Source organism: Microcoleus sp. S36a_B3 (genome assembly GCF_036700745.1).
In the GTDB taxonomy this organism is placed as follows: Bacteria; Cyanobacteriota; Cyanobacteriia; order Cyanobacteriales; family Microcoleaceae; genus Microcoleus.
This window is the reverse complement of sequence record NZ_JAUBPN010000004.1, coordinates 189695-357637: the sequence shown is the minus strand read 5'-3', so window position 1 is coordinate 357637 and position 167943 is coordinate 189695. Positions and strand designations below refer to the sequence as shown.

The 167943-nt window shown below is 45.0% G+C and carries 163 protein-coding genes, 1 tRNA gene and 2 pseudogenes (1 of these 166 running past the window's edge); 86 read left to right on the top strand and 80 right to left on the bottom strand.

Features of this window, described 5'->3' with window-relative positions:
- Positions 1 to 645 precede the first annotated feature (645 nt).
- From QUA01_RS27340 to QUA01_RS07435, 7 genes are all read left to right on the top strand, one after another.
- Complete coding sequence (locus tag QUA01_RS27340) at positions 646 to 867, top strand: allophanate hydrolase-related protein (protein ID WP_442921534.1); 222 nt, start codon at positions 646 to 648, stop codon at positions 865 to 867.
- A 64-nt stretch (positions 868 to 931) separates the two neighbouring features.
- A complete protein-coding gene (locus tag QUA01_RS07460) occupies positions 932 to 1669 on the top strand; it encodes a calcium-binding protein (protein ID WP_333088392.1) in 738 nt (245 codons plus the stop codon).
- 579 nt (positions 1670 to 2248) lie between these two features.
- Positions 2249 to 3190 (top strand): tRNA pseudouridine(55) synthase TruB, encoded by a 942-nt coding sequence (truB, locus tag QUA01_RS07455; RefSeq protein WP_333088389.1) that lies wholly within the window; start codon positions 2249 to 2251, stop codon positions 3188 to 3190.
- Positions 3121 to 3849: an NADPH-dependent F420 reductase gene (locus QUA01_RS07450; RefSeq protein WP_442921533.1), complete on the top strand. Its 729-nt coding sequence runs from the start codon at positions 3121 to 3123 to the stop codon at positions 3847 to 3849. Before truB ends, QUA01_RS07450 begins: the two co-directional genes overlap by 70 nt.
- Positions 3850 to 3859: 10 nt before the next feature.
- Positions 3860 to 4090, top strand: a complete 231-nt coding sequence (gene yidD / locus QUA01_RS07445; RefSeq protein ID WP_194012858.1) for a membrane protein insertion efficiency factor YidD — start codon at positions 3860 to 3862, stop codon at positions 4088 to 4090.
- A gap of 491 nt (positions 4091 to 4581) precedes the next feature.
- Positions 4582 to 5796, top strand: coding sequence for a response regulator (locus tag QUA01_RS07440; RefSeq protein WP_333088383.1), 1215 nt, complete (start codon positions 4582 to 4584; stop codon positions 5794 to 5796).
- 288 nt (positions 5797 to 6084) lie between these two features.
- Complete coding sequence (locus QUA01_RS07435; protein WP_333088381.1) at positions 6085 to 7065, top strand: glycosyltransferase family 2 protein; 981 nt, start codon at positions 6085 to 6087, stop codon at positions 7063 to 7065.
- A gap of 165 nt (positions 7066 to 7230) precedes the next feature.
- On the opposite strand, the gene QUA01_RS07430 is transcribed toward QUA01_RS07435, so the two are convergent.
- The 4 genes from QUA01_RS07430 to QUA01_RS07415 all read right to left on the bottom strand — a co-directional run bounded on the left by QUA01_RS07430 (position 7231) and on the right by QUA01_RS07415 (position 11153).
- The gene (locus QUA01_RS07430) at positions 7231 to 7899 is read right to left on the bottom strand and encodes a hypothetical protein (protein WP_333088379.1); all 669 of its coding nucleotides are present in this window, start codon (positions 7897 to 7899) and stop codon (positions 7231 to 7233) included.
- Between the two features lie 23 nt (positions 7900 to 7922).
- On the bottom strand, positions 7923 to 8873 hold the full coding sequence (locus QUA01_RS07425) for a PIN domain-containing protein (RefSeq protein ID WP_194068072.1): 951 nt from the start codon (positions 8871 to 8873) through the stop codon (positions 7923 to 7925).
- 236 nt (positions 8874 to 9109) lie between these two features.
- The gene (locus tag QUA01_RS07420) at positions 9110 to 10636 is read right to left on the bottom strand and encodes a site-2 protease family protein (protein ID WP_333088423.1); all 1527 of its coding nucleotides are present in this window, start codon (positions 10634 to 10636) and stop codon (positions 9110 to 9112) included.
- A gap of 443 nt (positions 10637 to 11079) precedes the next feature.
- Positions 11080 to 11153, bottom strand: a tRNA-Arg gene (locus QUA01_RS07415).
- A gap of 659 nt (positions 11154 to 11812) precedes the next feature.
- On the opposite strand from QUA01_RS07415, the gene QUA01_RS07410 reads away from it, so the two are divergent.
- The 3 genes from QUA01_RS07410 to QUA01_RS07400 all read left to right on the top strand — a co-directional run bounded on the left by QUA01_RS07410 (position 11813) and on the right by QUA01_RS07400 (position 15203).
- Entirely contained in the window at positions 11813 to 12487 is a 675-nt protein-coding gene (locus tag QUA01_RS07410) for an Npun_F0813 family protein (protein ID WP_333088376.1), read from the top strand.
- Positions 12488 to 13041: 554 nt separating this feature from the next.
- Positions 13042 to 14097: a hypothetical protein gene (locus QUA01_RS07405; RefSeq protein ID WP_333088375.1), complete on the top strand. Its 1056-nt coding sequence runs from the start codon at positions 13042 to 13044 to the stop codon at positions 14095 to 14097.
- A gap of 155 nt (positions 14098 to 14252) precedes the next feature.
- Positions 14253 to 15203, top strand: a complete 951-nt coding sequence (locus QUA01_RS07400; RefSeq protein WP_333088374.1) for a hypothetical protein — start codon at positions 14253 to 14255, stop codon at positions 15201 to 15203.
- Between the two features lie 17 nt (positions 15204 to 15220).
- Here the strand turns inward: QUA01_RS07400 and QUA01_RS07395 are convergent, their stop codons facing one another.
- Together QUA01_RS07395 and QUA01_RS07390 are read right to left on the bottom strand one after the other, a co-directional pair.
- Complete coding sequence (locus tag QUA01_RS07395) at positions 15221 to 15496, bottom strand: LapA family protein (protein WP_333088372.1); 276 nt, start codon at positions 15494 to 15496, stop codon at positions 15221 to 15223.
- 506 nt (positions 15497 to 16002) lie between these two features.
- Positions 16003 to 17433 carry a phosphoglucomutase/phosphomannomutase family protein gene (locus QUA01_RS07390; RefSeq protein WP_333088371.1) on the bottom strand — a complete coding sequence of 477 codons (1431 nt, stop codon included), beginning with the start codon at positions 17431 to 17433 and terminating at the stop codon, positions 16003 to 16005.
- 204 nt (positions 17434 to 17637) lie between these two features.
- Between QUA01_RS07390 and QUA01_RS07385 the strand changes: the two genes are divergently transcribed.
- A complete protein-coding gene (locus QUA01_RS07385) occupies positions 17638 to 17772 on the top strand; it encodes a hypothetical protein (RefSeq protein WP_333088369.1) in 135 nt (44 codons plus the stop codon).
- An 854-nt stretch (positions 17773 to 18626) separates the two neighbouring features.
- Positions 18627 to 19817 (top strand): hypothetical protein, encoded by a 1191-nt coding sequence (locus tag QUA01_RS07380; RefSeq protein ID WP_333088367.1) that lies wholly within the window; start codon positions 18627 to 18629, stop codon positions 19815 to 19817.
- 78 nt (positions 19818 to 19895) lie between these two features.
- On the opposite strand, the gene QUA01_RS07375 is transcribed toward QUA01_RS07380, so the two are convergent.
- The 3 genes from QUA01_RS07375 to QUA01_RS07365 form a co-directional block, all read right to left on the bottom strand.
- Positions 19896 to 20288 carry a DUF423 domain-containing protein gene (locus QUA01_RS07375; RefSeq protein ID WP_333088364.1) on the bottom strand — a complete coding sequence of 131 codons (393 nt, stop codon included), beginning with the start codon at positions 20286 to 20288 and terminating at the stop codon, positions 19896 to 19898.
- Between the two features lie 369 nt (positions 20289 to 20657).
- Positions 20658 to 20900: a DUF4926 domain-containing protein gene (locus QUA01_RS07370; RefSeq protein ID WP_194068057.1), complete on the bottom strand. Its 243-nt coding sequence runs from the start codon at positions 20898 to 20900 to the stop codon at positions 20658 to 20660.
- A gap of 2 nt (positions 20901 to 20902) precedes the next feature.
- A complete protein-coding gene (locus QUA01_RS07365; RefSeq protein ID WP_333088361.1) occupies positions 20903 to 21232 on the bottom strand; it encodes a DUF6883 domain-containing protein in 330 nt (109 codons plus the stop codon).
- Positions 21233 to 21298: 66 nt separating this feature from the next.
- Between QUA01_RS07365 and QUA01_RS07360 the strand changes: the two genes are divergently transcribed.
- Positions 21299 to 21442, top strand: coding sequence for a hypothetical protein (locus QUA01_RS07360; RefSeq protein ID WP_333088359.1), 144 nt, complete (start codon positions 21299 to 21301; stop codon positions 21440 to 21442).
- Between the two features lie 128 nt (positions 21443 to 21570).
- On the opposite strand, the gene QUA01_RS07355 is transcribed toward QUA01_RS07360, so the two are convergent.
- From QUA01_RS07355 to QUA01_RS07325, 8 genes are all read right to left on the bottom strand, one after another.
- Positions 21571 to 21819 (bottom strand): DUF4926 domain-containing protein, encoded by a 249-nt coding sequence (locus QUA01_RS07355; RefSeq protein ID WP_333088357.1) that lies wholly within the window; start codon positions 21817 to 21819, stop codon positions 21571 to 21573.
- On the bottom strand, positions 21806 to 21997 hold the full coding sequence (locus QUA01_RS27335) for a DUF6883 domain-containing protein (protein ID WP_442921532.1): 192 nt from the start codon (positions 21995 to 21997) through the stop codon (positions 21806 to 21808). The genes QUA01_RS07355 and QUA01_RS27335 overlap by 14 nt, the downstream gene beginning before the upstream one ends.
- A 5-nt stretch (positions 21998 to 22002) precedes the next feature.
- Positions 22003 to 23853, bottom strand: a complete 1851-nt coding sequence (locus tag QUA01_RS07350; RefSeq protein ID WP_333088354.1) for a hypothetical protein — start codon at positions 23851 to 23853, stop codon at positions 22003 to 22005.
- A gap of 28 nt (positions 23854 to 23881) precedes the next feature.
- Entirely contained in the window at positions 23882 to 24421 is a 540-nt protein-coding gene (locus QUA01_RS07345) for a L,D-transpeptidase (protein ID WP_333088352.1), read from the bottom strand.
- Positions 24422 to 24426: 5 nt separating this feature from the next.
- Entirely contained in the window at positions 24427 to 25017 is a 591-nt protein-coding gene (locus QUA01_RS07340; RefSeq protein ID WP_333088349.1) for a hypothetical protein, read from the bottom strand.
- An 81-nt stretch (positions 25018 to 25098) separates the two neighbouring features.
- Positions 25099 to 25998 carry a S1 family peptidase gene (locus tag QUA01_RS07335; RefSeq protein ID WP_333088346.1) on the bottom strand — a complete coding sequence of 300 codons (900 nt, stop codon included), beginning with the start codon at positions 25996 to 25998 and terminating at the stop codon, positions 25099 to 25101.
- A gap of 227 nt (positions 25999 to 26225) precedes the next feature.
- Complete coding sequence (locus QUA01_RS07330) at positions 26226 to 27032, bottom strand: S1 family peptidase (protein ID WP_333088344.1); 807 nt, start codon at positions 27030 to 27032, stop codon at positions 26226 to 26228.
- 1 nt (position 27033) lies between these two features.
- Positions 27034 to 27768, bottom strand: a complete 735-nt coding sequence (locus QUA01_RS07325; RefSeq protein ID WP_333088343.1) for a COP23 domain-containing protein — start codon at positions 27766 to 27768, stop codon at positions 27034 to 27036.
- Positions 27769 to 27820: 52 nt separating this feature from the next.
- Between QUA01_RS07325 and QUA01_RS07320 the strand changes: the two genes are divergently transcribed.
- From QUA01_RS07320 to QUA01_RS07305, 4 genes are all read left to right on the top strand, one after another.
- A complete protein-coding gene (locus QUA01_RS07320) occupies positions 27821 to 27994 on the top strand; it encodes a hypothetical protein (RefSeq protein ID WP_333088341.1) in 174 nt (57 codons plus the stop codon).
- Between the two features lie 315 nt (positions 27995 to 28309).
- Positions 28310 to 30619: a tetratricopeptide repeat protein gene (locus QUA01_RS07315; RefSeq protein ID WP_333088340.1), complete on the top strand. Its 2310-nt coding sequence runs from the start codon at positions 28310 to 28312 to the stop codon at positions 30617 to 30619.
- A 19-nt stretch (positions 30620 to 30638) separates the two neighbouring features.
- The gene (locus tag QUA01_RS07310; protein ID WP_333088339.1) at positions 30639 to 30821 is read left to right on the top strand and encodes a DUF6888 family protein; all 183 of its coding nucleotides are present in this window, start codon (positions 30639 to 30641) and stop codon (positions 30819 to 30821) included.
- Positions 30822 to 30833: 12 nt separating this feature from the next.
- On the top strand, positions 30834 to 31043 hold the full coding sequence (locus QUA01_RS07305; protein WP_333088337.1) for a DUF6887 family protein: 210 nt from the start codon (positions 30834 to 30836) through the stop codon (positions 31041 to 31043).
- A gap of 116 nt (positions 31044 to 31159) precedes the next feature.
- Here the strand turns inward: QUA01_RS07305 and bchM are convergent, their stop codons facing one another.
- The 3 genes from bchM to QUA01_RS07290 form a co-directional block, all read right to left on the bottom strand.
- A complete protein-coding gene (gene bchM / locus QUA01_RS07300) occupies positions 31160 to 31846 on the bottom strand; it encodes a magnesium protoporphyrin IX methyltransferase (protein ID WP_333088336.1) in 687 nt (228 codons plus the stop codon).
- 336 nt (positions 31847 to 32182) lie between these two features.
- On the bottom strand, positions 32183 to 33412 hold the full coding sequence (gene nagA, locus QUA01_RS07295) for an N-acetylglucosamine-6-phosphate deacetylase (RefSeq protein WP_333088334.1): 1230 nt from the start codon (positions 33410 to 33412) through the stop codon (positions 32183 to 32185).
- Between the two features lie 44 nt (positions 33413 to 33456).
- On the bottom strand, positions 33457 to 33672 hold the full coding sequence (locus tag QUA01_RS07290) for a hypothetical protein (protein WP_333088333.1): 216 nt from the start codon (positions 33670 to 33672) through the stop codon (positions 33457 to 33459).
- Between the two features lie 85 nt (positions 33673 to 33757).
- On the opposite strand from QUA01_RS07290, the gene purE reads away from it, so the two are divergent.
- From purE to QUA01_RS07275, 3 genes are all read left to right on the top strand, one after another.
- Positions 33758 to 34285, top strand: a complete 528-nt coding sequence (gene purE, locus QUA01_RS07285) for a 5-(carboxyamino)imidazole ribonucleotide mutase (protein ID WP_333088332.1) — start codon at positions 33758 to 33760, stop codon at positions 34283 to 34285.
- A 76-nt stretch (positions 34286 to 34361) separates the two neighbouring features.
- The gene (locus QUA01_RS07280) at positions 34362 to 35960 is read left to right on the top strand and encodes an ammonium transporter (protein ID WP_442921527.1); all 1599 of its coding nucleotides are present in this window, start codon (positions 34362 to 34364) and stop codon (positions 35958 to 35960) included.
- A gap of 1020 nt (positions 35961 to 36980) precedes the next feature.
- On the top strand, positions 36981 to 37895 hold the full coding sequence (locus QUA01_RS07275) for an SGNH/GDSL hydrolase family protein (RefSeq protein WP_333088329.1): 915 nt from the start codon (positions 36981 to 36983) through the stop codon (positions 37893 to 37895).
- Between the two features lie 339 nt (positions 37896 to 38234).
- Here QUA01_RS07275 and QUA01_RS07270 read toward each other — a convergent pair whose 3' ends face one another.
- Positions 38235 to 38378 (bottom strand): hypothetical protein, encoded by a 144-nt coding sequence (locus QUA01_RS07270; RefSeq protein WP_333088326.1) that lies wholly within the window; start codon positions 38376 to 38378, stop codon positions 38235 to 38237.
- 314 nt (positions 38379 to 38692) lie between these two features.
- Between QUA01_RS07270 and QUA01_RS07265 the strand changes: the two genes are divergently transcribed.
- Complete coding sequence (locus QUA01_RS07265; protein WP_333088323.1) at positions 38693 to 40141, top strand: ammonium transporter; 1449 nt, start codon at positions 38693 to 38695, stop codon at positions 40139 to 40141.
- 110 nt (positions 40142 to 40251) lie between these two features.
- Here QUA01_RS07265 and QUA01_RS07260 read toward each other — a convergent pair whose 3' ends face one another.
- Positions 40252 to 40719: a GxxExxY protein gene (locus QUA01_RS07260; protein ID WP_333088321.1), complete on the bottom strand. Its 468-nt coding sequence runs from the start codon at positions 40717 to 40719 to the stop codon at positions 40252 to 40254.
- A gap of 100 nt (positions 40720 to 40819) precedes the next feature.
- Here QUA01_RS07260 and QUA01_RS07255 point away from each other — a divergent pair, with 100 nt between their 5' ends.
- The 4 genes from QUA01_RS07255 to QUA01_RS07240 all read left to right on the top strand — a co-directional run bounded on the left by QUA01_RS07255 (position 40820) and on the right by QUA01_RS07240 (position 44010).
- On the top strand, positions 40820 to 42025 hold the full coding sequence (locus QUA01_RS07255; RefSeq protein ID WP_333088318.1) for a 4-hydroxy-3-methylbut-2-enyl diphosphate reductase: 1206 nt from the start codon (positions 40820 to 40822) through the stop codon (positions 42023 to 42025).
- Between the two features lie 575 nt (positions 42026 to 42600).
- Positions 42601 to 42957: an ATP-binding protein gene (locus QUA01_RS07250; RefSeq protein WP_333088315.1), complete on the top strand. Its 357-nt coding sequence runs from the start codon at positions 42601 to 42603 to the stop codon at positions 42955 to 42957.
- Positions 42941 to 43213, top strand: a complete 273-nt coding sequence (locus QUA01_RS07245; RefSeq protein ID WP_333088312.1) for a response regulator — start codon at positions 42941 to 42943, stop codon at positions 43211 to 43213. Before QUA01_RS07250 ends, QUA01_RS07245 begins: the two co-directional genes overlap by 17 nt.
- 299 nt (positions 43214 to 43512) lie before the next feature.
- Positions 43513 to 44010, top strand: a complete 498-nt coding sequence (locus QUA01_RS07240; protein ID WP_194009488.1) for a hypothetical protein — start codon at positions 43513 to 43515, stop codon at positions 44008 to 44010.
- A gap of 64 nt (positions 44011 to 44074) precedes the next feature.
- Here QUA01_RS07240 and QUA01_RS07235 read toward each other — a convergent pair whose 3' ends face one another.
- From QUA01_RS07235 to QUA01_RS07225, 3 genes are all read right to left on the bottom strand, one after another.
- The gene (locus QUA01_RS07235; RefSeq protein WP_039886668.1) at positions 44075 to 44440 is read right to left on the bottom strand and encodes a response regulator transcription factor; all 366 of its coding nucleotides are present in this window, start codon (positions 44438 to 44440) and stop codon (positions 44075 to 44077) included.
- 327 nt (positions 44441 to 44767) lie between these two features.
- The gene (locus QUA01_RS07230) at positions 44768 to 47110 is read right to left on the bottom strand and encodes a GumC family protein (RefSeq protein WP_333088310.1); all 2343 of its coding nucleotides are present in this window, start codon (positions 47108 to 47110) and stop codon (positions 44768 to 44770) included.
- Between the two features lie 139 nt (positions 47111 to 47249).
- Entirely contained in the window at positions 47250 to 48722 is a 1473-nt protein-coding gene (locus QUA01_RS07225) for a polysaccharide biosynthesis/export family protein (RefSeq protein ID WP_333088308.1), read from the bottom strand.
- Positions 48723 to 48928: 206 nt separating this feature from the next.
- Between QUA01_RS07225 and QUA01_RS07220 the strand changes: the two genes are divergently transcribed.
- The 6 genes from QUA01_RS07220 (at position 48929) to QUA01_RS07200 (ending at position 55403) form a co-directional block, all read left to right on the top strand.
- The gene (locus QUA01_RS07220; RefSeq protein WP_333088306.1) at positions 48929 to 50347 is read left to right on the top strand and encodes an O-antigen ligase family protein; all 1419 of its coding nucleotides are present in this window, start codon (positions 48929 to 48931) and stop codon (positions 50345 to 50347) included.
- Between the two features lie 130 nt (positions 50348 to 50477).
- Positions 50478 to 51815, top strand: a complete 1338-nt coding sequence (locus tag QUA01_RS07215) for a flippase (protein ID WP_333088303.1) — start codon at positions 50478 to 50480, stop codon at positions 51813 to 51815.
- The gene (locus QUA01_RS07210; RefSeq protein ID WP_333088300.1) at positions 51812 to 53026 is read left to right on the top strand and encodes a hypothetical protein; all 1215 of its coding nucleotides are present in this window, start codon (positions 51812 to 51814) and stop codon (positions 53024 to 53026) included. Before QUA01_RS07215 ends, QUA01_RS07210 begins: the two co-directional genes overlap by 4 nt.
- A 121-nt stretch (positions 53027 to 53147) precedes the next feature.
- The gene (locus tag QUA01_RS27330) at positions 53148 to 53444 is read left to right on the top strand and encodes a transposase (RefSeq protein WP_442921526.1); all 297 of its coding nucleotides are present in this window, start codon (positions 53148 to 53150) and stop codon (positions 53442 to 53444) included.
- Positions 53445 to 53446: 2 nt separating this feature from the next.
- The gene (locus QUA01_RS07205) at positions 53447 to 53908 is read left to right on the top strand and encodes a transposase (RefSeq protein ID WP_333088298.1); all 462 of its coding nucleotides are present in this window, start codon (positions 53447 to 53449) and stop codon (positions 53906 to 53908) included.
- 685 nt (positions 53909 to 54593) lie between these two features.
- The gene (locus tag QUA01_RS07200; RefSeq protein ID WP_333088296.1) at positions 54594 to 55403 is read left to right on the top strand and encodes a class I SAM-dependent methyltransferase; all 810 of its coding nucleotides are present in this window, start codon (positions 54594 to 54596) and stop codon (positions 55401 to 55403) included.
- A gap of 272 nt (positions 55404 to 55675) precedes the next feature.
- Here QUA01_RS07200 and QUA01_RS07195 read toward each other — a convergent pair whose 3' ends face one another.
- Entirely contained in the window at positions 55676 to 56875 is a 1200-nt protein-coding gene (locus QUA01_RS07195) for an ISAzo13 family transposase (protein WP_333088294.1), read from the bottom strand.
- Between the two features lie 343 nt (positions 56876 to 57218).
- Here QUA01_RS07195 and QUA01_RS07190 point away from each other — a divergent pair, with 343 nt between their 5' ends.
- The 10 genes from QUA01_RS07190 to QUA01_RS07145 all read left to right on the top strand — a co-directional run bounded on the left by QUA01_RS07190 (position 57219) and on the right by QUA01_RS07145 (position 66161).
- A complete protein-coding gene (locus tag QUA01_RS07190) occupies positions 57219 to 58151 on the top strand; it encodes a glycosyltransferase family 2 protein (protein ID WP_333088292.1) in 933 nt (310 codons plus the stop codon).
- A 33-nt stretch (positions 58152 to 58184) separates the two neighbouring features.
- Entirely contained in the window at positions 58185 to 59438 is a 1254-nt protein-coding gene (locus QUA01_RS07185) for a glycosyltransferase family 4 protein (RefSeq protein WP_333088290.1), read from the top strand.
- Positions 59439 to 59727: 289 nt separating this feature from the next.
- Positions 59728 to 60636 (top strand): glycosyltransferase family 2 protein, encoded by a 909-nt coding sequence (locus QUA01_RS07180; protein WP_333088288.1) that lies wholly within the window; start codon positions 59728 to 59730, stop codon positions 60634 to 60636.
- A gap of 1 nt (position 60637) precedes the next feature.
- Positions 60638 to 61798 (top strand): glycosyltransferase family 4 protein, encoded by a 1161-nt coding sequence (locus tag QUA01_RS07175; RefSeq protein ID WP_333088286.1) that lies wholly within the window; start codon positions 60638 to 60640, stop codon positions 61796 to 61798.
- A complete protein-coding gene (locus QUA01_RS07170; RefSeq protein ID WP_333088285.1) occupies positions 61798 to 63027 on the top strand; it encodes a glycosyltransferase family 4 protein in 1230 nt (409 codons plus the stop codon). Before QUA01_RS07175 ends, QUA01_RS07170 begins: the two co-directional genes overlap by 1 nt.
- A 66-nt stretch (positions 63028 to 63093) precedes the next feature.
- A complete protein-coding gene (locus QUA01_RS07165) occupies positions 63094 to 64164 on the top strand; it encodes an NAD-dependent epimerase/dehydratase family protein (protein WP_333088282.1) in 1071 nt (356 codons plus the stop codon).
- 197 nt (positions 64165 to 64361) lie between these two features.
- On the top strand, positions 64362 to 65204 hold the full coding sequence (locus QUA01_RS07160; protein ID WP_333088281.1) for a WecB/TagA/CpsF family glycosyltransferase: 843 nt from the start codon (positions 64362 to 64364) through the stop codon (positions 65202 to 65204).
- 316 nt (positions 65205 to 65520) lie between these two features.
- Entirely contained in the window at positions 65521 to 65682 is a 162-nt protein-coding gene (locus tag QUA01_RS07155) for a hypothetical protein (protein WP_333088279.1), read from the top strand.
- Positions 65683 to 65691: 9 nt separating this feature from the next.
- A complete protein-coding gene (locus QUA01_RS07150) occupies positions 65692 to 65919 on the top strand; it encodes a hypothetical protein (RefSeq protein WP_333088277.1) in 228 nt (75 codons plus the stop codon).
- Positions 65889 to 66161, top strand: coding sequence for a hypothetical protein (locus tag QUA01_RS07145; RefSeq protein WP_333088275.1), 273 nt, complete (start codon positions 65889 to 65891; stop codon positions 66159 to 66161). The genes QUA01_RS07150 and QUA01_RS07145 overlap by 31 nt, the downstream gene beginning before the upstream one ends.
- A gap of 270 nt (positions 66162 to 66431) precedes the next feature.
- Here QUA01_RS07145 and QUA01_RS07140 read toward each other — a convergent pair whose 3' ends face one another.
- Both QUA01_RS07140 and QUA01_RS07135 read right to left on the bottom strand, forming a co-directional pair.
- Positions 66432 to 67640: a glycosyltransferase family 4 protein gene (locus QUA01_RS07140; RefSeq protein WP_333088273.1), complete on the bottom strand. Its 1209-nt coding sequence runs from the start codon at positions 67638 to 67640 to the stop codon at positions 66432 to 66434.
- Positions 67641 to 69076: 1436 nt separating this feature from the next.
- Positions 69077 to 70036 (bottom strand): DUF362 domain-containing protein, encoded by a 960-nt coding sequence (locus tag QUA01_RS07135; RefSeq protein ID WP_333088270.1) that lies wholly within the window; start codon positions 70034 to 70036, stop codon positions 69077 to 69079.
- On the opposite strand from QUA01_RS07135, the gene QUA01_RS07130 reads away from it, so the two are divergent.
- Positions 70035 to 70211 (top strand): hypothetical protein, encoded by a 177-nt coding sequence (locus QUA01_RS07130; RefSeq protein ID WP_333088268.1) that lies wholly within the window; start codon positions 70035 to 70037, stop codon positions 70209 to 70211. The genes QUA01_RS07135 and QUA01_RS07130 overlap by 2 nt on opposite strands.
- A gap of 115 nt (positions 70212 to 70326) precedes the next feature.
- Here QUA01_RS07130 and QUA01_RS07125 read toward each other — a convergent pair whose 3' ends face one another.
- Together QUA01_RS07125 and QUA01_RS07120 are read right to left on the bottom strand one after the other, a co-directional pair.
- Positions 70327 to 70653 (bottom strand): hypothetical protein, encoded by a 327-nt coding sequence (locus QUA01_RS07125; protein ID WP_333088266.1) that lies wholly within the window; start codon positions 70651 to 70653, stop codon positions 70327 to 70329.
- Positions 70654 to 70703: 50 nt separating this feature from the next.
- Positions 70704 to 72128, bottom strand: coding sequence for an aspartate ammonia-lyase (locus QUA01_RS07120; protein ID WP_194067426.1), 1425 nt, complete (start codon positions 72126 to 72128; stop codon positions 70704 to 70706).
- Between the two features lie 386 nt (positions 72129 to 72514).
- Between QUA01_RS07120 and QUA01_RS07115 the strand changes: the two genes are divergently transcribed.
- The 7 genes from QUA01_RS07115 (at position 72515) to QUA01_RS07085 (ending at position 79348) form a co-directional block, all read left to right on the top strand.
- Positions 72515 to 72961, top strand: coding sequence for a hypothetical protein (locus QUA01_RS07115; protein ID WP_333088265.1), 447 nt, complete (start codon positions 72515 to 72517; stop codon positions 72959 to 72961).
- A gap of 234 nt (positions 72962 to 73195) precedes the next feature.
- Positions 73196 to 73633, top strand: a complete 438-nt coding sequence (locus tag QUA01_RS07110) for a hypothetical protein (RefSeq protein ID WP_333088263.1) — start codon at positions 73196 to 73198, stop codon at positions 73631 to 73633.
- A 270-nt stretch (positions 73634 to 73903) separates the two neighbouring features.
- Entirely contained in the window at positions 73904 to 74188 is a 285-nt protein-coding gene (locus QUA01_RS07105) for a peptidase (RefSeq protein WP_333088262.1), read from the top strand.
- A 242-nt stretch (positions 74189 to 74430) separates the two neighbouring features.
- Positions 74431 to 76311: a hypothetical protein gene (locus QUA01_RS07100; RefSeq protein ID WP_333088261.1), complete on the top strand. Its 1881-nt coding sequence runs from the start codon at positions 74431 to 74433 to the stop codon at positions 76309 to 76311.
- A 274-nt stretch (positions 76312 to 76585) separates the two neighbouring features.
- Positions 76586 to 78274: a DNA repair helicase XPB gene (locus tag QUA01_RS07095; RefSeq protein WP_333088260.1), complete on the top strand. Its 1689-nt coding sequence runs from the start codon at positions 76586 to 76588 to the stop codon at positions 78272 to 78274.
- A gap of 317 nt (positions 78275 to 78591) precedes the next feature.
- On the top strand, positions 78592 to 79032 hold the full coding sequence (locus QUA01_RS07090) for a DUF2281 domain-containing protein (protein WP_015175959.1): 441 nt from the start codon (positions 78592 to 78594) through the stop codon (positions 79030 to 79032).
- Positions 79019 to 79348: a type II toxin-antitoxin system PemK/MazF family toxin gene (locus tag QUA01_RS07085; RefSeq protein WP_333088259.1), complete on the top strand. Its 330-nt coding sequence runs from the start codon at positions 79019 to 79021 to the stop codon at positions 79346 to 79348. The genes QUA01_RS07090 and QUA01_RS07085 overlap by 14 nt, the downstream gene beginning before the upstream one ends.
- A 92-nt stretch (positions 79349 to 79440) precedes the next feature.
- On the opposite strand, the gene QUA01_RS07080 is transcribed toward QUA01_RS07085, so the two are convergent.
- A complete protein-coding gene (locus QUA01_RS07080) occupies positions 79441 to 79911 on the bottom strand; it encodes a DUF29 domain-containing protein (RefSeq protein ID WP_333088258.1) in 471 nt (156 codons plus the stop codon).
- A gap of 198 nt (positions 79912 to 80109) precedes the next feature.
- On the opposite strand from QUA01_RS07080, the gene QUA01_RS07075 reads away from it, so the two are divergent.
- Both QUA01_RS07075 and QUA01_RS07070 read left to right on the top strand, forming a co-directional pair.
- Complete coding sequence (locus QUA01_RS07075) at positions 80110 to 81255, top strand: iron-containing alcohol dehydrogenase family protein (protein WP_333088255.1); 1146 nt, start codon at positions 80110 to 80112, stop codon at positions 81253 to 81255.
- 252 nt (positions 81256 to 81507) lie between these two features.
- The gene (locus QUA01_RS07070) at positions 81508 to 82689 is read left to right on the top strand and encodes an aspartate aminotransferase (protein ID WP_333088254.1); all 1182 of its coding nucleotides are present in this window, start codon (positions 81508 to 81510) and stop codon (positions 82687 to 82689) included.
- A gap of 70 nt (positions 82690 to 82759) precedes the next feature.
- Here QUA01_RS07070 and QUA01_RS07065 read toward each other — a convergent pair whose 3' ends face one another.
- The 3 genes from QUA01_RS07065 to dapF all read right to left on the bottom strand — a co-directional run bounded on the left by QUA01_RS07065 (position 82760) and on the right by dapF (position 85949).
- The gene (locus tag QUA01_RS07065) at positions 82760 to 83143 is read right to left on the bottom strand and encodes an Imm10 family immunity protein (RefSeq protein ID WP_333088252.1); all 384 of its coding nucleotides are present in this window, start codon (positions 83141 to 83143) and stop codon (positions 82760 to 82762) included.
- Positions 83144 to 83607: 464 nt separating this feature from the next.
- A complete protein-coding gene (locus QUA01_RS07060; protein WP_333088250.1) occupies positions 83608 to 84750 on the bottom strand; it encodes a hypothetical protein in 1143 nt (380 codons plus the stop codon).
- A 272-nt stretch (positions 84751 to 85022) separates the two neighbouring features.
- Positions 85023 to 85949 (bottom strand): diaminopimelate epimerase, encoded by a 927-nt coding sequence (gene dapF / locus QUA01_RS07055; RefSeq protein ID WP_333088249.1) that lies wholly within the window; start codon positions 85947 to 85949, stop codon positions 85023 to 85025.
- Positions 85950 to 86209: 260 nt separating this feature from the next.
- Between dapF and QUA01_RS07050 the strand changes: the two genes are divergently transcribed.
- Positions 86210 to 86422 carry an Hfq-related RNA-binding protein gene (locus tag QUA01_RS07050; RefSeq protein WP_333088247.1) on the top strand — a complete coding sequence of 71 codons (213 nt, stop codon included), beginning with the start codon at positions 86210 to 86212 and terminating at the stop codon, positions 86420 to 86422.
- Positions 86423 to 86679: 257 nt separating this feature from the next.
- Here the strand turns inward: QUA01_RS07050 and QUA01_RS07045 are convergent, their stop codons facing one another.
- A complete protein-coding gene (locus QUA01_RS07045; protein WP_333088246.1) occupies positions 86680 to 86826 on the bottom strand; it encodes a hypothetical protein in 147 nt (48 codons plus the stop codon).
- Between the two features lie 4 nt (positions 86827 to 86830).
- Positions 86831 to 89146: a cation:proton antiporter gene (locus QUA01_RS07040; RefSeq protein WP_333088244.1), complete on the bottom strand. Its 2316-nt coding sequence runs from the start codon at positions 89144 to 89146 to the stop codon at positions 86831 to 86833.
- A gap of 782 nt (positions 89147 to 89928) precedes the next feature.
- Here QUA01_RS07040 and QUA01_RS07035 point away from each other — a divergent pair.
- Positions 89929 to 90978: a M23 family metallopeptidase gene (locus QUA01_RS07035; RefSeq protein WP_333088242.1), complete on the top strand. Its 1050-nt coding sequence runs from the start codon at positions 89929 to 89931 to the stop codon at positions 90976 to 90978.
- A gap of 212 nt (positions 90979 to 91190) precedes the next feature.
- Positions 91191 to 91727, top strand: a complete 537-nt coding sequence (locus tag QUA01_RS07030) for a late competence development ComFB family protein (RefSeq protein WP_194010712.1) — start codon at positions 91191 to 91193, stop codon at positions 91725 to 91727.
- Between the two features lie 226 nt (positions 91728 to 91953).
- Here QUA01_RS07030 and psb29 read toward each other — a convergent pair whose 3' ends face one another.
- Positions 91954 to 92667 carry a photosystem II biogenesis protein Psp29 gene (psb29, locus tag QUA01_RS07025; RefSeq protein WP_194010691.1) on the bottom strand — a complete coding sequence of 238 codons (714 nt, stop codon included), beginning with the start codon at positions 92665 to 92667 and terminating at the stop codon, positions 91954 to 91956.
- Positions 92668 to 93000: 333 nt separating this feature from the next.
- Here psb29 and QUA01_RS07020 point away from each other — a divergent pair, with 333 nt between their 5' ends.
- The gene (locus QUA01_RS07020) at positions 93001 to 93651 is read left to right on the top strand and encodes a chromophore lyase CpcT/CpeT (protein ID WP_333088240.1); all 651 of its coding nucleotides are present in this window, start codon (positions 93001 to 93003) and stop codon (positions 93649 to 93651) included.
- Between the two features lie 246 nt (positions 93652 to 93897).
- On the opposite strand, the gene QUA01_RS07015 is transcribed toward QUA01_RS07020, so the two are convergent.
- Together QUA01_RS07015 and hemF are read right to left on the bottom strand one after the other, a co-directional pair.
- Positions 93898 to 94260 (bottom strand): STAS domain-containing protein, encoded by a 363-nt coding sequence (locus tag QUA01_RS07015; protein WP_106149243.1) that lies wholly within the window; start codon positions 94258 to 94260, stop codon positions 93898 to 93900.
- Positions 94261 to 94320: 60 nt separating this feature from the next.
- On the bottom strand, positions 94321 to 95364 hold the full coding sequence (gene hemF, locus QUA01_RS07010; protein ID WP_333088239.1) for an oxygen-dependent coproporphyrinogen oxidase: 1044 nt from the start codon (positions 95362 to 95364) through the stop codon (positions 94321 to 94323).
- Between the two features lie 191 nt (positions 95365 to 95555).
- Between hemF and QUA01_RS07005 the strand changes: the two genes are divergently transcribed.
- The 4 genes from QUA01_RS07005 to QUA01_RS06990 all read left to right on the top strand — a co-directional run bounded on the left by QUA01_RS07005 (position 95556) and on the right by QUA01_RS06990 (position 98454).
- Entirely contained in the window at positions 95556 to 96626 is a 1071-nt protein-coding gene (locus QUA01_RS07005) for an Mrp/NBP35 family ATP-binding protein (protein ID WP_194066065.1), read from the top strand.
- Positions 96627 to 96875: 249 nt separating this feature from the next.
- A complete protein-coding gene (locus QUA01_RS07000) occupies positions 96876 to 97067 on the top strand; it encodes an NAD(P)H dehydrogenase subunit NdhS (protein ID WP_333088234.1) in 192 nt (63 codons plus the stop codon).
- A gap of 382 nt (positions 97068 to 97449) precedes the next feature.
- On the top strand, positions 97450 to 98118 hold the full coding sequence (locus QUA01_RS06995; protein ID WP_194066067.1) for an HAS-barrel domain-containing protein: 669 nt from the start codon (positions 97450 to 97452) through the stop codon (positions 98116 to 98118).
- 36 nt (positions 98119 to 98154) lie between these two features.
- Positions 98155 to 98454, top strand: coding sequence for a Rieske (2Fe-2S) protein (locus QUA01_RS06990; RefSeq protein ID WP_194066068.1), 300 nt, complete (start codon positions 98155 to 98157; stop codon positions 98452 to 98454).
- Positions 98455 to 98577: 123 nt separating this feature from the next.
- Here QUA01_RS06990 and QUA01_RS06985 read toward each other — a convergent pair whose 3' ends face one another.
- The gene (locus tag QUA01_RS06985; RefSeq protein WP_333088232.1) at positions 98578 to 101445 is read right to left on the bottom strand and encodes a TIGR02921 family PEP-CTERM protein; all 2868 of its coding nucleotides are present in this window, start codon (positions 101443 to 101445) and stop codon (positions 98578 to 98580) included.
- Positions 101432 to 102973, bottom strand: a complete 1542-nt coding sequence (xrtO, locus tag QUA01_RS06980; RefSeq protein ID WP_333088231.1) for an exosortase O — start codon at positions 102971 to 102973, stop codon at positions 101432 to 101434. The genes QUA01_RS06985 and xrtO overlap by 14 nt, the downstream gene beginning before the upstream one ends.
- 138 nt (positions 102974 to 103111) lie before the next feature.
- Here xrtO and smpB point away from each other — a divergent pair, with 138 nt between their 5' ends.
- The 3 genes from smpB (at position 103112) to QUA01_RS06965 (ending at position 105294) form a co-directional block, all read left to right on the top strand.
- Positions 103112 to 103579: an SsrA-binding protein SmpB gene (gene smpB, locus QUA01_RS06975; RefSeq protein ID WP_193971280.1), complete on the top strand. Its 468-nt coding sequence runs from the start codon at positions 103112 to 103114 to the stop codon at positions 103577 to 103579.
- Between the two features lie 762 nt (positions 103580 to 104341).
- Positions 104342 to 105067: a tetratricopeptide repeat protein gene (locus tag QUA01_RS06970; protein ID WP_333115085.1), complete on the top strand. Its 726-nt coding sequence runs from the start codon at positions 104342 to 104344 to the stop codon at positions 105065 to 105067.
- Positions 105064 to 105294, top strand: coding sequence for an Osc7112_2153 family protein (locus QUA01_RS06965; RefSeq protein ID WP_333088228.1), 231 nt, complete (start codon positions 105064 to 105066; stop codon positions 105292 to 105294). The genes QUA01_RS06970 and QUA01_RS06965 overlap by 4 nt, the downstream gene beginning before the upstream one ends.
- 485 nt (positions 105295 to 105779) lie before the next feature.
- Here the strand turns inward: QUA01_RS06965 and QUA01_RS06960 are convergent, their stop codons facing one another.
- The 10 genes from QUA01_RS06960 to QUA01_RS06910 form a co-directional block, all read right to left on the bottom strand.
- Positions 105780 to 107216 (bottom strand): IctB family putative bicarbonate transporter, encoded by a 1437-nt coding sequence (locus QUA01_RS06960; RefSeq protein ID WP_333088418.1) that lies wholly within the window; start codon positions 107214 to 107216, stop codon positions 105780 to 105782.
- Positions 107217 to 107428: 212 nt separating this feature from the next.
- Positions 107429 to 108322, bottom strand: a complete 894-nt coding sequence (locus tag QUA01_RS06955) for a sensor histidine kinase (protein ID WP_333088226.1) — start codon at positions 108320 to 108322, stop codon at positions 107429 to 107431.
- Between the two features lie 330 nt (positions 108323 to 108652).
- Positions 108653 to 110095 carry a 1-acyl-sn-glycerol-3-phosphate acyltransferase gene (locus tag QUA01_RS06945; RefSeq protein ID WP_333088225.1) on the bottom strand — a complete coding sequence of 481 codons (1443 nt, stop codon included), beginning with the start codon at positions 110093 to 110095 and terminating at the stop codon, positions 108653 to 108655.
- 304 nt (positions 110096 to 110399) lie between these two features.
- Positions 110400 to 112406: a ribonuclease catalytic domain-containing protein gene (locus tag QUA01_RS06940; RefSeq protein ID WP_333088222.1), complete on the bottom strand. Its 2007-nt coding sequence runs from the start codon at positions 112404 to 112406 to the stop codon at positions 110400 to 110402.
- A 300-nt stretch (positions 112407 to 112706) separates the two neighbouring features.
- The gene (rpsR, locus tag QUA01_RS06935) at positions 112707 to 112922 is read right to left on the bottom strand and encodes a 30S ribosomal protein S18 (RefSeq protein WP_194010705.1); all 216 of its coding nucleotides are present in this window, start codon (positions 112920 to 112922) and stop codon (positions 112707 to 112709) included.
- A gap of 102 nt (positions 112923 to 113024) precedes the next feature.
- Positions 113025 to 113213, bottom strand: a complete 189-nt coding sequence (gene rpmG, locus QUA01_RS06930) for a 50S ribosomal protein L33 (RefSeq protein ID WP_333088218.1) — start codon at positions 113211 to 113213, stop codon at positions 113025 to 113027.
- Between the two features lie 38 nt (positions 113214 to 113251).
- Positions 113252 to 113785 (bottom strand): RDD family protein, encoded by a 534-nt coding sequence (locus QUA01_RS06925; RefSeq protein WP_333088216.1) that lies wholly within the window; start codon positions 113783 to 113785, stop codon positions 113252 to 113254.
- A gap of 101 nt (positions 113786 to 113886) precedes the next feature.
- Positions 113887 to 114174, bottom strand: coding sequence for a type II toxin-antitoxin system RelE/ParE family toxin (locus QUA01_RS06920; RefSeq protein ID WP_333088214.1), 288 nt, complete (start codon positions 114172 to 114174; stop codon positions 113887 to 113889).
- Positions 114149 to 114379, bottom strand: a complete 231-nt coding sequence (locus tag QUA01_RS06915) for a hypothetical protein (protein WP_194066079.1) — start codon at positions 114377 to 114379, stop codon at positions 114149 to 114151. The genes QUA01_RS06920 and QUA01_RS06915 overlap by 26 nt, the downstream gene beginning before the upstream one ends.
- 9 nt (positions 114380 to 114388) lie before the next feature.
- Complete coding sequence (locus QUA01_RS06910; protein ID WP_333088213.1) at positions 114389 to 114580, bottom strand: hypothetical protein; 192 nt, start codon at positions 114578 to 114580, stop codon at positions 114389 to 114391.
- A 165-nt stretch (positions 114581 to 114745) separates the two neighbouring features.
- On the opposite strand from QUA01_RS06910, the gene QUA01_RS06905 reads away from it, so the two are divergent.
- Positions 114746 to 115600 (top strand): SGNH/GDSL hydrolase family protein, encoded by an 855-nt coding sequence (locus QUA01_RS06905; RefSeq protein WP_333088212.1) that lies wholly within the window; start codon positions 114746 to 114748, stop codon positions 115598 to 115600.
- Positions 115601 to 115796: 196 nt separating this feature from the next.
- Here QUA01_RS06905 and QUA01_RS06900 read toward each other — a convergent pair whose 3' ends face one another.
- The 3 genes from QUA01_RS06900 to QUA01_RS06890 all read right to left on the bottom strand — a co-directional run bounded on the left by QUA01_RS06900 (position 115797) and on the right by QUA01_RS06890 (position 120012).
- Positions 115797 to 116696 (bottom strand): DUF4436 family protein, encoded by a 900-nt coding sequence (locus QUA01_RS06900; RefSeq protein WP_333088210.1) that lies wholly within the window; start codon positions 116694 to 116696, stop codon positions 115797 to 115799.
- Positions 116697 to 116869: 173 nt separating this feature from the next.
- Positions 116870 to 118366 carry a carotenoid oxygenase family protein gene (locus QUA01_RS06895; RefSeq protein ID WP_333088209.1) on the bottom strand — a complete coding sequence of 499 codons (1497 nt, stop codon included), beginning with the start codon at positions 118364 to 118366 and terminating at the stop codon, positions 116870 to 116872.
- A gap of 194 nt (positions 118367 to 118560) precedes the next feature.
- On the bottom strand, positions 118561 to 120012 hold the full coding sequence (locus QUA01_RS06890) for a folate/biopterin family MFS transporter (protein WP_333088207.1): 1452 nt from the start codon (positions 120010 to 120012) through the stop codon (positions 118561 to 118563).
- A gap of 221 nt (positions 120013 to 120233) precedes the next feature.
- On the opposite strand from QUA01_RS06890, the gene QUA01_RS06885 reads away from it, so the two are divergent.
- From QUA01_RS06885 to QUA01_RS06875, 3 genes are read left to right on the top strand one after another with little or no spacing between them, the layout of a single operon-like run.
- Entirely contained in the window at positions 120234 to 120584 is a 351-nt protein-coding gene (locus QUA01_RS06885) for a hypothetical protein (RefSeq protein WP_333088204.1), read from the top strand.
- A complete protein-coding gene (locus QUA01_RS06880; RefSeq protein ID WP_333088203.1) occupies positions 120581 to 121042 on the top strand; it encodes a cupin domain-containing protein in 462 nt (153 codons plus the stop codon). The genes QUA01_RS06885 and QUA01_RS06880 overlap by 4 nt, the downstream gene beginning before the upstream one ends.
- A 6-nt stretch (positions 121043 to 121048) precedes the next feature.
- Positions 121049 to 121684, top strand: a complete 636-nt coding sequence (locus QUA01_RS06875; RefSeq protein WP_333088202.1) for a class I SAM-dependent methyltransferase — start codon at positions 121049 to 121051, stop codon at positions 121682 to 121684.
- Positions 121685 to 122072: 388 nt separating this feature from the next.
- Here QUA01_RS06875 and QUA01_RS06870 read toward each other — a convergent pair whose 3' ends face one another.
- The 4 genes from QUA01_RS06870 to kdpC all read right to left on the bottom strand — a co-directional run bounded on the left by QUA01_RS06870 (position 122073) and on the right by kdpC (position 126256).
- Entirely contained in the window at positions 122073 to 122546 is a 474-nt protein-coding gene (locus tag QUA01_RS06870) for a hypothetical protein (protein ID WP_333088200.1), read from the bottom strand.
- A gap of 366 nt (positions 122547 to 122912) precedes the next feature.
- On the bottom strand, positions 122913 to 124196 hold the full coding sequence (locus QUA01_RS06865; RefSeq protein ID WP_333088198.1) for a cation:proton antiporter: 1284 nt from the start codon (positions 124194 to 124196) through the stop codon (positions 122913 to 122915).
- A gap of 148 nt (positions 124197 to 124344) precedes the next feature.
- The gene (locus QUA01_RS06860) at positions 124345 to 125484 is read right to left on the bottom strand and encodes a universal stress protein (RefSeq protein ID WP_333088197.1); all 1140 of its coding nucleotides are present in this window, start codon (positions 125482 to 125484) and stop codon (positions 124345 to 124347) included.
- A gap of 172 nt (positions 125485 to 125656) precedes the next feature.
- Positions 125657 to 126256, bottom strand: a complete 600-nt coding sequence (gene kdpC, locus QUA01_RS06855) for a K(+)-transporting ATPase subunit C (protein ID WP_442921525.1) — start codon at positions 126254 to 126256, stop codon at positions 125657 to 125659.
- Between kdpC and QUA01_RS06850 the strand changes: the two genes are divergently transcribed.
- On the top strand, positions 126231 to 126410 hold the full coding sequence (locus QUA01_RS06850) for a hypothetical protein (RefSeq protein ID WP_333088425.1): 180 nt from the start codon (positions 126231 to 126233) through the stop codon (positions 126408 to 126410). The two genes, kdpC and QUA01_RS06850, sit on opposite strands and share 26 nt — an antisense overlap.
- A 216-nt stretch (positions 126411 to 126626) precedes the next feature.
- Here the strand turns inward: QUA01_RS06850 and kdpF are convergent, their stop codons facing one another.
- The 3 genes from kdpF to kdpA form a co-directional block, all read right to left on the bottom strand.
- Positions 126627 to 126896 (bottom strand): K(+)-transporting ATPase subunit F, encoded by a 270-nt coding sequence (gene kdpF / locus QUA01_RS06845; RefSeq protein WP_333088195.1) that lies wholly within the window; start codon positions 126894 to 126896, stop codon positions 126627 to 126629.
- A 171-nt stretch (positions 126897 to 127067) separates the two neighbouring features.
- Complete coding sequence (gene kdpB, locus QUA01_RS06840) at positions 127068 to 129164, bottom strand: potassium-transporting ATPase subunit KdpB (RefSeq protein WP_333088194.1); 2097 nt, start codon at positions 129162 to 129164, stop codon at positions 127068 to 127070.
- Positions 129165 to 129238: 74 nt separating this feature from the next.
- Positions 129239 to 130999: a potassium-transporting ATPase subunit KdpA gene (gene kdpA, locus QUA01_RS06835; protein WP_333088193.1), complete on the bottom strand. Its 1761-nt coding sequence runs from the start codon at positions 130997 to 130999 to the stop codon at positions 129239 to 129241.
- Between the two features lie 690 nt (positions 131000 to 131689).
- On the opposite strand from kdpA, the gene QUA01_RS06830 reads away from it, so the two are divergent.
- Both QUA01_RS06830 and QUA01_RS06825 read left to right on the top strand, forming a co-directional pair.
- Positions 131690 to 132796 (top strand): sensor histidine kinase, encoded by a 1107-nt coding sequence (locus QUA01_RS06830; protein WP_333088192.1) that lies wholly within the window; start codon positions 131690 to 131692, stop codon positions 132794 to 132796.
- A complete protein-coding gene (locus tag QUA01_RS06825; protein WP_333088190.1) occupies positions 132786 to 133478 on the top strand; it encodes a response regulator transcription factor in 693 nt (230 codons plus the stop codon). The genes QUA01_RS06830 and QUA01_RS06825 overlap by 11 nt, the downstream gene beginning before the upstream one ends.
- A gap of 361 nt (positions 133479 to 133839) precedes the next feature.
- On the opposite strand, the gene QUA01_RS06820 is transcribed toward QUA01_RS06825, so the two are convergent.
- The 3 genes from QUA01_RS06820 to QUA01_RS06810 all read right to left on the bottom strand — a co-directional run bounded on the left by QUA01_RS06820 (position 133840) and on the right by QUA01_RS06810 (position 137714).
- Positions 133840 to 136311 (bottom strand): GH116 family glycosyl hydrolase, encoded by a 2472-nt coding sequence (locus tag QUA01_RS06820; RefSeq protein ID WP_333088188.1) that lies wholly within the window; start codon positions 136309 to 136311, stop codon positions 133840 to 133842.
- A 210-nt stretch (positions 136312 to 136521) separates the two neighbouring features.
- Positions 136522 to 137127 (bottom strand): Uma2 family endonuclease, encoded by a 606-nt coding sequence (locus QUA01_RS06815; protein ID WP_194066096.1) that lies wholly within the window; start codon positions 137125 to 137127, stop codon positions 136522 to 136524.
- Positions 137128 to 137168: 41 nt separating this feature from the next.
- Positions 137169 to 137714, bottom strand: coding sequence for a gamma carbonic anhydrase family protein (locus QUA01_RS06810; RefSeq protein WP_333088186.1), 546 nt, complete (start codon positions 137712 to 137714; stop codon positions 137169 to 137171).
- Positions 137715 to 137820: 106 nt separating this feature from the next.
- On the opposite strand from QUA01_RS06810, the gene QUA01_RS06805 reads away from it, so the two are divergent.
- Together QUA01_RS06805 and QUA01_RS06800 are read left to right on the top strand one after the other, a co-directional pair.
- Positions 137821 to 138330, top strand: a complete 510-nt coding sequence (locus QUA01_RS06805) for a TIGR02652 family protein (RefSeq protein WP_006631343.1) — start codon at positions 137821 to 137823, stop codon at positions 138328 to 138330.
- Between the two features lie 194 nt (positions 138331 to 138524).
- Positions 138525 to 138962, top strand: coding sequence for a VOC family protein (locus QUA01_RS06800; protein ID WP_333088185.1), 438 nt, complete (start codon positions 138525 to 138527; stop codon positions 138960 to 138962).
- 246 nt (positions 138963 to 139208) lie between these two features.
- On the opposite strand, the gene QUA01_RS06795 is transcribed toward QUA01_RS06800, so the two are convergent.
- Positions 139209 to 139349, bottom strand: a complete 141-nt coding sequence (locus tag QUA01_RS06795) for a hypothetical protein (protein WP_333088184.1) — start codon at positions 139347 to 139349, stop codon at positions 139209 to 139211.
- A gap of 158 nt (positions 139350 to 139507) precedes the next feature.
- Here QUA01_RS06795 and QUA01_RS06790 point away from each other — a divergent pair, with 158 nt between their 5' ends.
- The gene (locus QUA01_RS06790; RefSeq protein ID WP_333088183.1) at positions 139508 to 139825 is read left to right on the top strand and encodes a helix-turn-helix domain-containing protein; all 318 of its coding nucleotides are present in this window, start codon (positions 139508 to 139510) and stop codon (positions 139823 to 139825) included.
- A 387-nt stretch (positions 139826 to 140212) separates the two neighbouring features.
- The gene (locus QUA01_RS06785; RefSeq protein ID WP_333088181.1) at positions 140213 to 141064 is read left to right on the top strand and encodes a sulfotransferase; all 852 of its coding nucleotides are present in this window, start codon (positions 140213 to 140215) and stop codon (positions 141062 to 141064) included.
- Positions 141065 to 141249: 185 nt separating this feature from the next.
- On the opposite strand, the gene QUA01_RS06780 is transcribed toward QUA01_RS06785, so the two are convergent.
- The 3 genes from QUA01_RS06780 to QUA01_RS06775 form a co-directional block, all read right to left on the bottom strand.
- Positions 141250 to 141612 carry a hypothetical protein gene (locus QUA01_RS06780; RefSeq protein WP_333088180.1) on the bottom strand — a complete coding sequence of 121 codons (363 nt, stop codon included), beginning with the start codon at positions 141610 to 141612 and terminating at the stop codon, positions 141250 to 141252.
- A 180-nt stretch (positions 141613 to 141792) separates the two neighbouring features.
- Positions 141793 to 141975 carry a transposase gene (locus QUA01_RS27325; RefSeq protein ID WP_442921531.1) on the bottom strand — a complete coding sequence of 61 codons (183 nt, stop codon included), beginning with the start codon at positions 141973 to 141975 and terminating at the stop codon, positions 141793 to 141795.
- Entirely contained in the window at positions 141947 to 142090 is a 144-nt protein-coding gene (locus QUA01_RS06775; protein ID WP_333088179.1) for a hypothetical protein, read from the bottom strand. Before QUA01_RS06775 ends, QUA01_RS27325 begins: the two co-directional genes overlap by 29 nt.
- Positions 142091 to 142332: 242 nt before the next feature.
- Here QUA01_RS06775 and QUA01_RS06770 point away from each other — a divergent pair, with 242 nt between their 5' ends.
- Positions 142333 to 142695 carry a DUF4189 domain-containing protein gene (locus QUA01_RS06770; protein WP_333088177.1) on the top strand — a complete coding sequence of 121 codons (363 nt, stop codon included), beginning with the start codon at positions 142333 to 142335 and terminating at the stop codon, positions 142693 to 142695.
- A 159-nt stretch (positions 142696 to 142854) separates the two neighbouring features.
- Here QUA01_RS06770 and QUA01_RS06765 read toward each other — a convergent pair.
- Positions 142855 to 143046 (bottom strand): annotated as a pseudogene (locus tag QUA01_RS06765) (hypothetical protein); the annotation flags it as partial.
- An 84-nt stretch (positions 143047 to 143130) separates the two neighbouring features.
- Here QUA01_RS06765 and QUA01_RS06760 point away from each other — a divergent pair.
- The 4 genes and pseudogenes from QUA01_RS06760 to QUA01_RS06745 all read left to right on the top strand — a co-directional run bounded on the left by QUA01_RS06760 (position 143131) and on the right by QUA01_RS06745 (position 148196).
- Positions 143131 to 144528 (top strand): sulfotransferase family protein, encoded by a 1398-nt coding sequence (locus QUA01_RS06760; RefSeq protein ID WP_333088175.1) that lies wholly within the window; start codon positions 143131 to 143133, stop codon positions 144526 to 144528.
- A 5-nt stretch (positions 144529 to 144533) separates the two neighbouring features.
- A pseudogene (locus QUA01_RS06755) lies at positions 144534 to 144972 on the top strand (transposase); the annotation flags it as partial.
- Positions 144973 to 145195: 223 nt separating this feature from the next.
- On the top strand, positions 145196 to 147214 hold the full coding sequence (locus tag QUA01_RS06750) for a heavy metal translocating P-type ATPase (protein WP_333088173.1): 2019 nt from the start codon (positions 145196 to 145198) through the stop codon (positions 147212 to 147214).
- Between the two features lie 70 nt (positions 147215 to 147284).
- Positions 147285 to 148196 (top strand): vitamin K epoxide reductase family protein, encoded by a 912-nt coding sequence (locus QUA01_RS06745; protein ID WP_333088171.1) that lies wholly within the window; start codon positions 147285 to 147287, stop codon positions 148194 to 148196.
- A gap of 269 nt (positions 148197 to 148465) precedes the next feature.
- Here the strand turns inward: QUA01_RS06745 and ctpB are convergent, their stop codons facing one another.
- Complete coding sequence (gene ctpB, locus QUA01_RS06740; RefSeq protein WP_333088170.1) at positions 148466 to 149785, bottom strand: carboxyl-terminal processing protease CtpB; 1320 nt, start codon at positions 149783 to 149785, stop codon at positions 148466 to 148468.
- 196 nt (positions 149786 to 149981) lie between these two features.
- Between ctpB and QUA01_RS06735 the strand changes: the two genes are divergently transcribed.
- Positions 149982 to 150809 (top strand): hypothetical protein, encoded by an 828-nt coding sequence (locus QUA01_RS06735; RefSeq protein ID WP_333088168.1) that lies wholly within the window; start codon positions 149982 to 149984, stop codon positions 150807 to 150809.
- Positions 150810 to 150911: 102 nt separating this feature from the next.
- Here QUA01_RS06735 and QUA01_RS06730 read toward each other — a convergent pair whose 3' ends face one another.
- Positions 150912 to 151487, bottom strand: coding sequence for a pseudouridine synthase (locus tag QUA01_RS06730; RefSeq protein ID WP_333088165.1), 576 nt, complete (start codon positions 151485 to 151487; stop codon positions 150912 to 150914).
- A gap of 209 nt (positions 151488 to 151696) precedes the next feature.
- Between QUA01_RS06730 and wecB the strand changes: the two genes are divergently transcribed.
- Positions 151697 to 152827 carry a non-hydrolyzing UDP-N-acetylglucosamine 2-epimerase gene (wecB, locus tag QUA01_RS06725; RefSeq protein WP_333088163.1) on the top strand — a complete coding sequence of 377 codons (1131 nt, stop codon included), beginning with the start codon at positions 151697 to 151699 and terminating at the stop codon, positions 152825 to 152827.
- Between the two features lie 51 nt (positions 152828 to 152878).
- On the opposite strand, the gene QUA01_RS06720 is transcribed toward wecB, so the two are convergent.
- Together QUA01_RS06720 and QUA01_RS06715 are read right to left on the bottom strand one after the other, a co-directional pair.
- Positions 152879 to 154702: a sensor histidine kinase gene (locus QUA01_RS06720; protein WP_333088162.1), complete on the bottom strand. Its 1824-nt coding sequence runs from the start codon at positions 154700 to 154702 to the stop codon at positions 152879 to 152881.
- A 140-nt stretch (positions 154703 to 154842) separates the two neighbouring features.
- Positions 154843 to 155727 carry a substrate-binding domain-containing protein gene (locus QUA01_RS06715; protein WP_333088160.1) on the bottom strand — a complete coding sequence of 295 codons (885 nt, stop codon included), beginning with the start codon at positions 155725 to 155727 and terminating at the stop codon, positions 154843 to 154845.
- A 245-nt stretch (positions 155728 to 155972) separates the two neighbouring features.
- Between QUA01_RS06715 and QUA01_RS06710 the strand changes: the two genes are divergently transcribed.
- Positions 155973 to 156113 carry a hypothetical protein gene (locus QUA01_RS06710; protein ID WP_333088159.1) on the top strand — a complete coding sequence of 47 codons (141 nt, stop codon included), beginning with the start codon at positions 155973 to 155975 and terminating at the stop codon, positions 156111 to 156113.
- A gap of 154 nt (positions 156114 to 156267) precedes the next feature.
- Here QUA01_RS06710 and QUA01_RS06705 read toward each other — a convergent pair whose 3' ends face one another.
- Positions 156268 to 156786: a hypothetical protein gene (locus tag QUA01_RS06705; protein WP_333088158.1), complete on the bottom strand. Its 519-nt coding sequence runs from the start codon at positions 156784 to 156786 to the stop codon at positions 156268 to 156270.
- Between the two features lie 8 nt (positions 156787 to 156794).
- Complete coding sequence (locus QUA01_RS06700; protein ID WP_333088156.1) at positions 156795 to 157292, bottom strand: TIGR00725 family protein; 498 nt, start codon at positions 157290 to 157292, stop codon at positions 156795 to 156797.
- Positions 157293 to 157481: 189 nt separating this feature from the next.
- Here QUA01_RS06700 and QUA01_RS06695 point away from each other — a divergent pair, with 189 nt between their 5' ends.
- A complete protein-coding gene (locus tag QUA01_RS06695) occupies positions 157482 to 157745 on the top strand; it encodes a type II toxin-antitoxin system ParD family antitoxin (RefSeq protein ID WP_333088155.1) in 264 nt (87 codons plus the stop codon).
- Positions 157742 to 158068, top strand: coding sequence for a type II toxin-antitoxin system RelE/ParE family toxin (locus QUA01_RS06690; RefSeq protein WP_333088153.1), 327 nt, complete (start codon positions 157742 to 157744; stop codon positions 158066 to 158068). Before QUA01_RS06695 ends, QUA01_RS06690 begins: the two co-directional genes overlap by 4 nt.
- 303 nt (positions 158069 to 158371) lie before the next feature.
- Here QUA01_RS06690 and QUA01_RS06685 read toward each other — a convergent pair whose 3' ends face one another.
- Complete coding sequence (locus QUA01_RS06685; RefSeq protein WP_333088151.1) at positions 158372 to 158593, bottom strand: hypothetical protein; 222 nt, start codon at positions 158591 to 158593, stop codon at positions 158372 to 158374.
- A gap of 76 nt (positions 158594 to 158669) precedes the next feature.
- Here QUA01_RS06685 and QUA01_RS06680 point away from each other — a divergent pair, with 76 nt between their 5' ends.
- A complete protein-coding gene (locus QUA01_RS06680) occupies positions 158670 to 158891 on the top strand; it encodes a tetratricopeptide repeat protein (RefSeq protein ID WP_333088149.1) in 222 nt (73 codons plus the stop codon).
- Between the two features lie 17 nt (positions 158892 to 158908).
- Here QUA01_RS06680 and QUA01_RS06675 read toward each other — a convergent pair whose 3' ends face one another.
- Together QUA01_RS06675 and QUA01_RS06670 are read right to left on the bottom strand one after the other, a co-directional pair.
- A complete protein-coding gene (locus tag QUA01_RS06675; protein ID WP_333088148.1) occupies positions 158909 to 159187 on the bottom strand; it encodes a hypothetical protein in 279 nt (92 codons plus the stop codon).
- Positions 159188 to 159358: 171 nt separating this feature from the next.
- Positions 159359 to 160243 (bottom strand): 4-hydroxybenzoate solanesyltransferase, encoded by an 885-nt coding sequence (locus tag QUA01_RS06670; protein WP_333088146.1) that lies wholly within the window; start codon positions 160241 to 160243, stop codon positions 159359 to 159361.
- A 224-nt stretch (positions 160244 to 160467) separates the two neighbouring features.
- Here QUA01_RS06670 and QUA01_RS06665 point away from each other — a divergent pair, with 224 nt between their 5' ends.
- A complete protein-coding gene (locus QUA01_RS06665; RefSeq protein ID WP_333088143.1) occupies positions 160468 to 162078 on the top strand; it encodes a Ppx/GppA phosphatase family protein in 1611 nt (536 codons plus the stop codon).
- A gap of 175 nt (positions 162079 to 162253) precedes the next feature.
- Entirely contained in the window at positions 162254 to 163681 is a 1428-nt protein-coding gene (locus QUA01_RS06660; protein ID WP_333088141.1) for a protein adenylyltransferase SelO, read from the top strand.
- Positions 163682 to 163961: 280 nt separating this feature from the next.
- On the opposite strand, the gene QUA01_RS06655 is transcribed toward QUA01_RS06660, so the two are convergent.
- Both QUA01_RS06655 and QUA01_RS06650 read right to left on the bottom strand, forming a co-directional pair.
- Entirely contained in the window at positions 163962 to 166148 is a 2187-nt protein-coding gene (locus tag QUA01_RS06655) for a tetratricopeptide repeat protein (protein ID WP_333088415.1), read from the bottom strand.
- 335 nt (positions 166149 to 166483) lie between these two features.
- A protein-coding gene (locus QUA01_RS06650) for a tetratricopeptide repeat protein (RefSeq protein WP_194066113.1) crosses the window boundary here: on the bottom strand, positions 166484 to 167943 show its 3' portion. It continues 742 nt past the right edge of the window; 1460 of the gene's 2202 nt are visible here — the last part of the coding sequence; its start codon lies beyond the right edge, outside the window; the stop codon is at positions 166484 to 166486.

The following is a 167943-nucleotide window of genomic DNA, read 5'->3' as shown; positions in this document are numbered from 1 at the left end:
TCTATCAACGGCTAAGTTTTAGTCTGAGATTACAAAAAGCGCTCCTAGAAATAGGGGCGCTTTTTGTTTGGGGAAAATTCTGTATTTGTATTAGCACTTACGCACGGGTGGTCAAAAACCGGGTTTTACGAAAATTTTTCGTTATAGTCCACAGATTAGCTAAAAAACCCGGTTTCTTTGGTCTAATGGGTAAGTTCTTGCGATCGAGTTTTATTCGCGGATGGCAGATCAATATGATGCGCTGAATGCTTTTATGCGATCGTTGAGATAGAAGTTCAGAAGTGCGATTAAAAAAAAATTATGAAACCTCTTGCACTCATGCACTCTCCTCTCTTGAAGTTATCTGCGTTTATCTGTCTGTTATCTGCGGTCACTCTATTTATTAATTAAATATTTTGCATGGTGCGTCACTTTGGCATTTTTTGCCCAAACTATCTGTCATATCAAATCCGGTAGCATCGGAATGATTCAGATATATATTCTCGGACTCTGTGTACTCTGCGTACTAATAAGGTTAAATCATTCCGATACAAGCGGAAACGATATCACAGGTGATGCACCCTACATCTATCTGTTAATAATCAAATAGCGATCGCCCCATCCCCTCTCCAATAACAAAAGAAGACCGATCGCACCCAAAATACTCTGGATACCGATACCGCAGGATCGCGGGGGGTTCCCGCTGCTTTTACCAACGTCGAAGTTTGGGAGTGGTCGATCGCAACTTTGGGCCGATTTGTCGCTCAAATTAAGTGGCCGCTGGGAATCGGTACGCTAATGTTGGAGGACGGCTCCATGGTGCAGGGCTTTTTGTGCGAATCTTATGCTGTCGCAGGTGCGATGGATATTTCTAATTTCGGCGGTTGACGAGCTGATAACTCCGGCTTTTAAGCTAAGTTAGAATGGCAAATTTCTACCACTGTGCCAAATCATGCCATCAGCAGTACCTAACATTATCATCATCACAACTCCAACCCCCTCCAGCGGTGGTACCAGCCCCGGAGGGTCAGTGAAGGCCAAGAATGGCACCAGCGGCCCCGACTCCCTCAGCGGTACTGGGGGCGCAGACTTGATATTCGGTTTGGGCGGGGCTGACAGCATTTTCGGCTTGGGGGGAAACGATTCCCTCTACGGCGGCGACGGCGACGACTCAATTACAGGCGACGCGGGCAATGATTTGCTGTTTGGCGGTTCAGCCCGCGACAGCGTTTTCGGCAACGCGGGCGACGATACTGTCTACGGCGGCAAAGGTGCTGACTCGGCAAGCGGCGACGAGGGCAATGATTTGCTATTTGGCAACCAAGATAGCGATACTTTGTTGGGCGGCGCGGGCGATGATACCCTGTTTGGGGGTACTGGTGACGACTCGCTGTTTGGCGGTATTGGCGATGATTGTTTGTCGGGCGATCGCGGCAGAGATACTTTAACTGGCGGCGCTGGAAATGATACTTTTGCGATCGGGCGTTTTGCAGATGGCGATGTGATTACCGATTTTACTGTTGGTACTGATAAAATTCGCTTGAGTGCCGGCCTCACCTTTGGCGAACTCAATATTTTCGCTGGATCTGGAACTTCGACGAGTACAATTATTCAAATTACAAGCAGCAAGGAAATTCTGGCTACTGTATTGGGAGTTACTTCTATCCCTAGGGCGGACTTTATTTTTTAATTGGGAATCGATAATCGGGAATTGGTAATTGGGAATTAAGCTTGCGGGTACTTTTGAATCTGAAGTTTTTAATGTTGAAGTTTTCAACTCAGGTAAGGCTTGGGCGTTGTCAGTAACCAAGATATCTCAAAACTTTTCAACTTCCTTCTACCTTCTTCCATCTATTCCTGAAACTTGTCAAAAAATCCGTTGCCGAACTTCCTTCTGACCAATGACCAGTGACGGATGAATGGTGAATAATGAATGATGAATTAGAGGGCAGATTTTGCCTTTTTTCTAGTTACTTGTATCATATGTTATTAGCTAATATTACCCTAAACAATGCTAATATCTATTGATTTATGACTAATAGATAAGGGTAATTCTTGCTTTTTTTGTTCATTTTTATCATGTATTATTAGCTAAAACTGACCCATAAAATGCTAATAATTGATAACGATTATTCGACTTCGCTCAGGCTAAAATAACTAACAACTAACAACTGCCAACTAACCACTGACAACTACCAACTAACAACTAACAACTAACAACTGCCAACTGCCAACTAACAACTGCCAACTAACAACTGCCAACTGACAAATGACTATAGACGGTTTTCTCAATCTTAACAAACCTGCGGGCATGACATCTCACGACTGCGTGGGGCGAGTGCGCCGAATATTGCAACTCAAGCGAGTCGGACACGGAGGAACCCTCGATCCTGCGGTGACTGGCGTTTTGCCGATCGCCCTGGGTAAAGCAACCAGACTGCTGCAATTTCTCCAACACCATAAAGCTTACCGAGGTACGATTCGGTTTGGTTTAAGTACCGCTACCGACGATTTAGAAGGAGAAATCATCCATTCTCAACCTGTGCCGGATTTGAGTTTAGAAAAAGTCCAAGCTGCACTGCCGAATTTTCTGGGAAAAATTGAGCAGTTTCCGCCGAGTTTTAGTGCGGTTCAGGTGGGAGGAAAACGTCTTTATGAGTTAGCTAGAAAAGGCGAAACTCTGGAAGTGGCTGCTAGAAATGTTGAGGTTTTTCGGCTGGAAATCTTGGATTGGCGGCCGGGGGATTTTCCTGAGTTGGATTTGTCGATCGCCTGCGGGCCAGGTACTTACATTCGGGCGATCGCGCGGGACTTGGGTGCACTGTTGAATGCAGGCGGTACTTTGGCTAGTTTGACTCGTACCGAAAGCAGCGGTTTCTCGATCGACCAAAGTCTCACTTTTGCAGAATTGGAACAGCAAATACAGGAGAATACATTCAGCCCGATTTTGCCCTCGGTGGTTTTGGGACACCTAGGCGCGATCGTCCTTTCTCCTGAATATACCAAACGCTGGTTTCAAGGACAGCGCCTCCCCATTCCCGAAACAATAACACCGCAGGAAACACAGAACAATTCCCCCGCAAACTTAAACTTAATACCCCAACCTCCCTATCCCTTGCAAGTTTACGATACAAATGGTAAATTCTTAGGTATCGGTCAAGTAGCTTCCTCAGAAACAAGTACCATATTGTCTCCTCAAATTGTGCTTTAGTTATCCAAGAGGTAAAAATGAAAATAGGTATAATTGGCGCGGGAAATGTTGGCGGAACTCTGGGACGAATTTTAAGTCAAAAAGGTCACTCGGTTGTATTTGGTGTCAGAGATCCGCAGAGCGCAAAAGTACAGTCTGCTGTAGCTTCTACAATAGGAAATGCACGAGCCACTAGCCTTGTAGAATCTGCCAGTAACGGTCAATTTTTTATCTTAGCAACGCCTTGGAATGGCACGCAAGAGGCGATCGCCGCTGCGGGAGATGTGACTGGAAAAATTATTATTAACGCTACAAATCCGATCGAGCTGACACCCGCTGGACTTGCTGCAGGACTGACAATCGGACACACAACTTCGGCGGCAGAAGAAATTGCAAAATGGGCGATCGGATCGCAAGTTGTGAAAGCTTTTAACAACATCAGCGCAAGCTGTTTAAAAAATTTGCACTTCTGTTCGCAAACAGCAACCGCTTTTATTTGCGGAGACAATATAGATGCCAAGAAAATTGTCACTAATCTCGCGCAAAACATCGGATTTGAAGTTGTAGATGTCGGGGAACTCAAGCAAGATCGATTGCGGAAACCGCTGGGGATGTTGTGGATTAACCTAGCTTTCAGCGGTATGGGACAAGATTTTGCGATTAACTTAATCCAGCGCTGAGGTGAAAATTGTGAAAGCATTGCCGATCGGATTAATTCGATGCTACAAAATGGTGATTTCTCCTTACTTACCTAACGCCTGTAGGTTTCAGCCCACTTGTTCGCAATACGCGATCGAAGCCATAGAAAAATTTGGGACACTCCGCGGCAGTTCAATGGCCGTTAAGCGGATTTTGCGCTGTCATCCTTTTCATCCTGGGGGTTACGATCCAGTACCTCCCAAGGATAACGAGGAAAATTAATTTTTAGTTGTCAGCATAATTTTAGCTATTAATTAGTGCGATCGAGAGGCTTTGCACCCTCATGGCTAACACTCCCGAGGGGAATTATACCATTTGAAATACTTCGACTTCCTTCGGCTACGCTCCTCGGACAAGTCGCCCTCCAAGTTTGAAATTGAACAATTGAAAATGGCTGATGAATTAAGGGTTTCCAACCAGGGCAAAGGAGTTGCATTATTCTAGGGGATTGATACCCCGACCCGATCCTGGGTATGGTGTATTGATAACAACAAAATTGGATCGGTGCCGACAAGAGTACGCTCGATCGATTGGGTACTCTTGTCGGCACATATTCGTTTTGGTTATGGTCATCGATCTGACATGATATGATGCGGTTAAATTCGCAGCACAAAGTTTTTTTTAATGAATAAAATTCAGTAATATTACTGTTATTGTTCACAACTCAGCAGCTATATAATGGTACAAACAGAGTACAGGGGATGCGAGTTGATATGTCTGCTACCGCAATCGGATACAAAATGTTGTCCCATACTATGGCCGTGCTCGGCCAAAAACAAGCAACTGGAAAACTCCTGTTAGAACAAGGGGAACAACAGTGGCAACTTTACTTTTTTCAGGGTTGTTTGGTTTATGCTACAGGAGGATCGCACAGGGCGAGGCGCTGGTACAGGGCGATCGGGCAACACTGTCGCAACTTTCAAGTCGATCTTAGAGACCTTGATGCTGGGGAACTTTGGGAATATCAACTGCTTCAACGAGGGATAGCAGACAGCGAAATGAGCCTGGAACAAGCTAAGGCGATCGTCCGCAGCAGCATTTCCGAAGTGTTCTTTGCTCTGATCGGTCAATCGGGTTTGCGCCGGGAGTGGCGTCCCTCTTCAAAATATTTTTCTAAAGTTATCTCTACTTTGATGCTGTCCGTAACGGAAGTAGAGCAAATTTTGTGTTCTACAGAACAAATTTGGCAGCAGTGGAAAGCAATGGGTCTGTGGCTGGTAGATCCAGAACAAGCACCGCTTTTAAAAGCGTCCGCCGAATTGCAGAAAAATCGATTTAGTTCTAATTCTTTGATGGCTTTGGCTAACGTCTTTAACGGCGAAAATACTCTTTGGGATATTGCATTTAAGAAAAAACAGTGCGTCACAGTGGCAACTCGCGCTTTAGTTAATTACATCAAGCAAGGTTTAGTAAATTTCCGCACAGTACCAGATTTACCATCGCCGATCGAACAGTGGCGCCTTGCCGCTGCGATCGCCCGCCCCGGTCGCCCTTTGATTGCTTGTATCGATGACAGTCCCACAGTCTGCGAATTTTTAGAGCAAATTTTATTGCCGGCAGGGTATCGAGTCCTAAAAATTCAAGACCCGATGCAGGGAGTGGGCATTATTGCCAAACACAAGCCTGATTTAATTTTTATGGACTTAGTGATGCCGAATACAAGCGGCTTTGCTTTGTGCAATTTTTTGCGAAAAACACCGGCTTTTCGCGAAACTCCGATCGTGTTTTTGACAGGTCAAGCCAGTATAATTGACCGCACGCGAGCAAAATTAACAGGTGCTTCCGATTTTTTGAGCAAGCCTGCGAGTCCAGAACAGGTTGTGCAAATAGCTGATAAGTATTTGAAGGCAAAAGGCGATCGCAGCCCTTTAGCCACGCGCCACCACGATTTACTCAATTCGCACCAACTTACCTTAGTAAATTCTTGAACCAAAATTCTGCTTAAAAAGTATCGCTGCCGATCGCGCGGATCAGCCTCAGGCGCACTCTACAATCATTTAGGCCGCAAGCAAGCTCTCAACCGTGACAGTCATCAGTCATGAGACTTGAGTTGCACTCAATCGCAAACAAAATTGAATGTATCTGCGTCCATCAGTGTTTGTAACCTTGAAATCTGCGGTTAACATCATCAGAGATTGACGGATTGAGGGATTGAGGAATCAATACCTTATTTTTCGCTGGAATTGCTATAATCCATCAAACTTAATATTTTAACTATGAGCGATCGAACCCCGCAGGTAAGCGTGGTAATTCCGGCTTACAACTGTGCAGCTTACATCTGCCAAGCCGTAGATAGCGTGCTGCACCAAACCTATACAGACTGGGAAATTATTGTAGTAGACGACGGTTCCCGAGACGACACCAGATTAATTTTGGAGCAATATGGCGATCGAATTCGTTACATTCACCAACAAAATCAAGGAGTTTCCATCGCCCGAAATCGCGGTATTGAGCTAGCCCGAGGAGAATTCATCGCCTTTCTCGATGCAGATGACTACTTTTTACCCCACAAATTAGCAGCACAAATCGCTATATTTGCAGCGCAACCAAATCTAGGAATAGTCCACAGTGGCTGGCGTCAAGTCAACAGTACAGGCGAACCCATAAAAGATGTAAAACCCTGGCAAAACGTCCCTAAATTAGACTTAGAAATGTGGCTGCGGTGGAAACCAGTATTACCTAGCGCGATGGTATTTCGCCGCCATTGGTTAGAGCGCGCCGGCGGATTTGACCCTCGATTTCCCCCAGCAGAAGATACAGATTTAGTGCTGCGTTTAGCCTTAATGGGATGCGAAGCAGATTGGCTGCAGCAAATAACTGTTTGCTACCGCCAGCACGAACAAAGCGCCATGTACAAAGGTTTACCGCAGGCTAAATCCCTCGCAGCCGTCACGGACAATTTTTTTGCCCGCCCCGAATTGCCCGATAAAATACGTTTGTTGGAAAAGCAAATCAAGTACAGTACCTTAGTTTGGATTGCTTGGTATTTGTACCGTACCGGGCATTCTGTTGAAATGGTAGAGTTTTTGCAGCGTTCTTGGAATTATACGCCTTATTTGCCTGTGGAAACAGTAATTAATTGGGCGGACTGTTTTGCAGAATTTTCGCGGGATGCGGGGAATGAATTCGATGCAGATTTATTAGCTCAATCTGCTGAGTGGCAGCAGTTAATGCAGTGGACAATGCTGGCGATCTAATTTGGCTTTAAATTGTCTGTCAACAATCGGAATAGTCAATTCACTGTTAACAGTTAACAGTTAACAGTTAAAATCATTCCGGTGTTACCGGAATTGATATGACACACTAGGGCGGGTGAAACCAAGTTTTTCAGCGTTGTTAAAGACTAAGAACCCATATTTGCTTCAACTCTCAACTGTTGAAGGTTTCTGTTCGTTAGCCGCCTGGATATCCTGCCACCAAACATAGACATAAGGCCAGATCAATGTCTCATCATCTAGCTTCACTGTCACCTCATAACGGTTAATATGCGTGAGTTCCCCAGTTCTGCCATTCAAATACAATTGTTTGGGATTGTCGGTGATAATTTCTACTTTTTGATTCAACAGCGGCTGCATCTGGGTAGAAGAACCATGAAACGGATTTTTGCCTTTGAGCACATAGCCACCAATCACAGATAAGTACATTGAAGCCATAAAAAATACCGTCAACAAACCCACCATTAGCAGAGTTTTTTGTGGCAAGAAATTGGTATAAACGCTCGCAACTCCTAGTACCATAGTTCCGAAAAACAAACAACTTGGCAGTACCAGCCCATCTCCCAGAAACACGATACCAAAAAATATCAGTACGAGCTGACAAGCAAATAATGCAGCCACCCAACTCCACCCAGCTAGCAACGATGAAGACAGCAGCCAATTCATTGCTACAATCAGGACGATCGCCATTGCCACAATCCAAACCGGTGGCGTATCATACTGTGTGAAGGGAAGAAGCACAAAAAACACTAAAGCATAGGCACAACTCGCAATAATATAGGCAAATTGACCAATTATTTCGTTCCTGTTCAACATTGTTAAAAGAGTGACACTGTCGATTACTTGGGGTCGATAGACTTAACAAATTGTTGCACGGGCTGCGGTAGAGCGGGCACAAAAGTTTTTCTAAAACCCTTAACATCAAATACTCGCCACAAAATACCCACCGCCACCGTCAAGAAAAATAACGCTCCCAAAAAATTGAACGCACCAGACAAAAAACTGCTATTTCTTTTTTTAGGTGGCGTAATATTTTTCATCCGATATACAGCCGGCTCGTAATCTCTCGACTCCTCGCGAATGCGGGGCGGCTTTTTGGCGCGCGGAGTCGCACTGCGGTTCCCAGTGAAACCCGTGTGATTAGTTTTAGTAGAAGCGATCGGCGAATTCAACTCAGAAGTGCCGCGCATCCCCGTGAACTTGCTAGCAGAAGTCCCGGTTTTACCGACAGCAACATCCTGAATTCTGCTGTTAGAGCGCTGAGTCGATTGGCGATCGGCGAGGGTACGCATCAAGCTTTGCAATTGCTGAGTCACCGCCGGCGGGCGTTCCCCTTTCCTCGCCCAATTTAACAGCATCGCCCCGGTAATCCCGCAGAGATTCGCAGCCCCGACAGAAGCCAGCCGCTTCAGTAGAGGCTGGCTGTTTGACACAAAAATCAACAAAGCCTCCGGGTGTTCCTGAGCCAAACCGTAAACGCACTGAGCCGTCGCCACCACGAGCATTGCTTGCTTGCTTTGATTTTTGATCGAAGGTTCAAGACCTCGGTGCGTCTCTTGAGCGTCAGTTGCAATCCAGCCGCTTTCGGCAAAAAAGCGCATAAATTCCTTAGCGATTTGTTCGATAGCCGGTTCCACCGCTTCGCCGGTAAGACGATCTATTTCGTCGTACACTACTTCCGGGATATAGCAAGTTCCCACCTTGGCATATTCTTGCCAAACTTGGGTTCTGCCAGCCATCAAAACATCTGCATCAAAAGTTACCAATATAGGAGGAAGTTGATTAGCCATGACTTTATCCTAGATGTTCAGATAAGTTATTTAAACTCGATCGAGTTTAAACAAATTTTGGGTTGTTCAAAAATCTACTTTCGGTAAAAGATAAATTGCTAGGGGCCGCGCCCTTAATTGGAAATTAGTAGTTAGGAATACCGTCGCCTTCAGTTCCCCAGTTCGATCGCCCAATTCCTAGATTTGACTAATTTACTGCAACGCCAGAGTCTGTTACCAAAGACCGGCGGCTGCTGTTAGTTCCCGATTCCCAAACGGCCGGCCAAAGCCGGAGTCAAGGGTAAAAGCGCAGCAATCATCAAAAACAAAGCTAGCAAACCCAAAGCCGCACGAGCGTCATCAGGCTCAGTCAGTTCGTTGAGGCTCGGCCGCTCCAGATTCCGCTGTAAAATCAGAATCACGATCGCCCAATATAGAGCCAAGGGATTAACTAAAGAAGCGATCGCCAGCACTACAAACGTCGCCAAAGTCGCGCGACTGGCAATTTTGCGGCCGTAGATTGCTTGTATAATTCTACCCCCATCCAACTGTCCTGCAGGCATCAAATTAAGCGCCACGATTACCAAGCCCAACCAACCGATAACTACCAGTGGGTGAACGTCAACAATCGGCTGCAGCAAAGCCGAACCCAACACCACTTTTGCCAAAGCCCCCACCAAAACCGAGCCCTTGAAATATTCTGCAGGAATTTGAAACAAACTGCCGGGGTGAGAAAGCAGCAAACCTGTAATCAGCATTAGGAGAGAAACTATTCCGCCAGCCGCCGATCCGGCAAAAGCGATATCAAACAAAACTTTACGGTTGGGAAGCAGCGACTCAAAACGTTCGATCGCCCCAAAAGAACCTATTTGCAAAGTTGGTATAAAAAACGGCCAACTCAAACCAACATTGTATTTATTTGCTACCACTCGGCGAGCAATTTCTCCCGATCCTAAAACCGCCCAAATTCCCGCCGCCACTGGCAGAACTTCTAGATATCGATGCGGCGAACCAAAGAAATCGAAACCTAGCAGCAAACCGCCAGTTTCCAAGCTAGTAGCAATTGTTGCCAGCAGCAGCACGACTGCTAGGATTTTTTGAGATACGGTAGTTGGCTGCGGGTCATTTGTGCTTGGCAAGATAATAACTACCGGCTTTTCGTCCTGATTGTCTACTAAAAATAGGCGGTAGCGATCGTTTAATCTTGCTTGCAAACTTGCGGTCAAACGCGAGTGTACTTGTTCGGGGTCTCCCCGGAGATTGCCTTTCAAGATTACCCCATCTTGATAGGGAATTGTTTCTGTGGCAAAGAAAGTATCAATGCCAAAAATGCCTTGAATTGCCTTGAGGTCTTCAACAGGAACAGGAATTATTTCTACTTCATTGGTTCCTGGTGGCGAGGTGACGGTTTTAATCGTTTCTTTGGCTGATGTCGGCTGCGAGTCGGGGGGCGAGAAACCATCGGTTTGGGGCTTTTCTTGGGCAGTATCGCGCGACTTTAGCACTGCATCCAAGGCAGCCTGACGCAATTGCCGGCCCAGATAAATGTATAATCCTGTGGATGCCACCAGCAGCAACAATACTGCCACTAGATTGAGGTAAATCCCGGCGGCGAACAAACCAAAGAACAGCAGCCAAGGAGTCATCAGCGCCACTGACTGCAACCAAGCCAAAATTCCTAGTTTGCCTTGATCTCTGGCGCGATAAAATCCCCAACCCAGAATTCCCACAGAAAGCAATAAGAGTGCAATTGTTGCCGTATTGTCCGATGCAATTAGTGGCATTCCGGTTGCTTGGGCTAATAGGGGCTTTAATCGATCGATCGCGGTGTCGTAGGGCAATAGCATTAAATCTTGGGGAATATACAATATATTTGCTGGGATCATTATCCAAACCTGTCGGAAACTAGCCTGAACTAAGGATAACTCTTGAGGGCTACTCGGCCCACAACAGCGGTCGCTGTTTTAACTTTGCCAGCGACAGGCTATTGACACGATGGTTTTTTTATGATAATACACCGACGGCGACCAACAGATGCGGAGATGAGTAGTGTCGATCGGGAAGCGGGAAAATGGGTAGCAGTTGGGCCGGCGGGACTTTTTTACAGATTTGACTTAGTGCGGGATGACCGAATTCGGAACAAATGCAGGACAAACAAGGTTTGAACCAGTCTCGCCATTCAAATCGAAAACGTCTGAAAGCATTGCTGTGTATAGTGTTGTTTTAACGGGTACGGCAGGACTTGAACCTGCGGCTCGCTGCTTAGAAGGCAGCTACTCTATCCAACTGAGTTACGCACCCAACTCAAAAATCGCTAACAACATTATTGTATCGGTGCAGTGTGCGATCGAGCAAGTAAATATCTGATAATTTATCCAGAAATCGGTTTGATCTACAAAAATAGGGCATCAAGGGCGATCGCCCTCAATGTCAAAAACCGAGACGATAGGAGCGATCGTATTACCAAAAAACCAGATCTAGTCTCTGGATTTGAGTCACAAGTCGATCCTCGGTGACTAACTTATCGCTCATGAGCGATGTTTGGTAACATTCGGCTCAACTTGATATTTGATCAAAATGTGGTAGAACTAGGAGTGAAAGACTCAGGTGCAAATCCCTGATGGTACGGAGCCAATATATAAGGTTCCTCTACGACATCAAAGCAAAATAGTCGATCGCCCGATCGGTACGATCGCGAAAATCAAGCGTTGCCAGTACAGCATTCCCTGGTGCGCGGGGAATTTTTTCCTTAGTGCATTAGTTGAAACGCCATGGTTGAGAAACAATCTCAACTGAGAAATTTGTTAGCATTAGTTAGCAAAAAAAGGATCGCAACGCTTGAGGAGGGCAATCCTGCTAATGTAAGTGGACTCATTAAATCAAGAATCCCCAAACCTAAAGGCTAGGGGAACCTCACAAGCACAGCACCTCGGCCATGACAGGAGTCAAATCGCAGTGTCATGTTTATTCTGAAACGGCAGGACGTTGAAATAACCAATTATCAACATCCAAAACGGGATCAACAAATTCCCATTCTCAATTATCAGGGGCAGACTTTTCGCCTGATCAGCGCCTTCAACGGCAAACAAGCAGAAGACGCCAGAGCCTTGTGGCGGGACTTAACCGACAATCGAGGCAAAGCCTGCGTTCTGCTAGAAGAGCCGGATAGGTATAGCGTCTGGGGAAAAGTCCGTTTAGATCAGCTTGCGGGTGAAGAACAAGCAGGTACAGAATCTGCATCATCACCGCTGTTCGCGCAGGGTTGCCTGCTGCTGCTCCAAGCTGTTTACTTCGATGTAGAAGACCTCTTAGGCGCAAGGCAAGCCGCATCGTTTCAGAAAGATATCGCCAAGATATTTCAGCAGGGCAACTTCCCCCAGGCAGACTCGGCTGATGCGATCAAAAATTGGCTGACCGTTAGTCCCTTGCAAAATCATAAGGTGCCCCCTTGGCAAGAGCAACATCTCAAAACCTTATTGCAAGAACTCCACCGTTTGGGCAAATCATATTTTGGCGATACGGGCTTCGCTGAGGGAGTGAGCGATGTACTGCAAGATATGCCAGCACCGGAGCGCACTCAATTTTTAGATTGGCTGAAACAATCAGCCCTCAACAAGTTATGGATTGCAGCATAAACAATCTTTGACAATTGCTCAGACAATTGGCAGCAGATAATTAAGCTGAGATAATTGCACTGTAGGGGGTACGGGATATACACGTGGGAATGCCAACTTGTACGAACAACCAAATTGTTGAGTCGGTTTTGGTGCCACCTACAGTCTAGCAATTTAACTAAATTTCGATCGCAGTCCCCACTCACAATCATCGATCTGATTGGGGTAGTGCGAAACAAAAAAAACAGAGACAGCAACATTTGAGGGTATGATTTCAGAGATGGATTTGGTACTGTAAAAGCCTTAATGGTGAAGACACAGACCTTACTTCTATCATTTATTATTATTTCCGGACAAAAGATCGACTAACAACTAATTCCTCGAATTAGTAAATAGATATTATTCTTGCTTAGTCTTTCTCTTAGTGTACGAGGGCAAAAGTCCCGACGGCACGCTGAGGACGCCAGTTTTTCCGGGAGCGTCAGACAAAGGTTATTTGGCGAAAGAATCCTCATCTACAATCACAAATTGAGATGGGGTGGGTTCAACCGCTAGTTAGGTTTCGTGAAATCCCTATGAGTAGCACTTCAGAAAAGTCATCTACATCTGCATCTTTACTGTCAGCTCAGACCCTAGTAATTGTGGGCATTGTCTGGGCTGTAATGGCACTGCTGTTCTTTTTGCTGTTCAGCGTTCCCCTCTCACCAGAAGAGGGCTTACCTCTTTGGTACTCGATCGGCACCTATGTTTTTGAATGCGGAGCATACCTAGGAGCAGCTTTAGTTTGTTTTAGAAACTGGCAAAGCCCGCACATGGTCAGCGGGCGCAACGTTTGGCTGGGCATTGGTCTAGGGATGCTCTTCTATTTTATAGGCGGAGTGCTGTTCGGGATTTGGGAACTCTATTTCGAGTTAAACCCGGATGTTTCCCCAGCCGATGCCTTTTATTTGGGCAGTTACGTGCTACTGATTGGGGGCATGGTTGCCGCCGTGACTTCAAAGCGGCTGAATTTAGAAATTTGGCAGTGGGGTTTGTTAGCAGGAATTGCAGCCTTCGGAATTGCCGTAGCTATCTGGGTTGCGGCACCAAACTCTTGGAGAGCGCAGCTAGGAATGGCTCCGCCACCGAGTCTAGAAATATTAACAGAAACCGATCCAGCAACCCAACCAACAGCCTCCGCCCCTGCTTTGGATTCGTCCAAGTCAAAGACAAAAGGAGCGGCTGCGGCCGCTGCTGTAGAGGCACCTGAAGAAGCAGTAGAACCAACTAAAGCTCCAGGATGGATTGTAGCACTTGACAAAATACTGTCGCCTTACGCCTATGCAATCAATTTGTTTTACATCGTCGGGGACGTTTTCCTGCTGATTATCGCTACTGCACTGCTGCTGGCGTTTTGGGGAGGACGTTTTTCGCAATCTTGGCGAATGATTGCGGCTGCAACTTTTTCGCTTTACGTCGCAGATATGTACTTTAAATGGCGCGATACTCAGGCTGAGGGTAGTTATCAAAGCGGTAGTTTGCTGGAAGTCTTTTTTGTTTTCAGCGCCATCCTGTTCGGAATAGGAGCTATCTTGGAACATGACATCTCAACCCGTTCTCGCCAGAGCAGGCGGAGTCGCCGCGCTGCGTAGCGATTGGAGACTGGGATGTCCGAAACAAGAGATGGGGAGGCGAAAGCTTTTTTACGCTCGCCTGCCTCTCTCAACTTGAAATCACAAATGAAAAATCACAGTTCGCCGATCGCACTTCCTGCGTTTTTTCACATTTTTTTGCTGGAAAACTTGGCATGACGCCTACAAAACTCTCCGATTCAGACAAACGGGAACTCCTGCGGCTGTACCGACAGTCGGACGAGAATACTATCACTCTAGCAAAGCGCTACGGAGTAAGTAGTTCGACAGTCAGGCGCATCATTCAGGGCGCTTTGTCGGAGTCGGAATACGAATTTCTAGTCCAGCAAAAACAAAAGCGTTCCTCCACCAGCAGCACAGTTTCTGAACCGAAAGATGAGACTGCATCCGCGGCTGCTGAGGGCGAAACCGATCCTGCAGGTGTCCCCCTGTCGGAGTCAGTCCCGGTCCCGAAATCAGCCTCAAATTCGAGGCCGACTCCGACAAAGCGTTCTTTATCCAATGCCCAGTCGGATTTGGTTTCGGCTTTGCCAGATACTACTTTATCAACCGATGTCGATCGCAGCGACAGCGCTGCTGTGAATGGGGAACAGCAACCTGTGCTTTTAGAAGCAGAAAAGGTGGCGGGTGAAGATTTTAGCGATTTCGAGGAAGATGAGGACGATTTAGATGAGGACGGTTTAGATGATGACGACGCGGACGATTTCGACGAAGATTTAGAGGATGAAGATTCTCTGTTTGAAGCCAGCCTGCTGGGTTCGATGTCGGGGGATTCGGGCGAGTTTCGGGCTACTGGGGTGATTCAAGTTTTGCCTTTAAGCGAAGCATTCGTGCCCCAAATTTGCTATTTAGTAGTCGATCGGGCGTCGGAGTTAATCACTAGACCTTTGAAAGCTTTTGGCGAACTCGGTCAAATTCCGGCGATCGAAATTCGCGAAAAAACCCTGCCAGTATTTGACAATCACCGAGTAGCGCGCCGATTTGCCACTCGCAATCAAAGAGTTTTCAAGATTCCTGACGGCCGGATGCTGCAAAAAGCTGCGCCTTACCTGCTAGCTAAGGGAATTACTCGGCTGTTGATTGACGGTCAGGTGTATTCAATCTAAGCATTCAACAAATTAACTTAATATTCTGCCGTGTCGGAGTCCTGTGAATTTGCCTGAAAGTTGGAACGCGAACCTTGGGGTTCAGAAAGGTTCCACAGCGGTTGCAGCAGCGCACCGCCGATCAGTCCTGCACTAATACTCGTCGCCAATACTAATCCTACGGGCATTTGTATGGATTTAAAAAAGATAAAGTTTAAGGATACTGGGGCGGCGTTCTGTACTGAGATTATGCCGATCGCGCTGGCCAAAATTGCTACTACAAAACTAATGGCGAGCTGAGGAATTGTTTTCATAAAAGGCTTGACAAGCTAACAATTTAGCTGATATACTTTTTGTATGATAGAAATCTGGGTCAAAATATTATTTTTGCAACCATCCCATTATTATATAATATACAATAAAATATCAGGAAAAGTCAAGTAGATACTAAAAAAAATGAGGTTTTTTTTTAAAATTTAAACAAATAAAAATAAATTTTAACGAGTCGGACTGTATTGCAAGTATGGCCTTTCAAGCTCTCATATGAGGTACTATGCGGCATTGGGCATTGGGCATTGGGCATAAGGCATACGTCACGACGCTTGAGAAAGGCTATATATGACTGGCCGAGCAGTATCGATGATTAATTTTAGTTGTTTTAATAGGGTGCGTCAGTTGTAAAATCTTGGCTAAACACAGATCGGATGATTGCTGACGCACCCTACGGACTCAAGCCCTAGATAAGGTTAAGGTGCGCGCAGCGCGCACCATACAATCTCAAGGCCTAGGGAAAAAACCCCGCATTGGAATAGGTGGAAAATTAAGCAGGTTCTAAATGGGAAATGACCTTTTCCATGTATTCAGCAACTTTGGTTTCTTTTTCCACAGAATTGGTTTCCATGTAAACGCGCATCAAAGGTTCGGTTCCCGAAGGCCGCAGCAGTACCCAACCGCCGTCTTCTAGATAAAGTTTAATGCCGTCTTTGCGGCCGATTTCCTTAACGCCAATACCCGCTATTTCCGTGGGGGGATTCTTGGTAAAAGAATCCAAAACGGCTGCTTTGTGAGCTTCCTCTAGGTGCAAGTCCAAGCGTTTGTTGTACAGGGGGCCGTCGGCTTCCTTGATGGCTTCTTCGACTAGCTGAGAAAGCGGTTTGCCTTCGTAGGCGATCGCCTCAGCAACTAGCATATCAGCCAAAATCCCGTCTTTTTCGGGGATGTGACCCAAAACGCTCAAACCGCCAGACTCTTCGCCACCGATGAGCACCGCAGTTTCCCGCATTTTTTCGCCGATGTATTTAAAACCGACTGCGGTTTCGTAGATTGTTAAACCGTATTTGGCGGCCATATTGTCGAGCAAGTGGGTAGTTGCGACGGTACGGACGATCGCCCCAGTCAAGCCTTTATTCTTAACCAAGTGGCGGCCCAAGAGCAACAGCACAGTGTTTGGAGTCAAGACATTTCCCAACTCATCAACAATACCAAAGCGATCGGCATCGCCATCGGTGGCCAAACCTAAATCAGCCGAATCTTTTTTAACAGATTCCACCAACTCGACTAACTGTTCGCCCTTGGGTTCGGGCATTCCGCCACCAAACAGCACGTCGCGGTAGGTGTGAAAACTTTCGACATCACAGCCGCAGTGTTCCAAAACTTCGTCAAGATAACCGCGAGAAGTCGAATAGAGAGCGTCGTACTTGACCTTTAACTTAGCAGAGCGAATCCGCTCCACATCGATCGAGGCATAAAGAAACTTCAGATATTCGGGTTTCGGATCGAAAGTGGAGATTTTATCGTTGTGGCTACCGATTGCTGGCGCATCAGAAGCACCAGCAATATTTGCCACAATTGTATCGGTAATTTCTGGGGTAGCCGGGCCGGCGTAGTCGGGGATGTATTTGATGCCGCAGTAAGGTGCGGGATTGTGCGATGCGGTGAACATCAAAGCGCCTGCGGAGTTTAGATGCTTGGCGCTGTAGGCGATGACTGGTGTCGGACAATCTCGATCGACCACAAGCACAGTCCATCCCAAATCTGCCAATATTTCCGCCGACGTGCGGGCGAACTCGTCTGCCAAAAAGCGGGTATCGTAGGAGACTAGAACTGGGCGGTCTTTGGTGTAAGCGGTTTCGAGGTAACTGGCGATCGCCCTAGTGACTTTTCGCACGTTGGCAAAAGTAAAGTCATGGGCAATCAATCCTCGCCACCCATCGGTTCCGAACTTAATTTCTGTTGAATTGCTGGCGCTCATTTTATCACTTCCTCTCGTCCTACTAATCCTACCCGAAGGCATAGCTTTAAAGACGTAGTGGCCGCGGTCTTTTTGAGGTGCGCCGAAGCGATCGCCAGCAAGAATACCCGCGCCAAGCCCAATCAACCCGATCCTATCCTTGTGTGGGCCCGATCCGACTTTTGGCAGAGGGCTCGAAGCAGCTAGAGTTGGTAAAATCTGATATTGGGCGCGCCAGTTTATCTAAATTCGGGTTTTGAAAGCTGGTTGGGCGATCGAATAGAGGGGGAAAAGTTGCGGGCGATTCATCAAAAAACCCAGAATCAATTAGTCCGAGGGCGATCGCGAACTGTCACATAAATTTTACTAAAATCATAAATTTAATTATTTATTTATAAAAGCCTCTCCTAGAATGTGTTACTGTTTTCTAACAATCGCAAGGCTAAAAATAAAGTTCTTGCTTCACCGAAGGAAATAAATTAATCAAAGTTATCGTTATAGCGTGATGTAGAGTAGATTCTTTGAGAAGGCAGGAATTTACAAAAACGAACCATAACAAAAATTAAAATTTTCAAGCAACAGTTTTTTTTAAGGTCAACGAAACTTTAGTTCTCAGCTTTTAAGACAAGTTGAAATTATTTTAAGCTTTTTTTACCACAAAAAATCGGTTGACAGACTCCCCTTTTTCAGGTGACAGCAAACAGTTGACAGTTAGAGAAAAAAATTAAGGTATATAGCGGTTATCAAGCATTATGAGGTATGCCCGATGCCCGATGCCCGATGCCCGATGCCGCATAGTACCTCATATGAGAGCTTCAAAGGCTATAGCAGTTCTATCTCTCATAGGAGGTATCCCTCAGTTGAACAATTTCTCAATCCCCAAATCCCCTAATCTAAAATCTAAAATAGACTGATGAGGTATCCCTCAATTGATTAATTTCTCAATCCCCAAATCCCCCAATTCTAAAACCTAAAATCTAAAATTATTACTGAGCGACTTGCACACTCGCGTCTTGGGAACCCGCGAAGTCGAAGCAAGTCTAAGTAAGCTGAAGTATCTAAAATAGATTGACTCCTCACCACGCTTGAAAAAGGCTATGAAGATCGCCATCTACCTGTGATCCAGCGCACAATCAATAGCGCTATTAACGTGCAATCTATAAAAGATGCAGACAGTCAAGCTAAATAGCTTACTGTTTTAAGCACAATGGCGGATGACTTTTAGCCTCAAAATGGAGAAAATTGTAGTTAACAACTGTAAAAATCAGGAAATCGATCGGGTGCGAATTTATCAAAAAACGAGGTTTATCATGACAAGTATTTCACAAGTATATTTGAAGTCTTTATCAGCAACCAACGAGATTCAACAGGACGACAGTTTTGTAACACGGGGGATGAATGAATCTGACATTCAAAAAAATCCCGAGGCGGGGGGTGTTAACGTTTCTTCCTTAGCAGTTAGCTGGGCAAAAAAATATTACAATACAGTCGAAGCACGAGAAAACCAAGCATCGCGGCAAATTCCCCACAGCCCGCAGTCAAATAATTTTGATGAAAATCGAGTCCAAATTGTTGACAAATTGATAGATACCCTAAAAGTAGGTAGCGAGATAGCTTGGAATAAAGTAGAAGCTGTTTTAGGGGGACAAATAGAGCAGCAGGCGATCGATGCGAGCTTAATTGATCGTGAAGAAATTTTGGCCGACACTCGCGCTTTATATCGCAAAGCAATAGAGGCTTACGGCGATAGAGAACCAGCTTCTCGTTTGTCAGTGCTGGTGGGAAAAGATATTGTCAAAGTGAGGCGGAAATACTCACAGAGAGATTCCTTAGTGCTAGGATTTGTGACGTTGGAGTTTCAATATACTAGCAAAATCTTGTTAGGATGTCTTTCGGAGTCAGAGCGATCGGAATTTACACCCTACTTAAAAGTTGTAGATGACTACCTGCACAGTCCCTACGGAGAGATTAACGAGGCTGCAGCGAATCAGCCACCGAATTCAAAAGCTATCTTAGCGGTTCAGCATTTGTTGCAGCACGCGACTCAGATTGCTAGTGCAGTGTACGATCGAGCTAGTTCCCAGCATCCAGGATACCGCAGCAGCAGCGGTTATTTGAGCGATCGCGATGTAAAAATTTCTAGTATGCGGGATGTCGAGATTTTTCAAAGCTATTTGTGTTGGTGCGTTTTGGAAGAAAGCATTGGCCCGGTACAGCAAGAATTGTTTCCAATGTGCGTGATGCTTTACCCAAAACTTCATGTAAGTTGGGAGTTAGTGCAGGATATGCTGCTGATTTTGTTTTGGGAAATATCCGATCGGCTTCCTGCTGAAGATTTAATCGTATTTTTACCTTATTTGCGGACTGTGACAGAGATGTTTTCCAGCGATGTCTTTGATAATTAGTCAGTTGTTAGTTGGCAGTTGTTAGGAAAGCAGTTGGTTGTTGGTTGTTGGCAGTTATTGTCAAAATTTAGCAACAGGTTATTTGAAAGAGAAAGCTGCGACGGCCAAACATCCCCAACCGACAATAAAAGCAACTCCGCCCAGCGGGGTAATGGCACCCAGCCATTTGATGTCAGTCAAACTCAGGGCGTACAAACTTCCTGAAAAAACGATCGTGCCGGCAATAAAAGCCCATCCAGCCACTGCAAAAAAGGTTTGAGACTCTTGGGCGCGGCTTAATAGTAAAGCTACGAGCAATAGAGCTAGGGCGTGGTACATTTGATATCGGGCTGCAGTTTCAAAAATTGCTAAAGCTCGATCGCTCAATTGACTTTTCAAAGCGTGGGAGGCAAAAGCACCGCCTGCAACGGATAAACATCCAAAGACGGCTGCGGTTGCGAGGAAAATGCGCGTTAAGATTAGTGATGACATATTTTAACCATCGTTGAATTTTATTTAGGGCTTGCTGAATAGAACTAGAAGTTATGAATGCCAAGGGTTTCAAGATTTTTAAACACAAAAAAGTGCTCTCGTTATGACCTTTGTTGGCTCAAAATCCTTGCATTTCGGTGGACAATTGTGGAGTAAATTTGGGAACCCATCTCCGAATCTCCCATTTTTCAAGCTGTTTGGCGCCTCGATTCGATTTGTGGACTTTTTCAGCAAGCCCTATTTAAGTTTACGTTTAGTCCTAGACGCATTGGGGCCAAAAAACCGGGTTTTTTTAGGAAAATACTTCGTTGGAACATCGCAGATTTGGTAACAAACCCGGTTTCTGACCGCCCGTGCGTCCACGACTGTTCATGCAGCCTCGGTCAAAGTCCTGACACGCAAAACTTCATTAGACATCAACGGTTCAATTTGCGACTCAGCTAAGGTAATTACAGCTATAGTTTCACCTAAAGCATTAAAAACTTCGAGACTGTAGCCATCCTCATCGGGGTGGGGATGATGCTCAACAATAGTGGCAATATCTCCTCGACAGAGTTTGTACTTGGGTACATCTGTTCGTAATGCTACTCTTTTAAACAAGGGAAATTTCATTTTCATACCTCCTTATTGGGATATAGGGTAATAAACTTGGTTTTTTGTGAGGGAAACTCAGTCATCCAAACAGTCACTACTGGCAGACCTCTTCCGTTAGGGCCAGTTAACGTGCCGCGAATTTCATACTTATTACCATAGCGCGTTTGTTCGGTTGGTGTTGCATCCAGAGGCAAAATTTGTTCTCTTAAGTCTTTTTCTAGTTGTTGCCAGTTGTCTTGGGTATAGTTGGCTTGTGCAAGAAACAAAGATTTATCATCTTCTGCTAAGAACTTGAGCAAATACTGAGTTATTTTGGTCTCAGCAATAATGGTATCATTAGGTAGTTTCATTTACTGGATTTTGTAATATTAGTACGAGCGACTAAAAATTATATATTATTTTTAGCAAGACCTGAATTGGTAATTACAAAGATTATTTTTAGATTAGAGCACGAGCGATCGAGCCAAGTAAATTTTACTATTGACACAGCGATCGCCTGTTTTTTGGAAAAGCCTTTAGGGGCGGGCGATGCCCTGAGCGTAGCCGAAGGGTTCGCCTAGATATTTGACACCATCGACAAATGATAAAAACCCGCCCCCACCCCACCCAGAAATTAAGAATCAATTGAGTTTAACGGTGAGGTGGGGATTGTCGATCGAGATTATTGATGGGTGGCAAAATTAGTTGGCTAACCCGCTTTTATAGATTCTACTAATTCATAATGTAAAAGCATTAACATTGTGGCGGGAATCGTCTCCATTGCATAAGTTGTGCCATCTGGATGAGAAAATTCTACTTCAAAGGCACTGCCATCAAATTCCATTACAACTGTTCCTACTTGTCCTTTAGATAATTTAATGATTTCTTGTGTTTCAAAATGGGTTGCTTCTATGTCTTCTGTTAAAGCAACAATATCTAGGTCTTTAATTATTTTCATTGTTTTTGCCTCGCTTTTTGACGGGATAACAATTTGTTAATCTGGGGAAAGTTTCACCTGAACGGACGATCCAAGCTGCTAGAATCAGAGACTCACCTATTTCGGTTTTCAGCCAGAATTTCATATTGTAATGTGTGCCGTATTCATTGGTTTTATGAATAACAACATCTTCATTGATAGCAGTTAAGGACCAATGATCATTGGTATGCCATCTTCTTGACTAGGTTGAGAAATAGGAGGTTCCGGAGTACACGATTGTTTAGATCGAGCATCATCAGGATTGAGATTTCGCATATGAAAAGAACCTGACACACCACAAGTTTTCGCCGTTCCATTAATTGCAACTAATTTATTTCCATTCGTGACACGGCTGATATTTTCAAAAGTAATCGCACATTCATTCCCCGTTGGACTAGCTACCATTCTACTTAAGCTTCCACTCAAAGACCATTGCATTCTTGCCCCATTAACTGTTAAAGGAATTTGTCCACTGATTGAATTTCCTTGCTCTGTTACATTAGTACGTTCTCGACAGTAGCCATTGCTCTGAGCCTGTCCATTTTTCATCATAAAGCAAGGTAAGTCGAGTGACCAATTTTTAGGTTTATCACCTTGATTAGAGTTGGCATTACAATCATCTTGAGGTTGCTGTGAATTTTGTGTTTCTGGTTTTTGTGCAGTTTGTTGAGGTGACGGTGTTTGTGTATTTTCTGCTGCATCAGCTTTGGAATTTGAAATAGTACCAAAAAGAGAACCTAAGATAGGCGCAAAGAACGCAGCGAACCACTTAGGACCGTTTTTGTTAATATCTTTAATCCAACCACTACCTTGTTCTAATGTATTTTCAGAATTTCCTACATCATTCAGCAATCTATTATTTGATTGAGAAGTTTGCTCTTGTGTTTGTTGATTTGTGTTGTGCCCTTGCGAATTTTTTCCCCCTTGATTATTACCATTAGAAGGTGTATTTCCTCCTGATGGTCTAGTTTTTTGATTTGAAGGTCCTTGATTTTCTTGTCTTTGTTCAGCAGGGGTCTGATCGTAAATATCATTGAGTAGAATATTAGCGCTTTCTCCTGGCTTCGGATTACCCTCTACAAGAATTTTCATATCTTTAGTTTTTAGATTTGAAAAAAACTTAGTAATAGTTTGATATATCCTATTAATTGAAACTAATAAATTAGACACTGTTTTGGATGATAAGCTATATATTTTTATTGGTTTTCTGCCTATAGATGTTTGGTTCTTCCTATTACTTGCATTTACTAATTGTAGCCTGGATTCATTAATTCCTTGCATAAATTGTTGTTTTTCATTGCTTTTGGCAGCTATTTTTATAAGTTTAACCATCGTGAAATAAATCGACTCTCCAGTTGTCTTATTTAAAATTTTGCCCCACATTGCTTGATTATCTGTACTTGGCAATATTTCAAAATTAAGATTTTCATAATCTGTTGTTAGTGATTTTTCTTGGGGTACATGAGTAGCTGAACTAGCTCGAAATTGATTGCTATTACAATCTTTCTGACAGAGAGAAGAAACATATTCATTCCCGTTGTCATTAACCTGTATAAAATTTAAAGAAAACGGCTTACTGTTAGAGGGAGAGGCGTAGATTATAAATGCCCAGAGTCCAGTAAAATCATAATTTCTCGATTGTGCTTGATTGGGCTGGGGAATACTGGGATTATCAAAATCAGGACGCAATGGCTGATTCGGCCCCGGATCTTGAGGAAACGGCGGCACCTGCGGATTACTCCCAGATGGCACACTCGGTGCATCATCAAACTCACCCGGAGCTCGCTGCACCAACCAATTCGCAATATTCCTTTCCACAGCAGGGGGAGTCGCCGCCACCACGCGATCGGACGAATTAACTAAATTCACCGTGCAAATAGTAGAATTAAAACTGAAAACCGTACAAAGTGCAGCCGATAAAGCCCGATTAACAAACGTACCAGGAGCCAGCAAAGCACCCATTAAAACCGCAATAAAACTGACAATACCAAGAGCAAAAAGACGAATATGACGCATAATTCACCTCAATTCAATGATTAAATGACTACTGAACAATAGTGACAAGAGTGCCTACCCTCACCTGAGAAAATAATTCCTCTGCATCCTGGCTATACATCCGCAAACAGCCGTGAGAAATAGCCTGTCCCACTGTTTGTGGCTGGTTGGTGCTGTGAAAGCCATACCAAATTCGACCTTCAGTAGAAAACCCAATCCAGTAAGTACCTAGCGGATTTGCCGGATCGCCGGCTGGGACAATTTGACCCGTCAATGGGTTCATCCAAATTGGATCGCGCACCATCTGAACAACCTTAAAACTGCCAGTAGGTGTTTCCCATCCAGCTTTGCCAATACCTAGCGGGTATTTTTTAACCTCAACTTCACCCCGGTAAACTGTCACTTGGCGACGACTAAGACTGACTTCTAGGCGAGTTTCCTGATTAACTGGCGGTTGCAATTCAAGAGATAGCCGATCGCTTACTTGAGCCAACACAATAGGTTGGTGGCTAACAATTAAACCTGTGGCTGCTGTCCACAAAACTACCCAACTTGAGAGTGACGTGAAAATCTTAAACATCTTGTACATAAGGACTACCAACCACCACAAACCAGTTGAGAATTAGGAGGAAGGCGAGGGTAAGGCGATTGTCGCTCCATTGTGAACGGAATTGTCACTTTACTGCGATCCGGATTGCCATCCGAAAAGGCAATCTGACCGTTGATTTTGAAACCGCGATCGCTAATATCACCTGTTAATTGTCCGTTGCCAAATCGCAAAGGGATGCTGCTAGTAATCTGCTCTCCCAAACGCTGTCCTTTACCTAAACCGCTGCTATTTTGATAAAAACTAGAAATTGAGAGGTTATCTCCATCCTCAGTAATTTCTACCATCGCAGTATAAGGTTGTCCTCCACCAACAAATCCCGATTCAGGGTTGTATCCAAAATCTGTAGGTGAACTAAATTTCCACTTGCCAGTAACAGGACAAGTAACCCTTGCGTTAGATATCGAGGGCGATGGAACGTTTGAATTTCGATCGGGATTATCAAATTCAGGGCGGATAATATTAGGCCCTGGATCTTCAGGATACGGCGGTGCTTGTCCATTGCTAGCAACAGACAGCGTACTTGTGACTGCGGCAAAACTAGCTATTCCTAAAATAACAAGACGAATTCTACGCATAATTCACCTCACAAAATTAATCGTATTTTACAAACCATAAAAACGATCGCACTTCTCCAAAAATGCGATCGCCCTCAAGCCCTAAAACGGCAAAATCCTCCGAATTCCCCTCTGAATCACATCCTTAACTATCTCTTTACCAAAATCTCCAAACCAACCCTGCGCCTCCCCAGGTTTTACCTCTTCCGCATCCGCATTTTCCGCAGGTTTCTCATCCACCTTCAAAGCAGATTTCTCCATCCCCACCTGCGACATCATCCCCACAAAAGTATTAATCGGAATCGCTGAATTAAACCCCGTTTTTACTTCTTCTTGCCTTCCCCCAGCCTCATTTTGCACTCGACCAACTGTATCTCCCTGTCCGTGAATGCCAATCACTCGGCCGCTAACATCAAAAACAGGCCCGCCGCTCATTCCCCGCCGCGTCACTGCGTCGTAACGCATCGTATATCCTTGATCGTTACTCGATCGCACATTAGTAACTTGCCCATTCGTAAACTGATATTCCCGTTCTTGACTACCCACACCCGCAGGCAAAGGATACCCCGAAATATAAACCCCTGAACCGATGTCCGCTTCATCGGAATTACTAATCGGTGCAACTGAATATTCCTCGTCACTCTCGAACATCACAACTGCTAAATCCGGCCCGCTGTCATTATTCTGAAAACCCTTAACTTCCGTCACTTTATGCTCTTTCTTCTTAGAAGTAACAATCACGTACTCGGAATTAGGATTTATCACCACATGATTCGCCGTCAACACCGTGTAAATCTTGCCTTTTTTAGCAATGATTACCCCTGAACCGCCTTTATCGCTAGCTAGAGTATTATTAATTTGTACTGTAGTAGGAACGGCAATTCGAGCTACTTCTCTAGCCGTTTTTGCCATTGCGGGCTGACTGATTAAAACTGTTGCTACCGCTGCCGTTCCGGCTAGAATTCCCGGAAGGTAATTAGACCGATTAAAACCTAAATTCATAAACCTACTCCGTTGATAAGGTGAAACTAAATATCTTGCACTTTCTCACCGATCCGACAGGGATTAAAATCCCTGTCTCAAAGCATAAGTCCACTTAAGTGGACTAAATATCCCATTTATTTCTTAGTCCGCGTAGGCGGAATTCGTTTTTGTAGAAGCGATTTCAATCGCCGAGTGACTGAAAAATTCAGTCCTCTTTAGAGGACTTTAGCTATTAGCCAGGGAGTTTAATCCCTGGCGGATAGTGGGTAATTCGAGGATGAACTGTAAGGCGAAATAAACCGCAAATAGGTACTAATCGGAATTCCCCAACTAGAATTAACCATTTGCTCTAACATTCTCCCTGACGGTTCTGTTCCATCTTCAAACGCATACACTCCAAAATCTGGGTCGCGATTTTTTACCCGCCCATTAATGCCAATTAATAACCCCTGACTGTTAAAAATTGGCCCGCCGCTCATCCCGACAGCAATATCGTTCGTGTAACCCAAACGATAGCCTTGAGCGAGTGATTTTGGCGGCAGCACTGATACAACGCCTTGAGTAAACCGAAATGCCCGAATTCCTTGGTCGAATGTAGTTGTTGAACTACCTCCCCGATACATCGGAAATCCGGCGGCAAATACAGGTTCTCCTACTGTTAATAAATCAGTGCTAATTCGGGTTACTTGATACTGAATGGAACTGCGAAATTGGACGATCGCCAGATCCGCATTTCCCAACTGCAACGGTGCTCCCAAAAGCCGATACTTCTGGCCATCCGGCGCAATAATGGTATGCTGCGCGCTGAACGCCACAACGTGCCAACTTGTCAGCACCGTATAAACTTGCCCCTGTCGCCGGACGATCGCCCCGGAACCAGAAGCAGTCGGTGTTAAAATTCGCACCGTCATCAACCTCGCCAACCGCTCAATATTGGCACTTTGACTGTCAGCAACCCCATAATTAGCCATCAGCGGTTGAGCGGCGATTCTTATTGGAAAAAGACTCGCCGCGATCGCACAAATTGCCACCATGCGTAGCAAATCAATCACCTTAAAGCTCCCGCATTCCACCACCAGTGGGCTGTTGAGGTGCAGGCTGATTGTTAGCCGGTGCCGACTGATTGTTACCAGGCGCAGGAGGCGCTACAGAGTTGCCTCCTTCCTCCCCTAACCGTGGGCGCGCGTCAATGTAAGGCATCGCATCGCTTTCAGACAGCGCAGGCGCACCCGCTTGCCCCTCGCGCAACCCCATGAATTGATACAATGTACGAACTGCGTCTTGACCTGGTTTGAGTGTATAAATCAAGCCGTCGCAGCGTGAGTTGACTTGACTAGCGGTGCAAATCACTCGCTGTCCGTTCATGTAGCCAACTGTCACAAACTTTAGCTGTTTGTTCTGGCGGAAAGTTTCCAAGCGCCCGCTAACTTCGCGACAGCGCGTCATGGGATCGTAGCCAGAGTCGCGGAAGTAGTCGGAAACCCAGTTAATCCAAACCTCCCGTACCCCTTGGCGGTTTTGGTACACCGTGGCGGGCGAACCGGAGGAGGCATCGCACATAAACCCTGACGTTGATTGGCTTTGGCTGGGTTTAGGGCTCACAGCTAAGCTGCCGATCGCGATCGCCCCCGCTAAGACAATCAGAAATTGCCGTTTAATCGAACTCACCATCAAATTTACCGCTGAAGACATATCTGTTTCCACCTTCTGATTTAACTTAACTTTACTGTTGAACCCACCTGCTCGATCGATCCGATCGCCTGCTGCATCCTCTGATACAAACCTCATAGCTTTTTACCCCCTAAATTTCAGCATCTATATAGATTTCGGAAATAGCCCTATGTTTTTACGCATAGTCCCAGCTTTTGTAACAATCATTTACACGATCGCTCCCAGTGTCGCCGACGATGACGCACAGCATCGCACAACAATTAGCAGCGTTGCATCCGCACAATCTCCATCCGTCAGAAACTCCATACTTCTTACCCCCAAAATGGTGTTTGCAAAGATTTAATTATTGAATAACTTTTTAACCCGTAACTCAGTGTAAAATCAATAAACATTCAAAACTCACAATTGTGCAGTCACAGGCCGCAGTCATTCGATTTTAGATTTTAGATTTTAGATTTTAGATTTTAGATTGGATGATTGGATGATTGAAGAATTGACCCCACGGATCGAGACGGGGGCTTAAGGATTTGAGATTTGGGATGCTTTCGATTGATTGCACGGATCGAGACGGGGGCTTGTACCACCTTTGAAATTCTCGGTCGCCAACTTCTGACATGGCGCTGCCACGCGCGCTCGCACTTCCACAGGCAAACTACCCATGAATCAAGCAGAATTTATCACCATTTACAACAATTTAGGCAACAAATGCAAGCAAGTTTTGCAGCAAAAACTAGCTGGAAAACCCAACAAACAAATCGCCAAAATTCTCGCAATTAAATCAGAAGCAACTGTACGCCAACACTTGACTGCAGCATATCAAGCCTTTGGTTTGGGAGACGACAAGCGCTCAAGCTGGTCAGATTTGCAGTCATTGTTTTTTCAAATTATGCCAGAATTAATCCCGGCGCAACCTGTAGAAACACAACCATTAAATTCTCGCTGGGTTGAGAGAACTTCAGATATTACTAAACTCCAAAAATGGACATCAGAAAATTTCAAAATCTTGATAATAGTAGGAGAAGGCGGCATCGGAAAAACCACCTTAGCACAGCAATACTTAGCAAGTTGCCAATTTGAAAAAATCTTAGATATGAAAATTGCCCTAACTCCCGAAAACTTGCGGAGTGCCGATTCATTTGTACAAACTTGGCTGCAACAAGATTTTCAAGAAGATGCACCCAGAGATTTTAGCCTCAGTTTAAACTTGCTAGAAAAAAAACTGCGTCAAATCAAAGTCGCAATTTTCATAGACAACTTAGAACCTGCCTTACGCAACGGTATGTTTTTACCTGAATACCGCAATTATGTAGAATTGCTGCGGGTCCTGTGCGATCCGAGAATCAAAGGAGTCACCCTAATTACCAGTAGAGAAAAATTAAAAGAACCAGATATTAGAGGCGTTCAAACTCACAGTTTAACAGGCTTGAGTCCAGAAGCATGGCAACAATATTTTGAATATCCCAAAACTTCGGAAGATTTACAAGCTCTGCAAGAAATGCACGCAGTTTACAAAGGCAATGCTCTGGCAATGGAGGTGCTGTACAATGATATTCACAATAATTATGACGGAGATATTGCCGAAGCTTGGCAACAAAACCGCCAGGAATTACAGCAGCTAGATCCATTTTCGTTTCTTATCAACAATCAGCTAAATCGCCTCAACGATCACTCTCAGCAAGCTTACCGCTTGCTATGCCGTTTGGGAGCTTGTCGGTATCAAGAAATTGAATGGTTGCCAGATAGTTGTATCAAGGCTTTGCTGTGGGATGTAACGCCAGCAGAACAATTGAAAGTAACGCGGCGGTTGTGTGACTGTTCTTTGCTACAATTGCATCGGGGCAAATACCGAATGCACCCAGCAATTCGGGCGCAGGGTTTGAATCAGTTACAGAATAGCAGCGAATGGGAACAAACTCAAAGGGCGATCGCTCAACATTGGTTTTCTAGTGTAGAACACATTCAATCCCCTCAGTTAGGTTTGCAAGTTTTAGAAGCTTATTATCATTTCCGAGAAATTGAAGATTATGATTCAGCGTGGGATGTATTGTGCCGCCCTGCCATACCTATTTTACCAGAAGAATTATTTCTATATTTTTTATCCTGGGGATACATTAACCAAACTTTAGAATTAGCAGACAAATTGGTAAATCGAGTTTCACCTAACCGGGAAGCAAGTCTGTATCGCTGCATCGGCGACTGTCACGCCTATCTGCTAGCAGATGGTTTTGAAGTAGCTCTAGAATATCACCGCCAAGCTCAATTTGCCGCTAAGCGTGAAGGCGATCAATGGACAGAATTTAACTCATACAGTGATATGGGTTTGTGCTATATTGCTGCTGGTGAATACGATTTAGGATTAGCTATTTATCAGGCAAAACTTAATCTAGCTTTATCTCCAGTATCTCCTGCCATTCAATCTCGGCTAAATAGTTGTTACTGCGAAGTTGCTCTTTTGCATTCATATTTAGGACAAGCGAGTGAGGCGAAGGCAGCATTGAAAGAAGCTACAAGACACTTGCAACAACCTTTAGAAAGCGTTCCGCCTTGGCAAGCTTGTTGGGATTTGAATATGGCTGGTTTGGCTCAAAAACATATTGGCGAGTACGAACAAGCTAAGCAAACTTTAGAACAAGTTGTGGCGATCGCACAAAATTGTAACTTTACATCAGACATCGCCCGTGCCTGGTACATTTTAGGTGATGTTTTTCGGGAAAGTAATGATTTTTCAGCTTCTTTAAAATATCAAAACCAAGCTATTGAATTTTATACTAAAATTGGTGCTAAGTATGAATTGGGCATTAGCAATTATTACATCGGGCTGACTTACCGGGATTTGGGAGAATTAGAAATAGCTCAGAATCACTGGCAGCAAGCTATTAAAATATTTAATCAAATGAAAACGCCTAAACTGGTGACAAAAGTTGAAGCTTGTCTCAATGGCAATTTGAGCCAAGAAAGTGTAAAATGAAAAGTTGTGAGTTTCAGAAGTGCAAGCTATTCCTACAACAGCGCAAGTATGGCAAACCTTCGTTCTTTGTTGTTCGGCGACAACAATGTATCGGAGTGTTAACTTAGTCCGCTTAGATGAACGCACGGGCAACGTTTACTTCTTAGCGGGAGAAGAAATCGAAATTGAAATTAAACCCAACGGAGAAGCAATATTTGTATGAAACCTAACTTCAATGAAAGAAATGAGCCGAAAAGAGTTACGCGCTTATGTACTCGCTCATCGAGATGATGATGAGGCATTCTATGCCTTAGCTGACAAAATTTCTGCTGACACAGCGAATAAAGTGCCACTTTCACTCCTGAAATCTTTAGAAGATATGGAAAATTATCCAGAGTTTCTGGAAAAACTCCGCCGCGATACGGGTCACCAAGAATCAGCTTAGATGTAGTTGGGGCGGGTTCACCTAAATCTTTGACACGGATCAAAAAATTGTATAAACCCGCCCCAACAGCCAACAAACGATCTAAATTGACCTCGGAATTTGCTGATATTTTTAACCTATTTGCGCACGGCTTCTAGCAAGCGAGAATAGTAAAAGCTAGTGCTGTTCATGGCTGTTCTGTTAATAACAAAACCGTTGCTTTCTAGGATTTTGATAATATCTGCTTCGCGGTGCTGGTAAGCTCGGGTAGTTTTGCTTGGCCCTGGGAAAAGTTCGCCAAATTTTTTGAGGGCGGTAAGTGCTAAGGTTTTGGGAGCAAAACTGAGAATAAGTCGCGATTGGGCGATCGAGCTTAGGTGAGCGATCATTTCCGCGGCTTTATTTTGAGGATAGTGGATCAGCACGTCCAGACAAATAACCGTGTGAAATTGGCCGGTTAAGGCTTCTAAATCTTGGGTTGCAAAGGATATGTTGTAGAGCTTGCCGGGAACTGCTGTCGATCGATCGTAGGCTTCTGCTACCATCTTTTCAGAGAGATCGCTAGCGCAAACAATTGCACCAGCCTCAGCTAGGGGAATGCTCAGAGAGCCCACACCGCAGCCGGCATCGCAGACAGCCAGCCCCCGCAAATTGCCGTCAGCTTGCAGCCATTCGATGACTGTATCTACGGTTTTTTGGTGCCCGGTGCGGATGTCTAGCTGCACTTTGTTGACTTTGCCGTCGCCGTAAATTCGCTGCCAGCGATCGAATCCCGTCGAGTTAAAATACTGTCTAACTATAGTCTTGTCGTCTACCAAATTCATCGATCTGCCTGCTGCTGAGTTATTGCCAACGGTTTGATATTATAGCAGAAGTCATTAGTAATTAGTCATCAGTCATCAGTCATTAGTCCTTAGTCCTTAGTCCTTAGTAATTAGTCATCAGTCATTAGCCATCAGGAAGAAGAAAGAGGTTCGAGGCAAGAGGTTCGAGGCAATAAGCAATCAAACGCAAGCATTTCAGCTATTTAGAACCTCCTAATTGTCTGGCGCGATTGGTATTGTATAGCACTCAGGCTCGGACAACGCGCCAGCAAGTTAGAGCAATTAACTTTGAGATGGGATACTTTCAATTGTGGATAAAAATCTAAAATCTAAAATCTAAAATAGTCTGTGCCAAGTTAATTCTTTTGTCGCTGCATTCAAATTCCAGCGCAAAAGTTGAGCAGCAGGTTGGCCGATAATTCCCGAAAGTCCGATCGCCTTTCTGGGAGATTCAGTTGCTAGGGCGATCGCACTTTCGGGTTCGCAAATCCCCCACTTCACCAAATTCTGCACTCCCGCCAACAGTGGCAGAGTTGTACCTGCCAAAGTAGCAGATTCCAGGGGCGTGTGGTAATCCAATCTTACCCAAGCCGTACCTTTTCTCACTTCAATTTGTCGGGAATCCCAAGGATAAACACCTTCAGGCAAACCCAAAGGAGCTAAAGCATCGCTGACCAAAAAAATGCCTTTTTCGTACCCGCCTGCGCGAAGCAAAAAATCGATCATTGTGGGAGAAACGTGCTTTCCGTCAGCAATTAAACCGCATTTTGCGCCCGGATAAACGATCGCAGCGCCCAACAAACCCGGTTCTCGGTGGTGCAAACTCGGCATCGCATTAAAAGCGTGAGTTACCATTGAAGCACCGCTGGCAAATGCTTGCTGCGCTTGCTCTGCCGTTGCTTGGGAGTGTCCGAGACTGACGGTAATTCCCAAACTTTGCAAGTAGGGAATGACTTCGCCCGTGCTGTCTAATTCAGGTGCTAAAGTAATTATTTTGACAACTTCGGCACAATCTCCTAAAACTTGTTTGACATTTTCTATAGTTAGCGGTAGTAAAAACTCAACTGGGTGAGCTCCTCGCTTCTGCGGGTTGAGAAAAGGGCCTTCGAGGTGAACCCCGATAATTTCCGCTGTTTTTGTATTATTTGTTGCTGGAGCAGAGTTTTTTGCACTGCGGATATAATCAGCTACCGTCGAGAGCGATCGCCTAAACTTTTTCAGCGAAGTTGTTACCAAAGTTGGCAAAAAAGCATCTATTCCCTGATTCCATAAAAATTGAGAAATTTTAGGTAAAATTTCAATATCTTTGCTTTCTAAATCGGGAAAAGCAAAACCGAGAGCTCCGTTAATTTGCAAGTCAACACCGCCCAAGGAAATCCAATCGCCTGCTGCATCAACCACTTGCAAATCTGGAGGACAAATCCGTTTAAATACTGCATCCATCGGGCAAACTTCTTGAATGATGCCCCCTTCGTCAACAGCAAGCATTTGCAACTCCTTGTTACCGGGGATGCGAGCATTCAGAATATTGATGGGGGAGGCAGTTGGGGTTGTGACTTCAGTCATCCGATTTTAGATTTTAGATTGTATATTTTAGATTTTAGTAGATTTTAGATTTTAGATATTTCGGCTTCGTACTGCAAGTGTGAGTTTTCAAATTTTAGATGCTTGCATTCGATTTGAGATTTTAGATTGCATATTTTAGATCCTTCGGCTTCGTTGTACAAGTTTGAGATTTGTTCGCCTCGTTCTGGGGGCAGGTGATGAGGATGCGAAGCTTTTTGCTTGCTGCATTCTTGGCTTGTGACTAAATTACTCTCCTGCATCAGTTTGGCTACAAAATATCTAAATTTTAGTTAACGCCATAATTTTAAATTACCATTAATCTGAAATCTCATATCTGAAAATTGCATGAATGAACCGATAGTTGGAATTATTATGGGCAGCGATTCGGATTTGCCTACCATGTCTGATGCGATCGCCATTTGCGAAGAATTCAACATACCTTGCTCTGTGGCGATCGTCTCGGCCCACCGCACTCCCCTACGCATGGTAGAATACGCCCAAACCGCTCACCAACGGGGCTTGAAAGTCATTATCGCAGGTGCTGGGGGAGCGGCACATCTGCCGGGAATGGTAGCATCTTTAACTCCTTTGCCAGTGATTGGCGTGCCGGTACCGAGCCGCCACCTGCAAGGGGTAGATTCGCTGTACTCGATCGTGCAAATGCCAGCCGGGATACCGGTGGCAACAGTAGCGATCGGCAATGCTAAAAATGCCGGCTTGCTGGCAGTTCAAATATTAGCAGTTTCTCAGCCAGAATTGCTAGATCGAGTCCTCGCATACCGCAAAAATTTGTCCGAATCTGTAATGAATAAACAAAATCAGCTAGAAAATGTAGGTTATCAGAACTATCTCAATCTGAACAATAATCTATAAACTTCTGTAGTAGAATTGGAAAGTTTTCGGGTTCTTACCGATCGGAACAGTTATAAAAAGGGCGAAAATGATCAAAATGACTGTCGGGAAAAAAAAATCGAAACAATTCAGGCGGGAGTCTTTAGATTTACCAGCGAAATCTTTTACAAAAGTTAACAGGTTCCAGAAATTACAAAGGGCGATCGCCCGCCTGAGCCCGAGTTGGCAAGCCTGCATACCCTTAGCTGCGATCGTATTCTCGCTTTGGGGATATGCCGCAGTAGCCCAAACGCCTGCCGCCCCAACCACCGAGGCACAATTGGCCAGCCTCAAAGTGGGCATGGATACCATGTGGGTGATGGTGACTGGAATGCTAGTGTTCTTTATGAACGCGGGTTTCGGTATGTTGGAAACCGGTTTTTGCCGTCAAAAAAATGCGGTTAACGTGCTGTCCAAAAACTTGATTGTTTTTGCACTGTCAACGATCGCGTTTTGGGCGATCGGCTTTGCGTTAATGTTCAGCAACGGCAACGGTTTTATCGGCAGCAGCGGCGGATTTTTCCTGTGGAATGTAGCTGACAACAGCCCCGCCACAGGAGATGCTTATCAAGGCATCTTCACCGCATTAAACTGGACGGGAGTACCCCTCAACGCTAAATTCTTTTTCCAATTAGTTTTTGCCGGAACTGCTGCCACGATCGTTTCTGGGGCCGTTGCAGAGCGCATTAAATTCCTGGAATTCTTAATTTTCTGCTTGCTGTTAGTAGGCATTGCTTACCCGATTACCGGACACTGGATTTGGGGTGGCGGCTGGCTGGCAACAGCAGGATTTTGGGATTTTGCCGGTTCGACGGTGGTTCACTCGGTAGGCGGTTGGGCTGCTTTGATGGGAGCGGCATTTCTCGGGCCGCGGATGGGCAGGTATCGCGAGGGCGATACTGTAGCAATGCCGGGACACAACATGAGTATAGCGACTCTAGGCTGTTTGATTCTGTGGTTGGGTTGGTTCGGGTTCAATCCCGGTTCGACAATGGCACTCGATCCAAACGCGATCGCCCACATTGCCATCACCACCAACACCGCCGGTGCCTTCGGGGGAGTTGCTGCAACGATTACAGCTTGGCTCTACCTTGGCAAACCCGACCTTTCGATGATTATCAACGGCATCCTCGCCGGCTTAGTAGGAGTAACAGCCAGTTGCGCTTGGGTCAACGTCCCAAACTCTGCCATTATTGGCACGATCGCCGGCATCCTGGTAGTTTTCGCAGTAACTTTCTTCGACAACTTGAAAGTAGACGATCCTGTAGGGGCAACTTCAGTTCACTTAGTCTGCGGCATCTGGGGGACTCTGGCAGTGGGCTTGTTTGCTGACGGACCGACAACAGGTCTTTATACCGCAGGCCCGGCAGCCGGATTGCTCGTGGGCGGAGGTTTCGGTCAACTCTGGGCGCAGTTGGTGGGCGTTATCTCTGTAGGCGGGATGACCGTGTTGCTGAGCACGATTTTTTGGGTGGCATTAAAAGCTTTGCTGGGTATCCGCGTTTCTCCTGCTGAGGAGGCTGAAGGTTTGGATATCGGCGAACACGGGATGGAAGCTTACAGCGGTTTTGTGAAGGAAACTAGCTTGGAAAACAGAAGTGAGACCAGCTACGGCGGTTATGCTGGAGGCTCCGGCGGGAGGACTACTAAACTTTAGAGCACCCCTTGAGAGGGTGCGATCGATCGACTTTCTTCAGCTTTCTGGCCCTAGATTGGCAATTTTTAAGTTAATCTAGGGCTTGATTCACCGAAAAACCCTAATCTGAAATAGCCACCGCCTGCGGATGCAAGCCCGGATTCCTCTAGATCCTTTTAATCCGAGTCGATCGTTCTGGCGTTGCTTGGCCAACCCTTGCAATTACGTTTACAAACCAAGTTGGTGCTTAAGAGCCCGTTTAACAAAAAATGCTACGGTATAACAGCTCTCAACCCTTATGGAGTAAATTATATGGAGTAAATTATTCTACAATCTAAAATCTAAAATCTAAAATTGTCGAATTTGTGTGCCAGAAAGTTGGGCAGCCAGATTTTTCATCAGAAAACTGGGTTTAAAACCCCGTCCCTTCAGCAAGCTCATGGCAAGCCTTTGAGGACGGCTTTTAATACTGGAAAACTTTTTCAGGCTTGACAGTATTTTCCCTAAGTCTAGTAAACTAGAGTTTAGATACAGGTAGAATAACCGCTAGCACCAATGGGCGAGAATCCAAAACGACTGGCTAGAAAACAATAATATCTCGTGGGTAGCGAACACCACAAAAACATAGCTAGGGTAGCCACCGCGCACCCATATAAGAAAAGTCAAAAACTTAGTAGTTAGATGTACAAGGGCATACGGAAACTTGGGAAGTGATTCCTTAACGCTTGGGGAGACAAGCCCTCTGGGGCTATTCAAATTAGACTCACAACTTCGTTCAATCGGACAGGTTTTTGGTTGAAATATTGCCGAAAGGATGGATAGTTTAAAGGTGTGTCAGTGAACCAAGAATCCCCGCGCGTTCACGCGCCCGGAGTGTCAAGATAAAGTAGTATGAAAAAGCAAAGTTCTGCATCGCCCTCGCCCCCTCCCACATTACAGTGCTTGATTCTTACCAGAACTGAGGCGAAAATCGAGCGGTAAAATTTGATGCAGCAATTAGTGCTAATGATTCAGTGTGGTGTCTGCAAATAGCTTGAGTTTATGGAGAAGTTTGGAGGAGTTAGCAAAAGTAGAACTCATAAATCCCTCTTAGGGATGGAGGTTAGGCGATCGAAAAAAATGCCGGTTTGGGCTTTCTTATCTCTGGTGACAAACGCGCTACTAATAGCCGCGATCGCTCAAATGCTCGCCAGGGGACACAACATTACAGAAAGCTCTACGGAGAGTGCTGCAGTTGCAGGAGGCACTGAGGAACTAATTAGCTCTGTGACGGCGACAAACTCTGCAAAGACATTGCTAGACGTACCCGTTCCCGGACAGCGACACAAATGGACTTACCAGGAGTGGGTGATGCAGTTGGGCCGGGAAGCTGAGGCGGTGGCGGCGAATCGACCCCCAAAACTCAGTGTTTTGGCTGGGGATTCTTTGAGTATGTGGTTTCCAGCAAAGATGTTGCCGCCCGATCGCATTTGGCTCAATCAAGGGATTTCGGGGGAGACTTCCGTGGGTTTGCTCAAGCGCTTGCAGTTGTTAGATCGCACGGCACCCGATACGGTGTTTGTCATGATCGGGATTAACGATTTGCTGCGGGGCGCCACCGACGAAGGGATTTTGGACAATCAGCGGCAGATTATTCGCGATTTGCGGTGGGCTCACCCGAAAGCACAAGTGGTGGTGCAGTCGATTTTGCCGCACAGCGGGGAACAAGCAACTTGGGAAAATCGCGATCGGCTGCTGGCGATTCCTAACAGTCGGATTCGCTCCATCAATCGGCGGCTCAAAGAAATTGCTAGTTCTGAAAATGTTTTGTATCTCGATTTGCAGCCACTGTTTGCGGATGCTGACGGCAATTTACCAATCGAACTAAGTACAGACGGCTTGCACCTTAACGATCGGGGTTATCTGGTTTGGCGATCGGGCCTGCAAATGTTTGCTCAGATGCAGTTAAAAAATTAGTCAATAGTCAATAGTCAGTAGTCAATAGTCATTTTAGCCTGAGCGAAGCCGAAGGCTAGTCATTAGTGCTGCCCCTCCGAGCTAACGTTATTAGTTAGGGCTTGCTGAAAAAGTCCACAAATCGAATCTAGGTGCCAAACAGCTTGAAAAATGGGAGATTCGGAGATGGGTTCCCAAATTTACTCCACAATTTTCCACCGAAATCCAAGGATTTTGAGCCGACAAACGTCATAACGAGAGCACTTTTTTGTGTTTAAAATCTTGCAACCATTGGTAGTCATAACTTCTAGTTCTATTCAGCAAGCCCTAGTCATCACTCGTAGTCGTCACTCGTAGTCGTCACTCGTAGTCAGCAGTGAGAAAGATGAGGATCAATTCATATTCTCCCGAAGTCTTCCCCTCTTTACCCGATCGCGATTTGTTCTGAGCTTCGCCGAAGGAAGGCTTTATAGCTTTCTTCCCCTGTCGCGTTTTCGCTTCCACGGGTTATGTCAAATACCGGGAAATATATTTAAGAAATCCAATTTTTGAAATATCTAGTATACCTTGATACAGAATAATAGTTTCTACAAATGGTGCAATCCAAAAGGCATAGGCTATTAGATTGATAGTTGACCAATTTAGATCGATCCAGTTGTGTGAAGTCGGGCGGTTGAGGACTAGGGAATTATCTATTGAAGATTGGTTCCGCTCAAACAGGGACTTAAAACCAAATAACTATTGCATCTAAAATCCTCGCATCTAAAATCGGCTCCGTCTTCCCTAAAAAATGCTGAGTATTAGAAGGTAAAAATAACGTGTTCAAAAGAAGTTTCACGATCGGCATCCTCGCACTGTGGCTGTTAAGCGGGCCGCTGATGGACAATGCCTTAGCTCAAGATGCTCCTGCTGCGGTTCCTGCGGCGGCTGCGGTGGTGGCGAATCCGATCGACACCGGCGATACGGCATGGATGTTAGTGTCATCAGCACTGGTGTTGTTAATGACACCAGGACTAGCATTTTTCTACGGAGGACTGGTGCGATCGCGCAACGTCCTCAATACCATGATGATGAGCTTAGTCATGATGGGACTGATCGGAGTCACATGGACGCTGTGGGGCTACAGTTTGGCCTTTGACGTTTCCACTCCAGCCTCCCAAGGCTTTGCTAAAGGGATCGAAAGCTTCATTGGCGGCCTGGACTGGATGTTCTTAAACAACGTCGTCGCAGACAAACCAGATCCGATCGGCTACGCACCTACAATACCCCACCAAGTATTCATGGTTTACCAGATGATGTTCGCCATCATCACTCCCGCCTTGATTTCCGGGGCGATCGTCGAACGGGTAACATTCAAAACCTACTTCTGGTTCGTGCTGCTGTGGTCAACCTTCATCTACTCACCTTTAGCCCACTGGGTTTGGGGTAGAGGGTGGCTGGGAGCGATCGGAGCTCTAGACTTTGCCGGCGGTACAGTCGTCCACATCAGTTCCGGCGTATCAGCCGTAGTCGCAGCTTGGGTAATCGGGCCCCGCAAAGACCACTTGAACAAGCCCCACACCCCCCACAACGTACCCTACGTCTTGCTAGGAATTGGACTGCTGTGGTTCGGCTGGTTTGGCTTCAACGGCGGTAGCGCTTTGGCATCCGGTTCCTTAGCCACAGTAGCTTTTGTCACCACAATGATTGCTACCGCAGGCGGCGGCTTAACTTGGACAATCATCGAATGGGTGTTCAGAGGCAAACCTACAGCAGTCGGAATTGCTAGCGGTTTCCTAGCGGGATTGGTAGGAATCACACCCGCGGCTGGATTCGTGCTGCCAGTGGGGGCGCTTTTGATCGGATCGATCACTTCGGTTTGTTGCTTCTTTGCCGTTAGCTGGCGAGCTAAGCTGGGATTTGACGACACTTTAGATACCTACCCGATTCACGGCCTCGGCGGGACTGTAGGAGCGTTGCTGACTGGCGTATTTGCGACTAAAGCGGTTAACGCTGCCGGAAATGACGGGCTGTTTGCTGGAAATCCGGGGCAAGTCGTGACCCAGTTTATAGGTGTTCTCGCTACTTACGTGTTTGCGGCTGTCGGCACTTTTGTGATTTTGAAAATTTTGGGGCAGTTTATGGAACTGCGAGTATCCTCATCTGCTGAAGACAAGGGTTTGGATATTGACCTGCACGGTGAAGAAGCTTACGGTGAGGATTTTGCCGGCGGTTTCAGTTCCTTTGAATCTGGTTCTCCTTTTGCGCCGAAGAAGGTGGGAGGCTGATTTTTTAGGGTAAGTGCGATCGTGTAGAGATGCAGTTATCTGCGTTTCTACGCTTTTTTTTTACGAACCGCGAAGGCGCAAAGAGCGCGAAGGAAGAGGAGGAAGAAGGGTTAAGATGAGAGAATTATTCGTTTGATGCCTTCTTTGAGGATGGGAACGTTGAAGTTGATGAGAAGACCTAGGGTTTTTTTTGTCATTTTGAGATAGGAGATAACTTGGGCGTCGTTGATGGGGGCTAGCTTTTCGACAGCTTTTAGTTCGACAATTAGGATGTCGCCAACCAGAAAGTCTAGTTGACCTTCCCCGACTCGATGACCTTTGTAGTTGATTGCTACTGGCTTTTTAGGCTCACAAGGTATCCCCCGTATCCCAAATTCAACTTCTAAGGATTCCTGATACACTGATTCTAAAAATCCTGGGCCCAACAGCCGATGCACTTCAATGGCGGCCCCAATCGCTCTATAAGCCAATTGTTCCACCTGTTCGCCCAATTCTCTCATTCTTCTTTCTTCTTCCTTCGTGTCCTTCGCGTCTTCGCGGTTCCTTCCCTCTTCCCTCTCACTCTGTCGATCGCACAAATAGCATATCTCATCCCTCCCTACTGAAGCAAATAATCCCGATCGCGCCCAGGCCTTCTAAAATCAAAGGTAATTCACCTAGATTTGAACTCAATACCGCATGGATACTAAAGCTTTTAAACGATCGCTCCAACAGTCTGAAAACTACCACCGCAAGGGTTTCGGACACGAAGCTGAGGTAGCTGACGTGATGCAGACTGCTTATCAAAGCAGTCTGATCCAGCAAATTCGCGACAACAATTACAGGCTTGAGCGCGGTCGCGTCACCATCCGGCTGGCTGAGGCTTTTGGCTTTTGCTGGGGCGTGGAACGCGCTGTGGCTATTGCTTATGAGGCTCGCCAGCATTTCCCCACCCAACGGATTTGGATTACTAATGAGATTATTCACAATCCTTCTGTCAATCAGCATTTGCGCGATATGGAGGTTGGTTTTATTGCTGTTGAAAAGGGACAGAAAGATTTTTCGGTTGTCAGTAGCGGCGATGTGGTAATTTTACCGGCTTTTGGGGCTAGTGTTCAAGAAATGCAGTTGCTTAATGATAAAGGCTGCAAGATTGTTGATACTACTTGTCCTTGGGTTTCTAAGGTTTGGAATACTGTTGAGAAGCACAAGAAGAAAGATTATACTTCGATTATTCACGGTCAGTACAAGCACGAAGAAACTGTTGCTACCAGTTCTTTTGCTAATAAGTATTTGATTGTTTTGAACTGGGCAGAAGCTGAATATGTCAGCAATTATATCTTGCACGGGGGCGATCGTGCTGAGTTTTTGGCTAAGTTTAGCAAGGCTTATTCTGCTGGTTTTGACCCGGATTTAGATTTGGAGAGGGTAGGGGTTGCCAATCAAACTACTATGCTCAAAACTGAAACTGAGAATATTGGTAAGTTGTTTGAAAAGACGATGCTGCGAAAGTTTGGGCCGTCTAATCTTAATGAACATTTTCTGAGTTTTAATACTATCTGCGATGCAACTCAGGAACGGCAGGATGCTATGTTGAGTTTGGTCGAGGAAAAGTTGGATTTGATGCTGGTGATTGGCGGTTTTAATTCTTCTAATACTACTCACTTGCAGGAAATTGCGATCGACAAAACTCTTCCTTCTTATCACATTGATTCTGCCGAGCGCATTTTACCTGGAAATCGCATCGAACACAAGCCTTTAGGGGGAGATTTGATTGTCACCCAAAATTGGCTGCCTGATGGTAATATTGTGGTGGGCGTTACTTCTGGCGCTTCGACTCCAGATAAAGTAGTTGAGGATGCGATCGATCGCATTTTGACAATGAAAGCCGCTGTTATTGCCTAATTATCTGGTTCGGACACTGCACTCAAAATCATCATTTTCTCCGTGCAGTGCGATCGTCTACTTCCCAGACTATAATTTCGATACCAGCGGATTTGATGCCATACCATTTATCAAAAGTCGTGCAGCAGTAATCCTAGGGTGCGCCGTCATTAAAAATCCTTAAAAAAATCGACTTTTAGGGTAGCGACGCACCCTAGGATTACCCCTAAAAATTATCCGCGTAAATCTCCGTTTATTTGCGGTTCGCTTCCTACCAATTTCTTCCCTTTTAAACAATATTTTTTGAATAAAAGATTTAAAAATAGCCTTTTTTTTGAGTAAAAAGCTTGACAGACTTGAATTTATAAAGTATATTTTAAATAATGGAAGTGGTGGCAATTTTAAAATTAGACTTTCCACTTCTATTATTTAAAATATACCACAAAATTTAACTTAAATCAATAGATAAAAACTCCTTTTTTTGCGCGACGATTTTAGATTTACTTGCAGCGCCGTGAATCAAGCGAGTTGATTCGGAAGTTGAGCTGGCTGTTACCGATAGGGGAATTGGGATTGCTGCGAATTTTATGCCCTAGGTGTTTGAGTGTTTCCGGCAAGCCGATGCTACGATTACTCCCAATTATAGTGGTTTGGGGCTGGGGATATCAATTGTGCGACAGTTGGTGGAACTGCACGGCGATAGGGTTTGGGCCCAGAGTCCGGGACTGGATATCGGCTCGACTTTTGCTTTCCGCCTTCCTTGGATTCAGATAAATTCGATCGCCTGTGAGGAAGCACAGGTGTTTGCGGGCGCTGGTAATTTACGGGGAGTTAAGGTTTTGGTGGTTGATGACGAGGTTGATTCGCGGGAATTTATGAGGTTTGTCTTGGCAGATTCCGGGGGCTGTCAGGGCTGCATCCTCAGCAGCAGAGGCGTTGGAGACTGCTGCTGAGTTTGTGCCGGATGTTGTGGTGAGCGATATTGGAATGTCGGAGGAAGACGGCTATTGGCTGCTGAAAAAGCTGCGCTGTTTGGCTGGGGGAAAAGGAGGGAAATTACGGGCGATCGCCCTGACGGCTTATGCTAGGGAGGAAGACCGCGCGATGGCTTTGAAAGCTGGTTTCGATCGGCATCTGGCTAAACCGGTGCAACTCGATGTCTTGGTGGAGACGATTGTCAGTTTGAAGCTGCAAGCGATCGCCAATTAAAACAACCCAATTAATTATTAGTAATTATGTTGGTAGTGAGATGACCGTCCGCATTCGGAAGGACTAAAGTTCTCACTACGAACCTGTCATAAAGTTGGTTTGTAGTGAGGACGACCGTCCGCATTTGGAAAAAACTAAAGTCCTCACTACGAACCTGTCATAAAGTTGGTTTGTAGTGAGGATGACCGTCCGCATTTGGAAAGGACTAAAGCCCTCACTACGAACCTGTCATAAAATGGCGATCGACTGATTAATTTGTGTTAATATTCTAAAATATCCAAAAACCACGCGGTAATTAAGTGGACAAACTTCAGACAGACATAGAGGCAATTTGCTCTCAAATCGAAGCTTTGCGCCGGGAACGCCAGCAGCTCAGCATTGGCGCTGCTGTCCCCGCAGGTGATTCGCCTCAAGCCATCGCCGATGCTTACCGCCGTCACGCGAGGGAAACAGCAGAAGTCTCGGCAGAAGTCAAAGGGATAGATGACGCGATCGCAGCTTTGTCTGCTCAACTGAATCAAAAACAGCAGCAGTCCGTAAATTTGCAAAGAATCAGTCCGATGGAGCAGCAAGTTGAAGAGGGAAGAGAACTCGCTCGCGGACACGCAGAACGGATTAACCAACTGGCGGGGGAACTGGCTGCTGAAGTGAAAGAACTTAAAGCCATCGCCGACCAAATTAGTCCCAGTTACTGGCAGGTTTATTACAAACCTTTTATTACGGGTTTTAAAAGTATTTCTGTTCCCTACGTGCGATCGGACGGGGATGTTTGGACTATTGTCAATCGAGTAGTTTAGAGAGGCTGCGGGATCAGAAATCGGCAGCACTCAAAACATTTTTTTCTGTCCCTATTCCTCAATTTCAACCACGCAGCAGTTGCTTGATAGTTCCCACCAATTCTTGAGGGTGAAATGGTTTGGCAATGTAAGCGTCTGCTCCTTGTTTCATTCCCCAGTAGCGATCGAACTCTTCGCTTTTGCTCGAACACATTACCACAGGCAAATTCTGAGTTTTGGGGTCGCTTTTGAGCCGGCGACAGACTTCGTAGCCGTTCATCCGGGGCATCACGATATCCAGAACAACTAAATCCGGGCGGTTGGCTTTGATTTGCTCTAGAGCTTCTACGCCATCACTAGCTACTGTGACGTTGAGTCCCCTACCTTTGAGCAAGTCGGCGATCATCTCCCGCAGAGTGACGCTATCATCAACAACCATAACTGTACTCATAGAAAAATCCCTACCAAGTTTCTGGGTTGAAACGTTCACATTAACGTTTGCATTAACGTTCGCCTTCAAAGGTGTCTGTTGCCGATCGAGATTGCGCTCTGCTAGATGTAGTTTACCCACGTTTGCTGATTTCCCAATCATTTTCTCAAGAATCATCGCGAAATCTCAAATATCCGCGCAATCTCGGTTGACACGCGAGGCTATGTCCGTTAGTCTATCATTTTCTTTCTCAAATAGTACCTTTGTGAAAAAATCAAGGTGCTGCTTGGTTGTGCGTTTCCCACCGAGGGACGGCGGCGCGCCGCCGCCACCAGGATCAAAATTTGTCTAATTTTGATTTTGTGTACCTAAAGTCGAGAGCTTTTGATCGTAGAGCGTCTCTATACCCACCGGGCGTTGTCGGTTGCTGTGATTTGAGTCTTTGCAGCCGTTAGCCACCACTCCCAAGACAGAAGCTCCAGAAAATTTTAATTCTTCTAAAACTTTGCTAACTTGCGATCGGTCTGTTTTGGCCATTTGCACGACCATAATCGTAGCGTCGGTGTGAGCCGCGATCAAGTGGGCGTCTGCTAAGCCTGATAGTGGCGGGCTGTCATAAATCACTAAGTCAAAAAATGCTTGAAATTGCTCCATCAGATACTGCATTTTTTTGGAAGAAAGCAGCTTGATCGGATCGGAGGGAATTTGACCTGCTGTGAGGACGAACAAATTTTCTTGGTTGGGCGCTCGCACAATCGCGTCGTTGAGGCTGATATCTGTGGAGATGGCATCGCCGAGGCCGCGCAGGTTGGGCAGTCCTAGCCTAGCGTGCATTTGCGGGCAGCGCAAATCTGCATCTACTAACAATACTCGCTGTCCGACGGCTGCTGCTATAGCGGCTAGGTGCAAAGCTACTGTAGATTTGCCGTCTCCGGCTGCTGCTGAGGCGACTAAGAGCGATCGAAATGTCCTACCTGCACTGAGCAAGTGAATGTTCGTGTAGAGCGATCGAAATGCTTCTAAAAATTGATAGTCGAATTCGCTAAAAATGCTTTTGGCTCCCAGCATCGCAGCAGTCGGTGTGACTTCGACAGGTTGAACAACTTCGACTTTTGACTTCGAGTGCGATCGAGCCGATGTGAGTTTCCTAGGTCTGGCAGTTTGTCGCCGCTTAACTTTTTTGGTAAACGGAATCACCCCTAGCACTGGCAATCTTGTGGCTGTTCTCAGCGATTCTGGAGTGTGGAAAACATTATTTAGCACCTCTACTAGCAACCCTACTGCTATGCCCAGCAGACTGCTTAAAATTACCGCCAGCGCTAACTGTTTTTTGGTTTGTTTGACGGTAGCCGTGACAAACTTGCCAAATTTGTCTAGCGGAATTTCTGGAGGATTGATCAGTACCCAAGGTATTTGCTGCTGAGCTGCATCAATCCGCAAAGCTTCTCGTTTTGCCAAAAAGTCTGAAAAACTCTTAGTAACTACTTGCAGTTCCTGCTGTAAATTGTCGTATTGCCGCGTTGTCACTGAAAAATTTCTAATTTTTTGGTTAAGAGCATTTTGCAAAGCAGTCATTTCGCGATCGCGCGCTTCAAATGCTTTGATTTGGGTCTCTAAATTTCCCATCACCACTTGTCTTGCTTGTTGATTCGCGGTTAAAATCAGTTGTTCCCGACTTTTGCGTAGTGCTAAAACTGGCAAACTGTCTTCTCTGTACTGAGCTAATTTGTATGACAAATCTGAGTCAACCTTCTGAATTTGACCTAACAGTCCAGCGTAAGCTTGTCCTTGGGTCACCAGCAACCCCTGGGGATTATTTTCTTTAAGTAATTGTTCGTAGCTTTGGTAAAGGTTACGCAGCCCTTTTAGTTCTACTCGGAGTCCTACTTGTTGGCCCCTAATGCTTTGAACTTGTTCTGACAGAGATCTTCCCTCTAGTTGGGGGTCAAACAAGTTACTTTGCTGCCTCAGTCTTTGGACTTGCAGTTGCAGAACTTCCACTCTTTCTCGGAGCTTTGGCATCTCCATATCTATAAATTTAATGCCTTGATTGATACCCGTCAGACGCTGCTGCAAGCTATATTCTAGATAAGCTTTAGAAATTTTATCCAAGACGGCATAAATTTTCTTTGGCTCTGAATCTTTATAGCGAATTCTTAAAATCTTTGTACCTTGCTGTTTGCCATCTTTCGTGTAGCTTACACGGTCTATCGACATTTTTAATGTCAATTCGGTGTAGGTCATTTTGGGATACCAAGTTCGCAACTCCTTCACCACTGGCTCCATCATTTTGGGACTGCGTAAAATCCTAATTTGGGTTTCGTAGTCTAATAAGCTAATTCCTTCTATATTAATTCTTGCTAAGTCTGCACCGAGAGTATTGTTTAATTGTTTGGATTGTAAACCTTCAACTGTGGCTGGTTCTACTAAGAGGGAAAAAGAACCTTCATAGTCTATCTTTGTGATTTTAGAAGTGACAACGATTGCTATTCCTGCGATGGTACTCAAAGCAATGGTGGCTGCCGCCATCACCAGGAAGCGGCGGCGCAGGACTCCTCCAAGCCAGGACAAGTCTAGCTTTTCTTCCTCTGTTTCCTGAACGAAGGTATCTCTGTAGTTTTGATCCGAAAAGTCAGGCAGTTTGCCATTAGATTTGGGCGTGAAGGGTTGATAATCTTGTCTGTTATCCATATTCAGCCTGGGTATTTTTGAGGTTGATATTTTTGAGGTTGATATTTTTGAAGCTGCCAGGTCGCGGCTGGGTAATCTTATTGTTTAGTTTATTCTAGCCTTTGCCAGGAATTATCCCCCTCACCCGCCGGCCGCATTCTTACCTGAATAAAAATCGGAGAACGTTTATAAAATTTAACACCCCCGTAGCTGGCCCGACAGGCCCGATTACAGCGTTCATGCGATCGACAAAATTGACGAGACCCTTGCGAGATACGATAATCATGTCGTTGTTACGAAGTTGAGGATTGGTTTCTTCGTTAATTCCTTGAGTTAAATTGACTTCGATCGTCCGTTTAGTAGCTGTACCGTCCTGATTGAGGCGGACTAGCTCAACTTTATCCCTTCTAGCTCTGGTATTCTCGTAGCCAAAAAATCCTCTGGAAACTAAAGCTTGATTCAGTGTGGCATTAGCTGGGAGCCTCAAGGGATCGAGGGATGTTCTGAGTTCTCCTACTACAAAAACGTTAATGCCGGTGGGAGCAAAGTTAGTGCTCGCGAGTACGCCAGCTTCTGCAGGGTTGACGATCGTAGCTTTGGGCACGATGATCGTGTCTCCCTCCTGGAGGATTGTATCTTGGGTGCCGTCGCCGGACTCTAGGAACTGCCACAGGTTGACTGGGATAATTTGTTCGCCTCTTCTGGTGACGCGCCGCACTTGGATTTGTCGGATGTCGGCATCGGAGGTGATGCCCCCAGCTAGCTGAATCGCCCGGATGACGGTGGGAAAACCTTCGCGGCTGAGGTCGTTTGTGGTGTTGCCACCGATGACGACGTAAGCCCCCGGCCTGGTGACTTGACCAACGATGGAGATCGATCGAGGTTTTTCTGGGGGTGGCGAAAAGTTGGCCGTCGCAAATTGACGAGCTTCTGCTTGGTTGAAGTTGGCGACTGTGGGAACCACGATTGTGTCTCTGTCTTGCAAAATGATGTCTTGAGAGATGTCTCCTTCTTGCAAGAATTTCCACAGGTTGACGTTGAGCACTTGATCGGGGCCGTCTCGTTGGGGACGGCGGACGCGGATGTTGCGGATGTCGGCGACACCCGTGACGCCTTCTGCGAGTCTGATCGCTTGGGTGACGGTGGGGTACTGGACACTCGGCGTGGCTCCCGGCCCGGGAGTTAGGGTAATGGTGAAGTTCCCGGGCCGGGTGACTTCTCCGATGACGCCGACGTTGAGGGGGCGGGCGGCGACGAGGCTGACTGTGACAATGGGGTCTTTGAGGACGCGGCGGTAGGCGTTGCGGATGATGTTGGTGGCTTCTACTAAGGTGCGGCCACGGACGGAGACCAAGCCGATCAGGGGCAGGTTGACTGAACCGTCGGAAAGGACTTCGTAGCCGCGGCTAAGTTCGGGTACTTCGAGTATTTCTACTTGGATGCGATCGCCACCCCCGAGTTTATAGCTTTCGGGGTTTCTCCTGATGGGCGCAACGGTCGGGGCTTGGTCAGCGCCTAGCGGGATGGGCACTTGTGCCGGGGTGCTTCTGGGGTCAGCGATGACTGTGGAAGCAAACAAGACCAAACCCACAACCGACGGGGCGATCTGTCTTGGAAAATGGGTGTTAACCATAGGGCACCTAATTTTATTCACTATGATTTATATAAGTTTAGCCTTTTTAGTGCTGGGCCAAAAGCTGATTATTTTAAGCGATCGCCCAAAAATCGGATGCTGTATTTTTGCTTGATGACTAATTTTTTTGTTAGCGTGGTTTCGGGTTGAGCGCTATATTTTAGATATAGATAACTTGACCTATTTTTTGATAAAGGAAAGCAATTATGACTGAACCCGTGTCTAAAGCGAATATGCTGAAAGGGCTGATCTTAGGAAGTTCTTCATTGACATTAATTTTGATTGCTATATTCGCGATCGTGACTTTGTTATTGTTTCAATTGGCCAGCCGTAAAAAAATAGGTTTAGTTTGGGAAAAAGCCTTTGCTGTTTTTTATATTTTCATCTCTCCTTTTTTGACACAAGTTCCTTTTAATTATTTTCATTTTATTAATTTGCAAGACACAAAAGGCGGTTTTTTAAAAATGATACCTTATTTTTTTTACCCGTGGGTAGTATTTATTTTATTATCTAGAATCAAATTATTTGGTAGCAATTTTATTGATTATTTTTCCAAAATATTGATTATGAATCCTTTTTTTCTACTTTATATGTTAATGCCATCACTGTCTACATTGTGGTCTATATTTCCTGAACAAACACTAAGATCTGGTCTAGCTTTTTCAGCATTTACGGCTTTCGGATTTTACTTAGCAGCCCAATATAAATGGGAGGATCTATCTCATTTTTGGCGGTGGGGATACACGGCACTGGGTTTGGGAAGTTTTATAATTAAACCACCGGGAGCAGGCGACTTTGTAGGTCTGACGCAATCTAAAAATTCCCTCGGTGGAGTCCTAGCTTTATCTACGGCATTTTGGTATTTGCATTATTCTCAAGGAGCTAAAACTCGGAAAGAACGCTGGATTTCTTTGGCAATGATATTCTTTTCTTTTTACCTGGTGAGAGCTAATAAGTCGGGAGCTGCTCTAGTTATTACTATCATATTAATCATTGCTGTTTCCTCGCTAAGTTTTCTAAAAAAATTAAGTTTTCAGTGGGCATTTACTGCGATTATATGTTTCCTGGTGGTCAGCATAATTATGACGGTTTTTGTACTAGACAACCTAGAGGATATTGTGGTAGGTGGGTTAGGCAAGGACTTGACTCTAACTGGGCGAACCGAATTCTGGCCGCAGTTAATTGATGCGGCCAACCAGCGCCCCTGGTTTGGCTACGGATACGATGGCTTTTTTCAACAAGATAAGTTAGGCCCCGCTACTCCTGCTTATTTTATTTATACTACTAATGGATTTCAACCAAAAAATCCTCACAATGGTCCGATCGGGATATTGTTAGCCTTTGGTTGGCCTGGATTAATCTTAATGATGATTTCCCTGCTGCTAAATTTGGTTTATGCCATCCGGTATTTGAGTCGTAGCACGCTGGAAGAAGCGGGAATGCCTATTTGTTTTCTGGTTTATCTTATTATGAGCAACATCACAGAAAGTTATATTTTGGGAACCGGAAATCCTTGGCTGAGTTATGTAATGTTGACAGTTCGACTTGCCCTAGATAATGCTAGTAACACTTCCAACAGTAGCAGCAACCCTCCAAGGCGTTCTGTAGCTCGCACTGTCGAATGAAATAAAGTTCCTTGCGCGTATCGCAGATGTGCCAAGCTGTGCGATAATATCATCTTACGAGTCTGATTTTGCTTGATAGCCAAGTGTTCCACAACCGCCTTTATCTTTTTTAAACACTTAAAATCTTCTGATGTTAGACAAATTAGCTGGGTTAAGTCAAAAGCTTGGGCCTGGTCTGCGCCAGGTACTAAGCAACATAGCTTGGCTGTTCACAGACCAAATCTTGCAGATGGGTCTGGGTATGGTGGTTGGTATTTGGGTGGCTCGGTATCTTGGTCCCGCTCAATTTGGCTTGTTGAGCTACGCCCTTGCCTTTGTGTCTATCTTTAGTGCAGTAGCCTCAATGGGATTGGGCAGAATCGTCATCCGCGATATCGCTAGCAACCCTGAATGCAAAAATGAGACCCTAGGAACTTCCTTCGGACTGCAATTTATTGGTGGTCTGATTACTCTGGTGTTAACTGTCACCGTGATTTGCCTACTTAAGCCCAATGACAGCCTGACTCGCTGGCTAGTGGGAATCATCGCCGCCGGAACTATTTTTAATTCTTTTGAAGCCATAAATTTTTGGTTTCAGTCCCAAGTCCAGTCAAAATATACAGTATTGGCGAAGAATTCGGTATCTTTTTTAGTCGCCGCTGTCAGAATTGGGTTGGTAACATTTAAGGCTCCGCTACTTGCCTTCGCCTGCATTAGATTGATAGAGGTGGCAATGGTAGGAATGGCTTATGTATATTTTTATCAGCTTACTGGCAATAAAATTAAGGATTGGCAATTCAGTTGGGAGCGGAGCCAGGAATTGCTCTGGGAGAGTTGGCCTATAATTTTGTCAGGATTGGCAGTTTACGTGTACTCGAAAACCGATCAGATAATGCTCGGTTCTATGAATAAGAATGCCGAACTGGGGTATTATGCTGCGGCTGTTAAAATTTCAGAAATCTGCGATTTCTTGCCAATGATACTATCTAGCTCTATTTTTCCCAAATTAGCGAATTTGAGACATAATAATTATCAAGAATATCTAAATAAATTTCAAATTTACTCGGATATCATGATGTTTTTTTGGTTAGGAGTGGCAATCCCGATTTCATTGCTTTCTCCGTTAATAGTGCATTTGCTTTACGGTGATAACTATGCGAAGTCAGCAGCAGTTTTGACACTCTATGTTTGGGGGCAATTTGGTACTAACTTTGGGGTAGCGCGGAGCACATATTTTACTATAGAAGGTCAGTTGCGCTACGGTTTTTACTTGACTGTGGTTGGATCTATTTTAAATGTGGGGTTAAATTTGCTACTGATTCCTAAGTATGGAGCTCTTGGCGCAACTGCAGCTACTCTGATAACTTATTTTTACATGATCATATTAGTCAATTTCATGATTAAGGAATTGCGGCCTTTTGGAAGATTTATCTGGCGCTCTCTCAACTTATACGAGGCAGCTCGTAGAATCAAAGGATTAATACAGTGATTGAAATTAAACCCAACATCCAACAGCGATCGAATTGCCCCTATTGCGGAACAGAACTTAATCCCAAAACTCTTTTGTGGCAGGGAATTCATATTGTTATAGATTCTAAGTGTGGCGGATGTGGCAGCGAAATCATCGACGAGCTCAAAGTAGGTCATGGAGTCATAAACTCCCTGCAAGTCGATTTAAGGAAAGCAGCAGTTTTTGCGGAGAATGCTTTCGCAAAGGATTGGTTGGGGAAAGCGTTACTCAACTCACTCCAAAATCCTCGATCCGAAAAACTTGAGATTGCAAAAGAAATTTTTAAGCCCTGCAAGCGAGTAATCATTTTAAACTGTATCGATCATCTTTATGGTCACTCCCTGTTAAAGTTGCTAAATGCACAAAGGCACTTAGACGACAATCCTGAGTGTGGATTAGTGGTGATAGTTCCTAAGTTTTTAAGGTGGATGGTTCCGGATGGAGTTGCTGAAGTCTGGACAGTGCCTATTTCTTTACAAAATGGTCAAAATTACTATCCCAGCTTCGCTGAGTTTGTTGAGAAAGAAACTAAACGTTTTGAAGAAATTTACGTCAGTGAAGGTTATTCTCATCCAAGTCGGTTTGACATCACGCGGTTTAGTGGAGTACCCAAACATAACTTTGAGGAGAAAGAAATAAAGATTACTTTTATTTGGCGGGAGGATCGTCTGTTAGTTAACCCTTTGCTCTTGCGAGGTCTTAGAAAGCTGAATCAAGGAGAAATGGCACTGCCATTGCAAAATTTGAAAATTCAGCAGTTATTTGAGAAAATTAGGTTGCAAGTACCTGAAGCAAAATTTGCAGTGGCTGGTCTGGGGACAAAAACTAAGTTTCCAGAATGGATTGAAGATTACAGAGTGGAGACTTTTAATGAAAAAATTGAAAAGGAAATATGCCGTGTTTATTCAGAAAGCCGCTTAGTAATTGGTCTTCATGGCTCTAATATGCTGCTGCCTTCTAGCCATGCTGGCATGACAATTGATTTGATAGATGGGCGGTGGCCGAACTTTGCCCAAGATATTTTATACCAAGAAAGCGACCCTAGAATGGCTAGTTTTCGCTATAGATTTTTGCCGTATCAGACTAAAAATGATACACTGGCATTCATAGCGGCTGTTATGCTTCTAAGTTGGTCTAAGTTTAAATCCCGGATGACTGCCGATGTTGTTAATTCAGATGTTGAAGAGTAGTAGAAAAGAGAAAGAAGTAAAATGTTAAGTGGCGATCGGGAACTTAGAACCCATTTGAGATATTTAGGGCGATAGAGTATGATAGCCAGAAGTAATGGAATGAAACTAAGTCAGGGCTAAAATGGGGTATTCAACCGATGTGACAGATCGAGAGTGGGAAATTATCGAGCCGTTGTTACCACAAAAAAAGAAAACCCGACCACCAGTGTGGACAAAGCGGCAAATCCTGAACGGGATATTTTATCAACTCAAAAATGGTTGCAATTGGGGGGACTTACCTAGAGACCTGCCACCCTATTCTACTGTATTCTGGCATTATAAGCAGTGGTGTGAAGATGGCATTTGGAAAAATATCATGACGGAGTTACACGGAAGAATGCGCGAACAAGTAAAAAAAAACCACAGTGGACGACCTTGATCATGATCGATTCGCAAGCAGTGAAGAACACTTGTAATGCTAGTGTTGAATCTAAAGGTTTTTGTTTTTACAAAGCGACAAATGGGATTAAAAGACATCTAGCGGTAGATATATTAGGCTTTCCTTTCTTCACTCACCGCACTCCTGCCAATGTATCTGATGACCAGGGATTGATTGAGATGCTCTCCCACAATATTGATTACTTCAAATCTCAACCGCTGGAACTTCCAAAAATTACCATCTTGCTAGATAATGGTTATCATCCTGACAAGCTGACCCAAGCATTGGAACTGATTTACCCGGAAATCATGACCAAGATCCAATTGCAACTCTCACCTAAACCGTCGAAAGCAGAAAAGGAAGCCAAAGGCAAATCAGGATTTGTGCCAGTTAAGGCTAGGTGGGTGATTGAGAGATCTAATGCTTGGGTAGAGCGATGCAAAAGCAAGCGTCAAAAACTTTGACCGGACACTTGAACGGGCAAATGCCAAGCTCCAGCTTTGTTTTGTCCGCTTGATGCTCCTACGATTAGCTGTAAGTTAGAAAGATCTCAAATGGGTTCTATAAACCTGTACCAATTGATCTATCTGAAATTTAAAAGCCTCAAATCCTCACTGTGCCGTACAAACAAGCTGTACCAAATAATCCATGCTATAATTGGTACAGTTTAATTTTCACTTCTTTAAGTTTTTGAGTAAGGATTCAGGTCACTGAACTCCTTGCTGGGCAAAGACTTTAGATATGGAGCTTGATGCTAAATAAATCTCTATTCTCAATAAAGGACAAAAAATGACAGTTTTTCGTCCTTTATTGACAATCAACCACGAAAGACAAAAACCCTTATTTTGCCCTAAAACCCTTGCCAGACAAGCGTTGGAGCCCCAAGTTTTTAGACCTGAATCCTTACGTTTTTGAGATACAAAAAAAGTAGTTCCCACAATCCTTATAATCCATGCTATAAGTGGTACAGTTTAATTTTCACTTCTTTAAGTTTTTGAGATACAAAAAAAGTAGTTCCCCGAATCCTTATCCAGTAAAAGTTTCAGCCTTAGCGTAAGTTTCTGTACGACTGCTCATTTACCACCTTAATACGAGCAAGTGCTATTATACTCTCACATCAATTTTTTATACTTGAGGAGAATTGAATATATGTTATGTCCTATTTGTGGAAATCCATCATCTAAAGATTTTGTGTCCATACATAATCATGATATTTTTAAGTGTCATTTTAAAGATTGCGGTCATTTATTTATTGGGGATAAAATTGAGGGCCAAGGTGTAATGGAACAACCGGATGCTGACGAGCTTTATGAAACATATAAAGATAGAAACTACCAATTGATAAGATTTTGGGAAAAAAGAGATTTTATATCTGGAAACAAAAGCGTATTAGATGTCGGGGCTGGAACTGGACATATTTTAAGAAGTTTGAAAGATGTATTTCCTAATATTTCAATAACTTGCATAGAACCAAGTAAAAAAAACCAACCAAATTTAATAAATTTTGGTTTTAAAGTGGTTGATAGTTTTGGAGATTTAACCGAAAAATTTGATGCCATTCTGTTGATGGAAGTTGTTGAACATGTAAACAATCCGGTAAACTTTTTGTCGCTATGTAAAGCAAATTTAAAAAATAGTGGCAAGATTTTTTTGACTACTCCTTGTGGTGAACTTAGAAATGGAAGTCGGGATACAAATGCATATGACACAAAAGAACACGTACATTTTTTTACTGAAAAGTCGTTAGAGTTAACATGTAAAAAAGCTGGTTTGCCCGTAATTAAATTAGAAAAAATTCCTGAGCTATATCCAAAGGAAAAAAGTGAAAGTAAATTGAAAGACTATATCAAAAACTACAAAAGCAGAACAAAAAATTACATCAACACTTTACGTTTTCAAGAAAGTATAAATCCGAAAGTTGGATTCTATCATCTTGTAGGATTTATAAAACCCATTTGAGATCTCTGTCTGTAGCTGCAAGCCTTATGCCCTTATAGGTTTCATCTCTTTTGCTATCATGGCTCCCTAGTTTTGCGCCCTGTGTCCACTGGGTTCCTGAAAACAGCTTTACTGTCCGCCTTGTATTCCAAGAAAAGATCCCAAATGGGTTCTATATTTATGTTAACATCTCTATTCCTAACCCGAGCTAACTCTTGCAATTATGCCTCCTGGGCTGATTGTATCATAACCAGTAGTAATTAGAGACCTCCACAAAAAGAATGATCCAATAGCTATGTGGGTTTAGCGAAAATTTCTACAAACCATTTGTGAAGATTGGGGAGACGATGAATCTGGGTTTCAATTTCTGCCATAGCTAACTCCGAAAGTTTAACTCCTGTGGAGTAAATTGTTTCTACCAATGTCACCACTGGATTTTTATCCTTAAATGTGAGAGTTTTGGCGAAATTTACAACAGTCTCAACAGTGTCAAGTAAACTACCATTCCAATGCTTTTCTAACCAACCAAAACAACGTTCTATTGGGTTATATTTACTATGATAGGGCGGATCATAAGCTAATTGTAACGTCAGTTGAGATTGTTGGGAAAAATCTAAAATTCGTTTCATAAACTGAGTACGACGAGAATGATTTTCCGGTCCATTATCCTGATTGATGACCAATTTTTGAATGTGACTAAAACGGTGTTTAACAGTTTGCCACCAACTTTCAAGTAAGTCAACTATACAATCAGCCGTCAACTTAGAAGTAACGAAGAATAAAAATAGCTCATTGTACTCAGGCAGAAAAATACCATAGGGAATCACACTTGATTGAGTCGAAAAATCGTGGTCAACTGCAATAGTTGGCGTCCGATTTTTACCACCTCTATCAAATTCTCCAATCTTGACGGAAGCTTTGGCATCAATGGAAATTCGGAGAGTATTTGGGTTATTATCGGCTGCTGTATTGACTTGTTCAAGTTGTTCAAAAATGGCTGAGGTCTCGGGGATTTTTTTGACTGGTTTAGTTTTCAAAACTCGTTTTAAGGTATAACCCAAATCATTCAATCTTCTTCTAATTGTTTCGGCGCTCGGTAGTTCTTCATCACTATAACCAAATTGTTTAATTAATTGACGACGGACTTCATTGGCAGTCATGCGCGTATATAATCGTGTACTCTTAAAGCTAGGATCAGTTTGACTGTGTGGGTCTACTAACGATGTAATATCTTTCAATAAGTTGGGTAATTTTGTTTCAACCCGCTTTCGTCCACTGCGCTTGAAACCATCGACAATTGGCTCACCACTTTTCAATTCTTTCATCCCTTTACGGATGGTCCGTCTATTCCATCCTAACTCCCGTTCTACTAACGTTTGTCCACCTATTCCTAAATCTTTGACTACCGATGCCATGAATTGTCGTCTGTCTGTCCCCTTGAGTTTTTTAGCTGTTTCGATGTAAAGAGATTTGGCGTGTTCGGTCAGTTTCATGATAGATTTTAGAGACATAAGATAGGCTGCACACTGAAATTATATTTTGACTATTATAGGATCAATCATTCTGTGGCGTTCTCTTACTGTGGATGAAGGGCAAGCAATTCTAAATTTAAGATTAGACAACCGTAAGGCAGCCGGAGATCAGGACTAGGATAGAAGTTGGACGCTCACAGAAGAGACGATTTAGGCACTGAGACGGCTAAGTTTTTTGGCTTTGATGGGCTACTGGTAGGCAACCATAGCCCCAGTCAAAGATCGCCGGAAGCCAAATCACAATACCCTCGAGACGATTGTGGAAAGCGTAGTATAATTAAAACCATTAAATAGAGTCCAAGAAATGTCCAATTACAAAATCCAAACACCTGTCGCTTTTATCATTTTCAAACGTCCAGATACAACGGCTAGAGTATTTGAGGCAATTCGTCAGGCAAAACCCCCCAAATTGCTAGTAATTGCTGACGGCCCGCGTCCAGATAGGCCGGGGGAAAATCAAGAATGTGCTGCGGCTAGAGCTATTATTGACCAAGTAGATTGGGACTGCGAAGTTTTGACAAATTATGCTGATGTAAATCTAGGTTGTCGGCTGCGGGTTTCTAGCGGTCTAGATTGGGTTTTTGATACGGTTGAAGAGGCAATTATTCTTGAGGATGACTGTCTCCCTCATCCTACATTTTTCCGTTTCGCTGAGGAATTGCTCGATCGCTACCGAGACGACCAGCGAATTCTGTCAATCTCCGGTCAAAATGTTCAGTTTGGGCGGAGAAGAACTGATTATAGTTACTACTTTTCTCGCTACAATCACTGCTGGACCTGGGCGAGTTGGAGGCGAGCTTGGCAGCATTATGATTTAGATATGAAGCTGTGGCCAGAAATTCGTGATGGGAATTTTTTGATGGATGTACTGGGAAATACTAATTCTGTCAAAGTCTGGACAAATATTTTTCAGCTTTGTTATGAAGGGAAATTACAGAGTTGGGCTTATCAGTGGACATTTGCTAGCTTTATTCAAAATGGTACGAATATTCTTGCCAATGTCAATTTAGTTTCTAATATCGGACATGGTGTAGAGGGAACTAATACGGAGGATGTGAACAGTCCTTACAGTAATATGCCTGTAGAAGCTATAACATTTCCAATGAAACACCCGCCCTTTGCAATTCGGGATAGACAAGCAGATAATTTTACTGAAAATACTTTATATGATTACGATCCGCCGTTGTTAAGGAAGGTACACAAAAAAGTCAATAAACTTTTGAAACAAATCAGGTAAAATTAGCTATAAATCTATAGGATAGGTGGGGAGATGAAGGTTTTACTTCTCAATACTTCTGATACTGAAGGCGGTGCAGCCCGCGCGGCTTATAGACTGCACCAAGGTTTGCAGGGGATTGGGGTGTCTTCGCAAATGCTGGTGAAAAATAACAATAGTGGCGATCTAAGTGTAATCTCGGCAGGGCAAGCGTTGGCTAAGAGTTTTGATAAGATTATTTCAGTTTTATCAAATTCGCCATTGCGGCTTTATCCTGAGAGAAATTCTGCGATTTTTTCTCCCCAATGGCTGCCGGACTCTCTGGCTGCGAAAGTTGCTAACATCCAACCAGATATTATTAACCTGCACTGGGTTTGCGGGGGTTATATGCAGGTAGAAAGTGTTCCAAAGTTTGATAAACCTCTAGTTTGGACGCTGCACGATATGTGGCCTTTTACGGGTGGATGTCACTATAGCGAAGAGTGCGATCGGTATACTGAATCTTGCGGTAGCTGTCCGCAACTGCACAGCAGCAAAGATTGGGATATGTCGCGGTGGGTGTGGCGGCGAAAAGCAAAATCTTGGAAAAATCTTAACTTAACTTTAGTTAGCCCTAGTGCTTGGTTGGCTAAATGTGCTAGTTCTAGTTCTTTGTTGAAGGATTATCGAGTTGAGGTGATTCCTAACGGTATCAATACTCAAAAGTACAAGCCGATAAACCGCGAGTGGGTGCGAGAAATTCTGAATTTACCTCAAGATAAACAAATTGTACTTTTTGGCTGTGCGAGCGGAACGGGCGATCGCTGGAAAGGATTTAATCTGCTAGTATCGGCTTTGCAAAGCCTCAGTAAATCGGGCTGGAGCGATCGTATAGAGTTGCTAGTTTTTGGCTCTTCAGAGCCGTCCAACCCGATTGAACTAGGTTTTAAGGCACATTACTTAGGTAAATTTGCTGATGATATTTCCTTAGCAATAGTTTATGCAGCAGCAGATGTCTTCGTCGCCCCTTCTATTTATGATAATTTGCCGAACACGGTGATGGAAGCCTCAGCCTGCGGTATCCCCAGCGTCGGATTCAAGATCGGGGGAATGCCAGATCTGATAGATCACTGCTCCAATGGATATTTAGCTAAACCTTATGAAACAGAGGATTTAGCGCGAGGGATTGCTTGGGTGCTAGAAGATTCAGAGCGACACCAAAAGCTTTGTCGCAATGCACGAGAGAAAGTTGAAGCAAAGTTTACCTTAGAAGTGCAAGCTCGCGAGTACCAAAAACTGTATGAAGAAGTTTTATATACTGCTAAGTAAGTGAAACTAATTAAACGCAGAACTTCTCTGGTATTGATTATGCCATTTTTGAGGTGTTTATTAGTATATTTTCGGAGAGGCGACGTGTTGATTTATACAATAATTTATTAGTAAATTATTGTCTGGGGAAATCTGGAAAAATCAAAAAATCAGCGATCGAGTAAATATCTTGATAGTTGCGACAGATTAAGTTAATAATTGGATAGCACTCGAAGTCGATCGGCATTGTCGATGGTCAGAGAGCAGTTTTCTACTAATTTTTCACCAATAGCAAAATCTTCAAATATAGATGGAGCAGATGAGTATAGCAGTCCTGATGACTTGCCATAACCGCAAGTTAAAGACTTTGGCCACTCTAGAGTCGCTCTTTAAGCAAATATTAACAAGTGAAGTTGCACTCAATACTTATCTGGTAGATGACGGCAGCACTGATGGCACAGCCGAAGCAGTACAGCAAACTTATCCTCAAGTCAAGATTTTTTCTGGAGATGGGAACCTATTTTGGAATGGGGGAATGCGCGGGGCTTTCAGCGAAGCAATGAAACACGATCCCGACTACTACCTGTGGTTAAATGATGACACTATTATTTATTCAAAAACAATAAGTGTTTTGCTAGAAACCGCTCAAAAATTATCAGAAAAAGGAGAAACCAAAGCAATCATTGGCGGTTCAACCTGCGATCCAGAAACTGGTCAAACAACATACGGCGGTGTGGTGCGAAATAACCCTTTGCACCCATTTCGATATGGGATCCTAGAACCAACAGAAGATCCTCAAATGTGCGATACTATGCACGGAAACTGCGTATTAATTCCCCGCAGTGTTGTGCAAATAGTCGGCAACCTCGATCCGGCTTTTGTCCATTATATTGGTGATTGGGATTATGGTTTACGAGCCAGACAGAAAGGATGTACAGTTTGGATTGCTCCGGGCTATTTAGGTACTTGTTCCCTCAACCCCCAAGTTACCAAAATGGCTGCTGAGAATTTAAGCGAAGGATTAGATAAAATGAGTAAACCGAAAGGTTTATCATTCAAAGATGCTACCCTGCAACCAGCTCAAGAGTGGAAAGTATTTGCTCAACGGCATGGTGGGTTGTTGTGGCAAATTTATTGGCTGCTACCTTATCGCAGGTTAGTTTTGCTCTCAGTGTTGAGTAAACTGGGATTGACTAAAAACAAAACTCAAGGTGAATAGGATGGTTGACAAAAATGAAGTTCGCATCGCTTGGCTCGTTCCTTCTGCAGAGTTTGGGGCCTATTGGCCACCGGTTTTACATGAGCTCAAAAAACTAATTCCGAACACGATTTTTTATACAGGTCGCCTTTGGCCTCGCTACGATCCGGAAGCTGCTGGTACAGAAGTAGTCGAAGTTGTGGGAGATACACAATTCATCGCCACCCAAAAGATAGAAATGGGGTACAGTCGTGGTTATATTAAAGCTACTCCTGCGATTATTTTTCCTCTTTTAAAATTCAAGCCCCAGGTCATTTTTGCTAGTGGATTTTCGATCTGGACATTGGTAGCTATAATTTTTAAGCCTATAGGGAAATGGCGACTGGTTTTAGTTTATGAAAGTAGTTCCCCGAATGTAGACTTTCGAGATTCTAAGGTGCGATCGACGATTCGACGATGGATGGGTAAATTTGCGGATACCTTTGTTTCTAATAGTCGCCGAGGTAAAGAATATTTGGTTGAAGTGATTGGGGCAGCCGAAAGTAAGATATTTGCTCAACCTTACATGGTTCCTGATGCTAAAGCTTTGGTAGAAAAAATAGACAATAATAATTCTATCTCTTTGTCATTCCCCCACCCAATTTTTCTGTGCGTGGGTCAAGTAATTTCTCGCAAAGGGATTAAGAATCTGTTAGAAGCTTGCACAATTTTGCAAAGCCAGGGATACTCGAATTACACAGTCATTATCGTTGGAGATGGGGAACAGCGATCGGAACTAGAAGCACTTACAAAAGAATGGGATTTAGAAAAACAAATTGTTTGGACAGGGTGGATAGAATACGGATACTTGGGATCTTATTTTCTAGAAGCTGATGCGTTTGTTTTTCCTACGTTAGAAGATACTTGGGGAATGGTGGTGCTAGAAGCGATGGCATTTGGTAAGCCGGTTTTGTGTTCAAAATGGGCTGGGGCTTGCGAAATGATCGTTGAAGGTGAAAATGGTTATATTTTTGATCCCTATGATTCGGAAGGTATGGCAAATGCGATGCGGAACTTGATTGATTGCCCCCAAAAGTTAGTAATTATGGGCCAAAAATCTCAGCAATTGATCGCTGAACATACACCAGAAAATGCTGCGAAATTAATAGCCGATGTGACTTCGCTAGTATTGGGGAAAAGTTGATGAAAATTTTATTATCTGCCTTTGCTTGCGAACCCAATCTGGGTTCCGAAGAGGGAGTGGGATGGAATACAGTTATCCAATCTGCTAAGTATCACGAAACTTGGGTATTCACTCGGACATTTTGTCGATCGTACATCGAAGCAGAACTAGAAAAAAATCCTGTACCCAACCTGCACTTTGTTTATTTCGATCCGTTTGGGTGGAGTGAAGATTGGAAGGGAAAACAAGGATTGCTGCAACTTCACTATTATTTGTGGCAAATCTGGGCTTATTTTATAGGTCGAAAGCTCGATCGCGAAATTGGTTTTGACATAGTACAGCACGTAACTTATGTCAAACATTGGTCTCCAAGTTTCCTAGCACTGTTGCCGCATCCTTTTATTTGGGGGCCTGTGGGGGGTGCAGAAGCAGCACCAAAGCCTTTTTGGGAAGATTTTAGCCGCCGGGGCAAAATTTACGAAACCCTGCGAGCATTGGCTCAAAGTGTAGGAGAACGCGATCCGTTTGTGGGGCTGACGGCGCGCCGCAGTGCGGTGGCGCTGGCAACTACAGAAGAAACAGCGGCAAGACTGCGATTTCTCCAAGCAAAAAACGTGAGAATTTTCTCGCAAGTCGGTTTATCGCAGCAGGAAATTCAACAACTAGAAAAATCTCCACCCCCCCCGGAGCTACCAATTAGATTCATCAGTGTCGGCCGTCTATTACACTGGAAAGGAGTGCACTTGGGACTCCGTGCATTTGCAGAGGCGAAGCTGGAAAACTCGGAATATTGGATTGTCGGAGACGGCCCGGAAAAAGAGCGTTTAGAAGCTTTGGCAACAGAATTGGGACTGGGAAATAAAGTACATTTTTGGGGTGCTCTATCTCGAAGTGAAACCCTTTTAAAAATGGGTGAGTCTCACGTTCTCCTCCATCCGAGTTTGCATGACTCTGGCGGTTTTGTATGCACTGAAATGATGGGGGTTGGCCGTCCGACAATTTGTTTGGATTTGGGTGGCCCGGCTACTCAAGTGACTGCCCAAACAGGCATTAAAGTCGCTGCTACCGATCCCGATCGCGCTGTGAAAAGTCTAGCAGAAGCTATAGTGTGTTTGGCGAGCGATCCCAACTTGCGATCGCGCTTGGGTCTAGCTGGTCAAAAGCGCGTCAGGGAAATTTATGATTGGGATGTCAAAGGTAAATTCTTTGCCGAATTGTGCGAAGATCTAATCAAAGAAAAAATTGGATAACTTCTGATATATTCGGATGTATTCTAGCGCCAAAAAATTAAACAAGATTTGTGAGGAGAGTGAAACGTGAGCGTTGCAATCATTACTGGCTCGGCGGGATTAATTGGCTCGGAGGCTTGTAAGTTCTTTGCCAAACAAGGCTTAGACATAGTTGGCATCGACAATAATATGCGCCAGTTCTTTTTTGGTGCCGATGGTTCTACCAACTGGAACCGCCAACAGCTAGAAAAATCTTTGGGAACCAAGTATTATCACTTAGATGTTGACATTCGCGACTACGAAGCTATTACCAATATTTTTCAGCGGTACGGAGATTCGATCGAATTAGTAATTCACACAGCAGCCCAACCCAGCCATGATTGGGCTTCCCGTGCTCCGAAAATAGATTTTACCGTCAATGCCAACGGCACTCTCAATCTTCTAGAAGTAACTCGCTTGTACTGTCCTAAAGCTGTTTTCATTTTTACATCTACTAATAAAGTATACGGCGATACCCCCAACAAATTGCCTTTAGTTGAATTAGATCATCGATGGGAAATAGAAGCAGGTCACACTTACGAAAACGGCATTCGGGAGGATATGTCTATCGACCAATGCCTGCACAGTTTGTTTGGTGCTTCTAAGGTAGCCGCTGATATTTTAGTGCAAGAATACGGTCGATATTTTCAGATGAACACCGCTTGTTTTCGCGGCGGCTGCCTGACGGGACCAAATCACTCTGGAGCTCAACTGCACGGCTTCCTCGCCTACTTGATGAAGTGCGCCGTGACGGGAACTCCCTACACAGTGTTTGGCTACAAAGGCAAACAAGTCCGCGATAACATTCACAGCGCAGATTTAATTTCGGCATTTTATGAATTTTATAAAGCTCCCAGAAGCGCCCAAGTTTATAATACAGGAGGAGGCAGATACAGCAATTGTTCGATGTTAGAAGCCATCCAGATGTGCGAGGAAATTGCGGAACGTACATTTAATTGGACTTATGCTGAAGGAAATCGCATTGGCGATCACATTTGGTGGATTAGCGATAATTCAAAATTTTCCAGTCACTATCCTGACTGGCAAATGAAATATAACGTTAAACAAATCCTACAGGAGATTTATGAATGTAACCGCGAACGCTGGCTGAAAGAGTGATCGCAGGATTGAACGGGTACAAAAAGGATGTGCTGGCAATTTTTGTAAAAGACCTCTTGCACTCAATCGCAGATAAGATCAAATTATCTGCGTCGATTAGTGTTTATCCACTTAAAATCTGCGGTTAACAGATCGAATATTTGTGCAAGAGGTATAAAGAATTGAAAACAAAGTTAAACAAATTTTAGAGGATATTTATGAATGTAAGTGTCGTTGGCTTAGAGAGGTCTTCCAATATCGATTTAGGAAAAAAAAATGTACTCGGCATATTAGTAAATGCCGTTAATTATGAAGCGGCTGTCAGCACAATTATTGCGGCAGCCAACGCCGGAAAACCACTGTCAGTTTCGGCTCTAGCGGTTCACGGGGTAATGACTGGGGTGCTTGACAGCACTCACCGCTATCGGATCAATCACATTGATTTAGTATTGCCAGACGGACAGCCGGTCAGATGGGCGTTAAATTTGCTCTACAATACGGAATTGCCCGATCGAGTTTGTGGGCCAAATGCAATGTTGAAAATCTGCGAGCGCGCCGCCGAAGAAGGATTATCTATCTATTTGTACGGCTCTCAAGCTTCTGTACTGGAAGCTTTATCTCGCAATCTCTGCCAGCGTTATCCCAAGTTAATTATTGCTGGAACTCAGCCTTCTAAATTTAAGCAGGTTTCGCCGCAAGAAAAACAGGAAATTGCCCAGAAAATTCGCAACAGCGGTGCAGCAATTACTTTTGTCGGTTTGGGGTGTCCGCGACAAGAAGTCTGGGCTTACGAATACCGTGATGACTTATCAATGCCGCTGATTGCTGTAGGTGCAGCTTACGATTTTCACGCGGGTAATTTGGCTAAAGCTCCTGAGTTTTTATCTAAGATAGGTTTGGAATGGCTGTTTCGGATGATTAAGGAGCCCAGGCGTCTCTGGAAGCGGTATGTATTGTTGAATCCGCTTTATATTTCGCTGTTTTTACTGCAAGCTTTGAAAATCAAAAAATTCGACCCCAAAGATGCCACGCCGCCTGTGGAAGAAGTTTTGTATGGTTGAATTTCTTCTGTTGTAAATTGTTGATTTTCACAAATAAAAAGCCAAAAGCCAAACCTAGAAATAATAATTAATTATTTTGACTTTCGACTTAAAAATTGTGACGATTTAAATCTAGAATTAATGGGTTGTTTTCTATAAATTTTGTTGGGCTTGCTTTGTAATGTTGTTTCCGATGGCATCGGCATTATATATTTGAATTGTCTATAGTGCCAGCACCTCAAGAACGATCGCGATTTAGCGCGCCAAGAGGGGCAATGCAGAAGACATTGGTTTGTCGTTGTTGGGGCTGGAAACTTCCCGGATTCCGCAGCTACTTTTGAGTCGTGCGACCGGAGAATTTGCGATCGCCCCAGACAGCGCAACTTTAGCCAATCCCCAAGCAGACAGCATCGCCATTTTATCCTTGACACCAAACGTAAAACCTTTAGACTTCATGCCATCATTTCGGAGAGTATTCAGCTTCACACCCGACGGCTGAGAATCGGCAATGCTGAAGTACAACAGCGATTTTACACAGTCAATTTTTTTAGTAACAAATCAGGAATTGCAAAAAGAACTAATCCGCACCGCCGGAGAATTGATCGACTGTCAGTTTGACCCCAGAACTCCTCAGCTTTACTACTTTTTAACCAGACGGAAGCCTGGGAAAGATTTTTCCGAACAATTCACCTTGAAGCAATTGATTTGCAGACATTTGCAGTACAACCGCTGTTAGTTTTGCCCGACCAAGTGGAGACAAAAATGAGCCTGTCGCCCGACGGGATAGAATTGCTGTTAGACCGCGTAGTGGCCCAGAAATCGGAACCTGTCGCAGGAGATTTGAGAACTGATTGCCCAAGTGCGATCGCCCTTTCAACTCTAATACTTTTAAAATTCAAAAATGTACCGGCCTCTAATAATTATCCCTCACCTCAAGAACTGCGTCTAAAAGGATGCCTCCCCCGCTGGCTGCCCTAAAAAATAAAAAATTAGATAGGTTTGTAGTGAGGAAGACTGTCCTATTTTTGATGAATAAATCAGAACTATTTCTTCTGAATGTAGGCTTAATTCCAATCAAATCGCCAGACACAACATCAAATCATGTCCGGTCGATTAGCATAACAAAAACAGTTCGTAGTGCAGACTTGACTCCAGGGCCTAGGAGTGGAGTTAAGTCCGCACTACGAGCCCTACTCATTGCGGTCAATAGATCAGACACGACATCAAATCTCGAACCCACAGTTTTCTTCAGGCAGCTTTTCTCATCGACATTGACTTATCAGCAACCCGCTGCATATGTTCTGCACGAGCTTTAAAAGTTTTCTCAAATGTGTGCTTTTCAGCAAACCTCAGCGACTTAAAAGACATAGCTTTGATGACTTCTCGGTTGTAGCTGAGTTGAATAATTTTCTGCGCCATCAGTTTAGGTTTATCCATCGGTACCATCCATCCCGTTTCAGACATTTCTGAAATTCCCTCGAATGCTTCATTCGAGTAGCCCACAATCGGCACTCCGCAAGACATTGTTTCTAAATAAGTACACGAGGGGTCGCCCTGCCGGTGACAGCACACAAACAAATCGATATTGTCCTTAACAAAGGGGAAAAACTCGGTCTTAAAGTCCGGGACACCAAGCATTTTCACGCAATTCTGAAGTTGATGGGCTGCTATGGTGTCGTGCATCATCTTTTCTAAGTCGCCAGCACCGCTAATGAACATTTCAAAATTTGCTCCCCGTTTCTTAAGTTCTAGAGCAACATTCAGTAAATGATCGGCTCCCTTCATTTTAATCAGGCGGCCAGAGAAAAGCAGCCGCAGAGGCATATCTTCAGAGCGGTTGTGAGTCCGCATTTCAATATCCCTGTCAGTTGCTAGCATATCCTCGCTAATCCGCGTGTCAAAGAAAAGCATCGAATTGCGATTGAGGTTCAAGTAGTCTTTATAGGTAGGAGTACCGTTGCACTGCAAACCATCCGCAGTTGCGATCGCCGCCCGCTGCTGAATTTCTTGATTTTTTTCCCAAGCCATTCTCCGCAAGCGTACAATCGGGTTTTTGGTATTCACGCTCGCAATTTGTTTGCGAGTTTTCAGAGTATATTCAGAAACGTAAATACATGGCACTCCAGCTAAGTTGCAAATATTGCTGATATGGTTTTGTCGGTATCCCGGCACTGCCAATACCAGAGAAGTATTGTGTTTGTGCAACAAAGCAGGCGTGATTAGATCGAAGGAAATCACTTCTAATTTGAATGGTAGTTTATCGATATCGAAAACTTTGCAATCGAGATTATTGTTACCTGTTTGGGTCTCTTCCATCATCACTGTAATCGAACCATCCCAATACTTGGTTAATTCGACAACGGCTTCGTCCAGCTTGCGGGTGAGTAAAACTTTGCCATCTGGCAAGAGTTTCGCTGATAGGGGTTGTAAAATAGTCAAATTGTTGTTTGAAAACATGGATGTACCTTCTTTTGTATGGAGTTTTATTTTGATCGTTTGTCTGCATTAATGCTTGTAATTGCTCGGATAGCGCTAGATAAAAGCTATGTAAAACTGTAAGATTGCTTCCTTGCACCGAGATTTTAGCAATGACATATCGCAGGTAGTTTTCCACCTCGACATGAAGCTAGACAATTAAAAAATGAAAGTGAGAAAATTAGAGTTTCTACTCGTTGATCCGGTTGCGAAACTCAAAGCTTGCCTTGCTGTTATTGAAGTTGAAAGTTCTTAAGATAGCGGATTGATATCTCTCAGCTTTAGGAGCCTCAACTTAATTCCTAAAAAAGCTAATTCTACGTACTGATAAATTCACTAAAGACTCGATGGGCTGTTGCCTCGAAATATAACACACAGTCAGAACAGCGCATGGGAAAGTAACGTAAAGAAGCAATAGGATACTTCTTATCACTTTGGATTGCTGGGGTGACTGATTTCAAATCTAGTTCGATCGATCTATTGCGTTCTGGCCTTCCGTTGTCTGTGTCATTAACAATAGGCGCATCCTAAAAAAACTGTAAACAGCAGGCCGGATACCAGGTCTACAAGAATTATTGGATATGTTTAATGTTTCTGGAACGTCACACCAGTCAAAAGGTTTATCAGAACCGAATTTGATATTTAAACTTCAAACCGAGCCCGTCTTTATGTGAATTTATTATCCGAGAAATTACTTATAACTGTCAAGAGGTTTTTGCTAACTTTATCGAATTTTTACAATTAACCACTTAAGTAACAAGTTATTGCTGTTTTAGGCTTGATTTTTGTCAAACTAACTGCGACATTAGATATTTATACTTCTGTCGTAGATTTATCAGATCCTTCAACTTATAGTCCAAAAGGCAAAAAATGATGGTTTTACACGTTATTCTAACACCGTGAGGTGCTTCAGCCGGAGGCTACATAATTAGGTTGAAGTTAGCTCTGACTTAGCAATAATACAGGACAGATGCCATAAATTCTGGTCAGCCCTATATATATAGTGCGTAATTTCCGTCTTACCGATAGAATTTGACACAAGTGTTGAACGCTAGAAGTGCGTGATAGGGGTTCGGTGAAGGGTAGGGAATCGCCATTCTAGAAGGCAACGAGACCAATCATTTAAAAAATCAAGATTTATTCCAAAACTTTATGAAAGATTTATATAAATTTGTGTAACACCAATAGCATTCACATTATTTATAATAATGTTGCATTTGTTCACAATTAAACAAACAATAAAAAGGTAGGACTGACTTATAGTCTGTCTCAAAAAGGTGAGGAGTCAGTCGATTTTAGATTGGGGGATTGGGGGATTGATACCTGATCTGGCGATCACACTGCGATATGTAGAGTGGACGGCACCAGACTTTCTGTGGGTGCGCCCCCAGCGCACCTTACCGCGCTTTCTCTGTTTGCTAGTGCGAAGTGTTGGGGCTGAACTGTTCTTTAATGAAGCGGATATAGAGGTGTTTGAACGCTGACTTAATCACCCGAGGCATACCAAAGTCGATCGGGATCATGCTTTCTGGCAATTTCCAATCCAAAACCTTGAGAGTTTCCGGGTGCGACAGCGGAAAATCGAGATCTTCTAAATTCGAGCAAAGTCCCAATCTCATCGCCGCAGCTACAGTCGGAACCAGCGCCGGATCGACATTAATGATTTCCACTAAAGTTCTGTCCAGCGCAAACACATCACTCGACGCGCCCAAAATCCCCAAAAACTTAGGTTCGCCACCGCTTGGCCCGTTACCTTCGTGACCGATAATTCCATCCAAAATTGTCAAATTTGGGTTAATTGCCCTGGCTGTTTCTACCAGCATTTGACCGAATCTGGCGCTATCTTTGCCAGCTTCCATGTGCCACCAAGCCTTCATTTTGCCGGGGACGCAGCCGAACAAATTTTTCACGCCCATTGTCACGGTTAATTGTACGTGAGATTTGAGTTTGGGCAAATTAATCACTACATCCGCTTCCATTGCTTCTTTGCAGATTCGCAGATGATTGAAATCTTCGCTGACAGTTTCGTAGCGTTTTCCTTGAAACTCAACTACTGGCACATTCAGTTCTTCTAACAGCGGCAAATAACCGTTGGCTTTGGCTACGCCCATCGCGCTGCCAAAAGCCGGACTGTCACCTAAAAACGGTTTTCCGCCAGCTTCTATGACCATTTTCGCCACGCAGTAAACCAATTCCGGCCGGGTGACGCATTCTTTGGTGGGGCGAGAACCGGTGAGGAGATTGGGTTTGAGTAAAACCCGATCGCCCGATTTGACAAAAGCCGACATTCCGCCCAGGGGTGCGAGCAAATTTTCTACAGATGTTTGCAGGATTTGGCGATCGTATGAATTGGCCTTAATTAAACTAACAGAAGACATGATGGGTAATGGGGGAATTGGGAATTGGGAATTGGCCCGCGCAGGGAATTGGGAATTGGGCAAACAGGGCATTGGGCATTGGGAGGAGGAATGGATTATTGATATGTTTTCGCTTCGTGATTACCAATTACCAATTACCAATTACCAATTACCCATTAAGCTGTTCTACGTTTAAATTGTGCATCAAAAATCAATAAAAATATTGTGGAGTCGGCACTTTTGGAGGCCGTTCCCAACATCCAACTTAAATGCAAAACAACTTACCAATTACCCATTACCGCCAACCAAGTTTAAGTATTCATCGGCAATCTGCCAGAAGCAGCCCGCTGCATCGTACTAACTCGCATAGAATTAGAGAAAATTCCTTGGCCCTTAAGTTCCGGGATAGCAGGTTTAATTTCCACTTTTATCAACCGGGCAGTGCAGATAAAAACCGTTTGATCGACTAAATGAAAAGTCAACCAAGGTTGATTTAACAACTGCAGCACTTCCTCTTGAAATTCTGATGCCGGGATAGGAATTGTAAAGGTTTCCGTGTGACCTTCCACATAATGAAATGTCACTTGAGTTGTGTTCTCTTTATCTTGAGTTAATTGGCCAAAGGAACCTGCGCGCATAAATTTTGCTCCTAAACTTGAGACTCTGAAAGAATACTGCCATCTTGTGGCTAAGCATTAGCAGATGATGTTGGCATCGCACTCATTTTCTCTAAATCTAGAACTTTTGCCAAGTCTTCTTCACTCATTAAACCGCGTTCTAGGACAATTTGCCGCAAAGATTTGCCGGTTTCGAGAGATTCTTTGGCGACGGCGGCGGCATTGAGATAGCCGATATGAGTGTTGAGGGCGGTAACGAGAGCGAGACTGCCTTCTGCGTAAGCGAGACACCGATCGCCCTTTGCTTCAATTTTTTCGAGGCATTTTGTGCTCAGCGCGCTGATGGTATTGCCCAAAATTTCGATGCTGTGAATCAAATTGTAGGCGATTAAGGGCATCATCACGTTCAATTCTAATTGTCCCGCTTGGGCTGCAAGGGCGATCGCGCTATCGTAACCCATAACTTGAAAACACACCATCGAAGTCATTTCTGCCATCACAGGATTGTATTTTCCCGGCATAATTGACGAACCAGGTTGCACCGGAGGCAGTTGAATTTCCTTGAAACCCGTTTTCGGCCCAGAGTCCATCAAACGCAAGTCGTGGGACATTTTAACACAATCCTGAGCCAGATTTCGCAGCGCGCCAGACACATTTACAAACGGTGCCATGCTCTGCATAGCTGCCATTAAATGTCTTGCTGGTTTCAGGGGGCGATCGATTAATTCTGAGAGAATTTCAGCAACTTTTTGACAGTATTCAGGGTGAGTATTTAAGCCTGTTCCAGCGGCGCTTCCCCCCAATCCCAAGGAAGTTAAATCATCGGATGCCCTGTCAATTCTCAAAGTATGTTCCCTGAGAATTTGCGCCCAAGCGCCGAAGGTGTCGCCGAGTCGAACCGGCACAGCATCTTGCATATGAGTGCGGCCCGATTTAACAATATTTTTGAATTCTTCTGCTTTATTTTCTAGGGCGACTATGGCCTCAGACAAAGCCGGAAATAGAGTTTTTTCTAAGGCCAACAATCCGCCGATCCGAATCGCCGTAGGAATCACATCATTGGTTGATTGACCGTAGTTTACATGATCGTTGGGACTGACGCGCTTGTAGTTGCCTTTTTCATCGCCCATAATTTCCAAAGCGCGATTGGAAAGAACTTCATTAACGTTCATGTGGTGAGAAGTTCCCGCGCCTGCTTGGTAGACATCAACTACAAATTGATCGCGCAAATTTCCGGCTAAAACTTCATCAGCAGCTTGGATCAGTGCTTGGCTGATATCTTCAGGAATGCAGCCGAGTTTACCGTTGGCGATCGCCGCAGCTTTTTTAATTAAAACGCAAGCATCTACATAAGTTGATAAAGGTTTGATACCGCTAATTGGAAAATTTTCAACGGCGCGCAGAGTTTGAATGCCGTAGTAAACGGTAGATGGGATTTGTTTGTCTCCCATTGAGTCGCTTTCGGTGCGGTAGGTAATGGCTGGCTGTTGCGTCATATCGTTTGGTTTGTGATAATTAGGAAGTATACAATTTTTTTGTAACTGCGTGTTCTGGGTGTTTTTACTTTACCGCACCCGCTGGCGACTGTACAGTAGCATAAATTGCGATCGCCCAAAATTATCCCACATCCTAGGGTTTAATCTCAAATCTCGAAACTCAAATCAAGTCTGGGGCGAGGGCGAGGGTGAAAGGGCAGTTTACAAAAAGCTAAAATTGTTCTGCAAGGGCGATCGCACGCCGACAAAAATGTTTATCTATAATTGTACAAATGAATCATTTCATATCAAATCCTCTCTTCATCAGAATAGTACATTCACTGTTGACTGTTAACATCATGTATGAGTGCAACCGGAATTGATATCACGCTAAGAGTGAAACTCCCATGAACAAACCAGCAAAAACTTTCAAACAGCTAAATGTTTTAATGATCGGCTTAAGTGCCTCTGCAATTTTTCCGGCTTCAGTAAACGCTATCTCCAGCATTGTCCCCTCCACAGCAATCCCGGAACAATCGACGATTTTAATGGCTCAGCGACAGCAGCAAATTAAGTTTAAAAGAGGTGCTAGTTCAGGCGAAGTAAAAGGAGGAGTAGCCCGGGGCGAAGTCATGATTTATTTGATCAGGGCCAAACAAGGTCAAAGAATGAATCTAGAGATCCAATCAGTAGAAGGAAATGCTGTTTTTAAGGTGATCGATCCAAATACAAACCCCTTAGCTGAAGAAAAAAGAAGCTGGTCGGGAGAATTGCCCCAGACGGGAAAATATCAGATAGTCGTCGGTACAGAACGAGGGGGTGCAAGTTACACTTTATCAGTTTCGATACACTAATATTTCGATGTTTCCTTAAGGTTGTTAAATCCTGTCAGGTATCGCATTACCTAAATTCCCGAAACTCGGTTTCTGTAACCCCCGCCCCGTCTCGAAGATGACAGCGCTAGGAGCACGATCCTCTTGGGCTGGCTGCTAACTGCGGTTAATTGCAGGAATTGCAGATGGTTTTAGCGATCGATCTGCGGGTTTTGTGACAAAATAGATTGTAGTATTAATTTTTTAGGAGTTTTCATGGCTCGTTTCAATCAAATCCTTGTCCTCAGTGCCGTCACCCTTGTAGCTTTAGCTGGTTGCGGCGAGAAGCAAGAAGCATCCACTCCGCCAACCTCACCTCCACCGGTTACTTCTACGACTACCACTGTCACCACATCTGAGAAACCAGCATCTACTGCTAACTATCCAGAGTTAATGAGTGTAGTTACTAATACCAAAGCAGCAGTTGACACTGGTGATTTCGTTAAAGCTAAAACCGAATTTGACAAGTTTGAAACTTCCTGGAAGAAAGTCGAAGATGGCATCAAAGCTAAGGAACCTAAAAGCTACGATACCGTTGAAAAAACTACAGAAGAAGTAACAGATGAACTCAAAAAAGGTAAGCCCAGCAAAGACCTAGTGCTAGCTCAATTGCAGTCGCTAGAAAAGACCATCGCTAGCATTCCTAAGTCCTAGATTTAAGTCAATACGGTTCACTTAAGAGATCCCCCTAACCCCCTTTTTAAGGGGAGTAGGGGGTGGGACAAGAAAGCTCTCAAAGTCCCCCTTCTTAAGGGGGATTTAGGGGGATCTCCGGGGCATAAATAGTGTTAAGTAAACTTTATTGAGATTTAAGTGCTAATTTGAGGGTTTGTTTCTAGTGCGAGGTTCGCCGTAATTGCTCAGAAACAAACACTCAATTCTCCCTTATTATATAAGTTGAGTATTTCTAAATTTTCAACCGTTATGAAAAAAGCATTTCGCAAGTACCACCGCATTCTAGCCACAATCGTTTTTTTACCAATTACCCTCACGGTATTGACTGGAATGGCAGCAACGATGGGCAGGGAGTGGCCGATTAGCACAGGAATTTCATCAAGATTATTGTTGAAAATTCATACAGGTGAAATTTTTAACCTGCAAGCAATTTACCCGATTTTAAATGGATTGGGAATGCTTGGCTTGCTGGTGACAGGTTTAAGTATGTCGGGTTTGTTTGGCAGAAGAAAGCAGCCAAATTCCAACGATTAAAAGCAAAGATGTGAGAAACTCAAGAAGGACTTGATGACGACTATTGAACCCGGTAATTTTAGGGTAGCAAATATGAGCTTAAAAATCAAAACAAATAACCTATGTACGGTTCCGGTTCATCGTACCGTAACTGTTGAACCAAATTTCTTGATTGTGTAACAAAAGTTTAAGTTCCTCATCCTGTAAAGTTGTTATATTTGCGTTGCCAAAACAATTTTGAAGCGGGCGCACTATCAAACATTATGTCGCGTTACCCAAGCATAGATAACGTTATCAGCCTCCAACAGGCACTAGAAGGAATAATTGTTGAAGATTTAAAAAAGCTCAAAGCATTATTACCCGATCTTCGTAAATTAACCCGTAAAGCGGATCTTGTTGATGGAATTAGATCGCAATTGCTGGGAGATCACCTTCGGATAGTGTGGGCGAAATTAGACGACCTCCAAAAAGCGGCTGTAGCTGAAGTTATACATGGGGAGGATGGTTATTATTTTCCTGAGATATTTAGGGCAAAATACGGAGAATCAGCAAATTTGGGAACAATCGATCGCTATGGAACTAACAGAGAACCATCACTGTTATGCTTGTTTATTTATGGCAACCAGATTCCTTACGATCTACAAGAAATATTGCTGAAATTCGTGCCAAAGCCCAAAAAAGCGACCTTGGATCATAGTGGTGAAACAGTAAAAAATCATGTTAAACTCAGCGTCCAAAGATATAACTACAGTACAAGGGAAAAAGATATAGAAGAATACGATATTCCCTTGACTTCTTGTGAAACACAGTTGACAGCTACCAAGGATTTAGCGGCTGTTTTGCGTTTGATTCAGTCGGGAAAAGTTACTGTTAGTGAGAAAACTGCTTTACCTAGTGCTGGAAGTGTAAAAGCGATCGCCTCTATATTGCAAGGCGGTGATTTTTATAATGAGGAACAGCGTCAAATTACCCTAGCCAAGGATAGCGACTATGATGATGAAGTATTCGCTGAACTCGGTAGCATCAAGCCCTTTGCTTGGATAATGATAGCGCAAGGGAGCAAGTTCGCGGAACGATCGGGCAAAAAGCTAGTTTTGACGAAAGCGGGACAGAAAGCTTTACAAGAATCACCCGCCAAAGGTTTACAGACAGCATGGAAGCGCTGGTTAAAGACAAAAATCTTTGATGAATTTCGCCGCATTGATGCGATCAAAGGACAAACTGGGAGGGGTGCAAATGGCATGACAGATGTGGCGTGGCGCAGAGATGCGATCGCCTCTGTGCTCGCAGAATGTCCTGTGGGTAAGTGGATTTTATTTCATGACTTTAGTAAATATCTAGTCGCAACGGGCCATAGCTTTGATGTTACTGAGGAACCCTACTGTTTATATATTGGTGAAGCTGGGTATGGAAGCTTATCAGAATTGGATGGCCATAGTTGGCCGATTCTGGAAGAACGATATATGCGCTGTTTTTTGTTTGAGTATGCTGCTACTTTGGGCATAATTGATGTTGCATATGTCGATCCGTTGCTCATACCAAGTGATTATGACTATCTTTGGGGAACGGACAATCTGGAATTCCTGAGTCGTTATGATGGCTTAGTATATTTTCGCTTGACGAGTTTGGGGGCTTATTGTTTGGGCTTGACGGATCAGTATACTCCGCCAGTAATTGAGGTTCGTCAAACGCTCAGGGTATTGCCGAATCTAGAAATTATTGCGGCGGGAGATGGTGTCGAGACATCTGATGCGATCGTCCTGGATATCTATACTAAAAAGGTGTCGGATGTTGTGTGGCGACTCGATCGCCCAAAAATCTTCGCAGCTATTGAAAATGGATATCCATTAGCAGAGTTTACAGAGTTTTTGAACGCCAGAAGTATTGAACCGCTACCGCAAACTGTGCAGCAATTTCTAACGGATGTTACAGAGCGATCGAATAGCGTGCAAGATATAGGTAGTGTCAGGTTGATCGAATGTACTACCGCCCATTTAGCATTGCTGATTGCGAATGATTCACGTACTAAAAAGTTCTGTCAGTTGGCGGGCGATCGCACTTTGGCGGTTCCATTATCCCAGGAAACTAAATTTCGCAACGCCCTGCGGCAAGTCGGCTACGTCTTACCCCAGCGGGATAAATAGTACACCTGATACTATTAGTGTCAAAAATCACCCAAAAACCTTTTTATTGTTCGTTTATAGCTGAGTCCATATCCCCCTAAATCCCCCTTAAAAATGGGGACTTTGAGTATTTGTAGGGTGCATCGCTGGCGATAAATCCTAAAAAAAGATCGACAATCTCAATCGCGACGCACCTTATAACATGGACTGGAGCAAATCAACCAAACTTTTCTGTTCTAACAAACTTATTCCCTCTTCCGTCTTCCTTCTTCCGTCTTCCGTCTTCCTTCTTCCTATGACTTACGTTCCCGAAAATGCTTTAATCGTACAAAGCGATCGCTCAATTTTACTAGAAGTTCACGCCCCAACAGCACAAAAGGCACGAGAAGCGATCGCACCCTTTGCCGAATTAATCAAAAGTCCCGAACACATCCACACCTATCGCATCACGCCCCTCAGCGTGTGGAATGCGCGGGCGGCGGGAATGTTAGTTGAAGAGGCGATCGCAGCTTTGCGAAAGTATGCTAAATATGACATTCCTGAGTCGGTAGCGCAGGAAATCGAACTGCTTGGTACGCGCTACGGATTGACGGTAATTGAAAGGATTGATGCGGAAAATTCCGATTTACAACTGCGGATTGCCGATCGCCCGCTGACAGAGTTGCTAGTGCGGGATGAGCGCGTAAAACCGCTGTTAGGTAAGCGGATTTCGGATCTTTGCTTTCAAGTCGATGCGGGGAATCGCGGTGTACTCAAACAAGCTTTGCTAGCAGTGGGTTATCCGGCGGAAGATTTAGCTGGATATGTCGAAGGTGCCGAGTTAGCAATTGCATTGCGCGATCGCACTTTAGGAAGCGATTTACCCTTTAATTTACGTGCCTATCAAAAGGAAGCAGTAGAAGCATTCTATCAGAGCGGAGAGGTTAGAGGTGGCAGCGGTACGATCGTTCTACCCTGCGGCGCTGGTAAGACGATTGTGGGGATGATTACGATGAGTTTGGTGCAGCAAAAAACATTGATTCTCACCAGCAGTTTGACTTCGGTGCACCAGTGGCGCAGGGAAATATTAGACAAGACGAGTTTAACTGAAGATGCGATCGCCGAGTACAGCAGCAACAGCAAAAAAACGGCTTCTGTAACTCTCTCGACTTACCAAATGCTCAGTTATCGATCGAATAAAGATGATGAATTCCCGCATTTCGAGTTGTTTAACGCCCAATCGTGGGGACTGATTATTTATGATGAAGTTCATCTATTACCCGCACCGATATTTCGGATCACTGCTGAATTACAAGCACGACGCAGGTTAGGTTTGACGGCGACATTGATTCGCGAAGACGGGAAGGAAGGCGATGTTTTTACGCTAATTGGCCCCAAGCGCTATGACGTACCTTGGCGGGAATTGGAAGGACAGGGATTTATTGCTACAGCCAATTGTACCGAAATCCGCGTCGCTCAAAATGAGGCGGAGAAAATGGAATATGCCCTAGCGCCCCGCCGCAGTCAGTTTCGGATTGCTGCGGAAAATCCGGGTAAGTTGGATGTGGTGCAAAGTTTGTTGCAAAAGGAGGCGGGGCATCGTATTTTAATTATTGGTGAGTTTCTGGAACAGTTGGATGCGATCGCCCGAGTTACCGATTTACCGCTGATTACGGGGAAGACAAAACAGGCTGAGCGCGATCGGTTATACGAAGCATTCCGTCACAAAGAAATTCCCGGATTAATTCTATCTCGCGTGGGCAATTTTGCCGTCGATTTACCCGATGCCGATGTGTTGATTCAAGTATCAGGAAAGTATGGTTCTCGCCAAGAAGAAGCGCAGCGCCTCGGACGAATTCTCCGCCCAAAATCCGATGGACATACTGCAAGTTTTTATACATTAGTATCGCTACAAACTTGCGAGGAGGATTTTGCGCGACACCGCCAACTATTCCTCACCGAACAGGGCTACAACTATCGCATAGAAGTTCAAAAAGATGTTTAGTCAGCATTGCATAATAGACTTCTGACAAATCAACAGTCGGCGCGCATTAGAAGTGAAACTGGCAGTTTGCAAAAAGCTAAAATTGATGAGCAAGGGCGATCGCCCGCAGAGGGATAAAGTCCAATACGGTTCAGTTAAGCCCGATCCCCCCTAGCCCCCCTTAAGAAGGGGGGGACAAGAACTTACTCAAAGTCCCCCTTCTTAAGGGGGATGCGAGGGGGATCTCCGAGGAATAAACAGTTTAACTGAACCGTATTGGGATAAAGTCAGCTATACTTTTATAAGTAAATTAATTTTACTGTTAGTGTAAAACTCCCATGAACCAACCAGCACAAACTTTTACATACCCAGTGAATTTTTTGAGACTCGGAAATCTCGAAAAAACTTTATTAGAAAATCTGCAACTGCTTCCAACAGAAAAGCGACAGGAAGTTCTGGATTTTGTGCAATTTCTTGTACATCAAGCACAAGTAAAACAGTCACCAAATGAAAGTTCTGAGTCCAATATTTTGCAAACAGAGCCATCGCATCCCAAGCGCTCGTTTATTGAGTTTTTGAGTTGCGTATTAGAATCCCCTCAAATACTAAAACCGTTTGTAGAGATAACAACCCAAGAAGATTTAACCGCTGCCCAATTAAGAGAGTTTTTTGTAGTCAACAGCGAAGACTTTTTAATTGATTCAACCATTACTCGCAGTCACGAAGCTTTTTTGAACAGCTACGCACCCGAAGACGAAGGACTTTATGACGACTATTGAACCTGGTGATTTTTGGGTGGCAAAGATTCCTTTTACAAACGGCGCAGACTCTAAACCACGCCCCATACTTTTGCTATGGTTGGATGGCGAGGATGTGGTAGCAGCCGCCGTCACCTCTGCCAAACCCCGTAGCCAAACTGATGTATTTCTTAATGATTGGTCTGTCAGCGGTTTGCGCGTTGCTTCAACAGTGCGTTTGTCTAGATTAGATTGTTTGGAAAAGTCTTTGTTGCTAGCGAAAATCGGGCAAATTTCTCAAGCAGATGCAGCAGCAGTGAAACAAGTCTGGGAGTTGTACGTTAAGCCTCAATTTTAACATATAAAGGTTTTGCGTAAGTTCCGATCAGTAAACAGGTTGGGTTGAGAAACCAGGTGGCTGCGTCTGTCCCAAAAATGCGATCGCGCACCTTACTCAAAATTTCCATCTTCTAAAGCGCCATCCGACAAATTATATTCATCCTCAAAAACTTCTGACCAAGAAAGGGAAGTCAATTGACATTCAACTTTCCTCATTTCGGTGTTAGCCTCTTTCACTGCTGCTTGAAAAGATTTATCCCAAATAGATGCAATAAATTCCCGATTTAAACTAGGAACTTCTTCCTGAATATCTTCTATTTCTCGGCGTGCGGATAGAATGCTAATAGCCCAGCTAGTAGTTTGTTTTTGAGGTTGAGATTTCCATTTAATAATATGAAGCATTAAACGAATTAACTGGCTTTTTAATGCTCGTTTTTCGGTTCTTCCCATTGCTTCAATTAAAGATTCTAAACCTGCCGTTGCTTCCATAGATTTTCCTTCTTTGAGAAGTGTCTGGACTGTGACAGCCGTTTGATAATGAGAACACACTGCTAACCAGTCCCAATCTTGTTTAGTCAGCATTGCCCTATCCTTGAAATTGCTTATATTCCTAAATTTATCATACCGATCGCCCTCCAACTCCCCCAGCCCACCCCAACCACAATAGTTAATAAAAACTTTACAAAACTTACCATGTCGCCGAACACGGGTTAGAGTTATTCTAGATAGTCCAGCAATCCTGCAAAGCGTCAACCTTCTCGTCACTTATCCAGTGGTTCGATGACTCAAACCCAAAGCACCAAAACCGCCACCGCACCAGCAATTTATTGCTTGACAATTGCTCCCGCCTGTGTATTGCGGGGTCGATCTGCCCTAGCACAAGCCGGAGATGCGATCGCCCGTTTCGGAAAGCGGCCGCTAATCGTCGGCGGCAGCAACTCCCTCGCCGCCGCCAAACCCTACCTGCAATCAATCCTCGAACAGCAGCAGTTACAATCCGCCGAAACACAATACGGCAACGATTGCAGCGAAACCAGTCTCGAACACCTGCGGGAAGAAGCCGCCAGCCATGAAGCCGATTTCATCATCGGAGTTGGCGGCGGCAAAGCCTTAGACGCAGCCAAACTCGTCGCCTATCAATGCAAAATCCCGATCGTCACAATACCCACATCAGCAGCCACCTGTGCCGCTTGGACAGCCCTTTCTAACATTTATTCCGAACAAGGCGCATTCCAATACGACGTCACATTAGCCAGATGTCCTGACTTATTAATCCTCGACTACGGCTTGATTCAAACCGCACCACAGCGGACATTAGTAGCAGGAATTGGAGATGCGATCGCCAAATGGTACGAAGCATCAGTCAGCAGCGGGCACTCCGAACAAACCCTGATAATTTCCGCCGTCCAACAAGCTAGAATACTGCGCGATATTTTATTTCAAAAATCAGCCGCCGCCCTCAAAGAACCCGGTAGCGAAACCTGGCAAGAAGTCACAGATGCAGCCGTATTGCTAGCAGGAGTAATTGGCGGAATCGGCGGCGCCCAATGCCGCACCGTCGCCGCCCACGCCGTCCACAACGGCCTAACTCATCTATTAGCAAGTCACGGCACATTGCACGGCGAAAAAGTCGCCTACGGCATTTTAGTACAACTGCGACTAGAAGAAATGCTGCAAAACAATCAACTTGCCGCTAGCGCCAGACAGCAACTGCTAAAATTCTACGCCGAGATTGGATTGCCCCAAACTTTAGACAATCTAGGACTAGGAGACGTTAGTCTCACACAATTGCAGCAGGCCGCCGACATAGCCTGCAATCCCGACTCTGACATCCACAGACTACCGTTTAAAGTCGTACCCGAACAATTAATGGCGGCGATGGTTTCTACTACCGCACCTGTGGGAGAATTGAAAATCAAGCATTAAAACCTTTTGTAGTAAGGACTTTAGTCCTGAAAAAACCGTGCTGGAAAGCAATACAGTTCCGTTAAGTCCGATCTCCCCTAACCCCCCTTCTTAAGGGGGCGACAAGAAAGCTTTCAAAGTCCCCCGACTATCCGGGGGATTTAGGGAGATATTCGGGGAATAAATATTGTTAACTTAACTAAACCGTATTGTGATAGAAAGGACTGAAATCCTGACTACAAACCAGGAAAACTGACAACTGACAAAAAACAAATGACTTTGGATTGGATTAGCCCTGCTGACAGGTTGCAAACACTACCGCCCTACGTATTTGCCCGTCTCGACGAACTCAAAGCCCGCGCCCGCGAACAAGGACTAGATTTAATAGACTTAGGAATGGGAAACCCCGACGGTGCCACTCCTCAACCAGTAGTAGAAGCCGCTGTCGCAGCCATCCAAAATCCTGCAAATCACGGCTATCCACCCTTTGAAGGAACTGCTAATTTCCGCCGTACTATTACTAAATGGTACAGCCGTCGCTACAATGTTGAACTCGATCCAGAAAGCGAAGCATTGCCTTTGTTGGGTTCCAAAGAAGGTTTAGCACATTTTGCGATCGCCTACATCAATCCCGGCGACTTAGTATTAGTACCAAGTCCCGCTTATCCCGTATTATTTCGCGGCCCGATTATTGCCGGCGCAAAAGTTCACAATATCATCCTCAAACCAGAAAACGACTGGGTAATTGACTTAGCCGACATTCCCGACAGTGTAGCCGAACAAGCCAAAATACTCTATTTCAATTATCCCAGCAATCCGACGGGAGCAACAGCACCCCGCGAATTTTATAAAGATATTGTTGCTTTCGCGCACAAATATCAAATCTTGCTAGTTCATGATTTGTGTTATGCGGAATTAGCCTTTGACGGCTATCAACCGACAAGTTTATTAGAAATTCCCGGCGGGAAAGAAATCGGTGTCGAATTTCACACCATGTCCAAAACCTACAATATGGCCGGCTGGCGAGTTGGTTTTGTAGTAGGAAACAGCAAAATAATTCAAGGTTTGCGAACCTTAAAAACTAACCTAGATTACGGTATATTTTCCGCCTTGCAAACAGCAGCAGAAACAGCGCTGCAATTGCCCGACAGTTACTTGCACGAAGTACAGGAACGCTACCGCACTCGCCGCGATTTCATGGTTGCAGGACTGGCAGAATTAGGGTGGAATATTCCTAAACCTCTGGCTGCAATGTATCTTTGGGTTCCCTGCACTCCGGGCATGAGTTCGACTGATTTTGCCCTGAATGTTTTGCAGCAAACTGGTGTTGTTGTGACTCCTGGCAATGCTTTTGGGCCGGGCGGCGAAGGCTATGTGAGAATTAGTTTGATTGCAGATTGCGATCGACTGGGAGAAGCTTTGCGGCGTTTGAAACAAGCAAACATTCGATATTAGTTATTGGGCATGGGGCATAGGGCATGGCGAATTGGGCATTGAATTTCAAGTACAATCTTGACGCAATTGACTAATTAATTAAATTCCACCTATCCTCATAACCCAGCATTATCTTCTGCAAGGTGTTCTGCAACTTCTGAAATTCTGAATCATTTACAGAAAAAGCAATTCTTACCTCATCGTAATTTATATGAGGGTTGGGTCTTGAAGGATCGAAATGAACAATTAAGCGTTCGCGGTTTAAAGTAACTTCTTTAATTCCTCCATATTCTCCCCAACACTGATCGTCTATCTCCGAGTAGACACTCCCTAGGTTAGGAAGAGCATCTTCTTTATGAAATTCATGTCTTTGCATAACAAAATAATGTTCGTTATCCTCCCCGGACGAAAAACCAATATAATCAAATGACTCTTCAATTCCCACAAGTTTTGCACAAAGTTCAAACACCATCATAAACTTACTCTACTTGTTTTGGTGAGCTATTTTAACCGGAACTTCCCCTTCTACGCTCTTAACTTTTCTCTGAAACCATTTATAGCGGTTCTTAAGAAAGTGAAGTAAGTAGGCGGCTTCCCATGCCCTATTGGTGTCAACTTAACATCAAACCGATAAGCTGTCGCGCATTTAAATTGTATATTCAGGGCGGGCGGGACGCCCACCCCACAAGAGTTTGATTGTTTTTTAACATACAATTTAAATGCAGAACAGCTTTGAGGCAGGGGTTTAAACCCCTGCCTCAAAGCTAAAGTCCTCTCAAAGAGGACTGAAGAACTCATTAGTCCTCTTTGAGAGGACTTTAGCTATTAGACAGGGAATTCATTCCCTGGCGGACTGACGGGTGGGCGGGAGGACTGGTGGACCAAAAGTTTAAGTTGACACCAATGCCATGCCCCATGCCCTATCCCAATTCCCAATAACTACGCTTTTTTTATTTCATTAGTAATCCAATCAAAAGTTTCCATAACTTGCTTGAGGGCAGATTCGTCTTGCAAAGTAAACAAAGCCAGACTCGGCGACCTTCTCTCGCCCGGTTCTATAGGTAGCGACAGACCGATCGAACTCAGCTTGCTTCTCAATTCCAGCCAATTTTCTTCCGCATTAAACGGCGGCCCGGAACCGTAATTATCAGCAGAAATCTCCATTCTGCCAGCAATATCTACAGTGAATAACTGATAGGGTTTTCTTCCCTTTTGAGGCAATTGGGCGGCGAAACCGCCGTAGGCATCCCCCGTTCCCCACTGGATTTGAACTTCGGGTTCTTGACTTTTCGCCCAAAGGTAAATTTCTCTTGCCATTTGCGCCTCGTCCGCGCCCCGTCTAGCCTTGATTTCCGCAAAAAATGACGATTCATCCCAGCGCCTTCTTTCGCGCGTTGCGCTGGATTTTTTCTGCTGTGCTTCGGCTGTCTGGCCGATCACTCTGGGAACTAAAGTTTTCAAACCGTCTTCACTTACATACTGCTTAATTTCCAGTGCAAAAACTTCAACCGGGTCCATTTGTTCGTTAAGAAATTCTACAACTCGGCGCATTTCAGCGGAAATCTCGTCAGCGACAAACACTAAGCGAATTTTACCCGCTTGCAAATTAGTTTTAACCTTCTGCCAAAACCTATCTTCATTAGCATCCGCGCCCAGAAACTCTTCAAAAATCTGTTCGGGATCGCGACCCCGATCGCGACAATTAGCTTCAAACAGAGCAATAATTGAATCGACTGGCCAGTGAACTACCGCATTAGCAGCATAGTCGATCGACTGACCCAAAACTTTTTGCCGCAGTTCGGCATTAGGAGTTCGCCGGACATCCACCAAAGTAGGAACTGCATTTTGGTCGAGAAACAAATGATCCAGCGACCACTGCACCGCTGTTTCCTCATCGCTGGGTGCAGCTTCCCGCGAAATTAACAGCCATCTCCGCGCCGTCGCCCGATCGATTTGATCTCCCGCGATCAAATTAGGATAAGTTACTAGCAAATCTTGTAACTGGTCTTCCGAGTCGTAGGGCTGTTCCATCATTTCTACCAGCCTGTCGTCGTCCTGAATCAGATAAATACCTCCAGCCATGCACATCCACCTAGTAAATTTTAGATTTTAGATTTTAGATTTTAGATTTTAGATTTTAGTCATTAGTCAGTAGTCAGTAGTAATTAGTCCGCAACCAATTAGTTCTCAACGGGGAAGACATTAGTCACAATTCAAGAAAAATTTTGAATTATCCAATTTGATTTTTTTGTCAATTATACAAAAAACTGCCTTAAACCACCCATAGATGACCAATGACTGATGACTAATGACCAATGACCAATGACCAATGACTGATGACTGATGACTGATGACTAAAGACTAATACAACCAGTAAATACTCGCTGTGCCGGCCCGGTCATGTAAATCCGCCCAGAAACTTCTGCCCATTCGATTTCCAAAACGCCACCGGGGAGTTCAACAGCAGTTGTCCGATCGCACTTAGCGACCAACACTCCAGCTACCACAGCAGCACAAGCACCAGTCCCACAAGCTAGAGTAACACCTGCGCCTCTTTCCCACACCCGCATTTTTACGTAGTCCGATCGTATTACTTGAATGAATTCGGTATTTGTACGCTGCGGGAAGGCTGGGTGGTACTCGAACACAGGCCCGACAGTTTCTAAAGCAACAGCCGAAACATCGTCTACAAAAGTAATGCAGTGAGGATTACCCATGCTGACACAGGTAACAGACCAAGATTTACCCGCTACCTCGATCGGCATATCAATAGCTTTAGCATCCGGTGCGGCCAAAGTTGTCGGAATTTCCGCAGCCAGCAGCCGGGGAACTCCCATATCCACCTTAACTTGACCGTCCGATCGCAATTCGGTGATAATAACGCCCGCACCGGTGTGAATCCGGTACTCACTCTTAGATTCACTCCCCCCCTTAGCAAGGGAGAGGTCAATTTCCTTCGATTCACTCCCCCCCTTAGCAAGGGGGGGTTGGGGGGGGTGAACTTCTTTCGATTCCAAATCGGCGATAAACTTAGCCAAACAGCGAATTCCGTTGCCGCACATTTCCGGTTCCGAACCGTCGGAATTAAAAATCCGCATCGTATAGTCAGTGCCGTTTTGACCCGGAAGAGCAAAAATCACGCCGTCTGCGCCAATGCCAAAATGTCGATCGCACATTTCGACAGCTTGTTCTGGTGTTATCACCGGTTCCGGGGAGTGGCGGTTGTCAATCAGAATAAAATCATTGCCCAGTCCGTGATACTTCGCAAACTCGATCGGCATAAAAAACAAACCTCTTTTGGTTAAAACTGATTAGTTGATAGACTTCTAAAGTCATTAGTCATTAGTCATTAGTCATTGGTACTGGGCATCCCCGTATCATCCTAGTCCTGAGTCTGCCGTTGGCGATTAATAAAGTTCCCCCATAATTCCTGTGAAACAGGCATCCCGCCCGTTCTTGAATATTTTTGGGGACAAATCTAATGACTGATGACTGATGACTGATGACTGATGACTGATGACTAACTTACCCATTTCCCAGTATGTCTGAATTTGAGACCGGATTGCCCAGCATTCGCCTAATACAAAGCTACATCAAAGACAAAGAACAGGTAGAAATCAAACTCACGACCAGCGACTTGCTAGTCGGCAGAATTTTTTGGCAGGATCATAGCTGCCTTTGCCTCGTAGATGCCTCAGAAACACAAATTCTGATCTCGCGACCAACAATTGCCTATATCAAACCTAACCGTTGAGGGCATCGGGCATCGGGCATCGGGCATTGGGCATCGGGCATCGGGCATCGGGCATCGGGCATCGGGCATTGGGCATGGGGCATCGGGCATCGGGCATTGGGCATGGGGCATCGGGCATCGGGCATTGTTAGCTGTTAACTGTTAGCTGTTGACTGTTGACTGTTAGCTGTTAACTGCCAACTAACAACTGCCAACTGCCAACTACCAACTGCCAACTGCCAACTACCAACTAGCAACTACCAACTAGCAACTACCAACTAGCAACTGCCAACTGCCAACTGCCAACTACCAACTGCCAACTGCCAACTGCCAACTACCAACTGCCAACTGCCAACTGCCAACTGCCAACTGCCAACTGCCAACTGCCAACTGCCAACTACCAACTGCCAACTGCCAACTACCAACTGCTTAATCGCTAAACAGCTTTTCGCTGACTTGAGCCGTGACAAAAGGCAGCTTTAAGGCAGGTTGCGGAACCGGGGGCGAGGCCGTCCGCTGCATCAAGCCGAGCTCGTAGAAGCCGCCGCACAGCAGCAAACGATCGCCCTCTAGCAAACTGCTAGTTCCATCGGGCCAGCGAGTAAATTTCCCTTCCCGGCGGATCGCCCGCACCTGCACGCCGTACTGGGCGAGTACATCTACCTCTGACAGTTTTTTGCCAGCCCAAGGGCTTTTTGGTGGCAGCCTCAGCCACTGACAAGAACTGTCGCCGTGCGGCACAGAAACTTCTCCCTTCGCCAGCAACTCAAAACTGATGAGTTCTTCCGGTTCTCCCACTACAAAAACTCGATCGCCCAACTGCAAAGCTGTCTTTCCGTTGGGATAATCAATTTCCTCGCCATCTTTGCGGACGATCGCCATTACGCTGACCCCTGTCAACTGCCGCAAATTAGTTTCTTCCAGAGTCATGCCGGCGATCGGAGAGCCCTGCGGCAAGTTGTACCACTCGCTGTTCATATCTCGAACCGCCACCTTCAAATCCCGCGAAATCGCCAAAGGTTCGCGCGCCGGCCGCAATTCCAGATAGCGGCTGCTGCGAATTTGCTGGACTTCCCGCCCGATCGCCATTGCCGAGACACCTATGCCGCCGAGCAAGTGGGCCGAAAGTTCTAAACTGGCCTCAAACTCTGGCTGCACAACTTCCCACGCCCCTAGTTGATAAAGCAGTTCGATGTCTTTATCTTGGTTGGCCTGGACGACAATATCCAAATCGGGAACTAATTCTAAAGCCCGCTTCAGACACAAGCGAGTGCTCATGGGATCGGGAAGGGCGATCGCCATTGAAGCAGCCCGTTCGATCCCGGCAGATTCCAAAACGTGCAAGCTAGCAGCATTCCCGTAAATGTAGGGAATTCCTAGCAATCTGCAATCTTGAATTCTCCTTTCTGACTCATCGATCACCACAATTGAACAGTTGCGGCCCTGCAGAATTTTGACTAAATTTCTGCCAACTCGCCCGTAGCCGCAAATCACAACATGATTTTGTTCCGGCAAATTTTCCGCGATTTCCACCGGTTGAGATGTTTCATCAAAATATCGCTGCAAAGGCCCGAAATTTTCCGCCCAATTCAATAATTGCGGCACACTTCTCAATACAAACGGAGTCAGCACCAAGGTGACTGCTGTCGTTCCTAAAATTAATAGATAAACTTCTCGCGAAACCAGTCCCATCATTTGACCGGAACTAGCGAGTACAAAGGAGAATTCTCCGATTTGAGCTAAGCCCAAACCTACGATCAATGCTGTTTTTAACGGATAACCAAATAGTCGGACGAGGGGCGTGATTATCAAGAATTTGCCAACAAATACTAGAAATACCAGTCCGAGAATTACTTCTAGATGGCTCCAGAGAAACATCGGGTCGATTAACATACCGATGGTGACAAAAAATAAGGATGCAAAAATATCTCGCAAAGGCTCAACGTAAGTTAGAGTCTGGTCGGCATATTCCACCTCCGAAATCATTAAACCCGCCACAAATGCGCCCATCTCGATCGAGAAACCCAAATATTCTGTCAGCAGCGCAATACCTAAAGCCAGAACCACAACTCCCAGCAAAAACAGTTCGCGGCTTTCTGTTTTCGCGAGATAGCGCAACAATTGCGGGACAATCCAAATGCCTGCAACTACAGCACCTGCAGCAAATAAGCCGATCCGCAGCAGAGCCCAAACTACCGTCATGCCGATCGCTTCTGCAGGCTCGTTGAGAGCAGGCAAAACTGCTAACATCAGCCCCAATGCTAAGTCTTGAACTACTAATATTCCCAGCATGACTTGGCCGTGGGAAGTACCGCTTTCGTTGCGTTCCATCAAGCACTTGAGTACAACTGCTGTAGAGGAAAGCGACAAAATCGACCCTAAAAACACGCCTTGAGCGGGCGATTCTACCCAGCCCACGGCCAAGGAAATTGCAGTTGTAAAGGCGATCGTCAGCACAATTTGCAAGCCCCCCCCGCCCAGACTAATTGCTTTAACTTTCTGGAGTTCGGCGAAGGAAAACTCTACTCCCAAAGCAAACAACAGAAAGGCAACACCGAATTCAGCGAGGGTGTCTACCTGAATTAATTCTTTAATCAGCCCCAAACCAGCGGGCCCAATTACGATCCCTCCTAGGAGGTATCCGAGGATTACTGGCTGTCGCAACAGCGATGCAAAGAGTCCTCCTGCTGCGGCAGCAGCGAGAACTATAACTAAGTCAACGATCAGTCGGAAGTCTTCTTGCACAAGTTTATGAAAAAAGTGTAAAGTTATATTATAGTGTTTAATGTGTTGACTGTGTTTGGCGCGTTAATTTCATCCATAAACCCATACAATCGCCCGACGACTGTCGTGCAGAAAGTGCAATTTTAGACCCAAGTTCAAGCTCTGGTGATTCATCTGTCGAATAAATTTAAAATTTTAAAATTTAAAATATTAAGGAGAAATAGAACATTTTATACTATAGTTCAATCCCTAGCAATTGTCCATATTTTTTATTTTTAATTGCCCCAGTATCACGCCTTCACCTCCAACCTATGACGAGGATTATGAGCCAGGGTTTAAACTCACTAAAATAACCATAAACTGGGTTGTTATTAACAAGTTTACGCGCGTTTCTCAGGGAATTTATTCTAAGAACCGTATCGCAGACCGCGTGAGGATTCCCAGGAGATGTTAGGACAAGAGCAAAAAGGTGAGGAGTTGATATTTTCTATTTTTCTAGTGGAGATTTGAAGTTGGATAATGCAGGGATTGAAGGAGCGCTCGATACCTCATTTTGAGGATTACTGCCATATATTGCTATTGTTACTAGCTAAAGTTTACAACTTAATGATTGATATAGGTTGGAATTAAATTAGGTCGCGTGCGGTGAATTGAATCAATAGCTAGCTGGTTATTTTGAATGTCGCACTTTTCAAAGTAAAGTTTTATTTGAGTTGTCAAAAACGAATTCTGTTTATATTATAATATTTGAGCTGTATAGCCAACAAAAATATCTGGCTGACAAAAGTTAAGGAAAGCTAACAATGAGAACGACGGTGAATCGAGGCAACAGCAAGCTAAGTGCGGAAATAGTTGCAGGTGGGATTTTACAGGGGCAAGAGTTGAAAGCAAACCAGCTAACCACTACAAAAGTTACGCACGCCAAGGCAAAAAACCCTGTTTCTGCATCCAGCATCTCAAGGGAACAGCAGCGATTTTCCAAGCAACCAGGTTTTTTGCGTAAGTGCTACGCTAGTTCGATCGCACCTATAGTAGCCGGCTTTCTGAGTTTTGCCCTGCCGGTGCAAGCTTTGCAGGTAGTCGTGACACCACAAAATCCCGAACTGGGAGATACGCTGTCAGTAATCATTCAGGTTGACGGTAACGGCGGGGAAACTCCAACAGTTTCTTTACAGCAGAAAAACTACCCGGCGTTTCCAATGGGCAACGGCCGCTTTCGGGCCCTGTTACCGACGACACCGGTAGAGAAACCCGGTGCCCGCGTTTTAGAAGTCGCAGGTGACGGACAGACACAGAAGTTGAACGTGCAAGTGCGCGATCGCAATTTTCCCACTCAGTCCATCTGGCTACCTCCGGGTAAAGATGAGGAAGGTACAGATGCCGAGTTCGATCGCGTAGACGCATTTAAAGCACTCGTGACACCCGAAAAATTTTGGAACGGCAAATTATTGCGCCCCAACTCCGGCGAAATTACCACTATTTACGGCGTGCGGCGATACTATAATGGAGTATTTGCTAAAGACTACTACCACCGCGGCGTGGATTACGGCGGTGCTTCCGGTTCCCCTGTAATCGCACCGGCAGCAGGTCGGGTGTCTTTGGTGGGACGCGAATCCCAAGGGTTTAAAATCCACGGAAATGTCGTCGGTATCGACCACGGTCAAGGGGTAGCAAGTATTTTGATGCACCTCAGCCGAATTGATGTCAAGGAAGGCGATGTCGTCAAAGCCGGTCAAGTAATCGGTGCTGTGGGGTCAACGGGAGCTTCGACAGGCCCTCATTTACACTGGGGGCTTTACGTGCACGGGCAGTCTGTCGATCCAGTACCTTGGCGGCTTCAGGGAATTGAGTAGGAATTTATACGGGTTTTGACAAATTTAACGGTCAATTATAGGGTAAGTTTGTGGCTGGGGTACGCAAATAACTGTTCTGGGTTATCGGTATTGAGTTAGGATTTGTATGATAATTCTCAACATATCCCTCAAAAATCGAATCTCTAGACGCCAGCAATTGCGTCTTTACAAAACAAAACTGTATTAATGATGCCGTTGAGTGGGAAGCATATATGAGTATTGAAAAAATTGTTGAGCAGGCTTTGCAAGATGGCTATTTAACGCCCTCTATGGAAGCTGAGGTGGGACGGATCTGCAACACGGCTTCGGAATTGTCGATCGAAGAATACATGGCTCTCGATCGCCTGATGGGCTCGCTGTTAACCGGGGAAGTCGTGGTTCTGCCCCGCAAACAGTTCATCAACGTGATGGAAGAGTTGGTGCTCAGTGAGGCGATCGCCAGGGTGGCCGAGATTGAGGAGAAGACTGACCTGAGTCTGGATGTGGGAGATATTGCGGCTTATGCTTTAAATAGGCTGCCGCCTCTGTATGCTACGACGGAAGAGGGAGCTCATTTTCAAAGAGCTAGGGCTAAAGAACAACTTCACGATTTGATTTCCAAAGAAGTCAACGCAGCCATCGCCCGCAACTTGGACAGGCCAGACACCCCAAACCCCACAGCTTTGGGCAAGTCTTCTGGAAACGAAGTTCTTTCACAGCTAAGCACTTGGCTGCAAGCTAACGCCACTAATTTTGAGCAGCAGCCTTAGTACAACAAACTACTCTATCTTGCTTAAATCAATCCCGCTCTCTTGAGAGAAAGCGGGATTTCTAGTTCTTGAGCAACCAAGATCGATCGCGCGTCCGGTTCATTGAGCGGACACAATGTGATATCAAATCCTCTCTTCATCGGAATAGTAAATTCACTGTTAACTGTTAACAGTTAACATCACCAGGAGTGCGACTGGAATTGATATGACTTGTTTTTTCCAACGATTAATTGTTGCTGTCAGAAGAGTCTGCCGTGGGGCTGACGGTAACTTTTGCCTCTCGCTTTTCCCGTTTTTTCCGTTCTGCTTGGATGACATCTTGAAGCACTATTCGCGCTTGGGCCATTTTTTCCAAATTGCTGCGGTACAAATCTAAATCTTTGCTAACTTTTTCTTCAGGGAGGTGCAAGGCCGCACTGATTTTGGCGATCGCGCCGTTTCGCGTTTCTTGGTCTTTTACCATTTCGGGGTCAGCTTTTTCTAACAACGAAAACAAGCCGATCGCGAACAAGCGACTGTACTTAAATTGAGGGTTGCTGGCGATCGCCCCTAAAGATGCTTGCAAATCTCCTGTATCTTCAAAGCTGGTGGAGCGATCGAGCCACGAGAGCAAATCTGACCCGGAAAGTTTGCCCGCCATGCTTTCCAAGCGCTGAGCGTCTTGTTTGTAGCGTTCGGGATCGTCTTCTAGGGACTTACACAAAGCGTTAAAAATCGAAAGTCTGTCTGCTTCAGGGGCGTACCCGAGCATGAATCGATCGAAAGCTGTCACCACGCCCAAAGCATAAATCGGGTCGTATTGAAAATCGGCATTCGCCAAAAGCAAGTGCATTTCTACCATCAACTCTTCCACCACCCGACGGTAAATTGAGTTGATCGGTCGAGTGTGAATCGTATAGAAACTTCGCTTAGTATCTGAAACTGTACGGTTATTGTTCACCTGATCTCTTATAGATAAATAATTTTGCAGCAGCGCGCGCGGCGCGCGCTAAAGTCGTGAAAGTCTATGAGCTTTGCTGACAAAAATTGCCAGTTTTTTTTTATTTGTACCAGCCCTCAAGCGAGGCAAAATTTTATCTAAAAGATTTTGCGCGCGATCGGCAGCCACAAATAAACTGTCGCACTACCAGGGCAAAACCCAAGTATCTTTACAATCATAGCTCTTCTGGGATCGCTCACCAATCTAATCTTCTGACTTGCCCGCCCAGAACTAGCCACCCGTATCACAATAAATGCTGAATGTCAAGTCTAAATACTGAAAAATCCAACAAATATGACAATTTCTCCTGAATTAATAGCTTTAGCCCAGTACATGGCGGGCGAATTTGACAACCGGGAACAAGCGCTAGCAGACCCGGCTTGGTACGTCCACCTTCGTTTGTGGCAAAGACCCCTGCCTGCGGATATATTTTCCGAGCCTGGGATTGCCCTGTTTGCCGAACAAGCCAACATTCTGGAACTAGACAAGCCCTACCGCCCGCGCATCGTGCAACTGAGGCACGTAAAGACAGCGCCGGGACTTATAGAAGCTCAGTATTATATGTTCAAGGATATTGCAGCCGTCAAAGGAGCAGGTAGCAACCCCGACTTGTTAGCAAAACTAACCAGGGAGGAAATCGAATTCCTCCCTGGCTGCACCCTCTCCGTTGCGGTGCAAAATTTAGCCTCAAACCGCTATCGTTTTCGGGCATCTCTGCCGGAGGGAACTCACTGCGGCTTTGCCTACGGCGGGCAAAATTACCAAGTAGACTTGGGATTTGAAGCCTCCGGGGAGGAATTTCTCAGCTACGACAAAGGAATAAGCCCCACGACAGGCAAGGCTATCTGGGGAGCTTTAATGGGCCCTTTGAGATTTGTCAAGCGCCAGGATTTTGCTTCTGAGATACTGGCCAATAGGTTTGGGAGCAAATCAGACGGCGGTTGAAACCGCGTCTAGACAAATAAAATCCGCCTCCGTGGACTAAAGAAGAACAGCGCGTAATTTTCACCGTCTTTGTCTTGAACCTGCACGGCTGCAGGTTTTGTTTGACTTTCTGGCGATTGCAATCGCGCGGTCTTCTTCTGCGGAGACAGGTTTTGTTTGACAAGAAGCGGTTTCAACCGCCGGATTTTCTGGGCGAGTCTCAAGCTTAAATTGTCGTTACGCCGCAACCGATGTCGGCGGGAGCGCTCAACTGGCGCGCGGCACCCCCTCTAAAGCTTCTTCTTCCGTTTCAAAGATTTCAAACACAGAATCCATCATGGTGACTTCAAACACCAGTTTGGCTTCTGGATGAACATTGCAAATGCGGAAACTTCCCTTAACTTTATCCGCATCGCGCATACCGGCTACCAATGAGGTCAGGCCAGAACTATCGATAAAGTTTACCTGACCAAGATTCACGACGACATGGCGGCTGAGTTTGGAAATACACTCTTGCAACTTGAGGCGGAATTGCCAAGCTGTCGTGATGTCCAACCGTCCTGTCGGTGCTAAGACGATAACTGTTGTACCGTCAGATAGCGTGTGGGTTTTTTGATCAATATGAATCACTGACCCTTCCCTCAAATTTATTACTATTTATCGCGGTGGTTACTTTCCCAGTAGTTTAACTCAGGTCGGTGACTGCTGAGGCATCCAATTCGCCCAATCTTGCGGTTTTAAGAACTTCGAGTAGAGTTCGGCTTCTGGAGAGTTGGGTTCTGGCTCGAAACAATACTCCCAGCGTACCAAAGGTGGCAGGGACATGAGAATCGATTCGGTGCGTCCGTTGGTCTGCAAGCCAAAGGTTGTGCCTCGATCGTACACCAAGTTAAATTCAACGTAACGGCCGCGGCGGTAAAGTTGGAAATCGCGCTCGCGATCGCCGTATTCTTTCGATCGGTGCTTTTCTATAATTGGGGTGTAAGCCGGCAAAAATGCGCGGCCGCAGTCCTGTACGAAGGCGAACAGCGACTCCCAGCTTCTGGGTTCTGGGTTTCCGGCATTCTTGCTGTATTCAGCAGCTTTTCCTTTGACATTCTGGTCGCGGTAAAGCGGGCCTTGACCGTTTTGGTAGTCAAAAAACAGGCCGCCTACACCGCGAGTTTCTTGGCGGTGCGGCAGGTAGAAATATTCGTCGCACCAGAGTTTAAATGTCTGGTAATAGTCCGAGTGGTGTTTGTCGCAAGCTGCTTTCAGAGTTTTGTGAAAATAAGCTGCATCCTCAGCCAACGGGTAATAAGGAGTCAAATCGACACCGCCACCAAACCACCAAATCGGCCCAGCCTCAAAATAGCGGTAATTGAGGTGAACCGTAGGCAAGTAGGGATTGCGGGGGTGCAGCACCATCGAAGTCCCAGTCGCGTAAAAATCGTGACCTGCCGCTTCTGGGTGCTTCGCAAGAATCAAAGCCGGCAAACTTTCGCCCCAAACTTGGGAAAAATTAACTCCGCCTTGTTCAAACACATTGCCTTCGCGCATCACGCGAGAACGTCCGCCCCCGCCTTCGGAGCGTTCCCAAGAGTCTTCCTTAAATTTGCTGCCACCGTCGAGCTGTTCGAGGGCTTGACAAATTTCATCTTGTAGGGTTTTCATAAATTGGCTGACTCTAACTCTAGAGTCAGCGGGCGGCAAAAACACAGAAGAGTTGGTTTTAAGTGTGGTAGAAACTGTCATAAGAATTTCTGTTGTCAGATTTGAGTCTTAGACGGGGGATGATTTCCCAATCCAGTCGGCATTGTAATTATGCCACCGCAAGTCTGCAAATGATCGTAATGAAGATACATTAAAAAATAGCAACAAAAATATACTTTAAATTGCGATCGAAAATTCGCTAACCCAATTGCAGAGCTATGGTGGAGAACACAATGCCCGAGACACTCGATATTAGTTCAGTTTTAGAGATCCTGCGACCCGTGCAAGACCCCGAACTGCAAAAAAGTTTGGTGGAATTGAACATGATTCGTAACATTAAAATTGACGGCGGTACAGTCAGTTTTACTTTAGTGCTGACAACGCCTGCTTGCCCGCTGCGAGAATTTATTGTCGAAGATTGCCAAAAAGCGGTCAAAAAGTTGCCAGGAGTCGAAAAAGTGGTGGTGGAGGTGACAGCCGAAACGCCGCAACAGAAGGGAGTGACCGATCGCCAAGGAATAGAAGGAGTCAAAAATATTATCGCAATATCCAGCGGCAAAGGGGGCGTTGGCAAAAGCACGGTAGCGGTAAACGTGGCTGTAGCGCTGGCGCAAACCGGCGCGAAGGTGGGTTTGCTAGATGCGGATATCTACGGGCCCAACGACCCAAATATGTTGGGTTTGGGAGACGCGAAAGTGATGGTTAGGGACGGAAAAAGCGGGGAAAGCCTCGAACCTGCTTTCAACTACGGTGTCAAATTGGTGTCAATGGCGTTTTTAATTGACAAAGACCAGCCTGTAATTTGGCGCGGCCCGATGTTGAACGGGATCATCCGGCAGTTCCTCTATCAGGTGAATTGGGGCGATTTAGACTATCTGATTGTCGATATGCCTCCGGGTACTGGAGACGCACAGTTGACAATGGCGCAAGCGGTGCCGATGGCTGGTGTGGTAATTGTGACGACGCCGCAGACGGTGGCTTTGTTGGATTCCCGCAAGGGGTTGAAGATGTTCCAGCAGTTGGGAGTCTCGGTATTGGGAATTGTGGAAAACATGAGCTATTTTGTGCCGCCGGATATGCCTGACAAGCAATATGATATTTTCGGTTCCGGTGGCGGGGAAAGGACGGCTGCGGAGTTGGGAGTGCCGCTGTTAGGCCGCATTCCGCTGGAAATTCCGCTGCGGGAAGGTGGCGATTCCGGTGTGCCGATTGTGGTGGGACAACCGGATTCTGCTTCGGCGAGGGAGTTGCGGGCGATCGCGGGTAGGATTGCTGGTAAGGTTTCGGTAGCAGCCTTAGCCTAACAAAGTTAGTCGGGGACGCATCGGTGCCGAGAAACCGGGTTTTTGTGATGTTTACTTCGTTGCAGCCTGCCGATTCATAAAAAACCCGGTTTCTTGAGTCCCAGCGCCTCCCGAACTAACTTTTAGTCTCCTTCGGGGGATGTTCCTAGGAACTCAGATGAGGGATGTTCTGCCTTGGGTTTTAGGCTCAAGTCTCGATCGCCAAAAAACAGTAAACTATAAACAGTCAAACTTAACTTTCAAACAATTATGATTTTTCCAGGTTCGGCAGTTCGAGTTAAAGATAAGGGCGAGATTTACTACGGCTTTCAAGGACTTGTCCAGCGAGTTACCGACGGGAAAGTCGCGGTATTGTTTGAAGGCGGCAACTGGGACAAGCTGATCTCATTTCGGCTGTCGCAGTTAGAACTTGTGGATGCTACAGCCGGCCGGGCGAAGTAGTTAGTTGGCAGTTGTCAGTTGTTAGTTGCCAGTTGTTAGTTGTTAGTTAGCAGTTGGCAGTTGTTAGTTGGCAGTTGCCAGTTGGAATTGGTAAGCTCTCGCACATTTAAATTAGACTTCTCCAATCCAATAATTATTGTTGAACAGGCATCCTGCCTGTTCAAGACTAGCAATTCTTGCGATGTTTATTGTATATTCAGGGCGGGTGGGACACCCCACTCATTGTTTGACTTTTTTTGACATACAATTTAAATGTCGCAACAGCTTAATTCGGAATTAGAACCAACTGCCAACTGTCAACTGTCAACTGTCAACTGCCAACTACCAACTGCCAATTACCAACTGTCAACTGCCAACTGCCAACTGCCAAGTGACTAAAACTATGCGTTTACCTTTACCCCAATTTGCTACAAAAGAGCGCCATCCCGATCGCATTGCTGAGGTAATCGAGACGGCAACTTCGGAATTTATGGCTCAATGTTTGGAACCGGATGACTTGAGTTTTCCGGTGATGCCGCCTTTTGGAAGTTGGGTTAAGGCGCTGGATGAAGAGTCAAAAAATCAAATCTACGGTGTGGTTTATTACGCGACGACTAGCCCGATCGACTCGGTGCACAGAGCTCGGGCCTTGGGTTTGTCGCTGGAAGAGTTGCGGGAAGAACAACCGCAGATTTTTGCGATGCTCAAAACCGAGTTTAGAGTGGCGATTGTCGGGTATGAAGCGCCACCGGAAAAGTTCAACGGTAACGGCCCGTCGAGGGGTAAAATTTATCAGTATTTGCCGCCGCGCCCGCCGCAAATTCACCAGGCGGTTTATTGTTGCGAACCGGATGAGGTGATTGATTTTACGGTGAAGTTGGATTTTTTGAGGACGCTGCTGGGGGTGACTAATGCGCCGGTGGATGCGCTGACGGCGGCGACGATTCGGGAGATTTATCAGTTGCGAATGCGCGATCGATCTTGGTTGGTGGAAGCGGGCAGGAGTTTGAGTGTTTTGTTGAAGGATGATTATGACAGGTTGCGGTTGATTTTGAGTCAGATTCATCCGTAGAATATGGGATAAGTAAATAGAAAAGTATAATTTTTTATGTGGGTAGAGATCGCAGCGCTAAATCAGATTCCCGAACGGGATATTTTGAAAGTAAAAGTTGAGGATATTTCGCTGATTTTGAATCGCCAAGGTGCAAATATCACTTGTTACCGCAATGCTTGCACGCATTTAGAATATCCGATCGATATGGGTAAGGTTGATAGCGGTATCATTACCTGTCCGTTTCACAAATTTAGGTTTAAGTTAGATACTGGTAAGTGCTTGAATTCACCGGATTCGCTGGAATCTTATCCGGTAAAGATTGAGGGCGAGATCGTTTTTGTCAATATCGATTAGTCATAGTTTACTTGTTTTCTGAGTCCCCAGCGCCAAGCCAAGAAACCGGGTTTCTCCGATAATTTAGGCATCCTCACCGAGATTGAGGAAGAAACCCGGTTTCTGAGTCAGGGCGCGCGCTTTTCAACTTACCGTTTTTGCGCGACGCTGACGGAGGAAAATCGCCAAAAGCCCGATCGCCCCAACCATCAAAAGCAGCCATTCTTCCGGTTCGGGAACCCCCGAAACATTCAAAGGATTGCTCGGTTTCGTCAACTCCTCCTTACCCGATTCTACCTCGCGTTCAAATCGATCGTTTTTACCTTCCGCCGCCTTTAGCTGCGCTCTTTGCTCGTCATTAACTAACACAATCATTGAAGAATAGGGGGTGACGACTTTAAAAGTTTTAGCAAGCGAGTGCATCGCATCCAATTGAGTCAATTGATTAGCAGTTTTCTGCTTGCTAAGCGCCGTTATCAACTGCCGCGCCGCTATCGGTTTAAAACCTTCATTTTCATCATTAGTTATTTTCGGAACCCCTGCAGCCACCTTCGGAGTTTTGGTATAACTCCAAGCATAACCATCAACAACATTAACTACAGATTTCCCCGATGCCGCCATCGTCGCCACTCGCTGCATTGCTTCTTTGATATCGCTAGAAACTCCGCCGCCGCTATCTTGAATCACCTTTAAAGTAGCGTCGTCATAGCCAGGGGGCAAACCTCCTAAATGCACTGTCCATAAAGGTGCAGCTAGGGAAACGCTGGTTTTGCGATCGTCCGATAACTCGTAACTGTGGCGATCGCTCACCAAGAATACAGTATCATAACTTCTATTGCCGCGCAACCGTGCAAACTGTTGCAGAATATCCTTAAGTTGGACAGTACCATAAAACGTCAACTTTCCCGCATCAAAACTGCGTAGATTTTCCACCAACCTCGGCGGCACACCCGCCGCACTCGACACATATAAATCCACACTATTTGTAGCTAAAACATTCTTTTTCAACCAATCAAAAGTTTCCTTAAGTTCTTGACTTTCCGTCGCCATACTCCGAGAAGTATCCAGCACCAAAGCCAACTTTTTAACGTTTGGCAAAAAGTAATTTGTATCAATCAGCGGCTGAGCAGAAATAGTATTCTTGCCTGGTAAATTCGCTAACTGCGCTATTGCTTTTGGCGTTACAACTGCGGGTAAAAATGCTGGAAGCCAAGTTTCTTTTGCCTCCTTACCCTTGTATTTAATCTCCTTTCCAGCGATAACTCGGCGAGTATTTTGATTCCAAAAAATATTGCGTTTTTCCGCTAAACTTGGCATCGCCCAACCCTGTGCTTGTCGCAGGACTTTGTAAGTCAGCCAAAGGTGCATTTCCGTTGGCCCGTTAGTAACCGCAAACTCTCGTTTAGGCGGAACAGGAAAAGCTCGCAAGCGGTATTGTTTCGGGCCAATTTGTTCGAGCAAAGCCGGATCTACCCTTTCTCTCACCTGCTCGTTGTAAACTTGTTGGGCGGCACCTCTGGGCGAAACAGTAAAAGCAAAACGCTTTTGCAAATCCTCAGTATCGCCCAGCCAAACTCCTGTAACTGCGGCGCTTTCCGGCAGAGAAAAGTAATAAAATACTTCTTGCAAATTGGGCGTTTGATTTTTGTAAACTTCGTAGATTTGAACGTCAGCCCAATCGCCGTTTTCTTTGACTGTAACTTCTTGAGAATCCAACCATACTTTTTCCTCATTGATATTCAACAAACCAGCCTTAGCTTCTTCCCGGTTAGATGTTGACTGCACCGCGTGTTTTACTGCTTCTGTGTCACCTTTTTGAATTTCAGTATCGAAGAATCCAGCGTAAAGTTTTTCGGCTTTTTTGACATCGGAACCGGAGCCTTGATACAAAAACGGCGACATTAAAAAATTATAGCTGTTCTGTACGCTTTTAGCTGCTTGGTCAGGCAGATTTAAAGTATTTTTGTACAGCGAGTAAATGTGGTCATTTTCTCCCACAGTGCTCAGGTAGCGGTAAGGAGACAAATAAGCGTTAACTAAACCCGATCGAATCATATCAGACTTGGCTAATAAAGTTTGACGCGCCGTCTCATTGGCTGCGGGAGTTTCCAGAATTTTCATTGCTTGAATTTGCGGCTGCTGCTGCAAAGCGGAGAAAATAGCCAGCCAAGCTGCTATCACTCCCAAGCTGCCCGCGATTGCTTGATTTTTTCCGTATTGCGAAGCAAAACTATTTAATATTTTGCGCGCGGATTGGATGTAGAGAAAGCCGTAAAGCGAAGGCATTACCACGAATAAGCTGGAGGTAAAACCAAACAAGATTAAGGATAATGGCAGCCACCAAATTATCTCAAATGAACTGTACTTGAAAGATTCAATCAGTGGTGTCACCCAAGCAAAACTAAAAAATCCAAGTACGAGTACAATTGCGACAGGCAGTGCGTAAAACATCAGTAATGTGGCTGCCCAAATGCCAACTAGCAACATTAAACTGTGAACTCCTAACTGTATCCAGGCAATTTGTTTGTTGCCCATCAATCTATTCGCATGGTGTTGTTTGTTTTCAGCATTTTGAGATATTGAAGTCTCTTGAATGTTTTCTGTTTTTCCCAAATATCCGTAGAGGATTTCTACTAAAAATCCTGCGATGCACAATCCTATTGTCCCAATAATTTGAGAGCTAGGTGGATTCAGTTCCCGCAGCAGAAATAACCTGATTAAGCAGAGCAAAAATAATGGCGCTTCTACGCCGTAAAACAGACGCATTAGCTGCAATGGTTGCTTGCTAAAACGCTTGTTGAATCCGACGATTGTAAATATTGTCGGTACTGCTATTAGTGCTGTTAAGGTTAAGGCAAATTCTAGGGGGATAATTCCGTCTATTGTGGCTTGGATTAACGGGATTGCCAGGTAGGGCAAAATTCCCAGATAAACAATTGACAAAAACGTCAGGTTCCACAGCCAAAATATTAGCTGAAAAATTATGTTCAATGCCAGCTTAATTTTTTTCATTTTTTGCTGTTGTTAAGCTATGATTAACGGTGTTATGTACGTTTTTAGCAAAAGATTGGACTTCGGAACTTTCGGGGTTTACGGAATTGTCAAAAAGAATTGACACAAGCACCCAAGTATGATTTTTGTGGTTGATATCGCGGCGGATTCGCTCTAAGAAATTATCGGTTGTTTGCTCGGAAGATTGCAGCCAGTAGGTGGCAGATAGTTGGTTGTCTTTGACAGACAGCCAGCGGGCGGCGATGGCAGGAGTTAGCTGTTTTCTTTCTATGCGGTTGACGGGGATGCCGCTGGCGATAAAGCACAACTCTGGTGCGTGATAAGTCTGCCAGGATGTGCTGGCTACGGTTAGCATGGAACCGCGCAAGTTACCGGAGATAAATCTCTTTTTTTCTGTTTTGGTGTCTGGGTAATTGCCGAAGAATTTTTGTTCGCTGGGATTCAGGGGGATTGGTTCGGATATGATTTGTTGGGGAAATTTCAGGGGGGCGATCGCTACTTGTTCGCTTTCTACATGATAGAATTGAGAAATTGCTGCCAACACAGCGACGGCCGCAATTAGTCCGGCTTTTGCTAAGGGCTGATTTTTGAGGATTTCTGCATCCCGTTGCGACTCAAGATTAATTTGTTTGGCTGCGGAAATTTTTGGTATCTTTTGCAGCATCAACCAACTCAAAAAACAAGCGCTAACTAAACCGACTATTCCCAGGGGTACGTGCAGGATTTCGGCATAAATTGGCTGTTGAAAAACTTGGGCAACTAATATTAATACGACTACCCGCAAAGCGTTAGCCGAAACTAACATTATGAAGTTGACGGCGCATACTGCGAGCCATTTAAAACCCAATTGACGGCTTTCTAACCAGGTAGCAGCTAGCAAAAATAGTGTCCCTACTAAGAGGGTTTTAATGCCGCTGCAAGGTACGTCTACTTGAGCGATGCCGTTTTCTAAGACGATGATATCGTAGGAAGAAATAGCCCCGATTTGAAAAACCGATAGCAATTTTTCTACTACCTGAGCTGTCAGCACTCGCGCCGGCAAACCCAATCCGTTATTGAGCTGAGTGTTGAATGGTAAAATACAAGCTAGCAGCCCCGCTATTGGCAGGTTTTTTCGCCAAAAGTTCGGCTCTACCATTAAGCCGTACAGCCCGTAGGTTCCGAGGATAAATAGCAGGATGGTAATTTGTTTGATGTCTATTATGCACCCTGTGGCGATCGAGCAAACGCTCGCACCCAACATTAATACCAGCGGATAGCGCCTCAAAACGAATTTGGGGGACAATGCGGGCGGGCGAGTTCCCGAACTGAGCGATCGCACTACTAATGCTACAATCAGAAAACTAATTACTATCTTGTACAGTGTCGGTATCTCAACAAACGAGGATAACAGCCATTTAACTGCCGAGATATTGGCAAAAAACCAAGTGAGCGACAGTAAAGAAGGAGCTAACCAAACCAAATTAACCGCAGGATAAGGAGTAACAGAATCTGGAATTCCAGAATCTGGAATATTGGTGCGCTGCATGATACCGCTTGACATTCACGTTGGTGACATCTTAGCTCAGCAACATTGGTAATGCCTAGACCTGAAATTTAAGTTTTGTCAAGCTTTTATTTTTTCTACAGACAAGCTAGCGTTATAATAATTTCAGCGGAGGTAAAAATGAGCGAAAAAAGTCCGGGATACAAAATTGTTAGCGATAACCGACAAGCGCGGCATCTCTATGAAATTATAGAGACATATCAGGTGGGCATCGAGTTAAAAGGAACCGAAGTTAAATCTATTCGGGAAGGAAAAGCGAATTTGCGGGACGGATACGGCTTAGTTCGGAATGGCGAACTGTGGCTGATAAACGTTCATATTTCGCCTTGGAGAAGTGCTAGCAACTATTTTAATCACGAACCAAGACGCACTCGCAAATTGCTGATGCACAAGCAGGAAATTCGTAAACTAATTGGCAAAGTGGAAGAAAAAGGTTTGACTTTAGTGCCGTTAAAAATGTATTTGAAAGGCGGCTGGGTTAAACTCGATATCGGTTTGGGTAAAGGTAAAAAATTGTATGACAAGCGCGAAGATTTGAAGAAACGCGAAGACAAGCGGGATATGGAACGCGCAATCAAGCAATTTTAGTGATTGGACGAATCTTCTCAAAGCCTGTAAAAAACAGGCTTTTCGAGTCCTATCTACATGAGTTATCGTTTATGTCTGTTAGTAATTAGTAGACTTGAGTTACATAAATATTCGCTTTGTTAACCGCAGATTTCAGGCAGATAAACACTGACGGATGCAGATAATTCAATGTTATCTGTCTTTGATTTGAGTGCAACTCAAGTCTAGTGATTAGCGATTAATCATTAGATTTGAATTGCTCTTCATTCTCTTTCTGTTATTGAAATACATCTGCGGTTTTCCCATCGATGGAAGATTTATAGCACTTCTCAAGCGTGGTGAGGTATGCCCTATGCCCCATGCCCCATGCCCCATGCCCCATGCCCCATGCCCTATGCCCTATGCCCTATACAGGATAGTACCTCATACCAGAGCACAGAAAGGCTATATGCAATCAGTCTATTGTCGATCGCCCCACAACTAAGTATTATTACTCACAACATCCGTAGCAGTCAAGGCTCTTTCTCCTTTCAGGCTTAGGGCTTACGGCTTTTTTCTGGCTTTTTTCTGAAATGATCCGGATAGGTGTTCGAACCCCGCGAAGAATTAACCTATGCTCGAATACATCTAGGTAGTGGCAGCATTACGCAAGCATTCGGCTGTGGAGTTGCAAACCAGAAATGATAAATAGGCTCAGGCCTAAGTCAATTCCTAAGATGATGATGTCATGAGGGTGGCAATGAAATACGGCAAATAAATTATCACTTAACTAACAGTGACAATTTGCCAAAAACGACACCATTAGCTAATATTTTTAATGTCATGAAACAGCCAGGGAAAAAGTATCACCAGTCCAAGTGGGCGGCCTTCCTGCTCATCCTAACAGTAGGTTTTGGTGGTTGGCAATTTGGATTGCCGGAACTCGCATCACTGTTTAATAATAGAGGCTTAGAAAACTACAAAGCCAATCGATTGGCCGATACTCAACAAGCCTATGAGTTGGCGCTCGTTGTAGACCCCAAAAGCCGCGCAGCTCTTTACAATTTGGGATGGCTTTGCGAAGAGGTGCAAGATTTGCAATGCGCCCGAGAAAAATATCTGCAAGCTGCCAAACTAGGTCTGCCTGCTGCTTACAGCAATTTGGCGAGGTTATATATTCTTGATAATAAAAACTCTGCTGCTGCGGTTCACTTGCTGTGGCAAGGTTTGAAAGTAGCTGAGGACGATCGAGTTAAATATTCTTTACTTAAAAATTTGGGATGGGCGCGGCTGAAACAGGGTCGATATTCAGAAGCATTGCAACATTTGGATGCAGCCATTAAGCTTGATAGTGAAGGCCCAGCAACTTATTGCCTGAAAGCGCAAGTCCTAGAAGGGATGAAAAAAACGAAGGAAGCGCTACCGCAGTGGAAAATTTGTCTAAAGTATGCGGATTCTCAAGAGTTCGATGAGGATATATGGATAGGAATGGCACGTCAACGATTAAAAGAGGAAAAAACAAATAAATGAAACGCACATTTTTGCTTTCATCAACCATACTGGCAATTATCACAGTATTGCAGTTCAGTCAAGCCTCAAAAGCACAACCCACTCCTGCAACTGTTCAATCTACAGTTAATGAATCATCCGAAACGCCGTTCAGCTCGAATCAGTCAACGTGGCGGCGTTGCCGTGATAGAAATGGTGGAAATTATCCGTGCCCGAGATTCGTCATGCCTTCGCAGAGCGAAGAATAAAAGTTATTTTCCATAAATTTTGTAGGGTGTGACACCAGCACTTTACATTTGCAGGTATGTAGTATGTAGTAATTTTATGTAGGGTGCGTGCAGCGCGCACCCTACTATTGATCGTGGCTGTGTTCGTACAGCCATCAAGCAATATCAAATCCTCTCTTCATCGGAAGAGTAAATTGACTGTTGACTGTTGACTGTTGACTGTTAACTGTTAACTGTTAACATCATTCCGGTGCAACCGGATTTGACATAATATCATGTCCGGTCGATTGAAAACAAGAAAATTGGATCGCGCGTGCGTCAGTCAGTGTCCGCTCATAGATTGCGGACACTGACTGACGTACTACGAACCGTTTTTGTGATGGTAATTTACCGGAGATGATATCAAAATCTCGAAGAGCTCCTGCAACCTGCGAGCTTCGGGGAAAGCACTAAAAGAAACAAATGCTTTTTGCAAAAGAACAGATGTTCTGTGCCAGCATTTTTATCTACTCGCTTTCTGTCAAAGCTGAATTTTGCTGCTGCGGGTTCCTGTAAAAACTAGCAATAATCGCCACCATCAACCACCACAGCATATTAACTTCTGGTCTGTACCAAACGGTATCGACAAAACCGTGAGCCATCATGCCGGTTAAAGTTGCGATCGCCGCAATCAACCAAAACCCTTGATTCGATTTGAGATTTGGGGACGCTTCCTCTAAATTAGAGATATTAAATTGCGCGTCGCGCAATTTTTTGATCTGCAACAAACCTTGATTGACGGTGACAGTCATCAGCCACAGGAAAGACATTAAACCGATAAAGCCTGTTTCTACGGCAATTTCCAGCAGCACGGAATAAGCGCTTAAAGCAGTGAATTTCGGCTTCATATAAAGCGGATAAACTTTATTAAAGGCAGTGTTTCCGGGGCCAATTCCGAGAATTGGCCGATCGCGAATCATATCAATCACCGCAGTCCAAACATTAATCCGAAAATTGTTGCTGCTGTCGCCGCGGCCGACAAACATACTCGAAACTCGATCGCGCAATGGCTCCACCAAAAGCACTCCCAAAATTAACGCACCAACCAAACCTCCCAACCCTAACGGCAGGGCCCAAGTGCGCCAGAACCGATGCATAGAAGGGCTGTACCAGTACCAAAGCAGCACTAAAAACACCACAAGCAGAGCCACAAAACCGATCCAAGCACCCCGGCTGTCGGTGTAGCGCAAACACGCGCAATTCACCACCAGCATCGTCAGAGCTAAAAGTTTTGTTCCCCATCCTTTCCACACAAAAAGTGCGGCGGCGCTTAAGGCAATTGCTGGCAGCAAATAGGAACCGAGCAAATTTGGATTGCCCAAAAAGCTGTAAACTCGCGTGAGATCGGCTTGAGTTGATGTCGGATCGTTCCAAGTAGCTAATGGCGGCACTTTATCAATCCACTGCCGCACGCCGTAGAAACTGACTACTAGGGCGACATTTAAATATACTGCAATCAACCAGGAACGCAGGCGGGGGTCTCGCAATATCCGCGCCATGAGGGCAAAAAACAGCAAATACAGCGTTAGCTTGCCCCAACCGACAAAAGCGGCGGCTTTCACCGGCGACATGGCGGTGGCGACGGTAGCAATGCCCCAGTACAGCAGTACCAGCAAGTGAATGGGTGTGAGGGCGATCGTGCGATCGTCAGAAACAGTCAGCAGCACCCAAAATGCTGCACCAGCAGCCATCAACAGCCCCACCAAGGCATTGTTCACAAACGGGCCCATACTGAACGTCAAGGCCAGCAAACCAAAACCCAGAGGCTCCGCCCACTGCATCAGCCAGCTACTTTCTCGCCAACTGCGCGCATTGCCGATCGTCCAATTCAATAAATAACTGCCATTTTGCCACTGACAGAGCGGCAAATTTGCCAGACTTAACTGTTGCCAAACTGAATTCATTTCTATTTTAGATTTGTAATTAGTCATTAGTCATTAGTCATTGGTCATTGGTCATTGGTCATTAGTCATTGGGGAATTGTTAGCGGTTAACTGTTAACTGTTGACTGTTGACTGTTAACAACTGTTTTCCTGCCAACTAACAACTAACAACTAACAACTAACAACTGCCAACTACCAACTACCAACTGCCAACTGCCAACTGCCAACTGACTTCATCCTTCCAACAACTCCGTAGCATTAGTGCAGGGGAGCCAGAGCACGTAGCGATATCCAGATTCCGGGGTGCCTTGAATCGAGAGTTGGCCGCCTTGAATTTCCACCAACTGGCAGCAAAGCAGCAGCCCCAATCGTTCCCTAGCCCCGTAACCAGCTAACACGGGTGCGGTATCCGCGGCATTCTCGGCCACCAAAGCCGCCAACTCAGAAAACGCCAGCGTTAACCGCTGGGCACTCTGTATCTGTGTCGCCAGTTGCGGTTCGAGTTCCGGGGAAGAGGTTTCGGAGTTCGATCGCCAACCGCTACCTGCTGTGGCCTTCAACAAGTAGTCGGAGTAGAGTTTAGCATGGGGCAAACTTTCTCCCAACCAAGGATGAAAAACCCAAACTCCGATGTTGATACCGTCTTCTTTCCGAGAAACGTGGACTCGAATCACGCTGCCTGCCCCAGCCGATTGAATAATGCTAAAAATTAAGTGGTGCAGCATTTGCTGAACCTTATCCTTATCTGCCAACCAGATGCGCGGCCCGGGCCCGATCGTGAAATTAATTTCTTGCTCTCGCCTACTTGCCGCCGGCGACAGGGTTGTCACAACTTGCTGACACAAACCTTCTATATCGACTGCGACTCGCTTCAAGGTGAAAGACGATTCATCGAGATTTGCTAGTTCCAAAATTTCTTCAACTAGCGATCGTAAACACCGACTGCTGTCTTGAATCACGTCGATATATTCTTTTTGCTTGCTCGTCAATGGCCCGTAAATTTCTTGGCTCAACACGCTCGCCATGCCGATGACAGAAGTGAGTGGGGTGAGCAATTCCTGCGCTAAATGATTCAGGAGTTTTACCTTAATTGAGTTAGTAGACAAATCGATAGGTTTGTTATTCATCGGTGATTTTTCTGGTTTTATTATGGCTCGTTGATTATTAGTGGTTCATTATACCTCTTTCTCAAGTCTATAACAACTTGTTGGCAGTTGCAGACTTTAAACTGATGACTGTTGACTCTTGACTGTTGGCTGTTGCTGCTGACTATTAGTTGTTAGTTGTTATTTGTTAGTTGTTATTTGTTATTTGTTATTTTTTGTTAGGAATTGAGAATTGGAAATTGGGAATTCGTAGCAAGTAACCAATAACCAATAACCAACAACCAATAACCAATAACCAACAACCAATAACCAATAACCAATAACCAATAACCAATAACTACTAACTACTGACTAATTAATCATTGCTTCTAAAGCTGATTGCAAATCTTGAGTGAGTTCGGCAACTGCTAACCGGCGGCTGGTTTGATATCCCTGCCAGCGATCGCCCACTGAGAGCGGTTCGCCCACGGTCATTTGCACCTGCTGTTTGCCCAAAGAAGGTCGCCCGAAAGGATTTCCGCCTTTGATGCGAGTCAGTACGTCCCACAGCAGTAAAGTTGTTTCTGCCAAACGTTCTGCGGTCAGTTTTTCTTGGACGTACCTGCCGGTAACGGAGACGAAACTTTCGACAAGTCTCATGTGCCACATCCGCAGACTTGCTTCTTCGGCGAGGCGATCGGCTAATCCTCTTTCTAAGGGACAAAGTGCTGCAATATCTTTGATATCTTCTCGATAAATATAGTCCCAGCCTGCTTGTTCCAGACGGCGACAGCGGTCTATCAAACTACCTTTTGGCTTTAAGTTAAAATATTCTTCTGCTACTTGCAAAGCCACGTCTAAAAGTGCTGTCAGTCGAGCAACCATCACTTCATTGCCCGAATCGTTGGCAGTTGTGTCTGGTAGCGATAATGATGTTAAAATAGAGGTCGTTGGCTGTATCTTTTTATGATAAAAACGGCTGTAAAACTCGGACATTACTGTTAACAAGTGGCTGCCAAGTCGAATCAGGCGCAGATATTGAAATTTGTAATTTTGGTCTTCGGGATCGGAATTTTCTGCCTCTAAATTGGCGGTGTTGGTGCGGTCTAAGGGTGGGAGTCCGCAATCTATTTCTAATTGAGTTAAAAGTTTTTCTAGGGGTTCCCAAGGCGGGTTGACATAGCGGTATTGAATGCCGATCGGCACGATTAACACTTTTTCCTCAGTACGTCCGGCTTTGAGCAAATCTTCAACGCACCAGAAGCCCATTTGAGCGATTCCCGGTTCGAGGGGGCTAACTATTTCATTGTGACCGTTGGTAGCGCCTTCTGGGGCGGCGGCGATGGGAAATTGGCTGTTGGCGAATAAATCGCGGGCCGATCGCAATCCGGCGCGATCGATTTTACCGCGAACGATCGGAGTACCGCCGAGGCGAGAATACAGCCAGCCGACTCCAGCACCGGCCCAGAGGGGAATTCCGCGATCGTAGATAAAGTGGGAATGTACCGGAAATTGCAGGGGAATGCCTTTGGCGCGCGCTGTTTGGGGTACGAGTTTCCAAATTAGTTGTCCCAAACAGTAGGGATCGTCGGAGTTTGGGTGGCGGAAGGCCAGCAAGAAGCGAACTTTCTGATTTTGAAATTGGTGGAATAGTTCGGCGAGGGTTTCGACGTTTTCGACTTGAATGTGGCTGATATTCGTCCGAAATCGCAGCCAGTAGGGGAGGATTTGCTGAGCGCCCCGGACGACTAGGGGGTTGTAGGCTGGGGGTATGAATTCCAGGGGCGGCTGAACTTGGTTAATTGAGTTGGCCATTTTGTGATTTTAAATTTGAGATTTGAGTTAAGGTTGTGTGCGATCGATTGACTGAAATCAGATTCCGCACGCGCGATCCGTTTTTGTTATGGTAATCGACCCGACAGGATCTGAGACGGCGGTTTCAACAGCCCTACAGAGACAAAACCCGCCTGCGCGGGTTGAAGAGCTATTTCCCCTAAACTCGTAAGTCGAAATTCGGGTGAGATTGCTAACTTAAGCTTATTGGTCGATCGCCACCAGCGCATAACTCCTTTCGCTAAGATTTTGGCAATCCAAAATCTCAAATCTCAAATCTAAAATCCTATTGTGCGGGTTCAAGAATCACTTCTTGGAAGTTAATCACATCCGATCGCGGATCGCAATGTGTGACTTTGACTTCTAGCCGATCGCCAATTTCGACCGATCGACCAAATCGCATCGCCAATTCTAAGCCCAATTCTTCCAATAAAATCAATGCGAGATTGCTATCTTCCCTCAGCCAGCGCAGCATTAAAGCTTCCCAAACTCGATCGGGATTGCGGCGCAAATATTCCAATCCCCAATAGCGGTTAGTTTGGCGTTCGACGGTAGAAGCTTCTCTGACTGCGGTACCGAGACACATCACAATATCCTGTATTTCTTGGGCAGAAAAAGGCAGTGGTTCGCCCCGCAGGTGGGCTTTAATTTGGAAGTGAGCCAGCAAGTCGGTATAGCGGCGGATGGGAGAAGTAACTTGAGCGTACAATTCCAAACCCAAGCCTGCGTGACGTCCGGGGGTCAAGCCCATTTCGCTGCGGGGCATACAGCGGCGCACGGCGCAAGCGCGGGCTGGGCCTGCGGGTACGGCCAGCAGTTCTTCATCGGGGGGGAGTTCTGGCTGGGGCTGATAGCGGTAGGGTATTGGCAGGCTGTGAGTTTGACCGTAGCGGGCGGCGACTTCGCCAGCTAAAATCATCATTTCAGCTACTAGCATTCGGGCTGTGGAGTCGTCGATGACGTGGATGTCGATGTCCTCGCCGTGGACTTTGATCACGGATTCGGGCATGAAAATGTTGATTGCGCCTTGGACTTCGCGCCATTTTTGCCGCAGTTTGGCCGCAATGGCGATCGCCCCTATTTCCGGTTCTGCTTCGATTCCCAACTCCAGCATTTCGTCTACATCATCGTAGGTTAAGCGGTAGGTTGGTTTGATCTTGCTGATGTGGATGCTGTAATCTTGAGCCGCGCCGATTTCGTCTAAGGTGACGCTAAAGCTGAGGGCGTTGCACTCTTTGCCTTGAACCAAGCTCATCGGCCCGGCTGCCAATGCTGAGGGAAACATCGGGATTGGGCCGGTGGGCAGATACACTGTAGTGGTGCGCTTTCTGGCTTCGAGGTCGAGTTCGTCTCCGGGGGAAAGCAAGCTGGTGGGATCGGCAATGTGTATCCACAGCCGCTGCTGGCCGTTTTCTAGGAATTCTAAGCTTAGTCCGTCGTCGATTTCGGTGGTGCTTTCGTCGTCGATCGTGTAAACCTTGAGGTGAGTTAAGTCGAGACGGTTTGTCTCCGAGTCGGTTGGGGGATTTTCTAGGCAGCTTTGGGCCACTTCTAATACCTTTGCGGACAATTGTAGAGGAATTTGGCTGCGCCGCAAAAACAGGTTTTCGTGGGTGCTCCACAGGCCGAGATCGACTAGGAGTTGAAATGCTGCTTCGGGGTTTTCGGAGCGTTCTAAGCTGGCTAAAGTTTCTAAGGCCGGGGTGCGGTGCGTGGCTTCTTCTCCGAGGGTTGCAAAGCGTTCTAGGGCGTCGAGGCGAGTTCGATCGCTATTAATCCACTCGACATTTTCCCCAGCCAGCCGCTGTTTGACTCGATCCCAAAATCCTTGGGATTCTTGGTGTCGCTGCTGTTCTACTTCTTGCTGGTGTTTGATTTCGGCTACTTGGGCGGCCGATCGCGGTTCGTAACGATCGCCCTTTTGTTTGAAATACAGTTTGTCTGTTGATAGCAAACAGTATGCTGCGTAGCACTGGGCCGGAGTGCGATCGGAAAATAGCAGCATGGCGAGGGATTCGGGATCTGTGTTTTCTCCGTCGCCCACTAGGAGTTCCCAAGCGACTTCTAAACTCGACGGATCTGAGTAACCTTCTACTTCTTTAAGAAATTTGGCAATGTCGGAGGGTTTGTAACTTTCTCCTACTGCTTCGTAGCTGATTTGTTTGGGCGGTATGCTGTGCGGTTGGCCTTTTTCGTCTACCACTACCCAGTTTTTCTTGCCGTCGGGGCGATCGGCAACTGCCAGACGGCGATCGCCGTGCACTCTAAATTCTACTAACGTTCCCTTCTCCACTTGCCAGCTTTATTAATTTTTATTGGAATATTTCACTCTTGCTATTTGTCTGGTTGCGATCCGGGGATTTTAGATTTTGGATGTTTATCTTTTTTACATCTCTTGTTAAAACTAACATCTAAAAAGTTTGGCTTTTTGTGCTTTAATTTTTAACTTTTTAGATTTTGATTAAGACTTACGCACCACCGACTAAATACCCAATCTTGCGCTCGATTAGCGATTCTCGCTTGCGACAAAAAGACGTTGTTTTCGCGTAAGTCCTATCTTTCCAAAATCTAAAATCTAAAATCCAAAATCGAATTAGCCTTCTTGATTTACGAAGGGCATCAAAGCTACAATTCTTGCTCTTTTGATGCTTCTGGTCAAATCTCGCTGCTGTTTTGCTGTCAAACCGGTAATCCGGCGGGGCAGTATTTTACCGCGTTCTGTGACGTATTTTTTGAGCAACTCGACATCTTTGTAGTCGATCGGGTCTCCTGGTTTGATTGGCGAAACGCGCCGGCGAAAGTAAGTCATGGTTCTTTGTTTGTTTACTGTTAACTGTTGACTGTTGACTGTTGGCTGTTGACTGTTGACTTGATCGCAACTGACAACTGACCGATCGCAACTGACGGCTGACTACTTAATCTCTTTGTGGGCAGTGTGCTTGTTGCAATGGGGGCAGAACTTTTTGAGTTCCAGCCGCGCCGTCGTGTTGCGACGGTTCTTGGTCGTGGTGTACCGAGACACGCCTTTGGAGCGTTTGCTCACGTTTGTTCGGCACTCAGTACACTCTAGAGTAATTATGATCCGGACACCTTTAGCCATAATTCTAAATAAATTTCGACTAATTTAAACACAATTTATTATCGTCTCACACTGGTCTGCACTTGGTCAAGTAATCTTCTAACTTTGATGTCTAGGGAGTAGCCGCGCTTGGTGCCGATGACGATCGTCTGGCTGAGTCGATCGTGAAAAGCTTGGGGAAACCGGGCGGTGTCGATGAAGGCAGTGCTACAGTCGATCGCCAGCGGCAGAATCAGCAGCAAGACGGCGGCGTTGGTAGATGTGAGCCCGCCTACACCCGCAAAGGCTAGGGCGGCGCAAATGCCCAGCAATCCCTCGCGCTTGCAAAGTTTCTGCACTCCGGGAATCCGTTCGAGTCTAACATCGATAATTTTCATGTCCAACGCCCAGCGCCCAAGACTTTGACCGTGGTTTTTCCTGACAATGGGTACGCGCAAAATCATCCACAGCAGGAAAAAAAAGATGGTTTGGACGATCGGATTTGCGCCCAGAAGCAAACTGGGCAGCCAAACGGCAATTGCGTCGATGCAGAAAGCAGCAGCGCGACGGCCGATCGATACTTTCGGAAGCAAGGGAACTAAATCGGAACTCATGGGCCAAAAAGAATTACTTTGAAATGCGTAAGTCTTGTTTCTATCATAATCCAAATCAAGGGGCTTGGAGCCGTAGGGCATAGCGTCAAGGCGCAGCTACATTAATAAACGTCATCATGGCTTCCAATATCCACCAATAGAATAACCATTTCTAATAATTCCTCATCTTCAGAAAATTTAAAAATTATTCTGCAATCGTAAGCAACAGAACAAGACCATAACCCGGCTAAATCCCCTCCTAACTTGTGAGACTTCAAAGATGGCATAAATGGATCATCTGTCAACAGCCTTAAAACCTTAGCAATTTGATCCTTTAATTGTGGATTTTTCTTTGTAATCTTCCTAAAAGACCGATTAAATCCACTACTCCAGACAACTTCCATCATCATCTCCTAGTAAATCTGCGATCAAATCATCAACGCTTCCTCTCTTTGCGGTCCCATTCTTAAATGCCTGCATCACCTCCTGAGCATTAGCCAAAATTTCAGCCCGCCGATTTTCAATCCGTCGCTTGCGGATTAACTCAAATAAACGCTCCTGATCTTCTATTGTCAATCTTTCAATAGACTCAATAATTTCTTGAAAAGTCATCATCTAACCTCCTTAATAATTCCCCAAGATATTAGCAATACCTTTAATAACCCGTTCCAAATTAGGCAAATAATTATCGCCTTTGTTGATAAATTCCAAAATGCGATCGACATAAACTCGATCTCGTTCTAAATTCAGAGAAACTTGTTCTCTACCAAAACCCGATCCTGAATCAAACAGCTTCACCCATGCACCGACTGACAAAAGCCACTAACATCACGATCGGTCTCCCTGCCACATTTCACTATATTATACTAGGTGATTAGGGCATTTGAAATCGCTGAAACCATTGATTTTATTGCTTCTTGGTTTTTTCTTCGGCTATAGTTGCCAAGCTCAAAAGTTAAACTTTTAGTCAAAAACTACAGAATGTCTGCAAAAGCGATATCGCCCCGTCCCAAACCCCCGAAACAGCAATCATTAATCAAACTAGCCCTCGCCGTAATTGCTGCCGTTATCATCTTTAACATTCCTCACTCCTTACTTCCCGTGTTTACAGAATCCCTATCCCAAGCAACCCCGCCACCAGAAATCCAAAACCTCCTCGCCGGCAAGGGCAGAATTGTCACAGTAGGCGACAGCATCACCGAAGCAGGCAAATATCCCGGAGGTTACGTTTGGCTGCTGCAACGCTATCTGAATGCCCTTTATCCCGACAGCAAAATCGAAGTCGTCAACGCCGGCATCTCCGGTAACAAGGCGAGTGATATGCAGGCGCGTTTTCAGAAAGATGCGCTCGACAAACAGCCAGATTTAATCACCATTAACGCCGGAGTCAACGACGTTTGGCACGCCTTCTTCGACTTCCAAAAGCTTCAGTTTCATCCCCAAGGCAACCTAGCCGCAGGAGTATCGCTAGCAGAATACATAGACAAAATAACCCAAATGGTGCAGGCAGCAAAAACCGCCGGAATTCGAGTCGCCCTGCTTTCTCCTACTCCCATCCGCGAAATTTTGGACGGCCCGGAAAATCGCAGATTGCAAGAATACGTAGTAGCAATGCGAGAAATCGCCAAACAAAATCAGTGCTTATTTATCGATTTAAATGCACCTTTTCGGGAAGTAATCAGCACCTATCAAAAACACGCGGGAAAAACTCTGAATTTGTTAGCAGCCGATGGAGTTCACCCAAATCCATCGGGATATAGAATTATTGCTTTTACTATCTTGCGCGGCTTAGGCGTACCCGCCCAGGATATTGAGAATTTGCAGGTAAAAAATTAGTCAGTAGTCAGTAGTCAGTAGTCAGTGGTCAGTAATCAGTAGTCAGTAGTCAGTAGTTAGTAGTCAGTAGTCAGTAGTCAGTAGTCAGTAGGGGCGGTGGATGGTGCGTGCCCGCCCTCTTAACTTAACAGTCAACCGTCAACAGTTAACAGTCAACAGTCAACAGTCAACAGCTAACAGCTAACAATTCCCGCTATCATTCAACCGGCGGATGATACCGCTTCAACCAACAGCTACCAATAATCACCAACGCCACCACAACAATAATTTCAGTCCAAAAAAACGACAGGAAATCGCTAGCAGTTCCCACTGGCGGCACCCCCGGCTGAGCGTTGCGAATTGCCGGAAAAGCAAACAGCATTACACCAGTCCAGCTCAGCATCCCCACTTCCGGCAATTTGCCAGATTTCATCACTTTTAGTGCTAACAACAGCGCCATAATTGACAGCACCCACATGATCACAATAATCACCAAGGCAAAGAATTTCACTGGAAGCGATCGAGTTGCAGAAACATCGATGTAAATAAAGATAGATGAATTTTCTTCCAGCGGGTTATAACTAATGTCGAAGCCGGGAACATCAGCATTAAATTTAAATTTCAGCGGTACTGGATTTACTTGAAAAGGAGCAAATTTTTTACCTATCGAAGCCAGCGGATCGAGGGAAATTGCTACTTTAGCAATGTGCGTGTCAAAGGGATAATTGTTAATTTTTCCCTCGATCAAATTAAACTTTAATGCAGGCACAATCATCGGTTTACCTTCTTTAAAGGTAATTTCTGAATCTTCTACATTCGCACCGTTAACGGTCATTAACAAATCTTGAGCAGGGTAAGTTGGCCCTTTTTTATAAATACCTTTGAGTTCAAATTGCAAGCGAGTTTCTAATTGGTTTTTAACTGGATCTACTCCAATTACTGTCATTTTGACTTCAACCAAGCCTTTTGGTGTTACAGGGATTTCTGGAGATGATTTGTAAGGCTCTTGGGCATTAGCATTGTGAGAGTAAATAGATAAAATAATTGCCAAGAATATGACTGTGCTGCAAATTAAAACGAGTAGTTTTTTGAGATGATTTCTGTTTACAATTTGCATTAATTATGGATATTTGATCATTTAAATTTTTTTGAGCATTTCTACAGCCAACCCTTTACCACAAAGGTTTAATAGTTCGGAATGCGAGTCCTAGTTATGGATGCGGACTCGCATTTTGAACGATCAAACCTTTTTCATCGCAATTTGAGTCCCTCTTGCATCGCTAACAGTTACTACGAATCGATAGGAAGCAGTACATTTGGTGTAAAACTTCCGTGCAAACCGTAGGGAATGTGCTGTTTTAAATGCAGGCGCGCTAGGGGCCCTTTGGTGATGTCGCTAGCATCTAGAATCGCTAAGGTCGATCGATGATTAGCTGCATCATACATCAAAACTAGCAGCCAGCCGTCATCCTCCGCCATAGCGTCGGGACGGGGAACAAAAACAGGTTCCCCCGCAAAACCGCGCGGCGCAGCACTCCAAATTTGCTGTTCTCCTGTCTGGAAATCGATTTTAAGAATAGCTTGCAAAGGAGCATTTCCTGTCGGAGCATCCGCAGCGCCAATATAAAGATATCGGTAAGGCTGTCCGACGTTGTTGGGATGCAATGTCGGAAACTCGCAGCACCGAGTTTCAATTACTTGATGGTTGACAGTTTTTTCATTCAAATTTAACTTAAACCGCCACAATTCCCCCGGTGGAATGCTGTCAAAATCAATCTCGCGAAAATCGCCGTCCGCCTCGACGGTTGGGAATGAGTCGTAGCAAACAGAATCAACAAAAACTTCGCCGTTTTCTTCCCAGGCGTTGCAGTGGTGGAAGACAAAACAAGGTTCGGTTTCTAATACTTTTACCTCGTCGGTGCCGTTGCGGGGAATTAAAATTGCTTGCGTCGGGCGGTTGGGCGAAAATTGAATGCACTGGGATGCACTCCGCATTCCTAACAAGAATGGTAGGGGATTGAAGCTGACGGGATTTTGGAAGAATAGGCAGTAATTCGGGGTAATTACCATGTCGTGCAGGAAGGCAAAACCGGGGATTGCGTGGGCGTGTTTTTGTAAAAGTTTGCCGCTTGTGTCGAGTTCGTAAATGGTGATTGTACTTGACAAACCGGGCTTGACGGAAAAGTTGACTAATCTGTCTCCGGCTCCATTTTTGCCTTTTTCAATTCTGGGGTGGGCGGCGAAGGCTTCACCGGGTTCTAAGATGCCGTCTAGGGTGTCTAATCCGAGTGTTTCTAGGCTGCGGGGGTCGAGTCTGTAGGGCTGTGCTGCTTCCCAGAGTGCTAGCAGTTTGTCGCCCCAATAAATGATGTTGGTGTTGGCTATGTTTTTGATTTTGACGTCAAAGATGTTGGCTGGCCAGCCTCCGGGTTTCTGTGTGCCGAAAACGCCTCGGTGCAGGATTTTTCCGGCTTTTTGTTCGGCGAGATAGCCTTCGGTGCGGACGAATCTGTTGCGGAAGTGGGCGTGGCCGTCGGAAATTGCGATCGCACAAACCATCCCGTCGCCGTCGAAGGGGTGATGGATGCGCTGGCCGTTGACATCTAGCAAACCGGGCCCGTTGCGAAAGAATGTGCCTTGCAAGCCTTCTGGGATTTCGCCTTCGATGTCGTCAATCCAGTAGTCGGATTCGCTGGGTTGGGATTCGTAGCCGCGCTGCCAGTCTGTGCGCGTGTATGATGGTTTTTGGGCGGGTGTTTGGGGTTGGGAATTTTGTAAGTTTTGCATGGGTAGAATAAGCTTTTATTGATTTAACCGCAGAGAGCGCAGAGGGCGCAGAGAGGCTGAAAGTGGGAGAGTGGGAGAGTGGGACAATAGGAAAGGGACACAAAGGCATTGGTCATTAGTCAAAATTGAAGAAATCCCAAATTTTGAATTCTTCCTAATCACTAATGACTAATCACTAATGACTAATGACTTCTTTAGCTATCTGCGGTGCGTTTTTCTGACCTGACTGTCGGTACTAAGTCGGGAAAATATTCGGGTATGAAGTTCTGTCCGCCTTGTTTTGCGCCTCCTAGTTCTGCTTCTAGTAGGGGGAGTGATTGTTGCTCGTTTTCGTCGCTGATTTCTGCATTTTCTGCGGGAAGCCAACTTAGGAATGGCAGGGGTAGCAGTGTGGACAGGTTGGTGATGACTATTAGCAGCCAGAGGTTGTCGAAATTGCGATCGGTAATTCCGAGTAAGTGGGTCAAAAGTGCACCGCCTTCGTGGGAAATAAGTCCGGCTAAGTTGGTGACTGACATTAACACGGCAAATAATGTAGCTTCGACACCGGGAGGACACAATCGCGCCGAGAGAACTAGCACTGGCATATAGGCAATTTGTCCGATTACTGTCAGGATCAGGCTGTCTCCGATGCTGAACCACTGGTCGTCTATTCCTAATGCTCGGTTGGCATGAGTTACTAATAATAATGTAGTCATACCCAAGGCTGTTGCAATTACTGTTGACCAGCCGAAAATTACTCTAAATGGAATTGCTTTGAGGTATCGCTGAAACAGCCAAATACCGAGGAGGGAAGCAATGCTGGTGACGAGGCGCACTCGGCCGAGAAATTCTGGTTGAAAGCCTAATTCGTTGGTGGTGAAGAAGAAGAAGGCGGAGTCTGAACTTGGGGTGGCTTGCCACAGGAAAAGAAAGGCGGTGGGCAACCAAATTGTTTTTTGGGTGACAGCTTGCCGCAGTTGTTTGAATTGGTTTTTTACTGTGTCAAAGTCGGATTGTTTGTTGATTTTTTCTTCGTGAATTAACCAAGCTGTTGCTGATACGATTAGCGGGAAAGATGCGGTGATTAAAAATATGGTTTGGGTTCCCAAGTGTTGCATCAGGTAGCCGCTGAGGTAGGCGGTGATTAGTCCGCCGAGGGCTGATGCGCCCCAGGATAGGGATTGCAGGGAACCTGCGTCGGCGACGGATTCTTTTCTAGCTCTTTCGACTATGAGGGAGTCGGCGATGACGTCGCTGACGGCGAGGGAGAGGGAACTCAGGGCGATCGCCCCTGTGGCGGCCAGTGGCGTGTGTACAATTGTTGCGAGGCTCACCCATGCTGACGTGCCCAAGAGCCCGGAGAGGACGATGTAAGGTCGTCTGCGGTAGCCGAATATGGGCAAACCGTCCGACATGAAGCCGAACAAGGGTTTGATAATCCAAGGTAGGGCGACAACACCCATCATTGCTGATACTTCGGCCGGAGTCATGCCAAGATCGTCTTTCAGGAAGAAGCTGACGGCTAAGCGAGCTAGTCCGAGAATGCCTTGGACGAAGTAAATCAGTAAGATGGCTATGAGTTCGGGGGTTGGCTCATTCCCAAAGAATACTTTTTGTTTTAAAGATTCTTTGAGTTTGCTGGCGCCAGAGGGTGAAAGAAGCATTTTTGCAATATTTCTTAATGAATCTAAATATTATATAACATATTCTTAATGGGTTGCGGAAACTGTCGGAGGTGGAATGTTAGGGTGACGAGCGACTGCCAGCGGGTATAAAATTGTGATGAGCCTGGATTTAAGGACTTTTTGCGATCGATGAAAGCAGAAATTAGAATTGTCTCTCTGGCTGTGGTTTTGGTTTGAGGATTGGGGGCTAATTTAGCTTTATGGCTCAGGGATTTCGATCGGTTTCTGTAGATGGCGTTGATGCGCCTGCTGATTTGTTTGAAAGAAACAAAAACAAGGTTTTTCTGTGGCCTGTGGTGACTACTTTTCGCAGGGGAGAAAGCCTGCAAGCGGTGACGGGAAATCATGCCGAGCAAATTATGATTGATGATTTTCCGGGTAAGCCTTGGCTGCCGATTTTAACGGATTGGGGTAATTGTTTGGTGCGGGCTAATTCGGGAAAATTCTACTACTTTTTTGAAATTTTTGGAATAATTAACCGCGAAGACGCGAAGTACGCGAAGCAAGAAAAGAAAGAGATGTCACAAATACTGAAAGGAGTATTTTTATGATTGTGAATCCTGAAAATGTGCCGGATATTACAGGCTCTAAATATCCCCTGCAATTTCAATCTGCGGTGGCGGGAAGGGTGAAAAAACGCTTGGGCGATGCTGCCGGATTGCAGAATTTTGGGGTAAATTTGGTGAGACTTGCGCCGGGAAGTTGTTCTGCTCTGAGACATTGGCACTCTCGTCAAGATGAGTTAGTGTATGTTCTGGAAGGGGAGATTACTCTGATTTCTAATGCGGGTGAGGAAGTGCTGCAACCGGGTATGGCGGCGGGTTTTCGGGCGGGTGATGCTGATGGGCATCGTTTGGTTAACCGCACGAATGCTGTTGTTGTTTATCTGGAAGTTGGCGATCGCACTCCGGGAGATTCAGCAAATTATCCCGATGATGATTTAATTGCTAAAGCTGACGGTAATAGTTGGATTTTTACTCGCAAAAATGGCGAGATTTATGAGGGTTAAAAAATTATGAGTCAAGTCAATCTTTGGACTTCGGCGGAACACGCTTTGTGGTATCTTGCTAAAGCTGATGGCATTCCTCACCGCACTGAAGGTGAAGCGGTTTTGTTGGAGGAAGTGCCGCCAACTGTGCGCCGGATTCTGGATGTGGGCACGGGTGATGGACGGTTGTTGGGTTTGCTGAAGTGCGATCGCCCGAATGTTGAGTGTGTGGCGATCGACTTTTCGCCGACAATGCTGGAAAAAGCCAGAATTCGTTTTGCTGATGACCAGAATGTCACGGTAATCGAGCACAATTTTGACGAATCGCTGCCGGATTTGGGCACGTTTGATGCGATCGTTTCTAGTTTTGCGATTCATCACGTAAATAACGATCGCAAATTAGCCCTCTACACCGAGATTTTTGAGCTTTTGGAACCCGGAGGCATTTTTTGCAATTTGGAGCACGTAGCGTCCCCAACAAAGGCTTTGCACGAGAAGTTTCGAGAGGCGCTTGGTATTAGCGATTCCCCCGACGATCCGTCTAATAAATTGCTCGATATGGAAACGCAATTGCGCTGGTTTAGAGAAATTGGTTTTACAGATGTAGATTGTTATTGGAAGTGGCGGGAACTCGCTTTGTTAGTTGGGGTGAAACCAGTTTAGCAGCCGATCTGGGTAAGGACACGGCAGTTCCGTGTCCTTTTAAAATTGGAAATAGTCACACTTAGTAAGGTGCCTCAGATTTTTAAACCCTCAATAATCATTCTAGAAATTCACCTGAGGCACCCTACAGCTTGATTTGAGTATGCCAGTTGTTTAAGTCCTGAATATAAGAGGTTGCTGTCGTAGTAGAAGTCAATCGCGAACAGTTCTGGTTATTTGAAAATAACCCACAGAGTATTGAGGAGAGAACAGCCGAACTCTTAACCCAAACGATACAGAAAGCAACCGTTTTTTGGAGTAGCAAGCAAATTGAACCTCCAATTTACACTTTTAGTTAGTTGGGATGGAAGATATTGTCCGGTCGCTCGCACATTGGGATCTTACCCAGTTAGAGGGCTGTTTTAAGAGTTATTAACAAAACGATCGAATTAACAACAAACAAAAAGGTATAAAAAATAGAGATTGATGGAGCGCAGATAGCTCGACCTAAAGAAGGCATTTTAATTGTTTTTAATGAACCGAGCGGGTGAACAAGACCTTCCGGAATTGAGCGAGTATTAAAACTTTCATCTAAGGCGCTTTCATCATTCAAGAATTGGGTAATTGCATGGACTCTTTGTATGTAATACAATTGCACCTTCCAGTAGGTAGCTTCTAAAAACCAGAAACCAAAAATTATAACGTATCCTAGGGGAACCAACGCATCTATTTTGCTTGTAAAAACCCAACCAACTAACGCTACCCAAATGGTAATTGCAGTAGTTTTTAATTGCATCATAATTGTTGTGAAATTAGCTATTTTTGTCTCTAGTTCCTCTGCTCCTTGTTGCAGCATTGCTAGCTGAAATTCAAATCGATCCATGTGTGATTCCGCGAACGTTTATATTAGACTTCTTGCAAAAATAGTTAGGATGCTGCTCAGAGCAACGTCCCACAAAAATCTTTTTGCTTGTGGGATGGGCTTCTAGCCCGTCCCAAAATTTGATTAAAAAGACTTTTGCAAGAGGTCTATTAGAGTTATCGAAAAAATTATAATCTTTTTTTCTTTCGGTGTCGTTAGAGAACTTCGCCTGACGCACCCTACAAGTCGATTTTAGATTATACAGTAAGGTGCGTCAGCTCCCGAAATTCCCGATCGCCGTTAGAGAACTTCGCCTGACGCACCCTACAAGTCGATTGTTGTGTGACAGTTGCATCCAAGACTATTAAAGTCACGCACCTTACTGAATTAAATTAAATCCGGTACTTTTGGTTTAATTCGCCGCTCGTACCAGTTCATTAACGGGGTGGAACTAATGCCGTGCAGAATCACAGAAAGTACGATGGTTGAAAAGGTAATCCAGGCAATTTTCTCGCCTGTTTCTCCTTTCAAACCGTGACCTAAAGCATAGGTAAGATAATAGATAGAACCGACCCCGCGAATGCCAAACCAACCGCACAGCAAGCGGCTGGCTGGATGTAAAGGACTGCCGATCGTACTGATCCAAGCTCCCACAGGCCGGATAAAAAAGATTAACAATCCAGCTACTAAGAGCGAGTAGCCTCCATAAGCGAGCATAGGTTCTAGGCGCAGGAGCGAACCTAAGAGTAAAATAGTTCCTACTTCCATTAACTTTTCAATGCGCTCGGTAAAGTGCAGTTGGGAAAGCGGTTTTTCTGGGTTGCGGTAACTCCGCTGCACCACAATTCCTGCTACAAAAACTGCGAGAAATCCGTAGCCGTTGACTACTTCTGTGAGGGAATATGCGATCAGAATTGTGCTGAGAGCAATGAAATCTTCCATTAATTGATCTGCCTGTCGATAGTGTTGGAGTTGGCGATCGATCCAGGTGACGGCTTTAGCTACTAAAATTCCCATAACGATAGCTGCGCCAATCGCCCAAATCAAGTCAACTGCCACCCACTGCGAAAACCAGTTCGGCCAATTGTTATCTTTTAGTGCATGAATGCCGAAATAAACAAAGGGAAAAGCTAAAGCATCGTTCAAACCGCCTTCGGATGTTAAGCCAAAGCGCAATTCATCGCGATCGTCTATATTTGCTAACTGAACTTCTGAGGCTAAAACAGGATCGGTGGGAGCGAGAATTGCTCCCAATAAAATTGCCGCCCCCCAATCTAATTTCACAAACCAATGACCGACAGCCGCAACCGCAAAAATAGAAATTGGCATTAAAAAACCTATCAGCCGCGCTGTGGAATTCCAAGCCCAAAGTTGCAGCGGGCGATTCATTTTTAAGCCGCAACTGAATAGAGAAACAATAACTACAAATTCTGCAAGTCTTTCTAAAAATTGAGCTTCGGGACGCAAGTCAATCAGCTTGACGCCGTAGGGCCCCAATCCGATACCGACAATTAGATAAATTAAGGCATAAGATACAGGCAATCGGGAAATCCATCCCGAACCCAAGGTAACGGTAAGCAGGAGGATGCCAATAACTAGCAAGTCAAGAATGTAATCATCCACCATAGGGATCGCACTTTTAATCAGGTTTAACAAGTGCGATTTTGGCATTTAAAAGCTTTTGACGCATCTACCAACCGCTAGAGTCTGTTATCCTCCGAAAGTTATATTTATTTATTTATTTATTTGTTATCTGTTATCTGTTATCTGTTATTTGTAACCAATGACTAACAACTGCCAACTAACAACTGCCAACTGACTAATGACTTTTTTCGGTAGCAATGATGTGCAAATCTACGTGTTTGAGCGATCGCACTAACTGTTGAGTCAAAGAACCCCGCAGCAGCAATTTCCACCGCGATTGCTGGCTTTCACCGATCACAATTTGAGTAATGCGATACTCTTTAGCTACATCGGAAATTGCTTTGGCTATTTTATTACCGTTGACTCGCAAAAATTGTCCGTTAAATTCCTGACAGAGTTTCTCACAAGTTTCAACGTGCAAGCTTTCTGCTTTTGTTAAAAATTTGTCTGGATCGTTAACAAACAAAGCATAAAAGGGAGCATTCATGTAGTTAGCAATCCTCCCGCCCCGCCGCAGCAGTTGCAAGGAATTGGGATAAGTCGAGACGCATACTAAAACTCGTTCGTGAATGTTGCAATATTGACCTTTTAAAGTTGCTGCGTCCTCTTCAACGTTGTCTGCAACTTCTCGCAGGGCGAGTTCTCGCAAAGCAATTAAATGACGGCGCTGGAAAAAGTTTTTTAAAGATTGTTCAATTTTTTCGGGTGCATAAATTTTGCCTTCTCGCAACCGTGTCTCTAAAGTTTCCGGCGTGACATCAATAACCACTACTTCGTCAGCTTCTTCTAGAATGCGATCGGGAATTCTTTCTCTGACTACAACTCCGGTAATTCGCGCTACTAAATCGTTGAGGCTTTCGATGTGCTGAATGTTGAGGGTGGAGAAAACATCAATTCCAGCATTCAGAACTTCTTCGACATCTTGATATCGTTTTTCTCGCTGAGAACCGGGAATATTTGTATGGGCTAGTTCGTCAATTAATGCTAATTGGGGGCGGCGCAATATGACAGCTTCCACATCCATTTCGGCTAGCATTTTTTCGCCGCGCAGCATTTGTTTTCGCGGCACTATTTCTAATCCTTTTCCTTTTTCGGCGGTTTCTTTTCGCCCGTGGGTTTCTAACAGTCCGACAACTACGTCAATGCCTTCTAATTTGAGTCTATGCCCTTCTTCCAGCATTCGGAAAGTTTTGCCGACACCGGGGGCCATGCCGATAAATATTTTGTGTTTTCCCCGGCGGGTGCGATCGCAAGTACGGTTGGGTTGGGCATAAACCGCGTCTGAATTGTTGGTGAGTTCGCTAGAGTGAATCATAGCTTAATAGATAAGTTGGCAGTTGGCAGTTGGCAGTTGACAGTTGGCAGTTGGCAGTAGTTAACAGTCAACAGTCAACAGTCAACAGTTAACAGTCAACAGCTAACAATTCCCTAATGACTAATGACTACTGACTAATGACTAATAACTACTGACTACTGACTCTAAATTATTATAAACTATCGAGAGCTAAATTGAGTTTGAGGACGTTAACTCCCGGTTCTCCAAAAATGCCTAAGAATCGGCTTTCTGTATTTTTGGATACCAAGATTTCTACTTGATTGAGATTGAGCGATCGCACTTTTGCAATCCGCTCAATTTGCGCCCTAGCTGATTCTACGCTAATGTGCGGATCGAGGCTAGAACCGGAGGTGTAAACTAAATCCGCCGCAGGTTTGATGCCAGCTTGGCTGAGGCGGGAAAATTCAACTTGCACCCCTTGAAAACCATCTTTTTTATTGCCTCGACGCAGCAAATCAGAGTTACTGGGAGCAAGGTTGCTAGCTCCCGAAACGCCAGTTCTTTGAGCTAAATTATCTGCCTTGGTCGGGTCGAAATCAGTAACTGCAAAGCTGCTGTAATTTGTGGTACTGGGGCGGCTCCAAAAATACTTTTCCGAGGTGAATGATTGACCGATTAACGATGAACCGACTACAACTCCCTGCTTAGTAATTAAGCTGCCATTCGCCTGCGAGTTGAAGGCGACTTGACCGATTACTAGCACGATTAAGGGATAAATAATTGCGGTGATTCCCCACAAAACTAAGGTCACGCGAATCGCTCTGATTATCTCTCTCATAAATTACCTCAATGAAGGAAGTTCGGCAACGGATTATGTAACGGATGTAACGGATGTAACGGATGTAACGGATGTAAGTCCGTCGGAAGAAGGAAGAAGGAAGAAGGAAGAAGTCATTAGTCATTAGTCATTAGTCATTAGTCATTTTGCCCGCTCCCGAAGTGGAAGGGTAGTCATTAGTGCTGTCCCCCGGAGCTTTCCGTCCAATGTCATCAGGAAGAAGTAAGAAGGAAGAAGGACACAGGAGGCCCAGAGATCGGGTTTTTGCGAAATATTTCGTTTGAGCGCACAGATTCGGTAAACAACCCGGTTTCTAAGAGTCGGCGCGCATTAAACGCTATACCTAAAATTTTTCCGGTTGGAAAATTACAGTAAACAAATAAACTGCGAGTCCGATGATTACTAAACCCAAAAGGCTTAAACCCCATGCAGCTTTTTTGGTTAAACCTTCATCCGCAGCGGCATAAACAGCGGGTGCAATTATTAAGTTAAAGCACATTACTAGAAATAGCTGTACCGGGATTGGGTGGCGCTGCCACAGCATTTGTCCTAACTCAACGGTGTCTTGAAAATTTCTAGGCAAAATATCATTTAGCAAATCGTTTCGTTTCATAATCCCTCCGATTTTGGCGATCTAAAGTCGAGACAGAGCCTCTATATCTGCGTTCCCAGGCTATACCAGGGAACGAGTTTAAAACGAGGCGATGACTAATGACTAATGACTAATGACTAATGACTGATGACTGATGACTAATGACTAATGACTACTGACTGATGACTTCTTCTATGCTAACCCGACGGCGACAATCAAAACATCGATAACTTTGATGGCAATAAACGGTGCAACTGCTCCGCCCAATCCGTAGATTAAAATGTTCCGCTGCAATAGTTGATTTGCTGTCAGCGGTCGAAATTTTACCCCGGTTAATGCTAGGGGAATTAATGCGGGAATAATTAAAGCATTGTAAACTAATGCGGATAAGATTGCTGATTGACCGCTGGCTAAACCCATGATATTTAAAGCGCCAACGGGGGCAAACATTGCCGGAATAATGGCAAAATATTTGGCTATGTCGTTGGCTAGGGAAAATGTGGTCAGCGCGCCGCGAGTAATCAGCAATTGTTTGCCAATTGTCACTAAGTCAATGAGTTTTGTGGGGTCAGAATCTAAGTCCACCATGTTTGCAGCTTCTTTGGCGGCTTGGGTTCCAGAATTCATCGCGAGTCCCACGTTTGCTTGGGCTAGTGCGGGTGCGTCGTTGGTTCCGTCTCCTGTCATTGCTACTAATTTGCCTTCTGCTTGTTGCTTGCGAATTACTTCGATTTTGTCTTCGGGAGTTGCTTCGGCAATGAAGTCGTCAACTCCGGCTTCGTCGGCAATTACTGATGCTGTAATTCGGTTATCTCCGGTGAGCATGATGGTGCGAATTCCCATTTTTCGGAGTTGGTCAAACCGATCGCGAATTCCCGGTTTAATCACATCTTTCAAATAGATAATTCCGTAGGTGTCGCTACCTTGACAAACAGCTAACGGCGTGCCTCCCAAGCGCGAAACTCGCTCGTAAGCTTCATCGAGATCCGCGCCGATATTGCCGCCGCGCGATCGCACAAAACCCTTCACCGCATCCACCGCACCCTTGCGAACCTCCGTACCATCGGGTAAATCGGTACCCGACATCCGGGTTTTTGCCGAAAAATCCAGCCCGGTTGCGTTAGCGCGATCGAATTTTGCTGTAGCGCCCAACTTTTCCGCCAAACGGACGATCGACTTTCCCTCTGGAGTCTCGTCAAACACGCTAGCAGCCAGCGCCACACTCGCAACCTGATCCAGCGAATGACCGTTTACCGGAATAAACTCCTCGGCTAAACGGTTCCCCAGCGTGATCGTCCCCGTTTTGTCCAAAATCAGTGTATTCACGTCACCGCAAGCCTCTACGGCGCGCCCAGAGGTCGCTATGACGTTAAATTGAGCAACGCGATCCATCCCCGCAATGCCGATCGCGCTCAACAAACCGCCAATGGTTGTTGGAATCAGCGCCACCAGCAGCGAAATCAGCGTTACCACGCCCACGGGAGTTTTCACGTAATTGCCGATCGGCGGAATCGTTGACACCACAATCAAAAACACCAGAGTCAGCACCGCCAGCAGCACCGTCAGCGCGATCTCGTTCGGCGTTTTCGAGCGTTCAGCGCCCTCCACCAGCGCGATCATCCTGTCCAAAAACCCCTTACCGGGGTCGGCCATCACCCGCAGCGTCAGTTCGTCGGAAAGGATGCGCGTCCCGCCGGTAACGGAACTGGCGATGTCCGAACCCGGTTCCTTGAGCACTGGGGCGGATTCGCCGGTGATCGCAGATTCGTCCACAGATGCGACACCTGCGATCACTTCGCCGTCAGCGGGAATGACATCGCCTGCGATCACTTTAATTTGATCGCCACGTCTCAGGGCTGTCGAACTTACTTCTTGAATTGAACCGTCTGGTAAGAGTTTGCGGGCTGTGGTGTCGGCTTTGGTCGATCGCAGCGCGTCTGCTTGCGCTTTGCCGCGCCCTTCTGCTACCGCTTCGGCAAAATTAGCAAATACCAAAGTGAAGAACAAAATAAATGTGACTAAACCGTTGAAAACTCTCTGATTTTCGCCGGGAACCGGGCCGAACAGCGTGGGGTCGATCGTTAATAATGCAGTCACAATTGTGCCAACCCACACCACAAACATCACTGGATTTTTCAGTATCACCCGCGGGTTTAGCTTGACAAAAGCTTCTTTGAAAGCTCTTTGATAAAGACCTTTTGTATTTGCTTTGGGCGTATGTTTGCGAGACTCGCGAGGGCCTCTGGAACGGGAATCTTTTTGAGAATTGGGGGTATTGGAAGAAGCCATAATTTGGATTTTAATGAACCGCAGAGGACACAGAGAACACGGAGAAAGAGGAGGGTAAGGCTGACAATTTTTCGCTACTGAGGTGGAGGAGTTGGTGTTGCTAAAGGTGTTGTGGGTGCAGTTATCGTTGTGGGTTCCAACTTAGCGCTGCTAATTTCAAATCCTTCTGCAATTGGCCCTAAAGCTAGAACTGGGAAAAATGTCAGCGCGCCCAGAATTATGATTACTCCTGCTGTGACGCTGGTGAATAAAACTGAGTCTGTTCTGAGTGTTCCGGTTGTTTCGGGAACCAGTTGTTTGTTTGTCATGCTGTCAGCTAAAAGCAGCAGGGCAAAAATCGGAACGTAGCGCCCTAAAAGCAAACTAAAACAGGTGCTTAAATTCCACCAAAGTCCGGTAGATGCGGGTTGAGAATCTCCTAATCCTTCAAAGCCAGAACCGTTGTTAGCTGCGGCTGAAGCGTATTCGTACATCACCTGTGAAATGCCGTGAAATCCGGGGTTGCTGATGCCGCTCAAGCTGTCGGTAAAGGCGAGTGTAATTGCGCCAGGGATTAAAACTGCGATCGGGTGAACTAACAAAACCACGCTGGCTAAAACAATTTCCTGCTTTTCAATTTTACGTCCCAAAAATTCGGGCGTTCTTCCTACCATCAATCCTGTGAGAAATACGCTCAAAATCAGGTAAATAAATAAGTAAGCTGTTCCGGTTCCTTGTCCGCCCCAAACAATTTGCAGAAACAAGTTAGACAGAGTAGCAAAACCTGCGGGAGGCATTAAAGAATCGTGCATTCCGTTCACGGCGCCGCACATTGTGCCAGTTGTAGTCACGGCCCAAAGGGCGGTTTGCGACCAGCCAAATCTAACTTCTTTACCTTCTAAATTTGGTTGCACGGAACCCAGTAAATTATTGACTTGAGGATTGCCTTGATATTCGCCAATTGCGGCAGTGCCAATCAAGACAACATAAATTATAAATACCATCCAAAAAATCAGCCATCCCTGCTTTTTGTTGTTGGCAAATTTGCCGTAGGTGTGAATCAGCGCTGCTGGGATGGAAACCATTGCTAGTGTTTCCAGCAGGTTAGTAAAAGGGTTGGGATTTTCAAAGGGGTGAGCCGAGTTAATGGCAAAAAATCCGCCGCCGTTTTCTCCGAGTTGTTTGATGCTTTCAAAGTGAGCTACTGGGCCGCGGGCAATTACTTGTCTGCCTCCTTCTAAGGTGGTGGCAACTTCTGGACCCGCGAGGGTTTCCGGTACTCCTGAAATTAGCAATAGCAACGCGATTATTAAAGATAATGGCAGGAGAATTCTGGTAATTGATTGAATTAAATCGATGTAAAAGTTACCTAACGGGCGGCCGGTCAGTCCCCGAATAAAGGCGATTCCTACTGCTAAACCTGTGGCGGCTGAGGTAAACATTAAAAAACCCAAAGTTAACTGCGATAGATAACTATATGTTGTCTCGCCGGAGTAATGCTGTTGGTCGGTATTTGTGAGGAATGAAATTGTTGTGTGTAGGGCGGTATCCCAGGTTGGTGCGCTGAGGCTGGTGGGATTTAAAGGTAGCACTCCCTGAAGCATGAAGATTAGAAAAACAAATATGCCCATTGCTACATTGCTGTATAATAGCGATCGGGCATATTGCCAGCCTGTCATGGAATCTACAACACGGATGTTGCCTGCTTTATAGATGAGTTGTTCTACTGGTTTAATGGCGGGATCGAGGATGGTTCGTTCTCCCATGTACACCCGCGCCATGTAATTGCCCAAGATGGGCGCGATCGCGATTAAAATGATTAGGGTTAATCCGATTTGAGTTAATCCTTGCAGCATAACTTAGTTAAAAAATCCTCGTTGTTGAATAAATCCGCTTCACTCCTCGGAAAATAGCTTCGGAAGGAAGTCCACAAAACCGGGTGAATTTTCTTTAAGGTTGCTTCTAGTTCGGGGCCTATCGCCCGATTAATTGCTACTGCTAAAATACGATCTCCGCAGAAAATCGTTGGAATTTCGCTGGCTATAATTAATCGGTTTTCTCTTGTTAATCCCAAGCAATAGCAGTTATTTGGCAATTGTATGGCACTTAGTGCTATGCCACAATAACTGCTGTTGAATTGGATCGGTATTTGAATGAGTTTTGGTTCTGCAAAGCTCATGAACGACTCCCGCAGGCCGCAAGGTTAGGTTTACTTTTATTGATTAGTCTACAGAAGTTTGGGGTGTTTGATAATTAGTCATAAGATATAAGTTACTGTTTAGAATTTATGCTTATCTGCCATATATTTTTACTAATAGGCGAGCGTTTAGATGATGTTTGAAGTCTATACTTGCAGGTATAGATTTTGTCTAAACGCTATTTTTGGGGGGACAATGTACGGAATATTTCAGGATTTACGCACTCCGACTCAAAAAATCGGCTTTTTAGCGGAATTAATGGCTATAATTGAGTTTTTTGGTAAAAGATCCCGGTTTCTGAGGGTCAATCTTTCCGGGACGGGTCATTTTAAAATGGATTGATTAGGAATGTTTAAAAGCTTATTAAAAATCCCCAAGAATGTACTAATTCAAGAGAAGTATTTGCGCGGAAGATGGTCGATCGCACTTTTATTTGCGATCGTCGCACTGCTGGAATTTACCACGCCGTCTGAATATCTTTTTGGATACTTGTACACGGGGCCGATTTTACTGGCAAATTCGCGCCTGAGTCGGTTGGGTAAGTTGCAAATTACGCTGGTAGCGGCAGCTTTGACGCTGTTAAATTTGTTTGTTCCTCCCGGAGAAACGATCGCCCTAGCAACTGTTGCAAATAGAGCGATCGCAGTTATGGCTTTGGGAGTGACGGGATATTTGAGCGATCGCAACCAGCAGTACCAAGAAGCGATCGCGATCGCCAAAGCTCAGTTGCAGTCTCAGCAGCAGCTAGCCAGCATCCGAGAGGATTTTGTGTCTACTTTGACTCACGACTTGAAAACGCCGATGCTGGGGGCGATCGAAACAATTAAAGCTTTTAAATCGGCAAAATTTGGCGATGTTACTCCCAGTCAGCAAAAGGTTCTCGAAACAATGGCGCGATCGCACAAAATGTCACTACAATTAGTAGAAACGCTGTTGGATGTTTACCGCAACGATACTGAAGGTTTGAAACTGCAACTTGCGCCCGTAAATTTAGTAGCTTTAGCAACAGAGGTAATCGCCACACTCGCAGATTTATCGGCGGCGCGTCGAGTTTATATTAGTACGAGTTACGGAGAGTCAGATTTCCGTCGCTCCTTGTGGGTAAACGGCGATGCAGTCCAACTCCAGCGCGTTTTTGTTAATTTGCTAACAAACGCGCTCAACCATTCTTCCCGAGGCGGCAAAGTAGAAATTGTGATGGCATCTCATTCAAATTATCAGGTAGTGAAAGTGAGCGATAGCGGGTTGGGAATTACCGCAGGGGAACTCTCGCACCTATTCGAGCGTTTTTATCAAGGAAATAGCGATCGACAAGCTAAAGGATCGGGATTGGGATTATACTTATCTCGCCAAATTATTGACGCGCACGGCGGTATAATTTGGGCAGAAAACAAATTACCCCACGGTGCTTTGTTTGGATTCCGACTACCAGCAATCTCCGCCAATGAAACCTAATTCTCCCTTACGAATTCTGCTAGTTGAAGACGACGAACTGTTTCGGTTGGGACTGCAAACTCGATTGCAGCAGGAAAGTTGCTTGCAAATAATTGCCGAGGCGGAAGATGGCGAAACTGCGGTTGAATTGACTCAAGAATACTTGCCGGATGTGGTGGTTTTGGATGTAGGTTTGCCGGGAATTGGTGGCATTGAAGCGTGCCGCCAAATTAAGCAGCGACATCCAGAAATTCCGGTTTTAATTTTAACATCCCATTCCCAAAAATCGTTAATTGAAAGATTGATGGCTGCGGGAGCTCACGGATATTGTCTCAAGGGAATTGCGGCGGAAACTTTGGTTTTGGCAATTCGATCGGTAGCGTCGGGCGCTTCTTGGTGGGATAAGGGCGCAACTGCGGAAATTAGGGCAGTTTTTACTCATCCTGAACCTGTGAAAGTCGGGGGAAAATCGGAAGTTTTAGACAATCCGCTGACGAAGCGAGAACAGGAAATATTGGCTTTAGTTGCTAGTGGGAAAAGCAATCAGGAAATTGCACAAATATTGTACATTGTGCCGGGGACTGTGCGGGTGCACGTTCACGCGATTTTGCAAAAGTTAGAAGTGCGCGATCGCACTCAAGCAGCAGTGCTCGCCATTCAGAAAGGATTGGTAGCAGAAGAACTGTTAGGCGATCGATCTTAAGTCTGGTAGTTGATAATAATTGAGACTTACGCATCAAACCCAAAGAAACCCGGTTTTTTTGAGATTGAGGGTTTTCAGGCGTGTATTTTCCCAAAAACCCGGTTTCTAGCTATAATACAGCGTATTCCAGGTTGATGAAATACACACTCCCAACCGGGTTTCTTTACAGTTCTTGCATCATATCAATTCCGGTTGCACTCCTCATGATGTTAACTGTTAACTGTTAATTGTTAACAGTCAACAGTGCAGGCGATAGTATAGTTTACGGTTGCTGTTGAACGATCGAACCAGTCTTGATGCTGATGACGCAAAGCCTCAAGAAAAGAGAGATCAATAAATCAGAGGCGGCATTAATTAGTGTTCACCTGCCAACATCTGCGGTTTTACGATTCAAAACATAGTAAATCGCCCAAATTGCCATCGCCCGCAAATAGTGACTCGCCCGAAAAGTTCCCCCCGCCGTAATCGCTTCCGGCGTGCGAAACTGCAACCCATTCTCATAAATCTGCTTCACCACCGCATCCGTCAATTTAAAGGCTTTATCCTCCATCCCCATCTGTACCAAAAAAGCAGCCAACCCAAAATTAATCCCCGTCCAAACTTCCAAAGGATGAGTCGCATTGGGATTTTCCGGCGAACCGTTCAGCATTACCCCATTCGCAGCCCCAAACTCGCCATCGTTGAACTTCAAAAAACAAGAATCGTACACAGTTTCTAAAGCGCTGACTGCACATTCCGGTGGCACAATATCCGGCAATCCTAACAGCTTCGCGTAAAATTGACCGCACAGTTGGTCGGTCATCACCACTTCGGAATTACTCTCGCTGTCCAAACGGTAATATTGACCGTTCCACAGTTTTTCTTGATAGCTCGGTCTGGCTTGTAACAGCCAACTGTGATATAATACTATCTTTGTTTGAGGGTTAGGAATTATCTCCGGTGCTGCATCTTCCAAGATTTCGCCGATCGCGATCGCACTCTCCAGCGCCGCCAACCACAAACCCCCGCAATACGCACTTATTCCCCGCATTTGCCAATCATCAAACGTCTGATCCGGGGCTCCCGAATTCTCAGGAATGCCGTCGCCATCCTCATCAAAGGTTTTCAGATAAGCCAAAGCCTCAACAATTGCCGGCCAACAATCTTGCAAAAACTCGCAATCTGTGCCGCCAGTCAACAGGAAGTCACGATAAACCTGCAATACAAAATCGCAAGGTAAATCCTTCCACAAATTGCAATCTTGATAGCTAGTATAATTCGTTTTCTCCCAAGGATGTTCGTTAGGCGCGCCCAAATCGTGCGGTGTCGCACCGACGGCTTTTCTAATCGCCGAAGCTTGATTCCAGCCAACAATTCTCGGCGTATCGTCTCCCGCAGAAATTGCCCTAGCAAAAGCAATCATTACCGACTTTTCTAATTCCGGCCACAGCATCAACAAAGCAAAAGAACCGTAAAGCCGCACGTCCAAACTTTCGTACCAACGGTAATCAATGCACTCTAAAACCCCAAATTGACCCTTCGGATCCCGTTCGTCCGCCGCACTCCAAAGAGTACCGCCGTCAGTCAAAATGTACAACTCATTAAACAGCGCCATTTTGAAACTGTCGGACAAATCTGTGCGTTCTAAAATAGGTTTTTGCCAAGCTTCAATACTTTCGCGCCAAGTATCCGAATGCTTCATCGCCGTGCGAATAATCGGCCAAACATTTTTGCCATTCCGCCCGAAGAAATCGGTATAGCGGCGGTAGTACCAAACTCCCGATGCAAACTCAGTAACGGGCAAATCCCAAGCTATAATAAAGGGAATTTTGCGAGTTTTTCCCGGTCGAATAGTAAAGCGAACTGCGATCGCACAAGCCAACTGTTCTCCGGCGGCTGCGGCTGTCTCATCTTTGTCATCCAACAAGAAACCTTCAGCAGAAAAGTTGCGCCAAATTTCGTCACCGTTCCCCGCCGGGTTCCAGCGAGTTTGGTAAAATACTTCTACCGCTGGATTAGTAATAGTTGCGATCGCCCATTGTCCATCCCCCTCTTGGGGTTCGTCCTCAGCAGTCAACCGCGTCATCACGCAACCGATTCGGTGAAAATCTTCCACCAACAAATTCATATTCCCGGCACTTTCTCCCCACCGGGATTGATAGTCATAAAATGGACTGCCATCATCTCGCACCATCACTTCCGGCGACTTGTTGGCATTAGTAAACCAACCGACAATATTCTCCCAAGTCAGCATGATGCTGAGAGTAATCGGCGCATCTGTAGGATTGTGCGCTACCCATTCAAACATGGCAACTGGGTAACTGCTTTCCTGATAATTGTTAGGCAAAATTGGCGAAAATTGCTCGCAGCTTAATTGAGCCTGAAACACATTTTCGTAAACAAACCAACTGCGCGGATACAAAGCATGATAACTCCCCGAAGAATTAGACTCTTCCCCGGTTCTTTCTTCTTCTTCCCTTCTTCCTTCTTCCTTCTTCTTTTTTCCTTCCGATGGATACCATTTCCAACTAGATAAACTGCCATCGGTAGGCGGTTCAGTGGAAAGTGCAAAAGCTTGTTTCTTGCCTTGAGTTTCTTCAAAAACGCTGAACTGACAAGCGGGCAAACTGCGAAAAATGTGCTCGCCGCCGTCAATGTGCCAGAGGTTAAAGTCGCCGCGGGACGATCGCCCGATGCAGCCGGCACCGAACCCACCCAGAGGCATTCCGTGCCAGGGCCCGTCGTCTAGATTGCTGGCGTAGCGGACTGTATAGGGATTCTCCCAACCCATGCCTATGGGACGTTTCCAGGTTTGTGGGGGGATGTTTGGATGAGATGTGCGATCGTTATTCATGTGATTAATCTTAGCGCTCGATCGAGCTTTACAATTTTTTTTATTTTATTTTAAACTTTTATCGCTCGAACCAATACCGATATTTCCGAAGATTCTTGACGGTTGATTGTTGGCTAAAAGTAATTGCGTTCATGGCTGCCGGATTAATCAATTCTCCAATCTAAAATCTAAAATCTAAAATCTAAAATCTAAAATGGTTTGGGCGATCGCCTAACGGGGAAGAATATCATCTAGGCGAATTTGCCATGTCTTTAACAGAGGAGAAATAATCGGTTGACCAAGGCGAAATTGTTGCTGACTGTAATCTTGGTCAATTAGTTGGCAAACGGTGATAGTAGGTTGTTTTGGTTTACCGATAAAAGCCACACCCCCCAATCCGCGATAATCAACTATCCAATATTCTGGAATCCCTAAAATAGCATATTCTTCAACTTTTCTGGCGTAATCTGTTTCCCAGTTAGTGCTGACGACTTCTACCACTAATTTAATAGATCGTCCCAGCGTAATCACAGGTTCTCTTTCCCAAAGAGGTTCGCTGACAATAGCAGTTTCATCTAACACGACAATATCGGGACGGCGGGCAGTAGCTGCATCTGAAAATGGACGGATCAAACAAGTGCGGGGAATGAACCAAGGTAGTTTTTCGGCTGCGATGGCGATGCCGATTTGAGTTGCCAGTTTACCGCTGACGGTTTCGTGGGGGCCTGTGGGTGACCTGTCAACTAATTCTCCGTCAGCGAGCTCGTAGCGGAAGTTGTCACAATATCGATCGAGGAATGTTTCAAAAGTTAGGATTTTTTGCGCGGTGTAAGCCATTGGAAACTAATAATTTTTTGCTGAAAATCTTATTCTATCAACTAACCAAATCCTAAATCAGAACCTTTCCCCGCGTGAACCAGAGCCAACTTTTCGTAACGCTTAGCGTGTTCCACCAACTCGGCTGCTTCTTCCTCAGAGACATCCCGCAGGCGTTTGGCAGGCACTCCCGCAACTAGCGTGTGAGGGGGAACGTCCTTGGTGACAACCGCCCCTGCACCGACGATAGAGCCTGTTCCCACCCTCACTCCGTCCAGGACGATCGCCCCAATCCCGATCAGGCAGCCCCGTTCAATGTAAGCTGAGTGAATCACGGCTCGGTGTCCGACTGTCACGAAATCTTCCAAAACCGTCGGTTTCCCCGGATCGCCGTGCAGAATTGCTCCATCCTGGATATTGGTACTTGAGCCGATCGCAATTCGCTCTAGATCCGCCCGCACCACCGCCCCGTACCAGATACTAGCGCCCGCAGCCACCTCTACCCTGCCGATGACAACAGCACCTTCAGCGACAAAAGCCGCTTGGGATAGATCGGGCCTGGGCCAATAGGAAGGAAGTGCAGGCAGAGGTTCGTTGAGATTGCTCATTTGTTGGTCGATCGTTATACTTCTAGCAGATTAGCTGGTTGTTGATACGGGATATAATAAAAGTATTTGGCACTTTTGCAGAGAAAATATGCTGGGACGCAAATAAATGATTGAAGTTGCCTTGCAATACCCGATGTTTGGCCCGGAAATTCAGTGTCCCCACTGTCGCCAAACAATTCCGGCTCTAACGCTAACGGATACCTATTTGTGTCCGCGTCACGGGGCATTTGAGGCAGATCCAAAAACGGGGGAACTGGTTCACCTTCAGTCTGGGCGGCACTGGCGCCGCTGGGAGAATGAATGGTATCGCCAGCACACCCACCCGGACGGGATTCGGTTTGAAATTCACGAAGCGCTCGATCGACTCTATACTCAAGGCTACCGAGCAACTCGCGTGATCGTTGCTCAACGCTATCGCGACTTAATCAGCGCTTATTTGGAACGCAGCACGCCTTGGCGAGGCCAGTCGGAATCGCCACGGCCGAGGCTGTACGGTTTGCCTGTGGATTTTAGCCCCGATCCTCAAGAAGACCCTTGCTGGGAAGTGATTAATTTTGATTTGGAAAAAGAGCCGGGAGTTCCGATTAGATATCCCTATTTTCGGTTGTTTGAATAAGTGAAGGAAGAAGGAAGAGGGAAGAAGGAAGAAGGAAGAAGGAAGAGGGAAGAAGGCTCTATTGCTTTCGCGCTAAAGATGCGACCGTTTTTAATTACGAATTACGAATTTACCCTCTAAAATCTAAAATCCCCAGCCGGAATTCCTACTTCCCTTCTAAAATCTAAAATCTAAAATCTAAAATCTAAAATTGAATGCACCACGCCTCGATTCGCACTGCTAACATTCACCGGGCGATCGCCTTTTACGAACAGTTGGGATTTACTGTGAGCGATCGCTTTACTACAGGTTACACCCTAGCCTGTTGGATGGAAGGTCTCAACGGACGCATCGAACTAATCCAAATCCCGGAACCCAAACCCGCACCGGATGCTTTCGGAGACGAGCATTATGTTGGATATTATCATTTATCTTTTGATTTAACTGAGGCGACAACTGACTTGCCTAGTTGGTTGCAGTCTCTGAAACAGCGGTTTGAGGAAGCTGCTAAAGACCAACCAAACCAGTTTCAAGCTTTGAAAGTTTTATTAGAACCGACTCAACAGGCGATCGGGCAAAATGTTTACGAAGTAGCTTTTATTGCCGATACAGACGGTTTACCCTTAGAATTTATCCGGCGCATGAAGAGCTAATTAAGTCAGAGTTGAAACACTTCAGAAATCCCATCAGCGTGCATCTGTGTTCATCTGCTGATATCTGCGGTTAAAAAATCCCAATCCCACTAATCTGCTTTAATCCGGATATCAATTAACCAATAACTTCAGTAGAAGGAATAATGGGCGTTGCTGATTTACGGTATGAAAGGCTAAATATGCCCGTCATAGAAACCAGTATTCACAAAGCGTTTGGATTTTCAACTTATTTTTTTCATACCATGATTAAGCAACACCGATTTTTTGGGTGGCAATCAAGTATAATAGCAGTAATGTTTCTTTACTTACTGCGGTTATAGCCCGTTCGAGTCGATGCTCTAGTTCCTCAACCGTTTCCTGGATTTCTACCTGAAATTTGTTGGCCATATTGGATCTCCTCTACTTTAGCCTATATGAGCGTGTACCTTCATAGTGAATTGGTATTAGACAGAATTAATTACACAAATACATAGTAGAAGGATATTCCAGGCAAAATTATGAGTTAATTAGAATTTCCTATGTTTATCAGGAAAATAAATCCTCTTTTGTCTAAATTGCTACAGCGAATTCATCGCCAAAGCCAACATTATCAGGTACGTCAGAGAGCACATTGCCTCATATTAGCTTCGCAAGGAGTAAAAAAAAGAGAGTTAATGAATATTTTCAGAATAAGTTATAAGACACTCTATAAGTGGTTCACTCGGTGGGAATTAGAGGGAATGATAGGACTTTATAATAAACCAGGAAGAGGTGAAGAGGCACTATTTAACTCTTCGCAGAAAGCCCAAATCAAAGACTGGGCTAAACAAGAACCAAAGCAATTAAAAAATGTTAGCCAAAAAGTTCAAGAAGCCTGGGGATAAGTCCGAGTATAAAAACAATTTTAAGATTCTCGACTTAGCTCTAGGTGAAGAATACCCCCGCTATCGGGGAGAACTGATGAAACCTACAAACTTTACTGTTATAATTGATATGGCTGAAACCTTAGCAAGCGAGCAGCCATTTTTACTCGTCGATTTTTAGGATATTGGCCGTCATATCTTTGGTGAGCTAACCCTTAATCCTAGTTCTGGCATGGAAAAATTTGAGCCTCCTGAGTATGACTACAAGCTTGGGCAATTGATGCCGTAATGGTCAAAACAGCAGTGTGAAGGATTAACAACTCAGTGTTTTGATATTCCGTCAGTGAAATTGTGTGTTAATTAAAGTTCTAAAATATTCTCCCAAAGCAATTTATTTCTTACAGCGATATGGTGCTAAATTCTGGATCAAGAATCAATCAAAAGGTTTGTTTTATCTGTGGCGCTGGTCACTCTGGCTCTACGCTTCTAGGACTTATACTGGGAAGTCATCAGGATTGTTTCTACTCGGGAGAGGCAAGGAAAGCCAGATTCATGCAAAATACAAACTACCCCATAAAAAGAACTTGCAACCTTTGTGGTATCAATTGTCCAGTTTGGAAAGATTTTATTACTAGCACTCACCTAGACTTATACGAACAAATATCGCTCAAAACACAAAAGCCAATTGTAATTGATTCTACAAAAAACACTTCTTGGCTAGAAGAACAAATAGCCACTATTCAAAAAACATCTTCCCAACCTTTTTTGATATTTCTCCAAAGAGATGGGCGGGCAGTTATCAATTCCCGCACCAGAAAATATCCTCAAAAAAATGTCAAAGAAATAATTGATGATTGGAAGGAACTCATTAATGAAACCCAAGAATTGTACCGTCATTTTAATGGTAATAAAATTAAAATAAAATATGAACATCTTGCCACAAATGTAGAAAGTGTCATCATAACGCTTTGCGATTTTTTGGAAATAGACTATCAACCCCAAATGGTTAAATATTACCAGCACGAACATCATCCAGTAGGAGGAAACAACGGAACGAAGTTTTTAATAGTAAAGGCTCAACACAAAAATACAGAAGAATTTTTACATAAGGTATCAAAGCGTTGCTCAGATTATTACCAAAATCATGGTTTAGAAATTACTTTAGATTTGCGTTGGCGTCAAGAACTTGACCCTACTGTGGAGCGTTTATTTGAAGAAATTGCCGATAAAGAAAACGAAGAATTGAAATGGGAGGTGTAGCATCGAACCAACTTTTGATATTTCTCAGACCTCTTCTCAACTCAAAATTGTTCGGAGTATTGTAAATTTGCCATAAAAATTCTGCTATTAAGCGTTCACCCTCCACAAGGAGGCGGCTCATACCAATTCACTATGAATCTGCACTTAATATAGCTTCAAGGATATAGAACCCATTTGAGATCTTTTTAAGAGGATGCTAGCCGTTTGAGCATTAGCCGAATGAAACACAGCTTGAGCTTGGCATTGGAACGAGCGAGTGTACGGTCAAAATTCTTGATTAAGCTTTTACATCGATCTACCCAAGCATTTGAACGTTCAATTACCCATCTAGCCGCCACAGGCACAAATCCAGATTGCCCTTTAGCTGCCTTCTCTGCTTTTGATGGTTTGGCTGAGAGTTCAAATTGAATCTTAGTCATAATGTCAGGGTAAATCTCCTCCAAAGCTTGAGTGAGTTTTTCAGGATGATAGCCGTTATCTAATAAGATGGTTGTCTTCGGTAACTCGACAGGTTTCAATTTGAAATAATCGATGTTTTGGGAAAACATTTCAATCAAACCACAATCATCAGATAAGCTAGCTTTGGTGCAATGAGTAAAGAACGGAAAGCCCAGGATATCGACGGCTAGGTGTCTTTTGATACCGTTTGTTGTCTTGTAAAAACAAAACCCTTTCGACTCAATACTAGCATTACAAGTATTTTTTACCCATGAGTGAATCAACCATGATTAATGTCGTCCACTGCGGTTTTTTTTGACTTGTTCACGCACCTTGCTATGTAGCTGTACCAAGATTAGATCGAGTGCACCTTCCTCACACCAATTCTGGTAATGCCAAAATACTGTCGAGTATGGCGGTAGATCTCTGGGTAGGTCAGACCAATTACAACCATTTTTGAGTTGATAAAATATGCCGCCCGTGAACTTGCCGTTTTGTCCACACTGGTGGCCTAGTTTTCTTCTTCTGGGGCAGTAATGGCTCGATGATTTCCCACTCTTTGTCACTCACATCGCTCGAATAACCCATTTTCAGCCCTGACCTGCTTAACTTTACTGATTCTACCTGATCGACTGTTGTCAAGTCGATCGACTGTTGTCAAGTCGATCGACTGCTGTCAAGCCGATCGACTGCTGTCAAGCTGATCGACTGTTGTCAAGCCGATCAACTGCGGCTAGCATCCTCTTAAAAGATCTCAAATGGGTTCTATAGTCTAAACAAGATTGGTTATGTTATATTTTTAATATATCTGTACAAAAAGAAGAAAATCAATGCTTAAACGTCTTGGAGTTGGTGCTGTACTTCTGGTTTTAGCAGAATGCTTATCCGGTGGCGCCGCTTTGGCAGATAATTTTGGGGCGATCGCTACATCGGATGCTACAAGTGCCTATGGTTTTAGCTACGACCACTCAACCCGTGCTGCTGCTCAAAATAAAGCATTGGCAGAGTGTTCTAAAAATGCAGAGGATTGCGCGGTTCGAGTCTGGTTTAAGAATAGCTGTGGTGCTGTATCGGACAATGGTACTCATGTTGGTTGGGGACTTGGTGATTCTCGCGCCGAAGCTGAAAACAAAGCAATGAGCGCACTTGAGGATTCAGGAAGCATAGTTGCTTGGGCTTGTACCACACGATAACTCAACTTTGAAATTGGGAATTGGGAATTGGTAATAGGACTAGAGACTAGAGAAAGCTAGACCGCCACCGCTCCGACCGATACTGCCAACAATCCGATCGACATTGCCAACAATCCGATCGCTCCAACCGTGGCAACCTTGCCAGACGTTAGACCCGCGCTAGACCCGCGAACTTTGCCTGTGATGCAACTCTACCAGCCTTGCCACTGCAAAGGTGGTAATCAAATAAGCCCGACTGTCTCGGACATGGGCCACGTAGAGCTCGTGAATGTGGGCTAAAGCCATAACTAAGGTAGTGCCCATCCGCTGGCGGCCTTGGCGGCGTTCGGTATCGTTACGACTGGCGATCGCCAGTTGTCTGTCGATCGTCAAAAGATCTCAAATGGGTTCTATAAGCTTTCCAAGTTAAAAACTCAGGCTTGGAATTAAAATACCATGAAAAAAATCGATTTAGTTTTTAGAACTGTTGGCGAAAGAACATCCCAAATAGCCTTAGACCTAGCTATCAAAAATATTCAGCCTCGTCAAGTTCATATTATTGAAAATGTTAAACCTTTTGCCCACGCTGTTCAGCAAATGCTGAAAATGAATTACGATTGTGATTTTGTTGTCTTCATGGATGCTGATTGTTTAATTATGGAGGATATGTCTCCTTTCCTTACCACCAATAGTTTGCCATACGTAGACTGTTATGTTCTTGATAAATTCAGAGGTCATATTCATTGTGGTGTACATATTACTAGAATTGATGTAATAAGAGAAATGCAAGCAATTAAAGTACCTGATAATGATGCTAAATATGTATTAAGACCTGAATCAAGAACTCGTGCACTGGCACTAAAAAAACTGAAGCTAGGAAAAGCATTTAAGAAATTTAACATTATCCATGATTTTTTTCAATTCTATCACCATATTTTTGCCAAATGTGCTTTGAGAGAACTGAGAAGTCGCCAAGATTATCATCAAGCTAAATTAACTATTTGTCAGGAAGATTGGGGAAGACAAGAAAAAGATTTAGATTTTTGGGTTGCTAAATATGCTGTAAATTATGCAAAAAAATATATTTCAAAGCAGGCAAGTCAGCCGGAAATTGCTAGGTTTATTGAGGATTTACCAAATATTGCTCTCCGCGAACTTAAGCAAATGAATATTTTGGAAAAAGCTCCTTTAACGTTAGCCGAAACTATAGAATTTTCAAGTAAAATTATTATTCAAAGACCCATGATAAGTAAAAAAATGAAAGTTTTTGGAATTGGTTTGAGTCGCACGGGAACTAAAAGCTTAACAATGGCATTAAATATGCTAGGGATTAATGTTGTTCATTATCCTGATGATGAGACAATTTTACAAGACCTGATGGCTGCTAAGTATGACTTTTCGATTCTCAATGATTATGATGGGATTACAGATATAACGGTAGCTCCTTTTTATTCTCAGTTATATAAATTATTTCCTGATAGTAAGTTTATCTTAACCGTGCGTAATAAATCATGTTGGTTAAAGTCTTTAGAAGCTCACTGGTCAAAGAGGGCTGCGTTTGATTTCGATCCTAGTAAGGAGACTAAGATGCAGATCAGAAGATTATTAAGAGCGGCTGTTTATGGTACTTATGCGTTTAATGAAGATAGAATGTCTTATGTTTATGATTTACATTATAGAAATGTGCTTGAATATTTTAAAGACCGTCCAGAATCTTTGTTAATTATTGATGTTTGTGATGGCGAAGGATGGGAAAAGCTCTGTCCATTTTTCAATTTACCTATATTAGAAGAACCTTTTCCTTGGATGAAGAAGAAAACGGTTTTGACCGAAATATTGTCAGGGGTGAAGTGATTTTGCTATATCGAACGCAGGAAAATCGAGCTTGGTGCAAAGAAAGAGGAATTAGGATGAGTGGCGTTCCTCTAGGAAGACCCAAAAAATATTAGCAAGTCAAGGAAGAAACAAGCTCAGTCAGACAAGAGAAGTCGTAACTCAATTTGTCACAAAATTTGGAGAAGCTAAAAGAAGATTCAGCCTTGGTAGAGTCATGGCTAAACTTTCTAATACTTCTGAAATAACCATCGCCATAAATTTTCTGGTGATGAATCTTTCTGCCCTGCTACGGCAGGCTTTTTGGCTTTTTTATGTCTATTTCACAACAAAAACCTTTTTTCATGTTTTCTGCCTGTGACGATTAGCACAGATTATGTTCTCTTAACAATACTTAAAAAAATGGGTAGCCAGAAACCGGGTTTTTTCACCAAAATACTCGCCAAACACCCTCAATCTCGCTGAAAAACCCGGTTTCTTGATCTTTGTGTATCAGCCATGTAATTACTTGCCCGCAATTGAGAACAATTATTATTATTAATTAGTTCTCACCGTCACGACAAACTCAACAATATTTTTCTAAAAAATAGCTAGATTTTGAAATCAAAATCTAGTAAATTATCTTTTTAACCTATAATATGAACATCTATTCATACTATCAGACATAAGCAGAAACCCAGAAAACACCATGCAAAAAGCCAAATCGAGCGATTCCGGTTGCTGTAGTGACGACGGCCACGACCACGACCACGACCACGGCCACGGCCACGGCCACGACCACGACCACGGCCACGATCACGACCACGGGCACGACCACGGGCACGACCACGGGCACGGAGATTTCAATCTGAAGCAAGAATTGATTCCTGTTATATCCGTTGTTGTACTATTTATCGGAGGTTTAATTTTTGAAGAACAACTCCACAACACGCCCTATTCTATAGGTGAATATCTGGTTTTCATCCCCGCCTATCTTTTAAGCGGATGGAATGTTTTAACCATTGCGGGGCGCAATATTCTGCGAGGTCGATTTTTTGATGAAAATTTCTTAATGACTATAGCAACACTCGGCGCTGTCGCTATTCACAAACTCCCTGAAGCAGTCGGTGTGATGTTGTTTTTCAAAATCGGAGAACTTTTTCAAGAATTTGCGATCGGGCGATCGCGTCAATCGATCCGATCGCTTTTAGAAATTCGCCCAGACAGCGCCAACCTCAAGCAAAATGGCGACATCAAAAAAGTTTCGCCAGAAACCGTAGCCGTCGGCGATATTATCCTTGTCAAACCGGGAGAAAAAATTCCCTTAGACGGTGAAATTATAGACGGCAATTCTCAGATTGACACATCTGCATTAACTGGAGAATCTGTACCTCGAACCGTGAAAGTTGGAGAAACAGTTTTAGCAGGAACAATTAACCAGACAGGAGTTCTCACCGTCAAAGTTACCAAACTATTCGGCGAATCTTCAATCTCCCGAATTCTGGAATTAGTAGAAAATGCCAGAAGCAAAAAAGCTGAAACTGAGAAATTTATCACAAAATTTGCCAGTTACTACACGCCTTTTGTAGTATTTGCATCGCTAGCAGTGGCTTTAATTCCGCCTTTGTTCATTTCAGAAGCAACTAATGCCGATCGCTTTTTATGGGTTTACCGCGCCCTAGTCTTGTTAGTTATTTCCTGCCCTTGCGGATTGGTGATTAGCATTCCTCTCGGATATTTTGGGGGAATTGGCGGTGCAGCTAAGGGCGGTATTTTGGTTAAAGGCTCGACTTTTCTAGATACCCTGACAGCAGTCAAGACAGTTGTTTTGGACAAAACAGGAACTCTGACAAAAGGAGTTTTTAAAGTAGCACAAATTGTGCCTACAAATGGTTTTACCCAAGCAGCGTTAATGGAAATAGCCGCTAAAGTAGAATCTCAATCAAATCACCCCGTCGCGAAATCTATTATGGAAGCTTACGGCGGAAAGATAGATTCATCGGATGTTAAAGATTACGAAGAAATAGCTGGACACGGCATTCGAGCAAAAGTAAATAATCAAATTGTGCTGGCTGGAAATGACCGTTTGCTGCACCGAGAAAATATCCCTCACGATGTCTGCAATGCTGAAGGTACTGTCGTCCATTTAGCGGTAGACAACAGCTACGCTGGCTACATTTTAATTGCTGACGAGCTTAAGGAAGACGCAGTACAGGCTATTCGCGACCTCAAAAAATTAGGTGTTGAGCGCATCGTGATGCTAACAGGAGATAATCAAGCTGTAGCCGATAGTGTTGCGAAAAAGCTCGGTTTAGATTCCTATTTAGCCGAGTTATTACCCGAAGGAAAAGTCGAGGCGATCGAAAAACTGATCGGTCAATCTAAAAAAGGCGATAAAATTGTCTTTGTGGGGGACGGAATTAATGATGCACCCGTTCTTGCGAGAGCTGATGTGGGCATAGCGATGGGGGGTTTGGGCTCCGATGCGGCGATCGAAACTGCCGATGTTGTAATTATGTCAGATGCACCGTCAAAGGTGGCTGAAGCAATCCAAATTGCCCGAAAAACTCACAATATTGTCTGGCAAAATATCATTTTTGCCATGTTAGTCAAAGGCATATTTATTGCTTTGGGTGCTTTTGGGTTAGCTACCATGTGGGAGGCAGTTTTTGCTGATGTTGGGGTAGCTTTAGCAGCTATTTTCAATGCGACTAGAGTTTTGAAATAGAGTGTTCGCAGGGCGGGCATTGCCCAACTTACGCCACAATTGAAACATACATTTTGAGGTGAAAAATACTATGCGTCGTCAACGTTCTCAGCCCTGGATTCACCGCTATTCTCGTCCCATCACGGCAGGAATTGCCTCGATAGGGGCTGTGATTACTGCCTATCTAACAGTGGTCAAGTTATCCAACGGAACGGCAGTTTGTCCGATCGAAGGCTGCGATATCGTGCTTTCGAGTCCCTATGCCTATGTCTTTGGTTTGCCTCTTTCTTTGTTCGGTTTTTTGGGCTATTTGAGCATGATAGTTTTTGCCGTAGCTCCCCTACTTGTCAATCCCGCAGAACAGAAGAGTCTCCGCTCTAAGTTAGAGTCTTGGACGGGACTATTTCTGTTTGCTGGTAGCACGGCTATGACGATTTTTAGTGGCTATCTGATGTATGTACTGGCTGTTGATATCAAAGCAGCTTGTATTTACTGTATTGCCTCTGCTTTATTTGCAACTAGCTTGTTTTTCTTAGCATTAATCGGTCGCGAATGGGATGATATCGGGCAACTATTTTTTATAGGAATTCTGGTGTCTATGTTAGTGCTGATTTCCTCTCTGGCTCTTTATGCTGATGTGAATAATCTCGGTACAGCTAAGGAGACTAGCATGAATACCACAACATCTTCCGGTACTTCGGAAATTGCTTTAGCGCAGCATTTAAAAAAAGTGGGAGCTAAAATGTACGGATCTTATACCTGCTCTCACTGTCAAGCGCAGAAGGAAAGTTTTGGCAAAGAGGCGGCTCGAATTATCAATTATATCGAGTGCAATCCTCAAGGGAAAAATGCGAGGCCTGATCTTTGCCAAGCTGCGAAGATTCAGGGAACTCCCACTTGGGAAATTGACGGTAAGTTTTACCAAGGGCAAAAATCGTTGCAGGAGTTAGCTGATTTATCTGGCTATCAAGGAACTCGCGAATTTCAATTTCTCTCAAATTAGGAACGTTGATAATAGTGATTTTGGCCGATCGACCTTATCGCAGTCGATCGCCCGCACCTCAGTTCAATTCCGGTTGCACTCCTGGTGATGTTAACTGTTAACAGTCAACAGTCAACAGTCAACAGTGAATTTACTATTCCGATGAAGAGAGGATTTGAGATCGCGGTGAATCGATCGGACTTGATATGAAGCTCAATCAAACTACAAAAATAAAACCCGCACTGGCGGGTTTTATCTAAAAGTTAATTGTAAATAACTGCCAATTTCAACTATTTCTTGACACCAGGAGCCTCGTTAGCAGCAACGGGACGAGTTGAGGAAGCCGTAGTTTTCAAAAGCGCGATCGCCTGCGCGTAAACAGGATCGTCCTTAGTCGCAACCAACATCGGTTTGTTAGCTAATTTCAGCTTTTCTGCGTCGCTGACTTCGACTTTGACATCGGGAGTAACGCCCTTGTGGCTGATATCAGTACCGTTGGGAGTATAGTAGTGAGCGATCGTCACCGCCAATCCCGAACCGTCAGACAAAGAATGCACCGACTGCACCAAAGCTTTGCCAAAAGTTTGGGTGCCCATCACAGTTGCGCGCTTGTTGTCCTTGAGAGCACCGGCCAAAATCTCGCTGGCGCTGGCGGAGTTGTCGTCTACGAGCACCACCAAAGGCTTGTCAGTGATCGCAGTGCGGTTTGTCCGCATTTCCTGAGAATCGCCCACCCGATCGACTGTACGGACGATCGCCCCTGTATCCATCCACATCCGGGCAATATCAATGCTCACCCGCAGCAAACCGCCGGGATTCCCCCGCAAATCCAACACAAAAGCATCAGCTTTTTGAGCCGAGAGCTTTTTAATCGCCGCCTCCATTTGTTCGCCCGCGTGGGAACTAAACTCTTGCAAGCGGATGTAACCGACTTTCTCGCCGCCTTCATCCTTGAGGCTGTAGCGAACCGCAGCTACCTCAATTCTCGCCCTAGTCAGAGTGATATCAAACTCACTTTTGCCCGGACGAGCCATCCGCAGCGAGACTTTCGTGCCTTCGTCGCCCCGAATTATCTGAGCCGCATCCGAGACAGTCAAGTCCTTGGTAGTTTTGCCATCAATCGCCAAAATCGTATCGCCCGCTTGAATCCCTGCTTTCAGGGCCGGGGAATTTTCCATCGGTTCGACTACCGTAATCGCTTTCGTTTTCTCGTCTTGTTCCAGCCTCATCCCCACCCCTGTCAGTTCCCCAGAGGTTTGATTCGTCAGCGCTTGGTATTGCTTCGGGTCCATGAAGCGCGTGTAGGGGTCGTTTAATTTCTCTAGGGCTTTGCGGAGGGCGGTATAGGCTGCTTCGCGAGAGGTATAATTTTTGCTCAGCAAGTCGTTCCGGGCCACTTGCCAGTCAGTCTTGTTAAAACTGCCATCGACGTATTCTCGGTTCACAATTTGCCAAGCTTCGTCTAAGACAGCTTTGGGGCTATCTTGAAGCTCGGCGCGGACTGATTGACTCAGGCCAGGAACGAGTAAAGATATCGAAGCGGTTGTGGCCATCGCCCCAGTGAACAGGGCTGCCTGTAACATAGAAAAGCGTTTGCGGGCTTGATTCATTGAATTATGGCTCAATTCGATTTTAGATTTTTGATTTGAGATTTTATATTGCTAAAAAATCTCAAACTACCATTTAAACTATTGTGTGGAGGCTCTACCATCCCTTTGGATAGTTTAACGAGATTCATCGCCGATCGCCAACCAATCATTACTCTATTTTAATAAACTTAATTTTAAACTTGGATTTGAAGGTGCCGTGGAACTTAAAATCGAACAATTTTCGCGTAAGTGGTTGAGCCTGCTCATTAATGGAGCGATCGGCTCTGCAGCGCTGGCGGGAGTGATTACCATGCAGTCGAACGGGCAATTGGGCGGAATGCCCGCAGCTAGCGTTCAGGGACAGAAGCCTGTCTCTGCAATGTCTGCCGCCGATTTCAAGCAAGCCTCCCAGCAAGAAGCCCTGCGGCTGAAAATGCTCAAAACACTTCCTAGTTTTGGGTTTGACAATTTAATGGCCGACTGGACATTTCTGAAATTTTTGCAGTATTTTGGCGACGATGAAGCGCGAGACGTGACGGGCTACAATCTCAGCCAAGATTATTTTGACATAATTACGCGGCGCGACCCCAAGTGGGCTGACATCTACCTGTTTTTGTCCACAGCCGTTTCTTTTTATCAGGGAAAGCCGGAAACTGCTATTAAGTTGATAGAGCGCGGTACTAACGCCCTTTCGCGACAAAATCATCCCCAAGCGTGGATTGTGTGGCGAACCAAAGGTATTGATGAGTTGCTGTTGTTGGGCGATATTCCCGACTCAATTCACTCTCACGAAATGGCCGCTGATTGGGTAGAAAACACAGCCGACGGCCCGAAATTAGCGCCCATTTTTCGAGCCACTGCTGACTATTTGCGCCGAGATCCCGATAGCGTGCCGGTGCGGTTTAACGCTTGGAGTACGGTTTATGCTCAAACAACTGATAAGTTGGTGCGGCAAAGGGCGAAACAAGCTCTTGTTAAGTTGGGAGCTCAGGTAAAAAAAGATAAAGATGGAAACGAGAGTTTTATTTTGCCGCCCAGAAAGTAGTTGATTGTTGACTGTTGACGGTTAACTGTTGACTGTTGAGGGCGGGCACGCACCATCCACCGCCCCTACTGACGGTTGACTGTTGACTGTAATTCTGCAATCTCAAATCTCAAATCTCAAATCAGCTTGAGTTAATTCGCGCCATTCACCGGGTTTCAAGTCATTTAGTTGCAAATGCCCGATCGCACTTCTCACCAGCCGCAGCGTCGGAAACCCTACTGCTGCGGTCATCCGGCGCACTTGGCGGTTGCGGCCTTCTGTGAGAGTCATTTCCAGCCAAGCTGTGGGAATGTTTTTGCGAAATCGAATCGGGGGCTGGCGGGGCGGCAATTGGGGTTCTGCTGATAATAATTGCACTTTTGCCGATCGAGTCCGATAATCTTGAATTGTGACACCAGTTTGCAAAAGGGCGATCGCGCCTGCATCTGGAACCCGTTCCACCTGAACCAAGTAAGTGCGAGGATGAGCGAATTTTGGATCGCTGAGGCGGTGCTGCATTTGTCCGTCATCGGTTAACAGCAACAAACCTTCGCTATCGCGATCGAGCCTTCCCACCGCATAAACATCAGGAATCGGAATATAATCTTTCAGGGTACTGCGTTTATTCTCGCTGGAATTGTCAGTAAACTGAGTTAAAACATCGTAAGGTTTGTAAAATAGAATGTAGCGATAGGGCATGACCAATTAAAAATTAAAGATGTACAAATAGTGCAAGCAAAAACAATATAACTCCCAAACGAACACCTTCTATCTCTCTTCTCTCCTCCGCGCCCTCTGCGCCCTCTGCGGTTCATAAAAAAAATAAATCTTATTCACTAACTATTCAAACCTGCTATAAAATATTCAGCCTTTAAGAGCAGCAAAAATCTCAACTACCCAATTTTACCATGCCCGAAGCCACACACCGCGTTTGTATCGTCCTAGGAACTCGCCCGGAAGCGATCAAACTAGCCGCTGTAATTCAACTGTTCAAAAATTCACCAATCTTTGACACCCAAGTAATTTTAACCGGTCAGCACCGAGAAATGGTCGAGCAAGTAATGCAAATGTTCGACCTGAAAGCCGATCGGGATTTAGCAATTATGCAGCACCAGCAAACCCTCACAGACATTACATCCCGCAGTTTGCAAGGTTTAGAAGCCTGCTTCAAAGATTTGCAGCCAGAAATCGTATTAGTGCAGGGCGATACAACAACAGCATTTGCAGCAGCTTTAGCTGCATTTTACCAGAAAATACCAGTCGGTCACGTAGAAGCCGGATTGCGAACCGACGATTTGTTCAATCCCTATCCCGAAGAAGCTAACAGGCGGTTGATATCTCAGCTCACAAGGCTGCATTTTGCCCCAACAACGCTGGCTGCAGAGAATTTAGGGCGATCGGGCGTTTTAGGAGAAATTCATCGTACAGGCAACACAGTAATCGACGCTTTGCTATCCGTCGCCAAACGCCAACCAGAATGCAACATTCCCAACTTAGATTGGAGCAAACATCGCACCATTTTAGCAACAGTCCACCGCCGCGAAAATTGGGGAAAACCCTTAGCAGGAATTGCTAGGGCATTCATCCAAATTCTCGATAAATTTCCCGATACAGCCTTACTCTTACCGCTGCACAGAAATCCGACAGTTCGGGAACCATTAAAAGCTCTTTTAGGCGACCATCCAAGAATCTTTTTAACCGAACCTTTGGACTACGCTGAATTAGTAGGAGCCATGCAGAGAAGTCATTTAATCCTCACAGATTCCGGCGGCTTGCAAGAAGAAGCACCGAGTTTGGGTAAGCCTGTTTTAGTATTGCGAGAAACCACAGAAAGACCCGAAGCAATTGCCGCCGGAACCGCTAAACTTGTCGGCACAGATTCTGATATAATTACCGCAGCAGCCACCGAATTGCTGAGTGATTCTGCCGCTTACGACGCAATGGCAATGGCAATTAATCCCTTTGGTGACGGTTGGGCTGCCTCGCGGATTTTGAAAATTGTTGAAGAGTATTTTAGTGAGAAAACTGTTGACAATTAACGGTTGACGGTTGACAGTGAGTCGAAAAACTGCAAACCGATTCTCAACTATTTATTGGCTGAGTCCGACCTCTATGGGAATCTCAATCACAAACTTCGTGCCTTCGCCCAGGGTGGAATCACACCACAGTTTTCCTCCATGCTTTTCCTTCACCACCTGATAGCTAATGGATAAGCCTAATCCTGTCCCCTTGCCTACGGGTTTAGTAGTGAAGAAGGGCTCGAATAGGCGCGATCGCGCTTTCTCTGGAATACCTGTACCGTTATCGGCGATCGCAATCTGCACCCACTGTTTTTTTGTTTTGGTAGTCTTAATCCAAATCCGATTTGGTTGGTCAGCAATATTCTGAAAACTACGTCCTTCATTGCTCTCTTCCAAAGCATCGATCGCATTTGATAGCAAGTTCATAAACACCTGATTAAGTTGACCTGCATAGCATTCTACCAACGGTAACTCGCCATATTGTCTGACTACTTCAATGGTTGGGCGTTCTGGGTTGGCTTGAAGGCGATGTTCTAAAATCATCAAAGTGTCATCAATGCCTTCATGGAGATCGACAGCCTTGAATTCCGAGTGATCCAGACGAGAAAAGCTACGCAACGAAACCACAATGTCCCGAATGCGAGCGCTGCCCACTTTCATCGACTTAAGAATCTTAGTGAGATCCTCTTTTAGGAAGTTTAGATCCACATCGTCTAGGTCATCTTGAAGTGATGGGGACGGGTTGGGATGGTCCATTTGATAGGCATCTAGTAATCGCAGTAAGTCATGGATGTGATCGTTGAGATGAGACAGGTTGCCGTAGATAAAGCTTACCGGGTTGTTGATTTCGTGCGCTATCCCTGCCACCATTTGCCCCAGTGCCGACATTTTTTCGTTATGCACCATCTGACTCTGGGTGCGGTGCAGTTCTTCAAGGGTACTCTCTAGTTGTTGCACCTGTTGGTTCAGTTGCCGATCGCGAGCCATAAGTTGCTCTGCCATACTCTTAAATCCCTGAGCTAAAAGCCCCACTTCATCCTGACTATCAACCGGAATACCAATGGCTAAATTGCCTCTGGCCAATTCCTGGGTTGCCTCAGTCAGTCTTTGAATGCGACGGCTCAGAGCTTGGGTGAGACGGAAACCTCCGATCATCACGACTGCGATCAGGACACTTCCTAATAGACCAAAGCCGCCCACCACAAACCATAAATGCTGTTCTGCTTGCTCGATTTCCTTAGCAGACTTGAGTACAGCAATTTGGAGATTTGCCCCATCAAAACTTTGTAATTCGATTGTTGCGATCAGGTATTCTTCACCTGCAATCCTGATTTTGGTGGGCAACCCGTCTGGCTGTCGAAATTGCCAAGGTCGATCGCGCGGAAGTGGCAAAGTAGCAGCCGTCACCTTCTCGCCGTCAAAAGCCACCAAATGTATGGATGTGTTGCCACGAATCGACTGGAGCGCTGTGTCGTCAATGGCTAATCCCGCAACCAAACCAGCTAGGATCTTTTGAGATGATTTGATTGATATTAACCCAATCATGGAAGACGGAGCCCTGTTTTCTGCCAGGAGGATTCCCGATAACTCTAGTCCGGTTCGGGCGGCACGGTTCACAGAGGCATCCTGCAATGTCGCCTGTCTTATTGCTCCCAACTGTGAAGACACTAAGACTTGACCATCAGCGTCAACTATTCTGATCAAATCCAGTTTAAGACCAGCTTGGATTGGTAATATAGTCCGCAGCAATAAAGGGCGATCGCCCTTTATTACTGCTGTGATGACATCATTATCCTCACTCACCGAACGGGCTTTCAAACTGAGTGATTCTTGCCTTTGCTTTAGAGATTCCCGCAGCATACTAGCCAGATCCACGATCTCCTTTCGCGCCATTTGTTCTAAGCTGTTTCTAGCAAAATAACCAAAACCCAAGCTTCCGAGAGTCCATAGACTCAGAAATGCAAATAACAGAGGCGATAACAACTTGGCGGAAACGGGTAACCGCGCGTATCTGGATTGGATGGCCACAGCTCTTAATCCTTGGCGGATGGGGTCACGAAAATAAAGCCAGACTCCTCAATCGCGTTGATTCCTGGCGGACTAGAGATGTATTGAAGTAGCGCTTGGGTAGCCTCGGTCGGTTTTTTGTGCCAGAGAATTGAAATTGTCCGAACCATCGGATATTTGCCCGCTTGGACATTTTCTCGTGTTGGTTCAACCCCGTTGATGCTGAGGCGGTTGACAGGTAGTTTATGGGAAATGGCGTGAGCCAGGGAAAAGGTACCGATGCTGTAAGGAGTGCTTTGAATTGCCTCGATCAATTCCCCTTCTTTCCGAAATACTACTGCTTCTAATGAATTTTTTAAATCTGCTCCTAGGTAATATTTCCGCAATAGCCGCTTGGCAGATTCATCTTCTGGGCGATCGAGCAGCACAATTTTAGCATCGGTTCCTCCGAGTTCCTTCCAGTTAGTGATATTGCCGCTATAAATGCCTTTGAGGTTTTCAGTAGTGAGGTTTTTTACCCCTGTGACGCTGGGATGAGTGGCCACTAAAAGGGCATCGTGGGCAACATCACTAGACTCTAAAGTGCCATCATTTTCTTCTGGCTTTAATGTTCTCGATATTGCACCTACATCGACTAATGTCTGTTTAACCCCATCAATTATATTTTCGGACTGCCCTGGTTCTAGTTGGGTAATTTTGACGTTTTTTGCGGTAGCTTCGTAGTTAGTTTGCAGCACCTTCATAAGACCCAACGTGCTGCTTGATGCCCCAACTTTAATCGAGGTTTGGGTTTGCGTTGCGGCAGTCGTGGGCGCTGTTGTCGTCGTGGCACTGCTGGTTGTCGTACTGCAACTGGGCAGCCCTAGCAGGACGATCGCACTTAAAGCTAGGGTAACTAAATTCGGTTTCATTTTAAAATTCCTATGCTATTAAAGATTATCTGGGTACTATAGCCTTTCTCAGAAAGATGAAGTGCCCGACGTGCATAGGGCATATCTCACTTTTTTGATAACCGCTATAGAAACTCAAGTTTTTGAGTATTTTATAGTGAACCCAACTCGATCAATTGAGTTTTGAGTTTTGATCGAAAAGGAGTTGATATCTCAGGCTTAATTTCACCCCTATTAAATTTTATGCTAAATAATTAAATTTTTCAATGAGTCGATCGCAACGTTTTGTGATTCTGTTTGATATGATTAGCGATCGCATCCTACTTATTATAGATGCGATCGCAGACAATGCAGCCCGACCGAGTAAAAATTACTGTTACAGGTCAATCTGGAAGCTTTTATCCTGACTAATTTATCTTAATTGCCAGTTACAGATGAGTTTTTTTTGAGCTTCATAGATCGATTTGCGATCGAGGTAAAACGACTAAAATCAGAAATCATTTGATTTAGGTGAGTTTCGGTGGTGTCGCTAAGAATGTTTGCCTTGTCAGTTAGATATTCTTAAGGAGAAGGAAGTTGTGGCACAAAATTGCTGCTGCCTTTATAACCGGATAAAAGAGCAAGTTTTTCCAAAGATTGCCTGCCGGTGTAATATTTGCCCCGAATTTCCCAAGTGGGATAAGCTTGAATCTTCGCAGCTTTGCACAAATCAGGTTGAGCATCTTTCCCCCTGGGATCGCACTCAATGTAAGTAATCGCGGTAAATGCTTGTTTGCCGAAAAGTTCTTGTTGGGTGTGACAGTGAGGACACCAGTAAGCACCGTACATTTTAGCTTTGATCGTCTGCAAATGGGTTGCTAAAGCTATTTGATCCGGCGCGGATTCGCTAAGAATCGGGGGCGCTTCTGGTTCGGTAACAGGCTGTGTGGCAGGAGGTGGAGGGAGGGTTTGTGCTAAAGTTTGAGTGGATTGGTTGCTGAAACTTAACTGTGCAATTCCTCCGTCTGCTTTGGTACTGCCGAAAATCCCCAGAGTTAGGAAAATTGCGATCGCACAAAAGTTGAATTTGCTTACTTTCATCTTGAATTTCATCTGGGATTTGCTAGGATTTCGCGAGCTTGATTCATAGCCTCTACAGCATTGTGTACCACAAAAATGTTATTTTTGCCTAAATCTTTAAAGAAAAGTTGACTTTCCCAGCTATGATTTAACAAAATAACTTGTTTGTGAGCTTTGATGGCGAGGGCAATTTCCGAAGCGGTACCCGCGCCCGTACCGCAGGCAATTATGACATCTGAAGAAAGAATATTAATGTTATTTCTGGCGTTTCCCATATCGGTGACAATGGCAATATCTACAGCCTCGGAAATGCCGCGAGTATCGTTTCCCGGAAGGATGCCGATTGTTAAACCGTTAGCTGATTTTGCACCTTTGTTGGCGGCATCCATCACGCCGAGATTTCTGCCGCCAGTTAGCAATATCCATCCAGCTTCGGCGATGAGTTGTCCGAGTTGATAGGCGTTTTCTAAGTCGGTTGATGTGGCACTTTCGCCTGGGCCCATGATGCCGACGATGATTTTTTTCATATTTTATGGTTGAGTATATCGCATTTTTGAAAGAGCGATCGCCTGTATAAATCTGGCGCAGAAAGGGTGATCGCTCTTCCCAATTTCTGATTGCCAAATTACAGGTTGTGTGAAGGTTGACAAAAAATGGCAAAATCTGCCATAATTAAGATAACGAGTTAAATGAGGTAAGTAATACCCGTGACAAGCATGAATATTTCTCTACCTGACTCAATGCGAACTTATATAGAAGCACAGGTAGCTCAAGGTGGTTATAGTACAGCTAGCGAGTATTTTCGTGAGTTAATTCGCCAAGACCAAAAACGCAAATCTTCAGAACGTTTGGAAGCGATGTTATTAGAGGGTTTGGAATCGGGAAATCCTACGGCGATGACTGAGGAAAATTGGAGGGAGATTCGTCAAGCTGTGCGATCGCGTATTTCCCAGAATCAGGGGTTCCAGGGAGAAAAATGACCTCGCTCCAAAAACGTCCGCAAGTTATCCGTGATTTGATTGAATTAGCCACTTACATTGCGGAAGATAATATGGATGCTTCCGATCGCTTTCTTGTCGCGGCGGAAGAAACGTTTAAACAGTTAGCCCAAACGCCAAAAATGGGAAAACGCTGTCAATTTTCTCATCCTAATTTAATCGATGTGCGACAACAAGCTATTAAAGGTTTTAGAAGATATCTGATTTTCTACCGTCTGATAGACTCAGGGGTAGAAATTTTGCGCGTGATTCACGGGGCACGGGACATCGAAGATATCTTGGATAATGTTGATGAGAATGAGTAAATCTTTACTCTTGAGGTGGGAAGTTGAAGAGCGATCGCCCTTCTGGATTATTGGAAAGGGCGATCGCTCTTTTTTGACCGCAGATGGATGCAGATTAACGCGGATGTAAGAAGGGATCTCGCTCTTTTGATGAATTATGGGCGAGAGCCTTTCTGAATTATTAGAAAGGACGATCGCTATAATTCCAGATAGCGCTGCAATTAACTCTTGGACGAGATAAAATTCTTGATTTTCATCGAAGTGGGCGAATAGCTGCGGAATGCGATCGTGACTACCTAACTTGTACAGGTGTTGAGGCTCGCTTTAAAACAGGCGTTTGGCTTCTTGCAGCAAGAAGGGATCATTGGACTGGGGCTTGAATCTCTTAACCACGCGCGGGGGCTTGTCGGGTAGATATTCGTCCTGTGCTAAGTAGGTTTCGCCAAATCCACCTTTACCCAATAAGCTGATTATGTAGTAATGTCCGCCCATAGTTTTGCCAATAATTATTTTGTTGTGATAATATTTTTGATAATTATCACACACTCCGATCGAATTCGGCGTACTTCTCTAAACCGTCCGGGAAGCAGCTTTATTAAAACTCAATAACTGGAATAAGGCAATGACTACAAAATCGCTCGCAGATTACGATCGGGCTATTCAGCTTAATCCTAACTTAGCTGCTGCTTACAGCAATCGGGGTGCAGCCAAATCTGCTATTAACGACAAACAGAGTGCAATCGAAGATTACCAAAAAGCCGCTGATTTGTATAAGCAACAAGGGAATACAGGTATTTGGTATCAACGGGCTGTTGACAACATGAAAAAACTATCCAAACAGTAGCGATAAACTGAGAATAATCATACCTTCAGATGACTTACCAACTCTTGAAAAGTATCAAGCGGAATCGCCCAACTCAAAGCTTCCATCTGCCGAAAAACAGCCAGAGAAGGCACACTCCCATCCGCCAACTTAAACACATCAATTCCCCCCAAAGGATATTTCGATTTGCCATTAATCCCCACCAACTTACCCGAAATATCCCATACAGGCCCGCCACTCATGCCCTCGGCAATATCATTGCTGTATTTTTGATTGTTCCAGTAAAGTGTGAAAGCAGGCTCATAATTATACCTCATTCGCTGACATTAACAATTTGATATACTGATATAATTATTACACTAACTGCCTCGACACCAACTACTAATCGCCTTTAGGGAAAGTAGAATAATCTAGAAAAAACAATCAAATGAATAGAGGACGAAATTTCCAGGCGCGAAGAAATCATCCTCCAGTCACCTAGGCGAAGTCTAAAAAATATCCCCAACAATCATCCCCGCCAAAATCACAAACCCCACCCAAACATTTTGGCGAAAAATTTGACCGTAAACAGGCTTAGGAATATCCGCATTCCGCAGTTGACTATATTGCAAAAACCACAAAATAGCCGCCGCACTAATTGCCATCCAAAAACCAATATGCAAATGTAAATTAATTCCCATTGCTGCTAACAAACCGACAGTCCCAACAAAGAAAAAACCCACAGCATTAGCGGCATTATCCCCGAAAAATATCGCGCTGGAATTCACCCCCAAACGCAGGTCATCTTCCCGATCGCTCATCGCATAAACTGTATCAAATCCCATCGTCCAAAACACGACTGCACCCCACAGTAGCCAAGTCGCTAATTCTAATGCGTCAACGGCCGCACTCCAACTAATTAAAACTGCAAAACCCCAAGCGATTGATAACACTAATTGCGGTACTGGAAAGACTCTTTTTGCTAGGGGATAGCAGATAATTACTGGTACGGCGGCGACACACAGCCAGAAGCTTAAAGGATTGAGATAAAATGCAAGAATCGCCGCGCAAGCAAAGGAAATTAAGGCAACTCCGATTCCTGTTTGTACTTTCAGGGCGCGGGATGCTAGGGGGCGCGATCGCGTTCTTTCGACTTCGGGATCGATATCGCGATCCCACAAGTCGTTGATCACGCATCCAGCCGCACTGGTGGCTAAGGTTCCTAACACTATTACGCCAACTAATGCCGAGGGCGGTCTCCCGTCTGCTGCTAAAAACACGGCCCAGAGGGCTGGTATCATTAAAATCAGCCTTCCTGCTGGTTTGTCCCACCTCAAAAGCTTTATGATGGTTAGCAATGTGGATTCGGTTGGGCGATCGGACTCTTGAAGCATTTTAATTATAGATTTTAGATTTTTAACTTTAGATTTTATCAAATTTTAGGCACAATCACCTACTATAGCGGTTCTAAAAAAAGTGATGTATGTCCCGATGCCCGATGCCCGATGCGCGATGCGCGATGCGCGATGCCCTAATTCCCAATTTTTGCTGATTTAATAGAATGCCTCACTGAATTCGTGAAATAATCATAAATATCTGTCAACCCCGATACACTCCAATGGTTAATTCACTTGCTGCTGCGGAGTCAAATCGCATTATTGCTGCTATTGATATGGGTACTAACTCGTTTCACATGGTGGTGGCGCGAATCGATCCGAAATTGCCCGCGTTTACGATTATTGCTAGAGAAAAAGATACGGTTCGATTGGGCGATTGCGAGGCTAAAACAGGGTGTTTGAAGTCTGAGGTTATGCAAAGGGCGATCGCAACTTTGCGCCGTTTTCAAGATATTGCTAAAACTTTTAATGCTGAACAAGTCATCGCTGTAGCTACGAGTGCGGTTCGAGAAGCCCCTAACGGGCGCGAGTTTCTCAAACAAGTTGCTGACGAATTAGACCTAAATGTTAGCTTAATTTCCGGTCAAGAAGAAGCGCGGAGAATTTATCTCGGCGTACTTTCGGGAATGGAATTTAACAATCAGTCCCAGGTAATTATTGATATTGGCGGCGGTTCTACTGAGTTGATCTTAGGAGATAGTTCTGAACCGCGCTGTCTCACCAGTACCAAAATTGGTGCTGTACGCCTGACTGGAGAATTTGTCAAAACTGACCCGATTAGCAAGGAGGAGTTTGCCTATTTGCAAGCTTATATTCGGATTTCGCTGGAAAGACCGATCGACGAATTGCGAACTCAATTCAAGGCTGGCGAAACTCTGCGTTTAATTGGTACCGCTGGAACCATCGAAACTTTAGCAGCCATTAACGCTCGCGAAAAGCTGGGAACAGTTCCGAGTCCGTTGACCGGCTATCAACTCAGCCTAAAGGATTTGCGCGATTTAGTCAACCGTTTCCGCAAACTTTCTTACTCAGAAAGACTGGCAATTCCCGGAATGTCGGACAAGCGGGCAGAAATTATTCTCGTCGGCGCTTTGATTTTACAGGAAGCGATGACACTATTAGGAATGGAATCGATCACTGTGTGCGATCGGTCTCTGAGAGAAGGTGTCATTGTTGACTGGATGCTGAGTCACGGTTTAATAGAAAACCGCTTGCGCTATCAAGGTTCAATCCGCCAGCGCAGCATTCTACTGATGGCTGAAAAATATCAAGTCAATACAGAACAAAGCGAAAGAACCGCAGAGTTTTCCCTCAAATTGTTCGACCAAACCCAAGGAATTTTACACAATTGGGGCACCGAAGAACGGGAGTTGCTGTGGGCCGCCGCGATTCTGCACAACTGCGGTTTGTACGTCAGTCATTCGGCGCACCACAAACATTCTTACTATTTAATTCGCAATGGTGAGTTATTGGGATACTCTGAAACAGAGATTGAAGTAATTGCTAATTTGGCTCGCTATCACCGGAAAAGCCCCCCGAAAAAGAAACATGAGAATTTTGTAAGCCTCCCCAAAAACTACCGAGAAATAGTTAGTAAACTCCATCCTTTTCTGCGACTTGCTGTAGCTTTGGACAGGCGGCAAATAGGCGCAATTGCTAATTTTAAAAGCGAACACCGCCCAGAACTTCGAGAGTTTCACTTGCGGCTTCAACCGCTCGACTCCGAGGACGATTGCGCTTTGGAAATGTGGAGTTTAGATTACAAAAAACCGTGTTTTGAAGATGAGTACAATCTCAAATTAATAGCAACTTTGGAGGGAATATGCGGTTAAAAGTCATTGGTCATTAGTTATTGGTTAGTTGTTATTGGTTATTGGTTATTGGTTATTGGTTACTTGCTACGAATTTCCAATTTCCAATTTCCAATTCTCAATTCCCAATAACAACTAACAGCTAACAGCTAACAGTTAACAGTTAACAGCTAACAGTCAACAGTCAAATACAAAAATGTCAAATCCCTTGCTTTCCCTCAACTACGAACCAGCCCTCGAATCCCTCGGCGGTGACTATTTTGATGAAGTCCCCGCAGCCGATTTTCCCCAACACATCCTCCGTTTTCGCAACGACAAATTATTGCCCGTATTGGGTTTAGATCCCGCACAAGTAACCGACCAACATTTCATCGAAGCCTTCGGTAAATTTCACTGCGTGCGTCCCTTTCTCGCACTCCGCTACCACGGCTATCAATTCAACGAATACAACCCGAATTTAGGCGACGGTAGAGGCTTTTTGTACGGTCAAGTTCGCGGTACTGACGGCAGACTTTATGATTTCGGGACTAAAGGTTCCGGTCGCACTCCCTACTCGCGGCACGCTGATGGTAGACTCACTCTCAAAGGGGGAGTTCGCGAAGTTTTAGCCGCCGAAGCTTTGCACAGATTGGGAGTTCGGACATCTCGCTGTTTTAGTTTAGTTGAAACTGGGGATGCTTTGTGGCGGGGCGACGAACCCTCTCCCACGCGATCGTCCGTAATGGTGCGTTTTAGTCACTCTCACATCCGTTTTGGCACGTTTGAAAGACTACATTATATCCGCCGCCCGGATTTAACTAAAAAACTTTTAGATTTTGTAATTGAATATTACTATCCTAAACTACATTTAGCAGCTAGCAATTCTGGTACTTCTTCCGAAGAAAAGTATGCGCTATTTTATGCAGAGTTAGTCAAACGTGTAGCCGAATTGGTTGCTCAGTGGATGGCGGCTGGTTTTTGTCACGCGGTGCTAAATACTGATAATATGTCGATTACTGGAGAAAGTTTTGATTACGGGCCGTTTGCTTTTATTCCAACTTACAAGCCGGAATTTACAGCAGCTTATTTCGATCACTACGGTCTTTATTGTTACGGAAATCAACCGTTTATTTGCAAGGGGAATTTAGAGAAGCTTCAGCAACCGCTAGCAGCGGCAATTCCTCAAGCTGATATGGATGCTGGTTTGGCAAAGTTTGGCGATCATTATAATGCAGCTTACCGCAAGTTGATGCTGAATAGATTGGGATTTGAGGATTTGCCAGAAGCGGATGGTGATGAGCTTTTGAAGTTGACAATTAAGATGCTGGCGGAGTCTCAAGTTGATTATCACGATTTCTTTTGGGAATTGCGCCGACAGTTCGATCGCACTTGGCGAGATGATGCTAGTCTAATCTTTAGCGAGGCGGAACCAGCAGATTTGTTAGCACATTGGCGGCAGTTTTATTGTCACGTTTTGCAAAGTTTGTCGGCGGACGATATGGATGAGATGGCCCAGAGGTTGCGCCAGCACAATCCCGAACAATCGCTGTTGAGGCCGACGATTGAGGCTGTTTGGGAACCCATCGCTCTTGAGGATAATTGGCAACCGTTTTATGATTTGGTTGAGCGAATTCAAAATTATTAAAGGGAATTGGGCGGATCGAAGCGGAGGGATGGGGCGTTGTTGACTGTTAAGCTGTCACGCAAATAAACATTGCATATTCAGGGCGGGCAGGATGCCTGCCCCACAAGAGTTTTACTGTTTTTTGACATACAGTTTCAATGCCGCACAATTAACAACTAACAACTGACAAATAAGGGCGGGCACGCACCATCCACCGCCCCTACCAACTAACAACTAACAACTTACAACTTACAACTTACAACTTACAACTTACAACTTACAACTTACAACTTACAACTAGCTACTTAATTTTTTCAATCTCAAATTGTGTGTCTTTGTAACCGCCAGTCAGTCCTTGATCGAGAAAGATTTTGCCCGCTTTTTCTAAGTCGCTAATTGCTCCTGCTTTGTCTCCCAACGAGCGGCGAACCATTCCTCTACCGTAGTAAGCTGCTGCATAATTCGGATTCAGCCGAATGGCTTGCACATAATCGCCGATCGCACTATTGTAATTATTTAACTGCTGGTAAACCTTCGCCCGATTGGCGTAAGCTTCCGCATCGTTGGGATTGAGGCCGATTGCGGCAGTAAAATCTGCGATCGCCCCCTGGCTATCTCCCCCTGCGTGGTGAGCCAAACCGCGATTGCTCAAAGCATTATAATTGTTCGGATTTAGTGTCACCGCTTGGGTGCAATCGGCAATTGCTTTAGGATAATCCTTCAAATTTAAATAAGCAATGCAGCGATTGTTGTAAGGAACCCCATCTTCATCGCTCAGCGAAATCGCCTGAGTGCAATCGTCAATAGCCGCTTGATACGCTCCCAAATTCAACTGCGTGCTGCAACGATTAGTGTAAGCATCTCCACTCTTGGGATCGATCACAATTACCTGAGAATAATCCGCCAAAGCTCCCTGATAATCTCCTAAGTGAAAGCGAGCTCTCCCCCGACTATAGAAAGCATCAACATTCTGAGCGTCGAGTTTAATTGCTTCAGTATAATCTCCGATCGCCCCCTGCAAATCTCCGCTCCCGGCGCGAGCCAGCCCCCGCGAATGATAAGCTTTAACCAGCTTCGGCTGCAACCGAATTGCTTCAGTAAAATCCTGAATAGCCATATTGTAATCTTGTAGTTGTAAATACGTAATTCCTCTTTCATAATATGTATCAAAATCGTTGGGTTGGATCTTCAAAACCTGAGTATAATCCTCAATCGCCCCGCGCTTGTCGTTAAAATCGTTGCGGGCTAATCCCCGGTTAAAATAAGCCTTAAAATATTTAGGATTGAGAGCGATCGCCTGAGAATAATCTGCAATTGCTTCTTGATATTTTTTTAAATCGTAATTAGCATTTCCCCGCAGATAAAAACTATCAGCATTGTTAGGATTTAATTGAATTGACTTGTTGAAAGCCTGCAAAGCCGCCTCCGCATCTTGATTGCGAGACTTTTCTACTCCCTGTTCGTAATATTCCTTAGCTTTAATCGGATTCGGGCGGCTGCAATAACTCAACAGAAATACCAGAGATATCGCCCCTAATCCAGCCAAAATCAGCCACCAAAACCGAGGGCCCAAACGTGATGCAAAACTATCAACAGACCGTAAACTATTAGGAGCCCTACTTTTCTTTTGAGCTGTATGAGGTTCTTGGCGGTGCGTCAGCTTGCTGAGAGCGGCCAAAACGTCCTCAGCCGATTGATAGCGTTTGCCAAATTGGTGACAGACCATTTTGTCAATTATATTTGCCAATCCCGGAGAACATTGAGCTCGGTTGCGCCAAACAATTTCCCCGGTATGAGAAGGACTCGGATCTTGCAATTTTGGCAAATCGGTACCGGGTAAACCCGTGATAGCTTGGATTGCCATCATCCCTACGGCATAGAGATCGCTGCTAAATTGGGGGTTGCCTTGAAATTGCTCGATCGGCATATAAGCCGGAGTCCCCGTCGCAATGGTGCGCGGAAATTCTGTATCGAAATCGATGACGTGATTCGCAACTTCTTTAACTGAACCGAAGTCAATTAAAACTAATTTGCTGTCTGGTTTGCGGCGGATTAAGTTGGAGGGATTAACGTCGCGATGAATCACTCCCTGAGAGTGTACGAAGGCGAGAAGTTGTAATATTTCTTCCAACAACGACAGCACCCGTTCTTCCCGCCAAGGTTGACCAGCAACAATTTCCCGATTTAGCGCGTGTCCAGGCACAAACTCTTCTACCAGATAGAATTGATTGCTTTCTTCAAAATAAGCGAGCAAAAATGGAATTTGATCGTGTTTTCCTAGCTTTTCTAATATTTCTGCTTCTTGTTTAAATAAGCGGTAAGCTGTTTTGAGAACTGCGGAAGTGTTGCTGGGAGGACGAAGTTGTTTTACTACACATTGAGGGTGGCCAGGTCGGCGAGTATCGACAGCTAAATAAGTTTGTCCAAAAGCTCCTGAACTGAGAATTTGCACTACTCGATAACGCCTATCTAAAAGTTGACCAACCATGTTCATACCGATATTTGATAATTGGTAATTGGGATTTGGAAATTGGGAGTTTATCGTGGGAAATTGGTAATTTGGAGTTGGTGATTGGGAATTGCTGATTGGTGATTTTGCCTTTTTCTTTTTTCCTGCCTCATTCTTCATTGTTCGTTGTTCCTGATAACTAATGACTGATGACTGTTAGCTGTTAGCTGTTAGCTGTTAGCTGTTATTGGGAATTGAGAATTGGAAATGGGAAATTCGTAGCAAGTAACCAATAACCAATAACTAATAACCAATTCCCAACAACTAACAACTAATGACTAATGACTACTGACTCATGACTACTGACTAATAGTTTATTTAGGGTCGTTTATTTGTGCTTGTGCGTTTTGGAAACCATCGGCTCTTCCTTGTTCTAGAAACAGTGTTGCAGCTTTCTGAAAATCTTCGATCGCCCCAGCCCGATCTTTGAGTTGGCGGCGCACGAGGCCCCGGCTGTAAAAAGCAGTAGCATTGTTGGGGTTGAGCCGCAGCGACTGAGCGAAATCCTCAACCGCTAAAGGGTAATTTTTTTGTTCTGAGTACAGGCTACCGCGATTGCTGTAAGCTACGGCATCACTGGGATTGAGCCCAATTGCTCTGGTAAAATCTTCTACAGCCCCGAGTTTGTCTCCCGAAGCCGATCGAGCTAATCCTCGATTGCTGTATGCTTTGGGATTGTTGCTGTTAAGTCCGATCGCCAAACTGCAATCTTCAGCAGCCTTTTGAAATTGTTTTAAATTTAGATAAGCAATGCAGCGGTTGTTGTAAGCTGCTTCATCTTTGGGATCGAGATTAATTGCGCGGGTGCAATCTTCAATCGCTTTGTCGTAGGTTGCCAAATTTAAGTAAGCGCTGCACCGATTGGTATAAGCATCAGCTTGTTCTGGTTCCAATTCGATCGCCTTACTATAATCTTCCATCGCTCCTTGATAATCTGCCAGATTAAAGCGCGATCGACCGCGACTGTAGTAAACGCTAGCTTGTTTGGGGCTAATTTGAATCGCTTGGGTAAAATCTGCCATTGCTCCAGTTTTGTCGCCCGATGCCGATCGAGCTAAACCCCGATTGCTGTAAGCTACAGCATCGTTGGGAGTGAGCCGAATTGCTTGAGTGTAGTCTTCAATGGCCGTGCGGTAGTCTGCCAAATCGTAGTAGACTAAACCCCGCTGAGAGTATGCCTCACCGTCGCTCGGACTCAGCCGCAATACTTGGGTAAAATCCTCCACGGCCCCCCGCTTGTCGCCTGTGTCGAGGCGCGCCAAACCTCGATTATAGATGGCTTTGGTGTGGCTCGGATTAACTTTAATTGCTTGCGTATAATCTGCCTTTGCTTGCTCTGTCGCACCCATGTCGTAGCGAGCATTAGCCCGCTTGTAAAAAGTTTCGGCATCGCCAGCATTCAGGGCGATGGCTTGAGTATAATCGGCGATCGCGCCTGTTTTGTCACCTTGTTGTGCCTTAGCCACGCCGCGGGCGAACAATTCTTTCGCCCTCGCCGGACTTTTAATATGTCCGAAGTACATGATGACTGCTGTCAAGATCGAAGCGGAGACTATTGCAGCCAACAGCAGCAGTTTAGTAGGGCGCTGGATGGGCGGTTTACTCCTAGGCTTGGTGATGATGGTGGCTGGCGACGGAGGGGCATCCCATTTTACGGCGATTTGTTTGATGTCTGCCAAAACTTCGGCTGCTTCGTGATAGCGTTCTTCTTTGTCGGAGCGCACCATTCGATCGATAATACGTGTTAGAGTCGCCGAACAAGTTGCCCGATTGT

Excerpts from the sequence above, each read along its gene's own strand:
- QUA01_RS07460 (WP_333088392.1), top strand. The coding sequence starts at position 932 with ATGCCATCAGCAGTACCTAACATTATCATCATCACAACTCCAACCCCC.
- truB (WP_333088389.1), top strand. The coding sequence starts at position 2,249 with ATGACTATAGACGGTTTTCTCAATCTTAACAAACCTGCGGGCATGACA.
- QUA01_RS07440 (WP_333088383.1), top strand. The coding sequence starts at position 4,582 with ATGTCTGCTACCGCAATCGGATACAAAATGTTGTCCCATACTATGGCC.
- QUA01_RS07435 (WP_333088381.1), top strand. The coding sequence starts at position 6,085 with ATGAGCGATCGAACCCCGCAGGTAAGCGTGGTAATTCCGGCTTACAAC.
- QUA01_RS07430 (WP_333088379.1), bottom strand. The coding sequence starts at position 7,899 with ATGTTGAACAGGAACGAAATAATTGGTCAATTTGCCTATATTATTGCG.
- QUA01_RS07425 (WP_194068072.1), bottom strand. The coding sequence starts at position 8,873 with ATGGCTAATCAACTTCCTCCTATATTGGTAACTTTTGATGCAGATGTT.
- QUA01_RS07420 (WP_333088423.1), bottom strand. The coding sequence starts at position 10,636 with ATGCCACTAATTGCATCGGACAATACGGCAACAATTGCACTCTTATTG.
- QUA01_RS07410 (WP_333088376.1), top strand. The coding sequence starts at position 11,813 with ATGTTTATTCTGAAACGGCAGGACGTTGAAATAACCAATTATCAACAT.
- QUA01_RS07405 (WP_333088375.1), top strand. The coding sequence starts at position 13,042 with ATGAGTAGCACTTCAGAAAAGTCATCTACATCTGCATCTTTACTGTCA.
- QUA01_RS07400 (WP_333088374.1), top strand. The coding sequence starts at position 14,253 with ATGACGCCTACAAAACTCTCCGATTCAGACAAACGGGAACTCCTGCGG.
- QUA01_RS07395 (WP_333088372.1), bottom strand. The coding sequence starts at position 15,496 with ATGAAAACAATTCCTCAGCTCGCCATTAGTTTTGTAGTAGCAATTTTG.
- QUA01_RS07390 (WP_333088371.1), bottom strand. The coding sequence starts at position 17,433 with ATGAGCGCCAGCAATTCAACAGAAATTAAGTTCGGAACCGATGGGTGG.
- QUA01_RS07380 (WP_333088367.1), top strand. The coding sequence starts at position 18,627 with ATGACTTTTAGCCTCAAAATGGAGAAAATTGTAGTTAACAACTGTAAA.
- QUA01_RS07375 (WP_333088364.1), bottom strand. The coding sequence starts at position 20,288 with ATGTCATCACTAATCTTAACGCGCATTTTCCTCGCAACCGCAGCCGTC.
- QUA01_RS07370 (WP_194068057.1), bottom strand. The coding sequence starts at position 20,900 with ATGAAATTTCCCTTGTTTAAAAGAGTAGCATTACGAACAGATGTACCC.
- QUA01_RS07365 (WP_333088361.1), bottom strand. The coding sequence starts at position 21,232 with ATGAAACTACCTAATGATACCATTATTGCTGAGACCAAAATAACTCAG.
- QUA01_RS07355 (WP_333088357.1), bottom strand. The coding sequence starts at position 21,819 with ATGAAAATAATTAAAGACCTAGATATTGTTGCTTTAACAGAAGACATA.
- QUA01_RS07350 (WP_333088354.1), bottom strand. The coding sequence starts at position 23,853 with ATGCGTCATATTCGTCTTTTTGCTCTTGGTATTGTCAGTTTTATTGCG.
- QUA01_RS07345 (WP_333088352.1), bottom strand. The coding sequence starts at position 24,421 with ATGTACAAGATGTTTAAGATTTTCACGTCACTCTCAAGTTGGGTAGTT.
- QUA01_RS07340 (WP_333088349.1), bottom strand. The coding sequence starts at position 25,017 with ATGCGTAGAATTCGTCTTGTTATTTTAGGAATAGCTAGTTTTGCCGCA.
- QUA01_RS07335 (WP_333088346.1), bottom strand. The coding sequence starts at position 25,998 with ATGAATTTAGGTTTTAATCGGTCTAATTACCTTCCGGGAATTCTAGCC.
- QUA01_RS07325 (WP_333088343.1), bottom strand. The coding sequence starts at position 27,768 with ATGAGGTTTGTATCAGAGGATGCAGCAGGCGATCGGATCGATCGAGCA.
- QUA01_RS07320 (WP_333088341.1), top strand. The coding sequence starts at position 27,821 with ATGTTTTTACGCATAGTCCCAGCTTTTGTAACAATCATTTACACGATC.
- QUA01_RS07315 (WP_333088340.1), top strand. The coding sequence starts at position 28,310 with ATGAATCAAGCAGAATTTATCACCATTTACAACAATTTAGGCAACAAA.
- QUA01_RS07305 (WP_333088337.1), top strand. The coding sequence starts at position 30,834 with ATGAAAGAAATGAGCCGAAAAGAGTTACGCGCTTATGTACTCGCTCAT.
- bchM (WP_333088336.1), bottom strand. The coding sequence starts at position 31,846 with ATGAATTTGGTAGACGACAAGACTATAGTTAGACAGTATTTTAACTCG.
- nagA (WP_333088334.1), bottom strand. The coding sequence starts at position 33,412 with ATGACTGAAGTCACAACCCCAACTGCCTCCCCCATCAATATTCTGAAT.
- QUA01_RS07290 (WP_333088333.1), bottom strand. The coding sequence starts at position 33,672 with ATGCAGGAGAGTAATTTAGTCACAAGCCAAGAATGCAGCAAGCAAAAA.
- purE (WP_333088332.1), top strand. The coding sequence starts at position 33,758 with ATGAATGAACCGATAGTTGGAATTATTATGGGCAGCGATTCGGATTTG.
- QUA01_RS07280 (WP_442921527.1), top strand. The coding sequence starts at position 34,362 with ATGACTGTCGGGAAAAAAAAATCGAAACAATTCAGGCGGGAGTCTTTA.
- QUA01_RS07275 (WP_333088329.1), top strand. The coding sequence starts at position 36,981 with ATGGAGAAGTTTGGAGGAGTTAGCAAAAGTAGAACTCATAAATCCCTC.
- QUA01_RS07255 (WP_333088318.1), top strand. The coding sequence starts at position 40,820 with ATGGATACTAAAGCTTTTAAACGATCGCTCCAACAGTCTGAAAACTAC.
- QUA01_RS07235 (WP_039886668.1), bottom strand. The coding sequence starts at position 44,440 with ATGAGTACAGTTATGGTTGTTGATGATAGCGTCACTCTGCGGGAGATG.
- QUA01_RS07230 (WP_333088310.1), bottom strand. The coding sequence starts at position 47,110 with ATGGATAACAGACAAGATTATCAACCCTTCACGCCCAAATCTAATGGC.
- QUA01_RS07225 (WP_333088308.1), bottom strand. The coding sequence starts at position 48,722 with ATGGTTAACACCCATTTTCCAAGACAGATCGCCCCGTCGGTTGTGGGT.
- QUA01_RS07220 (WP_333088306.1), top strand. The coding sequence starts at position 48,929 with ATGACTGAACCCGTGTCTAAAGCGAATATGCTGAAAGGGCTGATCTTA.
- QUA01_RS07215 (WP_333088303.1), top strand. The coding sequence starts at position 50,478 with ATGTTAGACAAATTAGCTGGGTTAAGTCAAAAGCTTGGGCCTGGTCTG.
- QUA01_RS27330 (WP_442921526.1), top strand. The coding sequence starts at position 53,148 with ATGGGGTATTCAACCGATGTGACAGATCGAGAGTGGGAAATTATCGAG.
- QUA01_RS07205 (WP_333088298.1), top strand. The coding sequence starts at position 53,447 with ATGATCGATTCGCAAGCAGTGAAGAACACTTGTAATGCTAGTGTTGAA.
- QUA01_RS07200 (WP_333088296.1), top strand. The coding sequence starts at position 54,594 with ATGTTATGTCCTATTTGTGGAAATCCATCATCTAAAGATTTTGTGTCC.
- QUA01_RS07195 (WP_333088294.1), bottom strand. The coding sequence starts at position 56,875 with ATGAAACTGACCGAACACGCCAAATCTCTTTACATCGAAACAGCTAAA.
- QUA01_RS07190 (WP_333088292.1), top strand. The coding sequence starts at position 57,219 with ATGTCCAATTACAAAATCCAAACACCTGTCGCTTTTATCATTTTCAAA.
- QUA01_RS07185 (WP_333088290.1), top strand. The coding sequence starts at position 58,185 with ATGAAGGTTTTACTTCTCAATACTTCTGATACTGAAGGCGGTGCAGCC.
- QUA01_RS07180 (WP_333088288.1), top strand. The coding sequence starts at position 59,728 with ATGGAGCAGATGAGTATAGCAGTCCTGATGACTTGCCATAACCGCAAG.
- QUA01_RS07175 (WP_333088286.1), top strand. The coding sequence starts at position 60,638 with ATGGTTGACAAAAATGAAGTTCGCATCGCTTGGCTCGTTCCTTCTGCA.
- QUA01_RS07170 (WP_333088285.1), top strand. The coding sequence starts at position 61,798 with ATGAAAATTTTATTATCTGCCTTTGCTTGCGAACCCAATCTGGGTTCC.
- QUA01_RS07160 (WP_333088281.1), top strand. The coding sequence starts at position 64,362 with ATGAATGTAAGTGTCGTTGGCTTAGAGAGGTCTTCCAATATCGATTTA.
- QUA01_RS07150 (WP_333088277.1), top strand. The coding sequence starts at position 65,692 with ATGCTGAAGTACAACAGCGATTTTACACAGTCAATTTTTTTAGTAACA.
- QUA01_RS07140 (WP_333088273.1), bottom strand. The coding sequence starts at position 67,640 with ATGTTTTCAAACAACAATTTGACTATTTTACAACCCCTATCAGCGAAA.
- QUA01_RS07130 (WP_333088268.1), top strand. The coding sequence starts at position 70,035 with ATGATGGGTAATGGGGGAATTGGGAATTGGGAATTGGCCCGCGCAGGG.
- QUA01_RS07135 (WP_333088270.1), bottom strand. The coding sequence starts at position 70,036 with ATGTCTTCTGTTAGTTTAATTAAGGCCAATTCATACGATCGCCAAATC.
- QUA01_RS07125 (WP_333088266.1), bottom strand. The coding sequence starts at position 70,653 with ATGCGCGCAGGTTCCTTTGGCCAATTAACTCAAGATAAAGAGAACACA.
- QUA01_RS07120 (WP_194067426.1), bottom strand. The coding sequence starts at position 72,128 with ATGACGCAACAGCCAGCCATTACCTACCGCACCGAAAGCGACTCAATG.
- QUA01_RS07115 (WP_333088265.1), top strand. The coding sequence starts at position 72,515 with ATGAACAAACCAGCAAAAACTTTCAAACAGCTAAATGTTTTAATGATC.
- QUA01_RS07110 (WP_333088263.1), top strand. The coding sequence starts at position 73,196 with ATGGCTCGTTTCAATCAAATCCTTGTCCTCAGTGCCGTCACCCTTGTA.
- QUA01_RS07105 (WP_333088262.1), top strand. The coding sequence starts at position 73,904 with ATGAAAAAAGCATTTCGCAAGTACCACCGCATTCTAGCCACAATCGTT.
- QUA01_RS07100 (WP_333088261.1), top strand. The coding sequence starts at position 74,431 with ATGTCGCGTTACCCAAGCATAGATAACGTTATCAGCCTCCAACAGGCA.
- QUA01_RS07095 (WP_333088260.1), top strand. The coding sequence starts at position 76,586 with ATGACTTACGTTCCCGAAAATGCTTTAATCGTACAAAGCGATCGCTCA.
- QUA01_RS07090 (WP_015175959.1), top strand. The coding sequence starts at position 78,592 with ATGAACCAACCAGCACAAACTTTTACATACCCAGTGAATTTTTTGAGA.
- QUA01_RS07085 (WP_333088259.1), top strand. The coding sequence starts at position 79,019 with ATGACGACTATTGAACCTGGTGATTTTTGGGTGGCAAAGATTCCTTTT.
- QUA01_RS07080 (WP_333088258.1), bottom strand. The coding sequence starts at position 79,911 with ATGCTGACTAAACAAGATTGGGACTGGTTAGCAGTGTGTTCTCATTAT.
- QUA01_RS07075 (WP_333088255.1), top strand. The coding sequence starts at position 80,110 with ATGACTCAAACCCAAAGCACCAAAACCGCCACCGCACCAGCAATTTAT.
- QUA01_RS07070 (WP_333088254.1), top strand. The coding sequence starts at position 81,508 with ATGACTTTGGATTGGATTAGCCCTGCTGACAGGTTGCAAACACTACCG.
- QUA01_RS07065 (WP_333088252.1), bottom strand. The coding sequence starts at position 83,143 with ATGATGGTGTTTGAACTTTGTGCAAAACTTGTGGGAATTGAAGAGTCA.
- QUA01_RS07060 (WP_333088250.1), bottom strand. The coding sequence starts at position 84,750 with ATGGCTGGAGGTATTTATCTGATTCAGGACGACGACAGGCTGGTAGAA.
- dapF (WP_333088249.1), bottom strand. The coding sequence starts at position 85,949 with ATGCCGATCGAGTTTGCGAAGTATCACGGACTGGGCAATGATTTTATT.
- QUA01_RS07050 (WP_333088247.1), top strand. The coding sequence starts at position 86,210 with ATGTCTGAATTTGAGACCGGATTGCCCAGCATTCGCCTAATACAAAGC.
- QUA01_RS07035 (WP_333088242.1), top strand. The coding sequence starts at position 89,929 with ATGAGAACGACGGTGAATCGAGGCAACAGCAAGCTAAGTGCGGAAATA.
- QUA01_RS07030 (WP_194010712.1), top strand. The coding sequence starts at position 91,191 with ATGAGTATTGAAAAAATTGTTGAGCAGGCTTTGCAAGATGGCTATTTA.
- QUA01_RS07020 (WP_333088240.1), top strand. The coding sequence starts at position 93,001 with ATGACAATTTCTCCTGAATTAATAGCTTTAGCCCAGTACATGGCGGGC.
- hemF (WP_333088239.1), bottom strand. The coding sequence starts at position 95,364 with ATGACAGTTTCTACCACACTTAAAACCAACTCTTCTGTGTTTTTGCCG.
- QUA01_RS07005 (WP_194066065.1), top strand. The coding sequence starts at position 95,556 with ATGCCCGAGACACTCGATATTAGTTCAGTTTTAGAGATCCTGCGACCC.
- QUA01_RS07000 (WP_333088234.1), top strand. The coding sequence starts at position 96,876 with ATGATTTTTCCAGGTTCGGCAGTTCGAGTTAAAGATAAGGGCGAGATT.
- QUA01_RS06995 (WP_194066067.1), top strand. The coding sequence starts at position 97,450 with ATGCGTTTACCTTTACCCCAATTTGCTACAAAAGAGCGCCATCCCGAT.
- QUA01_RS06990 (WP_194066068.1), top strand. The coding sequence starts at position 98,155 with ATGTGGGTAGAGATCGCAGCGCTAAATCAGATTCCCGAACGGGATATT.
- QUA01_RS06985 (WP_333088232.1), bottom strand. The coding sequence starts at position 101,445 with ATGAAAAAAATTAAGCTGGCATTGAACATAATTTTTCAGCTAATATTT.
- xrtO (WP_333088231.1), bottom strand. The coding sequence starts at position 102,973 with ATGCAGCGCACCAATATTCCAGATTCTGGAATTCCAGATTCTGTTACT.
- smpB (WP_193971280.1), top strand. The coding sequence starts at position 103,112 with ATGAGCGAAAAAAGTCCGGGATACAAAATTGTTAGCGATAACCGACAA.
- QUA01_RS06965 (WP_333088228.1), top strand. The coding sequence starts at position 105,064 with ATGAAACGCACATTTTTGCTTTCATCAACCATACTGGCAATTATCACA.
- QUA01_RS06960 (WP_333088418.1), bottom strand. The coding sequence starts at position 107,216 with ATGAATTCAGTTTGGCAACAGTTAAGTCTGGCAAATTTGCCGCTCTGT.
- QUA01_RS06955 (WP_333088226.1), bottom strand. The coding sequence starts at position 108,322 with ATGAATAACAAACCTATCGATTTGTCTACTAACTCAATTAAGGTAAAA.
- QUA01_RS06945 (WP_333088225.1), bottom strand. The coding sequence starts at position 110,095 with ATGGCCAACTCAATTAACCAAGTTCAGCCGCCCCTGGAATTCATACCC.
- rpsR (WP_194010705.1), bottom strand. The coding sequence starts at position 112,922 with ATGACTTACTTTCGCCGGCGCGTTTCGCCAATCAAACCAGGAGACCCG.
- rpmG (WP_333088218.1), bottom strand. The coding sequence starts at position 113,213 with ATGGCTAAAGGTGTCCGGATCATAATTACTCTAGAGTGTACTGAGTGC.
- QUA01_RS06925 (WP_333088216.1), bottom strand. The coding sequence starts at position 113,785 with ATGAGTTCCGATTTAGTTCCCTTGCTTCCGAAAGTATCGATCGGCCGT.
- QUA01_RS06920 (WP_333088214.1), bottom strand. The coding sequence starts at position 114,174 with ATGATGATGGAAGTTGTCTGGAGTAGTGGATTTAATCGGTCTTTTAGG.
- QUA01_RS06915 (WP_194066079.1), bottom strand. The coding sequence starts at position 114,379 with ATGATGACTTTTCAAGAAATTATTGAGTCTATTGAAAGATTGACAATA.
- QUA01_RS06905 (WP_333088212.1), top strand. The coding sequence starts at position 114,746 with ATGTCTGCAAAAGCGATATCGCCCCGTCCCAAACCCCCGAAACAGCAA.
- QUA01_RS06900 (WP_333088210.1), bottom strand. The coding sequence starts at position 116,696 with ATGCAAATTGTAAACAGAAATCATCTCAAAAAACTACTCGTTTTAATT.
- QUA01_RS06895 (WP_333088209.1), bottom strand. The coding sequence starts at position 118,366 with ATGCAAAACTTACAAAATTCCCAACCCCAAACACCCGCCCAAAAACCA.
- QUA01_RS06890 (WP_333088207.1), bottom strand. The coding sequence starts at position 120,012 with ATGCTTCTTTCACCCTCTGGCGCCAGCAAACTCAAAGAATCTTTAAAA.
- QUA01_RS06885 (WP_333088204.1), top strand. The coding sequence starts at position 120,234 with ATGGCTCAGGGATTTCGATCGGTTTCTGTAGATGGCGTTGATGCGCCT.
- QUA01_RS06880 (WP_333088203.1), top strand. The coding sequence starts at position 120,581 with ATGATTGTGAATCCTGAAAATGTGCCGGATATTACAGGCTCTAAATAT.
- QUA01_RS06875 (WP_333088202.1), top strand. The coding sequence starts at position 121,049 with ATGAGTCAAGTCAATCTTTGGACTTCGGCGGAACACGCTTTGTGGTAT.
- QUA01_RS06870 (WP_333088200.1), bottom strand. The coding sequence starts at position 122,546 with ATGGATCGATTTGAATTTCAGCTAGCAATGCTGCAACAAGGAGCAGAG.
- QUA01_RS06865 (WP_333088198.1), bottom strand. The coding sequence starts at position 124,196 with ATGCCAAAATCGCACTTGTTAAACCTGATTAAAAGTGCGATCCCTATG.
- QUA01_RS06860 (WP_333088197.1), bottom strand. The coding sequence starts at position 125,484 with ATGATTCACTCTAGCGAACTCACCAACAATTCAGACGCGGTTTATGCC.
- kdpF (WP_333088195.1), bottom strand. The coding sequence starts at position 126,896 with ATGAAACGAAACGATTTGCTAAATGATATTTTGCCTAGAAATTTTCAA.
- kdpB (WP_333088194.1), bottom strand. The coding sequence starts at position 129,164 with ATGGCTTCTTCCAATACCCCCAATTCTCAAAAAGATTCCCGTTCCAGA.
- kdpA (WP_333088193.1), bottom strand. The coding sequence starts at position 130,999 with ATGCTGCAAGGATTAACTCAAATCGGATTAACCCTAATCATTTTAATC.
- QUA01_RS06830 (WP_333088192.1), top strand. The coding sequence starts at position 131,690 with ATGTTTAAAAGCTTATTAAAAATCCCCAAGAATGTACTAATTCAAGAG.
- QUA01_RS06825 (WP_333088190.1), top strand. The coding sequence starts at position 132,786 with ATGAAACCTAATTCTCCCTTACGAATTCTGCTAGTTGAAGACGACGAA.
- QUA01_RS06820 (WP_333088188.1), bottom strand. The coding sequence starts at position 136,311 with ATGAATAACGATCGCACATCTCATCCAAACATCCCCCCACAAACCTGG.
- QUA01_RS06815 (WP_194066096.1), bottom strand. The coding sequence starts at position 137,127 with ATGGCTTACACCGCGCAAAAAATCCTAACTTTTGAAACATTCCTCGAT.
- QUA01_RS06810 (WP_333088186.1), bottom strand. The coding sequence starts at position 137,714 with ATGAGCAATCTCAACGAACCTCTGCCTGCACTTCCTTCCTATTGGCCC.
- QUA01_RS06805 (WP_006631343.1), top strand. The coding sequence starts at position 137,821 with ATGATTGAAGTTGCCTTGCAATACCCGATGTTTGGCCCGGAAATTCAG.
- QUA01_RS06800 (WP_333088185.1), top strand. The coding sequence starts at position 138,525 with ATGCACCACGCCTCGATTCGCACTGCTAACATTCACCGGGCGATCGCC.
- QUA01_RS06795 (WP_333088184.1), bottom strand. The coding sequence starts at position 139,349 with ATGGCCAACAAATTTCAGGTAGAAATCCAGGAAACGGTTGAGGAACTA.
- QUA01_RS06785 (WP_333088181.1), top strand. The coding sequence starts at position 140,213 with ATGGTGCTAAATTCTGGATCAAGAATCAATCAAAAGGTTTGTTTTATC.
- QUA01_RS06780 (WP_333088180.1), bottom strand. The coding sequence starts at position 141,612 with ATGTTTTCCCAAAACATCGATTATTTCAAATTGAAACCTGTCGAGTTA.
- QUA01_RS06775 (WP_333088179.1), bottom strand. The coding sequence starts at position 142,090 with ATGGGTTATTCGAGCGATGTGAGTGACAAAGAGTGGGAAATCATCGAG.
- QUA01_RS06770 (WP_333088177.1), top strand. The coding sequence starts at position 142,333 with ATGCTTAAACGTCTTGGAGTTGGTGCTGTACTTCTGGTTTTAGCAGAA.
- QUA01_RS06760 (WP_333088175.1), top strand. The coding sequence starts at position 143,131 with ATGAAAAAAATCGATTTAGTTTTTAGAACTGTTGGCGAAAGAACATCC.
- QUA01_RS06750 (WP_333088173.1), top strand. The coding sequence starts at position 145,196 with ATGCAAAAAGCCAAATCGAGCGATTCCGGTTGCTGTAGTGACGACGGC.
- QUA01_RS06745 (WP_333088171.1), top strand. The coding sequence starts at position 147,285 with ATGCGTCGTCAACGTTCTCAGCCCTGGATTCACCGCTATTCTCGTCCC.
- ctpB (WP_333088170.1), bottom strand. The coding sequence starts at position 149,785 with ATGAATCAAGCCCGCAAACGCTTTTCTATGTTACAGGCAGCCCTGTTC.
- QUA01_RS06730 (WP_333088165.1), bottom strand. The coding sequence starts at position 151,487 with ATGCCCTATCGCTACATTCTATTTTACAAACCTTACGATGTTTTAACT.
- wecB (WP_333088163.1), top strand. The coding sequence starts at position 151,697 with ATGCCCGAAGCCACACACCGCGTTTGTATCGTCCTAGGAACTCGCCCG.
- QUA01_RS06720 (WP_333088162.1), bottom strand. The coding sequence starts at position 154,702 with ATGGCGCGAAAGGAGATCGTGGATCTGGCTAGTATGCTGCGGGAATCT.
- QUA01_RS06715 (WP_333088160.1), bottom strand. The coding sequence starts at position 155,727 with ATGAAACCGAATTTAGTTACCCTAGCTTTAAGTGCGATCGTCCTGCTA.
- QUA01_RS06710 (WP_333088159.1), top strand. The coding sequence starts at position 155,973 with ATGAGTCGATCGCAACGTTTTGTGATTCTGTTTGATATGATTAGCGAT.
- QUA01_RS06705 (WP_333088158.1), bottom strand. The coding sequence starts at position 156,786 with ATGAAAGTAAGCAAATTCAACTTTTGTGCGATCGCAATTTTCCTAACT.
- QUA01_RS06700 (WP_333088156.1), bottom strand. The coding sequence starts at position 157,292 with ATGAAAAAAATCATCGTCGGCATCATGGGCCCAGGCGAAAGTGCCACA.
- QUA01_RS06695 (WP_333088155.1), top strand. The coding sequence starts at position 157,482 with ATGAATATTTCTCTACCTGACTCAATGCGAACTTATATAGAAGCACAG.
- QUA01_RS06690 (WP_333088153.1), top strand. The coding sequence starts at position 157,742 with ATGACCTCGCTCCAAAAACGTCCGCAAGTTATCCGTGATTTGATTGAA.
- QUA01_RS06680 (WP_333088149.1), top strand. The coding sequence starts at position 158,670 with ATGACTACAAAATCGCTCGCAGATTACGATCGGGCTATTCAGCTTAAT.
- QUA01_RS06675 (WP_333088148.1), bottom strand. The coding sequence starts at position 159,187 with ATGAGGTATAATTATGAGCCTGCTTTCACACTTTACTGGAACAATCAA.
- QUA01_RS06670 (WP_333088146.1), bottom strand. The coding sequence starts at position 160,243 with ATGCTTCAAGAGTCCGATCGCCCAACCGAATCCACATTGCTAACCATC.
- QUA01_RS06665 (WP_333088143.1), top strand. The coding sequence starts at position 160,468 with ATGGTTAATTCACTTGCTGCTGCGGAGTCAAATCGCATTATTGCTGCT.
- QUA01_RS06660 (WP_333088141.1), top strand. The coding sequence starts at position 162,254 with ATGTCAAATCCCTTGCTTTCCCTCAACTACGAACCAGCCCTCGAATCC.
- QUA01_RS06655 (WP_333088415.1), bottom strand. The coding sequence starts at position 166,148 with ATGGTTGGTCAACTTTTAGATAGGCGTTATCGAGTAGTGCAAATTCTC.